We start from the raw sequence: 228,614 nt of genomic DNA, 5'->3' as shown, positions 1-228,614 counted from the left end.
GCAATGGTCATGACAAGAGTCCTATTTCGCAATGCCAAGGTCTGGGACGCGACGGGCGCCGAAAGCTTTCCCGGCGATGTCCTGGTCGAGGGAGGGCGCATCAAGACGATCGCCCACACGCTAAACCAGCTCTCGGGCGATGGCGCCACCGTCGTCGACTGTAACGGCATGACCCTGCTGCCCGGCCTGGTCGAGGGCCACGCCCATATCTCCTTCGGCGGCGCGGTGAAGGATTCCGATCTCGGCCTGATCCCGCCGGAAGAGCATCTGCTCCTCACCATGCGCAACGCCAAGACGCTGCTCGACCACGGTTTCACCAGCGCCTACAGCGCCGCCACCTCGAAGCTGCGCCTCGACATCGTGATCCGCAACGAGATCAATGCCGGCCGCCTGCCTGGACCGCGCCTGCGCGCCGGCAGCCCCGAGATCACCGTGACCGGCGGCCTCGGCGACGAGCGCCAGCAGCATATGTATCATGAGAGCTTCGGCATGATCGCCGACGGCGTCGAGGAGATCACCAAGGCGGTGCGCCTGTGCTGCCGCGAGGGCGCCGACAACATCAAGATCAACATCTCGGGCGATGATCTCAGCCCGGCGGCCCATGGTGGCCTCACCGTGATGAGCGAGGAAGAGGTCCGCACGGCTGTCTCCGTGGCCCGCGATTTCGGCAAGAAGATCAACTGCCATGCCCGCGCCGCCAATTCGGTCAAGCGCGCGGTGAAGTGTGGCGTCGACGTGATCTATCACTGCGAATCCGCCGACGAAGAAGCGCTGGACATGCTGGAATCGGCCAAGGACCGCATCTTCGTCGGCCCGGCCATCGGCATCATCTATGGTACGCTCTATGAGGGCGAGCCCTGGGGCTTCACCCATGAGATGGCAGTGAAGTTCGGCATGCAGCGCATCCTCGACGACAGCCGCGCCGTCTATACCGAACTGCGCAAGCGCGGCGTGCGCGCCTTGATCGGCGGCGATTACGGCTTTGCCCAGACCCCCCAGGGCACCAATGCCCGCGACCTCAAGCATTTCGTCGACCTGCTCGGCTATTCGCCCAGCGAGGCGCTGCAGTGCGGCACGCGCCTCGGCGGCCAGGTCATGGGTCTCGGCGACGAACTCGGCATGATCAAGGAAGGCTTCATCGCCGACATCCTGCTGGTGAACGGCGATCCCTTGAAGGACCTCGACATGATGGTGCACGAAGAGAACCTTGTGGTGATCATGAAGGATGGCGAGCTCTACAAGGACCAGTCGAAATCCGTCTCGGTCCAGAAGAAAGCGGCCTGAGGAGGGTTCTCGCCATGGGCAATCCGGCGGTCGCGATCGATGTCGACGAAGACAGCGGCATCTGGCGCACGGACGGGCTGCCCATGGTCTATCTTCCCAGGCATTTCCTGGTGAACAACCATGTCGCGGTCGAGCAGGCCCTCGGGCTCCAGACCTACCGCGCCATCCTGCACGCGGCGACGCGCAAGTCGGCGGTGCATTGGTGCGAGACCACGGCCGCCAAATACGGCATGGAACGGGAGGCTACCTTCCGGTTCTATTTCGAGCGCCTGTCGCAACGGGGCTGGGGCCAGTTCAGCGTCGACAAGCTCGATCTTGCCGTCCATCGGGCGAGCCTCAGCCTGCGCAATTCCATCTTTGCGCTCGAACAGGCCGACCGCACCGACCGCCCTGTCTGCTACATGTTCGAGGGCTTCCTCGCGGGCGCCTTCCACTTCCTGCTCGGCTCGGAGGCCGGGAAGAAGCGCATCGAATGCGAGGAGGTGCAGTGCTGCGCCGACGGCAGGCATGAGCATTGCCGTCTGGATGTCGTCGCCAAGGAGAGATCGGCGCGCGTCGCCTGCCGAGCGGAGCCCTGCGCGATCCGGGATGCAAGCCTGACGCAGGAGGCTTGAGGCCGGCTCACCCCGGCCACACGCGCTCGATGAAGAATTTCGGGACAATGAGGCCGAAGGCCATGGCGAGCAGGATGAGCAAGGCGGTCCCGCCGTCTGCGATAATGCCGGCGAGAAGATCCGCCGGCGCCCTGGAGCCGAGGGCGACGAAATCGACCAGCCCGCCTGCCATCCGGAACAGGAAGACGCCGGGCATCAGCGACACCACCGAGGCGAAGCCGAAGGCGGCGAAGGGCACGCGCAGCCGGTCGGCGATCGGGGTGACCAAGATGCCGACCAGAAGGCAGGCGACGAAGGCCGCTGGTGCGACACCTGCGCCTGCCTTCGCGATCAGCAGCCAGCGGCAGGCGTGGGCGAGCATGCCGATCAGGATCGGCACCGGCAGGGTCCGCCATGGCATGGAGAAGAAGCTGCCGAAGGCAGATACGGCGATACCGGCGGCGATGAGGTCCCAGATGAAGGGCACGGCGACACTGGCACTCTGCACGTCGAGCGTTTCGCCGCCAAGGGCGAGGCCTGCCAGCAAGCCGGCGCAAATCATCAGGATGATCAGGCCGGCATAGGTGAAGCGGGCGAGGCCCAGCGGGATGCGTCCGCGCGCGAGGTCGAGGGCGCCGTTAAGGAGATGCGGCCCCGGCACCAGGATCATACAGGGGCAGACCGTGACGAGATGCAGGGCCGAGGAAAGCTGCAGCCGCTCGGCGACAGCGCCGATGATGCCCGCCAGCAGCGCCGCGCAGAGCGGCTGGACGAAGAGGTTGTGGCTCATCCGGGCCAGGCCCCGGCGCAACAGCGCGCCCATGCCGGTCGACAGGGCGATCAAAGCGAGGCTGAGAAGCTGCGTCTCGCCGAAGATCACCGCGAGGGCGGCGGCGCCGGCAGCGGCCATGACGGCAAAGCGTGGGGTCGAGGCCGGCGGCTGATGCGCGATGGCGATGAGGGAAGACCGCGCGGCCGCGACGTCGATGCGGCCACCGGCGATGTCGTCGACCATCGCCATGCAGCGGGCCACGCGGTTCATGTCGACGCCGGCAGGCTGCGCTTCGGTGAGGTCGAGGCGCCCGGACCCCTCGATCTCGATCGCAAGTTCGCCCCAGCGCGGCAGCACCCTTACGTCCTGGCGGAGCGCCTTGCCGATGCGCTCGGCCGCCTCGACGGTGCGCGCCGTCGTCTGCCCGTTCTCGAACAGGAGAGTCACCACCTGCCGCACCAGCGCCAGGGCGTCGTCAGCCTTGGCACGGCCCGGCGCGGCCGCCTCATTCCCACTGATGCCGGTCATTGTCGATATCCCCCGTCCCACGCCATCACGCAGCGTAGGCGGGATGATAGACCCGGGACGCGACCAGCTTGCCAATGTCGGCGGGCCGTTCGATCCGCGCGAGCTTGTGGTCGAAGATATATTCCGCCACGCGCGCCGCGACATGGAGGGAGGCTTCGAAGATCTGGCTTTGCGGCGGATAGATCAGGCCAGTCGCCAGGCTCTTGTCGGTGACCTGCTCGGCCACGGCCTTGGCCGCCACGATGAACATCTCCTCCGTCACGCGCGTCGCCTCGGTGGCGAAGACCGCCATGCCCATGGCCGGGAAGATGTAGACATTGTTGCCCTGGCCGGGGACGAGGATCTTTCCGGCGATCTCGACCGGGCCGAAGGGGCTGCCGCTGGCGAAGATCGCCCGTCCCCCGGACCAGCGATAGGCCTCCTCCGCCGTGCATTCCGAGCGCGATGTCGGGTTGGAATAAGGGAAAATGATCGGCCGCTCGTTGATCTCGGCCATGGCCTCGATGACCCGCTGGTTGAACAGCTTCGGTACGGTGCTGACGCCGATGATGCCCGTGGGACGCAAAGCGTGGACGGCTTCGACGAAGGTCGAGACCGGCGCATGATCGAGCGCGAAGGGCTTCTGGAAGTCGGCGAGATCGGTCCTCGACTTGACCATCAGCCCGTTGATGTCGAACAGCGTGTTGCGATCCCGCGCGGCGGCGATGTCGAGCCCCTCCAGGGCCATGGCCTGGCTGATCAGCTCGGCGATGCCGGTGGCCGCCGAGCCGCCGCCGAGGAAGAGGAAGCGCTGGTCGGTGAGCTTCTGGCCGGAGATGCGCAGAGCGCCGTACATCCCCGCGAGCGCCACGGCGGCCGTACCCTGGATGTCGTCATTATAGGTGCAGACCTTGTCACGGTAGGTTTCGAGGATTGGCACGGCGTTGATATTGGCGAAATCCTCCCACTGGATGCAGCATCTGGGATAGAGAACCTGCACGGCCTGGACGAATTCGTTGATGAAGGCCATGTAGTCGGCCCCGCGCACCCGGTGCTGGCGCAGGCCGAGATAGAGCGGGTCCTCCAGGAGGCTCTCATTGTTGGTGCCGACATCGAGCGTCACCGGCAGGCAATATTCCGGCGGCACGCCGGCGCAGGCGGTGTAGAGCGCGAGCTTGCCGATCGGGATGCCCATGCCGCCGACGCCGAGATCGCCGAGGCCGAGAATGCGCTCGCCATCGGTCACCACGATGAAACGCACATCCTTCATCGGCCAGTTGTCGAGCAGCTCCTTCAACCGTCCGCGCGCGGTGATCGGCAGATAGACGCCGCGGGAAGCCCTGAAGATATGGTCGAACTTCTGGCAGGCCTCGCCCACCGTGGGCGTGTAGACCAGCGGCATGAAGGTCGCCGGATCAGACATCAGCACCGCATAGAACAGGGTCTCGTTGCGGGCTTGCAGGTCGGAGAGCAGCAGATATTTCTGCAGGTCATTGTCGAGATTGCCGAGTTCGGCATGGATGCGGGCGACCTGGAGCGTAAGGGTGGTCGGCACGGGTGGCAGCAGGCCCTCCAGGCCATAGGCGCGACGCTCCTCCTCGCTGAAGGCGCTGCCCTTGTTGAGGCGGGGATTGCGCAGGAGGGCATAGCCGGAATTCGAGTTCTGGTCGGACATCGGATGGGCTCCAGATGATCATCGAAATCGCTTGAAGGACAGGACCAGCCCTCAGCCGGCCGTGGCCACGTAAGGCTTCACCATCTTGGCGGGATCGACCACCCGATCGAACTCGGCCTCGCTGACAAAGCCGAGTTCGAGCGCCGCGGCCTTGAGCGTGAGATCGTGATCCATGGCGTGGTGGGCGATCTTCGAGGCCTTGTCATAGCCGATCACCGGCGCCAGCGCCGTGACGAGCATGAGGGACCGCTCGACATATTCGGCGATCTTCTTGCGGTTCGGCTCCGTACCCTCCACCAGGAACTTGCGGAAATTGGTGCAGCCATCGCTGAGCAGCGTGATGGACTGGGCGATGTTGGCGATGATCAGGGGCTTGTAGACATTCATCTCCAGATAGCCGCCGGCGCCGCCGAAACCGACCGCAACGTCGTTCGCCATCACCTGCACGGCGAGCATGGTAAGGGCCTCGGCCTGGGTGGGATTGACCTTGCCGGGCATGATCGAGGAGCCTGGTTCGTTTTCCGGAATGATCAGCTCGGCAAAGCCGGCGCGCGGGCCGCAGGACATCAGGCGGATATCGTTGCCGATCTTGTAGAGCGAGGTCGCCAGCGTGCGCAGCGTGCCCGAGAGCTGCACCAGCGCGTCGTGGGCGCCCTGCACGGTGAACTTGTTGGGGGCGGTGACGAAGGGCAAGCCGGTGTTGCCCGCGATCTCCGCCGCTACGGCTTCGGCAAAGCCCGGCGCGGCATTGATGCCGGTGCCCACCGCAGTGCCTCCAAGCGCCAGGTGATAGACGCCCTTCAGCGCGTCGGCGATGCGCTCAAGGCCATCCGTCAGCATGCCGGCATAACCGGACCATTCCTGGCCGAGCGTCAGCGGCGTCGCGTCCTGCATATGGGTGCGGCCGATCTTGACGATGTCATCCCACCCGCTCGCCTTGGCCGCGATGGCATCGCGCAATTCGGTGACGGCCGGGACGAGGCGCGCGGTCACGCCGACCGCGGCCGCGATATACATCGCCGACGGGAAGCTGTCGTTCGAGGACTGCGACATGTTCACATGGTCGTTGGGGTGAACCGGCGTCTTGCTGCCGAGCGCCGTGCCCGCAAGCTGGCAGCAGCGGTTCGAGACTACCTCATTGACGTTCATGTTGAACTGGGTGCCGCTGCCGGTCATCCAGACATGCAGGGGGAACATCTCGTGGTGCTGACCAGCCAGCAGCTCGTCGCAGACCTTGAGGATGAGGTCGTGACGCTCCTTGTCGAGCCGTCCGCCCGAGAGATTCGCCTGGGCGGCCGAGCGCTTGAGCACGGCATAGGCGGTGATCATCTCGCGCGGCATGAGGTCCTTGCCGATGCTGAAATGCTCCAGGGAGCGCTGCGTCTGGGCACCCCATAATTTGTCGGCCGGAACCTCGACCGTACCGAGACTGTCGGATTCGATGCGGATGTCGGGCATCGTCTTCTCCTCTGTTCAGGGATGGGAAGCGCTGGGCACGGCCACCGGCTGCGGCGCGGCCCTGAAGGTGATGGCGCAGAGCCTTTCGGCGGCGATGGAACCGCTGACGGCAAAAATGAGAGGAAAGAGAAAATCCTGGCCGACACGCGTGAATTCGAGGATCAGGGCGATCGCGGTCAGCGGCATGTTCATGGAGGCGGAGAGGAAGGCCGCCGCGCCGATCAGGGCGAAGGCGCCGAGGGGAGCGTCGGGCCAGGCAAGGGTCCATAGGCACCCCAGCACGGTGGCTAGCAGGGCGCCGACCGTCATGCCGGGGGTGAGCAGGCCGCCCTTGGCGCCGGCCCGCAGCGCCGCCAGGGTGACGGCGAGGCGCAGCACCAGCAGCGTGGCAGCCAGGCCGAGGGAAAGATCGTTGGCGAAGGAGAGCTGCAGCGGTCCCCTGCCATTGCCGAGCAACTGTGGAAAGCTCATGGCGACAAGGCCAATGCCCGTGAAGACGGCGAGGTTCCAGGGCACCAGGCGCCAACCCTCGGGAGAGCGCGCGGTCATCGCTGTCGCGATGCGCTTGAACCCGTAAGCGGCGACGCCGAAAAGCGGGCCCGCCAGTATGGACCACACCACCAGCGAAGGGCTGATGCCGAAGGGCATCACTGGATATTGCACCTCATCGCCAAGGCCGATCCAGGCCACGAGCGCGGCAATGCCGGAGGTGACGATAGCGGGCAGCAGAGCGGGCAGGCTGAAGGTACCCAGCAGCACTTCCAGGACGAAGAGGGCGCCGGCAAGAGGCACATTGTAAACGGCGGCAAGGCCGGCGCCGGCGCCGCAGGCGACGAGGATGCGGGCTTCTTCGGCATTGAGGCCGGCCTGGCGCGACAGCCAGCCGGTAAGGGCAGCGGCGATCTCTCGCGGGGCCACTTCGCGCCCGAGCGGCGAGCCGAGGGCGACCGTACAAATCTGCAGCAGGACGTGAACGGTCGTCTCGGGCAGCGGCATCGCCTCGCCCGGCGCCCGCACCGCCTTCCCGATACTGACCAGGGGTCGGCCGAAGCGATAGAGCGCCCACCAGCCTCCGCCGGCCACCAGGCCGCAGACGACAAGAACGGCAGCCCGACGCGCGGGCGGTGCGGCGCTCACGCCCTGCAGGAAACTCTCGCTGCTGATCACGGCATCGAGGCTGTAGCCATAGGCGACGTGCTGGATGACATGCAGCAGCAGCGCCAGGGCCATGCCGCCGAGCCCTGCCCCGACACCAGCCAGCACGGTGACCACGGCAAGTCTGGCAAGAGGAGTCTTCCCGGAGGGGGACATGGTCTGGTCTCCACGGCGGGATAGAACACCGGATCCGGATCCGGTTCAATCCGGCGCCGGGGTACTACCGTTGGGGCATCGAGCAAGAATTTGGATCGAGGGACCTGGCAGAGGCCGGCGGAATCTGTGGCGATGGGACGAAACTAGACCCCAGACACCAGTCGGGCCTCCGATCGCGAACGATCGGGGGCCCGACAGGTCATCATCTCTGGCAGATAAGATCAGCTATGCTGTTCTGCAGGCGGAATGACCTCGCGGCCCGCGCCGGGAACGACCGAGTGCAAAGTTTCGGGCCTGCCCTGGAAGTTCTGCTGAGCAGGCGGGATCACTTCACGGCCCGCGCCTGGGACGATGGCATCGATCGCTTCCGGCCGGCCGGTATAGTTCTGCTGGGAGGGCGGGATCACGGTGCGGCCGGAACTGGCTTCGGCCATGGTGGCCGACAGCGACAGGGCCAGGGCAACGAGAGTGGTGGTGACGAGGGTCTTCCTCATGATAGGTCTCCTGAGAGTTCAGTTGGTGGTCAAGATCAAGTCATGGCGTCACCCGATGATCTTCCGGCGGATCGATATTTCACGAGGACATCCGCGGTTTCGCATTGGCACCCTGACTTCTTGCCAGGCTACCCTGCGCAGCGGAAAGAGGCCGCTTTTCGGCAACAACGCCGCGATAACACAGATGTGCGGTGATCTATCCGAGCCGTGATCGCAGTTGATCAACCTCGACGGGAAATTCAAGATGGTGACGAGCGTCGTGAATGACGGCACGCATCCCCTCGATTTTGCGGACCTCGTCACGACCGAGCCGGAGGCCCGCACGAGAACGAATAGGCTTTCCGGCGCGACGATGGCGAGCGCGTCCGGATGGAAACGACGGCTGGGCGAGATAGAAAGGGTAAGGACAGGGCGTGACGCTTGCGTCGCGCCTTCCCTGGAAACCGCCCGTCTCGCCCTGGCGTTTGGACGCATCGTCACTCTCATTCCAAACGCTCTCGTTCCCACGCCTCATTCGGCTGGGTTGATGAAGAGACCGGGCGATGGCGGCTGCGGAGCAGCCGTGAAAGCAGAATCATGGAAGATGCAGGCCGCACTGTCGGTGCAGGCCGCCATCGCCCCGTTCCGGCTGCCTGGCCCGCTGACAAGGCGTGCAAGGCCACCTGTTTTTCCGCCTTATGAAGGCGGAGGCGAGCCAAGAGCGGATGGCACGGACCATCCGAACCTGACCAGCCGGCTCGGTGAAGGGGCTCAGCGCTGCAGTCCTGGCCGGACAGTGGCATGAGCCGTCTTCACCGCATCGGCGGGAGATGGGGACGAAGGCGTTGCCGGGCTCAAGCCCTTCACGCTCCGTCCAGGGATCACAGGGCACTTCCATGGGGTGCCGATCCCTCTGTCCCGCTCATCACCCCTGGAGGCCGGCTTCGAGAGAAGCAGGACCGCCGCGTTCGCCTATCGCGTGGACAGGCTGTCGGGGTGGATGGAGGCGTTCGGAGCCGGGTTGATCATACACCGACCGCTGACGCCTCATTCCGTTAGGGAATAAAACATGGGAGCGAACGAAAGTCAATACCTGTTCTTTTTATGTTCAAAACAATCATTTCAGGTCAGGGCGGCATGAAGGATGACAGACCCAGCGCGGCCTCCTCCTTCGTTGCGAGCGCAACAACGATGGCGACGGCGGCATGGGTGTGAGGCAATTGCCCCGTAGCCGACAACATTGAGATGCCTGAATGCGACAGCCATAAACGAGTGAGGGGCGCAATTGGTGCGGCTCTTCCTTGATCGTCTCATCTCGCCCAACCGAAGTCGGCAAATTGTGGCTGCCGTACCAGCAAGGATGCTGGCGAAGCAGCCGAGGATTTGCTGAGATGCGCGGCGTTTCGGGGAGAGGCTTTGCAATGGTCAGCGATGTCGCCATCATCGGCGCCGGCGTGGTGGGATGCGCGCTGGCCCGGCGCTTTGCCCTGGAAGGCATAGGTGTCACGCTTATCGAGGCCGGCTCAGACATCCTCTCCGGCGCCAGCAAGGCGAACAGCGCCATCCTGCATACCGGTTTCGATGCGCCCCCGGGCAGCCTGGAGCTCGCCTGCATCAAGGCCGGGCATGCCGAATATCTGGCAATCCGCGAGGCGATGGGCCTGCCGTTGTTGCGCTGCGGCGCGCTGGTAGTGGCTTGGAGCGAGGCGGAGGAGGAGGCGCTGGAGGGCATCCGCGCCCAGGCGCTCGGCAACGGCATCGGCAATGTCGCGCTGGTCGGCCAGGAGAGGCTGCGCGCAATGGAACCGCAGCTCTCGACGCAGGCCCGGGCAGCGCTGCACGTGCCCGACGAGGCGCTGATCGATCCCTGGAGCCCCTTCCTCGCCTATGTCGAGCAGGCGATGGCACATGGCGCCACGGTGCAACTCAACACCCGCGTGACCGGTGGCACCTTCGATGGTGAGGCCTGGCACATCGACACGAGCACCGGGACCCTTTCCGCCCGCCTCGTGATCAATTGCGCCGGCAACCAGGGCGATGTGATCGAAAAGCTCCTGCTCGGCGCCTCCGACTTCGAGATCCGCCCCCGCAAGGGCCAGTTCGTGGTGTTCGACAAGGCCGCCCATGGCCTTGCCTCCGCCGTCATCCTGCCGGTGCCGAACGAGCGCACCAAGGGCGTGGTGGTGACGCGCACGGTGTTCGGCAATCTCCTCGTCGGCCCGACGGCCGAGGAGCAGGAGGACCGCGAGCGCACCGAGGTGGACCATGACCAGCTCGAGGCGCTGATCCGCCGCGGCGTCGAGATCCTGCCTGCTCTCGCCCATATGCCGGTGACCGCCTGCTATGCCGGCCTGCGACCGGCGACGGAGAAGAAGGATTACCGCATCACTGCCAAGCCCGGCCAGAACTGGATCAGCGTCGGCGGCATCCGCTCAACCGGCCTGTCGGCGGCGCTCGGCATCGCCCGCTATGTCTTCGGCCTCTATGCCAGCCGGGGCCGCAAGGGCACGCCTGTCGACAGCCCCAGCATCCCCGTGGTGCCGAACCTCACCGAGCACATGCCGCGCGACTATGCCAGCCCCGGCTATGGCGAGATCATCTGCCATTGCGAGCTGGTGACGCGCCGCGAGATCGAGACCGCCCTGGCACGGCCGCTGCCGGCCGGCGATTTCGGCGGCCTCAAACGCCGCACGCGCTGCGCCATGGGACGCTGCCAGGGCTTCAACTGCAGTGCGCGCCTGGCGAGCCTGACCCGGGGCCGGTTTCCCGTCTCCCTCGACGCCGGGGAGGCCCGCTGATGGTTGAGGCGATTGTCGAGGCCGATGTGGTGGTGGTTGGCGGTGGTCCGGCCGGCTTGTCCGCGGCCACGGCGCTGAAGCGGCTCGGCGTCGCCCGCGTGATCCTGCTCGAACGCGATTCCGTCGTGGGCGGCATTCCCCGCCATTGCGGCCATTCACCCTTTGGCATGCGGGAATTCCAGCGGATTCTGTCCGGAACGCGCTATGTGGCGCGGCTGGAGGCAGAGGCGAAGGAGGCCGGCGTCGATATCCGCACCCGCCACTCCGTGCTCTCGGTCAGCGAGGGCGAGGTCTCCGCCATCTCGCCGGACGGCCGGCTTCGCGTCCAGGCCAGCCGCATCGTCCTGGCGACGGGCGCGCGCGAAACGCCGCGCTCAGCCCGGCTCGTCTCCGGAGAGCGCCCGCTCGGCGTGCTCAACACCGCCGCCCTGCAAGCCTATGTGCATCTCCAAAAACTCGTGCCCTTCAAGCAACCGGTGATCGTCGGCACGGAACTGGTGGCGATGTCCGCTTTGCTGACCTGCCGGTCCGCCGGCATCCGCCCGGTTGCTGTCGTCGAGCCAAACGATCGGCCGACCGCCCGTTTCCCCGTCACCCTGCTGCCGCGCCTCCTGGGCGTACCCCTCCATTACGGCACCACCATCGACGGCATCGGCGGCAAGGGGCGCGTTTCGGACGTGACGATCCGGAGCGGTACGCAGACCCGCACCATCGCCTGTGATGGCGTGCTCTTCACCGGCGCCTTCACGCCCGAATCCGCCCTCGCCCGGATGTCCGGTCTCGCCATCGACGATGCCAGCGGCGGACCGGTGGTCGATGCCTTCGGCCGGACTTCCTCGGCCTCGGTCTTCGCGGCGGGGAACCTGCTGCGCCCGGTCGAGACGGCCGGCTGGTGCTGGGCCGAGGGAAAGCGCATTGCCGCCAGTGTGTTCGCGGATATCAGGCAGGGCCTTCCCGATCGAGAACGAACCATCCGCATTCGTGCTGGTGAGGGCATCAAGCTGGTGATGCCGCAGGAGATCAGCCGAGGCACCATGCGGCTGGCGCTCCCCGATCTACAGGTCCGTCTCAGCACCAAGCTGCAGGGAACATTGAGACTTTCATTAAAACATAACACGATATGGTCGCGTGCGATCGACAGTGCTCCGGAGCGACGTATCCTGATTCCGATCGCCGGCATCGCTCTTCCCGACGAGGCGACCGACCTCACGCTCAGCGTCGACAGCCAATAGATCTGCCTCGACGACACGCATCGTCTCAATCGACCGTGGCGTCTCGCGCAGCCCCTATTTCTGCCAGTTCCTGGAAGATGTCGCGGGCCACAGCATGGGCCTCTCCACCCTCGACGAGATCACCGCCTTTGGCGCCGCCCGCGGCATCGGACGAGAGATCGCGACGTCGGCTGATGCCAGGGGCGGGTCTATCGGCCTCGTAGGTGTCGGAGGCGTGGCGGGCGCGGTTCCAATCGGCGGTTGGAAGGACGTCGGGCCGGCGGTAGCGCCGAGCGGGATCGACACTCTCGCAAACGACACCTTTGCTGGGTGATGCCACTCGGTGAAGTCCGCGGCCCTATGCGCGCTGCGAGAGCCCTGATCTCATTCAAGTTTCAGAACTATTTCAGCGCCGCTTCCGGACTCGCCCGATGACCTCTGCCACCATCCCATTGCTTGACGGCAAAGTTTGCGCCGGGATCTGCCGGTCCCGGCGCTAAAGCGTTTTGCGATTTGACGGAATCGGCAAGAATCGCAAAGACGCGTCGAAACAAAGAGTTAGAGCAAAGAAGCGTTCACGCTTGATCGCGCTTTGCTCTAGCGAACAGGGAGGATGGCCGCGCGCCGGCCGATCCAGCCTGAAGACAGCGTGCCCTGGCATCCCCCGCGGAACCCCGGCCCGCAGGGGTTGCATTGGCACGCTGTCGCTTCGGGTGGCCCGCTCTCACTGAGGAGACGGGACGCGGGCAAGCAATGGGATGTTGGGCCGCCAGATGAAACGGGCGGCCTCACGGCGAGAGCGTTTTACTTTCAGAGCGGCGCACCAAGAATCGCAAAATGCGCTTGATATCAGTGAGTTAATTTCGAAATCCGGTCTTGCCCGAGCGCATTTTGCTTTAGGAGCGCCCATGTCGAGAATGCTGGCAAACTGCCTGCTGTTGCTCGCAGCCGCGTTATGGGGCTTCGGCAATGTCGCTCAGAAAACCGTGCTCGAGCATCTCGACCCCTTCAGCGCGGTCGGTTCGCGCTGCCTGATCGGCGGCCTCCTGGTCATGCCGCTGCTGCTGATAGAGCGGCGCCGGCGAGTCGGCGCCGGCTACTGGGCCTCGCTGGCACGGGTGAGCGCCCTGTTCTCGATCTCCATCGTGCTGCAGCAGGCAGCCTATCTCACGACCACAGTCACCAATGCGAGCTTCCTGGTCAACACCTGCACGGTGATGACGCCGCTCGCCGCCTGGCTGGTCATCGGCGAGAAGCCGACCATCGTCGTCGCCTTCGCCGCCAGCCTCACGCTGATCGGCATCCTGCTCCTGTCGGGCGGCATGTCGGGTGCCATCAATTCGGGCGACATGGCGGCGCTGCTCTCGGCCGTGTGCTACGCGCTGTGGATGGTCGAGCTCGGCCGGCATATGCAGAACCATGGCGGCGCCGTCTCGACCGCCACCGCCCAGTTCCTCGGCTGCGCCATCGTGGCGCTGCCACTCGGCGCCCTCTACGGCAATTTCTCGCCACAAGGCGCCTGGGCCGCGGCGCCCGAACTGGCGGTGCTCGGCATCTTCTCGACGGCCGTGGCCTTCGGCATCCAGACCATCGCCCAGCGCTTCACGCCCGCCAGCCACGCCGCCGTGATCGTCAGCGGCGAGAGCGTATTCGGTGCCACCGGGGCGGTGCTGTTCCTGGGCGAGAGCTTGAACGTCGTCGCCGCACTCGGCGGGACGATGGTGCTTGCCGCCATCGTCTATCTCGCCATCGCCGGCCAGCCGCGGGAGGCTGCAGGCCCGGCACCCGCGAGCTAGCCCAGCCAGCTTGCGCTTCGCCCTCACCTCAAATAACCACCTCTCAACACGCTGTGCGCCTCGGGTTAAGCCCGGAGCATGGGGAGGCCATGGGATGAAGCGAACGCACTGGGGGGGCGGGTCTTCAGACCCGGCTCGTCGGGACCGCCCCCAAGAAGGCCGGGTCTGAAGACCCGCCCCCCAAACTGCGCGCCCCTTCAAGAGCATCGCGCTTCAGACCCAGCCCGCCTTCTCAAGCGCCGCGCGCAGCCAGGCATTGTCGGCCTCGCCTTCGAGCATGATGACCTGCCGGATCGTCGCAGCGCTCAGGCCCGGCTCCAGCTCCCGCGCCTGGCGGACGCTGGCTGCGGCGGCCTCCCTATTGTCCTGCAGGGCCTGGCAGACGGACAGCAGGGCCCAGCGGTTTACGTCCCTCGGCGGCATGCACGCGAAGGTTTCGGCCGCTTCGCCATGGCGCCCAAGCAGTAGCTGCACCACGCCGCGATCGAGATAATACCAGGGCGGATGGATGGGATTGAGCTGCATCGCCCAATCCAGCAGTTCGAGCCCGGCGGCAGGGTTCCCCCTTATCGCCTTCAGCCGGCCCATCTGCGCGATGCTGTCGGCATCGTAGGGGTTGAGCTCCAGCGCCTTGCGGCAATGCGATTCCGCCGCCGGGAAATCGTGGCGGAACATCAGGGTCAGGCCGAGGATACGATGGCAGCGCGCCTCGTAGGGGCTGAGCGACACGCCGCGCAACGCATGGTCGAGCGCCTGGTCGAGCCGTTCCGGCGGGGTCCGGCCATAGCCGTTCTGCACCGCGTCGGTCCAGGCGAGATAGGCAAAGGCAAGGCCTGACTGGGGGTCATGCGCGATGGCTTCCCATAGATGAGCCCGAGCCCGCTCGGCCGCGTCCTCGCCATTGGCCCGCAGGAGGCAGAGCGCCTGCATGAGATGGGTATAGGCCCCGACATTGCGCGCCGGCGCCGGCTCCAAGCGATGTGCGGCGGCGCTCTCGATGTTGAAGACCAGAGCAGAGGCGATGCGCTTGGCCACCGTCTGGTGGAAATCGAAGACAGCGTCCGCTTCGAAGGAAAAGGCCTGCGTCCAGAGCCGCCGGGCGGAGCGGGTATCCGACAGGGTGATCACCACGTTGAACAGCGGGTCGCCGCCATCGATCCGGCCCTCTACCACGAAATCGACGCCGGCCTCCTGGAGAGCCGCCTGCATCCCGTCGGGCTCGGTGCGGGCCAAGGCGATCGTCGAATAATGCGCGAGCACCGACAGGGTCCTGAAATAGGACAGCGCGAGGGTGATCTCCTCCGCCACCGCGTCGAAGGTGGATTTCAGCGCCTCGTCCAGGGCCTGGCTGCGGAAGGGAAAGACGGCGATGCAGGGTTCGGCCCGGCGTCTCTCCAGCCCGTCCGGCAGTTCCACCGAAGCTGGCCCAACAGCCAGAGCGCCGGACGGCTGAAACATGTAGCCCCGCCGCGGCATGGTGCGGATGATCTGCTGCTGCTCGTCGCCAATGCATTTGCGCGCATCGCGGATGCATTGCGTCAGCGAGTCATCGGTCACCGTCGTCGAGGGCCAGACCACGTCCAGCAATTCGTCCTTGCCAACGACACGGCCGGGATTGCGGGCGAGATAGGCCAGGAGCTTGAAGGTCTTGGGTCGCGGCAGCACCAGCTCGCCGGCACGGTAGAGCGTTCCCCGGCTGACGTTGAAGACGGATTCGCCGAGTCGATAGGTCAGCTCCTGCTGCATGATGAGCCCTCTCGGTGCTTTCGGTCTGGCCATTGGTCCGGCCTTTGCCTCGATTCTGTTGGAGGGTGCGGCCGACCACATCCACCAGATGATGGACATGAGGACCTCGGAAGACGGGGTTCATCCAGGGCGGCTCGGCAGGCCATGAAGCCGCGGCCCGGGAAAGGTGGCCGGATTGGCCACCGGCGAAAACGGGTCTGAGAGCCGAACCGGCTTGATCGGGCATAACATGTCAACCGCGCCCCCCGCGCAGCTCAGTATCTGGTGACACTCTAGCGCCCAGATCGTTATTTAGGAGTGAAATCGCTCAATGACAACCAGTGGTTGTGGAATTCATGCTGGGTTACCAAGCAATCCGCTAGTATCAAAGCGTTTTTCGCTCGGTTATTTAGAACAATGTCTCGCCTCCCTCCCATCTCACTTAGAGGTGTTCTCACCGATGGGAGCTTAGAGTTAAACCAAGGAAAACAACAAGCACTGCAGACGGTTCGCCTCAACTTCACGACCATCCTGTTCGCCAAAGGGTAGGTTGGCGCCTCAGGGCGTCGTTGGGCCAGCGGAGCCAAGCAGGCCGAGCTGACGCAGCTCTACGGCAAGCTCTACGGCGTCGTGGAAACGGATGGCATGGAAGCCGAGCTGCGCCGCGGTGGCGATATTGTCGGCATTGTCGTCGATGAACACGCACTCGCCCGCCAGCAGGCCCGCTTCCGCCAGGAAGAGCTCGAAGATGGCCGGATCGGGCTTGGCCAATTTGCGCTCGCCCGAGACGATCAGCACATCGAAACGGGCGAGGAAGGGATAGCGCTCGCGCGCGACCGGAAAGGTCTCGGCGGACCAGTTGGAGATGGCATGCAGGGCCACGCCCTCGCCATGCAGCTCGTCGAGGATCGCGACCGTACCCTCGATCGCGCCGCCCAGCATGTCCGGCCAGCGCGTGTGGAATGCGGAGATCAGCGCCTCGTGCTGTGGATGGCGGCCGGAGAGCTCCGCCACCGCCTCGGCGAAGGGCCGGCCGGCATCCATCTGACGGTTCCAGTCGGGCGTACAGATCTCGTCGAGGAAGCGCCGTGCCGTTGCTTCGTCCGGGAGGAGCTGGCGATAGAGATGAAGCGGGTTCCAGTCGATCAGGACACCGCCGAGGTCGAAGACCACGGCCTTGATCGGGTTTTGCATGCGCGTCTCCTCGGAATGCGTGTTTGTGCACGAATACGCATAAACACGCATTGCGTCAATGGATCGGCGCGTTCGTGGTGACCTCTGCCTAATTTCGTGCCTTGCCTCCCTCCGGCGCCTGCCTGACACTGGCGCCATGACCGACGCGCCTCTTCATGTCCTGCTGATCGACGACAATGCAGTCAGGGCATCCGTGATCGAAGAGGGCCTGCGCGAGGCGGGACATGAGCGGGTCACCATCATTACCCAGATGCGCCAGCTTTTGCGTCAGATCGTCGAGGCGGATCCCGACGTGATCTTCATCGACCTTGAAAACCCCAATCGCGACGTGCTCGAGCAGATGTTCCAGGTGTCCCGCAGCGTGCACCGGCCGGTGGTGATGTTCGTCGACCAGTCGGACAAGGCTTCCACCGAGGCGGCCATCGATGCCGGCGTCTCCGCCTATGTCGTCAATGGCCTGCGCAAGGAGCGGGTGAAGCCGATCCTCGACATGGCGATCAGCCGCTTCAACGCCTTTCACCGCCTGCGCGAGGAACTCGACCGCACCAGGCAGGCGCTGGAGGATCGCAAGGTCATCGACAAGGCGAAGGGCATTTTGATGAAGAGCCGCGGCATCAGTGAGGAGGAAGCCTATGCCCTCCTGCGCAAGACGGCGATGAACGAGAGCCGGCGCGTCGCCGAGGTGGCGCGCAGCCTCGTCACCGCCGCCAACTTACTGGGCTAGGAGCGTAGCGATGGATGTCAAGCCACAGGGCGGCGGGGACAAGGCTGGTGACAAGGCCGAACTGACGCTCGGCTTTATCCCGCTCGTCGACGCCGCGCCCCTGGTGGTGGCAAAGGAGAAGGGCTTCGCTGCCGATGTAGGCCTTTCGCTCACTTTGGCGCGCGAGACCTCCTGGGCCAATATCCGCGACCGCGTCATGCTCGGCCATTTCGACGCCGCCCACATGCTGGGGCCGATGCCGATCGCCTCGACACTCGGTATCGGTCATGTCGAGGTGCCGATGGCCGCACCCTTCTCGCTCGGACTTGGCGGCAATGCCATCACGCTTTCGCCGGCGGTGTTCGCCGCCATGGAGGCCGAAGGCGCCACGCTCGCCGCGGATCCGGCCGCAATGGGAGCGGCCCTCGCCCGCGTGGTGGCGGGATTGCGCGAGGCAGGGCGACCGGCGCTGACGCTCGCTGTCGTCCATCCCTTCTCCGGACATAATTACGAGCTGCGCTACTGGCTGGCCTCGGCCGGCATCGATCCCGACCGCGACATCCGCCTGATCGTGCTGCCGCCATCCTTCATGGTGGACGCCATGCTGGAGCGGCAGATCGATGGCTTCTGCGTGGGCGAGCCCTGGAATTCCCTTGCGGTGGAGGCGGGGGCGGGCGTGATCGCCGTCACCAAATCCGCCCTTTGGCGTCAGGGGCCGGAGAAGGTGCTGGGCATCCGCGCCGATTTCGCCGAGCGCGCGCCCGCCACGCTGGCCGCGTTGCTGCGTGCCCTCTACAAGGCCGCGCAATGGGCTGGGGATCCGGACAATCGCGAGGAGCTTGCCCGCCTGCTGGCCGCGCCAGCCCTTCTCGGCGTGCCCTCGGAGACCATCGCCAGGGCGCTGAGCGGGCGGCTGGCGCGACGGCAAGGCGAAGCCGCCACCGGCATCGCCGATTTCCTCGTCTTCCACGACCATGCCGCCAATTTCCCCTGGCAGAGCCACGCGCTGTGGTTCTATTCGCAGATGGTGCGCTGGGGCCAGACGGACTATTCGCCCGAGCTCGCCGCCCGGGCACGCCAGGTCTACCGCCCGGATCTCTTCCGCGCGGCGCTGGCCGGCACCGGCATCGACCTGCCCCGTGCCAGCGCCAAGGTGGAAGGCGCCTTGCAGACGGCGACCCCGGTCGCCTCGCGCAACGGCACCATGATCCTCGGCCCGGACGGCTTCTTCGACGGCAGGCTGTTCGATCCGGACGAGGTGGAGGCTTATATCAGGTCATTCGGCATCGCAGGCTCATCTCTGGCCCGATAGATCGAGCTCCCAAATTACCTATCACCGCTGCGCGAGCTCGATGAGCGGCCTGACGCCGCCCACCGACGTCATGAGAACGTCATCGGCCGACCCTAGATTTCGCCTCGGTAAATTTCCCCGCAGACGGAGCAGGTCCATGATCGATCGTCGCGCCTTTTTGACTATCAGTGTTGCAGTTGCCACAGTTGGAATGCTACCTGCCACAAGCGCTCTGGCAGCAACCAGGCTCGATATCTTCACCGATAGCGACGCCAACATCTCCGACTGGCTTGCCAATGTGGTGAAGCCGGCCTTCGAGAAAGCGCATCCCGAATACGAGATCAATGTGGTGATCGCTCGCGACGGCGGACTCGACGCCGTGGCGCAGCGCGCCCTCGCCGCCCTTCAGACCAAGGCCGATCCGCAGATGGATTTCGCCGAGGAGCACGACCCGAACCTGCCGAAGGGCGGGATCGAAGCCGGCCTCTGGACCAGGTTCGATGCCTCGATCGTGCCGAACTACGCCCGCGTGAACAGACTGGCGATCCAGTCGCCCTATTCGATGCCCTACCGCGGCTCGCAGGTCCTGCTGGCCTATGATTCGGCCAAGATATCGCCGGCCGACCTGCCCAGGACCTGGACTGCGCTGGTCGCCTGGATCAAGGCCAATCCTGGCCAGTTCATCTATAATCGCCCGGACAAGGGTGGTTCGGGCGGCAATTTCGTCCGCCGTGCCATCCACGAAGTGAACGGCCGGGATCCGCAGGTCTTCAAGATCGACAATTTCTCCAAGGAGGAGGCGCAGAAGCGGCTGACTCCGGCCTGGGCCTTGCTGGGCGATCTGGCGCCCTCGCTCTATGGCAAGGGCACCTACGCGGCGGGTAACACGGCCTCGCTGCAATTGCTCGCCAATGGCGTCGTCTCCATGGTGCCCGCCTGGTCGGACCAGGCCTTGCAGGGACTTTCGCAGGGCGTCCTGCCGCCCACCATCAAGCTGGTCCAGTTGCAGGACCTGGCGCTATGCGGCGGCTTCTCGGCCTCGGTGATTCCCTCGATCGCCGCGCATCGGGATGGCGCGCTGCTCTTCGCCGACTTCCTGCTCTCGGAAGAAGTCCAAACCTCGGTTCTCAAGGATCTCGGCGGCTTCCCCGGCGTGGACTGGAAGTTCCTGCCGGACGCGCTGCGCCAGCAATTCGCCGACGTGATCCCGACCGCCATCCCGACCTTCCCGCAGGGCGACTGGGAGGCGGCCGTCAATGACGGCTGGTATCGCAATGTTGCACCCAATCTGCAGCGCAGCTGACATCGCATCGCGATGACGGCGCTTCCTTTCTCGGGGTCGAAATCCCAAGCCCGGCATGTCCCTGTCGGGCTTGCGCTCGTCGCCGCGCCGGTGCTGCTCGTCCTGCTCTTCGTGCTGTTACCGGCGTTGAGCGCCATTCTCTCGACATTGCGGGTGAGCGGCGATGGCGACTGGTCGCTGCAGAATTACCGCGTGTTCCTGTCGGATCCGTTGAGCATCGGCAATGTCCTGTTCACCCTGCAGACGACGCTGATCACCGCCGTTCTGCTGCTCGGGCTTTGCCTGCCGATCGCGCTCTATCTGCGTTTCTCGCAGGGACGCCTGCCGGCCTTCGTGCAGAGCATCGCCGTGTTCCCGCTGTTCGTGCCCGGCATCATCATCGCCTACGCCCTGATCCGCTTCATGGGCCCCAACGGCACGCTGGCGACCGTGTTGCATCATCTCGGCGTGGACGGTTATCGCTCGCCCTATCTGACCGGTTGGGGCACGATCATCGGCCTAGTCTGGGAGGGCATGCCCCTCACCCTGCTGGTCCTGCTCTCCGGCCTTGCGCAGATCCAGGATGCGGCGGTCGAAGCGGCGCGCGATGTCGGCGCCGGCCGCCTGCGCATCCTCACCGGCATCATCCTGCCCCAGATCCGCAATTCGCTCATCGTCGCCTTCTCGCTGTCGTTCCTGGGCGCGTTCGGCGCCTTCACGCTGCCCTATGTGCTCGGTCCGGCCTCGCCCGAGATGATGGGTGTGTTCATGCAGCGCACCTTCACGCAGGTGCTGGACCCGGCCCAGGCCCAGACACAGGCCGTGGTGAGCTTCCTCATCTGCGCCCTTGTCGGCATTGTCTATGTGCGCTCCGTTGCACGCTCGCACGGGGCGGCCCGATGACGGGGCGGTCGCGTTCCCTTGCGAGCCTGCTGCCGGGAGTCTCGCTCGCCGGCTTGCTGACCCTCTTCATTCTCGTGCCGATCGCCGCCGTGTTTCTCTGGGCCTTCGCCGAGGTCTGGCGCTACCCATCGCTGATCCCCACGCAATGGGGCCTGCGTTTCTGGTCCGCCATGCTGTCCCGCGCCGATGTGTGGACGGCGCTGCGGACCTCGCTCGCGCTCTCGGCCGTGGTGACGGCGCTTTCGGCCCTCATCTGCCTGCCGGCCGCCTACGCGTTCGCCCGGCTGGAATTTCCGGGCAAGTCGGCTCTGCTGCTTTCCTTCCTGGCCACCCAGGCCTTTCCGAAATTCGGGCTCTATATCGCCATCGCCACGATCATGTACTCCTTTGGCCTGATCGGCACCTTTGCAGGCGTCGTGCTGATCCAGCTCGTGAACACGCTCCTGCTGATGATCTGGATCCCGGTCGGTGCCTTCCAGAACATCGACCGCCGGCTGGAGGAAGCCGCCCGCGACGTGGGGGCATCGGCAGCCCGCACCTTCTTTTCGATCACCTTGCCGCAGGCAGGGCCGGCCATCGGCGCGGCGCTGCTACTGACCTTCGTCGGCACATTCTACGAAACCGAAGGCGCCTTCCTGATCGGGGCGCCCCATATCCGCACCATGCCGATTCTGATGATCTCGCTGATCAACAATCAACTCGTCGTCCAGTACGGCGCCGTGCTTTCGGTGCTTCTCTGGGTGCCCTCCTTCATCGCGCTGCTCCTGGCACGCAACATTCTGAGCGCCCGCGCGATTGCCGGCGGTCTCGGTGGCTGATCGGAATCCTGGCTAAGCGCATGTCGAAGCTCATCGTCGAAAACCTGACCAAGAATTTTTCCAGTACCCAGGCCGTCTCGGAGGTTTCGGTCTCGATCGGCGATGGCGAGCTGCTTTGCCTGCTCGGTCCGTCCGGCTGCGGCAAATCGACGGTGCTTCGCATGATCGCCGGCTTCGAAACACCGACTTCGGGCCGCATCGTCATCGATGGCGAGGATGTCGCTCATCTCACGCCGGACAAGCGGCCGACCGGCATGGTTTTTCAGAGCCATGCCCTCTGGAGCCACATGACGGTCTTCCAGAACATCGCCTTCGGCCTGAAGTTGCGAGGCTTCGCTAGGGAGGCCGTTCGCGGCAAGGTGTCCGAGGTGCTCGAACTCGTGGGCTTGGCCGGCTATGAAAGGCGCTATCCCGGCCAGCTTTCCGGGGGCCAGCAGCAGCGGGTGGCGATCGCCCGCTGCGTCGTGCTCACCCCGAAGATCCTGCTGATGGATGAGCCGTTCTCGGCGCTCGACGCGCATCTGCGGGTGAGGCTGCGCGAGGAGGTTCGCGGCATCCAGCAGCGGCTGGGCCTGACCACCCTCTTCGTCACGCACGACCAGGAAGAGGCCCTCACGCTCGCCGACCGTATCGTCGTGATGAAATCCGGCCGCGTCGAACAGATCGGCTCGCCATCCGCCATCTATGCCCAGCCGGTGACCCGCTTCGTGGCGGAATTCATCGGGACGATGAACATGATGGAGACGACCGTCTCGGCGGGCGCTGCAACGGTCGACGGCAAGTCCTTCGCGGTCGACGGAAGCGATGGGCCCTATGCGCTCGCCATCCGGCCCGAGGATATCGGACTGTCGCATGCTCCAGGCGCGGGCCTGTCCGCCGTGGTCGAGCGGATTCTTGACCTGGGTGCATTCCGGATGGTCGATGTCCGGCTCGGCAACGGGCAGATCGTCAAGGCCCAGATGGGAAAGACCGAAGCCTGCCGCATAGGCGACCGCATCTGGCTGGCCGTCAGCGCCATGGTTGCGTTCGACGCCGGCGGCGCGGTGCATGCGGCCCGGCCTTTCCATCCGGGAGCACGCCTGCATGGCTGAGGCCGATGGTCCAAGGAAGGCGGACGGTATTTGCCTCCTCAGTGGCGCGCATCGCGTTCGTCTCAAATGGCATCGCATGAGGCGGCGCCTTGACGATATCCCGTTCACGCCTGCGATTTTGGCCGAAGCCCTGGCGGCGGGTGCATCATCGGAGGTCGATCTGCGCGCCCATGGCGAGGCGGGTTTCGTCGTGCAGCATGACGAGACCCTCGACCGGGAGACCACGGGCTCCGGCCCGGTCGCCACCGCCACCGAGGCGCAACTGCGCCGTCTGCACCGGCGCGGAGCGGACGGGCACCCGACATCGGAGCGCCTTCTGCTGCTGAACGATCTTGCGGACCTCGCGGGACGCGAAGCCGCGCCCGGAGCACTGGTTCAGCTCGACCTTAAGGAAGATGCCGCCGCCATCTCCCCCACGCTCGCCAGGAATTTCGGCCGCGCCATCGCTCCGGTTGCGGCGCGCTTCATCCTGTCCGGCCATGACTGGGAGGCGGTCGGCCGTCTCGCGCAGGCAACGAAGGAGTCTGGGGCGAAGGAGCTTGCCCTCGGTTTCGATCCTTGCGGTGACAAGGCCATGGAGCGCCTCGAAAGTTACAGGGATTTCGAGGTGTTCGTCGCAGAGGCGTTGCGGAGGGCGCCCGCGGCTTCGACGATCTATCTCGATTACGGGATCATCCTGAAGGCCGCGGCAACCGGTCACGATATCGTTCGTGCCTTCCATGCCGCCGGCAAGCTGATCGACGCCTATACGCTCAATCTCTCGCACCCGCAGGCCGAACGATCGCTCCGCAGGCTCGTCGACCTGAAGGTCGACCAGATCACCACGGACGAACCGATTGCACTGCAGGCATGCTTCGAGCAGGGCCAACGGGCTGCGGAGCGGATCTTGGCGACACGGGCGGAATGACGGCTTCGGAAGGGCCAACGCCCGATTTCGGCAAATCGCACCCCTTTTGGGGCGCTTGTGCCGCTCAAATCCTCACCACGCCAAAAATATCAGCATCTCCATGCTGCGGCGCACAAAATTTCATCTTGCTCAAAAAAGCACCTTTCCCCTAAAGTTGTACAGGATGAAAGGCATGGTCCTTTCACATTCGCCGCATCGGCCAATGAAGGCCCGCCAGGCGGCTCACATTCAAATTCCGGGCTGAAAGGCCCCGCGTCCAGTGTCGGACGCAGAACGGCAGCGCCGCCGATCGATCCCGTTTGCCGTATTGGCACAGCCCGAGGGCTGGGGATCGATCGGCGGCTTTTTGTTTTCGCCATCAGCACGCGGAGCGGAACGATGAAGACGCGAGATTTCCTCAAGGCCGGGCATTGGCCCACCCTCCTGGCCGCCTTCTTTTATTTCGACATGAGCTTCATGGTCTGGATCCTGCTCGGACCCCTGGCCGTGCAGATCGCCAACGACCTCCAACTCGACCCGGCCCAGAAGGGCCTGATGGTGGCGCTGCCCGTGCTGGCCGGCGCCTTCCTGCGCGTGGTCAACGGCCTGCTGGTCGACCGGCTGCGCCCGCGTCTCACCGGCATCATAGCCCAGCTCGTGGTTATCGCCGGGCTTCTCGCCTTCTGGTATTTCGGCATCCATTCCTATAGCCAGGTGCTGGCGCTCGGCGTGATCCTCGGCGTTGCCGGTGCTTCCTTCGCCGTCGCCCTGCCGCTCGCCTCGCGCTGGTACCCGCCACGCTATCAGGGCGTGGCGCTGGGCATCGCCGGCGCCGGCAATTCAGGCACCGTGTTCGCTGCCTTGTTCGCGCCGGCGCTGGCCGCCGCCTTCGGCTGGAACAATGTCATCGGCCTCGCCGCCCTTCCGCTGATGCTGGCGCTCGCCGTCTATCTCGCCTGCGCCAAGGACAGCCCGAACCAGCCCGCCGCCAAATCCTTCGCCGAATACGCCCAGGTGCTGCGCCAGCCCGATGCCTGGTGGTTCATGTTCTATTATGCCGTGACCTTCGGCGGCTTTTCCGGCCTCGCCTCCTCGCTCGGCTTCTATTTCAACTCGCAATACGGCCTCGATCCGGTGACCGCGGGCTATTGCACGGCAGCCTGCGTGCTGGCGGGCTCCTTGGTGCGGCCAGTGGGCGGCGCCCTCTCCGATCGCTTCGGCGGCATCCGCATGCTGACCGGGCTCTACGCCGTGGCGGTCGTCGCTCTCATCCTGGCGAGCTTCGGCTTCGGCCCGCTCTGGCTCGGCCTCTCCATCCTGGTCGTCGCCATGCTGGCGCTCGGCATGGGCAATGGCGCGGTGTTCCAACTCGTGCCGCAGCGCTTTCACGCCGAGATCGGCGTGATGACTGGCCTTGTCGGCATGACCGGCGGTGTCGGCGGCTTCTACCTTGCTTCCAGCCTCGGCTTCTCCAAGCAGATCACCGGCAGCTACCAGGCCGGCTTCCTGATCTTCGCCACCCTCGCAGCCCTCGCTCTCGCCGCCCTCACCAGCGTGAAGCGCCGCTGGCGCACGACCTGGACGGCCGAGAACGGCATCGCCGCGGCCCGGATCTGACCTCACCAGCCACAGGAGCAAGATCATGACACCCCGAGAGATCGATCTGGTCCAGACCTCCTTCGCCAAGGTCATCCCGATCGCCGATACCGCAGCCGGCCTATTCTACGAACGCTTGTTCGAAATCGCGCCCGAGGTGCGGCCGATGTTCCCCGCCGATCTCGCCGAGCAGCGGCGCAAGCTTATGGCGGCCCTGGGCATGGTGGTCGGCGGGCTTCGAAAGCTCGACGCGATCCTGCCCGCCGTGAAGACCCTCGCCGTGCGGCATGTCGGCTATGGCGTGAGCGCCGCCCATTACGCGCCTGTCGGCGAAGCGCTGGTGTGGACGCTGCAGCAAGGTCTTGGTGAAGGCTTCAGTGCGGAGACGCGCGAGGCCTGGCTCTTGGCCTATCGCCTGCTGGCCGGCGCCATGATCGCCGAGGCCTATGGCAAGGAGACAGCTGCGTGAGCCGTCCCTCCTCCGCCAAGCCGGAAAGGCTGTTGATCATCGGTAACGGTATGGCCAGCGTGCGGTTATGCGAGGAGATCCTCGCCCATGCTGGCGGCCGCTTCGAGATCACCGTGGTCGGCGCCGAACCCCGGCCCGGTTACAACCGCGTGCTGCTCTCCGCCCTGCTCGCCGGCGATATCGGCGAGGCCGATGTGAAGCTGCGCGACGCCGCCTGGTACGCCGCCCGCGGCATCACCCTGATCACCGGCCGGCGTGTCACCGGGCTTGACCCGGCAGCCCGCATCGCCAGGCTCGATGACGACACGCTCCTTCCCTTCGATCGGGCGGTGCTGGCCACCGGCTCGACGCCGTTTCGCCTGCCCATCCCCGGCATCGACCTGCCCGGCGTCATGACGTTTCGTGATCTTGCCGACCTGCCCGCCTTGCAGCAGGCGGCTCGCCAGGGCAAGCCCGTCGCCGTGATCGGCGGCGGGCTGCTCGGCATCGAGGCGGCCTATGGCCTCGCCAAGGGCGGCGCCGAGGTCACGCTGGTGCATGTGATGGACCGGCTGATGGAGCGCCAGCTCGACCGACGCAGCGCCGCCTTCCTCAGGCGCGCCATCGAGAAGAAGGGCATCCGGGTGTTGCTGAACGCCCAGACCGCCGAGATCTCGGGCTCCGCCAAGGCCGAGGCACTCGCCTTCGCTGACGGCTCCCGCCTGCCGATCGATCTCGTCGTGGTGGCCGTCGGCGTGCGGCCCGTTGTCGATCTCGCCAAGGCCGCGGACCTGCCAGTCAAGCGCGGCATCCTCGTCGATGACCGCCTCACCACCGTGGTGCCCTTCATCCACGCCATCGGCGAATGCGCCGAGCACCGCGACATCGTCTATGGCCTGGTGCAGCCGGCCTATGAGCAGGCCCGGGTGCTGGCCCGCCATCTCGGCGGGGACGAGGCGGCCCGCTATGAAGGCACGGCGCTCTCCACCAATCTCAAAGTGTCGGGCATTCCCGTCTTTTCGACCGGGGATTTCCTCGGCGAGGGGGGCACCGACGAGATCATCCTGGAGGACCGCGGTGCAGGCCTTTGCAAGCGCTTGGTGGTCCAGGGCTCCCGCCTGGTCGGCGCCGCCCTGGTGGGCGAAGCGGACGACGCCATCTGGTACCGCGACCTCATCCAGGGCGGCGCCGACATCGCCCCTATTCGCGAGAGCCTGATCTTCGGCCGCGCCTTCTGCGAGACGGTCGTCCCCCAGCCATGCAAGGAGGCCGCCTGATGGGCAACGACTTCAGCGCCGACCAGAAGCGCTACCTGGAGGGCTTCGTCTCCGGCATGCAGGCCGTGCGTGGGGCCAAAACGGCACCCGCCTCGCCGGTACCGATGGGTCCAGACGCCGCGCATCTCGCCGCGCAGGACGCCACGGTGGCGGCCGGCAAGAAGCTGGTCGACCAGGAGAAGTGGAAGCGCGCCGAACACCCGTTCGACGCCTATCCCCGGCTCAAGGCGCAGGCAAGGGATAGAGCCTTCCCCAAGCCCGAGGACAATTTCCGCTGGCGCTATTTCGGCCTCTTCTATGTCGCCCCGGCCCAGTCCAGCTACATGGTGCGCCTGCGCATCCCCAATGGCATCCTCACGCACTGGCAATTCGCCGGCATGGCCGACGTGGCCGAGCGCATGGGCGGCGGCTATGCCCACGTCACCACCCGGGCCAACCTGCAGATCCGCGAGGTGATGCCCGAAAACGCCCCTGCCGTGGTCGAGGCCGTCCAGGACCTCGGCCTCTGCTCGCGCGGTTCGGGCGCCGACAATATCCGCAATGTCACCGGTTCGGCCACCGCCGGCATCGATCCGCAGGAGATCGCCGACACCAGGCCGCTCGCCCGTGAATGGCACTATCATATCCTGAACGATCGCTCGCTCTACGGCCTGCCGCGCAAGTTCAATGTCGCCTTCGACGGCGGCGGGCGCATCGCCACGCTGGAGGAGACCAACGATATCGGTTTCCAGGCGGTGCGGATCGGCGGGGAGACCTGGTACCGCCTGATCCTCGGCGGCATCACCGGCCACCGCGACCTCGCCCGGCCGACCGGTGTGTTTTGCCGGCCAGAGGAGTGCTGCGCCCTGGCGGATACCATCGTGCGCGTCTTCATCGACAAGGGCGACCGCACCAACCGTACCAAGGCGCGCATGAAATATGTGCTCGACGCCATCGGCTTCGAGGCCTATCTCGCCGCCGTCGAGGACAAGCTCGGCCGCAAGCTGGTCCGCCTGCCGGAAAAGGATATCGCCCCGCGCGCGCCCTTCGACCGCGCCGCCCATATCGGGGTGCATCCCCAGCGCCAGGAGGGGCTGAACTGGATCGGCGTGACGCTGCCCGTCGGCAAGATGGAGGCCACCCAGATGCGTGGTCTCGCCACCATCGCGCGCGATCTGGGCGATGGCGATATTCGTCTAACTATCTGGCAAAACTTGCTGATATCTGGTGTGCCAGATGCCAGGATTGAGGTTGCCAAGGCGGCGATCGAGGCGCTCGACCTCGACTGGAAGGCGACCTCGCTGCGCGCCGGGCTGGTCGCCTGCACCGGCGCCACCGGCTGCAAATTTGCCGCCGCCCACACCAAGGAGCACGCCCTGGAGATCGCCGAGCATGTCGATGCCCGCCTGGCGCTCGACGTGCCCGTCAATGTGCACCTCACCGGCTGCCACCATTCCTGCGCCCAGCATTACATCGGCGATATCGGCCTGATCGGCGCCAAGGTCACGATCAATGACGAGGGCGACCAGGTGGAAGGCTATAGCATCGTGGTGGGCGGCGGCTTCGGAGACCAGGCCCGTATCGGCCGCGAGCTCTGGCACGAGGTCAGGGCGGAGGATTGCCGCGGCAAGGTCGAGGGCCTGCTGCGCGGCTACATGAGCCATCGGCAGGGGCCGGAAGAGAGCTTCCAGGCCTTCACCAGCCGGCACGAGCTGGAGGACCTCAAGGCTCTGGCCGAGAAGACGGAGCTCGTCAGCGCATGAACATGCTCGCCATCCCGCCGCAGCGCTCGCTCATTCCCGAGAACGCGCCCTTCAGCCCCGAGCAACGCGCCTGGCTCGACGGCTTCTTCGGCGCCATCCTGGCCGCCGAGGGTGGGGTGACGCCGGCCGACCTCACGCCCGCGGTGCCAACGGCCCCAGACAAGCCCACCGTCGTCCTCGCCGACAATGACGAGGCGCCCTGGCACGATCCGAGCATGGCTCTCGACGAGCGCATGGGCCTTGCCAAGGAACGCCCCCTCGCGCCCCGCCTGATGGCGGCCATGGCCCAGCAGGATTGTGGCCAGTGCGGCTACAACTGCGCCGACTATGCCAATGCGCTCTTCCTGAAGAAGGAGGAGCGGCTGACCCTGTGCGCGCCGGGCGGCAAGGAAACCGCCCGCATGCTCAAGCAGCTGGCCGTCGAGATCGGGGAGGATTCGGCAGCGCCACAAACTGCCGAGAAGACCGCCGTCCATGCCGCGGAGTCGAGTCATCCCGTGCCCGCGAGCGAGGCTGGTCGTTCACGAGACAATCCGGCTCCGGCGCGGTTTCTGTTGAGAAGACGCCTGAATGGCGCGAAATCGGCCAAGACGACCTGGCATATCGAGTTCGACCTGAGCGAAAGCGGGATCGATTATATCGCAGGCGATAGTTTTGGTGTCTTCCCCAGGAATACAGCCGGCCTCGCCGACCAGATCATTGCGGTCCTCGGAGCGCGCCCGGAGACCCTGATCGGCGACAAGAGCTTTCGCGATGTGCTGATCGAGGATGTCTCGCTCGGCATGCCGCCCGACAGCCTGTTCCAGCTCTTCTCCTATCTCAGCGTCGGCGAGCCGCGCCGCAAGGCTCGCGCTCTGGCCAATGGCGAGGATCCGGATGGCGATGCGGCCACGCTCGACATCCTCGCCGCGCTCTACAAGTTTCCAAGCGCCCGGCCCGGCGCGGAAGCCTTTGTCGAGGCGCTCGAGCCGCTGCAGCCGCGGCTCTATTCGATCTCTTCCTCGCACAGGGCCAATCCCGGCCGCATTTCGCTTACCGTCGATGGCGTGCGCTACCGCATCGGTTCGCGCGAACGGGTCGGCGTCGCCTCGACCTTCCTTGGCGAGCGTATCGCCCAAGGGGAGGCGCTCAAGGTCTATGTCCAGAAGGCGCATGGCTTCCGCCTGCCGGAAAATTCGGACACGCCGGTGATCATGGTCGGCCCCGGCACCGGCGTCGCCCCTTTCCGGGCCTTCCTGCAGGAGCGGGCCGCCATCGGCGCCAAGGGACGCAACTGGCTGTTCTTCGGCCACCAGCATCGCGATCACGACTTCTTCTACGAGGACGAGTTCGCCGCCATGCGCGACAGCGGCCTGCTGACACGCCTCTCCCTCGCCTGGTCGCGCGATGCCGAGGGCAAGTTCTATGTCCAGGACCGCATGCGCGAGGTCGGCATGGATCTCTGGCAATGGCTCGCCCAGGGCGCGCATTTCTACGTCTGCGGCGACGCCAAGCGCATGGCCCGCGACGTCGAACGCGCGCTGGTCGACATCGTGGCCCAATGGGGCGCGCGGTCGACGGAGGAGGCGGCGAGCTTCGTGAACGGCCTGAAGAGGGCCGGGCGCTATCAGGCGGATGTGTATTGAGGGAGCGGGACATGGCTGCACCGGAGCTCCACCCTTTCGCCGCGGACCTGACTCCGAACGGGAAAGATGCGGACGAGGACGTCCGCGGTCCCAGCCACCGCGCTCTTCGAGCAGACGGCGCATGCGCAGTGGAATCCCGGACATGCCTCTATCCGTTGTTGCCTTCGCAACCGCGGCAGGAGGCGCGCAGTGGCTGGGACCGCGGACGTCCTCGTCCGCATCTTCCTTTAGATAGCCAACGCCCTTTCTGGTCTGGCAAACCGCGTCGCACCGCACCCCTTACGTCGTCGCTTTGCAATGCCGCGCTCACAACTGGTGCGCGCGACTTGCTCGCTTCGTGGAGAAGGTTCTCGGGCCTGCCGTTCAGGAGTGTCTCGTCATGAACATCAACGCGCCCGCTCCAGGCCTCCTGGCCACGACGCCCCTCCCCACCCCCACCAAGACCACCTGCGCCTATTGCGGCGTCGGCTGCGGCGTGATCGCTACGCCAGACGGCCTCGGCGGTGCAGCGATTGCGGGGGACCCGGCTCACCCTGCCAATCTCGGGCGGCTTTGCGTCAAGGGGGCGGCGCTGGGCGAGACGCTCGGCACCGGCCACCGCATCCTCCACCCCGCCATCCACGGCGTGCGCACCACCTGGAACCGGGCGCTCGATGCCGTGGCCAAGGGCATCCGCGACACCGTCGACATGCATGGCCCGGACGCCGTGGCCTTCTACCTCTCCGGCCAGCTTCTGACCGAGGACTATTACGTCGCCAACAAGCTGATGAAGGGCTTCATCGGCTCGTCCAATGTCGACACCAATTCGCGCCTGTGCATGGCCTCGACGGTGGCCGGGCATCGCCGCGCCTTCGGGGCCGACATCGTGCCCAACTGCTACGAGGATCTGGACGAGGCCGATCTCGTCATCCTCACCGGTTCCAACACCGCCTGGTGTCATCCGGTGCTCTGGCAGCGCATCGAGCAGGCGAAGGCAAGGCGCGGCACGCGCATCGTCACCATCGACCCCCGCCGCACCGTGACAGCCGACAGCGCGGACCTGCATCTGCCCATCGCCCCGGGGATGGACAGCGTGCTCTTCGCCCGGCTCTTGGTCGAAATTGCCGAGCGAAACGAACTGGATAGTAACTATATCGCGCGCAATACGATCGGCTTCGATGCAGCGCTCGCCAACGCTCAAGAAATCGCGCCTAGCCGGGCTGAAGCCGCTGCCCGCTGCGGCGTAAACGAAATCGATCTCGCCACCTTCATCGAGTGGTGGCTGGCGACGCCCCGCACCGTCACCTGCTTCAGCCAGGGGGTCAATCAGTCGGCTCAGGGCACCGACAAGGTCAATGCCATCCTCAACGTCCATCTCGCCAGCGGGCGCATCGGCAAGCCGGGCGCCGGCCCCTTCTCGCTCACCGGCCAGCCCAATGCCATGGGCGGGCGCGAGGTCGGCGGGCTTGCCAACCAGCTCGCGGCCCATATGGGTTTCTCGGCCGAGGATATCGATCGCGTCGGCCGCTTCTGGCAGGCGCCGCGCATGGCGCGGGGCGAGGGCAAGAAGGCGGTGGCGATGTTCGAGGCCATCGAGCGCGGCGAGATCAAGGCGCTCTGGGTGCTCTGCACCAACCCGGCCGCCAGCCTGCCGCGGGCCGATGCCATCAGAGCCGCCCTGCGCAAGCTCGACTTCCTCGCCGTGTCCGAAATCAACGCCCATGCCGACAGCCTGATCGAGGCCGCCACGGTGGTGCTGCCTGCGGCCGCCTGGGGCGAGAAGGACGGCACAGTGACCAATTCAGAGCGCTGCATCTCGCGCCAGCGTCCCTTCCTGTCCTTACCGGGCGAGGCGAAACCGGACTGGTGGCAGATCTGCGAAGTGGCGAAGCGTCTCGGCCATGGCGTGGCGTTCGACTACGCCTCGCCGGCGACCATCTTCCGCGAGCACGCCGCCCTCTCCGCCTTCGAGAATGAAGGCGAACGCCTGTTCGACATCGGCGCGCTCGCCGACCTCGCGGACGAAGCCTATGACGCGCTGGAGCCGGTGCAATGGCCGCTGCCGAGAGGTGCCACGGCGGGCACGAAGCGCCTGTATGCCGAGGGCGGCTTTACCCATGCCGACGGCAAGGCGCATTTCGTCGTTCTCGCCCCGCCCGTGCTGAAGGCGGAGCGCAGCGCCGACTATCCCCTGCTGCTCAACACCGGCCGGGTGCGCGACCAGTGGCACACCATGACGCGCACCGGGCTCAGCCCGCGCCTCGCCCAGCACCGCAACGCGCCCTTCGTCGAGGTGCATCCCGAGGATGCCGCCCGTTACGGCCTCACCGACGGCGATTTTGCCGCGGTGAGCAGCCCACATGGGCAAGTGGAGCTGCGCGTCGTCGTCACCGACGCACAGCAGCGTGGCAGTCTGTTCGCGCCGATCCACTGGACCGACGCCACCGCGGCGCGCGCTCGCGTCGGCTCGCTCATCCACGCCCTCACGGATCCTGTCTCCGGCCAACCCGATTCCAAGGCGGTGCCGGTGGCGATCCGGCCCTGGACGATGAGGGCGCAAGGCTTCATCGTCTCGCGCCGCCGCCTGCCCATGCCGGCCTGGCTCAACCATGCCCGCATGACGGTTGATGAAGGCGAGGTGGTGAGTTTCGCCAGCCCGAGGGCGCCCGATGCCCTGCATGACCTCCTGTCCAACTGGCTGAACCTGTGGACCAGCCCACTCAACCAGCGCAACCCCGCCTCAGGCCTCTACCGGTCCGCCTCGCTGGTGCGGAACCGCCTGGAAATCCTGCTTTCCACCAGTCCGGAGCCGGATGAGACGGGTCTCGCCTGGGCCACCGAGCTGCTGGCGAAGGAGAGCATCGACGCTGCAACCCGCCGCTTCATCCTGGCCGGCCGGCCGCCTTCCGCCGCCGGCAGCACGGGTCGCCAGGTCTGCGCCTGCTTCGGTGTGCGGAGTGGAGCCATCGAGGAAGCGGCGCGGGCGGGCGCCGACAGCGTCGAGGCCATCGGCAAGGTGCTCAAGGCCGGCACCAATTGCGGCTCCTGCCAACCGGAGATCCGCAAGCTGCTGGAGGGGATGAGGATGGGGGTATAGGGCGCAAGGTGACGCGACCTGAGCCTCCCCCACGAAGCTGGGGGTATCGGGCACACTTTGTGTGCGCTGGGCATTGCGAAGCAATGACGGAGGGGGTGTGGCCCTACAGGCGGTCGACCAACAGAACAAGGCTTCGGCTCTTAAAAGAGCTTGAGCCCTCTTTGCCCGGACTAAGCCCGTAGGGCCACACCCCCTCCGAGCCGACTTCGTCGGCCCACCTCCCCCAGCTTCGTGGGGGAGGCTTTGGTCGCGCCCCTATGAAGCCCTATCGCCCGCCATGCTCCAGCGTCTGCTCGGCCTTCAGATTGTCGAGATCGCGGCCGATCGTGGCAACGGCCACCAGCCGGCCCCCCTCCTGGAAGCGTATGGCGGCGTCTTCCTTCTTCACCGAGCCTGCGACCTTGTGCGGATCGCTGCCCTTGGCGTGGCCGGTATAGCTGATCATCTTGTCGTAGTGGCTCGACCAGAAATAGGGTGGGTCATGGAAGGGTCCATCCTCCCCCATGATCAGCCGAGCCAGATACTGGCCCTGGCGCTCGGCATGCACCCAGTGCTCGACCCGGATCGGCTTGCCCGAGACCGGATCGGGATAGCGGGCGATGTCGCCGGCGGCGTAGACGCCGTCCGCGGAGGTTCTGAGGTGGTCGTCGGTCACCACTCCGTTGTCGACCTTCAGTCCCGCCGCCTCGGCGAGCTCCGTGCGCGGTTTGACGCCGACCCCCAGCACGACGAAATCGATATCCGCGAGCTTGCCCTTGTCCAGGTGGAGCGTGCCACCTGAAAAGCCCGTGACCTCGCGGCCGAGATGGAAGACGACGCCTTTCTTCTCATGTACCTTCTGCACCCAGGCGCCGATCTCCGCGCCCATCACCTTTTCGAGCGGCACTGGTTCCGGCGCCACCACATGCACGTCGAGCCCGCGCTGCTTCAGCGAGGCCGCGACCTCGAGGCCGATGAAGCTGGCGCCGATGATGGCCACGCGTTTTGCCTTCGCGGCAGCCGCGATGATCGCCTCGGCATCATCGAGGCTGCGCAGCGTGTGGACATCAGCCCCTTCCAGCCCCTCGATCGCAGGGCGCTGCGGCTCCGCGCCGGTGGCGAGGACCAGGATGTCGTAAGCGAGCGTGACGCCATCGGCGAGCACCACTGTCCGCGACTTCGGATCGAAACCCGCCACTTCCGTCTTGAGCCGCAGGTCGATGTTTGCGTCCTTGTAGAAGGCCTCGTCGCGCAGTGGCATCCAATTCTTGGGTGCCTGGCCGGCGAGGTAGTCCTTGGAGCAGTTCGGCCGGTCATAGGGCGGATCAGCATCCGCGCTGAGGAGCGTAACCTCACCCTCGAAGCCCTCGCGGCGCAGCAATTCCGCCGTGGCGAACCCGGCCGCGCCACCGCCGACGATCACCACGCGCTTGGCCTGTTGCCGGGGATGTCCCGCCGAGGCGACGGCCTCCTTTTCCTGCCGGACAAAGGCCTTGCCGCCCTTCTCCTCCACCAGCCAGCAGGCCACCGGGTCGATGGCCGGCGCTGCCAGTGCCTCACCTGTCCTGAGATCGAAGCAGGCGTGATGCCAGGGACAATGCACCTTGCCCTCGGCCAGCAGCCCTTCGGCGAGAGGTCCATGATAGTGGCTGCATTCGGCGCCGATGGCATAGAGCGCACCGTCGCTGCGGGCCAGCAGTACAGGCTTGTCGCCGACATGGCCGAGCAGCATGGCGCCTTCCTTGATGTCGCTCGCCAAAACGCCACGCGTAAAGTCCGGCCCCGCCGGTTTCTCGTCCTTACTCATGATGGCCTCCCTGAAGTTTGGGAGAGAACGCATGAAGAGGGGCTTTGATCCCGGATGATGGTCCCAATGCCGAGGCCTTGCGTCGGCTGGGCGAGATGAGGCTGTGAAAAATGGGGTGAGCCGCTTGCGCCCCCTCGCCCCGCTCTTGCGGGGAGAGGATAGAGGTGAGGGGCAGCGCGACGTCGGCAGTATGAAGTTTACGAACTGGAACTGGAATCAACAGCAAGCCCGACATACGAGCGCCAGCTCGGCCGTTCGCGTTCTTCTCTCGGTGCTACTCACAGAAGCCTGCGCCGCCCCTCACCTCCATCCTCTCCCCGTAAGAACGGGGCGAGGGGACTTCGAAGGCGCACCTCTTCTCACAAGCCTCATCTCGCCCAACCGCGCCTCATTCTCCTCGCGCGATCCAGCCGGCCGTCTTTTCGGCAATCATCAAGGTCGGCGAATTGGTGTTGCCGCTGGTGATCGCGGGCATCACGCCGGCATCGACCACGCGCAGGCCCGCTACACCCCGCACGCGCAGATGCGGATCGACCACCGCCAGGGCGTCATCGGCCCTTCCCATCCTCGTGGTGCCGACCGGATGGAAGATGGTGCTGGCGATGTCGCCGGCCAGCCTCGTCAGCTCCTCGTCGCTCTGGAACGCGGCGCCCGGCTTCCACTCCACCGGCCGGTAACGGGCGAGCGCCGGCTGGCCGACGATGGCGCGCACCTGACGCAAGCTGTCGGCGGCGACCTTGCGGTCTTCCTCCGTGCTCAGATAGTTCGGTGCGATCGCCGGAGCGTCCCCGGCCTGGTTCGAGCGGATGCGCACGCTGCCGCGGCTGGTAGGGTTGAGGTTGCAGACGCTGGCAGTGAAGGCCGGAAAGGCATGCAAGGGCTCGCCGAACGCCTCCAGGCTCAGCGGCTGCACGTGATATTCGAGATTGGGGTGGCTGAGGCCGGGATCTGAACGCGTGAAGGCGCCGAGCTGGGAGGGCGCCATGCTCATCGGCCCGCTGCGCCGGAGCAGATATTCGAGGCCGATGCGCGCCTTGCCGACGACGTTGCCCGCCAGGGTGTTGAGCGTGCGCGCGCCGTCGATCTTGAACACGGCGCGGATCTGCAGATGGTCCTGAAGGTTTTCGCCGACACCCGGCAGCTCATGAACGACATCGATGCCGTTTGCCGTCAGGAGCGGCGCCGGGCCGACGCCGGAGAGCTGCAGGATCTGCGGCGAGCCGATGGCTCCGGCGCAGAGGATCACCTCGCGCCGCGCCATCACCTCGATCGCTTCTCCATCCCGGAGCAGCCGCAAGCCGTTGCAGCGCGGCCGACCGTCCTCCCCGCTGACAAAAAGCAGACGCTCGACCTGAGCCTGCGTCCACACGTTCAGATTGGTGCGCTCGCGGATGGGACGCAGGAAGGCCTTGGAGGTGCTCCAGCGCCAGCCCGAGCGCTGGTTCACCTCGAAATAGCCGACGCCCTCATTGTCGCCGGTGTTGAAATCGGCCGAGCGCGGCACGCCGGCCTGCACCGCCGCCTCGGCGAAGGATTCCAAGATGTCCCATTTCAGGCGCTGCTTCTCGATGCGCCATTCGCCGCCATGGCCATGCAAGTCCGAGAAGCGGCTGTTGTCGCCGGTCGGCGGGTCGGCGCCATCGTCGAGGCGGTAGTGGTCCTCATGCGCCTTGAAGTCGGGCAGGCAATTGGCCCAGCTCCAGGCATCTTCGCCGGTTTCGGCGGCCCAGCCGTCATAGTCGCGGGCCTGGCCGCGCATATAGATCATGCCGTTGATGGAGGAGCAGCCGCCCAGCGTCTTGCCGCGCGGGTAGCGCAGGCGGCGCCCGTTCAGCCCGGGCTCGGCCTCGGTCTGATAGAGCCAGTCGGTGCGCGGATTGCCGATGCAATAGAGATAGCCGACCGGAATGTGAATCCAGGGATAGGTATCGCGAGGGCCGGCTTCTAGCAGCAGCACGCGCCTGGCGGGATTGCCGCTGAGGCGGTTGGCAAGGAGACAGCCAGCCGTGCCGGCGCCGACGATGATGAAATCGAAAGGCTCCCTCTCACCCGACCCGTCACGCGGCATTGCTTCCACCCTTGCACGCCGGACGGGCCTTGCTACACCGCCCGTCCGCTTTCGAACGCCGCACCGGTTCTATCGCGTTTTCCGCACGAAAGAGAAGGCGCGACCGCCGGGTGCATCGGAACTTGGCCGGCTGATACGCGCCAGATGTGGGGCGGCGGTCACCGACCGCCACTCCGAACGCGTTACATCGTGTGCATGGGGTGATGGCTATTATCGTAATAGCCACGGCCATAGCGCATGAGCAGATGGTCGAGAGCTTCGATCGAATGCTCGATCTCATCGATCGCTTCGATCGTCATGTCGGTCCAATCGGTGCCCAGGCGCTCCTTGACGCAGAAACGGCCATCCTTGAGGGCGTCGAGCCTTTCATGCAGCCTTTCCCGCTCGCTGAAGCACCAGCTGGTCAGGTCCGTCATCTCGGTCATGGACATCTCCCACAGCTTTGTCTTGCTTTATTGCTTATTTGGGCGGAGCAGCATCCGCCAATGGTACGAAGGGTGGAGAAACTGCGACTCTCATTCGGCGGATCTGAGGCGCGAGGGCCCTGAAATGTGTGCTGGATGAGTGCCTGCGCCGCTTTGTCGCAAGGTCGTTATCCACAAGCGAAGCGTTGATGTCACACACCGACAATCACCGTGGCTTTCCAGTTCACAATGGTTTACAATCTGTTACATATCGTGATGTGTCGATGCGCCATCCAACCGATCGTTCCCTGCGAGGCAGGCTATGTCGCTTCATTCCTATCAGTGGCCCACCAATCCGAACTACCCAGCCAAGCATGCGGTGCGGGACTGCGCCTATAATCTGGCTTGGCACAAGTTTCAGGAGTCCCATCGCGTGACCGATGCGAGCCAGCGCAAGGCCTATGAAGCCGCGCTGAAGGACATCGTCTCGCATCTGTGCGACCATGGTGATCTCGATACCATCATGCTGTCGCACCGCGCCTATTCGCAGCTCCTGAAGCGCACGAGGTCGTAAGCGGATCGGACAGAAGAGGCTGGTTACCTGGCCGAGAAGGCCGGGTTTTTTGTCGTGGGCGCGCGTTATCCCTTGATGAAAGTGCTGCGGATTTCGGTGAGACAGCGCTCCGTCGTTCACGCATAATTGTTGGACAAATGACGCCGTTCCGGGCTGATATGGCGCCGCACGAATTGCGGATGCCTGTCCATGTCCTCCGTCACGCCTGATCTCCTGCGCCTCTACAGCCATAGCGACGCCCTCGCCCTCGCCGACCTCGTGAAGAAAGGCGAGATCTCGCCTGCCGAGCTGGTAGACATCGCCATCGCCGCCATCGAGACGCTCGATCCTCGCCTCAATGCCGTGGTGATCCGGCATTTCGAGATGGCCCGCGCCATGGCCGCGGAAATGAAACCCGACGGACCTTTCGCCGGCGTTCCCTTTCTCCTCAAGAATATCGGCTCCCACTGGAAGGGCACGCGGCTCACCGGCAGCATCGGTTTTCGCGAGGATTTCGTCTGCGATACTGATTCCGAGATGGCCCGCCGCATGCGGGCCGCCGGCCTCATTCCGCTGGGGCGCTCCAACGTGCCGGAGAATGGCTGGTGCATCGCCACCGAGCCCAGGCTCTACGGTCTCACGCTCAACCCCTGGAACGAGGCGGTCACACCCGGCGGCTCCAGCGGCGGATCGGCTGCGGCAGTCGCCGCGCGCATGGTGCCGCTGGCCGAAGCCAGCGACGGCGGCGGTTCGATCCGCGTGCCCGCCTCCTGCTGCGGTCTTGTCGGCCTGAAACCCTCGCGCGGGCGCATCACCTATGGGCCGCCCGAGGCCGACATCTGGTTCGGCAGCGTCTATTTCTTCGCGGTCACCCGCACAGTCCGCGACAGCGCGGCCTTCCTCGATGCCACCGCCGGTACTTTGCCGGGCGATCCCTACATCCCGCCGACGCCGGACACATCCTGGCTTGCCGGTCTCGCCGACAGGCCACGCTTGCTCAGCATCGGCTATACGCTCACCCCGCCCTGGGGACCGGCCTTTGCGCCGGAGGTCGTTGCGGCATTGAAGGATACCGTGGCGCTGCTCGAAGCCTTCGGCCACAATCTCGAGGAACACGCCTTCACGACCGACCTGGAAAAGGCCTGGATCGACTATAATCAGGTCAATTCGGTGGAGATCGCGCGCGATCTGGACGCGCAAGCCGACTGGGCAGGACGGGCCCTGCGTCAGGATGACATCGTGGCTTTCAACTGGGCCCAGTACCAGCGCGGCCACTCGCAATCGGCGACAACCTTCAGCGCTGCCGTCGATGGCATCCGCCGGGCGAACCGCGCCATCGCGACCGAGCTTGCGCCCTTCGACGCCTTCCTGACGCCGACGCTGACGCAATTGCCGCGGCCGGTCGGCTACTGGGACATGAACGAGCCGGACTTCGACGCCTATATCGCCCGCTGGACCGACGCCGCCTTCATGTTCGCTTTCAATATCTCGGGCCTACCGGCGATCTCGCTGCCCGCGGCCTGGACCGATGACGACGTGCCGGTAGGCGTGCAACTTGTCGGCCGCTATGGCGACGAAGCCACGCTCCTGCGCCTGGCTGCCCATATCGAGGAGGCCCGTCCCTGGATCCAGCGCAGGCCGAAACACTGCGTGGAATGAGGTGAGGCCCCGCCGGCTACCGCGACGAAAACCGGGAGGGCCTCACCCGCAGGGGTCCGTTGTCGGGACGGACCCCTTACTTTGCTAAAGCGTTTTGCGATTTGCCGGAATCGGCAAGGATCGCAAAGACGCATCGAAACAGAGAGTTAGAGCAAAGCAGCGTTTACGCTTAAACGCGCTTTGCTCTAAGCCGATGCTGCGCTGGCAGTGCACTGCGGAACAGCGGCCGGAGACTTCAGATGCTGCTACCCTTCTCGATGGCTTCATGCAGGTCTTCATATTCCTCGCAGTCCGTGCCGCAGATCGTCTGGATGGTGTTGAGCTGTTCTTTGGCGAGATCGAGCCGGCCCTTGATCACATAGGCTTCACCCAGATATTCGCGGACTTGCGCATAGTGCGGATCGGCCTGGACGGACTTGAGATAATAGCCGATACCCTCGTCGGTGCGGCCGAGCTTGCGAGTGGCAAAGCCGCGATAGTTCAGCGCCTTGGCGGTGTTGGGATCGTGCAGGAGGTCGAGTACCCCGAGCGATTCGTCATAGCGGTCAGCCTTGGCGAGCACCCAGGCGTAGTTGGCCATGTCGTCGTCATCCATGGCGTCGGCCTTCATCTTGAGACAGGCCTTCTTCTTCGTGCTCCAGACCTGGCCCTTGGGGCAGGTGGTCATGTCGGTGATCGGCTTGCCCTTCATGGCGGCGCCATTGCCGCCACCGGCTCCACCGCCACCGCCCATGCCACCACCGCCCATGCCACCACCGCCACCTGAGCCCCCGCCCGAACCACCACCTCCAGAACCGCCACCTCCACCACCTCCACCGGAGGCGAAGACCGCACCGGCTGTGAGCATGAAGGCTGAGGCTAGGGCTGTGACGGCCACCTTGCGGACCGTCGAAGACATCAGGGACATGGTGTTTCTCCATTGGGTGAATGTGGGAAGAACACGTAGGGCAAGAAATTATTCGCGCGGTTGGTGTACTGGTTCTTGGACCGGGACGGAGACGGTGCCCATTGTGGTGACGCTGAGGTTCCCTGCCGACCTGGAGGTCGGCACACCGAACTCGCGCCACACTGGTGTGCCAATCTCCAGATCGGCAGGGGAACGGCACCCTCTCCGCCAAAGCTCCGATTCCGTGCCGGCCCGAAGACCGGCACACCAAATCTCCCGCACTTTCCTTGACTCTCCGGCTTATCGCTGTATAAGCCACCCCAGCGCGCGGCCCTCGGACCGCGTGCATTTTTTCGTGGCTGCTCCCGCAATGCTCGGAGGCGGCAGATATCAACGACCTGGAAAAGCCGGCCGTTCAGGATGTCCGCAAGGAGCCTCGAACAGAATGCCGGGTCCGAACGAGGATAAACATGTTCGCGGTCATCAAGACGGGCGGTAAGCAATACCGCGTCAATCAGAACGACGTTCTCCGTGTCGAGAAGCTCGACGCCAAGGTTGGAGAAGTCATCGTATTCCCGGAAATCCTGGCCGTTGGCGGTGACGCCGGCCTGACTTTCGGCACCCCCACGGTTGCTGGCGCTTCGGTTGCCGCCGAAGTGGTCGAGCATGACCGCGACGACAAGGTCATCGCTTTCAAGAAGCGCCGCCGCCAGAATTCCAAGCGCAAGCGCGGCCATCGCCAGCACCAGACCGTGGTACGGATCTCCGAGATCCTCACCGGCGGCGCCAAGCCCTCCAAGGCTGCTGCGAAGGCCGATGAAGCTCCCGTTGCTGTCGCCGCCCTTCCGGCTGGCGAACTCGATGTCTCGAACCTCTCGCTGATCTCGGGCATCGGTCCGACCATCGAAAAGAAGCTGCGGGCCGCCGGCATCGTCAGCTGGAACGAGATCGCCGCCTGGACCGACGAGGACGTCGCCAAGTGGGACGAGGAACTCGCTTTGCGAGGCCGCGCGACCCGCGAAGAGTGGGTCACCCAGGCCAAGGAGCTTCTGGCCGGCAAGCCGCCGCGCGCCAAGGCCGACCAGGCCGAGCTCGCTTCGGGCAAGGATCTGTAAATCCCGTTTCGGCCCGAAAGGGGCGTAACAGGCAGCATTTCGTTTCATGGGGTCGACACCCTGCCCGTTTTCGGGCATTGTCGGCCCGAATTGATGGATTTCACCGCCGCGTCACAGCACCGGCGTAGACAGAATTCGAGGAGTTATCGCCATGGCTCACAAAAAGGCAGGCGGTTCGTCGCGCAACGGTCGTGATTCGCGCGGCCAACGCTTGGGCGTCAAGAAGTTCGGTTCGGAAGAAGTGATTGCCGGCAACATCATCGTGCGCCAGCGCGGCACGAAGTGGCACCCCGGCGTGAATGTCGGCATGGGCAAAGATCATACCCTTTTCGCCCTTTGTGACGGCCGAGTCGACTTCCGCACGCGTGCCAACGGCCGAATTTACGTCAATGTCGCCGCCCCAGAGGCCGCGATGAAAGTAGCAGCAGAATAAACCCGGCGGGACATCAGCTCCGCCGGCTCCACTGGACCCGGCGGACCTGAAAATGCCCCAAATGGGACTCAGGTTGCAGCGGGGGCGGTGGAGAGATCCAATCGCCCCTTTTTCATGCCTGGAGCTGCCCCATGTCCCCTCTCGAAATTCTCCCGGCCGAGATCTTACCCACCATCGAGATCGAGACGGAGCGCCTGATCCTGCGTTCCCCGCGTTTTGCCGATGTGCCCGGGATGGCCGCCCTCGCCAATGATCCGGCCGTGGCCCTGATGACGGGCCGCCTGCCCTTCCCCTATGCCGAGAGCGACGCGCTGGACTTCGTGCATTTCCAGGCGGAAGCCCGCCAGGCCGGCAAGGAGCTGGCCTTCGCCATCGAATGCAAGGAGAGCGGCAATTTTCTCGGTTGCGTCGGTCTGCGTTTCCCCAAACGCGACAGCGCCGAAATCGGCTACTGGCTGGGACAGCGCCATTGGGGCCAGGGCCTGGCTACCGAGGCGGCGCGCGCATTGATCGACCACGGCTTCTCGACCCTCGGGATCGCCACGGTCACCGGCGAATGCCGCGTCATCAACGAGGCCTCACGCCGCGTGATGGAGAAATGCGGCCTGCGCTACGTCAATTCGGGCCTGCGCCACGCGCCGGCCCGCGGCGGCGCCCTGCCGATCGACCGCTTCAGCCTGACCCGAGCCGACTGGGCGAGCTTCAAGGCCTGGCGCCCGGCGATCGTGCGCGGCACGACGCCATCGAACGAATTGATGGCGTGACCCTGGGAGCGTGGAGCCGCTAAATCGGACAAAAAGATGCCGGTCTGGAGACCGGCACACCCTCACGTCACGCTCGCCAGCGCCTGGGCGATGCGCATATCACCCCAACTGTGGGGCGCGGTCGGGGGAGCGCTGCGGCTTTTCAAATCCGTGCCCTGGCCGTTGCTCAGCGAAACCTGCCCTCCGCGGGTCTTCACCGTCACCAGCCCATGCTCGACGAAGACGCCGAACACGCCATTGCTGGGCCCGGCGAAGAACTTGGTGCCGCGCGCCGCGATCAAGCCGAAGGGCGTGGTGACGTTGAGCGTGCCCGAGGGCTTGTCGTCGGGCCGGTCGAACAGGATGGCGCCGCGCTCGAGCACGAGCTCGCCGCCACGGTCGACCAGGAACTTGTCGATGCGCACCCGGGTACGCTCGCCCAGCGACAGGCGGGTCATCTCGCCGAGCTTGGCGCCGAGCCTCGCGCCGGCGCCCGTGGTGAGCATGTCGTCGATGAAGACGGAATCGCCGACCGAGAGGGTACGCTTCTCGCCCTTGAGCTGGCCGGTGCTCTGGCCCGTGACCTGGACGACCGAGCCCGCCTCGATGATCTGCATGGCGGCGGCGGCAAAGCCTGGCCGCGCGCCGGCAAGGGCCAACCCGATCAGCAGGGAACGGCGATGAATGAGCATGTTGACGCTTCCTTGTCGAAACCCGCCCGCTTCACGGGGAAGCAGGCGGAAACCCAGCGAGACAAAATCTTCTTCTGCAGGCGATATGGCAAGGATCGTGTCTGCGCCGTGACAGGAAACACGCGGCGATGATCTAGTAGCTCTGGTCGCACACGCGCTGGCGGCGGACGACATAGCGCCCGGAGTAGTCGTCATAGACCTTGACATTGCGATAGTAGCAATGCGGCCGGTATTGCTGATAGCGCGGCTGATTGTCCTGATTGTAGCCGCCACCATAGCCGTTGTCATACTGCGCCAGGGCCGGCAGGGGCGCCAGGGCGCCCAGTGCCACGGCGGCGGCAAACAACGCCGGACGGATTTTCAGGCTGGAAGTCGTCATCGTGATTCTCCTCGCTCGAACGCGGCACCGAGGCAAGGCCCGGCGCGCCGGGCCGGCCTTCGGAAAAATGACAGTTGAGACGGATAGTTGGAACGTTGACCTCGGTAAAACCCGAGCAACCCCGCCACATTGCCTGCCCACGGGAACTGGTGGGCAAGATGAGGCACAAGCATTTTGACGGGCGTATTCTAGCCGGTCTGTTTCCACCGAAACAGATCAACTTTAGGAGGAAGCCACGCTGCCTTCACACGCGCCGATATCATCGGACCGAGGCAGGATCCTCTGCCTTCTCGCGGGTCTTCCAGAGCGAGAAGACGATGCCGCCCGCGATGATGGCCACCGTCACGGCCAGGGCCAGGGCCGGATCCACCTTGCCGACGAGATGGCCCCAATAGATCTTGCCGCCGATGAAGACGAGCACGAGAGCGAGCGCATATTTCAGGTAGTGGAAGCGGTCGATCATGGCGGCGAGGGCGAAATAGAGGGCTCGGAGACCGAGGATCGCCATGATGTTGGCGGTGTAGACGATGAAGCTGTCCGTGGTGATGGCAAGGATCGCCGGCACCGAATCGACGGCGAAGATGATGTCGGCGACGTTGATGACGATCAGCGCCAGGAACAGGGGCGTGGCGTGGAGCAGCATGCGACCGCCGGCAGGTTCCGCTTGGCGCACCAGGAAGCCGTTGCCATGCAGCCCGTCGGTGACGCGCATCTGGCGGCGCAGGAGGCGCACCAGCCTGTTCTCCTTGAATTCGGAGCCTTCGTCCCTGGCCAGCAGCATGCGGATGCCGGTGAGGATGAGGAAGGCGGCGAAGAGATAGAGCACCCAGTCATAACTCTGCACGATGCTGGCACCGGCCAGGATCATGACGCCGCGCAGCACCACGGCAGCCAGGATGCCCCAGACGAGCGCGCGATACTGGAAGGCCGGCGGCACGGCGAAATAGCGGAAGATCAGCGCGATGACGAAGACATTGTCGATCGACAGCGATTTTTCGATGAAATAGCCGGTGAAATAGTCGAGCGCGGGGCTGGTGCCGTCGGGCCGCTCTCCCAGACCCCACCAGATCGCCCCGCCGAACAGCATGGCGATGGCGATATAGACGGCCGAGAGCCTGAAACTTTCAGCAACGCCGAGGACCTTGTCGTCGCGGTTGAGCACGCCGAGGTCGAAGGCGAGCAGCAACGCCACGAAGGCCAGAAAGCCGAGCCACATCCAGACGGGCTGGCCGGCAAAATCGGAAGACAGGAGATCGAACATCGGAACCGGACCCATATGCTTCGAGAGATCGAAGCCGGCTCCGACATCGCGGATGCCATCATCCACCAGAGGGGCCCGGTAACCGGCGCGTCTTGATCGCCGATTTCGGGCGCGGGGGTCAAGGGGCGGCGGATTAAGCTTTGGTTAGACTTCCCGGGATCGCAGGAAGCGACCACCCCGCCGGCGCACACCAAACGCAAAAAGGGCCGAAGCGCCAGGCTCCGGCCCCGAACGTCCAGAAGGCCGATCCGCTTACTGGGCGGCGGTGGCGATCTTCTTCTCGATCTCGCGCTTCAGGCGCACGGCCGTGGTCGACAGCTCGGAGCTGCTGGCCTTGATCAGCCAGGCATCGAGGCCGCCATTGTGCTCGACAGTGCGCAGGCCGGCGCTCGACACGCGCAGGCGTATGGAGCGGCCGAGCACGTCGGAAATCAGCGTGACATTGTGCAGGTTCGGCAGGAACTTGCGCTTGGTCTTCACGTTCGAATGGCTCACTTTGTGGCCAGACTGGACGCCCTTTGCAGTCAGCGAGCAACGGCGGGACATGGTACTATCCTTCTTGATCGGAACGGCGCCGCTCACGCGAGGCCTCAGGCAAATAGAAAACCGCCACCCGGGATGGGTGCCGGTCCTCGGCCAGAAATTGTGTGCGTTGCTATAGTCGGGCCCTTGCACGGCGTCAAGAGTATCCGCGAGAGGACTTGCCTTCTGCCGCGCTTGCCTGTATCAGGGCGGCGCGTCTCTACAGCCTACGCCGGACCATCGGCACCGGCCCGCCGGAAGACGCCATGGCGCCGCTTTAGCTCAGCCGGTAGAGCACATCATTCGTAATTAGCGGGTCCACCGCCGAAAGCGAAGTGTGAACAATGGCTTGGCAAGTGGTGCCAGGATTTAGTATGGGATTAGTAGGGCGTCTGCCCGAAATGTGCCGCTTTAGCTCAGCCGGTAGAGCACATCATTCGTAATGATGGGGTCGCGTGTTCGAGTCACGCAAGCGGCACCACTTTCTTCAAATTTTTCAATGGTTTAACGATTTCACCTGCCTGACCTTCCAGGCGGGGAAGTCGTTGGTCATCACCGGTCAGGTTTGCAACGGTGCAAAACCAAATCGATCAAACATCGAAGTTCGCGCTGGCACTTTAGCAGGTCGTCGAACGTGCTGCGCCGCTCAAAACCATTCAAAAGAAACTTGAAATGGATTCCTTGGCGCATCGCAGTCATTCCGCCGGCGATCTCGCCGGGCAGTGGCCGTCCACCAGTCTGGCGCTGGTGACCAGAATGTTCTTTATCCCGTTTCGCTGTCACTCCTTGCCTCGTGGCCATTTCGCAAGGGGCCCGTTCCGGGAACGCCTAGGGGCTCCCGAGCACCTTCATGGCGGCAGTCTTCGGGTCGCCGTAGAAGATCGGATCGACCTGTTCCATGATATCCGCGCTTACATCGAGAAAGTTTCGCTTGTTCTCGATCGGAATGAGCGCGCGGCGACCACCGTTATCCTTTGCGACTTGAAGCGGCTCTGTGAGGGATCGGAGGGGCTTGATGTTTCCTTGGACGCTCATATCGCCCAATACCAACAACCCAGGGCTGACTGGCGCTTTCCTAAGTGCTGAATAGGTCGCCACAAAGAAGGCGACCCCAATTTCGGCCTCAACTCGATTCCCAAGTAGGTCAATTACCTCGACGTGCACGTCCGAGGTATCCAACTCCCGCCCAATGCCGAACTCGGCCTTCTTCGCTTGGACATAGCTGAAGGCTCGCTGAACCGATTCCTTCATCGTTCCCGAAATGCCGCCCGCCATCTTCAGCTTCCCGGTTCCGCTCGAAACGGAAACTTCCAGGCGATACAGGCCAACCGTCCCATCGGATGTAACGCCCGCCGTATATACGGTTCCGGGTGACAGGGGATCCGTGGAGATTAGGTCACGCCCTCCTTGTTCCGGTACGCCGACGAACCGCTCCTCCCCAGTCTCCTGCAGCGTGTAGCTGAACGATGTCTGGTAATATTCGAAGGAGCCCATTTTCTTGAGCTGTTCCTTCACGCGCCGCCGACCTTCCAACGCCAGCTCAAGGATTTCCGCGAGCTCGTCCTGCGTCACCTGGCCGTGGGGGAACAGGATCTTCATCAAACCAGACACGGTTTTCCGAACCGCTTTGCGATCGCGGGCGTTGAGATGCGCGCCCATCGAGAAGTATCGGTCGATGATCTCTGTGAAATTGTGTTTGCGCATCTCGCGCAGCGCTTCGGCGAGATAGTCGACGACGAACCCGTAGTGGTCCGTGAACAGTTCATTCCGCATCTGCGGAATCTCCCATCCCGGGAGATAGAAGTGCAGGCGATCGATGAACGCCATGTCGTCGCGAATAGTGTCGGGCATCGGCGCAAAGAGGTGGCCGGTCTGAACCATGACGTCGATGGGCTGATTGGTATTGCCGAACATCGCGATGCTGGCATCCCCAGCGACGGCCTCCTGCCCCCGCTGGAACGTGCCTGACTCGCAGTAGGTCTTCATCGTCGTGATGACTTCCTTCGGCATCTTCTGGAGATCCGCGACCTCGTCGAAACCGACGACATCCCAGATCTGGACCATGCCCTTCTGGCGCCCGGACATGTGTCCGAATAGGTTAGCGACCGTGGTCCCTCCCGTCAGGAGAGCGGTGTAAGGCGAGACTTCCTGGACGACGTAGCTCTTGCCTGTGCCGCGTGGTCCGAGCTCGACGAGGTTGTAGTTCCGCTCTGCAAGGGGGATGAGCCGGACCAAGAAAAGCAACTTGAGCCGACGAGACATCTCGCCGGGCTCATACCCCATGCTCCGGACGATGAGGTCGAGCCATTCGCCGGTCGTGAACTGCTTGCGCACATTGCGGTATTCGTCGAGATTAAAGGTTGCAATCTGAATCGGAACCAGCTTGTCGATCCAGAACGGATTTTTGCCCTTCGACTCCTCGTCGGACTCGAAGCGCATGTCGACTTGCGCCCAAACACCGCCCATCAGCAGGCGCTCGTAATCGCGAACGTATTGGCTCGGGATGTGTAGAAATTTGTTGTTGAAATTGACTCCCTCGGCCCAGTAATCCGAATCCACCAAGCGGACCTTCACCTTGTCGATGAAGGAATATCTTCCGTTTTCCTTGACCTTGCTTTGCGCCTTCGCAGACTCATCGGGCCGAATGTAATTGTTTGCCAGCGTGTCGTTGACTACCTGCAATCCCATCTGAATCGCAATTTCATCTGACGAGGCGCAGTATTTTCCCAGCAGGAACTCAAGCACGAATACGGGGACGTTCGCTCCGACCTTGACCTTTCGGACGAGATCCTTGCGGACGGCCTTTCCGGCGAACAGCTGGTTCGCCTTGTTGTCGAGTGTGTCGCGGGTCGGCGGTGAACCATTGCTCATGCTTAAACTCCGAGACGAACCGGGATATCGGTAGGTGAGCGGTACAGCTCGGCGTCTGTTGTCGGATCTTGAACGACCACCCGGAGCGACGGTGAACTCTCATCGCTCAGTAGGAACGCGACGGTGACGGGCTTGCCGGCTTGAAGCTTCACGCAGCCTGTCGCGCGATCAAAATCGCCATCGACGGCCATGCCCACCCCGCCAACCTGCTTTCCCACTGAAATCAGCAGCGGTCGGACCACCAATTCGTTCGAGAAGAGAGACAGATTTTTCCCGTCGAGCTGGATCGTCACGCTGAATATGCGGTTGGTGACCGCGTCAGGCAGACCGGTCGCTGTCACCGGTCCTGCGTTCGCCCGTTCTGCTTCTCTCGCCTTCATGCGGACCGTGACCACCGGGATGAGCATCTCCTGCAGTGAGGGGCCGCCGTGGTGGAAGGCGAGATCACCGCCCGCTTTGAAAACGCCGCTCCCGACGGGGAACACGAAATCCAGATCGGATTCATACCCGAGCGCCGAGGCAGTGACCCGAACGCAACCAGCCGGGGTTGCGCCACCGCGGCCAATCCAACAGCGACGATGCAGGTCAATTTCGTCGCCCCCCGGCGGGTCGATCCGCATCGACTCATCGCGGTCCGATGGGAAGAACAGATGCCCGTGATCAGCGGTCAGCACGCTATGCTCGACGCCCGCCGCGGAAAGCTTGCGGATGGCCCGGGCCAAATTGTCGATAACCGTATCCATCACCTGCCGAGCCTGGAACGTGAACCCCCGCTCGCCGGCATGATCGATCTCCTGAGACCGCACGATGATGACCTGAGCGCCCTCAATCTTCTTGGCAAGCCGGGAGGGTTGGAGACTGAGCAGTTCGTCCAGAGCAATGTCGGCAAGCCCAGGCACGCGCGCGGCGGCAAATTTCTTCCGCGCGGCTAGGTCGGGAAGGAAAGCGTCGTCGATCTTTGCGCCGAGCGTGCCGGCCTGCTCGACAACGCTGAAGCTTGACGATGCCCCCGGCTGCAGTGCGGCCATACCGATTGGCGTGATGCTCGGTAGCGCACAGACAGCAGGTCGCACGCTGACTTCCACGGACTTTGGAAGCCGCTCGGAGAGTTCGACACCCATTTCGAAACGCATGGCGTCAACGAAGAAGTACGCCACGGGCTTGGGCTGCTTCGAGACGATCTCGCTGTATATCCGTGTTTGGTGCAATGACGGCGAGACCGTCCATTTTGCCGCGACAAGAGCTCTCGTAAAGCCATCGGCCATGACGCGGCAGGCGTCTTCGTAGACGCCCCGAACCACGCCCAGCGGACGCTCCTCCGGTTCGTCGTCGAGATTCGCGACCCATGCCTCAAGGCGGCGTTGAGCTTGGTCCAATCTGAACCAGCCGTCTTTGGCTGCGTATGCGCCAATCCAGGCATTGGCGTCGCCACCGGCTTTCCCGACCGCGGCGCGCACAGCCACACCGAGGCTCCCCAGCTCGGCCATGCGGCGACACGCCTCCCACTGGGCCTTCCGTCCGACATCACGATCTAGCCAGAAGCTATGCTCACGCCCACCGATGATTTCGAGAGCCTGATCGAACTTCTTCTCCGCGACCAGGTCGCCGCAATGGGCCAGCAGCACGCTTTCCTCAAAGCGGAACGTGTCGATCGACCCGAGAGTCCCGGCGGGGACGAGGGCGTCGCGAAGCCCCAGCTCGGCCTCCACGCGATCGGCCATCGCGGGATAAACGTCGGAGAACTTCGAGCGAAGCTGATGGGCTAGCTCCCGAACCGCTCCTTCCTCATCCTTGGTCTTCGGCGCTGGGATAGCGTCAAGAACCGAAGGGGGGGTGCCGCTGAGCTCGCATCTGAATTCACCTGCAAGGCCATACCGCAAGGTGATGGATCTCAGCTTTGGCAATGTGGCGTCGTCAGGAAGCTCCAGCCCGAGTTTCGAACGCACGAGCTTCACCAGCTCACGGGTCGCCTCTTTTGCCTCAATCTCGGCATCGCGCTCGTCGCTCGCGAGCCAAGACGCGATGATGCCCTCGTTCCCCGATGTGCTGTGGAAAATCGACTTCAGAACCGATGGCGGCTCGGTAGACGATATGTCCGATGATGCGCGCGCGAGGTCCTCATAGGAAACCCGCTCCGGCGCCAGCATCTCGTCAATCACGCCGTCGGTGTAACGCTGGCGCAGCACATTGCGCGCGAGCCGCTTCAGCTGCGGCTCATAGCAATCTCCGGCTTTTTCGAGTTCCATCAATACGGAGCCATGGCGATCGCGCTCGCAGCCCGGCAGGTAAACGATTATGCACTCCGCCGGCGCGTCGCCGCATACGAAGGGCTCTACGACCGCACGCAGCTCGAACATCGAGCCATCATATTCGGTCAGCCGCGCCGCCATGCCGCTGACTGTCACGGGCACAGCCTCATCGCTGGTCCGCGCGCTACCCCGCAATTCAGCGGTAAACGACGCGAACTCGCGGCGAACATCGTACCAGACAACTACCTTCCTGGCTTTGAGCCTCTCGGCAAGCTGCTTCGAAATATAGTCATGCAAGGGGTGCATCAGCTGAGACCTCCGCTTTCCACCTTGGACAATTCTTGAAAGCGAGCAGCGAACCAGCGAAGGCGCGCGACGCCGTCGGAGACGGCATCGCCCGACGAAGACACAATGTAATTTGCGACCTTGGGTAAAAGCAGAATGAGTAGAAGGTCGGAGGAATTTCGGTCCGGCGTGAACCGCGCATCACCTTTGGACGCCAGTTTCCCCGAAAATTCATCGAGCGCGTTCTGAGCGGCTGCTGTCATCGGCTCGGCAACAGTGACCAGCTTCCTGATGCTTTCGGGCGATACAAGTCGAACTGGTTGTAGCGCTTCGTACAGCGGGCCGGCGTTTCGCCCAAAATCAATACCGGGAAACCAGCCGCGGACCCGTGCCACAAAGTCATAGACGTCCGTGAACACGCCACCATGTTCGCGCTGCCGGCGCTCGGTCTCGGAGAACAGGCTTCCTATTGTCATATCGCCCTGCCGAACGGCATGGCCCAGCATGACAAGCAGATTGCGCTCCTGGTCTGAAAGTGAACCCGTGAGGGGTTTGTAGCCAAGATCGTGCTCAACCTCGTTCCAGACATGGGCCATCATGCTGCACACCTGGACCTCGCAAGGAACATCCGAGACGTTCGCGTAGGTGCCGATCACATCGCCTTCCGGCAGAAATGCCTCGATATGCGTAGCGCGATAGAAGTTGTTGTTATCCGCCGCGTTCTTGTCCTTCCGCTCGCTGTTTGGCGGAGCGCCACGCAAATCCACGAACCGGTTGCAGACCAGCTGAACGACCTGATCCTCATGCCTTTGTTCGTAGGTCGCTATTCGAACAGCGGCGAGATCCCGCACTGCGTCAAATACCGACTGCACACTCGGCAGGTCCTTCTTCCCAGAAGCAGCGAAGCGACGGAGCTTTCCTTCAAGGCTCTTGGGACTCTTTGCGCGAAATGTGACTTGCGCTCGGATGGCGTTGCCTTCGACAATTTCAAACCTGCAGATCTCGGCGACGCGCGCAGAGAGTTTCAGATATCGGTCGTATTCGCGGTGATAGCGAAGAACTGCGTTTTTGATCGTGTCTTCGGAGATCGTCACTATGATGATCTCCGTGTTCTTGCCGTCGAACCGTTCGGCGCTGACGCTCCCGTCAGTCCCTGCAAAGCGGCCTTGACAGCAATCGACGTACGTTCACGGACAAGCTCATCGATTGGGCGCTTTGGAGTTGGCCGCGGCTTCCACTTCCCGTCATTCGAATCGGCCCAAAGAAGATCTTCAAGTCCGTGGGCGATGGCGAGGCTGCGGTCTGTCGCGCATTTCGGTACCACACGCTCAGGCCATAGATGGATGGCGATGTGCGACCAGTCGAATTTTCCGGCCACGAGATCTTCCCACTTTGCCTTCAGCTCCTTCTGCCAAGGCTTGTGCTGAGTCATGAGCCGCCAGAGCGGGGCCATTGTCAGCACGACGCCATCGTCAAGAATCGGGTTCCAAAGGGGAGCCACATGCCTCAAATCCTCCAGGAGACTTTGCAATTCCCCGATGAAACTCTCCTGGGATTCGATGATTTTGCGCTGTGCCGCGTTCGGATTCGGTCCCGCGTCATTTCGGAGACCCTCGAGCTGGCGCTGCTCATGTGCGAGCTTTGGCGAGACATAGTCAGTCTGGACCCGAAAGAACGTGTCCTTGTTTAGGTCGTGAAGGTAGAGCCAAACGGAGTAGCCCCCTGAGGGCGTCGCAAGTTGCCAGTAGATTGGCGCCTTTCGGCCGCTTTTTGTGTACATCTTGAGATGCGCAGGGAAGAAATCGCGAGCGAGGCTGCGCCGTAAGGTCGCGGCCTCCAACATTGGCTGGCCCACGCGTTCATACACCGCGTTGACTCGCGCGGCGAGATCGTCCGCGTGGCCGGGATCGTCGACGAGCACCCCTTTACACGGCATGAACGGGGCTTCGCCGTTCGGCACCATCCCCGGGCTTGTGTCCGGCAACGCATCAAACGGTTCCGGCTCTGCTGGGATTGCGCGTTCTCCTGTCGCAAGCCGAATATCAAACCGGCCGAATGCGACGCCGACGGCCCAAGATTGTAGGGAGAATTGGTCATTGTCGTCAGCATTTGCGTCAGTATTCTTGTCTTCGTTATCGTCGATGTCTGCAACGATCTCTGCTGACGCAAAAACTGCCGCACCTGCAATCTCCCGCTTGTCAGACTCGTCGAGTCCAAAAATCTCAAAGGCAATCGCATCGATTTTTGACTGTAGTTCGAGCAATGTGGCGCCAGTAGTGCCGTTGGCTCCAACGTTAAGCGGCTTGGGCAGCGCGAACGCTAAAGAGGTTTCGACGGCCGTGTCTGCAGCGCGTGCTGCGCTCCACGCGCTTCTGGCAAGATTTGACAAAGCTTTGGCTTGGTCTGCGGACGGCTCTGCCCAAGGAAGTTTCTGTAGAACTCCAACAATGAATTCTGGATATCCAAATCGTCCAAGCAATGCCTTGAAAAGATAATCAAACGGTTTGCTATTAAAAATTGAAAGTCCAGCCAATAGAATAGACCCTGGCAGAAATACAGAATAGCCCCGGACCGAAAATATGCAACCTGAAGGCATCGGCTGCGGAGCGAACCGGCTTGCTCGAAGGGGCCATGTCATTCCGGGTAGTAGGTAATACTCAGAGCTGGCGATCCTCCGGGACCAATGTACCGTTCTTGGATCTGAAGGATTTGATACCACCCAAGCCTTCAGTTCCTTGCCTTCTTCATCCCAATTAATGGTGAGATGAAGAGATGCGTAGAACGGAGACAACTCGCCGCCCTTAGCAAAAGGGAACCATTTCTTCCCTCTTTTCCGCGAATCAATTTCCCACTGTGCTCGCAAGAAGCGAAAGTCGTCCGCGGTTGCTAGGCCCTGCCTAACCGCTCTCCCGTTGCCCTCAACAGCAGGGAATCGATTGAAGGCGGCGCGCACGCCAGCACCAATCCAGTACGCGAAGGGCGTTCCGGGTAATTCTTTGAACTGCGAAAGATTCGGTGTGAACCGATCAGTCAATTCGCCAGAGATCACTCTCTTGATGGCAGAGGCTTTGTCCTCTGCAGCAACGGCCCGGATAAAGAGCGTCATACTACTGCCTCTAAACAATAGGCGGCGGTCTCAACCATGGCACCGTCGAGCACGCCAACTCCTAAATCGGCAACGACCGTGGGCGGAGCCTTAGGCATCAAAATTTCCTCTCGCCATTTTCGGAAGCTAGACAGAAAGAAGCCGGTTCGTGAGGTTATGGCTCCGAGCCGCCCACGTGGGTAAAGAAGCTCAATGCCACGCTCCACGAAGGCGGCGTAAACGTCATTCTTCGTCCGAGGGTAACTCTTTTCGAATTCCTTCCTGCCGGGAACGCTGCATGCCCCAAAGGGCGGATTCATCAAGACGACGTCAAATCTTGTTCGAATCACGTCAATTAGGGCCATCCCCTGGGCGGCATCACCTGCAAACAACCGCCGCCTCACGCCGGAACGGTCAGACGCCGTCTCGGCGAACGCTCGTAGTGCCTCGATTATCCTGGCTTCAGCCTCGTGGAAAAAGCGGTCGTCATCGATGCCTGAGAGGTCGAGCGCCCCTTGTTTCGCCTCCGGCTCCAGGCCAGGCAGGAATGCGGTGGTTCCTCGTTGCTCTAGAAATTGCTCGCGAGCCCGACGCAGCTCCCCGGCGATGCCCTCTTCCACCCGAAGAAGCGTGCCCAGTTCGCCAGCCAGTCGGCATTCTCCAACCATTTTCTTCAACAGGTCGCGCAGCAGGGGGGGATCGAGACGAGCAGTGAATTCGTCAACGAGAGAATCATTGCCGGGCATTGATTCCGCCACGACGATATGTGTCCGCTGGATTCTCGGTCGATTGGACGCGCTAACGCCAAGTTCCTTCCATGCCCGCTGCGCCCGCATCCATAGCGCCAAGGCCGCAATCTGTGCACAGCGTGGGTCGATATCCACGCCGTAGAGATTATGTTCAACGATCAGCCTCGGGGCCGCTCTACGGAGGTCGGTTAGGTCGGGGTAGTCTTGGCGCAGCGAGCGGCCCGTTGCCTCACTTATCGGATCGGCACCCTCCGCCAACCATGCCTCCTCGTAAATTACCAGCATGAGGTCGAAGCTGTAGAGCAGGAAATGCCCCGAGCCGCAGGCAGGGTCCAGACTCCGAAGGTCGCGTGGATCCTTTCGAGGGCGTGCGTGGATCGAGTCATCGGCGGAGCGCACTAAGTATTCGCAAATCCCTGTCAGACGCGTTTTCTCTCCGTGCATCTCCAGCCAGAGGTGGCCGAGCGTGTTATCGACAAGAAATTGCACAACATATCGCGGAGTGAAGAACTGGTTGCGTACGGCCAATTCGCGGCTATTGCGCGGGGCCGGGCTATCGTCGCGCATTTTCTTGCGCTCGTCGCCGCTGTTGAAGAACTGGTAGACCCACCCGATCGTCTCATCCTCACCCCAAACCCCCGACAGGTCAGATGCGTTAAGGATGGTCAGCATCGCTTCGAACGTCTGGCGCTTGGGCCACAGGACGGAGGCGGCATCGCGGCGGTCGAACAGAACTTTGATTTCGGTCGAGAACTCATCGAACAGGCTCTCAACATAGAGGCGATAGCCTGCGGCATCGGGGAGCAGGGCCACACCTGGTGCCATGCCGCAGAACTCTCTGAAACCGGCGGACTGCTCGCCTTTCGTGATGCACTCCTGAACCAGTTGGCGCGCCTCCAGCATCTTGAGCGCGACAAAGCGATTAAGTGTCGTGAATGCGGAATCCCGGACATAGTCTGTGACCGCCTCTACGGCCGTCGTCCCGGCGGCACGTTTGTGTTCAACGGTGGCGACGATCTTGTCCCGCTGAAACTGCTGGCGGGAGGAAAGATGCGCACCGCCTGTCGGAGCGATGACGCCGCTTCGCAGCACATCGAATGTCCCTTCGAGTTGCGACGAAAAATCCTCATCGAGCAGCTTCCGCGCCTGCTGGGTTGCTCGTTCAATGGCGTTGCGTGTCGTCTTATCCATGGAGTGCGCCGATCACTGAACGATCACCTTCTTGCCGGTGCCGATCAGGCGCGAACATTCCTCCCGAATGCCGGCGAGGGCGGCATCAAGCTGTTCCTCGGTCTCAACCCCTCCAGAGAAATAGCCACCTAGCCTCACCGTCGCGACCCGATCACCATCGACAATGCGGTGCAACTCCGCGACGGCGTCTTGAAGACGCGTCTCGCAGGCATCCAGCTCCGAGCGGAGCTGAGGAATTGGCACCCGCTCCTGGTCCCGCGTCATTCCGCGCTCCAACGGAGCCGCCAGCTTCTGCTGCTGGTCCTGGTCAATTCCATCCCAGCCAGGCGTATGCGCCAGCCGGTCAATGGCTTGAGTGTAGGCGGCGATCCGGGCTTCCAACGCTTCGTCAAAACGGCGCGCGTACTCAGCGTCGATTGCCGAGGCATGTTGGTCAATAGAAGGCAACTCCCGGTAAAAGGTCTCCCGTGCCAGGAGGTCTTCAAGCCCCGCCGCCTTGGCTCGGAGATCCTCGCTGACATCGGACTCACCGCGCAGGAAGGGCCAGGCGAACCTCAGCGCATCGCGCGCCCGATCAAGGTCCCGCAAGCGAGGCTCCGAAAGGGCTTGGTCAAGCTCGGTCGCGCGTTTGATTGCATCCTTGATCGACCGGTGCGACGCGTTGAACGTCGCGATCGCGTTGTCCTCTGAACCGCGCAGGACCGCCTTCATCTGACCGATGGCGCCCTCGAGGACCGTAGCGCCGGGGAGTCGCGATGCGATGAGCTGGCCGTGCGCTGAGGCAACCGGGTCCTCATGCCGCGCGATCTCCTTGCGAAGCTCGGACACGATGGCTCCGGCGTTGAGCTCCCGGACTTCGCTTCCAAACGTGTCCCGGAAGGCCTCCGAGGCCTTCACAAGTTCCTCGAACTCGATGCCCTTTTTCGGTCGGAACGAGGCCTGACGGAAAAAATTGTTGTTCGAGAAAGTGTCGCGGGCTTCGATCCCTGTCGCGGAGTCGATCGTCTGGCCTTTGCTGGTCGCCTGAATCTTTCCGGCCCGTAGCAATGAGAGCGCAAGCAACCGCACAACTTCGAAGTCCCAACCGAAGGGCTCTTTCGCCAGCTCGTCCGCGAGGAACCGGCCGCTCGCGGTGTCCCCGTAATTGGCGCGCTCCTCGATCCGCGACAGCACCTCAGCAAGGGCGCCACTTTCAACGCGGAAGACGGTCTTCCCCTTTTCATCGCGCAAGAGCCCGAGCGTACCGAATACCGACGGCAGACCTTGGAGGTTCTCCGCGGTAAACAGCGCATCGACGCCTTTCTTCACGTCGGCAGGCTTGGCGGCGGCTTCCTTGAAGCGATCGAATACCTCCGGAAGCACATCGCTCAGGATGTCAGCCGCGCTCTTGCCCATGTCGACGGCCCGATCGTCGGGGCTTCGGTCATTGCCGCGGAAGCTGACGCTGCCGGCCAGGCAGGCGGCCTTTATTAGCCGGCGCAATTCGTCCTGGTGCCGCCTCTGCCGGATTTTCTCTTCGCCGATGAGCGCGGTTTCGTCCGCCGTTTTGGCTTCACGTTCCTTCCTGGCCAGCATCTCTTTGGAGCGGAAGAGTTCGACAGTTTCTCGGTCTATCGCGTCGTTGAGCGCGACAGCCCAAAACACGCTCTTGCGCTCCTGTTGGCTACGCGCACGCAGTTCCGTCGCCAGTGCCTGGAAGGATGCGCCAACTTCAGCGAGCTGAACGTGGAACATCATGTCGCCATCGACGATCTCTCGGCCATGGATGGAGAGACCCGCTTTGAACGTCTTGGTGTCAAAGAGCGTGTGGGTTGGCTGCGGCTGCCAGAAAGCGGCCAGTACCTCGGAGTAGATTCGATGTGCATCGCCCGGCTTCGGGCTGATCCCGTTGCGAATGCGCTCCCAATCGTCTTCCGCCGGCGTCGGAATCCGATATCCGTCGTCGCCGAGACGAACCTTGTTGGCGGCCTCAAGCTGACGAAGTGCGTCCTTCACCGCGGCAAGCTGGGAATCCCCGGCGACACCGGGATGGAGCGCCGCTGAGATGTTTTCCGCCGTGCGGTGAACGCTCTTCACGTATTGCAGCAGGCAAATCACCTTGGCGACCGGCTGCGCGAGCGGATGTTCAAGTTCCTTGGATATGGCGGAGATCTTCGCCCGGACCTCAGAGCCAATGTTGCCCTCGACGAGGTCGTAGACCTGATCGAGCCTGGCTACGGAGCCGATTGGCTGGTCTGCAAGATTGACGGCCGGATTGATGAGCAGCTGCTGGGCCAGCTTGATGATGGTGCGGTTCGCGCCGCCCACGTGCTTGCTCGCGCCGCCTTGCGTCCGAAGCCCCGAGACGACCTGGATGATCAGATCAATCTGATATGGCAGCAGAGGGTAGAGATCTATGAAACTGTCACGCGTGAGCTCCGGTAGTTTGATATCGGCGGTGAGACGGGTGTGCTCCGTGAACCTTCCGCGATGCTGGTCAAATAGCTCTCCCAACGTCTTCTGCGCAGGGGCATTTTTCGACAGAACTCGTCGGCTGGTGACCTCGGAGATGTCCGACGGCTCCAAATGAACCTGAAGAGGGAAGCGGTCCATGAGGCGGGCAAGCTCGATCTTCTTATCGTCGAGGCCGCTGACGAGCTCGCCAAGTTTCTCTTGCGAAGTGACGACGATCCAGTGTTTGCCTCGACCTTTGACGCCGAGGCTCTGAACAACGGCCTGTAGGTCGAGCATCTTTTGTATATCGCGAGCAACGAACTGGCCGACTTCGTCAACGACGAACATGAGAGCTTGGCCAGGTCGCCGGCGCTTCATCAATTCATTGGCGCGCTCCGCCAGTTTCCCGGGAGAGATGTCAGCCTTGTTTTTGACTGCCTTTACCCAGGAGTCGGCCATGGGGTACGTCTCGGGATCGAGGCTGTGTAGAACCCGGCTCGCCTCACTGAGAGCGAAGGCAACTTTGCCTTTCTCGAATGACCATTCCTTCTGGAAGAGACGACCATACTCGGCCTCAAACCCCTCAAGTTGGCCCTTCTCTTCAAGGGCGATTTCCAATTCGGAGAGGTCGAGATCTTTGGCATAGCCAAGGCTCTGAAGGAAAAGACCGTACATGATCTCGGTGAGAGACTGGTTCCCGCTCCTAATCCCTCGATCAGTCGAGACATCGAAGATAACGGCGTGGGTAGGAATCTGCTCGTTTATCGCCTTTAGGAGGACTTGAAGCTTGTTGTCGCCAGCTCTTTGAGCGAACCGATTACCGGCAGGAATTCCCGCGACAGCGCGGTTCTCGATCGATAGACCCAGCATCTTCGCAAAGCTGGATTTACCCGAGCCGAAGAAGCCGGACACCCAGATCGCGATGCCCTCGTGCGGCTTGTTCGGGGTCTCGCGAAAGGCGTCGAAAATATTGGTGTAGTGGGACCGAATGGCGTCGGTCACCACGTACTCATTGATTTCGTCGCGTAGGATGTCATCGCTGGTCTGATCGACCTTGATGACTTCCTCGATGCGACGATGAATGTCATTTGCAAAAAGACTTTTGATCGGTTCGTTGGCCATCATTGAAATCCCGTCAAAAGATTTTTGGGCGATAGTTATGCTCGGCTGCGAGCACGCCCATGAACCGGAGCCCGGCGGCACCGTCGAGATCGCCTGGGTAGAACAAGACCGCGGGCACGGTGACCCGTCCCTTCAGCTGCTCCAACAATGAGAATGTGCGGTAGACGGGGAACAAGGCGCCGGTCCGCATGATGAAGACGACATCGCTAAGCGGGTCGGGATCGTCAGGCATCCGCGCAGCCACGAGATCAACCAGGGGCGCGTACTCCGAAAGGACTGAATGCACCGTCTCGACTATCGTGTCCGTGCCCTGCTCACGCTCCGCTGCGAACCAATCTTCGAGCGGTCTCTGAGATCTCATTGCCTCATCAAGACACTGAGCCAATGAGATGCGGCTTACGCGCTTTCCCTTTTGAGTAAGCCGGGTATCGAGCAGGGAGATTTGTTTGCGTAGCTCGAACTCCTCTTCGGGTTCATAGCGGCAGAGCGCGTAAGGCATGTCGTGGTAAGCGCTTATGCGCTCACGCGGGTCAGCCAGCTCGAGTATGGGTTCGAGGCTCGTCTTGATGCGGTGTACGAGATCGCTCATGCCACCATCCTTTCCGCATACTCGCAGGCATTGGCGAAGGGCAGCGTGAGTTGGACGATGCTGCCGGCGATCTGGTAGTCCAGCTTCCGATATTGATGAAGCCGAAGGAGCTCCCGCTCAACATCTGAAGGCTGCATCAGGAACATCCGCCAGTCTTCCGACGCGAGGACTTTTCCCGGGCTCTGCATCTTTTCGCGAAGAACATAGAGGAGGTAAAGAAAGCTCCGCTCAGGCAAATGATAGCTGACAAATTCTTTGACAACGCTTCCGCGGAGCAAGTCAAAATCAACCGCCATCTTGAGCAATGCGACCGCGACGCGGTTCAGCGTCGTCTCGCTCCAAGCATGTTCGGTGGCACCACCTCGAAGGCCCACGCTTCGAAGATGCGCGTGGAGGTCTTCCGACCGCACACGATAGGCTCCCGAAACAAACTCCGGGAAAAGCCAGTTGGTCAGAAAGTCGCGAAGCAAGAATTCGTCGCGGGTCATATGCCAAAGCAGAATCGGCTTCCATTCTTCGATGGGGCAGCCATTCTTCGCCAAGAGCACCAGCGCGCGATCACGAGCGCTTGGGTCAAATCGGCGATTCAGCACCTTTGCGAGGTCACGAAGCCAAGTGGCCGTACCAGCACCGATGAAGTTCTCGCGTTTCAAACGATCGAGATTCTCCTTCTTCGAAGCGCCGAAATCCCATGCCGCGAAAACCGCATACGTTTCATCGATCATGGCTCCCTTAATGAGAGTGAACGACGAAGCGACGTGGGACCGGTCCGGCGCCTTCATGCGTTGTCCAGTCGCGCGTATGGGACGGCCAGCGCGCCGGGCTCACCACACGCAAATCCGAGCGCAAGGGAAGCGATGTCCTGGTTTGTATCGGCAAACGAAGCAGGCAACGGCACTGCGCGCCCCTCGGCCGAGCGACGCAAACGTGAGAACCGCTCGGAATCTTCGTCAGTGATCAGATCAAAAGATTGGAGCGCCGTCTTAAGCTCGGTCGCTTTCAGTGCCTCAAGTTCCAGGAAGAGCGGCTTCCACTCGTCTGCCTGATCAAGCCAACGTTCCCAATGCGTCTCGAATTCCTCCTCCACCGCTTCAGGCAGTTGCCAGAGGGTGACGCTTTGCGGCGGATCGAAAACTTCACGACAGCGAAAACCTGCGACCGCGAATACGGATCGCGCCTGGGCAAAATAGTGGGTGCGTGGGAATCCGCGCCGTACCGCCGCACTTCCAAGCCGACTGAGCTGTCCGCGAGTGTTCCACCATTTGGCGAGATCCATCTCGCCAACTCTCGCGACGACCAATCTCAACTTCAACAGTCGATCATAATCAATTCCAGCCTTCATCATTGGCGGGCGACCCTGATACAGCAGGCAAGAGAGTGCAGACCGAAACCGATCTTTGGTACAATGGGTGATTCCAAGCGGCAAAGGACAGCCATTCAGCTCCTTCCCCCATCTCGGATGCTTGCCTTCTGTTGTTCGATCCATTGATCAATATCGACGCGCTGAAATCGCCACTGCCCTCCCACCTTGAAAGCGGGAAGCTGGCCCTTCTGAGCCATGGTGTAGACAGTCTTTTCAGCGACCTTGAGCAATTGGGCCACCTCCGGCAGCGTTAGGATTTCATCCGGCATAGACCGGTCCCCTTCTTTGGAAAGGAGGGCAACAGATGCCAGAATTTGCCGGGTTTCGCCATTTCAATTCGTCGGGCGCTGGCGATTTCCACTGACATCTCGGGTGGGAAAGAGGCGGAAATAGGATTGCTTTGGAGAGACAGGGGTTACGCCTCTATTGTGTGCGTAACGGGGAATAAAAATCATGCATATTGAGACTTTGCGGATTCAAAACTTCCGACGCCTAAGAGATGTACAGATCGATCTAGCATCTGACATCTCAATTTTTGTTGGCGCGAACAATAGCGGAAAGACGTCGGCTTCGCATGCTCTGCAGCTTTTCATGGCGGCGTCTCGCGAGCGCTTTTCGGTTCACGACTTCAGCGCTGAATGTTGGGCGACAATGGATGCCTTTGGTTACGGCGTGGACGGCGCGATCCTACCGACAATTTCACTCGACGTCTGGTTTCACGTCGACGCTCCAGATCTCCACCGCGTCGTCGATCTGTTGCCAAGCCTCGCCTGGGAAGGGACGCTGGTCGGCCTGCGTGTCGAGTTCGGGGTGACCGACGTCACGACGCTCCTCGCAAACTTCCGGGAGGCACGCGAACGGGCTCGCGCGAACATCCGTCCTGGAGCCAACGGTGGGGCAGACTATCATCCGTCACCACGCACACTTCGCGATTATCTAGCCGCACAGGCGTACGAGTATTGCGTCTTGAGCTTCCCTTTCGACTCTGAACTAGATGTTGTGATCGAGACCATCCGGATGATGCCGCACTTCGTTGAGCGGCCGTTTGTGAATGGCCGCCGGCATTATGTTGTCGCGAACGAGACCACGATCGGCGAGAACTTCGCGGAGCGCTGGAATACGGAGCCGGGACGGGTGACAGCGTTCTACGCCTGGCACGGGAAGGCCTTGGCCGACTTTGAGGGCCTGCGGGACCTGGAAGGCGTCGATCTCATTGCGAGTAGCCTCGGCAAAAGCCTGGGTAATTCAATTGTCGGAACAGTGATGGATTCAAGGACGCAGACGGTGTCTCAAGCGCGGGTAGGCAGCAAACTCTATGTGGCGCCGGCGGTCGGCCTGACGCTGACGACACAGGCGAACGCCACCCAGGTGCGGCCGAATACGTTTTTTGGAGACTAGGTGTGCGACCCGGTCGCCGCCCTGATTTGACACCGGCGCAGCAGTTCATATTCCTGCGCGCCAACCCGGTTTGTGTCGGGATCGGACGGCTGTGTGCCACCGGATTGGTGTGGGAGTATCACGTAAGGCCGACGCCGCTCAGTCGAGAATATCTGGTGCGCGTCACCTTCGGTCGCAGCGAGGTGCCCGAGGTGTTCGTCATTAAGCCTGACCTTTTGAAACTCGCCGACGGTCGGCCGCTGCCTCATGTCTAACATAACCCGTTGCGCCTATGCCTGATCCTCCCGGGAACGCAGGAGTGGACCGGCACGATGCGGATTGATCAGACGTTCGTGCCTTGGGCCGCGACTTGGCTCTTCTATTTCGAAGAGTGGCTGGTGTCGGACGAATGGAAAGGTGGGGGCCAGCATCCCGGCGAGAATAATCATGGACCGTATAATCGCTCTGTCCGGCGAGCAGTGCGATGACGAACCGACCGATAAGCCAACTAACTTCTACCTCAAGTTTGCGTGTGCAGTGTTGCTGCGGCCAGCCTGAAGCCATGTTATCTGCTAAGCCTGCTCGTCTTGGCGCCGGAACTGCTTTTCCAGATCCGCAATAAACTGAGGCGACGCCAGTTCCAGCGCACGAAGAACCACGATCAGTTCGACCACGTCGAGGCGGCGCTCACCAACCTCGTATTTCGCCACGAAGGATTGTGGCCGCCCCAGTGCGTCAGCAAGCTCAGCTTGTGTCTTGCCAGCCGCGCGGCGAGCCTCCCGCAGCATGCTCTGCAAGATTTGCTGCTCTGCCGTGAAGAGGCTTTTTTGCATCCGTGCCGTTGATCTTGAAACTGGGCACGACCGCTGATAATCCTCGATCGGGATTATCCCATTTTGGGATATTCGGAGCGGTGTTCTGGATGCTCGTCATCGACCCTGACCTCCTCGACAGCCAGCGCATCGGTCGCATGGGCGAGCTCGTCGTCGAGCTGGAGCTTATTGCTCGGGGCTGGTACGTGGGCAACTTCAATGCCACCACCAACAACTCCGCAGGCTGGGACCTCTTTGCTACAAGGGGCGGCCGGTCGATCAAGCTGAGGGTCAAGGCGAAGGGCCCCAGCACGGACTGCTTCCGATGGTCAGCCAAGGCCAGCGGCGCGATCTTGCTTGGCCTCGCTGAGGGAGATCGGGATGACTATGTCGCCGCGGTGAGTTTCCTGCCAGCGGGCGGTTACGAGATCTACAACGTTCCAGCGATGATTGTTGAGGAGGAGCTTCGCCGAAACCACGCTACCTACATCTCGGGGTCCAAGAGGAACGGCGAGGCCCGCAAGGATGGCAATCAGCGAAACCTCTGGATCGATGGCACCGCCGGTCGCCTGGCTCACGGCTACCGCCAAAAATGGCAGCAGTATCGAGGAAACTGGGCTTTCGCCGAGCTGTTGGCTGGCTCGATCGTCAAGAACGCATAGGTTTTGGCTGCCGCATCTCGACGTTCCGCGTAGGCCGGCGGCGAGTTGACCCCTGCATCATTCTGCCGATTCGCGCGGGGGTCCATGACGACGCCCAGGAAAGGAAGACACGGCGTAAGCAAGAGGTACCGCGCATAGCCCACCCGATGGACCGGCCGGCCGGCCCCCACGATCGTTAGCCCTCGACCTTATCGGCGCGCTACCCCGAATAGTCGCCCTCTGGCCGGCCCTGGGAGAGCCGCTGGAGGCCCTCGGCCGGCCGCGCCGCTATACCCCTATAGCCGCGGCCGACGCCGCCCCGTCGCGACACCTCGAAAATTTGATGCCCTCAAGCTATGGCGCAGCCCGACGTGACCCTGACGTGGGCTCACAGCGAGATAGCCCTGGAACACACTCCCGTTCGCGCTGGTGTCCGGCATCGTGCGAAAGCCAGGCCTGAAAAGGCGGAGGCGTGGGGCGTCGCAGCATCGCAGACCCGATAGACAACTTTGGTGCATTGCGAAGAGGCATGACGCCTTGGAGTTGAAGTCGAGGCGATGGCCCCATCCACGAGCTAGTCGGCTAGTCATGAGGCTTGGAAGTGGTTACCTACTTGCCTGAAGCAACACGATGATGCTGCATACGCAGCGAGTGGATTTACGTCGCGCTCTTCTTAAACTACCGGGTTTAGGTTTAACCGCTAAAGCGGGTTAAACCATAAACTCTGCCCTTCACAACTATAAAAAACTGGAAAGCGATTTGCTTCTAGACGTATCCCCTATGGCTCAGATCGGAAAATCGTCCTGACGAAAAAGTTCGGTCTCCAGGTCTGGCCAGATCTCAATCAACCTTTGACGGCCTTCGCGGGTAATGCTGAGGTCTTCCGATAAATCGCCGCGCTCTCGGAGTTCCTTACAGAGCTGGCTGATACGACCTGCTGTTAAGCCGGCTTTCTCACTAAGATCTGCCTGAGTACGGGGATGTCGGCGTGCGATTGTGCGCAACAATTTGTCAGCGGCCGTCGCGGTTAAATTCTCTGACGTCTTCCAAATCAGAAGCCCATCCTCGCCTGGGATCAGGCTCATGGCAAGCTCGTCTGGCATTGGCCGTATATTACGAGTTTTCGGGAATTCCAATTTGAAATACGCTCCCGTGCGATCGTACTCGTCCTCGTTTCGCTCGTCGCTTCGTTTCCTCTGCGTGGGCACCTCTGGCCGCGACAACTTAATTGAGGTGTCCAGCAGATCTTCTCGCCTTGATGCGCCGCGCTGGTCGCCTGACTTGCCGGCGTGGTGCACAAGAAGGATTGCGTATCCTTGATGGCGAAGGTTCGTTAGCCACCTGAGAAGCGAATCGAGCGCTGTGTTGTCATTTTCGTCGATACCGGCCGATAGCGACGACAAATTGTCCAGGATGATGAGATCTGGTCGCCGCCCTTCTTTGGAAAGTGCCACCAGCACTTCCGCGATCCGCTTCTGATCTTCTTCAGCGTTAATATTGAGTGGCTTGTCCGACAAAAACAGACGTTCAGAGGGCAAGAGCAGGAGATTTTCGGAATCGCCAGGATCAAGCGCACTGACACGCGATTTGAGGTCGGCAAGTGCCATCTCGCCATCTATATAGAGAACTATCCGAGACTTTGGCACCTGATAGCAGACAAAGTCGGTGCCATAGGCAACTGCGATTGCGACGCTTAGCGCTAGCCACGTCTTCCCGATACCGCGTGCTGCGTAAATCATGTTGAGGCTCGAAGTGGACAAGAACGGCCTCACGATCCAGTCGCGATCGGGGACATGCAGCGCCTTTAGCTGCTGTGACGTTAGGATGTGCGCCCGAAGCCCAGGATTGGCGTCGGTTGCAGCTGCGAGTAAGGCGTCCAAATCAACAACGCTAGGCGCATGGTCGGCCAAGTCCCACTTCTCGGGCAGATTATCCTTCGGCACTGGCACGAGGACGACGCGCTGGGCGCCAACTGCCCTGAGCGTTATGGCGACTTGAGACATCGCGGCGCGGCCTGCATCGTCGTTATCCGGCCAAAGCGTTACCTGTCGGCCTTTTAGAGGTCGCCAATCTGCCTTATTTACCGCACCCGCGCCGCCGGACCAAGACAAGACAACGCACTCGGGAAAGATGGATCTTGCCGCATCCGCAGCTTTCTCTCCCTCCACGATCAGCACAGGCTTGCCGGGCGCCTCCGCGAGATCAACAAGCCCGTAAAGCGGGCGAGGTGAATTGTAGGCCCGAGACAGCCATTTCCCATCGCCGGTACCATTGTGAGTCCAGACCAGCGGTCGGAAGTCCTTTCGCCCGTCCGATTCATCAAAGCGGGCAACAAAGTGAAGAAGAGCGCCGGCCTCATTACGATAGGAGTACACCTTCGTGGGCTCTCTGCCGAAGATTTTTCGCCAATCGGGCGGCGGCGCGGCCTCTGGAACAATTTGGGCGCTATTGAAATCAGGCGAGGGCACTCGGCCCTTTTTTCTTTCGGTTCGATCGATTGGGCGGGGTTCCCACAATCCCAGGCGCTTGAGCGCCTCGTCGACTTCCGCAGTCGAGCATCCAGCGCGACATTTCCGAATAAGACCGCCGTCAGCACCATCCGCGAGATAGAGGGAGGGCTTTTTGTCATCATGGGCGGGGCAGCACGCCACGAAGCCGCGACCGCTGCGGGACGGCTTTTCGAGGGCGTATGCTATCGCCTCAGCAGTGAGACCGAGGGCCATAGCTCAACCCCCACTCTTACGGGTTACGAAAGAGGCTGACCGGGACTGGCTAGCAAACGCAGATTCGCGAGAGAAGCCATCTTCGCAAATTGTCGATGCACCGACCGTATTGCTGGAAAGCCAGCTCAGCAGGTCGCTCTCGCGGTACCGTATGGCACCGCCGAGCTTGCCACCCACGCGAATGTACGCAGGGCCAATGCCCTGGCTGCGCCAGCGGCGAAGCGTCGAACCAGAGACGCGTAGAAGTGCGGCAGCCTCCTTCTCGGAGAGAAGCTGAGGCTTGGGTCGTGTCTGAAACATTGAAGGGCTCCTCGTTATGAAGAGCCCTCCTATTCATGCCATATCCGCCCAGATGCAAAGGGGTGATTTCCCCTGAAACTCCCGCCTTGACTATTCTACGTTTGGCGGAATCACACCAAGTGTCTGGAGGTTGTTAAGTATGGCGTCGATGCGCTCCTGTCTCCACCTCCACTGGGGAAGGCTCAGTTCAAGCTCGTGTGCATCTGCGGGTTCGACGGAGGCCCAGAAAATTTGACGGTTCTGGTCTTGTGCAGTCGATATTACCTTCATCGCCTCCTTATAAAAATTGGCGAATTTTTCATCCTCCGGGTCAGCTCCGAGCCTTTTACGTTCTTTCTGATCAAGCGCTTCCCATATGCAAGACTTCCAATCAGGATCGCCGCCCTTCAAACGGTTTCTGTAGAACAGAGCGGCTGCGCGATGAAGCACGGGAGCTTTCTCAACCCGAGCAAATCCGCTTTTTGGGCCACGCTTACCAGTCTTGCAGAGTACCGCCGCCATCGCTGCATCGAGCCTCCTCTCGATCTCAAAGGCCGATTTGTCGGCGGAATGACACCGGACAATAGCCGTTAGAATTTGCCGAAGAGCATCATTAGGATCACGGTCGAGGGATAGGAGCTGATCAATATCGAGTTTCCCGTCGAAGCCAAGCCACAAGCTGTCGCGTGGATCATTCGAATTTCCGGTGGGACCGTCATAGTTGTCATCACGTATGAAATTTGGCATTTCATCGTCAGGCGTTGTCTGCGTTTTATTTTGCCGTCGCACTCGCCATCTCCAATATCCTTTCCGCCGCCCGCTCCACCGGCCCGCGCAGCCGGTCGACGCTCATAACAATATACCCGCCCGTGACATCGCCGTCTGCTCTGTGGTTGAGCAGGCGCTTGAGGGCGTAGGCAGGGATGTCCAGGCTCTCGGCAATGGTGATGAAGGTGCGGCGCATGTCGTGCAGCGAGAATGGCACTCCAGCCGCCTTCACAACCCGGGCCACAAAGCTCTTCGTCTCGACAAGATGGCCGGTGGTACCGTTGCCCGGGAACACCCACTCGCTCTGCCCAACTCTCTCCCGACGCGCAGCGATCACGCCAGCAAGATAGCCAGACAATGGCAGGATCAGGGGATCGCCATTTTTGGTGCGCGGCAGATGCAGGGTCTGCCCAATCAGGTCAACGTCCTCCCACCTTAGGGAAGCGATCTCGTTTCGACGCATGCCGGTGAAAAGCGCGATTGTGAGGAAGTCGCGGGCGTCATCGGTCTCCGTCTGCACAGCCTCCCACCAGGCCGGCAGTTGATGGGCCGCAACCATGGTGCGGCGGCGGCGCTCGGGCGACCAAGATCTCGTGCGGGAGAGAACCTGGACCGGGTTTGGCGGAAGGTCCTCGTGGAGCGAGGCGATGAAGTTGTAGACTGACCGCAGATGCCGCATTGCCGCATTGGCCGAGAATGCGCCATGCTCCCGAGAGATCTTGCGATGCTGCGCGAGAACCATGTCGCGGGTTATCTCGCGCAGTGGTCTGCGGCGCCAGGCTGCAAGATACAACCGCGGGGTCCGCTCATAGTTGTCGACGCTCACCGGCGACAGATTTGTCTTGGCCTCGAAGAAGGTCTCGAAGGCCTTGGCGAGCGTAATGTCGCGTACCTCGCTGCTCTTCTTTGCCTGGGCCGGCGTTACGCCGCGGCCCATGTTAGCCAGGGCATCGAGAGTGCGGCGCCGAGCTTCCTCCACTGATATTATGGGATATCGCCCTATGGTGACCCTCGCGGTGCGCCGGCGAAGCTGCCCCTCAGCAATGAATGTCTTGGCGCGCGTTCCCACCCTGAGACCGAAGCCGGGAAGCTCGGTATCTCGATAGAGCGTCTGCCCACTCGCTGTCAGGGGGATTGATTCGATCGTGCGCTTCGTCAGTCGGACCGTTGGCATGGGTCACCTCCACGCCTAGTCCAGCTATAGGCACCTTGTCGAAAAAGATAGAGAAATTAGGAAGATGGGGGCCGCATGGGCCGTGGTGATACCAGAAAGGCTACTTGATCACGTTTGGGCTAAGCGGGCGGCGCTGGCGCCGGTCTCGTGGGTGTCCCGGATTGGGGTACCATTTCCAACAATCGGAAAAACGAACGCAGCCAAATGCTTATGCAGCTGGACACATAGAAAGACCTCCACGAGCCTCTCGCCGAGTTGGGCAGAAGAGGGGCTGCTTATCAATACCGTCATCGTCCAATTGAAGAGACCTCAAGGACGTCGGAGACAGCGCTCAATAAAAGGCTCACTTCGGACCTGCGCCTTACGCAAACGTAATCAGACCAGAGATGTTTGGGTAATGGAGTTCACTCGGAAAACGTGAATAATCATAGGATGTCCCCGGCTTGTAACCTCCAGACATCTAGAGTCGTGTAGCAGCGGGTAATCGCTTTAAGTGGCTCTTTCAGACCATAGTACGGTGTCGGGTTGGCATTGTCGGCCCTCCTTCAGGGTATTACTGGAGCTAGATGAATCAATCGGGCCGCCCTCCTGGAAAACACTAACCCTTCTTGTCGTTAAAATCATAAAGAATGCGTCGGGCCGAGCGCGTCCACACACCAACTTTGGCTAAAGGTACAATGCCCTAACACACTAAAGCTTTGCTGCGACTTACGGTGGTTTGTTATAACGCGTGTTAATTGCCGGCTGCCACTGCCTATGGTTGATTTGCGGTGGAAGCCGAGCGCCTTTCATTGTATTGTCCCTAAGGGTTATCACGACGAGGATCTGAAGCGATGAAAGGGCACTCAGCTGGAAGAGGAGGTGTCGTCATCTCGGACGCAACCGTGATCACTGGCGGAGGTGATATCATTGGCAGGGATAAAGTCGATAGTCTTTCTCGGCCTCAACTGGAAGAGTTATTTGCTGCTGTCTCGAAAACAATAGGTTCGGCCGATCCGGCCAATAGCGCTGAAGCTATGGCGAAACTGCAGATCCTAAAAGACGAGACAGCTAAAGGACGAGACGCAAACGATTCATTGGTCGCCAAGTTAGTTGAAGGCCTTGTTGACCTGGTGCCTGCGGCCGCGAGTGGAGTCGTGAGTATGTTTGCATCACCGATATTGGCTGCATTTACGGGCCCGGTAACTAAATACGTAGTTGAAAAAATCCATCTAAAGTAAAAGCAACTCGGTTGAGTATTGGTTACTCAGATGGCTCAAATCAGTGCTGGCTCTCAACCAACCGGTATTTCGATCAACCGCAGTGGCCTCAGCACCGGTGGTGGAGATGTAGTTGGCCGCGATAGCGTTGGTGGAGATAATATTGGTGGAGACAAGATTACTATAAACGCCTTTGTTGGCGCGGAAAAAGCATATCAAGCAGACGACAATGACTTGGGGTCGGCACGCCCTCCTCGCCTGTTACCGTATTTGACTGATCGCGCGGAGCAGCTCCGGTATTTAACAGGAGCATTGCAGAGACAATTTGACCGTGGACTCAACAAGCCTGTCACGTTCTTCGCAATTGGCAGTGACGATGATTGCCTTGACAGCTTCGTAGAGCAAATTTTGTACCTCCGGCTTCCATCAATCCTCAATGTTAATGGATTGCCGCCTGCTATCCTCTTCCGGAGTTTGCAGTGGCCGAGCGCCAATGTGCTTTCAGATCAGAGCCTTCAAAGTACCGTCAATCAACTGGACGGGATGAAAGACCAAATTCACGATATGCTTGGCCTAAGGAGTGGCGCCAGCACGTCGATGGTTGAGCAGAAGCTCGCGAATATACGTGCGAGTTGCTTCTTCCACGTGGCATTGCAGGCTTGTGATTGGAGCGCATCGCAGGCCACCCTGGTTGAAGCTTGGCTGCATTGGCTCAATGAGTTACACCCCTCCAAAGTGCCTTTCCCCATCATCACCGTTGTCAGCATTGGATACCCATCGGACTTTTTTGGTCGCCTGAGATGGCAACGAGCGCTAAGTATTTTGCGACGGGACATTAACTCTCTGACGATCTCGACGGAATTCGCATTATCAGCATATGTTTTGCCAAGGCTACGAAGCGTGCGTTTTGATGACGTCGAGCTATGGATCAGAGAATATGTTGACAACGCGGATCGCGAGGTGTTGCGCCGCCACGTTAGGAGATATTTCTTACGTAGGCGTCTCTTTAGCATGTTTGGCATTGGGGACCGCACGCTGCCCATGTATCAAACTGCTGAAGCGGTCAAGCTTGCACTGAGAGATAAGTCAGTCCGTTTGGTCGCGCCATGAACAATTTTTATCCCAAGTCGCCGTCCGAACAACACCCACCGCAGCCGTTGGAGCTTCCTCCGCTTTCTACGTCTGCTTTCCAACGTCCGGACAAGTACCTCGCTGACCCTGGCTTAGTGGACGCCGTGAATGTGGCTTTGTTATTGCGGCAACCGCTGGTCGTGACTGGTGAACCCGGAACTGGCAAGACGGTGCTCGCATGGAGCGTTGCTTGGGAGCTTGGGCTTGAGCCGCCTCTAGTCTTCGAAACAAAATCTACCTCACAAGCTAAGGATCTGTTCTATTATTATGATACGTTGGGCCGGTTCACTGCTAAGGAGCTTCGTACAGACGCCGGCACGCCTAACGAATATATTACTTATAGCGCTCTAGGCGCTGCGATTGTGCTTACCAATTCTCTAGACACTGTTGTCGATATTGTGCCATCTGGGTTCTGCCATCCTGGAAAGCGACGCTCGGTTGTTTTGATAGACGAAGTTGAAAAGGCGCCCCGCGAATTTGCTAACGATATACTTAATGAATTGGAACGTATGTACTTTCGTATACCGGAGTTAGGAAATAGGCGTGTTGAAGCGGACGAAAATTATTCACCGATTGTTCTTATGACGAACAACTCCGAAAAGTCGCTTCCTGATGCTTTCCTGCGGCGCTGCATTTATTACGATATTCCTTTCCCGGTGGGCTCTCGGCTTGAGGAAATTGTAGCCTCGCGCTTACCGGAGTTAATGGGGACTAATGAGGAAGCAACGTTAATTAGAGATGCCATCCAATTCCTCCTCCACGCTCGCAGTGAGAGTGCTGGTCTTGAGAAGCCACCTGGGACTGCAGAGCTTCTCAGTTGGTTGAACGCCATGACTAAGCTAGGGGCGGAACCTAGATTATCGCTTCTTGAGCAAATTACGTTCGCTGAGCGGGCATTTCCAGCCTTGGCAAAGATTTCTGGCGATCAAATGCGGGTACGTGAGCTCTTGAGGGGCTGGAATGGTGGACGATCCAAAATTTGAACATCGCGAAACCTTCACACGTCTGCTGGAGCAAACTGACCTTCTGCTATCGGTGCTTAGTGTGCAAGGCCTGCAGATTGATATCGAACAACGACTCCGATTGCACAGACTGCTGCTCACTCTCATCAGCACTCAACGCATTCCCAACGACCCGGATACCTTCTGTGCGCTTATCACTCCCATACTTGCAGGGACACCGGCTCAGCAATCTACGTGCAAGGCCACATTTAGCTATCTGTTTAACGAAAACTTAAAGCAGGCCCCGCTTCACCCCGGGCAGCTCGAAGCCAAAAAGCACCATGATGGTGGGCGTAAGAATAATCTGCCAAACCACGCTCGGTTTACAAGGGGATTAACGACCAGCGCAATCGCTCTGATTGCTGCGGCCGGCCTATATCTCGCAGTAGCGAGTACATTCACCACGCGTGAGCAAAAGACCCCTAACCTGCTCTTATCTAATCCCACTATGCACATACCGGTTATGAAGCTTAAGTGGATTAAGGACTATCCTATAGATGAGCTCACACCTCCAAGGCAAGCCCCTTGGCAACGCAGCTTGCGCTGGTACTACTCTGAGTATAGCCCGACTAAGTATATAGCAGTACTGCTTCCAGTCGTACTTTATTTTTGCTTTCTTGTCTTTCTTTATCGTCGTCTTCTGGCATATATTCATCGAGAGGCGTTTCGGCACAGTCTCCAGTCGCTGAGGTGGCGTATCGACGGAGCGAACGCTCACTTCGGTGATCGACGATTGATTCATCGTTTGCAGCCTCTTCGAAGGTTGGCTCGCACCTACTTGAATCGTTTCGATGCGGAGCAGACAGCCCTCGCGTCGGCTGCAACGGGCGGTCTTATGCAGTTGCGGTTTAAAAGGGTCATTGTCCCGACAGATTTTGTAGCTTTGATTGATAAACAAAGTGCGCGAGACCATCTGGCTGCCTACAATTTAGAGGTGGTTCGGACTTTAAGGGGTGCTGGTCTAAGTGTTGAGATTCTGGAATTTAACCGTGATCCGACGCTGTGTCACTTTGCTCGTACGGAAGAATTCCTTCGTCTTGATCACGTAATCCGGCGCTTTCCCGATAGCGTCCTGCTGATCTTTGCGTCCGCCGAACAGCTGGTCGATCCTGTGCGCGGGCGGCTACTACCCGCGGTTGACTCCCTGAGGAACGCAAGGAAAGTTGTACTTTTCACTCCAAGTTCTGACAAAGCCGCCCGTTCCAAGGAGGATTTGTTGACGAACCGCCTAGGCATCTCGATATTGCCTACAACGGTATTTGGCGTTGCCAATTTGGTACATTTGCTGGGCGAAAAGAAGGATAGACGTTACGCAGAAGGCGGCATTTGTCAGGACCCCGAAGCCCATGTTGGACCGCTAATTCGTTTTTTGGCGGAACGCCCGACGCGCTGGATGCAGTCTGTCACTCCGCCGACGCCCCTTCGCCGCCAACTCTCGCGGCATCTGCGTGCCCTCGAACCAGACGTTCTAACTTGGTTAAGCTCAACATCAATCTATCCAGAGCTCCGTTGGCGGCTGACGTTATCGCTTAAATCTGGGCTTAACGACAGAGACCTGGCGCGCCCTAGTCTTGATAACAACTTGCTTGCGGTGTCGCAGCTCCCGTGGTTCCGTAATGGCTGGATGCCAGAATGGTGTCGTATCCTGTTGCAGCAGCTACTTATTGAATCCGAGAAGGAAAGAGTCCGACGAACAATCCTTGAAGCGATAGGTATGGGTCACTGGGGTGGAGAGGCGATCCATACCAATCCGCCAGAAATGCTCGATCGCTTCCAGGGTGGTGTCAAATCTGACAGTATTATGCTGAATTACTTCCTGCCGTTTCTGAGGCCAGCACAACAAAACTTTGTGCTGCCGAATTCCTGGGTCCGAAATATTCTCCGCAAGCCGCTTAAACGGCTATTAGTCGTAGCTACCGTGTCCGCGTTTTTCGCCGGATCGCTCTCGATTTTGGCCTTGTCACTAGTGCCGATAGACGAGTGCGATCTGCTCTCTGCGAGCAAACTTGATCCGCTGCGTATTGGGCCTGGAAATTTTACTGTATTTGTCGATCGACAGCCTATTTATCGACAGCAAGCGCATAACGCCTGCGCTAACGCAGTGGCCAGAGAACCAAATAACCCTCGATTCTGGTATCAACTCTGGAGAGTATCAAAAAGAGGTACCGCGGAGGCAGCCTTAGAAAAAGCTCGCTTATATGGGTACCCCCTTGTTGACTATGTAGCGGCACAAGATTTTATGGACGCGAATGATCTCGAACAGGCGGAGAAAAGCTACCAGTCAGCTCTAGACAAAGGTGTCTTGAATGCGATGGTTGGTCTCGCGGACGTAGCTGGAAAACGTAAAGATTTTAAGCTTCAATTTAAATTACTTGATAAATATTTTAAATTGGGAGGGTTTCAAAGTAAGACTTTAGCGACTTTTTATACGGGCAATTATGACTTTATTCCGAAAGACATCGAGAAATATAGATACCTGCTTTTGGCCGGTGCCCAGAGAGGCGACTCCGATGCTGCCATTAGCCTTGGCAATCTGTACGCTAATAACGGTGATCAGCAAAGGGCCAATGAGTATTATCAATTGTCTATTCGCTTGCAATTGGACGATGTGGCTGCCGCTAACCTTGCGATGAACTATGTGAATGGTGATGGTGTTGAGCAAGATCTGGAGAAGGCTACCTACTGGTCCATCTTTGCTGCCAAACTTGGCAATAGCAGCGCTGTCGCCACTTTGATTGCACTAATGTCGACAGGACAGGCAAAATTTAAGGTCGGATTTGGTCCAGCGGCGCCGTCCGATGCAACCGAACTGGCAAACACGTTGAACGATGTGGACGATGTTGAGATACAACTCCGAGTAGCAAGATCTTTTGAGGCAAATGGACAGATAGATGAGGCGATTTCTTGGTATGGTAAAGCAGCCGCTAAGGGAAACGGTGATGCAGAGGACGCGCTGGAGCGGCTCAAAGTCGACAAGCGATAGCGAGAAACAAGCGAGGAAGAAACGGTAGGATGCGCGATGACGATCCGGGTGGACCAGGGCTTGGAGTTTGTCTTACGCAATTTGGATCTTGGGGCCCAAGCCAAAGGCGTCGCGCCCTACATCTCGCCGCCCAGAAAGACGACGGACAACGCCTCTACGAATCTTTCAGTGGCAGGTTCCGCAGCGAGTACATGAATGCGCACGGGTTCCTGACGCTTGCGGGGTCCGAACCGACGGTAAACTTTTGATCCTCATTAGTAAGGGATTAGTAGGGGACACGCTGATATTCCACGAGCGCACGAGCTCACGGATACGCACCTCAAGCCTTTGATATAAAAACATAAAAAATGCGCATAAGCGCGGACAGGCTGATGTTGATAGCCTGCGAGTGCTAATTCGTAATGATGGGGTCGCGTGTTCGAGTCACGCAAGCGGCACCACTTCCCTCAAGACAAGAGTGCCTTCAGGCGAGATCGCCTTTCTCGGCTTAGCCTCGGCGTCAATAGCTCGCGACGTTCAGGGTCTGCGTGCCGTCCGGCTTGAAAAGGTAGGTCGGCCCGACGAAAGCGCCGCGGTCGACCGTGCTTAGATACCAATCCATGACGAGTTGCTGGAGGCGGACAGCCGCGACCACGCTGGCCCCGGTTGCCGCCGATAGCGCCTTCATCAGGGCCGGGCCGTCGCCGGTCAATATGTCCCCGCTCGCCGTCGTGTAGGTCGGGCCGCTATCCGCTGCGGCACATCCGCATACGACGACCAGTCCGGTCGGCGTGAACCTGCCCTTCAAAGCAGTCCAATCACGGACGGTCAGCGAGTTCAGGCCTTCCCTGCCGATGATCAGCCCATAGCCGCCGTAAATCCGGGAGACGAGCTTGCTGGCGCCAGGCGGCAGGCGCAGCACTTGGCCATTGTCCGCATTGATCTCGCCCTCCGCCATCATGCCGATGCCGTGGCACATCAAGGTCAGCCGTCCGATCGGGTTGCGTCCTGCAATCGAGCCGATTTTCGCGACGATATCCTTCATGGTGAAGCTTTCGGGTACCAGGAAATCCGTCGGCCCCTTGTCGGAAATCTTGAGTTTGACATTGTCCTCAAGGCCGTCGGCCACGATCCGCATCTGGATAGCGTCAAGACCCGAGCCCATGGGCGCGCCTCCCCTATGTCTCGGCCGGCAATATACTCCACGCCGTGTCTATCGTCTCCGATATTCAAAACTGCCTCCTGTAGGGGTGCCTCCCCTTTTCAAGCACCGATCTGCACTGGTCTGCTGTTTCAGCGCCGTTGAAGGCCTGCGAGATAGGCGCAGAACATGTCCGCCATGGCGTCGGCATAGGCTTCGATCTCCGCCGGTGTCCGAGGCGTTTCGGAGAACCGCTTTCCCACCTGGCTGAGTGTCGCCGTGATCAGGTCGCCGGTCAGGATACGGATTGTTTCCGGGGCCTCCGGCAGTGCTTCCTGCATGAAGAGCCTGATCGTATGGGTGCCTGACGCCTTCGCTTCGCGCGCCTCGGGCGCGTCGCGGTAGAGGGGTGCAGCGTCATCGAGCGCACCGCGTACCGCAGCCTCCTCGCATTCCGAGCGAATGAAGGCGTGGACGAGGATGCGCAGCCGTTCGAAGGGTGGTCTTGCGCCATCCTCGAGGATGGTGCGCATGAGATCGGTCGTCTGCCGCCACTCGTCGCTCTGCAGCCGGAACAGGATCGCCGCCTTGTTGGGGAAATATTGATAGAGCGAGCCAACGCTCACCCCGGCCTTCTCGGCCACGCGCGCCGTGGTGAAGCGCTGCGCGCCTTCCTTCGCCAGAACCTGAACCGCAGCCTCCAGCACCGCCGCGATGAGCTCGGCCGAGCGAGCCTGCTGGGGCTGTTTTCGCGAGGAAATCGAAGCACTTCGGCGATCGGCCACGGCAGTCCACGGCAATGCGAATAGGGAACCTGACGAATTAGTCGTATTTTGATGATGACGCAAGAACGCGCTTACCGCAGACAGGATATCTCGATGAACACCCTGACCACCGCCCCACTCGCGCCTCTGCTCGGGCGCCTGTTTCAGGAGGCCGATGCGGCCTCGCCGGCGACGATCCCCGCCGTGGCGGCTCTCTCCGCCGAAGAGCATGAGCGCCTGATGCAGAGCAAGACCGACTACCTCGATTTCTATGGGCGCCTGAAGGATCTGCCGCTCCCGGTCTCGCGGGAGACGGGCACGCTGCTCTATATGCTGGCGCGAGGCTCCCGCGCGCGGACGATCGTCGAGTTCGGGACTTCGTTCGGCATCTCGACCCTGCATCTCGCCGCGGCCCTGAGGGACAATGGCGGCGGCCGCCTGATCACCAGCGAGTTCGAGCCGTCCAAGATCGAGCGAGCCCGGGCAAACCTGGCGGCCGGCGGTCTCCTCGACCTCGTGGAGATCCGGCAGGGAGACGCGCTGCAGACACTGAGCACCGATCTGCCCGAGACCATCGACCTCGTCCTGCTCGACGGCGCCAAGGCGCTCTACGCCGAGATCCTCAGCCTGCTGGAGTGCCGCCTCAGGCCGGGGGCGCTCATCGTCGCCGACAATGCCGATTACAGTCCCGACTATCTGGCGCAGGTGCGTTCGCCCGGGCAGGGCTACTTGTCGACGCCCTTCGCCGAGGACGTCGAACTGTCCATGCGGATCGGCTGAGGGCGATCTGAAGCGCTACGCGAAGCCTCCCCCACGAAGCTGGGGGAGGTGGCACGACGAAGTCGTGGCGGAGGGGGTGTGGTCAGAAAAGGGCGAGGGAACCACCGACCCAAGACGCTGCTTCAAGTGCTCTATCCTGGCCACACCCCCTCCGACCTCACTTCGTTCGGCCACCTCCCCCAGCTTCGTGGGGGAGGCTTTTGGATCGCGCCCTACCAGATCGTATAGCCGCAATCGACCACCACGACCGCGCCGGTCATGGCGCTGGAGGCGTCGGTGGCCAGGAAGAGGATGGTGGAAGCGATCTCGTCGTCGCGGGCGACGCGCTTCATCGGCGTCATCTCCATCCAGACCGGCATCATCGCCGGATTGGTGAAGCCCCCGCGCGACATCGGCGTGTCGACATAGGTTGGCGCCACGCAGTTGACCCGAACCCCGCGCTCCGCCCATTCGCCGGCGAGCGACTTGGTGAGGTGGTGCACGCCGGCCTTGGCGGCGTTGTATTGCGCCTGGCGCTGCGGCTTGTTCGAGATCAGGCCGGACATCGAGCCGAGCGTGACGATCGAGCCGCGCTGGCGCTCGAGCATGTGGCGGCCGAACTCGCGACAGGACCAGAACACGCCGTTGAGGTCGACATCGACGACCTTCCGCCAGACATCGTTGGCCATCTCTTCGCCGGGCGTGTCCGGCCAGGCAATGCCGGCATTGGCGACCATGATGTCGACCGGACGCTTGGCGTTGGCTTCCTTCGCGGCTTCGGCCACCGCCTCCGGATTGGTGACATCGAGCACCACGCCTTCGACCTCATGGCCTTTCTCGCGCAGTGCCGCCCGGCCGGATTCGAGGATCGAGGCGTCATGGTCCGAGATGATCACCGAGGCGCCGGCCTCCAGCAGGGCCTCGGCGGAGGCGAGGCCAATGCCGCGCCCACCCCCGGTGATGAAGGCGGTCCGGCCGTCGAGCTTGTATTTGGCAAGATACATGTCATTCCCATTTCTTGAGCAAAATGCGTTTGGGCAGGCGCGATCATCCAAGTTAGCGCATTTGTTTCAAAGAATTTTGCGATTCCTGGTGATTCAGCCAGAAAGAAAAGCGTTCTACGTGTTGATCATTTCACAGCGCCGAAGGCGTGGCCACGGGCCAGTTGGCGCTGGGTGATCCCGCCGAAGATCACGATCGGCGCCTAGAAGCTATTTGGAGGAGATCCGGCGCAATAGGGGCCAGGCCCATGGCTAAGGTCTTTTCTTTTCAGAGTGGTCTGCGAAATCATTCCGGCTGAAACATATCCTCCCAAGCTTCGCCGGGGGGCGCGAGGATCCATGAACACAACCATGGAACGATCGTGTTCATGGATTCCCGACCTCCCTTCGATCGTCCGGAATGACGTCGCGGGCTGTTCTGATTGGACATCGCCAGCCTCCCGGAGGCCCGTACCCCATAGCCGCACTTCCTTCACTTGTAAGACAAACCGGCAGGTTGCTAGGATCGCCGCCACAACAGGGGGGCGGCTGCCTCCGCAGGCGGAGGAAGCCCCATGAAGTTCGAAGAGAACTACGATCTCACCGGCCAGGTCGCCATCGTCACCGGCGCTGCCAACGGCATCGGCCATGCGATCGCGGTGGTGCTGGCGGAGCGCGGCGCCACGCTCGCCATGGTGGACCGCAGCGAGACGGTAGCCGAGGCGGCGCGGGCACTCGGCGAACGGCATCTTGCCTTCCAGATGGACGTCACCGACGAAGCCGCCATCGAGACCATGGTCGAGGACCTCATGCAGCGCCAGGGACGCATCGACATCCTGGTCAACAATGCGGGCATCGGCCGCACCGGACCTTCCGAGGCGCTCTCGACCAAGGACTGGCACGAACAGCTCGCCATCAACCTCACGGCGCCCTTCCTGCTGACGCGGGCCGTCGGGGGGCGCATGAAGGCGCGGCGCTATGGCCGCATCGTCAGCATGGCCTCGCAAGCAGCGCTGGTCGGGCTCGACGGGCATGTCGGCTATTCCGCGACCAAGGCCGGCCTGCTCGGCATGACGCGGGTATGGGCGCTGGAATGGGGGCCTCACGGCATCACCGCCAACGCCATTTCCCCCACCGTGATCGAGACGCAGCTCGCCAAGGTGCATTGGGCCGGCGAGATCGGCGAGAATTTCCGCCGCAAGATCCCGGTGGGCCGCTTCGGCCAGCCCGAGGAAGTCGCCTATGCGGTGCTGCATCTGGTCAGCAAGAGCGCCGGCATCATCAATGGCGAGAACATGGTGATCGACGGCGGCTATACGGCGACGTGAGAGTGCCGCGGTGGTCCTCCGAGCCTATCGCGAGATCATGAGAGGCCGAGTGTGTTCGTCATTGCGAGCGGAGCGAAGCAATCCACGGGTCGAAGGGCGGCGTCTGTTGCCCCTGGATTGCTTCGCTGCACTCGCAATGACGGTGTTTCCGGCGTCTTTCACTTTATTTGAGTCAGGCTCACCCCGCCAGCCGCACTCGGTCATGCAAGGCGGCGATGTCCTGCAGGTCGGTGGCGATCATGCGGTCGATGAGTTCGGCCACGCCCGCGCCGCGCGCGCCTTCGGTGACGATGTCGACCTCCTTGAGCAGCGCCGGGATGGCGTTGGCCACCGCCACGGCGCAGCCGCAGGTCTTGACGAAGGCGTGGTCGTTCTCCGCATCTCCCACGCCCACCACATGCCTGGCTTCGATATCGAGGCGCTTCAGTGCGGCGGCAAGGCCCGTGGCCTTGTTGACGTTGGAGGGCAGCACCATCACCGCGCCCTTGTTGAAGATGATCTGCAGCTCCAGGCCGAGTTCGCGGATCGCCTCGAGCACCTGCACCTCATAGGGCTCCCAGGTGGCGACGATGGCCCGGCCGACGGAGAGGCCCGGCACCTTGGCCGCTTCCAATTTCCTGACCAGCTCCGCAGAAGCGGGTTCGGCCAGGAGCGTTTCCTCCTTGCTCTCGGGATCGTAGAGCAACGCCCCATTCTCCGCGACGATCAGGTCGAACAGGTCGAGCCGCGGGCAGACCTCGATGAGGTCGTCGAGCTCACGGCCGGTCACCATGATCGGCCGGCGCCCGGAATAGCGCAGGCGTTCGAGGGCAGAGGCGGTCGCTTCTTCGAGGACGCCGTCATGGGCGAGTGTGCCATCATAGTCCGTGGCGAGAGCGCGAAAATACATGAATCACCAATAGGTTGGACTCGATTGAATCAATAAGAGTTGCCGGCTAACTACTCTTGTTTAGCCGCCTTGTTTGTATAGCGGGCATTGCCGAGACCGGTGCCGATGGTCAGGACACCCCAGCGTTTCACATCCTGCATGAAGGGCACCTCGGAGAGGCCCTGCACCACCGCATCATTGTGCAGGATGATATAGGTCGGTTCGCCGGCGATCTCGGGAATGGCCTTGGTCAGCGCTGCCGGCAGGTTGAATTTCCGGCTTTCCCAATTGGAGCCGGGCAGGTTCTGCCCGCCCCGGGCGATCGATCCATCCGGCTTGATGACACCGGGACAGCCGATGCCGATCACCGGCGCCAGGACCAGCTTCGCCTTGTGGGCGCACGCGATGAGGTCCTCCAGCATCTCGACCATGCGCTCGATGGCGGCACCGCGAGCCGGCTCGTCGTCGACATGGTGCCAGAGCTCGGACTTCCAGACTTCCGCCTTGGCGAGATCGGCGTCGTCCTTGATATGGCTGATCACCACGCCGGCGCGAATGTTCTTGCCGCCGATATCGACGGCGAGGATGCCATCATGCCCCGCCAGGCTCCAGGCCGGCATCAGATGCAGCGAACCGATCAGCCCGGCCTCGTCGGGGTGGTGGCGAATGGGCCGGAGCTGGATCGCCATCTTTTCGGCCTTGAGCAGCGCCTCGGCCCGGGCAATGGCGAGCTTGCCGACGCGGCTCTCCTTGAAGCCGCCGCCGATGGCGATGCGCTCGGTGCCTTTCCAGGTGTCGGTGCGCAGGTAGCGCTGGATCACCGCGGCAAGCGACTGCGCGAACTCCTCGATGGCGCCATGTACCAGCGCGGCGGCCCTGAGGTCATCGCCGGTGAGAAGACTGTCGATCTGCTTGCGCTTGAGTTCATCCGTTGGGGCTTCGCCGAGGGGATCGTCGCCCTGCCTGCGGAAAAGCTTGCGCAGTTCCTCCAGCTTGTCGAGGAAGGCGCCGGTATTGGCCCTGTCGCCGATGAAGCCCTCCTTGTCGCGCAGGCCGATATTGTAGCCGTCGATACTGACGGAGGGCAGTTCCGCCGCACCGTGAATCAGGAACTGATGGCTCTTGTGCTCGTTCATCGGGGCGCTCGCGATCGGGGCAGGCGGTTGCATCGCCTTGCAAAACCCCCGATCGTCCGCGAAAGTTCCTGCGCGGCCCGCTGAACACGTCACCAAACGAGCAATCAACCGCCGATATTGGCGGCCGCCAGCACGGCCATGTTGACCAGATCGGAGTCCTTGGCGGCCAGCGGCACGATCTGCACCGGCTTGTCCAGGCCCACCAGCATCGGGCCGATCACGGTGGCGCCGCCGAGTTCCTGCAGCATCTTGGTGGAGATCGAGGCCGAGTGGAAAGCCGGCATGACAAGCACATTCGCCGGACCACTTAGCCGGCAAAATGGATACAGCGCCATGGCATCGCGGTTGAGCGCCACATCGGCGCCCATCTCGCCGTCATACTCGAAGTCGACGCGCTGCTTGTCGAGGATGCGCACGGCATCGCGCACGCGCTCGGCCCGTTCGCCCTCAGGATGGCCGAAGGTGGAGTAGGCCAGCATGGCGACGCGTGGCTCGTAGCCGAGACGCTTGGCCACCGAGGCCGCCTCGATGGCGATGGCGGCGAGCTGCTCGGAGGTCGGCATGTCATGCACAGCCGTATCGGCCACCAGTACCGTCCGGCCGCGGGCGATGGCGATCGAGAGGCCGATGACGCAATGGCCCGGCTTGTCGTTGATCACCCGGCGCACATCCTCCAGCGCGATCGAGTAATTGCGGGTGAGGCCGGTGACCATGGCATCGGCATCGCCCATCGCCACCATGCAGGCGGCGAAGTGATTGCGGTCAACCGAAGCTAGGCGGATGCAGTCACGCATCAGATAGCCATGCCGCTGCAGGCGGTCATAGAGATATTGGGCATAGGCATTGGTGCGTGGCGAGATGCGGGCATTCTGGATCTGCATGCCCTCGCGCAACTCGACGCCGGCAAAGGCGGCGGCCGCCTCGACCCGGTCCTCGCGACCGACCAGGATGGCGGTGCCCAGGCCCTGGTTGACGAAGGAAGCGGCGGCGCGGATCACCGCTTCTTCCTCACCCTCGGCGAAGACGACGCGCTTGGGCGAGCGGCGGACCTTGTCGAAGAGGCGCGCCAGCGTGCCGGCCACCGGATCGCGCCGAGCGGAGAGCTGGGCGCGATAGGCCTCGAGATCCGCGATCGGCTTGCGGGCGACCCCCGTTTCCATCGCCGCCTTGGCCACGGCCACCGGAATACGGGTGATCAGGCGCGGATCGAACGGCGCGGGAATGATGTATTCCCGGCCAAAGCGCGGCCGGGCACCCTGATAGGCGGTGGCGACTTCGTCCGGCACATCTTCCTGTGCGAGTTCGGCCAGGGCCTGCGCCGCCGCCACCTTCATTTCCATGTTGATCGAGGTGGCATGCACATCGAGTGCGCCGCGGAAGATATAGGGAAAGCCGAGGACGTTGTTGACCTGGTTGGGATAGTCGGAACGGCCGGTGGCGATGATGGCGTCATCGCGCACGGCATGCGCCTCGTCGGGCGTGATTTCCGGATCCGGATTGGCCATGGCGAAGATGACGGGATTGGGCGCCATGGAGCGCACCATATCCGCCGTCAGTGCGCCCTTGGCGGAGAGGCCGAAGAAGACGTCGGCGCCCTGCAGCGCATCGGCGAGCGTGCGCTTGTCGGTGACGGCGGCATGGGCCGATTTCCACTGGTTCATGCCCTCGGTGCGGCCCTGGTAGACCACGCCCTTGGTGTCGCAGAGCAGCACATTGTCGGGCGCAAAGCCCATGGCCTTGACCAGTTCGACGCAGGCGATGCCGGCGGCCCCGGCGCCGTTCACCACCAGCTTGGTGTCGGTGATGCTGCGGTCGGTGAGCTTGAGACAGTTGAACAGGCCAGCGGCTGCGATGATGGCCGTACCGTGCTGGTCGTCATGGAAGACGGGAATATCCATCAATTCCTTGAGCCGCTGCTCGATGATGAAGCATTCCGGCGCCTTGATGTCTTCCAGATTGATGCCGCCGAAGCTCGGGCCGAGATAGCGCACCGCATTGATGAAGGCATCGGCATCCTTGGTGTCGACTTCGAGGTCGATCGAATCGACATCGGCGAAGCGCTTGAACAGGACGGATTTGCCCTCCATCACGGGCTTGGAAGCCAGCGCGCCGAGATCGCCGAGGCCGAGAATGGCGGTGCCGTTGGAGATCACGGCAACCATATTGCCCTTGGTGGTATACGTATAGGCGAGAGCGGGATTCTCGGCGATGGCGCGTACGGGCACCGCAACGCCCGGCGAATAGGCGAGCGACAGGTCACGCTGCGTCGCCATGGGTTTGGTGGGGTTGACTTCGAGCTTGCCGGGCTTGCCCTGCGAATGGAAGGCGAGCGCCTCCTGATCGGTGAAGCTGGGACGGACTTGGCGCGGCGGTTTCTTATCCGACATTCTGGGGGCGTTCCTCTGGTAGGGCGCAGACCCTAGCGGCTGGGCGTGTCGGCAACAAGATATTTGGTGTCGCTGGTTAAAGGCGACGATTTCTGCCTCCCTTCCCTCTGCCAACAGGCTCACCAAGGCTGGTTTTCGGGTGCCTTCGTCCCGTGAACCGGCAACCGCGGAACGCCGAATCGGCCGGTCGGCTTGCCATGAAAACCTCAGGGCTGGAGGCCGAGCCGCGCATGGGCTCGGCCCGTTTTCTTTTCAAGCAAAATGCTGGGCCGCGGATTGCTGCACCGCCGCGACCAGGTCGCTTCCGGCATAGGCCTGGCCGGCAATGCCCCAGGCACCCTCGGCGGCGTAGACGATATTGGTCCAGATGTGATCGCGCCTGAGCCTGCCTCCGGCAGCCTTCTCGACAATGTCGGTCGCCGCCTCGATGAAGGCCCGCTTTGCCTCGGGAGTTGCCAGGGCAATTTCCGGAAGCTTGAGCTCGACGAAGGCGGCCGGCGCGGGTTTTCCACCCGCGAAGACATGATGCCGGGGCAGCACATTCAACGAGCCAACGACATTGGCGGTCATGAAGCTGTTGCCAGTGAGCTCGGCAACCTCGAGCAGGGCGTCGGTCAGTTCGGCGAAAGCCTGGCTTTGAGCCTGCGGATCGAGAAGGCCTTCGGGGATCGTAAGTGTGATCGGCATGGTGCGATTCCTTGCTTGGCTGGAGGGACGTGGCGCCTATATAGATATCGAACGCTCTCTATCGATAAACACCGATCGCTCTCTATGCAAGCATAAAGAGTGACCACTCTGAATATAGGAGCACCATGCGTTACAGTGCCGAACACAAGCGGGAGACCCGCGCCCGCATCCTCCAGGCAGCAGGCCGGATCTTTCGCAAGGAAGGCTATGGCGGCTCGGGCATCGACGGATTGACCAAGGCAGCCGGCGTCACCAACGGCGCTTTCTACGGGCATTTTCGCTCGAAGAGCGAGGCCTTCCGGGAAACGGTGCTAACCGGCCTGGAAGAACTGCGCTTGGCCATCGTCCAGCTCAAGGCAGACAAGGGCCAGGGCTGGCTCAGCGCCTTCGCCAGCTACTATCTCGGCGCCAAGCGCGTCTGCGATCTCGGCCAGAGCTGCGCGCTGCCGAGCCTGTCGCCAGAGGTCATGCGTGCAGACGACGAGACCCGGCAGGCCTATCAGTTGGAGCTGCAGCGCCTGATCGCCGAGGTTTCTGCCGGTTTGCCGGAAGAGCCCGACGAGGAGAACACCGACCAGGCCATTGCGCTTCTCGCTCTGCTGTCCGGTGGCGTGACGCTTGCCCGCGCGGTTTCCGATCCTGCCTTGTCCGAACGGATCGCGGCGGCCGTCAGCCGGCGGGCGCAGGCCATCGCGCCTGCGCTGAAGGACTGAAAGCGGCGGCAGCCACGCATCCACCTCCCGCGCTTATTGGTTTGCGCGGACTTTTGCCCTATATCACAGCCTCAACAGTCTTTCGGAAACCACCATGTCCGGCCTTGGCAACCGCCCCTATCTGAAGATGAACGGCATCGGCAACGAGATCGTCGTGCTCGATCTTACCGATGGCTCGCATGCCGTCACGCCGGCGGAAGCGCGGGCGATTGCCGCGCGCGAGCCCTTCGATCAGCTGATGGTGCTCTATCCGCCGCAAAAGGCCGAGACCGACGCCTTCATGCGCATCTTCAATACGGACGGCTCGCAATCGGGCGCCTGCGGCAATGGCACGCGCTGCGTGTCCTGGTATTTCATGCCCGTCGCCGGCAAGGACAGGCTGCTGCTGCAGACGCCGACCAGCCTGGTCGAGTCCCGCCGCGCGGGCCAGGGCTTCACCGTCGACATGGGTCCGCCAGAGTTCGAGTGGCAGCAGATTCCGCTCGCGCGCGATGCCGGGGATACCAAGGCCATAGATTTTTCCTTCGGGCCCGTCGATGCACCGATTATCCAAGCGCCCAGCGTGGTGAACATGGGCAATCCCCATGCCGTGTTCTGGGTCGACAGCGATCCCGCTGACTATGATCTCGGCACCATCGGGCCTCAGATCGAGCATGATCCGCTCTTTCCCGAACGCGTGAACATCTCGCTCGCCGAGGTGCGCAGCCGCGACCATATCGTGCTGCGTGTATGGGAACGCGGCGCCGGTCTTACCCGGGCCTGCGGTTCGGCAGCCTGCGCCACCGCCGTCGCGGCAGTCCGGCTTGGCAAGACGGAACGCAAGGTGCGTATCACCCTGCCCGGCGGCGATCTCCTGATCGAATGGCGCGAGAGCGACGGCCATGTGCTGATGACAGGCGCCGTGGAGCTCGAGCATGAGGGCCGCTTCACCGCCGACTGGTTTGCCGACGCGGCCTAATGGTGTGCCGATCTCCAGATCGGCACCTTTCAACATAGGAAGTCGTGCCGATCTGGAGATCGTCACACCGAACCCGCTCATGACCGAGATCGTCACCTTCGGCTGCCGCCTCAACATCCATGAATCCGAGGCGATGAAAGCCGCGATCGGCAAGCGCGATGATCTCACCGTGATCAACAGCTGCGCCGTCACGGCCGAAGCCGCGCGCCAGGCACGCCAAGCCATCCGCAGGCTCAAGCGCGAGAATCCGGAGCGCCGCATCGCCGTCACCGGCTGCGCCGCGCAGACAGATGCCGCGCGCTTCATCGCCATGCCGGAAGTCGCCTTTGTGGTCGGCAATGCCGAGAAGCTGAAGTCCCAGACCTGGCACACGCTCGGCACGACACCCGACAAGCTCGTCACTTCCGACATCATGGCGGCGCGCGACATCGCCCTGCCCGAGATCGGTGGCTTCGAGGGCCGAGCACGTGGCTTCGTGCAGATCCAGAACGGTTGCGACCATCGCTGCACCTTCTGCATCATCCCCTTCGGGCGTGGCAATTCGCGCTCGCTGGCGCCGGAGACGGCAATCGCCCAGATCCGCCGCCTCACCGAGGCCGGCTACAAGGAGATCGTGCTCACCGGGGTCGATCTCACCAGCTATGGCCCCGACCTCGCCGAGCCCCTGCCGCTCGGCGCGTTGGTACGCCGGATCCTGAAGGAGGTGCCGGAACTGCCCCGGTTGCGGCTTTCCTCCATCGATTCGGTCGAAGCCGATGCCGATCTTTTGCGCGCTCTGGCTGAGGAGGAGCGCCTGATGCCCCATCTCCACCTTTCGCTGCAATCAGGCGACGATCTCATCCTCAAGCGCATGAAGCGCCGGCATTTGCGCTCCGACGCGATAGGATTCTGCGCGGAAGCACGGCGCCTGCGTCCCGACATCACCTTCGGTGCCGACCTGATCGCCGGCTTCCCCACCGAGGATGAAGCAATGTTCGCCCGTTCGCTCGATCTGATCGAAGCCTGCGGCATCACCTATCTGCATGCCTTCCCCTTCTCGCCCCGTCCGGGCACCCCGGCTGCCCGCATGCCGCCCGTGGACGGCGTGGCGATCAAGAAGCGGGCCGCCCGGCTGCGCGAAGCCGGCGAAGCGGCGCTGACGCGTTTCCTCGACAGTGAGATCGGCAGGAAACGCATGATCCTGATGGAACGCGGCGGTATCGGCCGCACTACGCAATTCGCTCCCATACGTCCGGAGACAGCACTGCCGGCGGGCGGGCTGGTGGAGATCGAGATCACCGGCCGCAACGGGAGGGAGCTCACAGGCCGGCTCGCCACCGGGGCCGCCGGCTGACCTCAGACGGACGATACAGGCTCCTCCATCCGCCTCGCGCCGTCGATGAGCGCGCGATAGGCCGCTGGGGTTCGGCCGGTGGCGTCCCGGAAGGCACGGGTGAGATGGCTTTGGCTGCTGTAGCCGCAGGCAACGGCGACGCCGGCGATCGGCTCGCCTGCGCGCAGCAGGGTCCGGGCGCGCTCGATGCGCCGATGGGCGATCCAGGCCGAGGGAGAAACACCGAGGCTGGCGGCAAAGCTGCGCTGGAAATGGAATTCGCTGAGATGGGCGATCTCAGCCAGCTCCCTGAGGCGCAGGCTGCCGCCGAGACCGGCCTCGATGAACTCGGTCACGCGCCTCCTCGCATGCGGCGCAAGACCGCCTTTGAGCGTGCCCACCGGACGCGAATCGGCGAAGGCTCGTCGCACGATTTCGGCCATCGCCTCCTCGCCCAGCAGCGGATCACCGGCCTCCGCCGCCTTAGCCAGCAGCCGCAGCGACGCGGCCAGCTCCGGACGGTCCGCAAAGGTAAGTTCCGGCAGGCTCATCAGCCGCGCATCGCGATCGAAGGTCTCGGCGAACAGACGCCTGGCCTCCCGGTCGGGCAAATAGAGATGCACGAATTCGAACGGGCTGGTGATCTCCCAGGTCGAACTCTGTCCATGTGGCATCAGGCAGCACGCGCCCGGCCAGCCGCTCATGTGCGTGCCGTCAAGACGGAAGGTGCCGGTGCCACCCCTGAGATAGAGGCTGAACGTATGGCCTTCGGGATTTTCGTAGGTAACGTGGTCGTTGCGGTTGAACCAGCGCATGGCTGCACGCCCGCAGCCGAGGTCGAGCTTGCGCATCGGCCGCGCGAAGGGAGAAGCGGAGAGAAAGCTGTAAACCGGGCGATGAAGAGCGGACATGCGGGCGGCCAAGATGATGGGCCGAATTCTAGGGCCGTTGCCGTCGCAAGCCAACCGCCGGGCACAAGCGGCAGCGCTTTACCGCAAGATTGTGCAAGAGGGGCCGGCCACAGCGGTGCTAGGGCGATGCCATTCGCTGGCGCACCTTGCGCCGCCCCGGAGTCCAGCATGGCCAACATCGCCCTTTTCCTCGCCACCGTGCTGATCTGGGGCACCACCTGGATCGCCATCGCCCTGCAGGTCGGCCCCGTGCCGGTCTTGGTGTCGGTGTTCTACCGCTTCGGCACGGCCGCCGTGATCTTCCTCCTGGCCTTGGTGCTGCTGCGCCGGCTGCGTCTGCCGGCCTGGCGCGAGCAGCCCTTCATCCTGGCCCAGGCGGCCTGCCTGTTCTCGCTCAACTTCCTGTGCTTCTACGCAGCGGAAAGTTTCATCCCCTCCGGCTTGGTCTCGGTGATCTTCTCGCTGGCCACCGTGCTCAACGCGCTCAATGCCCGGCTGTTCTTCGGTGATCCCATCACGCCGCGTGCCCTCATGGCCGGGGCGCTCGGCGTTGCCGGACTGATGCTGCTGTTCCTGCCCGACATCGCCGGCGGACTTGGTGCCGGCACGGCCAAGGGCATCGGCCTTGCGGCGCTCGGCACCTTGTTCTTCTCGCTCGGCAATATGATCTCGCGCCGCAACAGCCGTGCCGGCCTGCCGCCGGCGATCGCCAATGCCTGGGGCATGGCCTATGCCGCCATCGCCCTGCTCGGCCTGATCGCGCTGACCGCAACGCCGATGGTGGCGCCACCCGATGGCACCTATCTCCTGGCGATGCTCTATCTGGCGATGGTGGGATCGGTGATCGGCTTTACAACCTATCTCCTCCTGGTGGCGCGTATCGGCTCCGCCCGCGCTGCCTACGCCACGGTATTCTTCCCGATCGTCGCTTTGCTGATCTCCACCGTGGTGGAGAATTATCACTGGCACTGGACGGGTTTCGCCGGTCTCGCCCTTACGCTGGCCGGAAATCTCGTAATGTTCGCCCCACGCCCGGCCCAGCACCGGACAGCCTGAGACTCCCTGGGAGCGCGGACGTCCCGTCCGCTCTTGGACGACAGGCGCTTCAGAAAGGTGGCATGTTTTGCTCGTTGCACTTCATGCGGGGAGGTTGGTGGTTCAAGAGCAGATCGTCCGACACTCTCTTGAGTGTCGTCGGGACGTCCTCGCTCTCAGGATTCATCCCCGGTTCAGCCGCCACCCGGTATGATGTCTCTCAGCAACGTTTACGTAACATTTACCCTGTTACAATGCGCTTAAGATCGGCCGGCAACCCGGCCGGGGAGACCGGCGTGACCCTATCGACCTTTTCCAGATTTGCTCTTGGCACCGCCCTGAGCGCGCTGACTGGCCTCGCGCCGGCCCTTGCCTCGGCCGGCAGCACCGCCACCACCATCCGCTACGGCGTGACGCTGGCGGGCCTGCCCATCGGCACCGCAAATCTCAACATCAATCTCTCAGATGGCGGCCCCTACAAGATCAATGCGGCCGCCAAGGTCGGCGGCGTGATCAGCCTGATCAGCGACGGCCGAGGCTCCGCCTCGGCGTCGGGCCGGCTCACCTCCACGGTGCCGATTCCCTCGGCCTATGCCCTGAACTCGATCGCCGGCAAGAAGCCGCAGACCGTGCAGATGGCGCTGGCGAGCGGCAACATCACCGCGGTCGAACTGCAGCCCGAACTGCCGCCGCGCAAGGACCGCGTGCCGGTGACAACAGCCGACAAGCACGGCGTGCTCGATCCGCTCTCGGCCATGTTGGTGCCCGTCTCCGGCAACGGCGACGCGCTGGAGCCCGCCGCCTGCCGGCGCACCCTGCCGGTGTTCGACGGCGCCACACGCTTCGACGTCAAGCTTTCCTATGCCCGCACCGAAAACGTGGACGGCAAGGGCTATAGCGGCCCCACCATCGTCTGTTCGGCCCGCTACGTGCCGATCGCCGGCCACCGTCCCGACCGCGATCAGACCAAATTCATGGTTGCCAACCGCGACATCGAACTCTGGCTCGCCCCCCTCAAAGGCACCCATGTGCTTGCGCCCTTCAAGATCATCGTCGGCACCCAGATCGGCCGCCTTACGCTCGACGCGACCCGTTTCGGCGGCAGCGGTGGGGATGATTGAGGCAGGCATCACAAAAGGAGCGGCCTGTCCGCCGCTTGTGCCAGCATGACACAGCCGGCCTTAACCTTTGTGGCGAAACTCCTGGTGCTCGGAGCAAAAAATCCTGCCCTCGCCTGCGGACAAACGGCTCTCCTTGAGCGGATAAACCGTGAACCTGCGTCATGCAGCGATTCGTCGCCGATTCGTTCGCGGTTCGGGCGGCGAAATCGAACACGGTTAATGCGCACCGCGTGTGACGGCGGTCTCTCCTTCAGGCGCGGCTAACCCTGCCTTCCGTCCCGCCATGTCGCATCAGGCGGTCGGTTCTGGCCGCCTCACTCGATCTCGAACACCCCCGTCACCGGCACGTGGTCCGATGGCTTCTCCCAGCCGCGGGCGTCGGCGAGGATCTCGATCGAGCGGGCGGCGTTGGTGAGGGTGGGGCTCGCCCAGATGTGGTCGAGCCGGCGGCCGCGGTTGGAGGCGAGCCAGTCGGCGGCGCGGTAGCTCCACCAGGTGTAGAGTTTCTCCGGTTCGGGCGTGAAATGGCGCATGACGTCGATCCAGCCATGCTCGGCGATCATTGCCTTCATCGCTTCGGTCTCAACCGGGGTATGGGAGACGACGTCAAGCAGCTGCTTGTGACTCCAGACATCGTGCTCATGGGGAGCGATGTTGAGATCGCCGACCAGGATCGAGCGCGGATTGGCATCGGGGAAATCGCTACCGAACCAGGCATGCATCTCGGCAATGAAATCGAGCTTGTGGCCGAATTTCGGATTGAGTTCGCGGTTGGGGATGTCACCGCCCGCCGGCACGTAGAAATTATGGACCGTGAGCGGCTTCTTCAGGCCTGCCGCTGCACCAAAGCGCGCGGAGATATGGCGGGCGTCGCCCTTCATGCAGAATTCGCGCTTGTCGATCATCTCGAAGGGCAGACGAGAGAAGATCGCCACGCCATGATAGCCCTTCTGGCCATTGAAAGCGATGTGATCGAAGCCAAGCTTGCGTACATCCGACGTCGGGAACTTGCCGTCTTCGACCTTGGTTTCCTGGAGGCAAAGTATATCTGGGTTTCGTTTCTGAACGAATCGCTCGACAAGACCCATACGGAGACGAACGGAATTTATATTCCACGTGGTCAGGGTAATTTGCATGGTGATCTATTCTTAGAAACACTTGAAAAGAAGAGGCGATCTTGCGAGCGCGGACATCTTGTCCGCTCTTGAACCACGACCTTTGTCGGAAAGACCTGCCTGCAAAAAAGAAGAGCGGACAAGATGTCCGCGCTCCCACGTCAATCCCTCAGCCGACGGCAGAGATCGTCGAGCTGTTCCAGCGAATTATAGCGGATCTTCATCTCGCCGCTCTCGCCGCGATGGTCGAGGGTGACCTTGAGGCCGAGCACATCGGAAATTGTGCGCTCCAGCGCGATCGTATCCGGATCCTTGTCGATGCGGCTGCGGGCCCGCAGGGTCTTGCCGGCGCTCTGCGCCTCGTCCTGCACCACGCTTTCGGCTTCGCGCACCGACATGTTCTCGGAGATGATAAGCTGTGCCACCGCCTCGGGATTGTTGACCGAGAGAAGCGCACGGGCATGGCCGGCCGTGAGCTTGCCCTCCATGACACTGTGCTTGATTGTTTCGGGCAGCTTGAGCAGGCGCAGTGTGTTGGCGACGTGGCTCCGGCTCTTGCCGATCACCTTGGCGAGGTCGTTCTGCGAATAGGCGAATTCCTCGATCAGCTTCTCGTAGCCGACCCCTTCTTCGATCGCATTGAGGTCGGTACGCTGGACGTTTTCGATGATCGCGAGTTCGAGCGCTTCGCGATCCGAGGCCTCGACAATCGTTACGGGAACATCATGAAGTTCAGCACGCTGGGCCGCCCGCCAGCGACGCTCGCCGGCGATGATCTCATAGGAATCGATCGCACCGGAAACCACGCGCACCAGGATCGGCTGGATGACGCCCTTCTCCCGGATCGAATTGGCAAGATCCTCCAGATCCTCCTCGGCGAAATTCTGGCGGGGATTTCGCGGGTTAGGGCGCAGGAAACTCGTCGGAATCCGGCGCTGGCCGCGCGCGCGCTCGATTGCGGAGCCTTCATCGCCAGTGTCACCGATCAGGGCGGCGAGCCCGCGCCCCAGGCGCGGACGCATCTTGTCATCGGAATTCATAGGTCTTCCCTTACCTGTAACATCAGGCCGCGCGCAGCAGCTTTTCGCGCTGAATCACTTCGGAGGCGAGACGAACATAGGCCTGGCTGCCCGGGCATTTGAGGTCATAGAGCAGCGAAGGCTTGCCATAGGAGGGCGCCTCGGAAACCCGGACATTGCGTGGAATCACCGTCTGATAGACCTTCTCGCCGAGAAATTCGCGGACATCGGCCATGACCTGGCCCGAGAGGTTGTTCCGGGCATCATACATGGTCAGCACCACGCCGTGAATGCTGAGATGCGGATTGAGTGAATTGCGCACCTGCTCGACCGTCCTGAGCAGCTGGGCCAGGCCTTCTAGAGCGAAGAATTCGCACTGCAAGGGTACCAACACGGCATCTGCCGCGCTCATGGCGTTCACCGTCAGAAGGTTGAGCGAGGGGGGGCAATCCACCAGAATATAGGAGCACGGAAAATCGGTGGAAGCGGAGAGGGCGTGAATAGCCTTGCGCAGGCGGAAAGCCCGATCCCGCTCTCCGGCAATCTCCAGCTCGACACCGAGCAGGTCCATGTTGGACGGCGCTATGTGCAGGCGCGGCACGACGGTCTCGACGATTGTCGAGCGCAGGTCGTGATCGCCGACCATGACGTCATAGGTCGTACGGACACGCCGCTTCTGGTCGATGCCGAGGCCTGTCGAGGCATTACCCTGCGGATCGAGATCGATGATCAGCACATCTTCGCCAATTGCCGCGAGTGCCGTGCCGAGGTTGATGGCTGTCGTCGTCTTACCGACGCCGCCCTTCTGATTGGCGATTGCGAGAATACGCGGCAACGTCATGGCATTCTTCCTTCTGCCCCGCTGCAGATCCGGCTCCCGGCTTCAGGAACCCTCAGTCCGTCTGGTAGCGGCTGTGATCGAAACAATTTGTCCGGCTGAATCCGTCAGGCTCGGGATCAATTCTGTCTGCATACTCCAATATTTAGTCGCTTCGGTCAATTCAGCATCTACATCTTGACCCTTGAGAAACAGGGCACGGCTCCCGCTTTTCAACAGCTCCGCGCTCAGCTCCAGGAGCTCGAGCAGAGACGCAAGGGCTCGCGCCGTAACGAGATCGGCCTTCCCGTCCCATTTGGCCGTAAAATCTTCGATACGAACGGGATGAATGGTCGCTGGAGCGCCTGTCGCCCGGGCCACTTCGCGAAGAAACGAGGCCTTGCGGCCATTTGACTCAACCAGATGAACATGAAGCCCGGGCATGCCGATACCGGCAATGGCGATCACCATACCAGGGAAACCAGCACCACTGCCCAAATCGACGACCGTGCGGGCGTCGCCGAGATGGGGCAGAAGCTGCGCGCTGTCAGCGATATGCCGAGTCCAGATCTGACCCAGGGTCGAGGGGGCAACAAGGTTCTTGATCTTCTGCCAGCGCTGCAGGAGGCCGACATAAGTGTCGAAATGGCTCACTGTTTCACGTGAAACAGTCATATACTTGAGGGCTTGGGTGCGATCGGCATCAGGAGTCATGTCGACAAGATGCCTGAAAGGCGTGATTCCGGCAAGGGAACCAACGAAGTGTAAGAGTCAGCAGCGTCCGCACCTCAGCGGCAACGCTCTCCTACAATCAAGCAGACTATGGCCGGGAGCTCGCTTGGTCCCCGATTTTACGTGCTTATCGCTAGTCAATTGATCGAATCGATCCGGATCCGAATCGATCAGCCAACGGCCCTCCGCTGCCTCTGCTTGCGCAACGCCGCCATCAGCAGCGTTGTCGCGGCTGGCGTGATGCCGTCAATGCGACCAGCCTGGCCGATGGTGCGGGGGCGGACGGCAGCGAATTTCTGCCGTGTCTCGTTCGAGAAGCCGATGACGGCGCCAAAGTCGAAATCCTGAGGAATCTCAATATCTTCATCGCGACGAAAGGCTGCGACATCCGCCTTCTGGCGTTCAAGATAGACAGCATACTTCGCCTCGATCTCCACCTGCTCCAAAACGGGTGCCGCGAATTGCACCGCCTCCGGCCAAAGCCTGGAGAGATCTGCAAACCCGATATTCGGATAAGCCAATAAATCGAAGGCGGTGCGGCGGATGCCATCGCGGTTGATGTGGATACCCGACGTCTCGGCCTGATTGGGTGTCACCGAAACGGACTTGGCCCAGCCAAGGGCTGTAGCAAAGGAGGCCTGCTTTTCCTTCCAGGCCTTTTCGCGCGTGGCATCGACCAGACCCAGGGCCAGGCCGCGATCGGTCAGGCGTCGGTCGGCATTGTCGGCCCGCAGGGTCAGGCGATATTCGGCCCGCGAGGTAAACATGCGATAGGGCTCGCTGATGCCGCGGGTGACGAGATCATCGATCATCACGCCGAGATAGGATTCCTCGCGGCCGAAATTGACGCCTTCGGTGCCGCCTGCGCGGCGAGCCGCGTTGAGGCCGGCCACCAGGCCCTGGGCGCCCGCTTCCTCATAGCCAGTGGTGCCATTGATCTGCCCGGCGAGGAACAGGCCCTGCACACGTTTGGCTTCCAGCGTGGCGTGGAGTTCGCGAGGATCGATATGGTCATACTCGATAGCGTAACCGGGGCGGATCATCCGCACCTTTTCCAGGCCCGGAATGGTCGCGAGCAGCGCCTGCTGCACATCCTCGGGCAGGGAGGTCGAAATGCCGTTCGGATAAACCGTGTCGTCCTTCAGGCCTTCCGGCTCCAGAAAGATCTGGTGGCCGTCGCGTTCGCCAAAGCGCACCACCTTGTCCTCGATGGAGGGGCAGTAGCGCGGGCCGCGGCTCTCGATCTGGCCGGAATAGATGGGCGCGCGGTGGATGTTGTCCTGGATGACCTTATGGGTCTGCGGCGTGGTGCGGGTGATACCGCAGGCGATCTGCGGATTGGGCAATACGGTCGTCAGCGCCGAGAAGGGCTCCGGCGGTTCGTCGCCGGGCTGCATCTCCAGCGAGGGCCAATCGATGGTCTTGCCGTCAAGGCGGGCAGGCGTGCCGGTCTTGAGCCGGCCCAGCGCGAAGCCGACGCGAGCCAGCGTCTTCGACAGGCCGAGAGCCGGCGACTCGCCCACGCGGCCGGCAGCGATGCGCTTCTCGCCGATATGGATCACGCCACTGAGAAAGGTACCGGTGGTCAGGACAACCGATCCGCATCCGAATCGATCGCCGGCGACGGTCACCACAGCCGTCACGCGGCCGGATTCGATAAGGATATCATCGACTTCCGCCTCGATGACGGTGAGACCGGCCTGCCCGGCAATCGCCTTCTGCATCGCCGCGGCATAGAGCGCGCGGTCGGCTTGGGCGCGGGGGCCGCGCACGGCCGGACCCTTGCGCCGGTTGAGGACGCGGAACTGGATGCCGCCCTGATCAGCGACACGGCCCATCAACCCGTCCAGCGCATCGATCTCGCGCACCAGATGGCCCTTGCCGAGACCGCCGATGGCTGGATTGCACGACATGGTGCCGATGGTGTCGGCGCGATGGGTGATCAATGCCGTGCGGGCGCCCAGCCGCGCGGCAGCCGCCGCCGCCTCACAGCCGGCATGGCCGCCACCCACCACGATCGCATCAAATTGCCGGTTCATCGCTCGACATCCCTTCGCGCGGCCTTTTACGCTGAAGCGAGACAGGGGTCAAAGGCTATGCCGTCGCCGGGAAAAGCACCGATATGGTGGTGCCGGTCTTCAGACTGGCATCTTCCTATGATTACTAACGCCTCATCTCAGGGCCGCGCTGATTTCAAACCATCCGTCCCGGGCATGCCGGCCTGAAGACCGGCACACCGATCATTTCCCGCTCACTTCCCAATGCAGAACTCGCGAAAGATCACGTCGTAGATCTCGTCGATATCGACCTGCCCAGTCAGCCGGCCGATGGCTCGCACTGCGAGGCGCAGGTCCTCGGCCACGAATTCCACCGGCGTGGCTTCGTCCGCACTGCAGACGAGGCTGAGATGATGGGCGATGGTCTCAAGCTCCCTGCGATGTCGCACGCGTGTGACCAACGCCGATTCACCGCCCTCGAGAGCATCGCGCGCGATCTGTTCCAAGCGGCTGAGAAGGCTGGACATTCCGGCACCCGTCTTCGCCGAGAGGGCAAGATCGAGGCCGGCCGGCGGCTCGCCACCCTCATCCCGTTTCGTTGCCACCCGTAGCACTGATGCCGACAGCGAGGGCCGCTCGCCACGAGCATCCTCGGCCTCCAGCCAGATCACTAGATCGGCGCGCTCCAGGCTGGCCCGTGCCCGCTCCACGCCCATTGTCTCCACCACATCCTGCGTCTCGCGCAGGCCTGCCGTGTCGATCAAAGTGACGGGATAGCCGTGGAGGTCGAGATGCACCTCCAGCGTGTCACGCGTGGTGCCGGCGATCGGCGAGACGATAGCCACATCCCGCTGAGCAAGGGCGTTGAGCAGGGTCGACTTGCCGGCATTGGGCGGCCCGGCGATCACCATCACCGCGCCTTCGCGCAGCCGCTCACCGCTTTGGGCGCCCGCCAGAGCGGTATCGATCTCAGCCAACAGGGCTCCCGCCCGGCGCCGCACCTCGGCGAAGAGGGCCGGCACGTCTTCCTCGTCGGGGAAATCGATCTCGGCCTCGATCAGCGCCAGCATGCGGGCGAGGCGCTCGCGCCAAGCCGCTGCGGCGCGTTCCAGCGCCCCGCCGGCCTGCCGAAGGGCCTGGCGGCGTTGGCTGCCCGTCTCGGCCTCCACGAGGTCGGCGATACCCTCTGCGGCCGTCAGGTCCATGCGGCCATTGGCGACGGCCCGGCGCGTATATTCGCCGCGTTCGGCCGGCCGGAAGCCGGGCAAGGCAGTGAGCGCGTCGATCACGCCAGCGATGATGGCGCGGCCCCCATGCACGTGGAACTCCGCCACATCCTCGCCGGTGAAGCTGGCGGGCGCCTCGAAGAACAGCACCAGCGCCTCGTCCAGGATCTCCCCGCTCTCAGGCGCCTTCAGCCGCCGGAGTGAGGCTTTGCGCACTTCCGGGACGCCACCAGCGATCGTTTCCAATCCGAATCGAACGCCGGGGCCCGAGATCCGGATCACCGCGACGCCCGCGCGGCCAACACCGGAAGCCAGGGCAACGATCGTATCAGTCATCGGTACCCCACAATTGCGGCTGCCATGCTCGCGCCAACGGCAAGGTCCATGCTTATATCTCCGGGGAAAGAAGGGGTGCCACCTTGTCCACCACGCTGCAGAACAACCTTGCCCACGAAACCAGTCCCTATCTGATCCAGCATTCCGGCAATCCCGTGCATTGGCAGCCCTGGGGCGAGAAGGCCCTGGCGCTGGCCAAAGCCGAAAACAAGCCGATCCTGCTCTCCGTGGGCTATGCCGCCTGCCATTGGTGTCACGTCATGGCGCATGAAAGCTTCGAGAACCCTGATATCGCCGCCGTCATGAACGAGCTCTTCATCAACATCAAGGTCGATCGCGAGGAGCGGCCCGATATCGACCAGATCTATATGCATGCGCTGCACGCCCTCGGCGAGCAGGGCGGCTGGCCGCTGACGATGTTCCTGACGCCGAATGGCGAGCCTTTCTGGGGCGGGACCTATTATCCGCCCGAGCCGCGTTATGGCCGCCCGGGCTTTCCGGATGTGCTGCGCGCCATCGCCAAGGCCTACCACACCGATTTCGAGCGCGTCGGCCGTAACCGCGAGGCCCTGCTCGGTGCCCTGTCGCGTATCCCTCCGAAGGGCGACACCGCCTTTGGCGAGGCCGAGCTACGCCAGGCCTGGTCGGCGCTAGCGGGCATCACCGATCCCGTCGATGGCGGCACACGCGGCGCCCCGAAATTCCCGAACGCCTCCTATCTCGAAGCGCTCTGGCGCGCCGGAGCGGAAGGGCAGGGCCGCAAGCTTTTCCTGCTCAGCCTGGAGCGCATCTGCCAGGGCGGCATCCGGGACCATGTCGGCGGGGGCTTTGCTCGCTACAGCGTCGATGCGCAATGGCTGGTGCCGCATTTCGAGAAGATGCTCTATGACAATGCCCAGCTTCTGGAACTGCTCGCCCTCGCCTGGCAGGAGACCGGCCGTCCCCTGTTCAAGCAGGCTGCCGTCGAGCTGGTGGAGTGGCTGCAGCGGGAAATGATGACCGGCAACGGCCATGCCTTCGCCGCCTCGCTCGATGCCGATTCGGAGGGTCATGAGGGCCTCTTCTATGTCTGGAAGCCGGCGCTGCTGCGCGCTGTCCTCGGCGAGGACGACGCCGAATTCGTGGCGCATGAATTCGACATCGACGAGCATGGCAATTGGGAGGGACAGTCCATTCCCAACCGTCTCGGCAAGAACGATCTCAGCGACGCCCTGGAGATCGGCTGGCTCGAGCTGCGCCCGAAATTGCTGTCGGCTCGCGACAAGCGCATTCCGCCGGCGCGGGACGACAAGGTGCTGGCGGACTGGAACGGGCTGATGATCGCAGCTCTGGCCCGCGCCTCCGTCGCCTTCGGGCGGCCGGATTGGCTGGATCTCGCGGCCAGGGCCTTCCATTTCGTCTCCGAATCCATGGCCGATAGTACACGGCTCGGCCATTCCTGGCGCGAGAGCCGGCTCCTCGTCCCCGGCCTTGCGACCGATCTCGCCAACATGACCCGTGCTGCAATCGCCCTTTTTGAGGCCGGCGCTGGCAGCGCCCGTCTGGAAAGGGCAAAGGGCTGGGCCGAGGCCATCGAGGCCGATTATCGCGACAGCGAGGGCGGGGGTTATTTCCTTAGTGCCCGCGATGCCGCGGCGCTAATCACCCGACCACGCTCGACGCTGGACGATGCCGTGCCCAACGCCAATGGCGTGATGGCGGACAACCTCTTCCGCCTGGCCGCGCTGACCGGCGAAGATCGGTGGCTGCAGCGCGGCGATGAGCTTCTGAAGGCGCTTTCCCCATCGATGAACACCAATGTCTTTGGCCATGCCTCGCTGCTGAATGCCTTGGACTTCCGGCTGCATGGGTTGGAGATCGTGGTGGTTGGGGAGGGTGAGGAAGCCCAGGTACTGTTGGCGGCGTCGAACCGGCTGCCTTACACGCATCGGACCCTGTTGCGGGTCGGGTCGGTGATGGAGCTGCCGGCCACACATCCGGTAAGGCAGACTGGGCCTCTCGACAGAAGCGCTGCGTTCGTTTGTTCAGGCGGACGGTGTTCATTGCCGGTGAAGGATGCGGCGGCGCTGGCGGAGACGATACGGCAGATGCGCGCGTGAGTGTTTCACGTGAATCAGGGTGGGAGTGATTCACGTGAAACAGGGTTAATGCACAGAATTGGTTTTCGAGAAGGCGCGACGCGCGCCTTCTATCTCCGTTCTCCCATTCCGCATCCGAATCGAAAAAGGCCCGGCGCTTTCACACCGGGCCTCTCCAATTTCAGCGGTGACGAACGTTCTTACGTGTTCATCGAATCGAAGAAGTCTGCGTTCTGCTTGGTCTGGCGGAGCTTGTCGAGCAGGAACTCGATGGCGTCGACAGTGCCCATCGGGTTGAGGATGCGGCGCAGGACATACATCTTCTTGAGAATGTCACTGGCCACCAGCAGCTCTTCTTTGCGGGTGCCCGAACGGGTGATGTCGATCGCCGGGAAGACGCGCTTGTCGGAGACCTTGCGGTCGAGGATGATTTCCGAGTTGCCGGTGCCCTTGAACTCTTCGAAGATCACTTCGTCCATGCGCGATCCCGTTTCGATCAGCGCGGTGGCGATAATGGTCAGCGAACCGCCTTCCTCGATGTTACGAGCCGCACCGAAGAAGCGCTTCGGGCGCTGCAGGGCGTTGGCGTCGACACCGCCGGTCAGCACCTTGCCGGAGGACGGTACCACCGTGTTGTAGGCACGGCCGAGGCGGGTAATCGAATCAAGCAGGATGACGACGTCGCGGCCATGCTCGACCAGGCGCTTGGCCTTCTCGATCACCATTTCCGAAACCTGCACGTGGCGCTGGGCCGGTTCGTCGAAGGTGGAGGAGACGACCTCGCCCTTCACCGAGCGCTGCATGTCGGTGACTTCTTCGGGGCGCTCGTCGATCAAGAGCACGATCAGATAGCATTCGGGGTGGTTGGCGGTGATCGACTGGGCAATGTTCTGCAGGAGCACCGTCTTGCCGGTACGCGGCGGCGCCACGATCAGGGCGCGCTGGCCCTTGCCAATCGGCGACACGATGTCGATGACGCGCGAGGAATAGTCCTTCTTGGTGGGATCGCCGATTTCCAGTTTCAGGCGCTGGTTCGGGTAGAGCGGCGTGAGATTGTCGAAATTGATCTTATGCTTGGTCTTGTCAGGGTCTTCGAAATTGATCGTGTTGACCTTGAGCAAAGCGAAGTAGCGTTCGCCTTCCTTGGGAGAGCGGATCATGCCCTCGACCGTGTCGCCGGTTCGCAGGCCGAATTTGCGGATCTGGGAGGGCGAAACATAGATGTCGTCGGGGCCTGGCAGGTAATTGGCCTCGGGCGAGCGAAGGAAGGCAAAACCGTCCTGCAGCACTTCGACGACGCCTTCGCCGACGATTTCCACCTCGCGGTTGGCAAGCTGCTTGAGAACGGCGAACATCAATTCCTGCTTGCGCATCGAAGAGGCGTTCTCGACTTCGAGTTCCTCGGCAAAGGCAAGCATTTCGATGGGAGTCTTGGACTTAAGGTCCTGAAGTTTAATTTCCCGCATGGGGAGTCCTTGTTGGGGGGATAGATCGGTTCATACCGCGCGATGAAAAGCGCGAAATCAGGAACACGTGGAGGAGCAGGTCTTGTCCGCGAGACGAATGCCGCCTTGCGTCAGCGCCTTGGTCGGGCCCGAGCCCAAACCTCAAAACGCCAGCCTGCAATGGGAGGAGAAGCGCTTTATACAGTCCGTCTGCCGCGTCGGCAAGCGGGTGAGGGTCGCTCCGGATTAAAAAGGTTTAACCACCACGAGGAGGACGATCAGGATCATCAGCACCGTGGGTATTTCGTTGATCATACGGTAGAATTTCGCCGGCCGGACATTGCGGTCATTGGCGAAGTCCTTGGTCAGCTTGGAAAACCAGCCATGCACGCCGGAGAGAATCACGACGAGCAGCAACTTGGTGTGGAACCAGCCGGCCACATAAAAACCCGAGGACCAGACGAGCAGCAGGCCAAAGATCCAGGTCATGATCATGGCCGGATTGATGATGGCTTTCAGCAAGCGCCGTTCCATCACCTTGAAGGTCTCGCTCTGGATGGAGCCCTTCTGCGCCTCGGCATGGTAGACGAAGAGCCTAGGCAGATAGAGCATGCCAGCCATCCAGGCGATCACGGCAATAATATGCCCTGCTTTCACCAGATTATAGGCCGTGCCGGCATAGTCCATGGGTAGGCTCCAAACTGTCATCCCGTGCGCGCCGCAGCACGAAGTGATGCTGCGCAGACACGGGTCCGCTGTCAGAACGATCTTGTCTTGCGGTCCCGGATCTGCATCGCGTCACTACGTGCCGCAATGCGTCCGGGATGACAGACTACAACCCCTAGCCCCTGATTCGCTTCAGCATCTGTTCGACATGGGCAATGGGAGTCTGCGGCACGATGCCGTGCCCCAGATTGAAGATGAAGGGCTTGCCGGAGAAGGCGGCGAGAATACGATCGACCGCTCGGTTCAGCGCATCGCCGCCGGCGACCAACGCAAGCGGGTCGAGATTGCCCTGCACGGGCTTCAATCCCTGAACCTCGCGCGCCGCCCAGGCCGGATCGACGGCCCAGTCCAGACCGACGGCATCCACGTCCATCACCTCCGCATAATCGCGATAGAAGGAACCAGCGCCGCGCGGAAAGCCGATGATGCGCGCCTGAGGATGGCGCTGGCGCACGCCCGCGACGATGCGCTTTACAGGCTCGATAGCCCAGCGCTCGAATTCGTTCGGCGGCAATATGCCGGCCCAGCTGTCGAATATCTGGACAGCGTCGACGCCATTTTCAAGTTGCGCCGACAAATAATCGATCGAGGCCTCGATAATGCGCTCGATCAGCGCCGAGAAAAAGGCGCGTTCCTGATAGGCCGCGAGCCTTGCCGGCACCTGGTCTTTCACGCCCCGCCCAGCGATCATATAGGTTGCCACCGTCCAAGGTGCGCCGCAAAAGCCGAGGAAGGTGACGTTGGCGGAAAGCTCGCCCCTAACCCGGCGGATCGTTTCGAATACCGGCGCGAGATGCTCGAGATCGATGGAAGGCTTCAGCGCAGAGAGCCCGGCCATATCCGTGACCGGTTCGAGCCGCGGTCCTTCTCCATCCTCGAACCAGACTTTCTGGCCGAGGGCGTCGGGAACCACGAGAATATCCGAAAAGAGAATGGCCGCATCGAAGCCGAAACGCCGGATCGGCTGCAGGGTGGCTTCGACCGCAAGATCCGGCGTGTAGCAGAAGTTCAGGAAACCGGACGCCTTGGTTCGCAGGGCCCGATATTCCGGCAGATAGCGCCCAGCCTGCCGCATCAGCCAGATCGGCGGCACGGAGGGTGCCTTGCCGGCGAAGACATCGAGGAGGGGTTTGGTCATCAGGGAGGCTCTATCGATCCGATCGGCGGGACTATGCTGGCTCGCCCAATCCGACGGCCTTCTTAAAAGAAAAGAGAGATATGAATCTTCATTCTCTTTCTTCTTAACGGTTCGTTTACCGTGCTTCCTCGCCATCCACAATCTGTTCACAGGCTTGCCGGGCGTGAGAAGGGAAATTCCAAATTGGAAACGGCATTCCGCCAGCACTGAATCGGTGAGCGTCATCAAGCGGTTGGGCCGATGATGGCTGGGGGTGTGCCGGGCTGCACTTAGCGCCTTATGAGTCTTGTTCAGGCGACGTGCATGAATCTCATCCCAAGCGTGGCGCCTGTTGATGAATTACCGGACTCTTCCACAGCCCTTCTTAAGAAAAGGTTAACGGGCCCGAACTGTCCCCACTTGTCCACAATCCTCTCCCGGGTTACCTCATGACATGGCCACAAGAAGCTTCTTCCATCTTCACCTGGTTTCGGACTCTACCGGCGAGACCCTGATCACCACTGGCCGCGCCGTCGCCGCCCAATATCCGGCGATTTCCGCCCTGGAGCACATCTATCCCCTGGTGCGCAGCCAGCGCGATCTCGACAAGGCGATCGGCGAGATCGAGGCCAATCCCGGCATCGTGCTCTACACGCTGGTCGAGGCCGATCTCGCCGAGCGGCTGGAGCGCACCTGCCGCGATATCGGCTCACCGGTGCTTTCGGTGCTGCAGCCGATCTTCGACCTGTTCAGATCCTATCTGGGCACGGAGGTGATGGTGAAGCCGGGGGCGCAGCATGTGCTGAACGCCGATTACTTCCGCCGCATCGATGCCCTCAACTATACGATGATGCATGATGACGGTCTGATGGGCGGCGATCTCAATGAAGCCGATGTGCTGCTGCTCGGCGTCAGCAGGACCTCGAAGACGCCAACTTCGATTTATCTCGCCCATCGCGGCGTCAAGACCGCCAATATACCGCTGGTGCCCGGCGTGCCGCTGCCGCCGGAGGTGGAGCACCTGCGCAATCCTCTGATCGTCGGCCTGTTCGCTTCGCCGGAGCGCATCGTGCAGATCCGCGAGAACCGGGTGCTGACGCTGAGCCCGCAGCACGATGTCGCCGCTTATACGGACCGGACCATGGTGGCGGAAGAGATCGCCCAGTCCCGCCGACTCTTCAACCAGCGCGGCTGGCCGGTAATCGATGTGACGCGTCGGTCGATCGAAGAAACCGCCGCGGCCATCCAGGGGCTGCTCAGGGCGCATCGGCGCGCGCTGATCGTGGAGACCTGAGGCAAGTTCGACGGAAAAACCGATTGTGTTTCCCGGGATCCGGCTGCTGCAGCTGAAGCAGTTGGCCGAGACGGGGCAGACGTCGCCGCCCCTCCCGCCAAAGGACCAGCCATCGAGCTCGATCGCCCTGAAGTGAGAGGCGGGCTTTCGACGAATACCGGGGTAGCGCGGACGCCGACTCCCAAGGCGAGTTGGCCTCAAATGACGGCCGCCAAGCCTTCGAACAGCTCCAGGCAAAGCTTGTCGGTGGGGTCGTCCACCGGAATGGGCTGGGACGACATCTTCACCACCACCATCTCGGCTTTCGGATTCACATAGACCCATTGACCATGGATGCCGATGCCGAAGAAGGCACGACTGGGAAAGCCCGTCTGATACCATTTGTTGCGATAACGGCCGTCGGCGAGCAGCCTGCTGAAATCGCCCTGCTTCCAGGCCTCGGCGTCGCCTCTCTGCGTGGTATCCTCGACCCAGGCTTGCGAGACCACACGGCGGCCGTCGATCATGCCGCCCAGCCGCATCATTTCGCCGACACGGGCAAGGTCGCGGGCCGCCACCACCACGCCGCCTGCCGCTCGCGGGGCGCCGGCGGCGTCCACGGTGATGTAGCCGTCCTGCCGCGCCTCGATAGGCTGCCATAGGCGCGCCGAGGCAAAATCGGCATAGCGCTGGCCGGTGGCCCGCTCGACCACCGTGCCGAGCAGGTCCGAATTGGGCGAACGGTAGCGGAACGGGCCACCATGATCGCCCGCGCCCTTGGGCATGGTGGCGATGAAGTCGAGCAGGGTTTCGCCTGGCTGTCCCAATTCGGGCGGATTCCACAGCGTGGCGCGGCGGTAGCGCGCGAAGCCGCCGGTGGTGTCGAGATAGTTCTCCTCGAAGGCCAGGCTCATGCGCATGTCGAGGATATGGCGCACCGTGGCATCGCCATAGGCGGAGTTGGCGACCTCGGGGACGTAGGTGGTGATTGGCGCCTCGGGATCGAGAAGCCTGTCATCCCAGGCGATGCCCGCGAGGATGGCGGTCAGGGATTTGCTGATCGAGAAGACGATATGGCGGTTCGCCGTGGTGAAATCGGCGGCATGATAATCGGCGACGAAGCGCCCGGATTTCATTGCGATGAGTGCGTCGGTGGAGGTTTGCTCCAGGATCTCGGCCAGGGTCTTGCGCTCGCCTGCCACTGTCAGGCTCTCGCGCAGCAGCCCGGTTGCGTCGGCATCCGGTGTCTCCGCCGGAGGGAAACCCGCCGAAATCACAGCCGTGGGCACCAATTCGGAAACATTGCGGAAAGCCCAGAGATTCCAGGGCGCCAGACGCCAATTGGCGAGGCGGACTTCATCGCGGCGGAAACCATAAAGGGATTCAAATGAGGATTGGGTCATGGCAACCACGTTAAAGGAGAGGCGCGAGTCGCCTCCCCCACGAAGCTGGGGGAGGTGGCCGAACGAAGTGAGGTCGGAGGGGGTGTGGCCAGGATGGGGCACGTGAAGCGCTAGCGTGAGGCCCGTTTCCCGCACCTCATTCCGCCCACACCCCCTCCGAGCCGGCTTTGCCGGCCCACCTCCCCCAGCTTCGTGGGGGAGGCCGCGCGCACAACTTGTGTGCGCTCGCGTCGCGCCTTCTCGAGAAGGTTCGCGCTAGGTGGTTAGGCCACCTTATTTCTGCAGCTCAGTCCAGATCTTCGTATAGAGCTCCTGCACATCGGGGGGGCAGGTGCGGGAATATTCGGCCGTCTTCATCACCTCGTCCGGCACCACGACTTCCGGCGCGCCTTTCATGTCGTCGGGCATGTATTTGTCCGAGCCGCTGATGCCATTGGCATAACGGTGGAAGGCAGAGTTCATCGCGGCATTCTGTGGATCCATGAGGAAGTTCAGGAACAGCTTGGCGTTATCGATGTTCTTGGCTTCCTTCAGCACCACGACATTGTCGCTCCAGACGACGACGCCTTCCTTCGGATAACCATAATGGATCTGTGGATGGGCGAGGCGCTGGCGCAGGGCCGAGCCGTTCCAGTCGCTGGTGGCCTTGAAGTCGCCCGCGCCCATCTTTTCGATGGTGTTGTATTCCATGGCGATCCAGTTCGGCTTGGCAGCGACGAGCACGTCGCGAGCCTTCTTGAGGAGCGCCTTGTCACCATCGCATTGCTTGCCACCGACATAATGCAGGGCCGCGGCCATCACGTCGCTCATCTCCGGCACGACGTTGACCTTGCCCTTCAGCTCATCCGGCGTGTTGAAGATGATGCCCCAGGTGTTGATGTCGCCCTTGTAGACGTCGGTGTTGACGACCACCCCCACCGTGCCCCAGGCCCAGGGCACCGAATATTTGCGGCCGGGATCGAAGGGCGGATCGGCCCATTCCTTCGCAACATTCTTGAAATTCTCCATCTTGGAGGGGTCGACCTCCTGCACCAGGCCTTCCTGGATCCAGATGGGCAGGTAGTTCTGCGAGGGCACGGCGATGTCGAAGCCGGTGCCACCCTGGCGCACCTTGGCGAGCGCGGTGTCGTTCGAATCGTAATCGGTGATGGTGACCTTGACGTTGTATTGCTGCTCGAACTTCTTGATCATGTCGGGGCTGGTGTAGTTGCCCCAGTTGAAGATGTTCAACACGCCGTCCGCGCTGGCCAGGCTGGTGGATGCGAGCAGCGCCAGAGCGGTTGCCGCGGCCGTGGACTTCCAGTTCATTTCATTGCTCCCGTTGTCGAAGGGGCCCGGCTTCAGCTCTTCTTGCCCCATCTTCATGTTGATGCACCGGATATCCGAGCGCCGTCAGGCGCCCCTTCCGCTGCATTAGTCTTTCTTCCTGCTGATGAAGAAGAAAAGCGTCACGATGCCGATGGACAGCAACAGGAAGACCGTCGACAGCGCATTGATCTCGGGCGTCACGCCGCGGCGCAATTGGCCGAGCATGTAGGTGGGCAGCGTGTCCTGCCCGCCGGATTTGACGAATTCGGTGATGACGACGTCGTCGAGCGACGTCACGAAGGCGAGCATGAAGCCGGCGAGGATGCCGGGCCAGAGCAGCGGCAACGTCACCCGCCTGAAGGTGCGCCAGGGCGTGGCATAGAGGTCGGCAGCGGCGCGTTCCAGCGTCAGGTCCATGCCCTCGAGCCGCGCCCGGATCGGCAGATAGGCGAAGGGCACGCAGAAGGCGGTGTGGGCCGCGATCAGATAGGCAAGGCCGTCATAGCCGGTGAGAATCTTGATGCGGGAGAAGAAGATCAGCAGCGCCACGCCGGTGACGATCTCCGGCACCATCAGAGGCTGGTTGATGGCGGCATAGGTGAAGGTGAGGCCGGGATAGGCCTCCGTCCGCGTGGTGGCTAGGGCCGCCATGGTGGCGGCGATGGTGGAGAGCAGGGCGGCGATGATGGCAATCTGGAAGGAGCGCAGGGTGGCGTCGATGACCTCGTCGTTGTGGTAGGCCGAGACGAACCATTTCAGGGAGAAACCGCCCCAGGTGGAGACGGAGGTCGCTTCGTTGAAGGCATAGATGACGACGATCACCATCGGCAGGTAGAGCATCACGAAGCAGAACACCGCGATGCTGGTGAAGCCGGGCTGGTAGCGGATCGAGAAACGGGCAGAGTTTCGGGGCTTGGACGGATTTTCCGGACGCGAACCGGTGTCCACTTTGCTTGCAAATGCTTCAGCCATGCCGCGCTCCGGAGCCGGCTGCGTTGCGGACATATACAAGCAGCGCGATCATCACCACCACCATCACGGTGATGGAGAGCGAGGCGCCGAGAGGCCAGTTGCGGCCCTGGCCGAATTGCAGCTCGATCAGGTTCGACAGCATCATGTTCTTGCCGCCGCCGAGCAGATTGGGCGTGACATAGGCGCCGAGCGCCGGAATGAAGACCAGGATGGAGCCGGCGATGATGCCGGGCTTCACGAGCGGGATGATGATGCGCCGGAGCACCTTGAAACGCGTGGCGTAGAGGTCGTAGCCGGCCTCGATCAGGCGGAAATCGAGCTTTTCCATGCTGGCATAAACGGGCAGCACCATCAGCGGCAGGTAGACATAGGCCATGCCGGCGAGGATGGCGGTGTCGGTATAGAGGATCTGCAGCGGCGAGGAGATGACGCCGAACTTGAGCAGCATCGCGTTGATCAGGCCCTCGTTGCGGATGATCTGCAGCACCGCGAAGGTGCGGATGAGGAGGTTGGTCCAGAACGGAATGGTGATCAGGAACAGCCAGAGATCGCGGCGATTCGCCGAACGCGTGGCGATGAAATAGGCGGTTGGGAAGCCGAGCCCCAGCGTCACCACCGTGGTCAGCAGAGCGAGTTTCACCGAACGCCACAAGATGGTGACGTTGGCGAGGGCCAGCGACAGCGTGTCGTCGAACATGTCGCGTTCAAAGAACACCGACGTCCAGGCATCGGAGGAGAACTGCCATTTCACATCGCCGTAAGGGCCGGGCGCCAGGAAGGAATAGACCAGTACGATCAGGAGAGGACCGGTGGCGGCGAACAGGATCACCAGAAGCGCCGGCGTCGACAGCAGCCAGTGATTGCGGGTCTCCCGGCTCCTGGCTTTGGCGGCGATTTCGGCGGCGTCAGACATCAATCCCTCAGCACTCGGGCCGTACCGTCGGCAAAGGCAACGCCTGCGCGCTGTCCCGGTTCGAAGACCTCGGCCACACCGCGTGTGTTCTGCCGTCGCACGGTGAAAAGCGGACCGTTGTCGAGCCGCAGGTGAAAATGGGTGTCCGTGCCGAGATAGACGATATTTTCCACCGTGCCTGATAGCATGGCCTGCGGTGCCGGAACGAGCTGGGCATGCTCCGGCCGCACCACCAGCCAGACCTTGTCCCCGGGCTTGTGGCCTTCGGCAAGGGTCGCCTGGATCTGCTGCCCCGTTGGTAGACGCACCGTGGCGTAGTCTCCATCGTGCGCGATGAGATCGGCTTCGATGAAGTTGGTTTCCCCAATGAATTCAGCGACAAAGCGTTCGGATGGGCTGTCATAGATCTCGCGCGGCGTACCGACTTGCAGGATCTTTCCCGCCGACATGACGGCGATACGGTCCGACATGGTCAGTGCTTCTTCCTGGTCATGCGTGACGAAGATGAAGGTGATGCCGGTCTCGCCTTGCAGGCGCTTCAACTCCAGCTGCATCTCCTTGCGCAGCTTGTAGTCAAGGGCGGAAAGCGGCTCGTCGAGCAGCAGCACCTTGGGCTGGGGCGCCAGCGCCCGGGCGAGGGCCACGCGCTGCTGTTGGCCGCCGGAGATCTGGCTGGTCTTGCGGCCGGCGAGATGCTCCATGCGCACCAGGCGCAGCATCTCGGTAACCCGCGCCTTTACCTCGGCCTTGGGCTTGCCGAGCATTTCGAGGCCGAAGCCGATATTCTCGGCGACCGTCATGTGCGGGAAGAGGGCGTAGCTCTGGAAGACGGTGTTCACCGGCCGCTTGAAGGGCGGCAGGCCGGCAATGTCCTCGCCATAGAGCAGGATCTGTCCGGCCGTGGGGAAGTCGAAGCCTGCGATCAGGCGCAGCAGCGTGGTCTTGCCGCAGCCGGAGGGCCCCAGCAGGGTGAAGAACTCGTTCTGGCGTATGGAAACGGAGACAGTGTCCAGCGCCACGAAACCGGTGTCGACCGCGCCGAACACCTTGCGCACGTCCCGAACATCGATCGAATTCCCGCTCGTTCCATCCGACACGCACGCAATCCCGCATCTGGCCTGACGAGGTCAGGTTCGCTTTCGATTATTGAAGTCGCTTTCAAATATTGTGATCACAAAGCGGACAGCTTTGCAACTGCAAGCGGTGAAGCGTTTTCGGGCAGCGCTGCTTACGTTCCGTCCAGGCTGGCGACATCTTGATATCTCCTTCAACACAAAGCGCTTCGGAGCAGTGATTTTCAGGCGGAGCCGGGGCACGCGGCTGCCAAAATGAACGGCAAGTTGTTATATCGAGCGCAACAAAAGGAATTGCTGCAATCGTGATCAAAGCCGAAGCGTCCCCGGCGGACGGTGCAAGCCCGCCTGCCTCCCTCATCCTCGCCTCGAAATCCGCCATTCGCGGTGACATGCTGCGGGCGGCGGGGCTGGCCGTCACCACACATCCTGCTGCGATCGACGAGCGGGGCCTCGAGCGGCAATGGGAATCGCAGGGCCTCAGCCCGAGCGCGGTGGCCGAAGCGCTGGCGAGGGAAAAGGCGCTGGCAGTCTCGCGCCAGCATCCCGGCGCGGTGGTCATCGGCGCCGACCAGACCATGGCGCTCGGCGCGCGGCGCTTCACCAAGGTTGCGACCCTTGCCGCGGCCCGCGCCAAGCTCGCGATCCTGCGCGGAAAGCAGCATGAGCTCCATTCCGGCTTTGCCCTCGCCCGGGACGGCGCGGTGCTGGCTGGTGGCGTGGCGAGCGCCCATCTCACCATGCGCGACTTTTCCGATGCGTTCCTCGACGACTATCTCGCGCGGGCGGGGGAAGCGATCCTCGCTAGCGTGGGCTGCTACCAGCTCGAAAGCCTCGGCGTGACCCTGTTCGAGACGATCGAGGGTGACTACTTCACCATCCTCGGCCTGCCCCTGTTGGCGCTGCTCCAGGCGTTGCGGGAGCAGGGGTTGGTAGCCAGCTGAGTTGGAATTTCCATGAAACGCGCCTTTGTCGTCGGTTACCCCATCTCCCACTCGCGCTCGCCGCTGATCCATTCATTCTGGCTGAGAGAAGCCGGTATCGAAGGCAGCTATGAGCGCCTTGCCGTCGAGCCCGCTGCCTTCCCCGACTTTATCAACACTTTGAAACAACAGGGCTTTGTCGGTGGCAACGTCACTGTTCCGCACAAGGAGGAAGCCTTTCGTCTCGCTTTCGTTGACGATCCAGTCGCGCGCGATCTTCATGCTGTGAACACGCTCTGGCTGGAGGGCGACACGCTCAAAGGCGCCAATACCGACGTGGTCGGCTTCCTCGCCAATCTCGATCAGGAGGCTCCTGGCTGGGACGGCAGACTCGGCCGGGCCGTGGTGCTGGGCGCGGGCGGCGCCTCGCGGGCGGTGCTTTACGGGCTGCTGCAGCGCGGTGCCGGGGAGATCCTGCTGGCGAACCGCACCTTCGAGCGGGCGCAGGCTCTGGCCACCCATTTCGGGCCGAAAGTGAAGCCCATGGCCTGGGAGGAGGCGGGCGCGGTGCTTCCGGGAACGGACATCCTCGTCAACACCACCTCGCTCGGCATGAAGGGCCAGCCGCCGCTCGAGCTCGATCTTGCCGGCCTGCCGGAAACGGCCCTGGTCACCGACATCGTCTATGTGCCGCTCGAAACGCCCCTGCTTGCCAAGGCGCGCTCTCTCGGCCTTCGCACGGTTGATGGCCTCGGTATGCTGCTACACCAGGCGGTGCCGGGCTTCGAGCGCTGGTTCGGCGTCAGGCCGGTGGTGAGCCAGGAATTGCGGGCACTGGTTCTGGCGGATATTGAGGTGAAGTAATCTCGGAGCGCGGACATCACAGCGACATGCTTGCATGTCGCGACGTCCGCCCTTGGAAACGTTGTGCGTACAGGATAGGAAGAGCGGACAAGATGTCCGCGCTCCCAGTATGACCTTCATTCTCGGCCTCACCGGCTCCATTGGCATGGGCAAATCCGCCACAGCGGCGATGTTCCGCAACGGCGGTGTGCCCGTGCATGACGCCGACGCCACCGTGCATCGCCTCTATGCAGGGCCGGCCGTCGGTGCGGTCGAGGCTGCCTTTCCAGGTGTCACGGTCGACGGCGCCATCGATCGCACTCGCCTCGGAGAGCGGGTCATCGGCAATACCGAGGCGATGAAGCGGCTGGAGGCCATCGTGCATCCGCTGGTGCGCGCTACCGAGCAAGTGTTCCTGGCCGAGGCGCGGCGGAAGAGCGCGCCTCTCGCGGTGCTCGACATTCCACTCCTCTACGAGACCGGCGGCGAGAAGCGCTGCCAGGCCGTTGCAGTGGTCTCGGCGCCGGCGGCGGTGCAGCGCGAGCGCGTGCTGGTCCGGCCCGGCATGAGCGAGGAACGCTTCGCCGCCATCCTTGCGCGCCAGCTGCCGGATGTGGAAAAGAGAGCCCGCGCGCATTTCGTGATCGACACCGGCGCCGGCTTTGCCTTTGCGCAGCGGCAGGTCGATGACATAATCAGGGCGCTTGCCTTCACCGTCTGACTCGCAGGGAATTTCATGCGCGAAATCATCCTCGACACCGAAACCACTGGCCTCGACCCCAATGAGGGCCACAGGCTGGTCGAGATCGGCTGCGTCGAGATGATCGACCGCATGCCTACCGGCAACACCTGGCACAAATATTTCAATCCCGAGCGCGACGTGCCGGTGGAAGCCTTCAACGTACACGGGCTTTCCTCCGAATTCCTGTCGGACAAGCCGTTGTTTGCCGCGCTTGCCAAGGAATTCGTCGAGTTCGTCGGCGAAGCGCATCTGGTCATTCACAATGCCGGCTTCGACATGCGCTTCTTGAATGCCGAGCTCAAGCGCGTGAACCTTGGCATCCTGCCGATGGACCGGGTGGTCGACACGCTCGCCATGGCGCGTCGCAAGCACCCCGGTGCGCCTGCCTCCCTGGACCAGCTCTGCCAGCGCTACGGCATCGATAATTCCAAGCGCGTCAAGCACGGCGCCCTGCTCGATGCCGAGATCCTGGCCGAGGTCTATATCGAGCTGACGGGCGGCCGCCAGACAGCCCTCAGCCTCGCCTCGATTTCCGCCGCCGCCGTGGCCCGTGCGGCAGCCGGGAAGATCGGTCCGCGCCCCCAGCCGCTCACCCCGCGCATCCACCCGGAAGAGCTGGCCGCGCATGAGGCCTTCATCGCAAGCCTCGGCGAGAATGCACTCTGGAAAAAATACGCGGTGTGAGTTGTTTTGGTGTGCTGGCCTTTGGGTCGACGCACCGAGGCGCGGCCTCCGTCAAGCGAGCGCCTTTGGACGGAAGATCCTTAGCAACCGCCCGTCGATGGCCGCCAGCGCTAGTCCGATCAGCGCCATGCCCGCGAAATGTTTCGGCTGCAGGGTTTCGCCCAGCACCAGCGCGCCGAGCATGATGGCGCTGACCGGGATGAGGAAGGTCACCAGCGCAAGATTGGTGGCGCCGGCCGAGGCCAGGATGCGGAAATAAAGCATGTAGCCGAGCGCCGTCGAGAGCGCGGCCATGCCCACGATCGCGGCCCAGACCGGCAGGCCCGGCATGGCCAGGGTCCAGGGCCGGTCGATGAGCAGGCAGACTGGCAGCAGCATCAGGGCGGAGGCGCTGACCTGGCCGGTGGCGGTGACCATCGGCGCCATGCCCATGCGCCTGAAGCGGCGGCCGAAGATGGCGGCGAAGGCATAAGAGATGGCGGCGCCCAGCACCGCAAGCTGGGCGAGGATATCCGTGCCAAACCCCCGCAACGCGTCCGGGCCGATCATCAGCACTACGCCCGCGAGGCCGATCAGAACGCCCGCGAGGCGGTTGCCGGTCATGCGCTCCTCGGCGGTTGCCACATGGGCGACGACCACGGTCCAGAGCGGCGTGGTGGCATTGAGGATGGCGGCAAGGCCGGAAGCAATATGGGTCTGGCCCCAGACGATCAGGCAGAAGGGCACGACATTGTTGAGGAGGCCCATGCCGAGGAAGGCAGCCCAGACGCGGGCGTCCGCCGGCAGGCGCAGGCCAAAGAAGGGCAGCATCGCCAGGAGGATGAAAGCTGCCAGGCCGACGCGCAGGGTCACGATAGTGAAAGGCGGCAGCGCCGCGATGGCGACATGGGTGAAGAAGAAGGAGCCGCCCCACAGCACGGAGAGGGCGAGCAGGAGACCCCATTCAAGAGGGCTCATCGGTCGGGCGGAAGGCGATGTCATCGTGCGTATCCCCGGAAGAGTGGTTTTCCGGGGTATGGCGGAGGTTTGGGAAGGACGACACCCGATCCCTGCTGTGACGGCAGAACCGGCACAGTTCACGGATTCTCTTCCGGGAGGACGGGGATCCTGCCGAAAAAGAAAATGGCGACTGCAGCCGCCATTCGACACCATTTCAAAGGGCCGGCGGGAAGCCGGCAGTCTCGGGAAACTGGCGGTCGGAGACCACCACTCCATCAAGCCTGGCCGACCGTCGGCTGAGCCTGGGCGAGACGGCTGCGGTAGAGCGCCACGAAATCGATCGGGTCGATCATCAGCGGCGGGAAGCCACCATTGCGGGTGCAGTCGGCGATGATCTGGCGAGCGAAGGGGAAGAGCAGGCGCGGGCCTTCGATCATCACCATCGCATGCACGTTGTCGTCGGGAATGCCGGCGAGCCGGATCACTGCACCATAGAGCAGCTCGAACTTGAACAGCGTGCCGGCGCCTTCGCCCGCGCCACCCTCGATCGAGAGCTCGACCTCATAGTCCGGGCCCCCGAGCGGCTTGCCGTTCACATTGACGGTGAGCGCGATCTGCGGGGAATTCTGGATGTTGCCGAGAGAGCGGGGCGCGTTGGGATTCTCGAAGGAGAGGTCCTTGATATATTGTGCCAGCACGTTGAGCGAGGGCTGGCTCTCCTGGCCTTCGGTGCCGTTCTGCGATTCGGTCGCCATATTCTGTTCCTTATGTCGCGACGAAGCGCCGCTGAATCACGGCGCGGGTACCATGACATTGCCTTCGGGACAAGGGCGCTTGATCCGGGTGCACGGGCATCCTGCCCGTTTTTCTTTTCCCGCGAACACGGCGGTTCAAGTACGGGCAAGATGCCCGTGCACCCGGACATGAAGACTCAGACGGCATAGTCCTTCAAGGCGTCATCGATCTCCGCCTTCATGGGGATGCTCGTTTGAGCGCCCGGCCGCGTGCAGGCGAGCGAGCCGCTCGCCGCCCCGCGCGCCAGCGCCAGGGAGAAGCCCAGACCCTGGTCGAGAGCGGCGGCATAGGCGCCGGTGAAGCTGTCGCCGGCCGCCGTGGTATCGACCGGCGTGACCTTGAGGGCGGGGGCCGAGCGGCGCACCCCGTCGATCCAGCCGACCACGCCCTCCGCACCGAGCGTGACGATGCCGGCGCAGCCATAGCGCTGGTTGATCAGCCGGGCGGCCTCCTCGGGATCGCTCGTCTCGATGCCAGCAGCCTTGGCGACAGTGAGAGCTTCGTGCTCATTGACCACGAGATCGTCGATCAGGCGCAGCATGTCCTCGGGCACCGGGCCAGCAGGAGCCACGTTGAAGACGACACGGGCGCCGCGCTCCTTGGCGATCTTAATGGCGGCGAAATTCTCCGAATCACGGATTTCGCGCTGCAGCAGCACGATATCGCCCTTGCCGAGGCTGGATTTCTCGAGCTGCCCGGCACGGGTCGACTGGTTGGCGCCGGAGGCGACCACGATGGCGTTCTCGGCCTTCTCGTCCACGGTGATCAGGGCGACGCAGGTGGGCTTCTCCACCGGAGCAACCGCGCTGACGTCGACCCCCGCTTCCCGCATGATCGAAAGGGCGAGATCGGCAAAGCCGTCATTGCCGCGCGAACCGATGATCGCCGTCTTCGAGCCGGCGCGGGCCGCGGAGACCGCTTGGTTGGCCCCCTTGCCGCCCGGCACCATGAAATAACCTTCGCACAGCACGGTTTCGCCGGGATGGGGGATGTGGCTGACATTGGTGACGAGATCGACACCAAGCGAGCCGAAGACGACGATCATGGGCAGTTTCCTCTGGCTTTTGTGGGAAGATAGCGGGTTGGGAGGGGATGGCAATATGTCGGGCTTCATGGGACCGCCGGCTTGAGTGGCGGTCTCCGACCGCTATCTTCTTTACCCCCAAGCGCCGTGGTTCCAGAAATGGCGGTCGGAGACCGCCACTCCGCGTTACTCCCGCATCTTCTGCACCACCTCAGCAAGGGCCCGCGCCCGCAGGCCCACCTCCGCTGCATCCCGGCCTACCGCATAGAGATCGGACCCGACGCCGAAGCCGTCGACCCCCACCGCGAGATAGGGTGGAATGGTTGCCGGCGAAACGCCGCCCACTACCAGGAGTTTTGTCGCTTTCGGCAGCACCGCGCGCATCGCCTTCACCGCCGCGGGCGAGGACATCTCGGCCGGGAACAGCTTCAGGGCATCGGCGCCGGCTTCTAGCGCCGCAAAGGCCTCCGAAGGCGTGAAGAATCCCGGCAGTGACAGCAGGCCACGCGCCTTGGTGGCGCGAATCACCTCTGGGTTGGTGTTCGGCGAGACGATCACCGTGCCACCGGCCTCTGCGACTTTCTCGACGTCGGAGATCGTCAATACGGTGCCCGCGCCCACCAGTGCCCCGTGACCCAGGTGCCGGGCGAGCAGGCCGATCGAGGTGAAGGGGTCGGGCGAGTTGAGCGGCACCTCGATGATCCGGATGCCGGCGGCGACGATCGCCTCGGCGATACCGACGACTTCATCCGGCTTGACGCCACGCAAGATCGCTACCAGCGGCATACTGGCGAGGGCGGCTTGCAAATCGAGGCTGGCTTCCAAATCGAGGCTGGCTTCCAAATCGAGGCTCATGGCGTGGGATCCTGGCTGCGTGCCGCCGCAATGGTGGCGAGGCCTTCGAGAAAGGCGCGTTCGGGCGAGATGATCTCGAGGCTGGCGCCATGGGAGCGCAGCGCCGCGACATAGCGCTGGGCCAGCACGCCATCGGCCACCAGGGTGATGACATGGTTGCTGCCATAGCGCTTGAAGGCGCCCTCGACCTCGGCGCCGATCAGGAGGCCGGAAAGATAGGGACCGACCTTCTCGCCTGCCATTTCGTCGCCGAGCACGCGAGAGCGGGCCTGGAACAGGCGGTTGGTGAGGCCCGTGCCGTCCTTGGCCGCCTCGAGCCCATCATCGAAGCCGGTCAGGTCTTCGGGCTCCGTGGCAAGGCGCGAGAGGAGGCTTTGCTGGCGGAAGAGTGCATAGGTCTCGCCGGTCATGAAGGTGGCGAAATCGGTGATGGCGCCCTCTTCGACCCTGGCCCATTTCGAATGGGTGCCGGGCAGGCAGACGAGGCCGTTCTTGACCTCGGTGCCGAAGATCAGGGTTTCCTCGCCCCGCATGACATCCGCACCACTTTTATCGCGTGCGATCACACCGGGCACGATGGAGACCCGATCCGTGACCTTGAGCATTGCGTTTGCAAGGCTTTTAGGCGAGGCGGGGCAGGTGGAGTAGGCTGCTTCGGCCCAGCCATTGCGGGCGCCGACCATGCCGGCCATCAGCACCGGCGCCTTTGGATTGGCCTTCATCCAGGCCCCGCAATGGCGCTCAAGCACGGCGGCAAAGCCACCAGCAGGAACGGTCGACATGCCGTCCTCGGCGGAAAGGCGGTCGAGCACCTTGCCGGCGCCATCGAGCCGGAAGGCCCGGAACCGGCTGGTGCCCCAATCCACGGCGATCAGTTCAGAAGTCATGCTGGGTCCAAGGGTTGGTCATCCCGTACGCGGTGCACCATGCAATGGTGCGGCGCAGATACGGGATCGTACGAAAGAAAGGCTCTTGCGGCTCACGGTCCCGTGTCTGCGAAGCAGCACTTCGTGCCGCATCGCGCACGGGATGACATCAGATCCAGCCGCCATCCACCACGATCTGCTGGTTGGTCATGCCGGAAGCCTGGTCCGAGGCCAGGAACAGCACGGCCTTCGCCACGTCCTCCGGCAGCATCTTGCGCTTGAGGGCCTGGTTGCGGAAGATCGCTTCCTCGCCCTTGGCGTCTACCCAGAGGGCGATCTGGCGTTCCGTCATGATCCAGCCGGGAATCACGCAGTTCACGCGGATATTGTCCTTGCCGAATTCGCCGGCGAGTACTCGGGTCAAACCATAGGCCGCCGATTTGGCGGTGGCATAGGCGGTGAGGTCTTCCGAGCCCATCAGCCAGGAACCTGAGCCGAGATTGACGATCGAGCCACCACCAGCAGCAATCATGTCGGGGATGGCGGCCTGCGCGGCGAAGAAGGCGTGCTTGAGATTGACGGCGATGCGGTCGTCGAAATAGTCGGGCGTCACTTCGAAGAATTTGTGCCGCTGGTCGTGCGCTGCATTGTTGATGAGCACGGTGATCGCCCCGAGCTTGGCACTGATGTCGGCGATGGCATCCTTGAGTGCGTCGATATCGGTAATATCGGCCTGCTTGAACAGTACTGTACCGCCAGCCTTGTTCAATTCGTCCGCCAGCGCCTGCGAGACCTTCGCGGCAATATCGATGAAGCCGACCTTCGAGCCCTGTTCGGCGAAGAGCCGCACGATCGCTGCGCCGATGCCCTGCCCGCCGCCGGTGACGAGGACGGTGCGGCCTCTGAGATCTGGAAAAATGGCGTTCGCCATCCCGGGACTCCCTGATGTCTTAATTCATTGATGCTTGGATTCGTCTTACATATCGCGCGCTTGCCGGCTTACGTCTAGCCCGCTGACAAAAGGATCGCAAACGACTACATAGGGCAGAATGACATGTCGTCGTCCTGCCCCTCCTGGGACAGGCGTCTTGTTTTGAGGTTCCCTATGAACTGGATTGCCAACGTCGTCCCGCCGCGCATCAAGGACTTCTTCTCGCGCCGCGACACGCCGGAGAATCTGTGGATCAAATGCCCGGAAACCGGCCAGATGGTGTTCCACAAGGACCTGGAGCAGAACAACTACGTTATCCCCACGTCGAATTTTCACATGCGCATGACGGCGACCCAGCGCCTCACCATGATGTTCGACGAGGGCAAGTGGGAGGATCTGCCGATCCCCGAGGTGATGGCCGACCCCCTGAAGTTCCGGGACGAGAAGCGCTACACCGATCGCCTGAAGGACGCCCGCACCAAGACCGGCATGCAGGACGCCATCAAGCTCGGCGTCGGCACGGTCGATGGCGTGCCGATGGTGATCGGCGTGCAGGATTTCGATTTCATGGGCGGTTCGCTTGGCATGGCGGCCGGCGAGGCGGTGGTGAAGGGCCTGCTCACCGCAACCGAACGGGGCCTGCCCTTCGTGATGTTCGCGGCCTCCGGCGGCGCCCGCATGCAGGAGGGCATCCTTTCGCTGATGCAGATGCCGCGCACCACCGTGGCGATCCAGCGCCTGCGTGAGGCGAAGAAGCCCTATATCGTGGTGCTCACCAACCCGACCACCGGCGGCGTCACCGCGTCCTATGCCATGCTGGGCGACGTCCAGCTCGCCGAGCCCGGCGCTCTGATCGGCTTTGCCGGGCCGCGCGTGATCGAGCAGACCATCCGCGAAAAGCTGCCCGAGGGTTTCCAGCGCTCCGAATATCTCAAGGAGCACGGCATGGTCGACATGGTCGTGCACCGCAACGATCTGAAGTCGACACTGGCCCGCCTCTGCCGCCTGCTGACCAAGGCGCCGGCCAAGGACATGCCGCAGGCGGCGTGAGGCTCAAGCAGCCTTATCCGCCAAAGCGGGTTGGGAGGGGGGCGGTCCGCATGCCATGGCCCCTCGGAATTGGATACTGCTCATCGTGCGCTTTCTGAATGAGTCGCCCTGGCGAGCGGGCCCATCCGCTGTTGCTGCGCAAGGCTTTCACCCTCTCTACTCCGGTCTCCACGCTCGATGACGCAGTCCGACGCCTATCTCTCCCGCTTCATGGCGCTGCATCCCAAGAAGATCGACCTGTCGCTCGAGCGTATCGAGGCGCTGCTGGCGAAACTCGGCCATCCCGAACGCAAGGTGCCGCCGGTGATCCACGTCGCCGGCACCAATGGCAAGGGCTCGACCATCGCCTTCATGCGCGCGGCACTGGAGGCTGCGGGCTATGGCGTGCATGTCTATACCTCGCCCCATCTCGTGCATTTCCACGAGCGCATCCGCCTCGCCGCGCCAAAGGGCGTTTCCGGTGGCGGCCGGCTGGTGGACGAGGACAGGCTGGTCGAGGCCTTCGAGGCCTGCGAGAAGGTCAACGACGGTGCGCCAATCACCTTCTTCGAGATCACCACCGCAGCCGCCTTCAAGCTCTTCGCTGACAATCCCGCCGATGTCCTGCTGCTCGAGGTCGGTCTCGGCGGGCGGATGGACACCACCAATGTCATCGACAGGCCGCTGGTGAGCGTGATCGCCTCGATCTCGCAGGACCATGCCGATTTCCTCGGCACCGATATTGCCGGCATTGCCCGCGAAAAGGCAGGCATCCTCAAGCCCGGTTCGCCGGGTGTGATCTATCCGCAGATCGACGAAGTCAGAGCGGTCATCGAGGCGGTGGCCGCCAAGGTTGGCGCGCCGCTGATCATCGGCGGCCAGGATTTCGATGTGCATGAGGAGAATGGCCGCCTGGTCTATCAGGACGAGAGCGGCCTGCTCGACCTGCCGCTGCCGCGCCTGTCGGGCCGCCACCAGCACCGCAATGCCGGCCTCGCCATCGCCGCCTTGCGCAGCCAGAGCCTTTTCCACATGAAGGACGCGCATTTCGAGAAGGCGATGCAGACCGTGGAATGGCCGGCGCGCCTGCAGCGCATCAACCAGGGCGCCATCCCCGCTTTGCTGCCGGCCGGCTCCGAGATCTGGCTCGATGGCGGCCACAATGTCGATGGCGGCCGCGTGCTCGCCGAGGCCCTGGCGGAACTCGAGGAACGCCGCCCCCGCCCCCTGGTGCTGGTCACGGGCATGCTGACCACCAAGGATTCCGACGGCTTCCTGCACAATTTCTCGGGACTGGCCCGCGAAGTGCATACCGTGCCGATCGAGCACAGCAGCGCCGCCCGCTCTCCCGAGGAAGTGGCGCTGGCCGCTCGCCATGCCGGCCTCGCCGCCCGGCCCCACGCCAGCCTGGAAGAGGCCCTCAGGGCCATCGCCAGCGAAGCCTTCACGGTGGCGCCCCGCGTGGTGCTGACGGGCTCGCTCTACCTTGCGGGTGAAGTGCTGGCCTTCAACGGGACAGCACCGAAGTAATCCCGGGTGCGCGGACGTCTCGTCCGCGTCTTGGAAACGTTGCGCTCGCTGGTGAGGAAGATGCGGACGAGACGTCCGCGCACCCGGGATTCACAGCCTACGGATCGACCGCAGCGGGCTTCCAGCCGCCGCAATCCGCTCGATGCCTTCGCGCAGTCCTTCGACCACCACCGCCATCAGGTGCCCGGTGGCGTGGATCATCGTATCCGTGTCGCGCACCATGGCGACATGGCCTTTCCAAAACAGGAGATCGCCGCGCCGAAGCTGTGCGAGTGGCGTGTCGGGGTCGAGCGGATGGCCCAGCGCCCTCTCCTGCATGTCGCTGTCGCGCGGGCAGGCGATGCCGCAGGCGGCGAGGGAGGTCTGCACCAGGGCCGAGCAGTCGAGGCCGAGGCTCGATTTGCCGCCCCACAGATAGGGCACGCGCAGGAAGGTTTCGGCCACGGCGACGGCATCGCTCTCATGCGCGCCGACCGGCCCGGCATGCTCGGCGAAGACGAAGCCCCAGCCTTCCAGCGCGAGGAAGGCGCCATTGCTGCCTGTGACGGCAAGCGCGCTGCCATAGCTCAGCGCCATCATCTGCGGCGCCTTGATCGAGGGGACGGGGTAGACGAAGGTGCGCAGGGCGCTCACGCGATGGGTGGGCGTCTGCACCGCGCCGAGTGCATTGGCCGAGAGCCAGCCGACATAGCCATCGCTTGCAGCCTGGCCCCACGCCCAGCCCTCCATCTCGTCATAGACGGTGAAAGTCTCGCCATAGAGAAGCTCGGTGTCGATGGAGGCGGAAAAATCGGGATCCTTGCGCAGCGTCACAGTGGTCTCGATCACCTGGCGCGTCTCGCCCTGGACGTAGCGCGGCGCGGGGATGATGCCCTGAAGCGAGGCGGCGGCCAGGTCGGGGCGGGCAGGGGTGATGCGGCGATCGAAATCGGTCAAGGCAGGAGTTTCCATCAGCGCGGCAGTTACCATTATCTCGGCAGTTCCTTGGCGAGGGCGACGAGAATATCGCCCAGCCGCTCCACGTAAAGGGCGCCATCGACGGTGCGCTGGATGATGACGTTGCGCCGGTCGAACTCGTCGCGCCGCCGGGCGGTGAGCTTGAGCTTGGCCAGGCTGTCGAGGGCACGGGTGATCACCGGCTTGGTCACCTGGAGCTTGGCGGCAAGGCCTCGCACCGTATGGGGCGGCGGCTCGAGATAGACGGTGAAGAGGATGGCGAGCTGGCGGCCGGAAAGATCGGGCTGGGCATCGCGGACGAGGGTCAGCGTCACGTCATGCCAAAGCCTCAGGGCCTGCGCCGGCCGAATCTCAACCGCCATGAGGGCAATCCCGTCCTCGAGGCGATCGCGGAGGCGGATCGCCGCTCATCAGGCGAGGATAAGGCCCGAATAACGCAGATTTCGTTAATACTGGGAGCGCGGACGTCTCGTCCGCTCTTGAAACGATGCGTGTGGAAGGGGAAGTGCGAACCGGGCGACTGCATGCCTTTCCGACAGGGCCGCCGTTTCAAGAGCGGACGAGGACGTCCGCGCTCCCAGGACGCGGCTCGATCGGCACCAGGCTGGAAAGGCCGAGCAGATCTTCAAGCACCGCCCCGGCAGAGAGGAGCGCCGCCTCGCCGCGCGGCCTGCCCACGAGTTGCAGCCCGACGGGGCGGCCATCGGCGGTGAAGCCGGCGGGGATGGCGAGCGAGGGGCAGGAGGCCATGGTCACCACGCTGGCCAGCCGCAGCCATTCGACATAATTCTCGAAGACATGGCCTTCGACTTCGCGCACCCAGCGCTGCTTGATGTCGAGCGGCGGCGTGCAGGCGGCCGGGGCCAGCAGGAGATCGTAGCGCGAGAAGAAAGCCGCGATGTCATCGTAGAGGCGGCTGCGACGCAGCAGGGCCGTGGCGATGGTCTCGGCATCGAGGGCGCGGCCGCGCTCGATGTTCCAGATCACGTCGGGCTTCAGCAGGGCGCGTTTCGTCTCATAGAGCTCGCGCATGCCGGCGACATAGCCGAGCGCCCTGAGTGTCTGGAAAGCCTCGGGCACGCCGGAGAAATCGGGGCAGGCCTCCTCGACGATGCAACCCGCCGCTTCGAAGCGCCGGGCGGCGGCTTCACAGAGCGCGCGCGTCTCCCGGTTGACCGGGCTGACGCCGAGATCGGGCGAGAAGGCGATGCGCTTGGGCGCCTGCCGGCGGCGGGCACTCTCACGGAAGCCGATGGCGGGCGCTTCCAGCGAGAGAGGATCGCCGATATCCCAGCCGGCCATGGCGTCGAGCATCAGGCCGATATCCTCGACGGTACGCGCCATCGGCCCGTTGACGGAGAGCGTGTCGAACTTGATGCCGTCGGGCCCACTTGCCACCCGGCCCGGCGAGGGCCTGAGGCCCACGACCGAGCAGAAGCTGGCCGGCGTGCGTAGCGAGCCGCCGAGGTCAGAGCCCGTGGCGAGCCAGACCTGGCCGGTGGCAAGCGCCACGGCCGAGCCACCCGAGGAGCCGCCGGCATTGAGCGTCGTGTTCCACGGATTGAGCGTGTCGCCGAACACTTCGTTGAAGGTGTTGGCGCCAGCGCCGAATTCCGGCGTGTTGCTCTTGCCGATCGGGATGCCGCCATGGCTCTCCAGCCGCTCGACCATGATGTCGGACCGGACAGGCACATGGTCGGCGAAGATCGGCGAGCCATAGGTGGTGCGCACGCCGGCGAGATCGTTGAGATCCTTGACCGCCAGCGGCAGGCCGCCGAGCCAGCCGAAATCGTGGCTGGGCGCCGGCGACGCCATGATGCGGCGAGCCTGGTCACGGGCGCGCTCGGCGCAGCGCGTCACCATGGCGTTGACGGGTCCGTCCACCGCCTCGATGCGGGTAAGCGAGGCTTCGACCAGCTCCAGCGGAGTGACCTCGCGCCGGCGCAGGAGGGCCACCGCGGCGCAGGCCGTCAGGCGGATCAGTTCGTCATTCTCTGCCATAGCGGCGCTCCCGGGATTCCTCAGCCGTACTTTTTCTTCAGATAGCTGTAGAGCGCCCGCGCACCCATCACTTCGCCACCTTCAGGCCGGCCGGGTTTGGTGGAGGGGTTCCAGGCGTAGATGTCGAGATGGACATAGGCCGCCGCCTTCTCCACGAAGCGGTTGAGGAACAAGGCCGCGGTAATCGCCCCGGCAAAGCCGCCGCCGGGAGCGTTGTTGATGTCGGCGGCCTTGGATTCCAGCATCGAATCATAAGGCGGCCAGAGCGGCAGGCGCCAGAGCGGGTCACCTTCCTCCGCCGCATGTGCCAGCAACGTGTTGGCGATCTCGTCGTTGCGGCTGAACAAAGGCGGCAGGTCCGGGCCGAGCGCGACGCGGGCGGCGCCGGTGAGCGTCGCCATGTCGACGATCAGCTCCGGCGCCTCCTCGTCGGCCAAGGCGAGGGCATCGCCGAGCACCAGGCGGCCCTCGGCGTCTGTGTTGCCGATCTCGACGCTGAGCCCCTTGCGCGAGGCCAGGATGTCGCTGGGGCGGAAGGCATTGGCCGAGATCGAATTCTCGACGGCGGGGATCAGCAGGCGCAGGCGGATCTTCAGTCCCGCCGCCATGATCATGCTGGCGCAGGCCAGCACCGAGGCAGCGCCGCCCATATCCTTCTTCATCAGGAGCATGCTGGCACTCGGCTTGATGTCGAGGCCGCCGGTGTCGAAGATCACGCCCTTGCCGACCAGGGTGACCTTTGGATGGGCAGAATCGCCCCAGGTGAAGTCGATGAGGCGCGGGGCGCGGGAAGAGGCCCGGCCGACCGCATGGATCATCGGGAAATTCTCCTTCAGGAGATCGTCGCCCACGATGACCTTGAAGGTGGCTTTATGCTTTTCGGCGAGCTTGCGCGCCGCCAGCGCCAGTTCCTCGGGGCCGAGATCGTTGGCCGGCGTGTTGATGAGATCGCGGGCGAAGCGTACGGACTCGGCGATGCCGTCGATCTCATCGCGATCGATTCCATCGGGAACGACAAGATATAAGGCCTTGATATCATTTCTGCGATAGCGATTGAAACGGTAAAGGCCCAGCAGCCAGCCAAGCGTCGCCAGCCTGTCGTCATGACTTGAATTGGCGAAGCGGTAGGTGCCGCCCGGCAGCAGGGTGACGAGCTTGGCCGGCAGGAAGACGTCGCGGTGGCCGGCGCCTTCCGCCTCCAGCGCGAAGACCACGCCGCCGAGCGCGCCGCCTGCGCCGGGCAAGGTGATGTGCTGGCCCGCCTTGGCCTCAAAGCCGTTGGCGGCGACCCAGTCCTGCTGCGCCTGCGGCAGGTCCTTCAGCACGCTTGCGAAATTTTCCTTGGTGACGAACCAGACCGGAACGGCCTTGTCGTCGGCGGCAACCAGAAGCTCGGACATGTGCTGCTTTCAGGGGTTGGGAAGTATGTCGTCGATGCGCCCGCTGAGCCGGTAGGCGAGCAGCCCGAACCATTCGCGGGCGGCGAGGTTGCATTGGCGCAGGCCGTCGCTCATCGAATAGAAGGGCCGCAAGGCGTCCTCGGGTCCCGCCGTGCGGTAGTTGACGGGATAGGCGATCACATCAAAACCCGCCTTGCGAAACAAGGCCATCGAGCGCGGCATGTGGTAGCCGGAGGTGACGAGGAGATAACGCTGCCCGGGCTGGGGCTTCAGCATCGCATAGGTGAACTCGGCATTCTCATAGGTGTCGCGCGAGCGATTCTCGAACAGCATGCGCTCATCGGGGATGCCGAAGCTCCTGAAGAGCTGGCGGGAGGCATCCGCCTCGGAGATGTCGCCCCAAATCTGGCCGGCCAGCGAGCCGACGCCGCCGGTGAAGACGATCTTCGCATCCGGGAACTGCCGCGACAGGCCAGCCACCGCCGTCATGCGTTCGGCCGAGTCGGTGAGGGCGGTCTCATGGCGCGTGGTGGAGATGTGCGTATCCACGGCGCCGCCGAGCACGATGATGCCGGCGATTTTCGGCAAGGCCGGATTGGCGGGGCTGAGATCGTCCGACGCCGCGAAGGCCGGCGGCGGGAAACGCTCCTCCAGCGGGGCGATCATGATGCTGCCAAGCGGCGAGAGACCCATCACCGCGAAAGCCAGGATCGAAAAACCCATCAGGAAGCGTCCAAAGCGCTGGAAGCGGCGGGTGAAGCTGGCGAGGAGGCCGATGAGGCCGAGCACCAGTGCCGCATTGGAGGGCAGAATCAGAAAGCTGATGATCTTGGCAGCGTAATAGAACATGCGGGGCCTTGGGGAGAGACTTGGTGTGCCGGTCCGAAGACCAGCATCAATGGCACCTTTGCAGGTCCGGGCGGGGCTGTACCACGCTCATGTTGCGTTAAGGCTAAGAAAGGGTTGACGCGGTTTTGCCGACCAAGGCCCGACCGAAAAATCGCCACGGAACCGAAGATGATGCGAACCATCGTCATTGCGAGCGCAGCCAAGCAATCCAGGAGCCAAAGGGCGTGTCTGCTGCCTCTGGATTGCTTCGCTGCGCTCGCAATGACGAACTGTCGGCTCAATTCCTTGGTGATTTCGAAGGGTCGCCTCGAAATGCGAGGGGATCTTCAACTTTCTTCATGACCGAGACGGACGCAAGCCGGTCGACCCCTTCACGCCGCATCGGCGCTCAGGAAGCGCTGGTCGGCGAGATCCAGCTGGCGGCGCAGCTTGACGATGGTGAGGCTTTCGTCGACGGCGCAATTGTCGTGGCTGAGGAGCCCGCCCTTCTTGATCGGTTTGGTGACGCGGGCGCGCTCGGCGAGGCCCAGCGGCAGTAGGCGGTCCCGGCGGGCATCGGCCCAGCGCATCGACCAGCCGCGATAGTCATATTCGCCGATGCGCCCCAGCACCATGCCGGGGGTGAGGTCGCGCTTGGCCACCGCCGCCGTTTCGGCGACGGGATGGTCGAGCGGCTGCAGGTCGGCGGTGCCGTAGAGCACGGCGCAGGCAGCGGTGAGCGGCGTCTCCAGACTGGTGAGGTGGTAGGGCCGGTGCAGCGTGAAGAAGGGCCCCTTGCCGACATGAAGGTCGGTCATACGCTCCAGTACGCGCGGATGATTAGGCTCGACCACGCAGAACACCCCTGGAGCCACGCCCCTGCCGATCGTGTAGTCGACGCAACCCCGGCGCGAGAGCACGCCGCCATGGCTCGTCGGGACCAGCACCTCGGCGAGTTCCTCCTTGCTGGCGCGCGGACCATGCATGCCGGGTTTGTCGGGTTCGAGGCCCGTGGCATTGGCAAGCGCCACCATCTCGACCATGGTCTTGGAGCCATCGACGAATTCGACCAGCACGCGCGGATTCATGTCGCGGGCCGTTGCCTCCTCGACATAGTCATCGGGGACCGCGTCGAAATTCAGCGCGTTGTTCTTGCCCTTGCCGGCGGCAACCACGGTCATGCCCAGGGCGCGGGCGAAGGCCACGAGCTCCACGGCGGCGGCCGGCTCGTCACCCGCCGCGCCGGTATAGATCACGCCGGCCTTCTCGGCCTCGGCCTTGAAATGGCGGCCGATGGTGATATCGGCCTCGACGTTGAGCATGACGATATGCTTGCCGTGCCGGATCGCCGCCTGCGCCACGATCGCCCCGGATTCGGGATGGCCGGTGGCATCGATGATCACCTCGATCCGCCCGGCGGAAGCGAGGGCCTCGAGGTCGGTGGTGATGGCAATGCGGCCGGTCTCGATGGCCCGGTCGATGGCCGAGGCGTTGGAGACTTCCACCAGCTCGTCCAGCCGGTGCCCGGCGCTGAGGGCGGCCGCAATGGCATTCTGGGGCCGCGTGCGCACGGCGACGGCGCCCACCCTGAGGCCCTGCATCAGCGCGATCTGCACGATGAGATCGGTGCCCATCTGCCCGGCGCCCACCAGCCCGATGGTGACAGGCCCCTTCTCGCGAGCCCGTTCCATCAGATCGGCGGCGAAAGAGGGGTTCATGGGGTACTCCGTCGAAATCGTGATCTTTGTTTCTACCCCTCAACAGGCAGGCATGCAAAGATTCTTGGATAGGAGGGCCTTCTGGCGGGCCGTCACGCAAAAGCGCAAATGACCCAATTTGCGTAAATTACGCTGATCTCGGAGGGAAGAATGGCAGACAGGCTGAAGGTGCCGGCAACCGAGTTCAGCCGGAATTTCGCACGCTATCGGGATGAAGCCATCGCCCGGAAGATCGTCTATATCACCAGCCGTGGCAGTGTTGTCGGCGCCTATCTTTCCGCCGGCGAATTGAAGCATTACGAGGGGCTGAAGCATTACGAGCCCGAGGTGCTGGTCGTTGGTAATCTTTCTGAGGAGGCTGTGGTGGAAATCGAGGTCGCCGAATACGGCGTTGCTCCTCGAGATTAGCCACTACCCGAACCGCTCCGCCGCAAACGGCTTCGGATCGACATAGGTCTCCTCGCCCGTCATCATCTCGGCCAGAAGGCGTCCCGTCGCCGGGCCCAAAGTGAAGCCGAGATGCTGGTGGCCGAAGGCGAGCCAGAGGTTGTTGTGGCGCGGGGCCCTGCCGATGATGGGACGGGAATCCGGGAAGATCGGACGCGCGCCCATCCAGGGCTCGTGATCGGCCCGGGCGCCGAGCGGGAAGAGGTCGCGCGCGCTTCTCGGTCCAGTCGACTTGCACCGGGGTTCTCGGTGCGTCGCGGCGGGCGAATTCGGCACCGGTGGTGAGGCGCATGCCGCCCACCATCGGGGTCAGCACATAGCCGCCCTCCTCGTCGAGCACCGGCCGGCTCAATTTTGCGCCCCCGGCGGCCTTGTAATGCATGTGGTAGCCCCGCTTCACGGCGAGCGGAAAACCGTAGCCAAGCGGGGCGAGCACATCCATCGACCACGGGCCGAGCGCCACCACCGCTTCGCGCGCCTCGACCGGGCCTTGCCCTGTCTCCGTCGTCCAGCCCAGACCGCCGCGCTTCACGCAGAGGGCGTCGCCCCGCAGGAGCTTGCCACCGATCTTCTCGAAATAGGCCGCATAGGCCTTGGTCACGCCACCCGGACTGGAGACGCTGTGGGGATCGGCCCATTGGGAACCGGCCAGGAAGTCCGGCTTCAGATCCGGCTCCAGGGCTAGCGCCTCCTCGCGGCTGAGCGGCCGGGCCTGGTAACCAAACTCGGCGGCGAGGGCGAATTCCTTCTCCTCGGCCCGGCAGGCGGCTTCGCTGTGGTGGACCTTGAGCCAGCCCGTTGGCCGGAAATACCCTTCGGCGCCGGCCTTGCGGGCCAGCGCCTGATGCTCGGCCAGGCTGGCGCTCACCAGCGGCTGCATGATGCGGGCGGTGGCATTGAGCCGCTCCGGCGAGGAATTGCGCCAATAGGCGAAGAGCCAGGGCGCCAGCCCCGGCAGGGCGGACCAATGGTAGTTGGCGCCGGGATAACGCTTCAGCACGACGCCGGCGAGCGCCTTGAAACTGCGCGGAAAGGCGATTGGCAGGAGGGCGGAGCATTCGACCAGGCCGCTATTGCCGTAGGAGGTTTCCTCGCCTGGGCCTCGCCGGTCGATGAGGGCCACGGCCTGGCCGCGCTCCTGCAGATGAAGCGCAGTCGAGGTGCCGACAATACCGCTACCCAGCACCAGGACGTCGTAGCGCATGAGGGACTCCCTAAAGCGTTTTGCGATTTGACGGAATCGGCAAGAATCACAAAGACGCGTCGAAAAAAGAGTGAGAGTAATGCAGCGTTTACGCTTGAAGGCGCTTTGCTCTGGGGAGCGCCGTCATGTGTATGTTCACGTTTTGTAAGACCTATCCCGTCTGGACCCAAACGGGAAGTCCGCTACAGCTTCATTCCGGCCCTCGGCCGGCCGCTTCCGCCAGCGTGCCGTGATAGGCCAGCGTCTTCGCGGCCTCGATGATCGCCCTGAAGCTCTCGAAGGCCGGTTTGCTGTGATGGCGCGCCCGCATATAGGAATGGTCGAGTTCCGGCTCGTAGCGCAGCATGACCGGTACACCCGCCGCCTCCAGTCTTTCGGCGAAGATGAAGGCTTCGTCCTGCAGCGTGTCATGCGCAGCCGCCGTGATGAAGGCCGGCGGCAGGCCGGCCAGGTTGGTTTCAAGCAAGGGAAGCGCCAGCTTGTCCCGTCGTGCCGAACTATCGGCCGGACCGAGAAAAGCGTCGAGATAATAGAGCATTTCCTCGCGCGAGAGGGCGGAAGAGATGGCGTTGCGCCGGTAGGATTGCGTCTCGCTGTCGGCGTCGAGCACGGGATAGATCAGGATCTGGCCTCGCAGCGCCGGGAGACCCCTGTCGCGCAAGGCAATGGCGAGCGAGGCGGTCATCTGGCCGCCGGCGCTGTCGCCGCCGGCGATCAGCCGGGCGGTGTCGATGCCATGCGTGAGACCCTCGGCCAGCACCCAGTCGAGAAGGGCAAGGGCGTCCTCGCATTGTGCCGGAAAGGGATGTTCGGGGGCCAGACGGTAGTCGAGCGCCACCACCACGACATCGGCGCCGACGGCGATCTCGGCGCACATGTCGTCGTGGGTCTCCAGGCTACCGAGCACCCAGCCTCCACCATGGAAGTAGAGCAGCCCCGGGCGGTGGTCCGAACCCTCCGGCCGGTAGATCCGCAGCTTCAGGGGACCGTGCCTGCTCGTGAAGCTGTCGTCATAGATCGAAAGTCCGGGCGGATGCGGCGCCTGCCAGATCTTGCACACCGCATCCCAGGCCCCGCGCTGGCGTGCCAGCGGCCAATGCACGGCCTCGGGCGGGGTTCCCACCGCGAGCTTCATACGGAAATCGGCCATGCCGGGATCGAGCGGCGGGCGGGAGGCGGCGAGCCGGTCGAGCCGGACCGAGAGGGCGGGAGAGGCTTTGGTCATGGCGATTGCGGGAGGAGATGAGGAGAGTAAACGCATTGCTCACGGGCTGTCATTCCCGGCGACGCCGCAGGCGGCGGGAAGGGAATCCAGGGGCTCACAGGGCTGGTACCTTTGGCCCCTGGATCCCCTTCCCCTCGTTCTCTCTCGCTGTGCTCGCGAGCAACTCGGCCGAGGATGACAGTGCACCTATGGTCGGACCTTTCCTCATGCCTTGAAGAACGCCCGGATCTGGGCGAGGAACTGGGCCGGCGGGCCGGGAGAGGTGGTCACGGCGGCTGCCGCGTCCCGCGCCAGGAAAGCCTGGTTGCGGCGCATGGAGGCATCGAAGGCCTGGGCGAGACTCGGCTCGGCCGTCATCAGCGGTTCCAGATCCTCCTTGCGCAGCTCAAACACGACACAGTGCGTGAGCGCCAAGAGGGTGCCGGCATTGGGTGCGCCGGTGAGCAGGCTGGTCTCGCCGAAATAATCGCCGGGGCCGAGGCGTCCCACCACATGGGAGCGCCCGTTGATCGAGCGGCTTCCCTCCAGCACGCCGGAGGCGATGATGAACAGGATCGCCTGTACATTGCCTTGCGAGACGAGTGTGGTGGTGGGCTCGAGCCGGCGCTTGGTCACGCGCTTGGCGAGATCGGCGCGCTGCTTGGGCGACAGGTCCCGGAAGAGCACGAGCTCGCTGAGCAGCACCTCGGGCGGCAGGGTCTCGACCATGCCGGTGGAGGCCGTCATCGGTCCGATGGGCGTCGAAATCATCCCCGGGGTGGAGGGGCGGATGGAATGATAGTGAAACTGGCGCAGCACTTCCGTCAGCAGCGTGCTCTTGGCCCCACCGAGGTGGTCGGTATGGGCGACCGAGAAATAGATGTCATAGGTGTTGAAGCGCGCGCCGATGCGTATCAGGGAGGAGGAGGCCGCCGGCTCGGCCAGGATTTTCGGCGTCAGCATGGCCGCCTGCTTGAGCAGATCCATCACGATGTCTGGCCGGACGGATGATTCGCAGGAGAGCTGCACAGAATCGTCCCGCCTGGTGCTCGGCTTGCTGCGGTTGATCACGCGCGATTTGGCGATCAGGCTGTTGGGGATGGTGGCGATGTCGTTGGCGTCGGTGCGCACGCGGATCGAACGCCAGTTCACCTGCACGATCACGCCCTCGATCGAGCCGTCGACCCAGATGCGGTCACCCACCGTGTAGGGATGCTCGATGCCGACGGCGATGCCGGCAAAGACGTCGGCGAGTGTGTTCTGCAGGGCGAGTGCCAGCACGATGGCGATGATGCCGGAGGTGGCGAGCAGCGCCCGCACCGGCAGGTTGAAGACGAAATTCACGATGGCCAGCACGGCCGTGATGTAGATAAGGCCCGCGGTCAGGTCCGAGCCGAGCTTGGCCTGGCTCGATTCCCGCTTGCTCCACAGCGTGAGGTGCAACACACCTACGACCAACCGAGCGCCGATCAACCACCACACGCTGATCAGGCCCTGCTGCCAGAGGGCGATGCGGATGTCGCTGTCGAAGGCGGGCGCGGCCGGCATGCCGCTGGTGCGCAGCAGCAGCATGGTGAAGACGACGAACAACGCGCCCGCGATGCTGGCGCGCAGCCAGATCGGTCGCCAGGCAAGCCACCAATTCGCCGCCGAGAGAAGGGCGAACACCGTGGCCAGGGTCAGTTCCGTGAGCTGCGACAAGGGAACCATTGATATCGATGAGGTCGGCGCATGATTGCATCGGAGCGAGCCGGATGCCAGAGGGGTGTTGGCGGTTCCCGGGGATCGCAGGCGTCTCGCCTGAAGCTCGATCCAAAGCATAGGCCGAAACCGGTGTGTCGGTCTTCAGACCGGCATGCCCGCTGCCTTGGTGGCAAGATGCCGTTACCGCCACATTGACCAAACGTCGATGTGGCTGAGAAAACCGGCGCACCGATTCGAGCCTCTCCGGCTCGCGCATTGTTTGCAGCATTCGCTGTCAGCCAAGAGCAGGCTGGAAGCCTGCGGTCCCAGGGGGTCCGGCGCCTTTCTTCCGCCAGCGACTCCCTACTCGCCCAGCCTCAGCTGCATGAAGACGAGGTCGAGCCATTTGCCGAACTTCTGGCCGACTTCCGGCATCCGGCCCGTCTCCACGAAGCCGAAGCGACGATGCAAAGCGAGGGAGGCGCCGTTTCCAGCCTCGATACCGCCGAGCATGATGTGCTTGCCGCCCTCGCGGGCCATGGCGATCAGGGCTTCGAGCAGGCCGGCGCCGATGCCCCGTCCCCGTGCCTCTTGGGCGACATAGATCGAATGCTCCACCGTGTAGCGATAGCCGTCAAAGGGACGCCAGTCGCCGTAGCTGGCATAGCCGAGCACCTCGCCCGGAGCGCCGGCGACCAGGATCGGATAGTTCTGCTTGGCGCGCGCCTCGAACCAGGCCTGGCGATTGGCGAGATCGACCGTGTTCCAGTTCCAGATCGCCGTCGTATGCAGCACGGCGTCGTTGTAGATGCCGAGGATGGCGGGCAGGTCGGCTTCGATGGCGGGGCGGACGGTCATGTGGGCAGGGCTTTCCAGAAGAAGGTCGTGTCGGAGGGCTCGCCATTGGCCATCAGCGCATGGCCGGGCATGACGCCGAGGCGCTGCCAGCCGAGCTTCTCGTAAAGCCGTTCGGCGGGTGAGCCAGCGGTGGTATCGAGGCTGAGCAGGGTACGGCCCTCGGCTCGCGCCCTCTCTTCGAGTGCCACCATCAGGGCCTGGGCGATGCCGCGCTGGCGCCCGCGTCGGTGCACCAGCAGCTTGGCGACGTCGGCGCGATGGGGCTGGTTCTCGATCAGCACCGGGCAGAGCTGCACCGTGCCGACGATCTCGCCATCGAGGGTCGCGACGAACAGGATGGCGCTGCCCTCGGCGACGCGGGCGGCGGTCTTCGCGTAGAAGCCCTCGGCGGTCTCGCGGGAGATCGGCAGCAGGAAGGAAACGGAGGAACCGCCTTCGACACAATCGATCAGGATGTCGGCGAGCGCGGGCACAAGGGAATGCGCTTCCTCGGCCGTGGGCACGGAGATCGCGAGTGCGCTCATCGGGGAACCTGTCTTGCGGGAACGAGGATGACGAAATAATGCGCCGGCTCGCTGCCGGGATTGTGGAACATCAGAGGCTTGTCGAGCTGCATGTGCAGGCAGTCGCCCGGCTCCAGGGGGAAGGCCTGCCCATCGACCATCATGGTCAGCGCGCCCCGTTGCAGGAGGACGAGCTGGTCGAAGGCAGTGGAGGTCTGTGGATCGAAGGGCAGCAAGGCGCCGGCAGGGAGCTCGACCTCGACGAGATCGACGATGCCGGTAGCGGTCGCCGGCGACACCGCCCGACGCAGATAGCCCGACCCCGGGTCGCGCCAGAGCGGCTGCTCGGCCCGGCGGGCGAGGGGCGAGGCGGCTGGCGCCGGCGGGGCGAACAATGTGGAGAGGCTGACGCCGAGCCCGCTGCACAGCCGGTTGAGAAGCTGGGCGGTGGCGCTGGATTCGCCGCGCTCGATGCGTGAGATCATCGCCCGGCTGACTCCGCTGGCGGCGGCGAGCTGGTCGATGGTGAGGCGCATCTGCCCGCGCAGCGCCTTGATGCGGGCGCCGAGTTCGGCGTCGATGGTGTCGGGAGCATCCATGATGTGAGGATGCATTTCCACTATAATGGAGTCAAGGGCGTTGCTACCAGCTTACTGAGTCCTGGAAACTCACTATTGGCAGGACGAGGCACGATTGGTGTGCCGGTCTTCTCAGCCCCATCGACCTTCGGCCGATGGGGCGGGAACGGCATCTTTCAACGGAGACCCAGGGCATGACGGTCTGAAGACCGGCACACCAATTGAGGCTGCTGCCTGCGATCCCGGGATATCCTCACTCCTTCACATAATTCCGCCAGTTGTGCTCCTCCTTGAAGCCCAGCACCTCGCGGATCTTGCGGTTGGAGAGCAGCGTCTCGTACTCGCCGAGCGCCCCACGCACCGGCACATTGGGATAGAAGCGCTTGAGGAGCTCCGCCGTCGGCAGGTTGGAGGAAGTGTGGTCGTTGGCGGCATTGAACACCTGGAAGCCGAGACCGTCCTTCTCGACGGCAAGGCGGGTGATCTGGCCGAGATCGCGCGCATCGATATAGCTCCAGGCGATCTTCTTGCGGAAACCGGGATCGGCGAACCATTTCGGGAAGTTTTCCGTGTAATCCTCCGGCACGATCACATTGCCGATGCGCAGCGCATAGATGTCGGCGCCGTCGCGCTGGGCGAAGGCGCGGGCGGTGTTCTCGTTGACGATCTTGGACAGGGCGTAGCTGTCCATGGGATCGACATCATAATCCTCGTCCAGCGGGAAATAGGCGGGATCGCGCGGCTCATTGGCGAAGACGACGCCATAGGTCGTCTCGCTCGAGGCCACGACGATCTTGCGGATGCCGAGCTTGGTCGCGGCTTCAATGACATTGTAGGTGCCCATCGCATTGATGCGGAAGACCTCATTGTCGGGCACGATCATGACGCGTGGGATGGCGGCGAAGTGCACCACGGCATCCACCTTCTGCGGGCGGAGCGAAGGGTCGAACTCGTGCTGGCCCGTATAGCTCGACAGCGCGTTGAAGACCTGGCCTGAATCGGTGATGTCGGTGATCAGCGTGCGCACCTTGGGATTGTCGAGCGGCTTGGTGTCGATGTTGAGCACCTCATAGCCGTGATCGACGAGATATTGCACGACATGCCGGCCGGCCTTGCCGCTGCCGCCGGTGAAGATGATGCGTTTGGGCATTTCCTGCTCCCAGGAGAGTTTGGTGAATGAAATGGATGGGGCGATCCCTCGCCATGCCGTCCACGCGGCACTTTTCGCGTGATCGAATGGTATGACAATAGAGCCTCCTCGCTGGTGGGCAAGGCTCTTGGTGGCTCGCGTGCCGAGTCCTGATGACAAACGGTCTGGTGCTGCGTAGATCTAGCCCTTCCCGTCTCGATGAAGCGACCGTCCATGTCCGTACCTCAGCCCCTGCGCGAAGCCGTCATTCCGGAACTGCCCAACTATTACCGGGGCAAGGTGCGCGAGAATTACGACCTTCCCGATGGGCGGCGTATCATCATTGCGACAGACCGGCTCAGCGCCTTCGACCGGGCCATCGCCTCCATCCCCTATAAGGGCCAGGTCCTGACGCAGACGGCGCGCTTCTGGTTTGAGCAGACGGGCGATATCTGCCCCAATCATGTGCTCGAATACCCTGATCCGAATGTCGTGGTAGGCCGCCGGCTCGAGATCCTGCCGGTGGAGATGGTGGTGCGCGGCTATCTCGCCGGCACGACGGGCACTTCGGTGCTGACCCTATACAAGCAGGGCAAGCGTGACATGTATGGCGCGCGCTTTCCCGACGGGATGCGCGACAACCAGGTGCTCCCCCGGGCCATCATCACGCCCACCAGCAAGGCTTTCGACGGGGGTCATGACGAGCCCTTGTCGGCCGACGAGATCGTGAAGTCCGGACTGCTCAGCCAGAGCCAATGGGACGAAGTGGCGGCTTACGCCCTCGCCCTTTTCGCCCGCGGCCAGGCCATGGCGCGCGAGCGTGGCCTGATTCTCGCCGACACCAAATATGAGTTCGGCATCGACAAGGATGGCCGCATCCTGCTGGCGGACGAGATCCATACGCCCGATTCCAGCCGCTACTGGTTCGCCGCCAGTTATGGCGAGCGCTTCGAGGCGGGCGACAAGCCCGAAAGCTTCGACAAGGATTTCGTGCGCAACTGGGTGGCGGCGCGTTGCGATCCCTACAAGGAGGCGATCCCGGAGATCCCGGCCGCGCTGATCGAGGAGACCTCGCAGGTCTATATCCGCGCCTTCGAGACGATCACAGGCAGCAGCTTCGAATCGCCGGCGGATGGCGAAGAGCCGCTGCAGCGGATCAGGAGGAACCTGGCGAAGTATTTTTGAGCGGTCTCGATCCGCGCTAATCCCGCCCCCTTCCCTTCTCCCCGCCTTCTCGGCCATATCGACACAATGATTCTCACCGGAGAGCCTTTCATGCTGGGACCTATCCCGCGCGTCATCGGGCATCGTGGAGCTGCGGCGCATGCGCCGGAGAACACGCTCGAAGCCATCTGCTGCGCTGCGGCCTTCGGGGTCGAGATGGTGGAGGTCGATGTCCAGCTCACGCGCGACGAGGTTCCCGTCATCATCCATGACGACACGCTGGACCGCACCACCACCGGCACCGGCCCGGTGTTCGAGCGCTCCTGGAAGGAGATCCGCGAGCTCGATGCCGGCGCATCCTTCGGCCGCGCTTTCGCCGGCGAGCACATTCCAACGCTGCAGGACGTGCTCGCCCTCTGCCGCGAGCTGAAGCTTGGCCTCAATGTCGAGATCAAGCCCTATCCAGGCACCGATCTGCGCACGGCCGAGATCGCCCTGTCGGTGCTGGAGAATTTCGGACCGCTGGAGGGCTCGCTCCTGGTCTCGAGCTTCTCGGTGGAGAGCCTGAGGACCGCGCATAGTCTCGCCCCCCATCTGCCGCTCGGCTATCTCATCCATGACCGGCCGGACAATTGGGCTGCCATCGCCGATGAGGTCGGCGCGGCTACCATCAACTTCGACCACACCAGCGAGACCCCACAAACCATCGCCGCCTATGCCGCGACCGGCCGGCCGCTGCTCTCCTACACGGTGAACACGGCGGCCCGGGCCAAGGAGCTCTTCGACCTCGGTGTCGCCGGCGTCTTCACGGATTTTCCGGGGCGGATTTTGAAGGTGGCGAAGTAAGGCGCTGGGGCGATATGGTGCTTCGTTCCAGGAACGCCCGGATAGCCCGCATCATCTCTGCTTCCGGCGCTTTTGTCGCCCCAAGGTGGTCCCCCTTGGTCTCCAGAAACGGCAGGCCGCCCGCTTCCGCAAAAGCCTGCATGACTGTGCCTTCGGCCGGTCTCCGATGAGGTTCCTGGTTTAAGAGGCCCGTCCGAGACGGCTCAACGCATAATGCGGCACGTCCCTTAGCCTCAGCCCGAGATAGTTGAAGCAGTAGACCGGCCAGCGCCAGTAATTATAGGCGAGCTGGGCCAGGAGCTGGGCGAACAGGATGCCCGTGAGGCCGAGGCCAAGCTGGCCGGCCATGATTACCGAGACGATGATGACACCGCCGGTGATCAGCATGGCTTTCCAATAGGGAATGGTATTGTCGGCTGTGGTGATCAGGCGTGTGGAGACGAACATGTTCATCTCCAGGCTATAGAGGAGGATCATCAGAAGCAGGAGCGGCGTTGGCGGCAGCGAGGTGTTGGCGCCAATAAGGTGCAGCAGAGGGGGCACGACGGTGATGAGGATCGCCCCGCCCGCGATGCACACGGCCCAGCCGAAGACCAGCGACTGGCTGAACATGGATTTGAGTACTTCGCGGTCTCCCGCCACGCCCGCCTTGGCGATCCTGGGGCCGAGCATGGTCTGCACCACCGCGGCGACCGAAGCGAGAGAGACAAGAGCCTGGTTGGCGATCGAATATTGGGCGGAAACATGGAGGCCCGCATACCAGCCGATGGCGAGCGCCACCAGGCGATTGGTGAGCATGACGCCCACCACCGTGCCGCCAAGCTGGCGGGCGCTGCGTAGCAGCGTCAAGGTGAGTTCGCGATGGTCGGCACGCGACCAGATCGTGCCCCTGGTCATGCTGCGCACCGGCGCCAGCGCAAGATGGTAGTCGAGCCGCATGGCGATGGCCGCAATCGCGAAACCGAGGCTCATCATGGTGAGGGACGGAAAGATCAGCAGCGCCAGGATGGTGAAGACCACCTGAGCAACGCGGCTGCGCACGGCGATCTCGTAGTTGCGGCGGGCCCGCCCTGAGCCGATCAGCGGTGCGCCCTGCCACTGGAAATAGGTTTGCGCCAGCATGGTGACCACGAAGATCGCCCAGGACGGCCAGACGGATTCGCGCAAGGCGACGCCCTCCGTCATGACGTGGATATAGTAGCTGCCGGCCGTCACCATCACGATGCCGGCGAGGAGGGTCATATAGAGGAAGATGCGGTGGGCGGTGTCGAGCAGGGCCGAGAGCAGGACGGGATCCACCCTGTCATCGTCGGACTTGGCCGGGATCGTGGTGTCCTTCAGCTCCTTGGCGCCGGCGAAGACATAGGAGAAGAAGCGGATGAACGTGTCGGTAATGCCGAAATCAAGCAGGAACACCATGGCCTGGATGGTGAGGTAGATATACCAGATGCCGATCTCGGCCTGCGGCAGCCGCGTTACCGCAAAGGGCAGCATGATCAGGCCGGAGCCCACGAGCATCGCCTGGGAGAGGATGCCTATCGCCAGGTCGATGAGAGATTTGCGCATCTTGAATGAGCCTATCCGTGTCGGTTCGAGGGCCAGAGCCGGACTTTACGCAATAGAGTTCGCGTATCAGGCCATGAGCGCGGCGAAGGTAGAGAGGGTAACGCAAATCTCGTGCCGAACGCGGGCGGCGGCGACATGCAAACGGGCGAGATGGCGGCCAGGCTCCAATTCAGGGCTGCTTCTTGCCAAATCCCGCCTTTATGTGCGAATGCCATGATCATTATGTCATCCAGATTACGGATAACCCGATTATGATCTGCCCGTCGCGGCTGGTTAAATAACGCTGCGTCAGATAGAGTGTTATCCATGTCGAGAACGATTTGCTTCAGAGGTTTATCGGCGTGCTCCACATCGTTTACAGATCCTATGGCGGCGAGAACCAAAAAGGGCGTCCGAGCTACTATAGTAAATTACTTGCATTGGAGTCCACGATTCGGGCCTTCGAAGAGCTCCAGAAGGGTGCGGCCGAGCTGATATTCCTCAACGACGGACCTATACCCGAGGATCGCCTCAGGGTGATGGAAGCATCCGGCGAGATTATCGCGCGGGCCAATCTGGGTATGCGTGGCTCGATCAAGGCCGGCATGGCGTTGCCGGCGCAGCGTCGCTGGAAGCCAGGCGATCTCGTCTGGTTCGCCGAGGACGATTATCTCTATCTGCCGCAGGCCTTTGCCGACCTCCTGAAAGCGACTGAACTCTTTCCGCAGGCCGCCTATTTCGGCCTCTATGCCCAGATCGGCGACCGGTTGCCGAGCGGCAATCCCACCGACGAGACGCGCGTGCCCGCCAGCTGGCAGGACTCGGAGGTGACGCTTGTGAACGGCCATCCCTGGCGTCGGGCATTGAGCACCACGTCGACCTTCGGGGCTCGCGTCAAACCCGTGTTGGAAGATCGCCGCATGATGGACATGGCGATGGAATCGGGCGGCGCCTTCGACCATACGACCTGCCTGATGTATCAGGGTCACATGCCCTATCCGATGTTCGCGCTGACGGAGCCGTTGCGTTCCACCAAGGACGCAAAGGACTGGCTGCGCCGTGCCGCCATTTCGGCCGTGCGCGCCGGGCTGAACGGCTACCAGGCCATGCGCAGGGTCACCGGCAGCTCCATCCGGCTTCTGGTCGCGCCGGAACCGGCTTTGAGCACCCATCTCGAAACCGCCTATCTGGCCAGCGGGAATGATTGGGAGGCGGTCGCCCGCTCGACGAAGAAATGGGCGCAAGCCCGGGGCCTCGCCTGAGGGTCCAGCGGCCTGGAGCTTCATCCAGGGCTTGCAACGATCGAGGTTCGCGGCATTCAAGACTTGCGGCATTCAAGACTTGCGGCATTCAAGACTTGCGGCATTCAAGACTTGGAGCCGTCCGGCGCTTCCACCGGCATGGCCGGCGCCGCCAGCAATTTGGCGAGGCATCCTGTCACGAAGCCGCACCCCCAGGCCAGATGCATGGCCGGAATCGCCGCCAGCACGCCGACGATACAGAGCGAACGATAGTCCAGCAGCAGGCGCACGGCCGACAGCAGCACCACTCCCGCATAAAGGCCGAGCGGCAGTACGAGATAGGGGTCTGCGTCGCCGAAGGGCAGGATCAGCAGGCAGTAGAGGAAGAGCAGCGCCGGCAGAAGCTGGCGCAACCGCAGGCGCTGCCTGTGCTTCATGAAGTTGCGGGCCCGGCCGCGGCCGTAGCGGTAATATTGCTGGGCGAGCGACGTCAGCGAAGCGCGGGGGTAGTAGTCGATCGGCAGATTGGCGGCGAGCCAGATCCGGCCGCCCTTGGCGCGCAGGCGGTGGTCGAATTCGGCATCCTCGTTGGTGTCGAAATCCTCGTCATAGCCGTTGAGCGCCACGAAGGTCTCGCGCTTGAAAATGGCGTGATGACCGTGGTCGACGAAGCCGGAGGCGTCGCCCATGCGGTGACGGGCGCCGCCATTGCCGATCGCCTGGTTCGAGACATAGGCGACGGCGCGCTGGAAGCAGGTCTGCCCGACTGAGCGCAGGCGGACGACCACGCTGTCGACCTCGCGGTGCACGATCTCGTTCAGGATGTCGGCGACAAAAGTATCGCCATAGGAGGAATGCGCATCGAGGCGCAGGATGTAACGGGCACGCGGATCGATCTCGGCCACGGCTGCATTCACGCCGGCGGCCTGGATCTGCTTGGGATTGTCGATGAGACGGACGCGAGCATCGCGTTGGCCGAGACGGCGGACGATCTGGCGGGTCTGATCCTTGCTGCCGCCGTCCGATACGATGATTTCTATGAGAGACGGGGGTGCATTGACGAGTATTTGCTCAATCAAATCAGTTATATGGCACTCTTCATCCAGCGTAGGTATAATAATACTGAGATAAGGAGGCATGCTAGAATATACACTTCTCATCATTGGCTTAGCCTGATGTAAGTTTGCACGGTCCAAGCAGTCGCTCATGATCAAGGTCTTTACGTAATGTAGCAGAAAGATTGCCTACTGTGTGTGATATCCTTAGGGCGACTCAAACAAAATGAAAACCTCTCAGGCGGGGAGCCATGCCTGCGCCGCAGTTCTTGCGACGCAGGTTCCGCCTGTGCGGCGGACGTAGCACCTCGTCTCAGGAAGAGGAGGCCTGCGTTCTTGATGCGCTCTGGTTTGTGTTGAAACGGGGATCTCTTTTGGCATAGCGAGGCTTGAGGCCGAAGCGAGAGCCCCAGAAACGTCGGGCCGGGCGGCCGCTCGCCTGGGTTTCCACCACGCCGCGGCGGCGCGCCTTGGCCTCGAAGGCCAGCACGACGACGCTACCGGCGACCAGGCCGGCGAGCATCGCCAAAGGCAGGATCAGAGACGGCTTGGGGAAGGCCGGGCGAGTGGGCAGAACGGCGCTCTGCACGAGCTGCAACGTCGACAGCCGCTCATTGGATTGCCAGGCATTGGCGATCTCGGCATCCGTCGCCTTCTTGGTATAGAGCTTGACGTCGTCCTCCGCCTGCCCGACCTCGCGCTTGAGCTCGTTGAAGCGTGCCTCGTTCTGTGTCAGCCCCTGCAGTGCAATGTCGCTATCGGCCAGTTCCTTGGCCTGGTTGGCTTCTGCGGCATGCAGACCCGCCAACTGCGCATTCAGCGTGACGATCTGCTGGACGCCTTCCTGATACATCTTCACATGCAGGAGCGAGGGATCGTCGCCGAAGCCGTCGCCGCCGCCACGCTTTGTGTCGGCGTTGAAATTGGTCTGGCCGAAAATGGCGGCCGGCAGGTTGATCTTGCCCTTGAGAGCGCTGAGCTGAACCTTCATGGACTGCAACTCGGCGTCGTTCTTCTGGATATCGCTGCGCAGGGAGGCCAGGTCGGCGGAAGCTTTGTCGCGGTGCTTCAGCAACAGCGTGCGCTGCTCGTCGACCGAATAAGCCTGGTTCGCCACCGAGAACTGCTCGAGCCTCTGGTTCAGCTCCGCCAGCTTGGCGTTGGCTGCTATCACCTGATCGCGGAAGAATTGCGTGGCGAGCGGATTGCTTGCCAATCTGGAGTTGCGGATGATCAGGCTGTTGGTGATGTAATTCGCAAAAAGTTGAGCCTTCTGGGCATCGGGATCGCGGAATGAGATCTTCAGCAGGCTTGTATTGGGCTCCACCTCGATGCTCAAAGCCCTCTGCACGGCAGCGATGGCAAGATCGGGATCACTATTGGCCGGAGTCTTGAAGTATTCGTCCAGCAGTCGAAGGGGCGGCCAGGTTTGATCCTTCGTGTTGTTTGCGACAGGTTGTTGCGGTGCAATATCCACGCCCGCCTTCTTGAACTGGGCAATCGCATCGGCAATAACGCCCTCGCTTTCGGCGATCATCACTTGGGCATTGACGTAACGATCTTGCTGCTGAACGGAGTTATAAGCATCCGTATCAGCCTTATCGCTGAGTGAGCGGCTGGAATCTGCAAGAATGAGCGCGCTGGCTTCAAAAACCGGTGGAGTTACCTTTAAGAAAAGGGCTCCACCAAATAAAAACAGCCCCAGGATTAATGTGAACGCAACTTTCCGCCGCCAGATCGCTGCAACAAAATCATAAAAATCCATTTGAGCCTCCAATGCCTATTGCATAGCAGTCGAGGCCCGTTTTTTAAAGAGCGGCTCTGAGTAAATAGGGTGCGTTTGCCTACCTCGATGGACTCGGGAGGAGGTAAACCTACCTCATATGGTGGGGGTAACCTTTTCACCCCTCCTTCTAGGGAAGACCCGAGGCTGGTCTCGAAGTTACGTGTCAAACCTCGCGCCTCCTGGCGTGTTGTCCAGAGTGCGACCAGGCGAAATCCTATGAAAACGATGTCTATAGGCTGAAGACACCAATAAAGGGGTAGCAAGGCCTGTTATATTGGTAGCGCGGTGCGGCTCCGCCAATAAGATAGCGCGGTCGGCAAGCCATCCGCCCTCGCAGCGGAGCCGATGGAAGGCGTGGCCGCGGCGCGATGCCGTCAACCTCTGCAATTCGTGCAGGCGGACCGCGTCGTCAACGCTTGTGCAGGGCTTCGACCACACCGCCCATGGCCTTCTCGAAGAAGCGGGGGCGATGGCTGCGGCGATAGTCACGGGCGCCGTCGACCATGTCGAGCAGCGGCTCAATCGGCTTGAAGCTGGTCGTCGGCTTCATGGCGAGGCCTTCCGACCCGGCCTGCTGGATCACCAAGGTAAGCTCGTTGAGATGCACGAGGAAATCGGGCGTCATCGGCTGCGGCCGGCCCTCGCGTATCGCCCGGGTCATTTCGGCGATGCCGGCAAGCTTGTCCTGGGCATAGATCTCGCGCCGGCGCAGCCAGCTCACCGCCTTGTGCTTGAAGGAGCGGCCGACGCCGCGCTCGGCTTCCACGGCGTGCGATTTCCAGCGGCGTACCAGCACAAGCCTGCGTCCGCCGATGCCGAAGATCCGGCCGATCAAGGGTTGCGTTCGCACCGTATAGGCCTTGCGGGCGCTGAGGCTGACGCGCGAGAAGCGCTCCAGACGGACCGGCGACTGGTCGTGGAAGATGTTGTCGGCGGTTAGCTCGCCTTCGTCGCCAATGATGCGGAAACGGTGGTCCCGGGGCGCTACCCAGCTGCAGGTGACACGCGCGGCCACGCCATTGGCGAAATTGAGGCATCCCACTGAGAAGTCCGGCGTATCGGGGGGCGAAAGGGGCGTGGAGGTCTTGTTCTCGACCAGGGCCTTGGAGAAGCCGCTCAGTGAGATCACGGGCCCGAACATGGCGCAGAGCCAGACGAGGTGATAGGCGACATGCTCTACCGTGCAGCCTTCCTGCAGCTCCTCCGCGTAAGGGAAGGGAGCGCCAGTCGGGCTCTGCACCTTTTCGAGCTCCATCAGATGGGCCGGATTGTCGTCGAGCTCGGCATAGACGAGCACGGGCTTGCCGATGGCGCCGTCGCGCACGGCCTTCCACATCGTGCTGATGGCATCGCAGTAGAGATTGGACGGCGCGCCGGTAAGCACCAGGCCGCGTGCCTGAGCAAGTGCGAACAATTCGCGTGTCCGGGCGAGATCCGTCGTCACCGGCTTTTCGGAATAGACGTGCTTGCCTGCTTCCAGGGCGCACCTGATCGTATCGTAATGCGAACCGATGCTGGTCAGGTTGACGACGATTTCGACCGCGGCATCGGCCAGCAGGGCGTCAAAGCTCGGATAGACATGGAAGCCGTAGTGTCGGGACACCGTTTCCGAACGCCTGGTATCGATATCGAAGATGCCGCAGATCTCGAGCTCGGGATGAGCCCAGCGCGTGCGCATATAGATGTCGAAAACATAGCCGCAGCCGACAAAGGCGATCTTCATGCCGAAATGGTCCCGAGCTTCGGCCAGTCGTGGATGGCCTTGCGGATAGTATCCGTGGTGGCGGCTACGGCGATGCTGTCATCCAGCGGCATGATGACGCTTTCGAGGGAGCCTCGCTCGATACAAATTCTTACCTCGTCCGCCTCGTAGTGATAGCCATTGCCGGCATAAAACTGATCAAGGCGGGTGCCGCGGCTGCGGCTCGAACGGCCGGTGCGCTGGGCGACCTGGTGGACGAAGGCGTTCTGGCGCAGGCGCGAGCGCCAGCCGAACTGAGCCTGATCGGGACCGCGCGGGGCCTCCTGGGCGAGGTTCAGCCCGTGGGGACGCACGATCGAGCCGCGCATGCCAAGCATGCCGCCAGTGCCCAGAACCTGGAAATCGTCTGGCGCCCAGGCGCGGATGCTGACGAAAAACGAGCCGATCGCTCCGCCGGGATAGCGAAGCTGGAATGCCGCGTCCTCATCGACGCCGCTGGCACCGACCGTCCCAGTGGCCTGCGCCAGTGTGGGAGAGCCGAACAGCCATTGGCCGAGCGACAGCGGGTAGGCGCCCAGATGCGCCAGTGCTCCACCGCCAAGGGCCGCGTTGAACATGCTGTTGGCGGGATCGGGTGTTTGCGAGATGCCGAAATTGCCCGAAATCAACCGAACGTCGCCCACGGCGCCAGCCGCAAGCTTGTCGCGCATTGCCTGGGCGGCTGGCAGGAAGCGCGTCCACATCGCCTCCATGGCAAAGATGGATCTCGCCCGCGCCGCCTCGGCAATTCGCGCCGCCTCCTCGGCCGTCGAGGCGAAGGGCTTCTCGACCAGCACCGGCAGGCCCGCCTCGATACAGAGCAGCGCATGGGCGGCATGTTCGGAAGGAGGCGTGGCAATATAGACCGCATCAACGCCGCCCTGTACTGCGGCTTCGGCATAGCCGGCGATGGAACGGCCGATGCCCGTACCGGCAGCAAAGGCCTGGGCCTTATCCAACGAACGCGAGGCGACGAAGCTGGCTTCGGCATTGCGCGCCGCCGCAAGGCCCGCGACGAATTTCGCGGAGATGGCGCCCGTACCGAAAATACCCCAGCGAAACCGCGTCACGGCCGGCGACTCGCGGTGAAAGGAATTTCAGCGGCGCAACAGGCCTCATCAGCCGGAGGGCTCGAGTGAACTAACATGACGATCGGGACCCTCATCCTGTCGAATCATCCGCCGTCAGACCCCGATCGGAACACGGCCTGACGCTGCAATCGGCACACTCGATCGTGCCCGAAAGCCGAGTGTCCTGCTTTTAGGGTTAGCGGCTGCTGCATAGCAAGTAAGGAGATAGAGGTAGGGATCTTACGGAGGGTAAGTAAAGAGAATTGAGGCTATTGGGGCCGCCAGGTTGGAAAAATGGCACAGAAAATATTTGATACGTCAAATACCACACCTTTCTCGTGTACCAATTACCTGGTACACGCGCCGCGTAGGGAGCGGCTTCTACTACCCGAAAGGAGGAGGGTGAAGGGCGCGAATCCACGCCTTGTGGGTGCGCTGCAGTATTGTCCCCAACCCGTGGCTGACTTGCGCAACGTCCGCCCGCTTGGCATTAAGCGCCGGTAGGTCCGCGATCGCCGGGCATGAACGCGCGTTCTTCCCACAACCAACCGCAAGCGAGCCAACGATGCAGCGGCAGCCCATAGCAGAAGCGGTGAGGGAGGACATCGTCAACGGCAAGGAACTGGTCTTCGTCGATTTCGACCACACCCTGCTTGCCTGCAACAGCAGCGAGCTCTTCATTGCCGCCTGCAAGCCGTCCTGGCTGGTGGCCTGCATCGATCTTGTTGTCAGACGCCTCATTCCCTGGAAGCTGACCCACGTCCCGCATTGGTACCGGCTGAGGGATTATGCATGTTGCGCCCTTATCGTGCTGCTCTGCCCCTGGAACGTCATGCTCTGGAAGCGCGGGGCGCCAGACCTCTTCCGCCGGCATGAGAGCCGCGAACTGGCCGTTTCCCTGCGCGCGTGCGACCCCACCCGCCTCGTCATCGTCAGCTTCGGCCTGCAATGGATCATCCGGGCATTGCTCAGCGAAAGCAGCTGGCGCGACACGCCGCTTGTCGCAACCCCCAATCTAGCCGGTCCGGCCTACTTCTCCAGCGGCAAGCTCGACATCGTACGAGCCCATTATCCGGACGAGGTGATCGCCCGGGCAGCCTGCATCTCGGATTCGCTCGATGACCAGGACATCCTGCACGCCGTCGGCAAGGGGGTGCTGATCGAGCCGCAAGGCGACGTCTACAGAGCGGAGGAACACCTCTACCTCCCCCTGCGCTACACGGCGGCTGCCAAGTATGCGCGTTCCTATGTGCTCGACCAGTTCCTGTTCGTCGATGTGCTGATCGTGATCGCGGCGACGAGCTTCGGCTTTTCCACCCTGTGGCAGGCCTGCCTGTTCGTCCCGCCGCTGATGCTCTCGCTGATGTGCGTCTACGAGCTCGGTTATTTCGAGAACGACATGGTGGCGGCCAGGAAGGAGGTCGCGCCGACGCTGACGGCCAAGGTTGAGCGCTACCGCACTTATCCGATCGGCTTCGGCGCCTGGGCCTGGGCCTTGGTCCTCGGTTTGCTCGGTGTGCTGCTCGGCTGGCATTTCGGCGCGCTGCGCAGCGAAACCCTGCTGGTTTCGGCCGCCTGCTGGCTCGCCGTCCTCGCCGTGGTCCGAGCCGTCTTCTTTGCCTATAATGGCACGGCGACTCGCTGGCGCGCTTTTTTCTACCCCGTGCTGCAGCTTCTCAAATATGGCTCGCCCTTCGTGCTGATCCTGGCTTCGCTGCCGGGCGCCGTGCTGGTGCTGAGCCAGATCATGCTGATGTGGTGCTCCTATCTGATCTATCGCGCCGGCGGCAACAACAAGGCGTTCAACCGGGACGTGCTGCGCCTGATGATGTTCGGTCTCGGCGGGGTCTGCCTGGCGGCGTCCTTCCGGTCGGCTCCGGTGGAAGGCTTTTTCCCTTACGCGATAACGGCGGCCTGGGCCTGCGCCAGGGTGTTCAAGGCCCCGATCATGCGGGCCTGCAAGACCCTGCGGTCGCGCCCTGCTCGAAGATCGGAAACCGCTCTCTAGACGACAGGGACCGCGGGCACGAGGCTCCGGCAGGCGGCCTTCTCAGCCAGTCTCCACAAGTGCTTCCGCCTCCGGCTGCTTCGCCAGCGCGGCGCTTCCCCAGATCACCAGCACGATCATGGCGGTGACGAGTGTGGCATCGGCCAGGTAGCCACCCATGAAAGTGTAGGTGGCAAGCATTGGCCACATCAGCGAGGCGTTGGCCATGCGCATGCAGCTCGCCAGATAGACGATGTAGACCAGTGTGCCAATCAAGCCATACTCGAAGAAAAGCTTCGCCCAGGTCGGCCCGAACATCGTGAAGGGCATCACATCGAAATAGCTGCGAATCGTGCCGGGGCCCTCCCCGATCAGCAGGGTGGCATAGTCCTCGAAACTATAGCGCCCGATCAGGTAGAAGGCAGAGACGAAGCGGGCATGTCCGCTGGTGTTGGGAGTGGTGAATTCACTGAAGCGGTTGGTTATGGCATCGACCTGAAGGGCGCTGCCAAACACGATGATGATCGCCACGATGCTGAGGCAGGCTACGAGCAGCATCAGGTTGCCGGATCGTATCAGCAGGATACTGCCGAACAGGGCAAGCACGATCAGGCCGGTTCCCGAATAGCTGCACAGCATGCCGGCGGCGAAGACGATGAGCCGGGACACGCGCTGGCGGGTGATCAGCTCCACGATGGTGGCGAGGGCGAGGAATTGGCTGAAATAGGACGGCTCGGCAAAAACGATGCCATTGCTCTTGAAAATCTCCGAGCCATAGCTCAGCGGGTTGAGATTGTTGTAGCCGTTTATCGCGATCACACTCGGCAGGGAGTCCATCGGGAAGGCGATCCGGCTTCCCACGACACGCTGGGAGGCGAATTGAATGACGCCCGCGATGGCGAGGTAGAACATCAATTCCACGAAGAAATACAAGCCGCGCCGAGCATCGGAAGCCCCGTCCCGAAGGCGAAAGGCCAGGCAGAGCTGCAGCAGCCCCACCAGAAGGACGGACCCCAGGGAAACCTGCGGGCTCGTCGAATTCACGGTGAAGGACAGGCAGCTGCAAAGCATGAAGGCAAACCACAGGCCGAACGATCTCCGGTCGAGGAGAACCACTCCGCGCACCCAGGCCAGCAGGACGGCCGCCGGTGCGATCAGGGTGCTGATAGGCAGCCAGTTCCCGGTGATCGGAAGGGCGACTTTCTCGACGATCGTCATGCCCAGGATAAGAACGACGATATGGGGATAGACCTGTGCCGTTCGTGACGGGGCAGTGGAGATCGAAGGACTGTGGCTCACCAAAATGCTCCGCCGTGCTCGGTTCGCGGGGATCCATGTTTCCAACGGGCAAGGGCCGCGCAAGACAGCGGCATCCGTGAAGACAGCTGTGTCGATGCGGACAATTAGCCTCATTCCGGTCACCGGGCAAAGGGGTTATTGACCACTGATAATATCGTGTATCTATGACCAGCAACGGCATAGACGGTCCGGGATACGATTTTAAGGCCCGGGTCTCCGTTACGGCATGTCATAGATTATCTGGCTAATCAATTTGTGGGGATTTCGTGGTCGCCAGCCTCGATCAGCAACAGCCGCTTTCGATTCTCTGGCTCGGCCGTCGCGTACCGCTTCCTCTCGACTCCGGTGACAGGGTCTATTCATTCCGTCTGATCGAAGCGACCGCCAGGACCGGAGCCCAGGTGACTTCCTGCGCCCTGCTGCCTCCTAGCGTCGCTGCCGGTAAACTGCCGGAGGCGATCGACTGGAATCCGGTCGAGGTCGAGGAGCTCGGCGCCCTCCGAGGACTCCTGAGCTCGCTACCGCTGGTCTCCGCCCGCTCTTCCCCGCCACGGATGGTGGCTGCCCTGCGCGCCCTGCTCAGGCGGAAACGTTTCGATGCCGTGGTCTTCGATTATTACGCCCCCGCCTGGGCCCTTGAAGAGCTGCGGCATGCCGGCCACAAAGGCAGGATCGCCTATGTCGCCCATAATTACGAAGGAAGGCTCGCCCGCGACATCGCGAGGGATTTCCGGGGCAACCCGCTACGGCAGGTCCTGCTGAACTGGAATGCCGGCAAGATCGCGCGGCTCGAAAAGAAGCTGGTGGAGGCGGCCGATCTCGTCGTCTGCCTGACCGAGCGCGACCGCGATGACTTCCAGGCCGAGATCCGGCGCGACGTGCCCTATCTCATCCTGCCGCCCGGCTATTCCGGCCTGCGCGTCGCCAGCCGTCAGATCGCGCCTTCCGTGCCGCGGCGTGCCGTGATGCTGGGCTCGGTGCGCTGGATCGCCAAGCAGATGAATGTCGAGGCTTTCCTCGCCGCCGCCGACGAGAAGTTTCACCGGGCCGGCATCTCGATCGATATCATTGGCGATACGCCGGATGAGTTTCGCAACAAATGGCAGTCCTGCCTGAAGGCGGCGCGCTTCCGAGGCTTCGTCGCCGATGTCGCGCATGAGCTCGCCATGGCCCGCATCGGCCTGATGATCGAGGCGACGGGCGGCGGTTTCAAGCTGAAGCTGCAGGATTACATCTATCACCGCGTGCCCGTCGCCGCGCTTTCCGGCTCCTTCGAGGGCCTGCCGCCGGCGGTGACAGATACCTTCTTGGTCGAACCGGACATGGAGCGGCTCGCCGACCGGATCATCGCCGAGATCGACCGGGTCGAGGATCTCGACCTGCGCCAGAACCAGGCTTTCGAGGGTGCCAGAGGCTTGTTCGACTGGGACGAAAATGCCAGGGCGCTGGTCGCGGCCTTGCGCGGCGGGCAGGCCGCCCCCCAAGCGGCTGCGCCTTCCGGCATGCAGGAGAGTGCAGCGTGAGACGGCGTTCCGTTCTCCTGGGCCTCGCATCCCTCGGCACCGGCCTGCTGGCAGGCGTGTCCGCGGCAATCGGCGAGGAGGCGGCCTGGCGTGACGGGCTGCCCAAAACGGGATCGGGACCCCTGCTCGTAGTTTTTGTCGGAAACGATCCAATCGATGCCGATCGTTTCGATGCCTGGCTCGAGCGGCGCGCTGACGGGGTGCAGCTCTTTACCGGCTACGCCAATTGGGTGGACTGGTCGGGTTCGATCGGCTGGCTGGTCGACCGCTGGAAGCCGAGCGGGCGCCGTGCCTTCTGGTCGATCCCGCTGATCCCCACCGGCGCCACCCTCGCCGAGGCAGCGCAAGGCGAACATGACGAGCGCTATGCCGTGGCAGCCCGCCGCCTTGCCGCGTCGCAGCCCCAGGGCCCGATCCTCATCCGCACCGGCTGGGAATTCAATGCCGAGTGGTTCCCCTGGTCCGCCCTGAAGGAGCCCGACAAATTCGCCGGCGCCTATCGGCGTTTCGTGCGGAGCTTTCGCTCAATCTCTAGCCGGTTCGTGTTCGAATGGACGCCCAATATCGGCGATCGCGGCCTCGATCCTGAGGTCGCCTATCCGGGCGACGACTATGTCGACATCATCGGACTCGATTTCTACTATCATCCGCAATGGAACAGCGCTGATCCCGACATCGCCTGGACCCATATGCTCGAGCAGCCCTATGGCTTGAAATGGCACCAGCGCTTTGCGGGGGACCGCCGCAAGCCCACTTCCTATGCTGAATGGGGTGTCGCGCTCGACTCCTCCGGGCCCTATGTGCGCCAGGCCGCTGCCTGGTTTCGCGACCACGACACCGTCTACCAGAGCTACTGGAATTCGGATGCGGCATTCGCCGGCAAGCTGAGCGACAACCGCATCCCGCGGGCGGGCGCCGCCTACAGGGAGATGTTCGCCGCTTCTGCTCGCTCGCCCTGAACGGCGACGGCGAAGGCTTTACGCCCCGGCCGCTTTTGCCGCCCTGCGCTGCAGCAGCGCCCGCTCGCGCGCATTGCCGGCGAGGGCGGCCGCCGCCTCGAAGGCTGCCCGCGCCTCCTGGCCCCGGCCGAGCTTGAGCAGGAGGTCGCCCCGCACGCTCGGCAGCAGGTGGTAGGCCTTCAGCACGGGTTCGTCCGCCAGGCGCTCGATGATCGCCAGCCCCGCGGCCGGGCCCTCGGCCATGCCCACCGCCACGGCCCGGTTGAGCTCCACGATGGGCGAGCGGGTGAGGGCCGCGAGTTCGGCATAGAGGCTGGCGATGCAGCGCCAGTCGGTATCCTCCGCCCGCTCCGCCTGTGCGTGGCAGGCAATGATCGCGGCCTGCAGGACATAGAAGCCGCCGCCGCCGAGGCTCCTGGCCCGGGCCAGGGCTTGCAGGCCGCGGCGGATCTGCAGACGGTTCCAGAGGGCGCGATCCTGGTCGAGCAGCAGGATCGGCTCGCCATCCTTGTCGATGCGGGCGGTTGTGCGCGAGGCATTCAGCTCCATCAGCGCCTGCAGGCCATGCACCTCGGGCTCCTGTGGGGCGAGGGCGGTGAGCACGCGGGCAAGGCGCAACGCCTCGTTGCACAGCTGCGGGCGCAACCAGTCCTCGCCCCGCGCAGCCGTATAGCCTTCGTTGAAGATGAGGTAGGTCACCTCCAGCACCGAGGCGAGGCGGCGTGAGAGCTCTTCGCCATGGGGTGTCTCATAGGCAAGGCCCGAGGCTGACAGGGTGTTCTTGGCGCGCAGGATGCGTTGGGAGATTGTCGCTGGCGACATCAGGAAGGCGCGGGCAATCTCCTCGGTGGTGAGGCCGCAGACCATGCGCAGCGCCAGCGCCGCCCGGGCCTCGCGCGGGAGCAGGGGGTGGCAGGCGGTGAAGATCAGGCGCAGCATCTCGTCGCCGATATCGTCGTCAAGGCCGGAATCGAGGTCGGGCATGGCTTGCTGCTCCTCCTCCAGATCCCGGGCGAGCATGGAATGGCTGCGGTCGAGCATCGGTCGGCGGCGCAGGTGGTCGCGCGCACGATTTTTCGCGGCCGCCATCAGCCAGGCGCCCGGCCTTTCCGGCACGCCTGTCTGTGGCCAATGTTCGAGGGCGGCGAGCAGGGCTTCCTGCGTCAGATCCTCGGCGAGTGGCACGTCGCGCAGCATCCGCGCCAGGCTGGTGATCAGGCGCGGCTGCTCGATGCGCCAGGCCGCGAGGATGGCGCGATGGATGTCGTCGGCCGTCACCCCGGCCGCCCTGGTCCGTTGTCGAGGCGCTCTAGTCGCATCCGTGGCCATTCGGCATGAAGGCCCGCATCTCGCAGATGCCTTCCCATTCCGGCATCAGGTCCTTGTGGAGCTGCATGAACTCCTGCATCGAGGCGACGGCCTCCTCCCTGCCCGGCAGCTCGAAAATGGCATAGCCGCCGACCACTTCCTTGGCCTCGACGAAGGGACCGTCGATGAAATTGAGCTGCCCGCCCTCGAGGCGCAGCTGTGCGCCGGTGGCGATCGGCGTCAACCCGCCCGAATCGATCATCCGCCCAGCCTTGATCTCGCGATCGACCAGCTTGCCCATCGCTTCCATCAGCGCGGGCGACGGCGGTCCCTGGTGGTCGGTCTTGACGATGAACATGAAACGCATGCGGGTTCCTCCTTTGAAGGCGAGCGCGGCGTCCGCGCCGCTGGATCTCTCGCTTATTGTCTCAACGAATGAGGGTAAGGCGATCCGACAATGGCGGGGAAAAAACTGGGAGCGCGGACATTCTGTCCGCTCTTGGAAACGGATGGTTCTACGACAGAGGAAGAGCGGACAGGATGTCCGCGCTCCCAGCTACTTCCCATGCCACAGCCCATGTCGCTTATGCCAGTCCTCCAGCGATTCCGGAGGCCAGGTGTCGCAATGGATGTGCCGCTCGCCTTTGGGCACTTCGATCCAGTCCGGCGCATAGGCGAGAGCGGCTTCCACCACTTCCGGCGGCTTTGGCAGCGGTGTGTCGATGGCGGAAGCATGGGGATGGATGAGTTCCGGCCAGCGCGAATCCCATAGCCAGAGCGCGCTGCCGCATTCGCCGCAGAAATTGCGCTCGGCCGGCGAGCGGGTGTCGGGCTGGCCCTCCTCGCGCATGACGGCGTGGTAGATCCTGATATGGTCGCGCCCTGTCACCTTCAGGCTGTCCGCATGGGCGCCGAGATTGATGGCATAGCCGCCCGAACCCGCCGTCTTGCGGCAGATCGAGCAATGGCAATGCATGAACGGCGCCGGGCTCATGGCGTTCACGCTGAATTCCACCGCACGGCAGTGGCAGGATCCCTTCAGCAGCATGCGTGTCTCCTATTTGTCGGATGGGTTTTTTGAGAATAGGCCTGAAGGGAAACGGTTTTGAAGCCTGTTTGCTCCCAGACTGTCTATATCAGGGCCTAGCCTGGAAATTTGTGCAGTGCAGCATTACCTCTTCAACGAGACTATTGTGGATCAGGCTGATCCGAAGGACGAGGAGCCGTCGGCATGCGGAATCTGTCGGACACCATCAATCGACTGGCGGCCTTCAAGGGCATGAAGGCGATGCAGATGCCTCACGCCGGCGGGCGGCTCTTGCCGCTTGCCGATTTCGGCTCCAATCCGGGCGGCCTCGCCGGCAAGATCCATATTCCACCGAATCTGGCGGCAGGCGCAGCCCTGGTCGTCGTCCTGCACGGCTGCACCCAGACGGCGGATGGCTATGACCTCAGCGCGGGCTGGTCGCGTCTGGCCGACGAACTTGGCTTTGCCTTACTCTTCCCCGAACAGCGGCGCCTCAACAATGCCAATCTGTGCTTCAACTGGTTCGTCCCGGAAGATTGTGCCCGCGATTCCGGCGAGGCGCTCTCGATCCGGCAGATGATCGGCAAGGTGGTGGCGGATCGCGCCATCGACCCCAAGCGAATCTTCATCAACGGCCTGTCGGCAGGCGGTGCCATGACCTCCGTCATGCTGGCAACCTATCCCGAACTGTTTGCGGGCGGCGCCATCATCGCGGGGCTGCCCTATGGCACGGCCACCAGCATACCCGAAGCTTTCGATCGCATGCGGGGGCATGGCGGCCCTTCCGGCAAAGCCCTGCAGGCGCTGGTCGAGAAGGCATCTCCTCATGCCGGCCCTTGGCCGATGCTTTCGATCTGGCACGGCACTGCGGATGCCACTGTCGCGGTCAGCAATGCTGACGGCATCGTGGAGCAATGGCGCGGGCTCAATGGCCTCGCCGCAGCGCCCTCCAGCGTGGTCAAGGCGAAGAACCATACCCGCAAGGCCTGGAGCAAAGCCGATGGTACCGAGGTGGTGACGCAGTATCTCATCGACGGCATGGGCCACGGCACGCCGATCTCTGCCGCTGACGGCGTCGCTGCTCCCTTCATGCTGGATGTTGGCCTGTCCTCGACACGCGAGCTGGCGCAGGTCTGGAAGCTGCAAGCCCGCGATCGGCGGGCGCAATCCTTCTACAAGCCGAATTTCACCCTGATCGGGGACCGGACTGCTTCGCCCGATTCAGCGAAAACAAGGAGAGGCGGCATCAGGGAGACGATCGAGAACGCCCTGCGGTCGGCCGGATTGCTGCGCTGAGTCGGAGACGGTCACTCCACGCGCGCGCTTCTCACACGCCCTCGACCTCGTAGGTCCATACCCTGAACGATTTCAGCAGATGCGGGCCGAAGGAATTGATCAGCGGGATGTCGGCGGCGTCACGCCCGCGCGCCACCACGACGCGGCCGATGCGGGGCGTATTGTTGCGCGGATCGAAGGTGTACCATTTGCCTTCCAGGAACACTTCGATCCAGGCGCTGAAATCCATGGGGTCGACGACCGGTACGCCGATATCGCCGAGATGGCCGTTGATGTAGCGCGCGGGAATGTTGAGGCAGCGGCACAGGGTCAGGGCCAGATGGGCGAAATCGCGGCACACGCCGATGCGCTCGTTGAAGGCTTCGAAGGCGGTGCGGGTCGAGCGGGCCTGCATGTAGTCGAACTTGATATGATTATTTACGAAATCACAGATCGCCTGCACCCGGCTCCAGCCCGGCGGCAACTGGCCGAAAAGGTCCCATGCGGCCTGGCTCAGCCGGTCCGTCTCGCAATAGCGGCTGCCCATCAGGTAGACGAGGCATTCGTCCGGCAGGTCGGGCACCGGGAATTCGCGGGCGCCGAGGGCGATTTCATCGAGCAGGCCGCTGTCCCAGATCGTGGCATCGCCCCAGATGGTGAGGTCGCCGGCGGGGGCGACCATGCGCCGGCAGACATTGCCGAACATATCGTGATAGGCGGTGGTCGGGATGCTGGGGTTGGTCCAGACCGTCTCCGGCACGCGAATATCGGCGGCGCGTTGCTCGTTGATCGATAAGAGGCAGACGAGAGCGGTGGGCTGGGCGCACTGGATCGTGATCTCGTAGCCATATCGAATCAGCATCGGCAAATCCCGTCCCAGGAGGCCTCGCTCGGCTGGAGCGAGAGGCGGTTGTCCCACGCGTGCCGGCGATCGAAGAGTAATGGTTCGGCGCGTGAACGGTTCCACGTGCGAAGATGCCGAAGACGAAATTATGACACGCGAAAGCCCGCCCTGACTATCGCTAAGCCGGGCCCCCCTGCCGAAAGAAAGGGCAAACGGCCGGTAGCGGGCTTTCCACCGTCGATGCGACCAGTAATCGCGCCGCCAGCCTCAGAACTTGTAGCTTACGCCCACATGCACATCGTTGGTCTTGAGATCGGTGCGCGAGTTCTCGAGCGGAGCGACGTTCTTGATGCCGGTACTCATGCTGCCATAGTCGGTATAGCGATATTCGATGCGCCCGGTGATGTTGTCGGTGAAGCCATATTCGAGGCCGCCGCCAATGGTCCAGCCGGTGAGCGTATCGGAGAAGGGTTGCCGCCCGGCCACGCCATAGACGGGATCGAACTTGTAGCCGCCGAAAGCCACGCCGCCGGTGATGTAAGGCAGGAAGCGGTCGATGCCGTAGCCGGCGCGGGCGCGGATCGAAGCGTTCCAGTCCATGCTGGAATTGCCATAGGTACCGGGCAACGCCGCGCCGCCACTGGAAAGCACGCCGCCATCGCCTCTCAGGCCGGCGAGGTTGGCATCAGCTTCGACACCGAGCAGAAAGCCGCCGGGAAACTGGTAGTTGTAGCCGGCATGCAGGCCACCGAAGGGTCCTTTGGGATCGAGCTTGCGCGAACCCAGCAAGGGAGAGCCGCCGGTGGACTTGCCCCAGCCATACCCGGCCTGGATGCCGACATAGGGGCCGCTCCAATTGTATTGGGCATAGGCGGGCAGCTGTGTGACGGGCTCAGGCCCCGGTGCCGCGAGATCTGCCGCAAGAGCCGGGACCGCAAACATTGCGGCAATAACGGCAAGGAGGGCGGTTGATCTCAAGGACATGTTTTCCATGCATGGACAAGCGCTTCCATAGAGATACAGCACTGTGGCGAAAAAAGGCAGGGTTTGTTAAGGATTGGTTAAGGATTCGGCGCGGGACACGCTTTCTCCTTGCTGCAGCAGCTCGATACGCCTTAGGCCCTTGGCGCGCTCCATCCTCTCTGCTATTGCGCCCGGATGAGCGCAGAACCCATCGAAAATATCCGGAATTTCTCCATCGTGGCCCATATCGACCACGGCAAGTCGACGCTTGCCGATCGTCTGATCCAGGCTACCGGCACCCTGACCGATCGCGAGATGGTCGAGCAGGTGCTCGATTCCATGGATATCGAGCGCGAACGCGGCATCACCATCAAGGCGCAGACCGTGCGCCTGAACTACCGCGCCCAGAACGGCAAGGACTATATCCTCAACCTGATGGATACGCCCGGCCATGTCGACTTCGCCTATGAGGTCTCGCGCTCGCTGGCGGCCTGCGAGGGCTCGCTCCTGGTGGTGGACGCCTCGCAGGGTGTGGAGGCGCAGACCCTCGCCAATGTCTACCACGCCATCGACGCCAATCATGAGCTCGTGCCGGTGCTCAACAAGATCGACCTGCCGGCGGCCGAGCCCGACCGCATCAAGCAGCAGATCGAGGATGTGATCGGCATCGATGCTTCCGAGGCGGTGCCGATTTCGGCCAAGACCGGCCTCAACATCGACCTGGTGCTGGAAGCCATCGTCAACCGCCTGCCCCCACCCAAGGGCGACCGCGAGGCCCCGCTCAAGGCACTGCTGGTGGACAGCTGGTACGATGCCTATCTCGGCGTCGTGGTGCTGGTGCGCATCTTCGACGGCACCCTGAAGAAGGGCCAGCGCATCAAGATGATCGGCACCGACGCGCATTACGAGGTCGACCGTCTCGGCGTCTTCCGGCCGAAGATGCAGAATATCGAGGCGCTCGGCCCCGGCGAGATCGGTTTCATCACCGCCTCCATCAAGGAAGTGGCCGATACCCGCGTCGGCGACACCATCACCGACGATCGCAAGAACAATGTGCAGCCGCTGCCAGGCTTCAAGCCGGCGCAGCCCGTGGTGTTCTGCGGCCTCTTTCCGGTGGACGCCGCCAATTTCGAGGATCTGCGCGCCGCGATGGGGCGCCTTCGCCTCAACGATGCCTCGTTCTCCTTCGAGATGGAATCCTCCGCCGCGCTCGGCTTCGGCTTTCGCTGCGGCTTCCTCGGCCTGCTGCATCTCGAGATCATCCAGGAGCGCCTGGAGCGCGAGTTCAATCTCGACCTGATCGCCACCGCCCCCTCGGTGATCTACAAGATCAACATGACCGACGGTGCGCAGATCGAGCTGCACAACCCGGTCGACATGCCGGACGTGGTGAAAATCGCCTCGATCGAGGAGCCCTGGATCCGCGCCACCATCCTGACGCCGGACGACTACCTCGGCTCGATCCTCAAGCTCTGCCAGGATCGGCGCGGCGTGCAGGTCGACCTCAATTATGTCGGCAAGCGCGCCATGGTGCAGTACGACCTGCCGCTCAACGAGGTGGTGTTCGACTTCTACGACCGCCTGAAATCGGTGTCGAAGGGCTACGCCTCCTTCGACTATCACCTCACGGATTACCGCGAGGGCGATCTCGTCAAGATGCAGATCCTGGTCAATGCCGAGCCGGTGGACGCGCTTTCCATGCTGGTGCACCGCGACCGGGCGGAGAGCCGCGGCCGCGCGATGTGCGAGAAGCTGAAGGACCTCATCCCCCAGCACATGTTCGTCATCCCGATCCAGGCCGCTATCGGCGCCAAGATCATCGCTCGCGAGACCATCCGCGCCTTGCGCAAGGACGTCACCGCCAAGTGCTATGGCGGCGACATCACCAGAAAGCGCAAGCTTCTGGAGAAGCAGAAGGAAGGCAAGAAGAAGATGCGGCAGTTCGGCAAGGTCGATATCCCGCAGGAAGCCTTCATCGCCGCCCTGAAGGTGGATGGCTAGGCTGGCCGGATGAGCGTTGCATTCACCCGCGAGGACAGCGCGGCGACCGCCTCGGAAGTCGAGCTTCCCGATCGTCCCGTCTCGCCTCACCCCAACCTTGTTACCGCGCGAGGACTGGCGTTGCTGGAGGCTGCGTTGGCCGAGGCGCGGGCCGCCCATGATCGGGCGCAGGCGATCGAGGATGTGAACGAACGCCGGCGCGAGGCCGCGATGGCCCTGCGCGATCTCGTCTATTTCGCCGAGCGGGCCAAGACCGCGCAGCTGACCGTGCCGCGCAGTGTCGGGGAGGCCGGCTTCGGCATCCGTGTGACCTTCGAGCGAGGCGACGGCCGCCGCCAAGCCTTCACCATCGTCGGCGAGGATGAGGCCGACCCCCGGCAGGGATCGATCTCCTATGTCTCGCCGATGGCAAGGGCTCTTGCCGGCAAGCGGGTCGGCGATGTCGCCGAGGTCGCGGGGCAGGACATCGAAATCCTGGCGATCGAATTGCCGGGGGATGCCTGAGGCCATGCATGCTCCCGTTCCAGCCGGGCTTGGCCCCGCGCCCTTCGACGGCAGGCGCTTCAGCAATCTCTCTGGGCCGGACGCGCATGGATTTGCCTCGGTCCTGAAATGGATGCTGACGCGCCGCCGTGCCCGCTGGCCCAAGCGCCTGGAGCCCATCCAGGCCGCCCCGCCGCCGGACAGGGTGGATGACGGCACCATCCGCGCCGCGCTGATCGGGCATGCCACCGTGCTGCTCCAGCTGGCCGGGCTCAACATTCTGACCGATCCGATGCTGTCGCGGACGGCCGGACCCTTGCCGTGGCTGGGCGTCAAGCGTGTGCGCGATCCGGCTTTTGCCTTGGCGGACCTGCCGCCGATCGACCTCGTCCTGCTCAGCCACAACCATTACGACCACCTCGACCGCTCGACCTTGGCGGCGCTGGTGGGTCGCGACGATCCCCTGATCCTCACCGGTCTCAGGACCGGCAGGTCCGTGCCCTCGGGGCGGGTGGTGGAGCTCGATTGGGGCCAGAGCCATCAAGAGTTCGGACTGCGCGCGACCTTTGTCCCGGCGGAACATTTCTCGGCGCGCGGCCCCTTCGATCGCAACGCCGCGCTGTGGGGTGGCTTCGTGCTGGAGACCGCGCTGGGCCGGATCTATTTCGCGGGCGACAGCGGCGACGGCGCGCATTTTGCGGCGATTCGCCGGCATTTCGGCCCGATGACGCTCTCCCTCATCCCGATCGGCGCCTATGAGCCGCGCTGGTTCATGAGCCCGGTGCATATGGATCCGGCCGAAGCCCTGGCAGCCAGCCTCACGCTGGAATCGCAGGTGAGCCTCGCCATCCACCACGGCACCTTTCCGCTCGCCGACGACGCCATCGATGCGCCGCCGCGCCTGCTGGCCGAGGCTCTCGCCTCGGCGGCTCCCGCCGGCCGCGGGCTCGATTTTCGTACTCCCGCCTTGGGGCAACCCGTCATTGTCGCTGCTTCGGGAGCTTGATGAGGCTCAGCCGGCGTAGAGGCTCCAACGGCCGCCGGGCCAGCGTCGCTATGGGGTGCCGGACGGCCGCAATGAGACCATTCAAGCACCAATATACCGATCCGTCACGTTCGAGTCACGGTTGACAGAATTCAGTAAGAAACTTGGACATCTAAGTAATTATATCGATATATAACGATATTACATTAACATACGGCCTCAAATATTGCGTATAGAAACGCTAATATAAGTGGTATTACAGTAATGCATCAAAGTATAAATTTAATGTATAGCCTTTAGAGCATCTGCTAATAAAATTTGTCATACAAAAACGACCGGGGACTTAGTATTCCCGATCGATGAAGTATTCTCACGGGAAGAATTAACATCATATTGCGATCTGTAAGGCGACATGCTCGCATCATTCTCACGTCTCACGTGGCCTGATCCAGATACCACTAATTATGCATGGGCGGCGCTTGACAGAATTGGTTCTCATGTGGTTTACGGTGCATCAAGACAACAACGGACAGTGTTACATAAAGTAGAAAGCACGTACGAGTTGGTAGAGTAAGGTTCTTGTCCAAGTAACTTCTTGAGTAAACAACCTGCTTGCCGGCTCTTATGGGTGTTAGTGACAGAATAAATTTAGTTATTAGATACAATACCAATCGTTTTTGCCGGAACTCTGTAACCAGAGTGGAACGCGAATGCATAATTTTGGTCGCGAACTTATTTTCAAATAAATCTTACTTATTAAATTAAGCAGGACCAGTACATCCGTTATTTTTTGGACGAACGTGGTTAGTAAATACGCATGGTACTCTTTCTACGGTGTACGATAAGTAAAAAATCAGCGTTGTTTAAGTAAGAAACTCTATGAAAAAGAAACGTATGATGCAGCGGATCGTGAAGGCTACCTCTATACAGTTAGTAACTAAAAGATCTCTGATGCGTGATTGCATGGAGGCTGTCCTGTCTTCGGCGTTTTCACGGGAAGCTGTCGATGGATTTGCGACTTTGTCTGATTGGTTCCGCGCCTCGGGCGGATATAACCCGCGCCAGAGTATCCTGATATTGGACCAAGGCGCTTTCGAGCAATTACAAACCGTCTATCACGGGCCCAAGTGCGAGATGCCCCAGATTATCGTGATTTCCGATTATCACAATGCCGGCAATCTTGCGCAGGCCTCGCGGCTCAGCGTGAAAGGCTGGATCTCCACGCGCGACGGTGTCGACGCAGTGGTGGCGGCAACCCGGGTGGCCATGTCGGGCGGTATTTTTGTGCCGACGAGCTGCGAGGCCAAGGCGGAGGCCGCAGCGGCTGTGAATTGCGAGCAGGTTTTCGGGGCCTCCGGGCATTTCGGCAGGCTTTCGGGTGCTACCCCTCGCCAGCTCGCGATTATCGAGGCCGTGGGTCTCGGTCTTTCCAATGCCGAGATCGCTGCACGACTCCGCCTGCGCAAGGAGACGGTGAAGGCCCATCTGCGCAGCCTCATGAAAAGGCTGTGCGTCAAAACTGCCGCGTCCCTCGCCAGCGTGTGCGAGGATCTGGTGAAGCATTCCAGTAAAATGCAGGCTCGTCGGCGCTTCCGTGTCGAGTTGGAGCGAATGTATTGGGGAGAGGGTCTCCGCGGCGAGCGCTCCGCGAGTGAACAAGTGACCTACCACTGAGCCGATGCGGCGAGCCGGTTCAGTCGAACTCGGACTTACAGGATCGTTCTCAACGCCGCAGCTCCGTAAGCCAGATATACTGATCGGCAGGGTAATAGGACGTGGTGAATTCCACCACGATATTTGAGGCATCCAGTCCTTTCCAGATGATTTTCAGCACCGGACTGCCGGGCTGAACGTCGAGACCTTCGGCAACGATGGTTTCAGCCGCCGTAGCGCTGATCTCTTGCAGGATCCGCACGGGCCGGGTCCCTCGTGCCTCCATGGCTTCATAGAGCGATTGTCCCTTGCCATCGAAGCTAAGTTCGATGGCCCAGGCCGGCAGAAGAGCGATCTCCACCACCCTTGGCACGTCATCGGCCAGGCGGACGCGTACGAGCTCCCGGATGTCGCCGTCGATCGCCAGGCCCAGTTCGCGTATTTCGGGTATTGTCGGCACCCGAACGACATCGCGAATAACCCGGCTGCTGGGGTGCATGCCGCGCCGGCGTGTTTCCTCCGAGAAGCCGAGGATGGAGTTGGTGGAACGGCGGAAATCTTGCGACACGACGGTTCCGGAACCATGGCGCGTCACCAGGATACCCTCGCCTTCCAGGGTCTGGAGTGCGCGGCGAACGAGATTGCGCGAGACACCGAGCGTCGCACTGAGATCGCGTTCCGGCGGCAGGACATCGCCTGGCTTCAGCACCCTCTCAGTAATGGCGCTTTGAAACCCGGCGACGATCGCGGGATAGAGTTCCCGCCGAGTCTGGCCTTGCAGAAAACCGTTAAGATGGCTGGATAAGAGCGCTTTGGTCGGCATTCCTGAACTCCATCGGATAGCCGCCCATTTGTCCGGTAATGCGCGGCCGCACCGATGCGATTTGAGTGCGAAGATTGATCACGGTTCCGACGAGTTTACCGGCGATATTGATGTCGCCGGTCAACGCCTACCGTCGAGGATCCGAAACGCGAATAGTTAAATTCTAAAAGCAGATCGATCCTATGTCACTGAGGTCGGATAAGTAAATTACCTGAAAGATTGGGGCGCCCTCCCCAATTTCGGCAGGGCCGTCGCATATGGGCTTGTCTGTCCTTCCGGGCGCGCTACATCGTAGGGATGCTGTACAGATCCGGGAGAATGGAGTTCTCTCAGATTACGATCCCCTGTCTGCGGCGCGGCATGACATACCGCATCGCGAACGGTATGGCCATGCTCCTCCATGTGTGAGTGCGCAGGCGATTTCGGGGGCGGCACCACTGCCGATCTGCGTGTTTCGCAGCCAGGGTAAAGCGGGAAAGACCCCTCTAATCTCCGCCGTGATATCGCTCTTCCCGCCAGGGAGGCATTGCAAAGGGGATAGTCGCACACCTCCGAGATATCCAGCGGGGGGGGGGGGTCGGCGACCTGTCCGTGCCCAGCGTCGCCGGACGGTTCAATGAGACCACTCAAGCGCCAATATATCGGTCCGCCAGTTTCCGGTCACGGCCGACCGGATTCAGTAAGGAACTTTGACGCCATAGCAATTATGTCACCATGTCACGGGAGTTCATTCACTCTCGGCCTATAATTACGTATAATATGCGTTATGATACAGTAATGTTTTAAAAGGTAACTATGAGGCATTGACCTTCAAACGTCTATTTAGTTAAACAGTCATACAAATCGATCCACGTATTTAATACCGGCTGATTGATGGAGTACCTTTGGCCGAGGATTTGATCTCATCATCGATTTGCAAGACGACATACCTGCATCGTTCAAACGCGCCATGTGGCCTGATCCAGATACCACTAATTACCTATGGGTGCCACTTGACAGAATTGGTTCTTGTGTGGTTTACGAGTGTATCAGACCAAGCGCGTGCGGCGCGCAAAGTAGATGGCCGCATACGGACTTGCAAAGCAAGAGTTCTGCTAAGCAGTCTCCGGCGATATCACTGGATATATCGCCCCAAATGCCGTTGCGTAATATAAAAATACTGAAATGTCCGAATAGCATAAATTTTGCTACTTTTGGATTAGAGCTGACGTTCGAACTGAGCAGTTTTGTCAGTTCCGTTACGAGACTATCTTGGAAGTGTGGAAACCCACAGTGTGCAAGCTAACGCTGTGGAATCTACGTTGTTCAAGTGAACTAAAGTCACAGAAAACGTACAGTGGTCTTTTCACGTCGTGGTCGAACGTAAAAGAACCGTACTGTTCAAAAGATGAAACTCTTTGAAAAGAGTCACGAAAATGGACCAGACCATGAATATTACCACTATCCAACTGATAAATAAAAGCTCTCTGATGCGCGGTTGCATGGAAACCGTCCTGGCGTCGGAATTTCCGCGGGAAACCGTCGAAGGGTTTGCTGACTTGTCCGATTGGTTCCGTGCCCGCGGCGGAGCGAGCCCACATAAGGGCATCCTGATATTGGATCAAGCCACTTTCGAGCAATTGCAAACCATCTACCACGGCCCCAAGTTGGCGATGCCCCGGATCATTCTGATTTCCGATCGGCACAATGTCGACGATCGCGCGCGGGCCTCGCGCCTCGGCGTCAAGGGCTGGCTCTGCAGCCGCGACAGCGTCGACGTCGTTGTGGCAGCAACCCGGGTGGTCATGATGGGCGGTAATTTCGTGCCGCCAGGCGCCGAAGCTAGGGCGGGCGTCGCCACGGCCTTGCATGTCGACCGGGCTTGCGAGATCTCTCCGGGCCTCGGCGGGCTTACGGGTGCCACGCCTCGCCAACTCGCGATTATCGAAGCTGTCGGCCTGGGCCTGTCCAATGCCGAGATCGCCGCGCGGCTCCGCTTGCGCGAGAGGACGGTGAAGGCCCATCTGCGTAACATCATGAAAAGGCTGAGCGTCAAAACGACCGCTTCCCTGCCTGGCTTGTGCGGCGATCTGGTGAAGTATTCGAGCGAGATGCAGGCTCGTCAGCGTTTCCGTGTCGAGTTGCAACAGATGTACTGTGGAAACGGCTTCCTCGGGGCGTCCATGGCGGGCGGGCAGGTCACCTATCACTAGAGCAAAACGCGTTTAGGCGCAAACGCATTTTTACTCTAACTCTTTGTTTCGACGCGTCTTTGCGATTCTTGCCGATTCCGTCAAATCGCAAAACGCTATAGAGCAAAGCGCGTTTAAGCTTAACCGCTGTTTTGACCTTACGGGCCGTTAGAAAATAAGTGAACCGGCAAGCCGGTGTCGGGAGTGCGAGAGAGGCGCGGCGCTTGAAGCGCTTGATCTTAAACGATCCCTTGGTTACCCGGTCAAACCGCTCGTCAGCGACCGGATCAATCGACAGCACCCTGCCTGGCATCCTCCTTCGGCGGAATGAGCACAAAAAGACAGGGTAAACGGGCGAAGGCTTTCATGGTCATCCCGGACGCGATGCGGCATGCCATGCCGCCTCGCAGTCAGACCGAACGCTTGTTGGGTCTGACTGCGCCACATCACCGGGTAGCGTAGTGTGCACGGGATGACCATAAGGGCATTCACCCGATTGCGCGGGACAAACACAGAACTAGTATTGACTTTCATTCGCTCCCATGTTTTATTCCCTAACGGAATGAGGCGTCAGCGGTCGGTGTATGATCAACCCGGCTCCGAACGCCTCCATCCACCCCGACAGCCTATCCAAGTGGCAGGCGCACGGCGGTCCTGCTTCTCTCGAAGCCGGCTTCCAGGGGGTGATGAGCGGGACAGACGGGATCGGCACCCCATGGAAGTGCCACGCGATGGAAAGACCACGCGATCAAGATCCCTGGACGGAGCGTGACGGGCTTGAGCCCGTCAACGCCTTCGTCCCCACGTCCCGCCGATGCGGTGAAGACGGCTCATGCCACTGTCCGGCCAGGACTGCAGCGCTGAGCCCCTTCACCGAGCCGGCTGGCTCAGGTTCGGATGGTCCGTGCCATCCGCTCCCGGCTCGCCTCCGCCTTCGGAAGGCGGAAAAACAGGTGGCCTTGCACGCCTTGTCAGCGGGCCAGGCAACCGGAACGGGGCGATGGCGGCCTGCACCGACAGTGCGGCCTGCATCTTCCATGATCTTGCTTTCACGGCTGCTCCGCAGCCGCCATCGCCCGGTCTCCTCATCAACCCAGCCGGAAAGGGCGTGGGAACGAGAGCGTTTGCGCGTTGCGGTGGGAAAGCGAAAGAGGCTGACACTTGGGTATCGTTGAAGAATTCAGTGCATCGGCAAGCCGGTGTTCAGGGAGCAGGAGAGGCGCAAGCGTCGCGCTTGATGCACTTATTTTTTAACGATCCCTTATCTCCTTGTTTCGACGCGTCTTTGCGATTCTTGCCGATTTCGTCAAGTCGCAAAACGCTTTAAGCCGCCGCCAACCAGTTCGGCCTGTCTCAACCGGCCGCGCCGCCGTCGGAGCGCTCTCCCATCCGATTAAATACACAGTCGCCCCGACTTTTGCTTTGGTACAGCCGGGATGGCAAATTCTGTTGCGCTCGGCCTCGCAGGAATACTCTCAACGCCGTAGTTCCGTCAGCCAGATATACTGATCGGCAGGGTAATAGGACGTGGTGAATTCCACCACGATATTTGAGGCATCCAACCCCTTGCGGGTGATTTTTAGCACTGGACTGCCCGGTCGAATGTCGAGACCCCCGACGACGACGGCATCGGCAGCGGTAGCGCTGATCTCCTGCAGCACCCGCACAGGCCGGGTTCCTCGTGCCTCCATGGCTTCATAGAGCGATTGCCCGCTGCCATCGAAGCTGAGTTCGATGGTCCAGGCCGGCAGAAGAGCGATCTCCACCGCCACGGGCACGTCGTCGGCCAGGCGAACGCGCACGAGTTCCCTGATGTCGCCGTCGATCGCCAGGCCAAGCTCGCGTATTTCGGGTATTGTCGGCACCCGAACAACGTCACGAATGACCCGGCTGCTGGGGTGCATGCCGCGCCGGCGTGTTTCCTCCGAGAAGCCGAGGATGGAATTGGTGGAACGGCGGAAATCCTGCGATACGACAGTTCCGGAACCATGGCGCGTCACCAGGATACCCTCGCCTTCCAGCGCATGCAGCGCACGACGAACGAGATTGCGCGAGACACCGAGCGTCGCACTGAGATCGCGCTCCGGAGGCAGGATATCGCCAGGCTTGAGCACCTTCTCGGCGATGGCGCTTTGGAACCCGGCGATGATCGCGGGATAAAGCCCACGACGGCTCTGGCCCTGCAGGAAGCCCCCAAGATGGTTGGATAACAGCGCTTTAGTTGGCATTCCCGAACTCCATCGAATAGCCCGCCCTTCCTCCGGCAATTCGCGGCCGTCCTGTTGCGATTCGGGCATTACAATCGTCCAAGGCCAGACAAGTTCCCTAGCGATTTCGCTATCGCCTAGATAAGTCGGCCATTTAAGGTCATAAATACGAATAATGGCGTCTTAAAAGAAAACAGATCGAATGTCATCGCCGTTTAATAAGTAAATGCCTCACAAATTCGGCGTGCTTTTCCCTCGTTTCAGAGGGCCGTGCGCCCACGCCCGGCCGCCTTTTCCATGGGGCGAACAGAACAGGGAACGCTCCCTGAGCCTCAAGCGCTGTAGCGCTCCTCCCGCCATGGATCCCCACGGTTGTGATAGCCGCGCAGCTCCCAAAATCCCGGCTTGTCGCGGGTGGCGAATTCGATGCGGCTGAGCCACTTGGCGCTTTTCCAGAAATAGAGGCGGGGCACCACGAGGCGCACGGGGCCGCCATGTTCGCGTGAAAGCGGGGCGCCGTTCCAAGTGTGGGCGATCAGCACGTCGTCGCCGAGGAAATCCTGCAGCGAGAGATTGGTGGTGTAGCCGTCGGAGGAATGCAGCACGACATGGCTGGCCTCGGCTTTGGGCCTGACGATCTCGGCCAGCGCCTGCGTAGACAGGCCTTCGAAGCGGTTGTCATAGCGCGACCAGGTGGTGACGCAGTGGATGTCGCACACTTCCGTACTCTGCGGCTGGGCGGAGTAGGCTTCAAAATCCCAGACGATCGGATTTTCGACCGCGCCGAACACGTCGAGCTGCCAGGTCTGCCGGTTCACCTGCGGCTGCACGCCGAGATCGAGCACCGGCCAGTCCCTCACGAGATGCTGACCGGGCGGTAAGCGGTCGCTTTCGGGCCGTGCCACTCGGCCGGTCAGGAACTTGCCGGCTTGCGCCCACAGCTGCTTGGTGCGCGTCAGCTTCGAGTCGGCAGGTGTCGCGGGATCCTTGTCGTCGGTCATGGTGGCCTCCACAAATCGGACCATAATGCATATCTCGGTCGATGGAAGTTCGGCTGCTATAAGAGCCGGCAACGAATCGAGAGCCCTTCATGTCCGCTGACAGCAATCCCCTGCTTGCCCCTTGGTCCGCCCCCTTCGGCGCACCGCCCTTCGCCGAGATCCGGACCGAGCATTACCGGCCCGCCTTCGATGCCGCGCTGGCGACGAACAAGGCCGAGATCGCCGGGATTGCCGACAGTGTGGAGGAGCCGACGTTCGACAACACGCTCGGTGCCTTCGAGCGCTCCGGCCAGGCACTCGACCGGGTCGCTTCGGTGTTCTTCAACCTCGCCGGTTCCAACACCAACGAGGACATCCAGGCGATCGAGCGCGACATGGCGCCGATCCTCTCGCGCCATCACACGGCGATCTATCTCAACGACAAGCTGTTCCGCCGCATCGATGCGGTTTACGCCAAGCGCGACAGCCTCAGCCTCTCTGCCGAGCAGCTGCGCGTGCTGGAGCGCTATCACATGGCCTTTCGTCGCGCCGGCGCCGGCAGGCCGGAGGACGTCAAGCAGCGCCTCGCCGCCATTTCCGAGCGGCTCGCCAGCCTCGGCACGCAGTTCGGCCAGAATGTGCTCAATGACGAGAAATCCTGGGTGATGAAGCTCGACGGCGAGGCCGATCTGGCCGGCCTGCCCGACTTCCTGGTCGCCGCCAGCGCCGGCGCTGCCACCGATCGCGGCGAGAGCGGCCATATCGTCACGCTGTCGCGCTCGCTTATCGAGCCTTTCCTGCAATTCTCGGCCCGGCGTGACCTGCGCGAGACCGCCTTCAAGGCCTGGCTCGCCCGGGGCGAAGGCGGCGGCGCCACCGACAACCGAGCCATCATCGCCGAAGTGGTGGCCTTGCGCGCCGAGCGGGCCAAGCTCCTGGGCTACGAGACCTTCGCCCATTACCGGCTCGACGATTCCATGGCTGGGACGCCCGAAGCGGCGATGGATCTCCTGCGCTCGGTGTGGAAGCCCGCCCGCAAGCAGGCGCTGATCGAGCGCGAGGGCCTGCAGAAGCTTGCCGCCGAGCAGGGTGACAATATCGAGGTCTCGGCCTGGGACTGGCGCTATTACGCCGAGAGGAAGCGCAAGCAGCAATATGAGCTCGATGAGACCGAGCTGAAGCCCTACCTGCAGCTCGACAAGATCATCGAAGCGGCCTTCGACACCGCCAGCCGCCTGTTCGGCATCACCTTCACCGAGCGCAAGGACGTGCCGGTCTATCATCCCGACGTGCGTGCCTTCGAGGTGACGGACAGCGCGGGCAAGAGCGTCGGCCTGTTCTATGGCGATTATTTCGCCCGTTCCTCCAAGCGCAGCGGCGCCTGGATGAGCGCCTTCCGCAGCCAGGAAAAGCTCAATGGCGAGATCAAGCCGATCATCGTCAATGTCATGAACTTCGCCCGCGGCGCCGCCGGCGAGCCGACGCTGCTCTCCTTCGACGATGCCCGCACGCTGTTCCACGAGCTCGGTCACGGCCTGCATGGCCTGTTGTCGAACGTGACCTATCCACTGCTGTCGGGCACCAGCGTGGTGCGTGACTTCGTGGAGTTCCCCTCCCAGCTCTACGAGCACTGGCTGGAGCAGCCGCAGGTGCTGGAGCGCTACGCCGTGCATTACAAGACGGGCGAGCCGATGCCCAAGGCGCTGCTCGACCGCCTGCTCGCCAGCCGCACCTTCAACCAGGGCTTCGCCACGGTGGAATATGTCTCCTCCGCGCTGGTGGACCTCGAAATGCACCTGCTCGAGAGCACCGAGGGCTTCGATGCCGGCGCCTTCGAGACCAAGGTCCTGAAGGAGATCGACATGCCCAAGGCGATGGTGATGCGCCATCGCCCGCCGCATTTCCAGCATGTCTTCTCGGGCGAGGGCTATTCCTCGGCCTATTATTCCTACCTTTGGTCGGAAGTGCTGGATGCCGACGGCTTCGACGCCTTCGTCGGGGCAGGGGATATCTTCGATGCGGAAACGGCCCGCAAGCTGAAGGAATTCGTCTATTCGGCCGGCAACAAGCAGGACGCCGCGAAGGCGTACCGGGATTTCCGCGGGCATGATCCCCGGCCCGAGGCGCTGCTCAGGAAGCGCGGCCTGGCGGCATAGCCGGGAGCGCCGGCTTCCCAGCGGGCTCTTGGAAACGCGACGCTATCGGTGTGCCGGTCTTCAGACCGGCATGCCCTCGACCTTACCCTGGTTGCAAGGTGCCGGTCTGAAGACCGGCACACCGATGGACGCCCGCGCTCCCAGCCTACGCCGCGTGCCGTTCCGCGCCCGCGCCGAAATGCTCCACATAGCGCGCATTGATCTTCTCGACCGGCAGCACCACCAGCACGTCGGTGGTGCCGAACTGGTGGTCGATCACCGCGCCATCGCCGAAGCTGGCCCCGAGGCGGAGATACCCCTTGATCAGCGGCGGCAGGGCCTGGAGCGCCCGCTTGACGTCGACGCCCTCCCTGGCGATGCGGTTCATCGAGATGTAGCGCTCCGGCACCGCCTTGACGCGCCATTCGCCCTCGGCCGGCGCGTGGTGGTGCAGGAAGGCGAGCGGCAGCGCGAGGCGGCTCGGCTCGGTGCCCTCCAGGCTGGCGCAGCCCAGCATCACGTCGATCTTGTGATGCAGCACATAGGTCCAGATGCCGTGCCAGAGCAGTTCCACCGTGCGCTTGTTGCGATAGGCGGGGAGCACGCAGGAACGGCCGAGCTCAAGGAAATTCTTGCCCGGGTGGCTGGTGATCAGCGGCTCGACCGCATATTCGGAGGCCGAGTAGAAGCCGCCGTGGCGCTCGGCGATCTCCTGGCGCAGCAGGCGGTAAGTCCCGACCACCTGGCCGCCCGGCTTACCGGGGACATCGGGCGCAGCGGCATGGTCGATCACCAGCAAGTGGTCGCAGAGCGTGTCGTATTCGTCGCGGTCGCGCCGTGAGACCAGCGACAGCGTGTTGGGGATGGCGGCCATCTCCTCATAGAAGACCCGATAGCGCAGCTTCTGGGCCTGCTTCACGTCCTTGGCGGTCTGCGCGAGCCGCACTTCGAGGGAGCCGATACGTCCGAGGGTCATCGGCAGACCGATATTCTCCAGACGGCGCTGGCGCAAGGCCGGCTTGAGCCGCCGCGGCGGCACCGGGAGAATTCCGGGCATGATGCCGCCCGGCAGCCTGCCGCTCCAGCCGCGCGGATCGATCTTCGCTAGAAAGCCTTTCGGCGTCGTCGTCGGCATCTGCGGCCCCTGCCCGAATCCCTGCACCGTCTCTTCTTCATCACAGATTGCAGAAAGATTTGTGACGGCCCGATCGTAACATAATCAGGCGGTTCTAGACGCCGGACAGGCTCTGGCGGGGCCAGATGCGATCAAGTGTCACGATGGCGAGGCCGAGGATGTAGAAGGCCAGCAGGATCAGTCCGGCATTGCCGAGAGCGCGGGGATAGCCGAGCACCGGCACGTTGGCGAAAGGATAGAGATAGCGGCCCGAGAGGGCGCCGTAGATCAGCGAATAGGCGACATAGAGCGCCGGAAAGATCAGCCAGGACAGCGGGTCGCGCCAGGCGAGCCTTCCCTTGGGGACGAAGGCCAACCAATAGAGCGTGAACAGCGCCGGCACCACGCGGTGCAGGCCGATATCGACGACGACGGCGAGGCCGGAGAGCTGCCTGAGGCCCGCCAGGAGCACGGCGTGGATCACGCCGACGATGACGATATAGACGGTGACGGCGGCGAGCGTCTGCGGCCGGGTGAGGAAGCTGTCATGCCGGCCGGAGAGGGCGCAGGCGGCGGCGACCGCCGCCACGATCGCATTTGTCTGGATCGTGAAATAACTGAAGACGAGGACGAGACCATCGAGGAAGGAGCGTCCCTCGGCCATGACGCCGCCGACGACGATATAGACACGCAGAACCACGGAGAGCGCTGCGACAAAGGCGATCAGGGCGGTGGCGAGTCGGCTGGCGGGGTTGCTCATCTATACTTCCGGGTGCGCGGACATCACAGCGACATGCAAGCATGTCGCTGTGATGTCCGCACCTGGGAATCTACGCCAGCACCGTGGCCCGATCCGTCCTTGCCCGATAACTCAGCGCCTCGGCGATATGGATCCGCCCCACATCCGCCTCGCCGTCGAGATCGGCGAGGGTGCGCGAAACCCTGAGCACGCGGTGGAAGCCGCGGGCCGAGAGGCGCATGGCTTCCGAGGCATCGCGCAGCAGCTTGGTGGCGGCGGCATCGGGCTTGGCGACCTCTTCGACAATCGAAACCGGCACGCTGGCATTGGTGGAGGCCTCGGGCAGGCCGAGGCGATGGTAGCGCTCGCCCGCCCGCTGCCGCGCTTCGGCGACGCGGGCCGCGACCTCGGCAGAACCTTCGCTGGGCGGCGGCAGGATGAGGTCGGCGGCCGAGACGGCCGGCACCTCGATGACGATGTCGATGCGGTCGAGCAGCGGGCCGGAGATGCGGGCCTGGTAGTCGGCGGCGCAGCGCTCCACCGGGCCGCGCCGGCAGGCAAAGCCGGGATCGTTGGCCTTGCCGCATCGGCACGGGTTCATCGCCGCCACGAGCTGGATGCGGGCGGGATAGGTGACGCGGGCATTGGCCCTGGCGATCACCGCCTCGCCCGATTCCAGCGGTTGCCGTAGGGCATCGAGCGTTGAGGGCGTGAATTCCGGCATCTCATCGAGGAAGAGCACGCCATTATGGGCAAGCGAAACCTCGCCAGGCCGGGCGGTGCTGCCGCCGCCGATCAGCGCCGGCATCGAGGCGGAGTGATGCGGGGCGCGAAAAGGCCGGCGGCCGGTCAATTCGCCGCCGGCGAGCTGGCCGGCCACCGAATGGATGATCGAGACTTCCAGGAGCTCGCTCGCCACCAGGGGCGGCAGGATCGAGGGCAGGCGCGCCGCCAGCATGGACTTGCCGGAGCCGGCAGGGCCGATCATCAGGAGATTGTGTCCGCCGGCGGCCGCGACTTCCAGCGCGCGCTTGGCGGTCTCCTGGCCCTTGATATCCTTGAGGTCGGGCATGGCATGCGGTGCCGCCGCGATGCGCGGCTGCGGGCGCGAGAGCAGCTGCGTGCCCTTGAAATGGTTGACAAGCTGGATCAGCGAGCGCGGCGCCAGGATGTCCATGTCCGGGCCGGCCCAGGCGGCTTCCGGGCCGCAAGCGGCGGGGCAGATCAGGCCGAGACCCTTGCCATTGGCGGCGACGGCAGCCGGCAGCACCCCCGCCACGGCAGTGATGGTGCCGTCCAGCGCCAATTCGCCGAGCACGCAATAGGCCTCCAGCGCATCATGGGGAATGGCGCCGATCGCCGCCATCACGCCGAGGGCGATGGGCAGGTCGAAATGCGCTCCCTCCTTGGGGAGGTCGGCTGGCGCGAGGTTCACGGTGATGCGCTTGCCCGGCAGCGCCAGGCCGGAGGCCACCAGCGCCGAACGCACCCGCTCACGCGCCTCGGACACCGCCTTGTCCGGCAGGCCGACGATGGTGAAGGCGACCGAGCCCTGCATGAGTTGCACCTGCACGTCGACCTTGCGGGCCTCCACTCCCTCGAACGCTACCGTAGAGACGCGCGATACCATTGGCCTTCCCCATGCCCGTAACGCCACGATAACGGGGACGTAACGTCAAGCCAAGGGGTAAGGAGAACAAAACGTGATTTTTAAGCGCGACCTGAGCCTCCCCCAGCTCCGTGGGGGAGGCTTCGTGTTACGTCCTTCAACGCCGGCCCGTCATACTGCGCCCGCGGCCGGATCAGGCCGCCGCGCTCCGTCTGCTCCAGCATATGGGCGATCCAGCCCACCGAGCGGGCGATGGCGAACAAGGCGAGCGGGGCGTTGGCGGGCAGGCGGCAGGCATCGGCCAGGGCGGCGAGGGCGAAGTCGACATTGGGTGGCTCGTCGCTGAGGGCGGCGACCGCCTCGCGCAACTCGGCGAAGGCGGCGGGCAGCTCGAACTGCGCCAGCAGGGCTTGAGCCCGAACATCGCCCTCCGGATAGAGCGGGTGGCCGAAGGCGGGCAGGCGGTGACCGCGGGAGAGCCAGTCGTGCACGGCGCGGCGCGCGCCGATGCGGCCGGTGGCGTCGGCAAGGGCCTGCACGCCGAGCGCGGCGCCGCCATGTAGGGGCCCGGCCAGGGTCGAGAGGCCGGCCAGCAGGCCGGCGGCGAGCGGTGCACCGGTGGAGGCGGCGGTGCGGGCGGCGAAGGTGGAGGCGTTGAGCTCGTGGTCGGCGAGCAGTACCAGCACGCGGCGGATCAGGTCTAAGGCGCCAGGCGCTTTCCAGGCCTGCGCGACGCGCTCATGCAGCGGCAGACCAGCCTGGGCTGTGCCGCCGAGCGTGGCGGTGGCAAGCGTGCCGACGAGGCCGGCCGCCTCGCGGCGGAGCATGGTGCGGGAGCGCCCACCGGTCGGAAAATCATGACTGGCCCGCCGGGCAAGAGCGAGCAGGCCCGCCTCGAAGGGATTGGAGGGCACCGGCGTCCCTCGGGCGGTGGGTGGCGCCTCGAAGGTGACCCGTTCGGCCTGCCAGAGCAGGGCGGCGACCGTCTCCAGCGTGGCGTGTTCGGCCATCGCTGCCGCATCCTCGCCGCGATACCACAGCCGGCCCTCGGCAATGGTCGAGATGCCGGACGCGAGCACCGGCTCGCCGAAGGAAATGGTGTGGGTCGCCACCTCGGCGACGCTGCGCCTGCCGGCATTGCGGCTCGCCAGAGCCTTGACGTCATCGCCATGATAGAGGCTGCGACGGGTGTCCTCAGGGCTTGGCCGCGTACGGATCTTGCCGCGACTGACATTGGCATAGAGCGTCTGCGGCTGGACTTTCAGGATAGCGAGCGCCTGCTCGGAGGTGATCCAGCTCATGGCGATACATTGACGATTTCGATCAAGATTGACGTCAATATATCCTGGGAGAATTCTCACCGCAATCTCAGTTGGAGTGCAAGGTGGAGTGATCCTGATGAACAACGGATTGGATGATGTCGTTGCCACCGAAACCGTGATGTCCGATGTGGATGGCCTGGCCGGACGGCTGATCATCCGCGGGCATTCCCTCGACGATCTTGCTGGGCGTCATAGCTATGAGGAGGTCGTCGCGCTTCTCCTCGCTGGCTTTTTCGAGGACTTGCCGGCGGAACGGGACCTCGCCGCCCGCCTCGGCTCGGCCCGGGCCGAGGTGTTCGAGGCCCTGGTGCCGGCAAGCACGAGGCTCGGCCATCCGACAGTCACCGAAGCCCTGCGCGCCGCCATGGCGCCGCTTGCGGACGGGGAGGATCTTGCCACCGCCCTTCGCCTCATCGCGGCGCCGGCGGTGCTGGTGCCCGCCCTCATCCGCCAGCGCCGGGGGCAGCCGCCCGTAGCGCCGGATGCGGGCGCCGGCCATGCGGCCGACATTCTGCGCATGCGGCACGACAGGATGGCTGCGCCCGAAGCTGCGGCGGCACTCGACACCTATCTGGTGACGGTAAGCGACCACGGCCTCAACGCCTCGACCTTTACGGCCCGCGTGGTCGCTTCCACCCACGCCGGGCTGGTTTCCGCCAGCCTCGCGGCGCTCAGCGCCCTCAAGGGGCCGCTGCATGGCGGCGCGCCCGGGCCGGTACTCGACATGCTTGACGGCATCGGCGCGCCGGAACAGGCGGAAGCCTGGCTGGAGGCGAGCCTCGACAAGGGCGAGCGGCTGATGGGCTTCGGCCACCGTGTCTACCGCGTGCGCGACCCGAGGGCGGAGGCGCTGAAACGCTCGGTGCGCGCGCTGGTGGCCGGCGGCGAACAGACCGAGGGCCGCCTCGCCTTGGCAGAGGCCGTGGAGGCGGCCGCCACCCGTATCCTCGCCCGCCGCAAGCCGGACCGGCCGCTGCAGATCAATGTCGAATTCTACACCGCCCTGCTGCTCGAGGCGCTCGGCTTTCCGCGCGAGAGTTTCACCGGCGTCTTCGCCATGGGCCGGTTGGCGGGCTGGATCGGCCATGCCCGCGAGCAGACGCTCTATGGCCGCCTGATCCGCCCGCAATCGCGCTATGTCGGCCCTAGGCCGGAGCAAGCGGCGTAAAGTGAGGCCATTGTGTCGGGCTCGACAGAATGGTGTGCCGGTCTTCAGACCGGCATTGAACCAGAGCGCGGGCAGGAAAAGCGCTCTGTTCGGTTGTCGAGGTGGTTCCGATGCCAATCTGGAGATCGGCACACCGAAGGCGCCGGTGTGCCGACCCCCAGGCACGGAGCCGCCGCACCTGTCGGAAAAGCCAGAATGCCGGTCTGAAGACCGGCACCCCTCCTTTACACCGCTACTGCCGCGGTCTGCTTCCGCACCCCCGCCAGGATGATCAGCGTCGCCACCAGCAGCACGATGCCCGCCGCGGCATAGACGCCCCGCGCCCCGCTGGCGTCGAAGAAGGCGCCGCCGGCCGAGGCGCCGATCGAGATGGCGAGCTGTACCGCGGCGACGATCAGGCCACCGCCGCTTTCGGCTTCATCCGGCACGGCGCGGGTGAGCCAGGTCGACCAGGCGACCGGCACGGCGCCGAAGGCAAGGCCCCAGAGCGCGATCATCACCGTATCGGCCAAAGGCGCGCTGCCCAGGGCCGCAAGCACCAGGCCAAGCACGCCCATCACCAGCGGCATCACGGTCAAGGTGAGGCGCATGTCGCGTTCCAGCAGGAAGCCGCCGAGCAGCGTGCCGAGGAAGTTGGCGATGCCGAAGCCAAGCAGGATGGCCGACATGCCGCCGACGCCAACCCCCGTCACCGTCTCCAGGAACGGCCTGATATAGGTGAACAGGGCGAAATGGCCGGTGAACACCAAAGTGACGGCGATCATGCCGAGGCCGATCTGCGGCCGCGCCAGCACCTCGATCAAAGTGCGCAGGCGCGCATGGCCTTGCGGCGCCATGCTCGGCAGCGTGGCGAACTGGACGACGAGGGTGAGCGCCCCGAGACCGGCCGCCAGAAGGAAGACCGTGCGCCAGCCCGCCAACTCGCCGACAAAGCTGCCGAAAGGCGCGGCGAAGATGGTGGCGGCCGAGACTCCGGTGAAAATGATCGAGAGGGCGCGCGGCACCTGCGCTTCCGGCACCAGCCGCATCGCGGTGGCCGCCGCCATGGTCCAGAAGCCGCCGAGCCCGATGCCGAGCGCCACGCGCCCGAGCACCAGGGCGGTGAGGCTCGTGGCGCTCGCGACCAGCAGGTTGGAGGCGATCAGCAGCACGGAGAAGCCGAGTAGGAGGTAGCGCCGGTCGAGCCGGCGGCTGACGCTCGCGACCAGCAGGCTGGTGATCAGGGCGACACTGGCGGTCGCCGTCACCGCCTGCCCGGCCAGGCCTTCGGTAACGCGGAGGTCGCGGGCGATCGGGGTCAGCAGGCTGGCCGGCAGGAATTCAGCCGTCACCAGCCCGAAGACGCCGAGCAGCATCGAGATCACGGCCCCCCAGGCGGCTGTCTGGCGCGGCGGTGCCGGGGAGGCCCCCGGAGTTGAATTGCTCATGTCATGCATCCTGGAACGTTTTGCGTTGCAGCAAACATAGAGTGGACTTGGCGGACGATCTATGTCATGAAATCCAAAATGCTTGATCATTCGTCCAAATCTCTCGCGACTCCGCGGCCAGCCTCGACCTCTTCGGATCTGGTGAGCGAACTGCTGCTCGGCATGCGCCTCACGGGGGTGCAATATCGCCGCATGGAGCTGGCGGCGCCCTTCGGCATCCGCTTCGGCACCATGGCTGGGCGGGCACAGTTCCATTTCGTCGCTGCAGGCACGGTGTTCCTGCGGGGCCTGGGGGAGACTGTGCATCGGCTGGAGGCGGGCGATGCCGTGCTGCTGCCGCGCGGCGGGGCGCACGATCTCGTCTCGGCGCCAGATCTGCCGAGCCGCGACATCGACAGCTTCGAGACCACGGAACTCTGCCACTGCGTCTGCGCCATCGAAGCCTGCCCGGAGGCAAGCTGCCGCAGCAAGGATGCGCTGGTGTTCAGCGGCTGCATGGAATTCGACCTTGGTGGCATGCATCCTCTCATCGGTCTGATGCCGGAGGTGATGCTGGTCGGCACGCTGCTGGCGCGCCAGCCCGAGATCGTGCCGATGCTCCAGGCCATGGAACGCGAGGTGTGCATGGAACGCGCCGGCTCCGCCGGCATATTGGCGCGGCTGGCGGATGTCGTGTCCGCTTCCATCGTGCGCGGCTGGGTGGAATGTGGCTGCGACGACGTGCGCGGCTGGCTCGAAGCGCTGCGCGATCCCCGCCTCAGCCGCGCCATCGGCGCCCTGCATCGTGATCCCGGCCGCAACTGGACGGTGGAGGAACTCGCCAGCGAGACGGGCAGCTCCCGTTCCGCCTTCGCCGAACGCTTCCTCACCGTCATCGGCCAGACGCCCTTGCGCTATGCCACCGAACTGCGCATGCGCCTCGCCGCCGAATGGATCGGCCGCGACCGCATGCCGATCGAAACCGCCGCCGAGCGTCTGGGCTATGGCTCCCAGGCCGCCTTCAGCCGGGCCTTCAAGCGGGTGATGGGCCATCCGCCGGGGGCGGTGAAAGGGATGCGGGCGGCGTAGAGCCCGCGTCTTGTTCTGCGAGGTAACGTCAGCGCTGCCCCTCCTCCAGCATCTCCTTGAGATCCCCCAGCTCGCTGTGATGCAGCAGCAGCACGCCCAGTTTCCGCGCCAGTTGCTCGGCCGCCTTGGTGAAGTCGCGGTTCGAAACCACCGCGGCATAGTCGGCGTCGCTGAAGCCGGCGGCGGCGTGGGCTTCCTGGACGGCTTTGTTGCCGACGGGATTGCCGAAATAGAGCTTGCATTGCAGGGCGACGACCGTGTCGTCCCTGCGCGCCAGGATGTCGACGCCCTGGTCGCCGGACCGGCCCGTGACCTCGGCCTCCCAGCCCGCCTTGCGCAGGAGGTCGGCGCAGAGGTGCTCGTAATCCTCCGGCGTGATCTGGTCCATCGCCTCGGGGATGCTCGTGTCGGGCTCGGCGGCGGCCCAGGCCTTCACCATGCGGGTGGCGAAGGCGTCGAAGCGGGGGATGGCCTCCTCGTCGAGGCTGAGCTTCACGGCTTCGCGGAAGCGCACCAGCTCGTCATGCCATTTGTCGAATTCCTCGGCGCCATAGGCGTTGACGCGCACCAACTGGCGGTAGCGTCTGGTGAGCGCGCCGCTGTGGCGGCGGATCAGGCGGCGCCATTCCGGCTTGTCGCCGCCGACAGGCAGGATGCCGAGCCAGGTGAGCAGAATCACCAGCGCCAGCCCCGTCGCGGCGATGGCTGCCGCCCGGCCGGTGAGGCGTTCGAGGCGCGCCAGATTCATCGCGACGATGAACACGATCGCGTATTTGGTCAGGCTGACCCATGTCGATGGCCTGAATATGCCGAATCCCCGAAGCATGGGCTGGTTCTAGCCTGAAATTGCTGCCAAGAGGTGCAGCAGAACCTGCTAGGAGGTCGTCATGACCGAGATCGAGACCCTGGGCGCCCGCATCGATGCGCTCGAAATGCGCCTGACCTTCCAGGACGAGACCATCGAGGATCTGAACAAGGCCATCGTCGCGCAGTGGAAGCAGATCGACGGGCTGACGCGCCAGCTCGCCCAGATCGAGGATCGGGTGGCGGTGGGCGAGCAGAGGGCCGATCTTGCCGGCTTGCCCGAACCACCACCCCCGCATTATTGAAAGAGCCTCATCCTTGGAAGAGCCCGTGCCCGAATCCCCCACACCCCCGCTGATCACCCTGGCCCAGGCTGCCCGCCGCCTGGAGACGGAGGCCAAGGCCCTCGGCAATGTCGCCCGCCAGCACGGCTTCTTCACGGCCGTGGGCCGGGACCTCTACTTCACCGAGGAGCAGCTCAAGGCGGTGGATACGCTCCTGAAGGACAGGACGCGGGCCGAGAAGAAGGCGGCTGCGCGCAAGAAGAAGCCGCGCTCGACCTTCGGGATCCATGAGAGCGCGGAATTGCGCAAGCAGAGGCGGCGCGACAAGAAGCGGCAGGAAAAGAAGGAGGGGGAGTAGTCCCCGGGTGCGCGGACGTCTCGTCCGCCTCTTCCTTTCCCACAAGCGTGGTGGTTCCAAGAAGCGGACGAGACGTCCGCGCACCCGGGAAAATCACCCCAAATTTGACCTGCTCCCCGTCAGCACCTCCGCCATCAGCGGCCGGCTGACCCTCTCTCCGAAATGGCGGCGCCTGCCGACCACCAGCTCGACCAAGGCGCGTGTATAGAGCCCAGGGCCGCTCGAATAGATGCGCCAGCCGCCGTCCACCGCGATGGTCTGGGCCCGCACCCGGCCCCATTCGGCGCTCGCCGCGTAGCGGTCGAGGAAGGCGGCGTCGGAGGAGGAGAAATAGGTGTTGCGCTGGCGCAGCGACGCATTGGGCAGGCGTCCGGTCACCGCGATCGGGTTGGCCAGCGCCAGCTGCTCCCAGACCTTCTGGGCCTCGCCCTGCTTGGCCAGGGCCTCGCAATAGCGCAGATGGGCGTGCACATACATCAGGCCGATCTCGCGCCCGAAATAGGAGGCGGATTCGGCGCGGCGGAACAGTTTCTCCGGGCCACCGCCATAGACCACCGGCCGATCCATCAGATGGGCGCCATCCGGCAACAGCAGATGCTCGCGGATCACGCCGAGGTGGTGGCGCGCCTGGTCTGATGTGAACAGCCCGCCGATGATGGGCTGCGTCATGGAGATCAGCGAGTAGGATAGGCCCGTGCGGGTGTCGGAGGGATGCAGCAGCAACTCCACCCCGTCATGGGCGGGATCGAACAGGCCATAGCCAGCCACCACGCCGTCGCGGATGAGGTGGCGGTTGTAGTCGCTGCGCATCCTGGCCGCGAGGTCGGAGAGTTCGGTGCCACGTGCCGCCTCGCCCCAGCGCTTGAGGATGGCCGAATAGCGCAAGACCTGCTCGTACAGGAGCGCCACCGTCCAGCTCGACACCATCCAGTCGCGTAAGTGCGGATCCGCCGGCTGGAGGGAATCGTTCCAGTCGCCCTCGCCATAGCGCACGAGGCTGGTGTTGGGGATGAAGCTCGCCGTCACGGTTTCGAGCAGCTTCTCGACATGGGCGGCGAGGCTGGCCGTCTCGGCGGTGCGGGCGTTCTTGGCGTCGCGCCAGGGGGCTGGCGCGTCGAGGATAGTAAGGTCGCCCGTGGCCTCGACATAGTCGCACAGCGCCTTGAGCGGCCAGACGATGACGTCGCCATGGCTGTCGCCGGCGCGAATATAGGGATAGGGGTCGAGCATGAACCATTGCGGCCAGTCGCCCTTGGCCTGCGACTGCTCGCCGAACAGGGTCAGCACGATGTCCTTGACCTCGGCATCGTGCTCCAGCGCCAGCATCATCTCGATCGGGCCCTGGCAGACATCGCGCGTGCCCCAGGCTGCGCCGGTATATTGTTCCAGGCCATGCGGCACTGTGAGATGCATCATGGCGTCATGGGCAAGCCAGGGCAGCAGCAGGTCCTGCGCTTCCACCTCGGCGTCGGAGCCTTCCAGGCGCAGGTCGCGGGTAACGTGGCTCCAGAACCGGCGGGCCGGCGCGAGCAGGCTCTCCGTGTCCGGCCCGGCGGCGAAGCGCTGCGCGAGGGCCTCGCCTTCCGTCGCCGAGGTCATCGAGCCGGTGACGGCGAAGACGAGTTCGGTGGTCGGCGCCGAGCGCAGGGCGATGAAGGCGCCGCCGCGGGCCGTGCCGTCCTCATAGAGCAGTTCGTCGCCGCCGATGGCCTCCACCGCCGCGGGGGTCGAGGTGACGAGGTGATAGGCGGCCTCGGGATAGGTCTGCCCCCACAGCCAGTCCGCGCCCGGGCGTAGCGTGATTCGCTTGGCGTTTGCGTCAACGTCAACCGTGCCCGTCTGCTCATAGTCGCGCTCGCCCATCACGACATGGCCAAACACAAGGAAGCGGCAGGCCTGGCCCTCGACGCTGACGCGCCACTGCATGCCGGGCGCATCGCCGGCGGCGACGGCTTGCACGGTGATGGTGCGGTCGGCGAGGCGATAGATCCATTTCGCGTCGTTGAGGCCGATATCGAAGGCCGAGGGCACGGTGAGGAGCCGCCAGGGATGATCGCCGCCCTGGCCGAGATCCACGAGCATGCGCAGCCCGCTCGCCTGGGTGAGGTTGTAGGGATCGCGCGAGACCGAGAACAGCTTGTGGAAGGAGGTGTTGCCGATGGTCAGTTGGGCGGAGAACACGCCATGCATCCAGGCGGTGGAGCACAGCGTGGACTCATCGAGCTTCATGCTCCCGCCGCTGCGCAACAGGGCGCCATGGCGGCGCGGCACCTGGCGCTCCTTGGCGGCGAGCACGATGTGGCGGTTCTGCTCGCCCTCCGGCACGAAGAAGGAGAGCAGGGTTTCGCCCTGCCTTTCCTCGGCCTTGCGGGTGGGGTAGAGCCGGCCGACCAGGTCCATATCGAGCGCCTCGACGGCGAGAGGCCTTGCACCCTGCAGCAGGCTGCGCAAGGGCTTCGCGGGCGCCGGCAGCGAGACCTGCCCGATATCCTGGCGCAGAGAGGCAATATTGCTTAGCCGGCTTAAGTCTGCACCGCTCGATGCGTCCGGATGGTCGGGCTCGAACCGGCCGAAGAAGATGATCTCGGCCGTCCCCGATCCCGAGAGCGTCAGCGGCAGGGACTGCAGGCCGACGCAGCCGACCTCGTGCTGCTGGCGGATATCGGGCAGATCCGTGCCAAAAGCCTGTTCGAGCGTGCCGGAAAAGCGGTAGTCGGGCCCGAAAAGCTGCAGCGCGTCGGTGGCGAAGCTCTTCACGCCCTGCAGGCAGCCATGCGCAACCCAGGGAAATTTACCGGCCTGGCTTAAATTTTGCCGGCTCATGATCACAGGGCCGAACTGCTGGTGATCGCCGATATGATGGTCGAGATATTGCGAGACATAGGCCTCGCTGTTCATCAGGAAGCCGCGCGGCCCAAGGCCGATATCCTGCACGAAGACGATATCGCAGGGCGTGTCGCCATGGCCGGAAAGGGTGACGTCCCAGAACCAGGCTGGTTCGCTCGGGTGCAGGCAGAGGGTTACGCGGAAATCGATGCCGCCGGCCTGTCCTGTCCAGCCGGCGCTGCTCCCGTTTGCGGCGAAATCCGCCTTTGCCTCCGGCCCGACCAGCTCGGCCACGAAGGGTTTCCTGCCGCCGGCGCGCAGATAGATCCGTCCGATGCCGCCATGGATGGGCGAGCCGAGCACCTGGTTGATGGTCACCGGCGCCTTCGCGTCGCGATGCTCGATGGCGAAGACGGTGCCGTTGGCGGCAAAGCTTACCGTCAGCCCCGCCGCATTGGCGATCGAGGCCAGCTTGAGATCCGCATCGCGCGGGATGCTGAATTGACGCTTGCCGCCGTCGGCCATGGCTTCCTCCTTAGGGCGCGTTCGAATCGCGCCGGCTTGGTCGTGCCCCATTCGGCGCACACTCCGTTCGGAAAAAGCGCAACTGTCAATCCGCCTTATCGACCGTCGGATCGGCGGCGGCCGGTTGCGGCCCGTTGCCGATGAAGGTCACCGGCACGCCCTGGCGCACCAGAGTGGCGAGGGTGAGCGCGTCCCAATTGGTCAGGCGGATGCAGCCATGGGAGTAGCGTTTCGAGATGCGGCCGGGATCGGGCGTGCCGTGGATGCCGTCACCCTCGGCATTGAGATCGATCCACACCAGCCCGACCGGATTGTTCGGTCCCGGCGCGATGGTGAAGGGATGCCTGGCCTTGACGCCCTTGAAGGCATATTTCGGATTATAGGTGTAGTCGGGCTTGAGATTCACCCTTTCGATCTCCAGCGTGCCCGAGGGAGCCGGTTTGTCCTCGCTGCCCACCGAGGCCGGGAAGAAGTGGAGGAGCCGGCCGGTGGCGTCGAACGCCTTCAGCGTGAGCCTGTCCTTGTCGATCTCGAGCCGCGTGGCGGAGCCGGGCAGCGGCGCCTGGCGGTTGGCCTTCACCCGCGCAAGGTCGGGCTGCGCCACGGCGGCCACCGTGATGGTGTCGCCGGGCTTCTTGAAGCGCTCGCGCGGATTCATCGCCTTAAGGAGTTCGGGGCTGATGTGGAATTTCTCGGCCAGTTCCTCCTCCACATTGCGATAGCCGAGCCGGCGCAGATGCGCCATGGCCTCGAACTTCACCGGAATGCGCTTGGTGAAGGGGCCGCGCAGATCCTGGCGGGTGATCTCATAGTCCGTCACCGCCGGCTCCTGCGTCGTCCCCGCCAGGCTGTCCCAGCTCGCCTGGTCGAGCTCGCCGGTCGAGGGCAGGCCGTGATCCGCCTGGAAGGCCGCGAGCGCCTTGGCGAAATTGTCGCCGTGGCGGCCGTCGATCTCGCCGGGCGAATAGCCGGCGCGGTCGAGCAGGATCTGGGCCTTGACCAGCGAGGCGCGGGGGCCTCGGGGCTTGCCCCGGATGTCCTTGGCAGAGAAGGTCGCGGTATTGATGCTCTGCGTATCGAGCTGGGCCGAGAGGGCGGGCCCGGCGAGCAGCATCAGGATGAAGCTGGCGGCAATCGCAACAAGGCGCATGGTCTGTCTCCCGAACCGAGGATGCCAAGAGAGGATGCCAAGACAAGTCGCCGATGGCGCAAGAGGTTCCCTCGGGAGGAGCTCCCCTCGAGTTCCGGGCACCGGAGCGGTGGTGTGAATCAGGACAGAACAGGACGGCCCAAGATGGCTGGAAATCGCCGCCGCCACGCTATAAGACCGCGCTGTTTCGTGAGAATGAAAGTTGCGCCATGACCGAATTGATTGACGGCAATGTCCACGCGGCCAATGTCCGCGCCCGCACCAAGGTTCGCGCGGAGGCGTTTGCCGCCGCCCATGGCCGCAAGGCGCGCCTCGATGTGGTGATCGTCGGCAACAATCCGGCCAGCCGCGCCTATGTGAACACCAAGGCCAAGATGGCGCATGAGACGGCCATCGACGGCCGCCTGATCGAGCTGCCCGAGACCATCGGCAAGGATGAGCTGCTCGGCGTCATCAATGGCCTCAACGCCGATCCTGGTGTCGACGGCATCCTGGTGCAGCTTCCGCTGCCCGGCCATCTCGACGGACAGATGATGATCGACGCCATCCATCCGGCCAAAGATGTCGACGGCTTCCACCCGATGAATGTCGGCAAGCTCTTTACATCTGCCAGGATCGATCCGGAAGCGATGCTGATCCCCTGCACGCCGCTGGGCTCTTTAATGATGCTGCTCGACACCGTCGGCAAGGCCGGCCTCTCCGGCAAGAACGCCGTGGTGGTCGGCCGTTCCAACATCGTCGGCAAGCCGATGGCCCAGCTCCTGCTCGCCAATGACTGCACGGTGACCATCGCCCATTCGCGCACCAAGGATTTGCCGGCAGTGTGCCGCGAGGCCGACATCCTCGTTGCCGCCGTGGGCCGCGCGGAGATGGTGCGGGGCGACTGGATCAAGGACGGCGCCGTGGTTATCGATGTCGGCATCAACCGCGTGCCCACCGAGGACGGCAAGGGCCGCATCGTCGGCGATGTCGCCACCCAGGAAGCGATGGGCAAGGCGTCCTACATCACCCCGGTGCCGGGAGGCGTCGGCAAGATGACGGTGGCCTGCCTGCTCCACAACACGGTGGTGGCCGCCGAGGCGCGGGTGAAGGGATAGGGTGCGGCCAGCCCTTACCGGGTAGCGCCCCAGAGCGAAACGAGGCGGGGCAATCGCATTAAACCGGGAGAGCGTTCCCCATCTCCTGTCATTCCCTTCCCGATGCCTTCGGCAATGCCGGGAATGACAGTGCCTCCTTCCTCCAACATGAGCCTAAAGGACGACGCGGCGTTGCTTGCGGCCCGCGTCGCGCCCGCCTACATTTCAATGATGTGAGCGGGGCGAAAGATCCAGCCTGCCCAGGCCTCGGGATCGATCTGGCCCGACAAGCTCGCGTCAGGATGCGGGCCATCCCATGGTGTGTGCCGGTTGCGGTTTCGAACTCGCGCCAGGCTTCGCCTTCTGCCCGCGCTGCGGGCGGCGGCAGGCCAATGGCAGCGCCGTGCCCGAGGCCGCCGGTGCACCTCCCGAATCAGCCCCTGCGCCCCAGGAGGAGCGCGAGGCGGACCGGCGGCTGGTCACGGTGCTCTTCGCCGACGTCACCGGTTTCACCACCCTGGCCGAACGGCTCGATCCCGAGGAGGTGCGGGCCTTCCAGACCGCCTTGTTCGAGACCCTGGCGCAGGTGGTCGCCCGCCATGACGGTTTTGTCGAGAAATTCATCGGGGATGCCGTGCTGGCGGTGTTCGGCGCTCCCCTTGCCCATGAGGACGATCCCGAGCGCGCGCTCAATGCGGCACTGGACATGGTCGCGGCCCTCACACGGCTCAATGAGCAATGGGCCGCCCGCCTGGGGCAGACGATAGGCCTTCATATCGGCGTCCATACCGGGCCTGTCGTCGCCGGCCATCTCGGACGGACCTCCACGGCCGCCTATGCCGTGACCGGCGACACCGTGAATACCACTGCGCGCCTGCTCGCCGAGGCCTCGGGCGCCATCCTCGTCTCCGAGGCGACAGGTGCCCTGACGCGACACCGCTTCGCCTTCGGGCCGGCGCGCGCCCTGACGCTCAAGGGCAAGGCGGAACCCGTCCTGGCCTATCCCCTGATCGGCCTGCTGGCCGCGCCGGGCTCGGGCCGCGGACTGGCGGCCCATGGGCTCGCCAGCCCGATGACCGGCCGCACCGACGAGTTGGCGCAGTTGATGGCCGCCTTCGACCGGATGCGCACGGGCCGCTCCCAGCTCGTCGATCTCGCCGGCGAGGCAGGAGCGGGCAAATCACGCCTGATCGCAGAATTCCTGGCGGTGCTGGAGGCAGAGGGTGGGCTTGACGGCGGCGCCATCCGCCGCGTTTCCTGCTCGTCGCGGGGCGAACCGACCTATGGCGCGTTCGGCGCCTTGTTCCGGGAGGGCTATCAGGTGCGTCCCGACGATTCGCTCGAGGCGGCACGGAGCAAGCTCGCGGTGGGGCTGCAATCGCTCGGAGCGGAGGCCGAGACGGCGGACGCGATTGCGCCGATGCTCAGTTACATGCTCGGCGTGGAAGATTCCGAGCGACGCGAACTCGCGCCCGAACAGCTGAAGCGCCAGATCACGCTCGCCGCACGCCTGCTGATCGAGCGACGGCTCGACCAGGGCCATCTCCTCTTCATCATCGAGGACATCCACTGGGCGGATGCAGCCTCGGTGTCGCTTCTGTGCGATGCCGCTGACCACCTCGCCGATCGCTGCTTCATGCTGGTGCTGTCCCATCGTCCTGAAGGGCAGGTGCCACCCGCTTCGCGCGCTGAACGCTCGACCATCCGCCTCGCGCCTCTCTCGCGGGAAGACACGAGGGCCATCGTCACCGGCCTGTTCGGCGAGATGGCGGATGATGGCGGGCAGGACATCGGCAACTTCATCGCCGCCCGGTCCGGAGGCAACCCGTTGTTTGTGGAGGAGATCGTCCGCAGCCTCGTGAGCCGGGGCGTGCTGGTGCGCCATGGCGATCGGTGGGTACGTGGGGCGCCGCTCGATGCGCGGGAGGTTCCTGCTACCCTGCAGGGTCTGCTCCTGTCGCGGGTCGATGCCCTGCCCGCCGAGGCGCGGCGGCTGCTTCAGGAGGCGGCCGTGCTGGGCGTGACGGGAGGGCTCGCGCTCCTGCGGGCCATCGCGGCGGATGCGGGCGCCGTCGAGGGCAGGCTGGAGCAGCTCATTGACGCCGACCTTATCTGCCCGGCCGAGCCTGGCGAAGGGGATGACTCCTACCGTTTCCGGCATGCGCTCGTGCATGAGGCGGTGTATCAGAACCTGCTGCTTGCCCGCAGAACCGAACTGCATGAACGGGCCGGCCGTGCGCTCGAACGCACCGTGGGCGAGCATCCCGAAAGGCTGAGCGATCTCGAAGCCCTGGGGCACCACTGGAGCCTGAGCGCCGACAAGACGAGGGGCGCCCGCTACCTGATGGCGGCCGGCGATTGGGCTCGCGGCCTCTATGCCAATGAGGACGCCATCCGGCACTACGAGCGTGCCTTGAGCACCTTGCAGGGCAACCCGGCATGCGAAGGCGACATCCGCTCCATTCGCGAAAGGCTGGCCGATCTTCTGGCGCTGGCCGAACGGCGCACCGAGGCGGCGGTTCACTACGAGGCGGTACTTCGGGATTTCGAGGCCAACATGGATCATGCAGGCGCCGCCCGCCTCTATCGCAAGAGCGGCTGTTTGCACTGGGAGTCGGGCGAGCGCGAAGAGGCTGCTGCCTGCTTCGCACGGGGCCTCGCTCTGCTCGGGGACGAGGGCTATTGGCTGGAACGCGCCGAATTGCTCGAGGAAACCGGCCGGCTCGCCTTTCGCGCCGGCGACAATGCAGGGGCGATTGCCTGGGCGGAGCGGGCCCTGGCCGAGGCGGATCGCGACAACGGCGCTGGCGCGGAGCCGGAGCGCCTTCGCGAGCTCGCCGCCACGCGGGCCCAGGCCTACAACACGATCGGTGTGGCGCTTGCCCGCAGCGGCCGGCCGGCCGACGCCGTCGACCATATCGAGCAGAGCGTCAGGCTGGCGGAGGAGCATGCCCTGCTGCAGGCCGCCTGCCGCGGCTATACCAATCTCGGCGTGCTCTACTCCTCGCTCAACCCGCAGCGGAGCATCGGCACCTGCCTGCGAGGGCTGGAGACGGCCAAGAAGGTGGGCGATCTCGGCTTCCAATCCCGCATCTACGCCAATCTCGCCGTGTCCTACTGCGCATTGACCGACCGCTGCGAGGACGAAGGTGTCGAGGCGGCGCAGAGAGCCATCGATCTCGATCGTCGGCTCGGGCTCTTCGATCATCTGGCCGCCCCGCTCATCATACTCGGCCAGATCTATCAATGCCGGGGCGACCATGCGCTCGCCTTGGCATCCTATGAGGAAGCGCTCCATCTGGCCGAGGAGACGGGTGAGCCGCAATTCCTCTTCCCCTGCTATGATGGTCTCGGCACACTCCATTTGGACGCTGGGAACCGGGCCTCAGCGGAGCTATACTTGGCGAAATCCGACGAGGTCTGCCAACGCGCCGGACTCGAACCCGATGCACTGATGGTTCTGCCGTTTCTGTGTTGACCGGGAGCTAGTCGAGCAAAATGAATTCGGGCAGGAGCGAATTTCCAGATTAACGCGTTCCAGGAGGGTGCCGCATGAACGAGATGCCATTGCAATCACCAATATCGTCGGGCGAACGCGCTCCGGATTTCAGGCTTCCCGCCCTGGATGGAGCCGGAACCGTGTCGCTATCCGACTATCGCGGCAAGAGTTCGCTGTTTCTTGCTTTGTTCGTGGGACTGTGGTGCCCGTTCTGCCGCCGGGCGCTGGCCCAATTGGCGACCGCCAGCCCTCAGCTCGAGGCGCTGGGGGTCGAGACCCTCGGCATCGTCGCCACCGAGCTCGAGAATGCCCGCCTCTATTTCAAGTTTCGCCCGAGCCGGTTTCGCATCGCCACCGATCCCGCGCTTTCCATCCATCGCGCCTATGGCGTGCCCAAACCGGTCCCGACGCCCGATCTGATGAAGGCCCTCTCCACGCTGCGCGTCAATCCGACCGGCGAACTGCCTGAACCCCTGCCAGTCATGGAGGCCTCCATGACCCTCGCCAAGCTCGATGGCTATGTCGAGAACGAAACCGATCGCGGAGACGTCGAGCGCCAATGGCCGCAACTCAAGGGGCAGTTCCTGATCGACCGCGACGGCATCGTGCGCTGGACCCATATCGAATGCCAGGAAGGCTTGGAAGGCATCGGCAAATTCCCGGCCGCCTCCGAGATCGTGGCCGCAATCCGGGCATCGATCGGCGGTGAGGGGACGCGGCTGCATTGACGGTCTCGCCCACTAGAGCAAAGCGCGTTTAGGCGTAAACGCTGCTTTGCTCTCACTCTTTGTTTCGACGCGTCTTTGCGATTCTTGCCGATTCCGCCAAATCGCAAAACGCTTTAGCTGTCGGCTCTGGGTCCGGTAATTGATCCAAAGCGGCAGCGAAAGCATCGTCATTGCGAGCGAAGCGAAGCAATCCGGGGGTCAAGGGGCTGTGCCTGCTGCCCTGGATTGTTTCGCTCCGCTCGCAATGACGGACGCAGGCCGTGCCTTCCATGCTTCTTCGGTCAGGCTCCTTGTTGTCGTGTCCTCTCTCGCAGAAAACGGTTGTCGCTTTTCGGCATCAGCCCCGAAATCGTCGTCGCTGCGACGGCGCCCCTCGACAAAGTCCCCGCTTCCCGCTACCCGATTCCGGCTTTGCCTTTACCGAAATCGTTTCAGCGAGGGGTTCCATGCAGTTCGTGATCCAGTGTGAAGACATACCCAACGGGCTCGAACTGCGCATGGCGACGCGGCCGGCGCATATGGATTACCTCAAGGCCCAGGACGCCCATGTCCTCGGGGCCGGCCCCTTCCTCAACGACCAGGACCAGATGGTCGGCTCACTCCTGATCGTCGACTTCCCCTCCGAGGCCGAGGCGCGCGTCTTTGCCGAAAACGATCCCTATGCTAAGGCCGGCCTGTTCGCCGCCACCTCGGTCCGCCGCTGGCGCTGGGGCGTGAAGCCGCCGGCTGTCGTCTGACCCCAATTCCATAAAGAGAGGCCGCCATGCGCCACTGGCTGATCAAGTCCGAACCCGAGGTCTGGAGCTGGGACAAACAGGTCGCGGCCGGCGCCAAGGGCACGCCCTGGGACGGCGTGCGCAACCATGCCGCCAAGCTCAACCTGATGGCGATGAAGAAGGGCGACCAGGCCTTCTTCTACCATTCCAACGAAGGCAAGGCCGTGGTGGGCGTGGCCGAGGTGGTGCGCGAAGCCTACCCTGACCCCGCCACCCCGGGCGAACCCTGGGTGCTGGTCGACTTCAAGGCGTTGAGGCCTTTCCCCACACCCGTCACCCTGGTCGCCATCAAGGCGGAGCCGAAGCTCGCCGAGATGGCGCTGGTCAAGCTCTCGCGGCTCTCGGTGCAGCCGGTGACGGAGGCGGAATGGAAGCTGGTGTGCGAGATGGGCGGGTATAAGGGGTAGGACCTTCGATCCGAGAGCAAGATCATGACCGGCAGACATCCCTTCGCAACATTGCGCGATCGCATGTTGCCCAAAGCGCAGGCCGAGGCCTTGGCGCGCAAGCTCGACAAGGAATTGGATCTCGCCGGCGCGCGTTTGGTCAAAAAAGTATAGCGCCGTGGCTCAGCGGTGAAGCCTAGAGCAAAACGCGTTTAGGCGTAAACGCATTTTTACTCTAACTCTTTGTTTCGACGCGTCTTTGCGATTCTTGCCGATTCCGTCAAATCGCAAAACGCTATAGCAGGCATAATCCGGGTTGTTAGTCGCCCGGTTGCCGGAATTCAGGCAAATCTCACCCTTCTTTCAGGACTTTGCCCCTCATATCGCTGATCCTGTCAAAATGGTCAGCATTTGGATTGGGGGCGGCGATGACACGCGCGGTTCTGGCTGTTCTGCTCGCGTTACTTCCCAATCTCGCTGCACACCCAGGCGAGGCCCATCATCGCATCGGCGAGGTCGATGCCAGGCGCCTCAGCGATGCCGAGTATGAAGCGATCCTCGAGACGGCCCGGCGCAATGGCTGGATCTATCCGGCCGAGCAGGTCGAGAGCGGCCACCGGCGGTATTTCCAGGAATTCCGCATGCGCCTGATGAACCGTGGCTATGAGATCGTGTCGGATGGGACGTCCGTTTGAGGGCAACCCGCCGACGATAGGCGAATGTGGGGGGCGGGTCTTCAGACCCGGCTCTTGTCAGCGCGGGCCTCGCAGGAAGAGCCGGGTCTGAAGACCCGCCCCCCAATGCTTCACTGCAGCACCTCCGTGCCGATATGCTTCAGCTTGTCGGGGTTGCGCGTGACATAGATGCCCGCGATCTCGCCATCCCGGATATCCAGCGCCGTCGTTTGCAGCGTATCGTCCCGCTCTACCGTGACGAAGCCCGGCAGGCCGTTGATGAAGCCGTAGCGCACCAGCTTCGACATGCTTTCGGCAAAGAAACGGCTAAGGCCGGCCTGCAGCCTCATCACCTCCTCGATGCCGGTGATGATCTTCAGGGATGCCGGCTTCTTGCCGCCACCGTCGGAATAGACGGCGACATCGGCGGCGAGCAGCGCTTGCAGCCGGGTCATGTCACCGCCACGCGAGGCGACGAAGAAGGCATGGGCGATTTCGAGGCCCTTCTCCTTCGGCATGTCGAAGCGCGGGCGCGAGTTGCGCACATGGCTGCGGGCCCGGCTGGCGAGTTGTCGGCAGGTGGCGGGCTAGCGTCCGATGGTCTCGCTGACCTCTTCGAAGCCGAGGCCGAACACGTCATGCAGCAGGAAGGCGGCGCGCTCCAGCGGCGTGAGCCGTTCGAGCGCCAGCAGCAGGGGCAGCGTGACGTCCTCCACCTCGTCCTCCGTTTCGAGTACCGGCTCGGGCAGCCAGGGGCCGACATAGGTCTCGCGCCGGTGCCGGGCCGATTTGAGCTGGTCGAGACAGAGCCGCGTCACGACGCGGGTAAGGAAGGCCGCCGGCTCGCGCACCGTCTCACGGTCAGCGGCGAGCCAGCGCAGGAAGGCGTCCTGCACCACGTCCTCGGCATCCGCCACCGATCCGAGCATGCGATAGGCGATGCGGGTGAGGCGCGGCCGCACGGCATCGAAGCTCGCGGCTGCTTCGCTTGCGAGGGCGCCGCTCATCACGCGGCAACCCTTGTGCGCGCGGGATGCACGGTCTTGAAGCCGACATTGATGCGGTTCCAGCCATTGATGGCCACGATCAGCATGGTGAGCTTCACCAGTTCCTCCTCGCTGAATGCAGCCCTCGCGATCTCATAGGCCGCATCGGGCGCGCGGGTAGCGGCCACCAGCGTCAGGGCTTCGGTCCATTCGAGGGCGGCGCGCTCGCGCTCATTATAGAGCGGGGATTCGCGCCAGGCATCGAGCAGATAAAGCCGCTCCTCGCTCTCGCCATGCTGGCGGGCGCTGAGCGCATGCATGTGCAGGCAATAGGCGCAGCCATTGATCTGCGAGGCGCGCATCTCGACGAGTTCCATCAGGCTGGTTTCCAACCCATCGATACCAAGGGTGAAATCGCGCCACTGCGTCATCAGGGCGGGAGCGGCGGCGAAGGCGTTGAGGCGGGCTTTCATGGGGCGGTCCTTTCTCGCTTGGAGTTGCGCAGCCATGACGAGACGGGACGGCACGGTGTGACATGGGGCGAAAATTTTTGAAGGCGTACTTCAACCGTCGCCGCCATTCTCCCGCCTTCGCGCTGGACGATTTCATCCAAATCGCGCTAGCCTTACGGCAGCCTGAATTTTTGAGCCGGAGACGTCATGGCGCCAGCACCGCCTCTCGATCCCCTGAAGAAGGCGGCGACGCTGGCCTGCTGGCGCGGCAAGGTCGAGCCGCGGCCGCTTGGCGGAGGCATCACCAACACCAATTTCACCGTGATTGACGGCGCCGACAAATATGTCGTGCGCATCGGCGACGACATTCCCCTCCACCAGATCAGCCGCAGCAACGAGTTTGCCGCCAGCAAGGCCGCCTTCGCCGCCGGCATCTCGCCGGAAGTGGTGCATAGCGAGCCGGGCGCACTGGTGCTGCGCTTCGTCGAGGGCCGCACCTTCACGCCCGAGGATATCCGGGACCCGCGCAACCATACGGCCCTGATCGATCTCATCCGGCGCTGCCATACAGAGATGCCCCGGCATTTCCGTGGGCCGGCCGCGATCTTCTGGGTGTTCCAGGTGGTGCGCGACTATGCCCATACGCTGCGCGAGGGCACGAGCCGGCATTTAGCCCTGCTGCCGCGCCTGCTGGCCGAAAGCGAGCAATTGGAGGCGGCCGTCTGCCCCGTCGACATCGTGTTCGGACACAATGACCTGCTCGCCGCCAATTTCCTCGATGACGGCAAGAGGCTGTGGCTGGTGGACTGGGACTATGCCGGCTTCAACTCGCCACTGTTCGATCTCGGTGGCCTCGCTTCCAATTCCGAAGTGGAGGAGGCAGGGCGGGAGGCGCTGGCCGAGGCCTATTTCGACCGGCCGATGAGCGATGAGCTGCGCCAACGCCTCGCGGCCATGACGGCTGCCTCGCTCTTGCGCGAGACGACCTGGAGCATGGTGTCGGAGATTCATTCCACGCTTGATTTCGACTATGCCGGCTACACGGCCGAGAATCTGCGGCGCTACGAGGCGGCGTATAGTGCCTGGGAGCGCGGACATCCTGTCCGCTCTTGATACGGTAGCGTTTCCATAAAAGGTGAGACCTGGGATAAGGGTCGAGCCCTTTTCGTTGATCTGTGTGGTTCAAGAGCGGACAGGATGTCCGCGCTCCCAGGAATTCCCCATGTCCGACCTTCCTTCCTCTGTCAAAATCCTGATCATCGGTGGCGGCATCGTAGGCTGCTCGACGGCCTATCACCTCGCCAAGATGGGGCTGTCGGACGTCCTCGTGCTGGAGCGCGGCAAGCTCACCTCCGGCTCCACCTGGCACGCCGCCGGACTGGTCGGGCAGCTCAGGACCAATGCCAATATCACCCAGCTCCTCGGCTATTCCGTCGCCCTCTATGACCGGCTGGAACAGGAGACCGGCCTTGCCACCGGCTGGAAGCGCAATGGCGGCCTGCGTCTTGCCTGCAATAGGGAGCGCTGGACCGAGGTGAAGCGCCAGGCCACCACCGCCACCTCCTTTGGCCTGGAGATGCAGCTCCTCACCCCGAAGGAGGCGCAGGACCTCTGGCCCCTGATGCAGGTGGACGATGTCGTCGGCGCCGCCTTCCTGCCGACGGACGGGCAGGCTTCGCCCTCCGATATCTCCCAGTCGCTGGCCAGGGGCGCGCGCAATGGCGGCGTCACCTTCAAGGAGGGCGTCACCGTCACCGGCATCGAGGTGGAGGGCGGCGTCGCCCGCGCCGTGCTCACGGATCAGGGTCGCATCGAGGCCGGGAAGATCGTCATCTGCGCCGGGCAATGGTCGCGCGAGATTGGGGCGATGGCCGGGGTCAACATCCCCCTGGTCTCGATGCAGCACCAATATCTGATCACCGAGCGCATCGAGGGTGTCGCCTCGAACCTGCCGACGCTCCGCGATCCCGACCGCCTGACCTACTGGAAGGAGGAGGTCGGCGGGCTGGTGATGGGCGGCTACGAGCCCAACCCCAAGCCGTGGGCCCATACCAAGGCGACGGAAAAATTCGAGTTCCAGCTGCTCGACAACGATCTCGACCATTTCGAGCCCCTGATGGAGCTTGCCATCGGCCGCGTGCCGGCGATGGAGAACGCCGGCATCAAGCAGTTCATCAACGGCCCGGAAAGCTTCACGCCGGACGGCAATTTCATCCTCGGCGCCGCGCCGGAGGTGAAGGGCATCTATGTCGGCTGCGGCTTCAACGCCTTCGGCATCGCCTCGGGCGGCGGCGCCGGCATGGCGCTGGCCGAATGGGTGGCGAAGGGCGAGCCGCCCTATGACCTCTGGGCCGTCGACATCCGCCGCTTCGGCAACAACACGCTCGACACCTCCTGGGTGCGCCAGCGCACCATGGAGGCCTATGCCAAGCATTACACCATGGCCTGGCCCTTCGAGGAGTACCAGTCCGGCCGTCCCTTGCGCCGCTCGCCGCTCTATGACCGGCTGAAGGCGCAGGGCGCGGTGTTCGGCGAGAAGCTCGGATGGGAGCGGCCGAACTGGTTCGCCGGCCCCGGCGAGGAGGCGAAGGACATCTACAGCTATGGCCGCCAGAACTGGTTCAAGGCAGTGGGCCGCGAGCACCGCGCCTGCCGCGAGGCGGCTGTCGTGTTCGACCAGACCTCCTTCGCGAAATTCTCGCTGACGGGCCGCGATGCCGAGGCGGCGCTCTCCTGGATCTGCGCCAATGACGTGGCCAAGCCGGTGAGCAGCCTGGTCTATACGCAAATGCTCAATCGCCAGGGCGGCATCGAGGCCGATCTCACGGTGGCGCGGGCCGGGCCGGACACTTATTACATCGTCACGGGCACCGGTTTTGCCAGCCACGATCGCGATTGGATCGCGCGCAACATACCCGTCGGCCTCGATGCGCGCCTCACCGACATGACCTCGAAAAACGCCGTTCTGGTGCTGATGGGGCCTGAAGCACGCGAGATCCTGGCACGGCTGACGGAAGACGACATTTCAAATACCGGCTTTCCCTTCGGCACCTGCCGCTTCATCGACATATCCGGCGCCCGCGTCTTCGCCATGCGCGTGACCTATGTCGGCGAGCTCGGCTGGGAGCTGCATATTCCGGTGGAGTTCGCCGCCACCGTCTATGACGCGCTGATGGAGGCCGGCGGCCCGCTCGGCCTGGTCAATGCCGGCTACCGCGCCATCGAATCGCTGCGCCTCGAAAAGGGCTACCGCGCCTGGGGCGGCGAGATCGGACCCGATCATTCGCCCCTGATGGCGGGGCTCGGCTGGGCGGCGAAATTGAAGAAGAACATCCCCTTCCTCGGTCGGGAGGCGCTGGTCGAGCAGGCCGGCAAGCCGCTGCCGCGCTTGCTGGCCGGCTTCACCGTTGCCGATGCCGGCGTGATCCTGCTCGGCCGCGAGACGATCTATCGCAATGGCCAACGCTGCGGCTGGCTCGCCTCGGCGGGGTATGGCTACACGCTGGGCAAGAACATCGGCTATGGCTATGTGCGCGACCCAGCGGGCGTGGACCGCGACTATGTGCTTTCCGGCAGCTATGAGCTGGAAGTGGCAACGGAGCGCGTGAAGGCGGAAGTGTTCCTGGAGCCGCTCTATGATCCCAGGATGGAGCGGGTGAAGGCGTGAGCAAGCGTCCGATCAAACCGGTATGTATTCGCAAACTCATCGCTTTTGTCGACGCTGTGAGGCTTCTGGATGAGCGCTCTTGAGTATCCTCTTCTGCTCGAACCCCTTCCCTCGGAGGATGGTGGCGGCTTTGTCGCGATCGTGCCCGATCTGCCCGGCTGTATGAGCGATGGAGAAACGCCGGAAGAAGCGATCGCCAATGTAAAGGACGCGATCGTCGTGTGGATCGAGACCGCCCGCGAGATGGGCCGCCCGATTCCCGGCCCTTCACGCCATCTCGAAATCGCCTGAGAGTTTGCCGGAGCGGGCGAAGGCGTGATCAAGGCCATCCTGAAGGCGGCGCGCGCCCTCTTGGGTTCAGGCCGTGCCGCGCACATAGACGATCTCTATACCCTTGCTCCGAGCCAGTTCGCTAGCCGCCTTCACAGCATCGGTGCGAACGTGGAACGGACCGAGCGGATCGGAGGGAACAGTGTCGTCGGCATAGGTAGCACTGTTGACCACCCAGACGGGCCCGTCCTCCTCCACCAGGATCCAGCTGTTTTGCGCCGACGGGTTCTCTCCCTCATGAAGTTCTCGAATATCGGTCATCACTGGCCCTCCTGGAACAGCTCTTCTCACAAAGGGAACATTGTGGCGGCCGGTAAAGTTTCCTCCACAGATCCGCGTTCAGCAATGGGACTGATATGCCCAAGCAGGAGGGGATGCGTTCGATGTCCAACGAGAAGGCTCGATTCCCTATCGGGACGATTGTCGTCCTGGCGGCCGGTTCCCAAGCGGCCAAGCCGCCTTTCCGACTAGGCGACGATCTGACCATGGAATCCACGACAGACGGGAAGTCCACCTGTCGCATTACCGCCATCACACCGGAGACGATGGAAGTCACCTGCGCAACGACGCATTACAGCTTGACGCCCGCTGCGGCGACTCTGGAAGAGGGTGGTGTCTCCGCCTATGTGGGCGGCTGGGTCGTGCGGTCGATAGCGAGGAGTTAGGGCCGGGGGGCGGGTCTTCAGACCCGCCTTATCCCGGGAACGTCGTGTTGCAGGCGGCTCTGAAACCCGCCCCCCACTCACACCGCCGGCGGATTCAGCCGCGCGAAAGCTTCCTGGCGGCGATAGGGGAAATAGGGATAGGCCGCCTCCGTCGCGCTCGCCTGGTCGAGCCTCTCCATTTGCTCCAGTGAGAGCGACCAGCCCACCGCGCCGAGGTTCTGCCTGAGCTGCTCCTCGTTGCGGGCGCCGATGATCACCGAGGACACGGTGGGCCGCTGCAGCAGCCAATTGATGGCGATCTGGGGCACGTTCCGGCCCGTCTCGGCGGCGACGGCTTCCAGTGCGTCGATGACGCGGTAGAGCCGTTCCTCGTCGACCGGCGGGCCGAAATCGGCGGTCCGGTGCAGGCGGCTGCCTTCGGGCAGGGGCTGGCCGCGCTTGAGCTTGCCGGTGAGGCGGCCCCAGCCGAGCGGGCTCCAGACAAGGGCGCCCAGGCCCTGGTCGAGGCCGAGCGGCATCAGCTCCCATTCATAGTCGCGGCCGAGCAGGGAATAATAGGCCTGGTTGGCAACATAGCGCGGATAGCCGTGGCTTTCGGCGATGGCGAGCGACTTCATGATCTGCCAGCCGGAGAAGTTGGAGACGCCGACATAGCGCAGTTTGCCGGCGCGGACGAGGCCGTCCAGGGTCGCCAGCACCTCCTCCACCGGCGTGCCGGCGTCGAAGGCGTGCAGTTGCAGGAGGTCGATGGTGTCGGTGCCGAGACGGTGCAGGGCGTCATCCACCGCGCGCAACAGGCGCGAGCGCGAGGTGCCCCACTCATCCGGGCCGTCGCCCATCGGCAGGCCGGTCTTGGTGGAGATCAGCACGCGGTCGCGCCGGCCTTTGATGGCTTCTCCGAGCACCTGCTCGGAGGCGCCGTTCGAATAGACATCGGCGGTGTCGAACAGGTTGATGCCGGCGTCGAGGCAGATATCGACGAGCCGCCGTGCCTCCCGGGCATCCGTGGTGCCCCAGGCCCCGAAGAGGGGGCCGGAGCCACCGAAGGTGCCGGCCCCGAAGGAGAGGGCGGAGGCCTTGAGGCCGGAACGGCCGATGCGGCGATAATCCATGGTTGGGGTCCTTTAGGTTGTGAGGTTGCGCTCGGGGATAAGGCGCGGCGCAAGCCTCTCCCACGAAGCTGGGGGAGGTGGCATTGCGAAGCAATGACGGAGGGGGTGTGGCCCAACGGCTCGCCCTAGAAGAAAAAGCTCAGAGCTTCTCCAAGATTGAATTGAAGTTTGCTCTGTCACGGCGAGCTAGCGGGCCACACCCCCTCCGAGCCGACTTCGTCGGCCCACCTCCCCCAGCTTCGTGGGGGAGGCTCGCGTCGCACCCCTTTGCCTTACGCCGGATGCCCAGCCGGCACCGGGCGGCGGTCGAGGACGCTGCTCAACAGGGTCAGGCCAAGGGCAGCGGCAACCAGCACGGCACCGACCAGCGGCGTCATGCCGAGGCCCAGCGGCGAGGCCACCACCAGGCCGCCGATCCAGGCGCCGAGGGCGATGCCGAGATTGAAGGCGGCGATGTTGAGGGCCGAGGCGACGTCGACGGCGGCCGGGCGATGCAGCTTGGCGAGCTGGACCACATAGATCTGCAGGCCGGGCACATTGGCGAAGGAGAGGAAGCCGAGCGCGGCGAGCGTCACCAGGGTCCAGGCGGGCGAGACGGCCGTGACGGTGAAGACCGCCAGCACCAGGGCCTGCAGGGCGAAGAGCCCGGTCAGCGCCTTCACCGGATTGCCGTCGGCGATGCGTCCGCCGGCAAGGTTGCCCACCGCGATGGCGGCGCCGTAGAGCACCAGGATCAGGCTGACGCTGCCAGCGGCAAAGCCGGTGATCTCTTGCAGGATCGAGGCGAGATAAGTGAAGGCGACGAAGGTACCGCCATAACCGAGCGCCGTCATGGCGAAGACGAGGAGCAGGCGGCCGCTGCCGAGCACCCGGACCTGCTCGACCAGACGGGCCGGCGGCGCCTTGGGCAGGCGCGCGGGCAGCAGCAAGGCGACGGCGGCGAAAGCAATCACGCCGAGGCCCGCGACGCCCCAGAAGGTGGCGCGCCAGCCAAAGTTCTGGCCGATGAAGGTGCCGAGCGGCACGCCGGTGACGATGGCGACCGTCAGGCCCATGAACATCAGGGCGATAGCGGAGGCGCGGCGATTGGGGGCCACCAGGTCGGCGGCGATGGTGGCGCCGACGGAGAAGAACACGCCATGGGCGAAGGCCGAGAGCACGCGTGCCACCAGCAGCATGCCGTAGCTGGGGCTGAGCGCGGCCGCCATATTGCCGAGGACGAAGAGCGCCATCAGGCCGAGCAGCAGGCTCTTGCGATCAAGCCGGCCAGTGAGCGCGGTGATCACCGGTGCGCCGAAGGTAACGCCGAGGGCATAGACGCTGACGATGAGGCCGGCGAGCGGCAGGGTGATGTGAAGATCATTGGCCACGGTCGGCAGCAGGCCGACGATGACGAATTCGGTGGTGCCGATCGCGTAGGCGGCGATCGTGAGGGCGAGGAGGGCAAGGGGCATGGGAGGGATCCCGACTTGTTTGAAATTGTCGGGAGTGAATATCGCCGGCCCCCATTCCCTTGATAATTGGGCATAATAGACGAATAGTTTTGAATTGAATTCAAGGATGGAGCATGCGATGGACAATCGGGCAGGCGAGATGGAGGTCTTCGTTGCCGCTGCCGAGTTGCGCAGCTTCTCCGCCGCGGGACGCAAGCTGCATCTTTCGCCCTCGGCCGTGAGCAAGCTCGTCACCCGCATCGAGGACAGGTTGGGCACCCGCCTGCTGGTGCGTACCACGCGTGCCCTGCAGCTCACGCCAGAGGGCGACACCTATCTTGCCCGGGCCCAGGCGATCCTCGCCGATATCGCCGAGACCGAGCGCATGATCTCCTCGGGCGGCGAGGTGGTGCCGACCGGGCGCCTGCGGGTGAGCGCCTCGGTCGGCTTCGGCTCGCGCTGCGTCGTGCCGCTGCTGCCCGATTTCCTCGCGCGCTATCCGAAAGTGCAGCTCGATTTCTCGCTGACGGACGAGGTGATCGACCTCGTGGAGCAGCGCGCCGACATCGCGCTGCGCTCCGGCCCGCTACGGGATTCCAGCCTGAAGGCGCGCAAGATCCTCGAGAGCCGGCGCGTGATCACCGCCTCGCCGGCCTATGTCGAGCGCCATGGCCTGCCGCGCACGCCCGAGGATCTGGAGCGGCACAACTGCCTGCTCTTCAACTTCCGCCGCGGCTTGGATACCTGGCCCTTCCGCGACCCGCAGACAGGGGAGCTGCGGCGCGTCAGCGTGAGCGGCAACCTCCAGGCCAATAACGGCCCGACCATGCGCCAGCTCTGCCTCGACGGCCTCGGCCTGGTGCGCCTCGGCCGCTTCCATGTCCAGCCCGATCTCGACGCCGGTCGCATGGTGGCGCTGCTGGAGGACTACAACGCCCTCGACATCGAACTGATCCATGCGGTGTTCGCGGGGCACGACCACCTCGCCGCGCGCATCCGGGCATTTGTGGATTTTTTGGTGGAGAGGATCGGGCGGGAGGCTTGATGAACCGGCATGGTTCACTTAGGTTATTATGAATTCTTACGAGGCGGGCCATGACAGCTTTCACCGTACGCATTCCGGACGACGCAGCGGAGAAGCTTGATTCTCTTGCGGCCAAGCTCGACCGATCGCGCTCTTATGTGGCTGCGAAGGCAATAGAGGAATTCATTGCACGCGAGAATTGGCAGCTTGCTGAGATCGAGGCGGGGCTGATCGAGGCCAGGCGCGGGGACTTCGCGAGCGAGGCGGAAGTCGAGGCCGTGATCAGCAAGTATATCCGGCCCGAATAGGCATGGCAGTCTACAGGCTGCGCTGGACTCGCAGGGCACTCCGTCGCCTTGACGAAATCGGCACCTTTATCGCTGCAGATAGTCCAAGGGCAGCGGAAAAGATCGTGCGCCGGCTGACTTCAGCTAGTCGCCATCTCATCCAAAACCCGGCGCTGGGACGTACCGGCCGGATCCCAGGTACGCGCGAACTGGTATTGGCTGATGTTCCCTACATCATTGCCTATCGTGTCGAGGGTACCGACATCGAACTGCTTACTGTGATGCATGCTGCTCAGCAGTGGCCTGATAGGTTGTAGTCGGCCATTCCCTTCCGGAGCCCTCCCCAATTTCCCGGGGAGGGGCACTGGCTTGCTTAGGTAGCGCTTACGCCACCTTGCTCTCGGCCACCGGCTCGGTCTGCAGGTAGCTCTCCAGGCTGTCGTCGAGCGCATCCACCCACTTGGTATGGTGCTTGGGCGCCATGGTGCCGGTCATCAGCGAGCGGTAGCCATGGTCGCGGAAGCCCATGATGTTCTCCGCTTTGTGGTGCTCCCATTCCATGAAGGTCTTGTTGGTGGCCTCGATGTCGAACTGCGGATAATCCGTCTCGGCCAGCAATTCCTTCACATAGTCGCCCTGGAACCAGATCATCTGCTCGGCGTCCTCGAGCGTTTCCTCGCGGGCGCGCCAGGCGTCGAAATTGGCCTTCAGCTCGGCTTCCGGCGGCAGCTTGATGCGGCCCATCATCACGTCGCGCGCCCACCAGGCCTGCACGTCGAACATGTTGAATGTGTAGAACTGGTCCTGCATGCCGATGTAGAAGAGCTGCGGATTCTTGTCGAAGATCACGCCCTTGTAGAGGCTGTCGGCCCACATGCGGTTGGCTGTCTTCAGGCGCAGCTCGTCCGGCAGGAAGGGGAAATGGTGCTGATAGCCGGTGCACAGGATCAGCGCGTCGACCTCCTTGCTCGACCCGTCGGCGAAATAGGCCGTGTTCTTGTCGAGCCGCTGCAGCAGCGGGCGCTCCTCGAAATTGGCGGGCCAGTTGAAACCCATCGGCTTGGAGCGGTAGCTCGTCGTCACCGACTTGGCGCCATATTTCCAGCATTGCGAGCCGATGTCCTCGGCCGAATAGGAACGCCCGACGATGAGGATGTCCTTGCCTTTGAACTCCATGGCGTCGCGGAAGTCATGGGCATGCAGCACGCGGCCGTTGAAGGTCTTCACGCCCTCGAAATAGGGCACGTTGGGCGTGGAGAAGTGGCCTGATGCCACCACGACATAGTCGAATTCCTCGTCATACATGCGATCGTTGGGACGGTCATGCGCGGTGACCGTGAACTTCCTGGTCTTGTCGTCGAAACGCACCATGCGTACCGGGGTGGAGAAGCGCACCCATTTGCGCACATCGGCCTTCTCGACGCGGCCCTTGATATAGTCCCACAGCACGGCGCGCGGCGGGTAGGAGGCGATCGGCTTGCCGAAATGCTCCTCGAAGGTGTAATCGGCGAATTCCAGGCACTCCTTCGGCCCGTTCGACCAGAGATAGCGGTACATGCTGCCGTGAACGGGCTCGCCATGTTCGTCGAGCCCCGTGCGCCAGGTGTAGTTCCACAGGCCGCCCCAGTCGGACTGCTTCTCGAAGCAGACCACTTCCGGGATCTCCGCGCCCTTCCTGGCGGCGGACTGGAAGGCCCGGAGCTGGGCGAGACCCGAAGGACCGGCACCGATCACGGCTACTCTCGTCATATGTTCTATCCCTCTGCCGACGGCATTCGAATGGATGGTCTGGTGTTTTTGTCGCGCTACTGGCATTCTGGTGCTGCCTGCGGCGCGGTTATGGCCTGACGATCGCCCTGGCTGCCGCAAGGGCTTTCCTGCAGATAATATTTATTTCCTGACTATAATCGCGCTCGCGGTTATGGCAAGGCGGCTACGCGTTTTTTGGGTAAGGCTCCGCCAGGGCCTGCAGGTTCAAGGCTGGGAGTCAGCTGGCTACAGCGAGCGATGCGGCACTTGATCCGCCCGGCCGATTTTGCGATTCTGCTGCCATGTCCGATCAAGACCCCGACAATCCGCCTCATGCCGCGCCGGGCAAGGTACTGAGCGAGGCCGCTAGGCGCGCGCTCCTGGAGGCCGCGGAGCGCCACAAGGCCGAAAAACCCGAGGCGCGTCCGCGCGAGATCAACGGCCGCGATGGGCCGGAGCCCGTGCGCTATGGCGATTGGGAAGTGAAGGGCATCGCCTCCGATTTCTGAGGGGCAGGATGGGCCTCTCACTTCCCGGGTCGGATCTCCAGGCGATAGCCCAGCAGCCGCGCCAGCGGGGCCAGCACGGCGAAGAGCGCCTTCTGCAACCAGACGGGCTTTCCCGTGAGATAGAGGTGGTCGCGATAGCTGTGCAGCACCAGTGCCATCAGCAGGAAATGCGGCTTGCCGCGGGTGGAAAACCACTGGCTGCGGCGCTCGGTCGTAGCGGCGAAATTGGCGAAGAAACGGCGCTGCTGCTGGGGTGGATCGAAGATCACCGAAAATTCCGTCTGCCGGTCGTGGCCATTGACGAAATAATGCGGTGCACCGCGCCGGATCGTGATGGACTCGCGCTCATGCACGATATGGGCCTCACCATGGATCACCACCTTCAGGCAGCCGGAGCGGACGAGGAAGGTCTCGTCCGAGCCCGGATGGATGTGCTCCAGCCCATCGGCCCCGCCCGAGCCATTCCGGCCCAGCACCACGTCGAAGCAGACCGGATCGAGATCGTCGAGATGGGTCGGGAAGATGAAGGCTTCCCGGTTGAAGGCGTTGTGCAGGACGATGCTGTCACCCGGCGCCGGCACGTCGAGGGTTTGGGCAAGATACGCCTGCATCAGAATGACCCTCCATCGGCGATATAGAGGCTTCCCAGCGGCAGCGGGCGACGGGCCGGACGGACGGCGCCCCGGCGCCGCGCGAACAGCCGGTCCAGCCAGCGGTAGAAGCGGACGCCGGGCTGCAGGGCTTGAAAGAATTCGCTCATGATCTGGTCCTCTCGTCAGACGCGAATGTCTCGCGGTACCGGGCATTGGCGATAGCCTGCGTCAATCGAGCGTGACACGGCGGTGGTGTTTTTGTGTATTCGACGCTGGATTTCGGACAAAAGAGCAGCCTTTTCCGGCTGCATTGCGCGAAAAGCATATTGTTTCCCAACTCTTAAAGTATCTGTCACCTTGGATACAGCTCGTCTCTACCCGCCCGGTGAATCGCAAGTGTTTACCTAGGGGCAGAAATGTCGGCTTCATGCGCCGCGCGGGGCTGATTAGATCTGCAGCGGACCGTTCGAATCAAATACCCCGAGGTCGTTATTGGCTTGGCAACGACAAGCGGAGGCACCCTCGTCCAGCCCGGCCCATTCCGAGCATTTCGATTGTAGTTTCGATTATAAAAAGTTATATTCAGCATGATAATTGAAACTTCCTGGAGAGGGCCGGCCGCACATGGCACAGTCAACCACAGCCGGAACCCGGCACCGCCGCAGCCGCTCAAGTTATTTTGGCGACGAACCGGCGGCGACGCCCGCACGTTCGCGTCGGCCCGAACCTGGCCCGAGCGATGACCTCGTGCGGGCTTTCGTCTTGCGCACCAGCAGAGCGCTTGCCCATATCGCCGAGCGCATGCCGCGGGAGCGCCTGCTCGAAGCCGTCGGTGCAGCGACCGATACGGACGTGCTCTTCCGGTCCCTCCGCGAGGCCGCTGCTTTCGGCGCGGAGATCGAACCGGACGACCCCGATCCCTTGACCGAGGCGCTGCTTCGGGGATCGGAAATGAAGCGGGAGATGTTGAAGGCGGAAGGCGGGGCGGTCTCTGCCCAGGAGCTTGCTGGCCATTTGAGCATGACGCCGCAAGGTCTCGGCCGCAAGCGCGAGCGCAATCAGGTCTTCTGGCTCGAAGCCGGCGACGGCTATGTCTATCCGGCCTTTCAGATCGGCAGGGATGGCTTGCTGGCGGGCATTCGCGAGATCCTCGGCGCCTTCACGGTCGAAGACCCGTGGATGCGCGTCAACTTCATGCTCACCGGCGATATCAGGCTTGGGGGGCGTCGGCCGATCGACCTTCTCCGCGAGGGGATGGTCGACGAAGTGGTGATGGCGGCGGCGGCGTATGGCGAGCATGGCGCCGCCTGATCCCGGCCCGCTGCCTCCACCCGATTTCGCGACGCGTCGCCTGCCGACCGAAACGATCACGGTCGGATCGCGACTGATACGGATCCATCGCAGCAGCCTCGGCCCTCTGTTCTTCGGCTCGACCGGCGGAAATCGCTTCGATGACCCAGCCAGGACCTACGGTGTCTGCTATTTCGCCACGTCGATCGCAGGGGCCTTCGCTGAAACCTGCTTGAGAGCGGTCGGCGCGCAGTTCGTTGCGATGACCTTTCTCGACGAGCGCTCTTTTGCCGAGATCGAGGTGACCTCGCCTCTCCAGGTGGTCAGCCTTCATGGCCCGGGATTGGCGCAGCTCGGCGCGACCAGCGTCGTCAGCAGCGGGCCCCACGCCCTGGCGCAGCAATGGTCGCAAGCCATTCACGATCATCCACAGGCGCCGGACGGCATCTCCTATCGCTCGAACCGTGACAATGGCGAGCTCTGCGTCACCTTGTTCGATCGATGCCAGGCGAATCTCCGCATCGCTGGTTCGCGACCGATCATGGCAAACCGTGCGGCCCTGGCGGCCCTTCTCAATCGCTACACTGTCGGCCTCGGTTAGAGCGCAATGGCTTGAACGCCAAGCGCCATTCAATGAGGCGAAGCAGGCGAGGCCGTCATCCCTGGCGCCCCCTGGATTCCCTTCCTCTCACCCTCTCTTGCGTCGCTCAAGAGCGGCTCGGCCGCCTATCGCCCAACCACTCCTTGATGCCATAACCGGCATAGACCAGGGCAAGCGCGGGGCGGCGCAGGCTGGCGAGGGGGAATCGGGGCGGCAGGCCGGCCAGCGGCGCGGGCACATCGACCTCGCCCGAGCCAGCGATCGCCTGGGCCAGATAGCGCCCGGCAAGCGGGGCGGCGATCACGCCCGAACCGTGATAGGCAAAGCCGTAATAGACGCTTGGGTCGTCGGGCACGCGGCCGACCGAGGGGGCGAGCTTCAGCGAGAGGGCGACGAGTCCGCGCCAGAAATAGTCGGTGCTGACGCCTTTCCAGGCCGGGAAGAGCTCGCCGATGCGCCGCTCCATCCAGGCGCGCATGGTGGCGGCGGCCTGCGGCGAACCGGAGGTGTCGCCCCGGGCGCCGAACAGGAAGCGCCTGTCCGGCAGCAGGCGGTAGTAGAATAGCAATTTGCGGGTATTGGAGACCGGTGTCTCCGTCACATAGGGCGCCGCCTTGAGCTCCGCCTCGGTGAGGGGCCTGGTCACCACGATGTTGGAGAGCGCGGGCCAGACCCGGGCGTCGATGCTCCTATGCAGCCCGTCCGGCGTCCAGCCATTGGTGGCGAACACCACGCGCTTGGCCGTGACCGTGCCGGCGGGCGTGATCAGACGATGCAGGGCGCCTTGTCGCTCCCAGCGCTCCACAGGGGACTTCGCATAGAGATGCGCGCCGCGCCGCTGCGCGGCCTGCGCCAGTCCCATGGCATAGGCGAGCGCATGCAGCCCGCCGCCGCCATCGACATGCAGGCCGCCGAACTGCTCGGTGCCGCCATGGCCGATCTCGGTGAACTCTTCCTTCGTATAGAGCCGGGTGCGGATACCGACATGCTCATGCGCCTCGGCTGAAGCCTTTAGACCCTCGAAAGCATGCCGGTTGTGCGCGGCATCGAAGGTGCCATCGCCCTGCAGGCGGATGTCGAAGCCTTCCTCTGCGGCGATCTGCCGGGGATAGTCGGCGCCGGCCCTGAGATCGGCGAAGAAGCGCCGCGTCTCCTCGAGGCCATAGCGGGCGATCATCTCTCCTATCCCGAGCTTGCTGGGCGGAAAGGAGAGGAAACCGCCATTGCGGCTCGAGGCACCCCAGGCGATCGGCCCAGCCTCGAGCACGGCCGCCTCGATGCCATAGTCCTTCGCGAGATGATAGGCGCAGGCAAGGCCGGTATAGCCGCCGCCGATGATGGCGACGTCGCAGGCGACATCGCCCCGCAGCACCGGGAAATCGTGCCGCGTCGCCGTCGCCTCCCAATAGGAGGGCTGCAGCGTGGCGGTGTCATAGAGGGAGGGGTCGAAGACGGGCTTGAACATGATGCCGGCACTATGGCAGAGGCCGGCCCGAGAAATAAAGGCCTTCCCCGCTCCTGTCCTGCCAGCCTGAGACTCGCTGTCTCAGAATACCGGCGGCGTCGGATTTCGATTCACCGATTTGCTCCGACTATTTCGCGAATGTTTCTGTCTGATCGCGATTTCATCAATCACCATCACGATAATTTCAAACCGTTCCGTCTCGTTTTGCATTGCGGTCGTCAAGGCCGAGGCGTACAAAACAACGATTGCTTGGCGGGTTGAAGTTGGAATTTTTCAAGGAGAATAATCATGAACAAACTTGTTATTTCGGCGATTGCCGCTGCCGGTCTGGCCCTTTCTGCTTCCGCCGCCTTCGCTCATGGCCATATCGTGACCGGCCCCGAGCTTTACGCCACTCCCGAGGCGGCTGCTCCGGCGTCGCAGGCCGTGCCCGCCGTTCACAAGACCCGGATCATCCATCATGCCGCACATGCACCCCGCGTGAACACGGCGTCCTGATCCGTCGACCCCAGACTTTTCACCCACTCTCGACTTAAGCGAATTTCAGTACCAAGGCGTTCATCAAGCTTCCTCCATTTCTCTCAATGAATGACTTAAGTCGTAACGAACGCCGCCCCGTCTTGTCGGGGCGGCGTTCTTTTTGCTGGGTATTGCTACCGTCGCGAGCTCTTTCCCCGTCCAATTGCCACACGTTAACAACCTGGTAACCATGACCGGTGCCATGATGGGTTGTGCGCTCTCACGGCACGATCTCGAAATTTCCTTGAATAGCTGCCGCAAGGACTCTTTCGGCGGGAGTCAGGGGGAGAGTAAAGTGAACTGATTCGGGGAACGGGATCGGCGGCACTCTCTGGCCGGGCGATCCGGATTTCCGCGTAAGACGAAGCTGCGGGCTCGTCCGGCTTTTGCCGCCCCGCGCTGCCGTCGTCGCGTTGCGTTTCAGGGTGAGTGGAACGTCAGGCGCCGGCTTCTCGCCGGCACCGAGGGGATTCGGATTCGTCGAGAGAAAATGCGGCAGGACAAGCACATAAAGCGCGATTCCTCCGGCAGCGGCCGGACTCTGCCTCTCATGCGCGTCGGCCTTGCCGCCGCCGGCACTCTCTGTGTTTCCACGGCCATGGCCGCCGATACGGCCTCGCCCGGCGTCAGCCTCTTCGGCGATCTCTCCGGCGCCGACCGCCGCATCCTCGCCATGCTCGCTTTGTTCGCCGGCCTGCTGATTCTGGCAACCGGCCTGGCGATCTTCTATCTGCGCGCCCGCAATGCCTGGCTGGCGCGCGACCGCGCCGCCAAGGCCGAGATGTCGACGCTCGCCGCCCGGGCCGAGCGCGCCGAGGAATTGCTGATGTCGGAGCCGCAGCTCGTGGCGGTCTGGTCCGGCACGGACGACCTGCCGACGCTCTCGGGCGAACTCCCGGGCGTCACCATCTCGCCCTCCAGGCGCGGGCTGATCGGCACGGGCTGGCTCGACTATCACGACACCCGCAATCTCGAGGAGCAGATCCGCGCCCTGCGCGAGCGCGGCGAAAGCTTTCATCTCGTCGCCCGCTCCCGCCATGGCGGCTATATCGAGGCCGAGGGCCGCGCCATAGGCGGGCGCGCCGTACTGCGGCTGCGCGACGTCACCGGCGACCGGCTGGAGCTTGCACGCCTCGCCGACCGGCACCGCCGCGCCAGCGAGGAGATCGAGGCGATCCGCGCCCTGCTCGACGAGGCACCGGTACCGCTCTGGCTGCGCAACGCCAATGAGAAGCTGACCTGGGTCAACAAGGCCTATGCCAGGGCGGTGGATGCGCAGGACGAGAACGACGCCCTCTCCCGCGACATCGAGCTGCTCGACCGCCCCGCCCGCGAAGAGGCCGGCAAGGCGCGGCATGACGGCAAGGCCTTCCTCAAGCGCGTGCCGGCAGTGGTGGGCGGCGCCCGCCGGACGCTCGACGTCATCGACATTCCCTCCTCGCGCGGCTCGGCCGGCATGGCCATCGACGTCTCCGAGGTCGAGACCATGCGCGCCGATATCGGCCGCCAGATCGAGGCGCATGTCCGCACCCTCGACCAGCTCGCCACCGCCGTGGCAATCTTCGATGCCGACCAGCATCTCACCTTCTCCAATGCCGCCTTTGCCGCGCTCTGGCAGCTCGACCCCGCCTTCCTCGACAGCAAGCCGACCGACAGCGAGATCCTCGACCGCCTGCGCACCCAGCGCCGCCTGCCGGAACAGGCGGATTTTCGCGCCTGGAAATCGAAGCTGCACGAAGCCTATCGCGCCCTCGAACCGGCCGAGCACTGGTGGCATCTGCCCGATGGCCGGACATCACGCGTGGTGACCACGCCGAACCCGGCCGGCGGCGTCACCTATCTCTTCGAGGACGTCACCGAGCGCATCGACCTGGAAGCTCGCTACAAGGCGCTCTCCCAGGTACAGGGCGAGACGCTGGAAAACCTCAAGGAGGGCGTCGCCGCCTTCGGTTCGGACGGGCGGCTGCGGCTCTCCAACCCTGCCTTCGCCCAGATCTGGCGCCTGCCCGGCGAGATGCTGGAGCAGCGCCCGCATATCGACGACGTGGTGGCGCGTTGTTCGCTGCTGTTCCGCGACGAGGGCATCTGGCAGGGCCTCAAGAACGCCATCACTTCGATCGGCGACGCCCGCCGCTCGATGGACGACCGCATGACCCGGGTCGACGGCAGCGTGATCGAGTTCTCCACCGTGCCCCTGCCCGATGGCGGCACGCTCGCGACCTTCACCGACGTCACCGACTCCGTGAACTTCGAGAATGCCCTCGTGGAAAAGAACGAGGCGCTCGAGGAAGCCGGCCGGCTCAAGAACGACTTCGTGCACCATGTGTCCTACGAGCTGCGCTCGCCCCTGCAGAACATCATCGGCTTCGTACAGCTGATGGCCGATGGCGCTGCCGGGCCGCTGAACGAGAAGCAGCGCCAATATGCCGGCTACATCAAGACCTCGTCGGACGCGCTCTACGCCATCATCAACAACATCCTCGACCTCGCCACCATCGATGCCGGCGCCATGACGCTCGACCTCGGCAAGGTCGACATCCGCGAGGCCATGCAGGGCGTGGCGGAAGCCGTACAGCCGCGCCTCGCCGAAACCGGCGTCCGGCTGGAGATGAAGGCGAGCCAGCAGATCGGCACCTTCGGGGCCGACGGCCAGCGCGTGCGCCAGGTGCTGTTCAACCTGCTCTCCAACGCCATCGGCTTCTCCCCGCCCGGGGGCACCGTGACCCTCTCGGCCCTGCGCAAGGGCGAGGAGATCGTCTTCCGGGTCGAGGATCGCGGCCGGGGCATCTCGCAGGCGGTGATCGACCGCGTGTTCGACCGCTTCGAATCGCATGGCGGCGGCAGCGGCCATCGCGGCGTCGGGCTCGGCCTTTCGATCGTGCGTTCCTTTGTCGAGCTGCATGGCGGCAGCGTCGAGCTCGTCTCCGAGGAAGGCCGCGGCACCATCGTGACCTGCCGCTTCCCCGTCGACGCCTCCGCCCATCAGGAGGCGGCGGAATGAGGGGAGCGCGTCATCCCGGACAAGATGCAGCACGAAGTGGTGCATCGCAGATCCGGGACCGTATCGTTGTAAGCTTTATCCGTCTTGCGGTCCCGGATCTGCGGCGCAACATTGCATGTTGCACCTTGTCCGGGATGACACCTATCCGAAGGCCCTAGCCGTTGACCGATCTTCTGACCCACCAATGGACCCTCGACCTTCCGAGCGAGGCCGCCACCGACATGCTGGCGCGCGATCTCGCGCCTGTGCTGAAGGCCGGCGATCTCGTCACCTTGTCGGGCGACCTCGGCGCCGGCAAGACGGCCTTTGCCCGTGCCTTGATCCGGCAGATCGCCGGCGATCCCGAGCTTGAAGTCTCCAGCCCCACCTTCACGCTGATCCAGCTCTACGACACGCCCTCCTATCCGGTGGTGCATGCCGACCTCTACCGCATCGGCCACCCCAGCGAGCTGGAGGAACTCGGCTGGGACGAGGCGCCCGACGGCGCGCTGGTGCTGGTGGAATGGCCGGAGAAGGCCGGCGATGCCCTGCCGTCCGATCGGCTCGACATCCGCTTCGTGCATGCCGGCAAGAGCGAGACGGCGCGGCGCGCCACGCTGGTCGGCACCGGCGAATGGTCGCGGCGCCTGCGCCGTATCTCGCAGATCGGCGATTTCCTGCGCGGCGCCGGCTGGCAGGACGCCACGCGCCAGCACATCCAGGGCGATGCTTCCACCCGCACCTATACGCGCCTCACCCGCGGCAAGGCCACGGCGATCCTGATGAACTCGCCCGCCCGCACCGACCGGGTGCCGGTACGCTACGGCAAGACCTACAGCCAGATCGCCCATATCTCGCAGGACGTGAAGCCCTTCGTCGCCATGGACCGGGGCCTGGCCGAACGCGGCTTTTCCGCCCCGCAGATCATCAAGGAGGACCTGCTGCACGGCCTGCTGCTGCTGGAGGATTTCGGCGCCGCCTTCATCGCCGAGGGCAGCATGCCGCTGCCGGAGCGCTATGGCGTCGCCATCGACATGCTGGCGCATCTCCACGCCCTGGAACTGCCGGACACACTGCCGGTGACGCCGGCCATCACCCACAAGATCCCGATCTTCGACTATGGCGCCCTCGACATCGAGGTGGAGCTGCTGATCGAATGGTACCTGCCGCTGATCGGTGCGCCGCAGCTCTCCCAGCGCAACCGCGACGCCTTCACGGCGTTGTGGCGTGCCGCGCTCTCGCCCGCCGTCAAGGGCGAGAAGAGCTGGGTGCTGCGCGACGTGCATTCGCCCAATCTGATGTGGCTGCCCCAGCGCGAGGGCATCAAGAAGATCGGCCTGCTCGACTTCCAGGACGCCATGATCGGCTCGCCGGCCTATGATGTCGCCGCGCTCTGCCTCGATGCCCGCGTCACCGTCCCCCAGCCCCTGGAGCTGCAGCTGCTGACGCGCTATGTGAAGGCTCGCAAGATCGCCGATTCCGCCTTCGAGCCCGCCGAGTTCGCCCGCGCCTATGCGGTGATGGCGGCCCAGCGCAACACCAAGATCCTCGGCCTGTTCGCCCGCCTCGACAAGCGCGATGGCAAGCCGGCCTATCTCAAGCACATCCCGCGCATCCGCGCCTATCTCGACCGGGCACTCGCCCATCCCTCGCTGGCCGAGCTGAAGGAATGGTTCGAGACCTTCGTCTTCTCGATCGAGGCGAGGGTGTCGTGAGCAGGCCCCTCAAGGCGGTCAAGCCCTTCAGCACCGCGATGCTGCTGGCGGCGGGCCTGGGCAAGCGCATGCGCCCTTTGACCGACCACAAGCCCAAGCCGCTGGTCGAAGTCGCCGGCAAGACGCTCATAGACCACGTGCTCGACCGCCTCGCCTTCTGCGATGTCGAGACGGCGGTGGTGAACGTGCACTACTTCGCCGAGCAGATGGAGGCCCATCTCGCCGGGCGCCGGCGCCCGAGGATCCTGATCTCGGACGAGCGCGCGGGCCTGCTCGATTCCGGCGGCGGCGTACGCAAGGCCCTGCCGCTGCTGGGCAAGGCGCCCTTCATCGTCTGCAATTGCGACAGCTTCTGGATTGAGGGGCCGCAGGTCAATCTCGAGGCGCTCAAGGCACACTGGGACCCCGCGCGCATGGACATCCTGATGCTGGTCGCCGCCACCGCCACCAGCGTCGGCTTCGACGGACGCGGCGACTACCACCTCGACAGCCACGGCGCCCTCGCCCGCCGCCGCGAATGCGAAACCGCCCCCTTCGCCTATGCCGGCGTGCTGCTGATCAAGCCGGAGCTGTTCGAGGGCACGCCCGAGATCTTCTCGCTCAACCGGCTGTTCGACGCGGCCGAGGCCAAGGGCCGCCTCTTTGGCAAGCGCCTCGACGGCATCTGGCTGCATGTGGGCACGCCGCAGGCGGTGAAAGAGGCGGAAGAGAAGATCGCGCTCTCGCCGGTGGAGTAGCTGGTCCCGGATGCGCGGACGTCTCGTCCACATATTGAACCGCCGCCGCTGTAAGAAAGGGCGCTGACCTGCCGGTCGCACCCTTCTTCACCTAATGACTCGTTTCCAAGAAGCGGACGAGACGTCCGCGCACCCGGGGGGCCATCATAGCAATTCCTGCCATTGACGCGCGCCGTGTATGACGCGCACGATTTCAGCGCCGCCATCTACCTCACGATACAGAATGAGGTATTTCCCAGCTGGAAACATCCTGAGGTCTGGTCTTACGTCTGACCGCGCCACACCCATACCTGGCATCTCACCAAGGCCACGGCATCGGCGATAGATGTCATCGAACCATTTCTTCGCCGCCATCGGGCTGTCAGCCGCAATGTAGAGGGCAATGTTCTCTATATCCGCCTCGGCCTCCGGTCGGACGCGGAACGGCATCAGGAATTCGGGTCTGCGAATTTGGCGCCGATGCGGTGCCGGATACGAGCAAAAGCCTCGTCACCATCCGTTGCGGGGCCGCTTGCAATTCCGACATCCCAGATCCGGCGGAGTTCTTCGATAGCCTGTTCACGTTGCAACCGGCGGAATTTCCAGTCGCGCAGGGCTTCGCGCATCACTTCGCTAGCCGAGGCATACTCACCAGCCTCGACGACCTCGCGCATCATTGCGGCGTATTCGGGTGTCAGAGACACGCTCACTTTCTCGACATTGGCCATGGTGGATTCCTTCTTTTCAAATGGTAGGAAGGATTACCACCAATAGCAAGCCCAACGGTAATCTGAAAGGGAAGACGTCTCGTCCGTTTCTTGAACCACCAGCCTTAAAGAAAGGGCGCTGACCCTTGGTTACGCCCTTTCTTGCTATCTCCCGTTTCCAAGAGCCGGACGAGACGTCCGGGCACCCGGAAATCACCCCGCATACGGCCCGCGCAATCCCAGCCTCTCGGTCAGCGCCGCGTAGCGGTTGGTGTGGCGCACCAACGCCGCGCCATGGCGCTGCATCAGGGTGGCGCGGCGGTCGGGATCGGTGGTCGAAGAGAGCGCGCCCCAGATGGCGGCGAGGGCTTCCACCGCCTCGCGCGCCTCACGCAGGGCGGTTTCGTCCGCTACCGCGCGGGCGAGCGTGCCACGGGTCGCCGCGCCAATACCATTGACGGTGCGCGCGCCGGCATCGACATAGCCGGCCGGCAGGTCGCCCTTCAGATTGGTGACGACGCCGTAGTGGATGACGTCGAAGATCTGGTCGACCGCCTGCATGGCGCCCTCGACGCGCGAGGGGTGGTCGGTGTCGGCGGCGGCGTGCGGCAGCAGCTCGAGCTTGCCGGGATGGCGGCTTTCGAGCGCGCGATAGGGTACCATCGGCCCAGACAGCGTGCCGTCGGACGCGTTGCGGAAGAGATCGGCATCGATGCAGGCATAGGAGACCCTGCCTGTGGTGAGCGCGGCATCGAGCGCCTCGGCGTCAACGACCTCGCCGCGGTCGTAATTGATCAGCACCGCACCATCGGCCAGGCGGTTCAGGATATCGGTGTTGACCAGCGACTGGTTGGCAAAGCGCCCGCTCTTGGCGTCGACCGGGCCGAGGCCGGTATGTACCGTGAGGATGTGAGCGCCCTCGGCCGCCGCCTCTGCAGTGGCGGCATATTCGAAGCCTTCCGACTCGATCCAGTCCTTGTGCCGTTCGCGAGCATGGATGGCGACCTTCATGCCGAAGGCGCTGGCGAGCTTGGCCAGCTCGCGGCCGATATTGCCATAGCCGATCACCGCGATGCGGCGGCCCTCGAGCTTTTCGGTCGGAAAGTCGCGCAGATGCTTGCCGGTGTCGAACTCACCGGCGACGACGCGGCGATGCAGTTCGTCGACCTTGAGGTCGGGCGCCACCTTCAGCAGGGCCTTGAAGGCCATCTGCGCCGTCGCGCGGCTGTTGAAGCTCGGCGTGTTCATCAAAGGCGCCTCGCCGCCGGCGCCGCTGCCGCCGCCCCAGGAGGCCGAGCCCATATTGCCGGTGCCGGCGCCGATGCGCACGCCGCCGAGCGGGAACACCGAATTCTTGGGCAGGAAGGTCGCCGCGGCGATCACCGCGTCATACTGGCCCTTGTCGGTCTGCGGCAGAATCTCCGCCTCGGTCGAGAGATCGGGCTGGTAGAAGAAGTGGATGCGCCCCTTCGCCAGCGCCGCCTCGTCGGCGATCGGCCCGAGATGGAAGACGCCGCCCTTGGCCTCGATGTGGCGGCGGACTTCCTGATGGTCGGGCTCGCCGTCGCCGTTGAAGCGCATGCCGACGAGATCGGCGACCAGCACCTTGTAAGCACGGCCGGGATCGTCGCGCCGCACGCGCTCGCCGCCGGCACTGTTGCTGACGGCGAAGGTCTCGCCCAGCTTGGCGAGCTCCTCCTCCAGCACCACGATCTTGGCGCGCAGATAGGCATATTGAAGATTGTCGAGCAGGGCGTCGATGTCTTCCGCCGGCCGGATGCCGCCGATCCAGGCGCGATAGTCACCCGGCGTGCCCGGGAAGGCGTTGACATAACGGGCGACGTCGAGGCCGCGCTCATGCTCGCCATTGGGATGGGTGACGCCCTCATAGGCCAGCACCTGCTTGGAGCGGGCGATGATGCGGGCATGGATCGCGGGGTCCGTGATGTCGGCGTCCTTGATGCGCAGCAGCGTCACCGCCGCGCCGCGCCGTTCGGGATCAACAACGCCGAGTTCGAACAGGGGATGCTTCGCCACCCAGTCGTTGACGGCGGCGCGGTTGCGCACCGAGCGCTGGTAGAGGTCCGACACCGAGCCGAGGCGCTTTTCCGAGCGCAGCAGGCCGAATGTGGTCTCGGCGAAGGCGAGGGTGGAATAGGTGTTGATCACCCCGCCCAGCATCTTGTCCTGCGCCGGATCGTAGATCGGACCGACATTGACCGTGCGCTCGCCGGTGAGCGGGCGCTTGGGATCGACGGGCGCCACGATCTTGAGCTGGCGCGGGATCGCCCAGGACGGCGACTTCTGGTTCTTCTCGACGAGGCCCAGCGCCTGTGGCGTGAAGGAGACGACGAAATAGCCGGAAATGCCGCCGATCGCCTTCTGGAACGGCATGAACATGCAGCATTTGGCGATGACGTTGTTCACCGCCTCCGTGCCCCAGGGCATGGCGCCGAGCATGGAAGTGGCGTCGAGCACGGCATGGTGCTCGGCGGGGTTGCGGTCGAGCCATTCGAGCAGGTTGGCGATATCCTCAGCCGTGTAGGTGGTGGCGCCCGTGGTCTCGTGGCCGACGCCGATGAAGAGCTTGACGCCCATCTTCTCCAGGGTATCGGCGCTGGGAATGGCGCCTTCCTCCTCGGCGAAATGGATGCGGCTCTCGTCGCCCTGATGGGCATAGCGGTGCATCTCGATGAGCTGCGCCCCCCAGGACTGGCGGAAGAAGCCACCGGCCTTGGCGGCCTCGGACTCGGGCCGGAGCGTGTCGACATAGACATGCTGGGCCGGGTCGCGGGCGGTGACGAGATGCAGGGCGCAGACCGTGAAGCCGCTATGGCCGCCGCCGAGGCCCACCGCCATCTTGTTGGCCTTGGGGAACTCGAAATAGCGATGGATCTCCCGCATCATGTCGAGGAGGAACTTATCGGCCGGATAGCCGCGATGCATGCTTCGCCCGACTTCGGCGGTGGTGAAGGGGCCGAGATCGGCGCCACGGTCGTCGAGCTTGCGGTAGTTCTGCTCGAGCCAGTTGTCGAACTCGAAGCGCAGCAGGCGCGCATCGGCCTCGTCGAGCGTGCCGTCGGTGATCGGCCCGACGCCGAAGAAGGGATTGGAGGTGCGTGCCGGCGGCCCGGAGCGCGTCAGTTCGAGGGCCTGTTCGCGCTGTGCCTTCAAGGTCTCAGCATTCGCCATGATCGGGGCTTCTCCTGCCGGATGGATGCGGTTTGTTTTGTGGGAGCTTTATCCGGCCTTGGCCCGCGCCATGTCTGTCTTTGACGCGACCGCCGCTTCGCCGCGTTACGCAGCGGGCCCGGGACCGCCGGCTTTCCACCCGGCTTCTTCCTCCCGGTTTGCGGTTCTTTTCCGGCAAGGGCGCGCGACCCCCTGGGACCGCAGGCGTCTCGCCTGCCTCTTCCTCCCCACCGGGCGCACCGTTTCCAAGAGCAGGCGGGACGCCTGCGGTCCCAGGGGGTCGCGCGCCCTTATCGGCAAACGAGAGCCGGCTGGAAAACCGGCACCCCCAGCGCTATAAAGCCGCTCCCCTCGGAGCTTCCATCCCATGCTCGATCCCGCCAATCTCGCGCTCTATACCGGCGCCCAATTCGACATGCGACTTCGGCTCTATGCAATTAGCAGCCAACGTTGAGAATGGATGTACACACCAAGCTCAGTGCCAAGCATCTTCAAGTCGCGCCATGAAATGAGGCGCTCCCAACAAGAAAGTCCTCTTGATAAACTTGCGTCGATTATTGGCTCCCACCCTTGCATTGACCCCCCGAAGGCCCGCGATAAACCTCTGAAAAACAACAAAAATGTGCCGCTTGGGGAATGAAATTTAACGTGGGAATGCCTATATTCCCAATCGAATCAGAAAAAGAGTTGCTGAATGTCCGATCCCGCCTTTTCCGAAGTCCCCGAAAATGCCTATGGCGCCGATTCCATCAAGGTCCTCAAGGGCCTGGATGCCGTGCGCAAGCGGCCGGGCATGTATATCGGCGATACGGATGACGGCTCGGGCCTTCACCACATGGTCTATGAGGTGGTCGACAACGCCATCGACGAGGCGCTGGCCGGCCATGCCGACATCGTCACGGTGACGCTAAACTCCGATGGCTCGGTCACGGTCACGGACAATGGCCGCGGCATTCCCACCGACATCCATGCCGAGGAAGGCGTGTCGGCGGCCGAAGTGATCATGACGCAGCTCCATGCCGGCGGCAAGTTCGACCAGAACTCCTACAAGGTCTCCGGCGGCCTGCACGGCGTCGGCGTTTCCGTGGTGAACGCGCTCTCCTCCAAGCTCACGCTGCGCATCTGGCGCGACGGCAAGGAGCATGCGATGACCTTCAGCCATGGCGATGCCGATGCGCCGCTGAAGCTGGTCGGCCCGGCCGATGGCAAGCGCGGCACCGAGGTGACCTTCCTGCCCTCGACCGACACCTTCACCAAGGTCGAGTTCGACTATGCCACGCTGGAGCGCCGCCTGCGCGAGCTCGCCTTCCTCAATTCCGGCGTGCGCATCGTGCTGACCGACCTGCGCCATGGCGGCTCGACCAGCGAGGAGCTGATGTATGAAGGCGGCCTCGACGCCTTCGTGCGCTATCTCGATCGCTCGAAGAACGCCCTGGTGCCGACGCCGATCTATGTGAAGGTCGACCGCGACGGCATCGGTGTGGAAGCGGCCTTGTGGTGGAACGACAGCTATCACGAGACGGTGCTGTGCTTCACCAACAACATCCCCCAGCGCGACGGCGGCACGCATCTGGCGGGCCTGCGCGGTGCGCTGACGCGCCAGGTCACCGGCTATGCCCAGTCCTCCGGCATCTCCAAGAAGGAGAAGGTCGAGATGACGGGCGACGATTGCCGCGAGGGCCTGACCTGCGTGCTCTCGGTCAAGGTGCCCGACCCGAAATTCTCCTCGCAGACCAAGGACAAGCTGGTCTCCTCCGAGGTGCGCCCGGTGGTGGAAAGCGCCATGAACGAGGCGCTGTCGACCTGGTTCGAGGAGCATCCCGCCGAGGCCAAGGTCATCGTCGGCAAGGTAGCGGAAGCCGCCGCCGCCCGCGAGGCGGCCCGCCGTGCGCGCGAGCTCACCCGCCGCAAGGGCGTGCTCGACGTCGCCTCCCTGCCCGGCAAGCTCGCCGACTGCCAGGAGCGCGATCCGGCCAAGTCGGAACTCTTCATCGTCGAGGGTGACTCGGCCGGCGGCTCGGCCAAGCAGGGCCGCGCCCGCGAGTACCAGGCCGTGCTGCCGCTGCGTGGCAAGATCCTCAATGTCGAGCGCGCCCGCTTCGACAAGATGCTGTCCTCCGAGCAGATCGGCACGCTGATCACCGCGCTCGGCACCGGCATCGGCCTGGAGGAGTTCAATCCGGACAAGCTGCGCTACCACAAGATCATCATCATGACGGACGCCGACGTCGACGGCAGCCATATCCGCACGCTGCTGCTGACCTTCTTCTTCCGCCAGATGCGCGAGATCATCGATCGCGGCCATATCTATATCGCCCAGCCGCCGCTCTATAAGGTCTCGCGCGGCAAGTCCGAGCAATATCTCAAGGACGAGCGGGCGCTGGAGGATTACCTGATCGACACCGGCGTCGAAGGCTCGGTGCTCAGGCTGGCCAGCGGCGAGGAGCGCGCCGGCCAGGACCTGCGCGCCATCATCAATGATTCCCGCAATGTCCGCACCCTGCTCGGCGCGCTGCACAGCCGCTATGATCGCCGCGTGGTCGAGCAGGCCGCGATCGCCGGCGCCCTCAATATCGCCGTGGTCGCCGATCCCATCCTCGCCCAGAAGGCGGCGGACGAGGTCGCAAGGCGGCTCGACGAGCTCGCCGAGGAGTTCGAGCAGGGCTGGACCGGCACCGTCGAGAAGGGCGGCTACCTGTTCGAGCGCACCGTCCGCGGCGTCAAGGAAGCCCATATCCTCGACGCCCAGCTTCTCGCCACGGTCGACGCCCGCCTGCTGGACGAGCGCTCGGCGGCGCTGCGCGAGATCTACAGCGCCCCGGCCACCCTGACCCGCCGTGGCGACGAACTCAGCGTGCACGGCCCCGTCGCCCTGTTCGAATCGATGACGGAAGCCGCGCGAAAAGGCCTTTCGCTGCAGCGCTACAAGGGCCTGGGCGAGATGAACCCCGATCAGCTCTGGGAAACCACGCTCGACCGCAATGTCCGCTCCCTGCTCAAGGTGCAGGTGAAGGAAGTAGTCGAGGCCGAGGATATCTTCACCAAGCTGATGGGCGATATCGTCGAGCCGAGGCGCGAGTTCATCCAGGACAATGCGCTGACGGCGAATCTGGACGCGTGACGGGGCAAGTGTCCCGACAACCATAAAATGGGTAAAAACAACCATAAGAACCGGGTTCGGCAACCATAAGGTTTGAACCGCGCCGGGTTTGCCGGAGGCTCCAAACTTTGAGAGACTGGAGCAATGAGCAAGCAAGGTCAGGTCAGGCATTCGCCTGAAGTGCGGGAGCGGGCGATCCGGATGGCATTGTCAACTTAAGCCATCTTGCTCAGAAAGACGGCAATTTCTGTTCACCTGGAACATCTCATTTACAGTAAGCTGCGATCGTCACTGGCTCATTTCGATGACGATCTCGTCACGCCCGAGGCTCAGCGTTACACCAGAGCTTGTGCCTTTCAGATGCATGATTACCCCGGCCTTGTTCTGCAGCCAAAGGTTGCTGATGGTGCCGGTTTCAAGACCCACCGGACCGGTGCCCTGCGCGTAGGGACCTGGGAAGTCCGGGAGGTTGTTGAGCTTGTAGACGTCGCCGGCAACCTCGACTCTGGATAGGCTGCCCGGCCCGATCACGGTTCCGATGAGTTTGAAGGGATGTTTCTGGCCGCGGAAGGTCAGGACACCTTGTCCGACGCCTACGCCTCCTACGAATGTCTCGGTTAGGCTGACTGTGCCCGACGGTGCAACTCCGGCGATGCTTTGCATCGTCGGTACCGTCGTCGGTACGGGAGAGGAGGTGCATCCCGCTATCGAAAGCAGGCATGCGACCACGAGGGTGGATGAAACACGTCCCCCCATGCTGTTCCTCTCGCCAAGACATCTTCCAATCGTTGTCATTTGCGCCCCCGCTGGTCCGACCCGCCCCAAGCGACTGGTCTGATTGTAATGTTAGTGGATTGACGCTACTCCCGCTAGCGACTCGCCAGCTAACCACCTTCATCACGTGCCGGCATTGCCGGGTACGGCGCTGTCAGTGCAACTGCAGGCTGGTTCCAGCAAGTGCAAGAAGGCCAAACCGAACCTTGGTTCAGGCTGCGATGGCTCGCCACTCTGCCAAGGCGGCCGAGCGTCTCTGCTTGTAGGTTTCTCGGCTGACGAGGTGGCGCTCCGAATTGAAGTGGTTGTGGATCTGGCTATGGACCGCGACAAATTTCTGGAGACTCTTTGTCTTCCGGAATTGGAGCATCGCCGCCTCTCGCCGTCGAAATGGTTGGTGAGAATTCTCGGCCCGGTTGTTCTTCCAGCGGCCGATTTGCCGGCGCTCGAGGTTGCCGATTTCCCGCATGGCAGCACCATGGGAGCGCAAGCCGTCGGTGACGATGACCTCAGGACGACCATAGCGCTTCATGGCTTTCTTAAGGAATTTCAACGCTTGAGTCTTGTCCCGGGTCTTGCTGACGAAGAACTCCAACACCTCGCCCTCGTGATCGGCGGCCCGCCAAAGATAGTGGAGCTCGCCGTTGACCTTCACGAAAGCCTCATCGATATGCCAGCGTTCACAGCTTAAGTTGCCATCCCTCATCCGCCTCTTGCGAATGGCACCGGCGAACAGCGGGCCGAAGCGGTTCCACCAAAATCTCACCGTCTCATGGCAGATGTCGATGCCGCGCTCACGCAGCAGGTCCTCAACATTCCTCAAAGACAAGGGGTAACGCACGTACATCATCACGGCCAGGCGGATCACCTCCGGCGACGAATTGAAATAGCGAAACAGATTGGGCTTGGGATGCGCCATCCCCTCTGCCTACCCTTCTGGACCAGCCTCGGGCAATTTACTCTGACACAGCCCCACCACTCCATCAGCGAAAAGAGCAAAGCGGCGCCGCCTGACGGTACATGAGGCCAGTCTATCTAATTCTCTTGCCGCAAATGCCTAGGCTCAGGACTCATTGATTAGAGTCAGAAGATGACGGCTGCGGCGATGCAGATCGCTGACTTGAATTTGATTTGCAGCCCCTTGGAAATCCCTCCGATTCAAGACAAAATCGTCCCGCTCTAGCTTTTTGGGGAGACTCTGATGGAAAGCCACGAGCCGTTTTTACGCGAAGCGATTGGGCTCTCGAAATCCGCGATGGAACGCGGCGACGAACCGTTTGGCTCGGTGCTGGTGAAGGACGGCGAAGTAATCCTGCGCGCCGAAAACAGCGTCTTCACCGGCCATGATATGACTAACCACGCCGAGATGAACCTGGTTAAACTGGCGGCGCAGCACTACGACACTGCTTTTCTCGCCGACTGCACGCTCTACACCAGCACGGAGCCGTGCGCGATGTGCTCCGGGGCGATTTACTGGTCGGGCATCGGGCGTATGGTGTTTGCGTGCTCCGAAGCGCGGCTTGGCGAGATCGCCGGGATCGGGTTGAACGTGCCGAGCCGGGCTGTGTTGCATACCGGCGCGCGCATCGTCACTGTGGTTGGCCCGAACCTCGAAGACGAAGCCGCCGAAGTACATCAGGAATTCTGGCCGAGGCATCTGGGTAAGGCTTAAGCCTCGGCTCGCGGCTCATTGATTAGAGCCAGAAGATGACGGTTGCGGCGATGCAGATCGCCGAGAAGAAGGTATGCGCGCATCGGTCGTATCGGGTTGCAATGCGCCGCCAGTCTTTGAGCTTGGCGAAGAGGTTCTCGACCTTGTGGCGCTGGCGATAGAGTGCCCTGTCGTAGGGATATGGGACTTTTCGATTTCGGCTCGACGGGATGCAAGGCTCGATGCCTTTGTTTCGGAAAGCCTCGCGGAATGGCGCGCTGTCATGACCGTGATCCGCAGAAAGGGCTTTGGCAGGCGGCAGGGCATCGAGGACCATGTGTGCCCCTTTGTGGTCGCTCATCTGCACTTAACTCAGCAGCATGACGATCGGACGGCCGTCCTGGTCGCAGACTGTGTGCAACTTGGAATTCAATCCGCCTTTGGTTCGCCCGATACGACGGGGAACATCCCCTTTTTAAGCAGGCTTGCGGCCGAGCGATGTGCTTTGAGATGGGTGGCGTCAATCATGATGCGCTCAGGTTTTGGTCCCTCTGCGGCAAGCGCTGCGAATATGCGGTCGAACACGCCGAGACGGCTCCAGCGGATGAAGCGGTTATAGAGCGTCTTGGGCGGCCCGTAGGCCTGCAGCGCATCCTTCCATTGCAGGCCATGCTTGATGACGTAAACAATGCCGCTGATCACACGGCGCTCGTCCACCCGCGCAACGCCATGTGCAAGAGGAAAATACGGCTCGATCCGCGCCATTTGCCGCTCGCTCAGCAAAAAGAAATCGCTCATCACGGCCCCCTATCCAACACCGTGAATCACATTTCAGATCAAATTAATAGGTCCTGAGCCTAAGTGAGCCGGATTTCGATCCCCTCAAAATCAACACCTTGAACGACTGATCGCCACAGCTCGCCGGGCAAGGCAGGCAAGGCCTGCGTGAGCGTCCCGGTGGTGACGAATTCTCCCGCACGAAGAGGCTCACCTCCGTAACGCGCCAATTCCCGCACGAGGCATCCCATAGCCTTTATAGGGCTCCCGAGGACCTGAGCGCCGCCACCAACTGAATGCGCACCTCCGATCTCGGAGAGAGTGGCCGAAAACGAAGCGAGCTCGCCGGCCCACCGCGTGCGCGACCCGCTGATGGGATGCCGTGTGCCGAGCAGCAAAGCGACATGTACGCCGGTGGCCGCTGCGTCAGCCGCCTTGAAACGCCAGCCTGGAAAGATTGAGGTACATATCTCAAAATCCAGCGCCGCCCATGCGACGCAGTTCAGAAGTTCTTCGTCGCCCATGCCCGGCTCGGGCGCCGTGCGGAGCCCGAGCGCGACCTCCGTCTCCATGCGAATGTTTGGCCAACTGCCTGTTGAAAAGCTGTCGTCTGGCAGGGGGAGATCAAGCGTCGTGGAGTCATAGAGATAATTCCAGATCGGCCCCGAAATACCGTATCCGCTCCATGCCGCAACATTGGTGAAGCCAATTTTTCGGCCAACGACCCGCTCCCCTCGCGCCTCCCGCCGTCGCCGGATCTCGCGCACGACTTCGTAGGCATCCTCAAGACCGAATCCTGCATAGCGATCGGAAAACGGTGCCACCTCGCGCGGGTCCGCCATGTTGGCGAACACCTCGTCGGCAATAACGGTCAGGGTCTCGTCGGAGACCGCCATCGGCCCACCATCTGCTTATCTCAACGCACTTAAATGCGAATGATACGTTATATCGATCTGTTCTTAGAAGGATCTTGCGACTTCACGGAAGTATTTTAGAATGAATTTGGAGCTTGATGGCCGACCTACGGTCCTTCGCGAGAACGAGCTTTTCATGTCCGAGGATATCTTCGACAAGAATGCGTGGCTTCGTCGCATCGGACACACAGGTTCTTGTGCGCCAACCCTCGAGACATTGCAGGCATTGATCTTAGAGCACTCAACGGCAATTTCATATGAGAGCATCGATGTGCTCTTAGGCAGGCCGCCGAAGCTCGACTTGGCTTCGTTGCAACAGAAACTGGTCGCCGGCGGCCGCGGTGGATATTGTTTTGAGCAGAACCTCTTGTTCCGGGCCGGACTGAGGTCTCTCGGATTTAATGTTACAAGCCTGCAGGCTCGCGTTGTACGCGGCTTGGCTATCGATGCGCCTCGCCCCGCTCTGCACATCGTCCTTCGAGTGGATCTACCTGAAGGACCGTTCCTTGCGGACGTCGGTTTCGGCAATTTGGCGCCGACCGCGCCCTTGGTGCTTTGCCCCGACATCGAGCAGGAGACACCCCATGAAACCATGCGCTTCGTTCAGATGGGCGAAGAACTGACTTTGCAATCCAAGCTTGGGGCGACATGGGAACACATCTACCGGGTCGTATCGCTCCCTCGAGTCGACGCCGAATACGAGATCTGCAACTGGTTTACGGCTAGTCACCCAGACAGTCCCTATCGAAGCAACCTGATCGCAGCACGCCCAGGACCCGACAGGACGCGAATAACGCTTTTCAATGCCAGATTGACTATTCGGCATGTGACCGGTGAAGCCGATCGGCGAATTCTAAGGGGCGTGCTCGAATATTACAGCGTGATTTCCGAAACATTCGGAATTTCTCTTTCTAGGGAAGTCGTCGCAAGAGCATTGGAGACAGTCGAGTCTCGCGGGTTTCTCGGACCACCCCATCCGTTTTTTGCTTAGAGCGCGGTCAAGGTTCGTGGTACTCGGGGGTCAGAACAAGAGCAGTTCAAAATCCTGCCCTAAGAAAATATCTGAGACTTTTCAAAGGGACTGATCAAAGACGTCCCGCTTCGCTTGGGACCTTCTAGGCGAGTTTTTGTAGGGTTCAGGGCGCCGAAGGGATATGTGTTCTTAGTTTGTCCCCTTGGCGCAGGATTTTGAACTGCTCTTGTTCTGACCCCAGGATGTTCAGAGCTGGAACGTCGGCTATCGGGCTGACCACCAATGCCAGCGCCTGGCGCAAATAAGACCCTACAGCCGGCGCAATTTCAGGTTTCAAGAACTGCCGGATCATTTTTGGCCGACAACATGACCATCCCATCCGAGTGCCTCACCCGGGATCTCAGTCTTGAGGTAAGCGGTGTTGTCAGGCCACAGGGTGGCTCGCGACAAGAGGTTGATGATCCCAGG

General features: G+C 63.2%; 195 protein-coding genes, 2 tRNA genes and 4 pseudogenes. 90 read left to right on the top strand and 111 right to left on the bottom strand.

Going from position 1 to position 228,614, the window contains the following annotated elements:
* Positions 1 to 9 precede the first annotated feature (9 nt).
* Together QQL24_RS01790 and QQL24_RS01785 are read left to right on the top strand one after the other, a co-directional pair.
* On the top strand, positions 10 to 1,284 hold the full coding sequence (locus tag QQL24_RS01790; protein ID WP_284310163.1) for a metal-dependent hydrolase family protein: 1,275 nt from the start codon (positions 10 to 12) through the stop codon (positions 1,282 to 1,284).
* A gap of 14 nt (positions 1,285 to 1,298) precedes the next feature.
* Entirely contained in the window at positions 1,299 to 1,898 is a 600-nt protein-coding gene (locus QQL24_RS01785; RefSeq protein ID WP_284310162.1) for a 4-vinyl reductase, read from the top strand.
* Between the two features lie 7 nt (positions 1,899 to 1,905).
* Here the strand turns inward: QQL24_RS01785 and QQL24_RS01780 are convergent, their stop codons facing one another.
* The 5 genes from QQL24_RS01780 to QQL24_RS01760 all read right to left on the bottom strand — a co-directional run bounded on the left by QQL24_RS01780 (position 1,906) and on the right by QQL24_RS01760 (position 8,094).
* A complete protein-coding gene (locus tag QQL24_RS01780; protein ID WP_284310161.1) occupies positions 1,906 to 3,177 on the bottom strand; it encodes a threonine/serine exporter family protein in 1,272 nt (423 codons plus the stop codon).
* A gap of 25 nt (positions 3,178 to 3,202) precedes the next feature.
* Positions 3,203 to 4,831 carry an NAD-dependent malic enzyme gene (locus tag QQL24_RS01775; protein WP_284310160.1) on the bottom strand — a complete coding sequence of 543 codons (1,629 nt, stop codon included), beginning with the start codon at positions 4,829 to 4,831 and terminating at the stop codon, positions 3,203 to 3,205.
* A gap of 51 nt (positions 4,832 to 4,882) precedes the next feature.
* Positions 4,883 to 6,289 carry a class II fumarate hydratase gene (gene fumC / locus QQL24_RS01770; protein WP_284310159.1) on the bottom strand — a complete coding sequence of 469 codons (1,407 nt, stop codon included), beginning with the start codon at positions 6,287 to 6,289 and terminating at the stop codon, positions 4,883 to 4,885.
* A gap of 15 nt (positions 6,290 to 6,304) precedes the next feature.
* The gene (locus QQL24_RS01765; protein ID WP_284310158.1) at positions 6,305 to 7,600 is read right to left on the bottom strand and encodes a chloride channel protein; all 1,296 of its coding nucleotides are present in this window, start codon (positions 7,598 to 7,600) and stop codon (positions 6,305 to 6,307) included.
* 221 nt (positions 7,601 to 7,821) lie between these two features.
* The gene (locus QQL24_RS01760) at positions 7,822 to 8,094 is read right to left on the bottom strand and encodes a hypothetical protein (protein WP_284310157.1); all 273 of its coding nucleotides are present in this window, start codon (positions 8,092 to 8,094) and stop codon (positions 7,822 to 7,824) included.
* A gap of 217 nt (positions 8,095 to 8,311) precedes the next feature.
* Between QQL24_RS01760 and QQL24_RS01755 the strand changes: the two genes are divergently transcribed.
* The 3 genes from QQL24_RS01755 to QQL24_RS01745 all read left to right on the top strand — a co-directional run bounded on the left by QQL24_RS01755 (position 8,312) and on the right by QQL24_RS01745 (position 12,103).
* Positions 8,312 to 8,878 carry a hypothetical protein gene (locus tag QQL24_RS01755; protein WP_284310156.1) on the top strand — a complete coding sequence of 189 codons (567 nt, stop codon included), beginning with the start codon at positions 8,312 to 8,314 and terminating at the stop codon, positions 8,876 to 8,878.
* Between the two features lie 616 nt (positions 8,879 to 9,494).
* Positions 9,495 to 10,871 carry an NAD(P)/FAD-dependent oxidoreductase gene (locus QQL24_RS01750; RefSeq protein ID WP_284310155.1) on the top strand — a complete coding sequence of 459 codons (1,377 nt, stop codon included), beginning with the start codon at positions 9,495 to 9,497 and terminating at the stop codon, positions 10,869 to 10,871.
* Entirely contained in the window at positions 10,871 to 12,103 is a 1,233-nt protein-coding gene (locus QQL24_RS01745) for an NAD(P)/FAD-dependent oxidoreductase (RefSeq protein WP_284310154.1), read from the top strand. The genes QQL24_RS01750 and QQL24_RS01745 overlap by 1 nt, the downstream gene beginning before the upstream one ends.
* A gap of 25 nt (positions 12,104 to 12,128) precedes the next feature.
* Here QQL24_RS01745 and QQL24_RS01740 read toward each other — a convergent pair whose 3' ends face one another.
* Positions 12,129 to 12,422 (bottom strand): hypothetical protein, encoded by a 294-nt coding sequence (locus QQL24_RS01740; RefSeq protein ID WP_284310153.1) that lies wholly within the window; start codon positions 12,420 to 12,422, stop codon positions 12,129 to 12,131.
* A 568-nt stretch (positions 12,423 to 12,990) separates the two neighbouring features.
* Here QQL24_RS01740 and QQL24_RS01735 point away from each other — a divergent pair.
* Positions 12,991 to 13,878 (top strand): DMT family transporter, encoded by an 888-nt coding sequence (locus QQL24_RS01735; RefSeq protein ID WP_284310152.1) that lies wholly within the window; start codon positions 12,991 to 12,993, stop codon positions 13,876 to 13,878.
* A 213-nt stretch (positions 13,879 to 14,091) separates the two neighbouring features.
* On the opposite strand, the gene QQL24_RS01730 is transcribed toward QQL24_RS01735, so the two are convergent.
* Together QQL24_RS01730 and QQL24_RS01725 are read right to left on the bottom strand one after the other, a co-directional pair.
* Positions 14,092 to 15,624, bottom strand: a complete 1,533-nt coding sequence (locus QQL24_RS01730) for a winged helix-turn-helix domain-containing tetratricopeptide repeat protein (protein ID WP_284310151.1) — start codon at positions 15,622 to 15,624, stop codon at positions 14,092 to 14,094.
* Positions 15,625 to 16,161: 537 nt separating this feature from the next.
* Positions 16,162 to 16,797, bottom strand: a complete 636-nt coding sequence (locus QQL24_RS01725) for an HAD family hydrolase (RefSeq protein ID WP_284310150.1) — start codon at positions 16,795 to 16,797, stop codon at positions 16,162 to 16,164.
* A gap of 136 nt (positions 16,798 to 16,933) precedes the next feature.
* Here QQL24_RS01725 and QQL24_RS01720 point away from each other — a divergent pair, with 136 nt between their 5' ends.
* From QQL24_RS01720 to QQL24_RS01660, 13 genes are all read left to right on the top strand, one after another.
* A complete protein-coding gene (locus tag QQL24_RS01720) occupies positions 16,934 to 17,521 on the top strand; it encodes an ANTAR domain-containing response regulator (protein ID WP_284310149.1) in 588 nt (195 codons plus the stop codon).
* Between the two features lie 10 nt (positions 17,522 to 17,531).
* Positions 17,532 to 18,812: a CmpA/NrtA family ABC transporter substrate-binding protein gene (locus QQL24_RS01715; RefSeq protein ID WP_284310148.1), complete on the top strand. Its 1,281-nt coding sequence runs from the start codon at positions 17,532 to 17,534 to the stop codon at positions 18,810 to 18,812.
* 139 nt (positions 18,813 to 18,951) lie between these two features.
* A complete protein-coding gene (locus QQL24_RS01710) occupies positions 18,952 to 20,094 on the top strand; it encodes an extracellular solute-binding protein (RefSeq protein WP_348536424.1) in 1,143 nt (380 codons plus the stop codon).
* A 12-nt stretch (positions 20,095 to 20,106) separates the two neighbouring features.
* Positions 20,107 to 20,976, top strand: coding sequence for an ABC transporter permease (locus QQL24_RS01705; RefSeq protein ID WP_284310146.1), 870 nt, complete (start codon positions 20,107 to 20,109; stop codon positions 20,974 to 20,976).
* On the top strand, positions 20,973 to 21,794 hold the full coding sequence (locus QQL24_RS01700) for an ABC transporter permease (RefSeq protein WP_284310145.1): 822 nt from the start codon (positions 20,973 to 20,975) through the stop codon (positions 21,792 to 21,794). The genes QQL24_RS01705 and QQL24_RS01700 overlap by 4 nt, the downstream gene beginning before the upstream one ends.
* A gap of 20 nt (positions 21,795 to 21,814) precedes the next feature.
* Entirely contained in the window at positions 21,815 to 22,885 is a 1,071-nt protein-coding gene (locus QQL24_RS01695) for an ABC transporter ATP-binding protein (RefSeq protein WP_284310144.1), read from the top strand.
* Positions 22,878 to 23,792, top strand: a complete 915-nt coding sequence (locus tag QQL24_RS01690; RefSeq protein WP_284310143.1) for a glycerophosphodiester phosphodiesterase — start codon at positions 22,878 to 22,880, stop codon at positions 23,790 to 23,792. The genes QQL24_RS01695 and QQL24_RS01690 overlap by 8 nt, the downstream gene beginning before the upstream one ends.
* Positions 23,793 to 24,170: 378 nt before the next feature.
* Entirely contained in the window at positions 24,171 to 25,388 is a 1,218-nt protein-coding gene (locus QQL24_RS01685; protein WP_284310142.1) for a nitrate/nitrite transporter, read from the top strand.
* A 25-nt stretch (positions 25,389 to 25,413) separates the two neighbouring features.
* Positions 25,414 to 25,836 (top strand): globin family protein, encoded by a 423-nt coding sequence (locus QQL24_RS01680; protein ID WP_284310141.1) that lies wholly within the window; start codon positions 25,414 to 25,416, stop codon positions 25,834 to 25,836.
* Positions 25,833 to 27,092 (top strand): NAD(P)/FAD-dependent oxidoreductase, encoded by a 1,260-nt coding sequence (locus tag QQL24_RS01675; RefSeq protein WP_284310140.1) that lies wholly within the window; start codon positions 25,833 to 25,835, stop codon positions 27,090 to 27,092. Before QQL24_RS01680 ends, QQL24_RS01675 begins: the two co-directional genes overlap by 4 nt.
* Complete coding sequence (locus tag QQL24_RS01670; RefSeq protein WP_284310139.1) at positions 27,092 to 28,834, top strand: NirA family protein; 1,743 nt, start codon at positions 27,092 to 27,094, stop codon at positions 28,832 to 28,834. Before QQL24_RS01675 ends, QQL24_RS01670 begins: the two co-directional genes overlap by 1 nt.
* Positions 28,831 to 30,459 (top strand): sulfite reductase subunit alpha, encoded by a 1,629-nt coding sequence (locus tag QQL24_RS01665; RefSeq protein WP_284310138.1) that lies wholly within the window; start codon positions 28,831 to 28,833, stop codon positions 30,457 to 30,459. The genes QQL24_RS01670 and QQL24_RS01665 overlap by 4 nt, the downstream gene beginning before the upstream one ends.
* 379 nt (positions 30,460 to 30,838) lie before the next feature.
* Entirely contained in the window at positions 30,839 to 33,535 is a 2,697-nt protein-coding gene (locus QQL24_RS01660; protein WP_284310137.1) for a nitrate reductase, read from the top strand.
* A 265-nt stretch (positions 33,536 to 33,800) separates the two neighbouring features.
* Here QQL24_RS01660 and QQL24_RS01655 read toward each other — a convergent pair whose 3' ends face one another.
* The 3 genes from QQL24_RS01655 to QQL24_RS01645 form a co-directional block, all read right to left on the bottom strand.
* A complete protein-coding gene (locus QQL24_RS01655) occupies positions 33,801 to 35,321 on the bottom strand; it encodes an FAD-dependent oxidoreductase (protein ID WP_284310136.1) in 1,521 nt (506 codons plus the stop codon).
* 388 nt (positions 35,322 to 35,709) lie between these two features.
* Positions 35,710 to 37,389 carry a GMC family oxidoreductase gene (locus tag QQL24_RS01650; RefSeq protein ID WP_284310135.1) on the bottom strand — a complete coding sequence of 560 codons (1,680 nt, stop codon included), beginning with the start codon at positions 37,387 to 37,389 and terminating at the stop codon, positions 35,710 to 35,712.
* Positions 37,390 to 37,571: 182 nt separating this feature from the next.
* Positions 37,572 to 37,814, bottom strand: a complete 243-nt coding sequence (locus tag QQL24_RS01645; RefSeq protein ID WP_284310134.1) for a hypothetical protein — start codon at positions 37,812 to 37,814, stop codon at positions 37,572 to 37,574.
* 301 nt (positions 37,815 to 38,115) lie between these two features.
* Here QQL24_RS01645 and QQL24_RS01640 point away from each other — a divergent pair, with 301 nt between their 5' ends.
* Both QQL24_RS01640 and QQL24_RS01635 read left to right on the top strand, forming a co-directional pair.
* A complete protein-coding gene (locus QQL24_RS01640) occupies positions 38,116 to 38,367 on the top strand; it encodes a hypothetical protein (protein ID WP_284310133.1) in 252 nt (83 codons plus the stop codon).
* A 189-nt stretch (positions 38,368 to 38,556) separates the two neighbouring features.
* On the top strand, positions 38,557 to 40,005 hold the full coding sequence (locus tag QQL24_RS01635; RefSeq protein ID WP_284310132.1) for an amidase: 1,449 nt from the start codon (positions 38,557 to 38,559) through the stop codon (positions 40,003 to 40,005).
* 235 nt (positions 40,006 to 40,240) lie between these two features.
* Here the strand turns inward: QQL24_RS01635 and QQL24_RS01630 are convergent, their stop codons facing one another.
* Positions 40,241 to 40,912 (bottom strand): tetratricopeptide repeat protein, encoded by a 672-nt coding sequence (locus tag QQL24_RS01630; RefSeq protein ID WP_431310623.1) that lies wholly within the window; start codon positions 40,910 to 40,912, stop codon positions 40,241 to 40,243.
* A 449-nt stretch (positions 40,913 to 41,361) separates the two neighbouring features.
* Between QQL24_RS01630 and rplU the strand changes: the two genes are divergently transcribed.
* The 3 genes from rplU to QQL24_RS01615 all read left to right on the top strand — a co-directional run bounded on the left by rplU (position 41,362) and on the right by QQL24_RS01615 (position 43,203).
* On the top strand, positions 41,362 to 42,006 hold the full coding sequence (gene rplU, locus QQL24_RS01625; protein ID WP_284310131.1) for a 50S ribosomal protein L21: 645 nt from the start codon (positions 41,362 to 41,364) through the stop codon (positions 42,004 to 42,006).
* A 151-nt stretch (positions 42,007 to 42,157) separates the two neighbouring features.
* Entirely contained in the window at positions 42,158 to 42,439 is a 282-nt protein-coding gene (rpmA, locus tag QQL24_RS01620; RefSeq protein WP_284310130.1) for a 50S ribosomal protein L27, read from the top strand.
* Between the two features lie 131 nt (positions 42,440 to 42,570).
* Positions 42,571 to 43,203 carry a GNAT family N-acetyltransferase gene (locus tag QQL24_RS01615; RefSeq protein WP_284310129.1) on the top strand — a complete coding sequence of 211 codons (633 nt, stop codon included), beginning with the start codon at positions 42,571 to 42,573 and terminating at the stop codon, positions 43,201 to 43,203.
* Between the two features lie 62 nt (positions 43,204 to 43,265).
* Here the strand turns inward: QQL24_RS01615 and QQL24_RS01610 are convergent, their stop codons facing one another.
* The 4 genes from QQL24_RS01610 to rpmB all read right to left on the bottom strand — a co-directional run bounded on the left by QQL24_RS01610 (position 43,266) and on the right by rpmB (position 46,060).
* Positions 43,266 to 43,874, bottom strand: coding sequence for a FecR family protein (locus QQL24_RS01610; protein WP_284310128.1), 609 nt, complete (start codon positions 43,872 to 43,874; stop codon positions 43,266 to 43,268).
* Positions 43,875 to 44,007: 133 nt separating this feature from the next.
* A complete protein-coding gene (locus tag QQL24_RS01605) occupies positions 44,008 to 44,253 on the bottom strand; it encodes a hypothetical protein (RefSeq protein WP_284310127.1) in 246 nt (81 codons plus the stop codon).
* 259 nt (positions 44,254 to 44,512) lie between these two features.
* Positions 44,513 to 45,514 carry a TerC family protein gene (locus QQL24_RS01600; protein WP_284310605.1) on the bottom strand — a complete coding sequence of 334 codons (1,002 nt, stop codon included), beginning with the start codon at positions 45,512 to 45,514 and terminating at the stop codon, positions 44,513 to 44,515.
* A gap of 252 nt (positions 45,515 to 45,766) precedes the next feature.
* Positions 45,767 to 46,060 carry a 50S ribosomal protein L28 gene (gene rpmB / locus QQL24_RS01595; RefSeq protein WP_284310126.1) on the bottom strand — a complete coding sequence of 98 codons (294 nt, stop codon included), beginning with the start codon at positions 46,058 to 46,060 and terminating at the stop codon, positions 45,767 to 45,769.
* 247 nt (positions 46,061 to 46,307) lie between these two features.
* On the opposite strand from rpmB, the gene QQL24_RS01590 reads away from it, so the two are divergent.
* Positions 46,308 to 46,401, top strand: a tRNA-OTHER gene (locus tag QQL24_RS01590).
* 40 nt (positions 46,402 to 46,441) lie between these two features.
* Positions 46,442 to 46,517 (top strand) — tRNA-Thr (locus QQL24_RS01585).
* Positions 46,518 to 46,588: 71 nt separating this feature from the next.
* On the opposite strand, the gene QQL24_RS01580 is transcribed toward QQL24_RS01585, so the two are convergent.
* The 11 genes from QQL24_RS01580 to mads1 form a co-directional block, all read right to left on the bottom strand.
* Positions 46,589 to 46,819, bottom strand: coding sequence for a hypothetical protein (locus QQL24_RS01580; protein ID WP_284310125.1), 231 nt, complete (start codon positions 46,817 to 46,819; stop codon positions 46,589 to 46,591).
* Between the two features lie 45 nt (positions 46,820 to 46,864).
* Positions 46,865 to 48,907, bottom strand: a complete 2,043-nt coding sequence (brxL, locus tag QQL24_RS01575) for a protease Lon-related BREX system protein BrxL (RefSeq protein WP_284310124.1) — start codon at positions 48,905 to 48,907, stop codon at positions 46,865 to 46,867.
* Between the two features lie 2 nt (positions 48,908 to 48,909).
* The gene (locus QQL24_RS01570) at positions 48,910 to 51,453 is read right to left on the bottom strand and encodes a PglZ domain-containing protein (RefSeq protein WP_284310123.1); all 2,544 of its coding nucleotides are present in this window, start codon (positions 51,451 to 51,453) and stop codon (positions 48,910 to 48,912) included.
* Between the two features lie 8 nt (positions 51,454 to 51,461).
* The gene (locus QQL24_RS01565; RefSeq protein WP_284310122.1) at positions 51,462 to 52,535 is read right to left on the bottom strand and encodes a GTP pyrophosphokinase; all 1,074 of its coding nucleotides are present in this window, start codon (positions 52,533 to 52,535) and stop codon (positions 51,462 to 51,464) included.
* Positions 52,535 to 54,547 (bottom strand): BREX-1 system adenine-specific DNA-methyltransferase PglX, encoded by a 2,013-nt coding sequence (locus tag QQL24_RS01560; protein ID WP_284310121.1) that lies wholly within the window; start codon positions 54,545 to 54,547, stop codon positions 52,535 to 52,537. Before QQL24_RS01560 ends, QQL24_RS01565 begins: the two co-directional genes overlap by 1 nt.
* The gene (locus tag QQL24_RS01555) at positions 54,544 to 56,466 is read right to left on the bottom strand and encodes an Eco57I restriction-modification methylase domain-containing protein (RefSeq protein WP_284310120.1); all 1,923 of its coding nucleotides are present in this window, start codon (positions 56,464 to 56,466) and stop codon (positions 54,544 to 54,546) included. The genes QQL24_RS01560 and QQL24_RS01555 overlap by 4 nt, the downstream gene beginning before the upstream one ends.
* A 12-nt stretch (positions 56,467 to 56,478) precedes the next feature.
* Complete coding sequence (gene brxC, locus QQL24_RS01550; protein WP_284310119.1) at positions 56,479 to 60,021, bottom strand: BREX system P-loop protein BrxC; 3,543 nt, start codon at positions 60,019 to 60,021, stop codon at positions 56,479 to 56,481.
* A gap of 13 nt (positions 60,022 to 60,034) precedes the next feature.
* Positions 60,035 to 60,610 carry a BREX protein BrxB domain-containing protein gene (locus QQL24_RS01545; RefSeq protein WP_284310118.1) on the bottom strand — a complete coding sequence of 192 codons (576 nt, stop codon included), beginning with the start codon at positions 60,608 to 60,610 and terminating at the stop codon, positions 60,035 to 60,037.
* Positions 60,607 to 61,335: a BrxA family protein gene (locus QQL24_RS01540; RefSeq protein ID WP_284310117.1), complete on the bottom strand. Its 729-nt coding sequence runs from the start codon at positions 61,333 to 61,335 to the stop codon at positions 60,607 to 60,609. Before QQL24_RS01540 ends, QQL24_RS01545 begins: the two co-directional genes overlap by 4 nt.
* A gap of 53 nt (positions 61,336 to 61,388) precedes the next feature.
* The gene (locus QQL24_RS01535; RefSeq protein WP_284310116.1) at positions 61,389 to 61,955 is read right to left on the bottom strand and encodes a BrxE family protein; all 567 of its coding nucleotides are present in this window, start codon (positions 61,953 to 61,955) and stop codon (positions 61,389 to 61,391) included.
* A 92-nt stretch (positions 61,956 to 62,047) separates the two neighbouring features.
* Positions 62,048 to 62,242 (bottom strand): methylation-associated defense system helix-turn-helix domain-containing protein MAD1, encoded by a 195-nt coding sequence (gene mads1 / locus QQL24_RS01530; protein ID WP_284310115.1) that lies wholly within the window; start codon positions 62,240 to 62,242, stop codon positions 62,048 to 62,050.
* 184 nt (positions 62,243 to 62,426) lie between these two features.
* Here mads1 and QQL24_RS01525 point away from each other — a divergent pair, with 184 nt between their 5' ends.
* Together QQL24_RS01525 and QQL24_RS36790 are read left to right on the top strand one after the other, a co-directional pair.
* Entirely contained in the window at positions 62,427 to 63,371 is a 945-nt protein-coding gene (locus QQL24_RS01525) for an ATP-dependent nuclease (RefSeq protein ID WP_284310114.1), read from the top strand.
* Positions 63,372 to 63,373: 2 nt separating this feature from the next.
* Positions 63,374 to 63,838 (top strand): annotated as a pseudogene (locus tag QQL24_RS36790) (type II CBASS E2 protein).
* Positions 63,839 to 63,922: 84 nt separating this feature from the next.
* Here QQL24_RS36790 and QQL24_RS01515 read toward each other — a convergent pair.
* Positions 63,923 to 64,183, bottom strand: coding sequence for a helix-turn-helix domain-containing protein (locus tag QQL24_RS01515; RefSeq protein ID WP_284310112.1), 261 nt, complete (start codon positions 64,181 to 64,183; stop codon positions 63,923 to 63,925).
* An 89-nt stretch (positions 64,184 to 64,272) separates the two neighbouring features.
* On the opposite strand from QQL24_RS01515, the gene QQL24_RS01510 reads away from it, so the two are divergent.
* Positions 64,273 to 64,824: a hypothetical protein gene (locus QQL24_RS01510; protein WP_284310111.1), complete on the top strand. Its 552-nt coding sequence runs from the start codon at positions 64,273 to 64,275 to the stop codon at positions 64,822 to 64,824.
* Between the two features lie 764 nt (positions 64,825 to 65,588).
* Here QQL24_RS01510 and QQL24_RS01505 read toward each other — a convergent pair.
* The 4 genes from QQL24_RS01505 to QQL24_RS01490 all read right to left on the bottom strand — a co-directional run bounded on the left by QQL24_RS01505 (position 65,589) and on the right by QQL24_RS01490 (position 69,747).
* The gene (locus QQL24_RS01505) at positions 65,589 to 67,526 is read right to left on the bottom strand and encodes an AAA family ATPase (RefSeq protein WP_284310110.1); all 1,938 of its coding nucleotides are present in this window, start codon (positions 67,524 to 67,526) and stop codon (positions 65,589 to 65,591) included.
* Positions 67,527 to 67,529: 3 nt separating this feature from the next.
* On the bottom strand, positions 67,530 to 67,826 hold the full coding sequence (locus QQL24_RS01500; protein WP_284310109.1) for a helix-turn-helix transcriptional regulator: 297 nt from the start codon (positions 67,824 to 67,826) through the stop codon (positions 67,530 to 67,532).
* Between the two features lie 90 nt (positions 67,827 to 67,916).
* The gene (locus QQL24_RS01495) at positions 67,917 to 68,594 is read right to left on the bottom strand and encodes a hypothetical protein (RefSeq protein ID WP_284310108.1); all 678 of its coding nucleotides are present in this window, start codon (positions 68,592 to 68,594) and stop codon (positions 67,917 to 67,919) included.
* Positions 68,578 to 69,747, bottom strand: coding sequence for a tyrosine-type recombinase/integrase (locus QQL24_RS01490; RefSeq protein WP_284310107.1), 1,170 nt, complete (start codon positions 69,745 to 69,747; stop codon positions 68,578 to 68,580). Before QQL24_RS01490 ends, QQL24_RS01495 begins: the two co-directional genes overlap by 17 nt.
* Before the next feature lie 833 nt (positions 69,748 to 70,580).
* Between QQL24_RS01490 and QQL24_RS01485 the strand changes: the two genes are divergently transcribed.
* Genes QQL24_RS01485 through QQL24_RS01470 form a run of 4 tightly spaced genes read left to right on the top strand, consistent with a single transcriptional unit; the run spans position 70,581 to position 76,061 of the window.
* The gene (locus tag QQL24_RS01485) at positions 70,581 to 70,967 is read left to right on the top strand and encodes a hypothetical protein (protein WP_284310106.1); all 387 of its coding nucleotides are present in this window, start codon (positions 70,581 to 70,583) and stop codon (positions 70,965 to 70,967) included.
* A 30-nt stretch (positions 70,968 to 70,997) separates the two neighbouring features.
* Complete coding sequence (locus QQL24_RS01480; RefSeq protein ID WP_284310105.1) at positions 70,998 to 72,056, top strand: hypothetical protein; 1,059 nt, start codon at positions 70,998 to 71,000, stop codon at positions 72,054 to 72,056.
* Positions 72,053 to 73,060, top strand: a complete 1,008-nt coding sequence (locus tag QQL24_RS01475) for an AAA family ATPase (RefSeq protein ID WP_284310104.1) — start codon at positions 72,053 to 72,055, stop codon at positions 73,058 to 73,060. The genes QQL24_RS01480 and QQL24_RS01475 overlap by 4 nt, the downstream gene beginning before the upstream one ends.
* A complete protein-coding gene (locus QQL24_RS01470) occupies positions 73,038 to 76,061 on the top strand; it encodes a tetratricopeptide repeat protein (RefSeq protein WP_284310103.1) in 3,024 nt (1,007 codons plus the stop codon). Before QQL24_RS01475 ends, QQL24_RS01470 begins: the two co-directional genes overlap by 23 nt.
* Before the next feature lie 499 nt (positions 76,062 to 76,560).
* Here QQL24_RS01470 and QQL24_RS01460 read toward each other — a convergent pair whose 3' ends face one another.
* Positions 76,561 to 77,205: a hypothetical protein gene (locus QQL24_RS01460; protein ID WP_284310102.1), complete on the bottom strand. Its 645-nt coding sequence runs from the start codon at positions 77,203 to 77,205 to the stop codon at positions 76,561 to 76,563.
* A gap of 128 nt (positions 77,206 to 77,333) precedes the next feature.
* Positions 77,334 to 77,966, bottom strand: a complete 633-nt coding sequence (locus QQL24_RS01455) for a TetR/AcrR family transcriptional regulator (protein ID WP_284310101.1) — start codon at positions 77,964 to 77,966, stop codon at positions 77,334 to 77,336.
* Positions 77,967 to 78,059: 93 nt separating this feature from the next.
* On the opposite strand from QQL24_RS01455, the gene QQL24_RS01450 reads away from it, so the two are divergent.
* Positions 78,060 to 78,725, top strand: a complete 666-nt coding sequence (locus tag QQL24_RS01450; RefSeq protein ID WP_284310100.1) for an O-methyltransferase — start codon at positions 78,060 to 78,062, stop codon at positions 78,723 to 78,725.
* Between the two features lie 212 nt (positions 78,726 to 78,937).
* Here the strand turns inward: QQL24_RS01450 and QQL24_RS01445 are convergent, their stop codons facing one another.
* Positions 78,938 to 79,708, bottom strand: coding sequence for an SDR family NAD(P)-dependent oxidoreductase (locus QQL24_RS01445; protein WP_284310099.1), 771 nt, complete (start codon positions 79,706 to 79,708; stop codon positions 78,938 to 78,940).
* Between the two features lie 551 nt (positions 79,709 to 80,259).
* Between QQL24_RS01445 and QQL24_RS01440 the strand changes: the two genes are divergently transcribed.
* On the top strand, positions 80,260 to 81,012 hold the full coding sequence (locus QQL24_RS01440; protein WP_284310098.1) for a GolD/DthD family dehydrogenase: 753 nt from the start codon (positions 80,260 to 80,262) through the stop codon (positions 81,010 to 81,012).
* Positions 81,013 to 81,190: 178 nt separating this feature from the next.
* Here QQL24_RS01440 and QQL24_RS01435 read toward each other — a convergent pair whose 3' ends face one another.
* From QQL24_RS01435 to QQL24_RS01420, 4 genes are all read right to left on the bottom strand, one after another.
* Positions 81,191 to 81,901, bottom strand: coding sequence for an HAD family hydrolase (locus QQL24_RS01435; protein ID WP_284310097.1), 711 nt, complete (start codon positions 81,899 to 81,901; stop codon positions 81,191 to 81,193).
* A gap of 50 nt (positions 81,902 to 81,951) precedes the next feature.
* On the bottom strand, positions 81,952 to 83,016 hold the full coding sequence (locus QQL24_RS01430; RefSeq protein ID WP_284310096.1) for an ROK family protein: 1,065 nt from the start codon (positions 83,014 to 83,016) through the stop codon (positions 81,952 to 81,954).
* Between the two features lie 104 nt (positions 83,017 to 83,120).
* Positions 83,121 to 85,403: an NADP-dependent malic enzyme gene (locus tag QQL24_RS01425; protein ID WP_284310095.1), complete on the bottom strand. Its 2,283-nt coding sequence runs from the start codon at positions 85,401 to 85,403 to the stop codon at positions 83,121 to 83,123.
* A 252-nt stretch (positions 85,404 to 85,655) separates the two neighbouring features.
* Positions 85,656 to 86,090, bottom strand: a complete 435-nt coding sequence (locus tag QQL24_RS01420) for a tautomerase family protein (protein WP_284310094.1) — start codon at positions 86,088 to 86,090, stop codon at positions 85,656 to 85,658.
* Positions 86,091 to 86,215: 125 nt separating this feature from the next.
* Here QQL24_RS01420 and QQL24_RS01415 point away from each other — a divergent pair, with 125 nt between their 5' ends.
* From QQL24_RS01415 to mtaB, 3 genes are all read left to right on the top strand, one after another.
* Positions 86,216 to 86,803 (top strand): TetR/AcrR family transcriptional regulator, encoded by a 588-nt coding sequence (locus tag QQL24_RS01415; protein ID WP_284310093.1) that lies wholly within the window; start codon positions 86,216 to 86,218, stop codon positions 86,801 to 86,803.
* Positions 86,804 to 86,897: 94 nt separating this feature from the next.
* Positions 86,898 to 87,761, top strand: a complete 864-nt coding sequence (gene dapF / locus QQL24_RS01410; protein ID WP_284310092.1) for a diaminopimelate epimerase — start codon at positions 86,898 to 86,900, stop codon at positions 87,759 to 87,761.
* A 79-nt stretch (positions 87,762 to 87,840) separates the two neighbouring features.
* Complete coding sequence (mtaB, locus tag QQL24_RS01405) at positions 87,841 to 89,094, top strand: tRNA (N(6)-L-threonylcarbamoyladenosine(37)-C(2))-methylthiotransferase MtaB (RefSeq protein ID WP_284310091.1); 1,254 nt, start codon at positions 87,841 to 87,843, stop codon at positions 89,092 to 89,094.
* A gap of 2 nt (positions 89,095 to 89,096) precedes the next feature.
* On the opposite strand, the gene QQL24_RS01400 is transcribed toward mtaB, so the two are convergent.
* Entirely contained in the window at positions 89,097 to 89,984 is an 888-nt protein-coding gene (locus QQL24_RS01400) for a helix-turn-helix transcriptional regulator (protein ID WP_284310090.1), read from the bottom strand.
* Between the two features lie 168 nt (positions 89,985 to 90,152).
* Between QQL24_RS01400 and QQL24_RS01395 the strand changes: the two genes are divergently transcribed.
* Complete coding sequence (locus QQL24_RS01395) at positions 90,153 to 91,040, top strand: DMT family transporter (RefSeq protein ID WP_284310089.1); 888 nt, start codon at positions 90,153 to 90,155, stop codon at positions 91,038 to 91,040.
* Positions 91,041 to 91,315: 275 nt separating this feature from the next.
* Positions 91,316 to 92,140: a DUF3108 domain-containing protein gene (locus QQL24_RS01390; RefSeq protein ID WP_284310088.1), complete on the top strand. Its 825-nt coding sequence runs from the start codon at positions 91,316 to 91,318 to the stop codon at positions 92,138 to 92,140.
* Between the two features lie 314 nt (positions 92,141 to 92,454).
* Here the strand turns inward: QQL24_RS01390 and xth are convergent, their stop codons facing one another.
* From xth to mnmE, 6 genes are all read right to left on the bottom strand, one after another.
* Positions 92,455 to 93,276, bottom strand: coding sequence for an exodeoxyribonuclease III (gene xth / locus QQL24_RS01385; protein WP_284310087.1), 822 nt, complete (start codon positions 93,274 to 93,276; stop codon positions 92,455 to 92,457).
* Between the two features lie 140 nt (positions 93,277 to 93,416).
* The gene (locus QQL24_RS01380; protein WP_284310086.1) at positions 93,417 to 94,295 is read right to left on the bottom strand and encodes a ParB/RepB/Spo0J family partition protein; all 879 of its coding nucleotides are present in this window, start codon (positions 94,293 to 94,295) and stop codon (positions 93,417 to 93,419) included.
* A 22-nt stretch (positions 94,296 to 94,317) separates the two neighbouring features.
* Positions 94,318 to 95,115 carry a ParA family protein gene (locus tag QQL24_RS01375; protein WP_284310085.1) on the bottom strand — a complete coding sequence of 266 codons (798 nt, stop codon included), beginning with the start codon at positions 95,113 to 95,115 and terminating at the stop codon, positions 94,318 to 94,320.
* Between the two features lie 42 nt (positions 95,116 to 95,157).
* The gene (rsmG, locus tag QQL24_RS01370) at positions 95,158 to 95,805 is read right to left on the bottom strand and encodes a 16S rRNA (guanine(527)-N(7))-methyltransferase RsmG (RefSeq protein WP_284310084.1); all 648 of its coding nucleotides are present in this window, start codon (positions 95,803 to 95,805) and stop codon (positions 95,158 to 95,160) included.
* A 188-nt stretch (positions 95,806 to 95,993) separates the two neighbouring features.
* Positions 95,994 to 97,862: a tRNA uridine-5-carboxymethylaminomethyl(34) synthesis enzyme MnmG gene (gene mnmG, locus QQL24_RS01365; protein WP_284310083.1), complete on the bottom strand. Its 1,869-nt coding sequence runs from the start codon at positions 97,860 to 97,862 to the stop codon at positions 95,994 to 95,996.
* Positions 97,863 to 98,074: 212 nt separating this feature from the next.
* Positions 98,075 to 99,382, bottom strand: a complete 1,308-nt coding sequence (gene mnmE / locus QQL24_RS01360; RefSeq protein WP_284310082.1) for a tRNA uridine-5-carboxymethylaminomethyl(34) synthesis GTPase MnmE — start codon at positions 99,380 to 99,382, stop codon at positions 98,075 to 98,077.
* Positions 99,383 to 99,465: 83 nt separating this feature from the next.
* On the opposite strand from mnmE, the gene QQL24_RS01355 reads away from it, so the two are divergent.
* Positions 99,466 to 101,481 carry a thioredoxin domain-containing protein gene (locus tag QQL24_RS01355; protein WP_284310081.1) on the top strand — a complete coding sequence of 672 codons (2,016 nt, stop codon included), beginning with the start codon at positions 99,466 to 99,468 and terminating at the stop codon, positions 101,479 to 101,481.
* Positions 101,482 to 101,660: 179 nt separating this feature from the next.
* Here the strand turns inward: QQL24_RS01355 and rho are convergent, their stop codons facing one another.
* The 3 genes from rho to hemE form a co-directional block, all read right to left on the bottom strand.
* On the bottom strand, positions 101,661 to 102,926 hold the full coding sequence (rho, locus tag QQL24_RS01350) for a transcription termination factor Rho (protein ID WP_284310080.1): 1,266 nt from the start codon (positions 102,924 to 102,926) through the stop codon (positions 101,661 to 101,663).
* Positions 102,927 to 103,151: 225 nt separating this feature from the next.
* Positions 103,152 to 103,592: a protoporphyrinogen oxidase HemJ gene (gene hemJ / locus QQL24_RS01345; RefSeq protein WP_284310079.1), complete on the bottom strand. Its 441-nt coding sequence runs from the start codon at positions 103,590 to 103,592 to the stop codon at positions 103,152 to 103,154.
* Positions 103,593 to 103,746: 154 nt separating this feature from the next.
* Entirely contained in the window at positions 103,747 to 104,769 is a 1,023-nt protein-coding gene (hemE, locus tag QQL24_RS01340; RefSeq protein WP_284310078.1) for a uroporphyrinogen decarboxylase, read from the bottom strand.
* 433 nt (positions 104,770 to 105,202) lie between these two features.
* On the opposite strand from hemE, the gene QQL24_RS01335 reads away from it, so the two are divergent.
* Positions 105,203 to 106,042, top strand: a complete 840-nt coding sequence (locus QQL24_RS01335; protein WP_284310077.1) for a pyruvate, water dikinase regulatory protein — start codon at positions 105,203 to 105,205, stop codon at positions 106,040 to 106,042.
* 197 nt (positions 106,043 to 106,239) lie between these two features.
* Here QQL24_RS01335 and QQL24_RS01330 read toward each other — a convergent pair whose 3' ends face one another.
* The 5 genes from QQL24_RS01330 to QQL24_RS01310 all read right to left on the bottom strand — a co-directional run bounded on the left by QQL24_RS01330 (position 106,240) and on the right by QQL24_RS01310 (position 111,714).
* Positions 106,240 to 107,424, bottom strand: coding sequence for a serine hydrolase domain-containing protein (locus QQL24_RS01330; RefSeq protein ID WP_284310076.1), 1,185 nt, complete (start codon positions 107,422 to 107,424; stop codon positions 106,240 to 106,242).
* Positions 107,425 to 107,697: 273 nt separating this feature from the next.
* Positions 107,698 to 108,732, bottom strand: a complete 1,035-nt coding sequence (locus QQL24_RS01325; RefSeq protein ID WP_284310075.1) for an extracellular solute-binding protein — start codon at positions 108,730 to 108,732, stop codon at positions 107,698 to 107,700.
* A 105-nt stretch (positions 108,733 to 108,837) separates the two neighbouring features.
* The gene (locus QQL24_RS01320; RefSeq protein WP_284310074.1) at positions 108,838 to 109,704 is read right to left on the bottom strand and encodes an ABC transporter permease; all 867 of its coding nucleotides are present in this window, start codon (positions 109,702 to 109,704) and stop codon (positions 108,838 to 108,840) included.
* Positions 109,697 to 110,617 (bottom strand): ABC transporter permease, encoded by a 921-nt coding sequence (locus QQL24_RS01315; RefSeq protein ID WP_284310073.1) that lies wholly within the window; start codon positions 110,615 to 110,617, stop codon positions 109,697 to 109,699. The genes QQL24_RS01320 and QQL24_RS01315 overlap by 8 nt, the downstream gene beginning before the upstream one ends.
* Positions 110,617 to 111,714, bottom strand: a complete 1,098-nt coding sequence (locus QQL24_RS01310; protein WP_284310072.1) for an ABC transporter ATP-binding protein — start codon at positions 111,712 to 111,714, stop codon at positions 110,617 to 110,619. The genes QQL24_RS01315 and QQL24_RS01310 overlap by 1 nt, the downstream gene beginning before the upstream one ends.
* A 281-nt stretch (positions 111,715 to 111,995) precedes the next feature.
* On the opposite strand from QQL24_RS01310, the gene QQL24_RS01305 reads away from it, so the two are divergent.
* The 4 genes from QQL24_RS01305 (at position 111,996) to dnaQ (ending at position 114,882) form a co-directional block, all read left to right on the top strand.
* A complete protein-coding gene (locus tag QQL24_RS01305; protein WP_348536420.1) occupies positions 111,996 to 112,634 on the top strand; it encodes a Maf family protein in 639 nt (212 codons plus the stop codon).
* A 12-nt stretch (positions 112,635 to 112,646) separates the two neighbouring features.
* On the top strand, positions 112,647 to 113,477 hold the full coding sequence (locus tag QQL24_RS01300) for a shikimate dehydrogenase (RefSeq protein WP_284310071.1): 831 nt from the start codon (positions 112,647 to 112,649) through the stop codon (positions 113,475 to 113,477).
* Between the two features lie 109 nt (positions 113,478 to 113,586).
* Entirely contained in the window at positions 113,587 to 114,177 is a 591-nt protein-coding gene (gene coaE / locus QQL24_RS01295; RefSeq protein WP_284310070.1) for a dephospho-CoA kinase, read from the top strand.
* Between the two features lie 15 nt (positions 114,178 to 114,192).
* Entirely contained in the window at positions 114,193 to 114,882 is a 690-nt protein-coding gene (gene dnaQ / locus QQL24_RS01290; RefSeq protein WP_284310069.1) for a DNA polymerase III subunit epsilon, read from the top strand.
* 51 nt (positions 114,883 to 114,933) lie between these two features.
* On the opposite strand, the gene QQL24_RS01285 is transcribed toward dnaQ, so the two are convergent.
* The 6 genes from QQL24_RS01285 to QQL24_RS01260 all read right to left on the bottom strand — a co-directional run bounded on the left by QQL24_RS01285 (position 114,934) and on the right by QQL24_RS01260 (position 120,292).
* The gene (locus tag QQL24_RS01285; RefSeq protein ID WP_284310068.1) at positions 114,934 to 115,863 is read right to left on the bottom strand and encodes a DMT family transporter; all 930 of its coding nucleotides are present in this window, start codon (positions 115,861 to 115,863) and stop codon (positions 114,934 to 114,936) included.
* Positions 115,864 to 116,096: 233 nt separating this feature from the next.
* A complete protein-coding gene (gene secB, locus QQL24_RS01280) occupies positions 116,097 to 116,576 on the bottom strand; it encodes a protein-export chaperone SecB (protein ID WP_284310067.1) in 480 nt (159 codons plus the stop codon).
* 176 nt (positions 116,577 to 116,752) lie between these two features.
* Positions 116,753 to 117,661 (bottom strand): ribokinase, encoded by a 909-nt coding sequence (locus tag QQL24_RS01275; RefSeq protein WP_284310066.1) that lies wholly within the window; start codon positions 117,659 to 117,661, stop codon positions 116,753 to 116,755.
* Between the two features lie 165 nt (positions 117,662 to 117,826).
* Positions 117,827 to 118,495: a 2-dehydro-3-deoxy-6-phosphogalactonate aldolase gene (locus tag QQL24_RS01270; protein ID WP_284310065.1), complete on the bottom strand. Its 669-nt coding sequence runs from the start codon at positions 118,493 to 118,495 to the stop codon at positions 117,827 to 117,829.
* Entirely contained in the window at positions 118,492 to 119,382 is an 891-nt protein-coding gene (locus QQL24_RS01265) for a 2-dehydro-3-deoxygalactonokinase (protein ID WP_284310064.1), read from the bottom strand. Before QQL24_RS01265 ends, QQL24_RS01270 begins: the two co-directional genes overlap by 4 nt.
* A gap of 148 nt (positions 119,383 to 119,530) precedes the next feature.
* The gene (locus QQL24_RS01260; RefSeq protein WP_284310063.1) at positions 119,531 to 120,292 is read right to left on the bottom strand and encodes an SDR family NAD(P)-dependent oxidoreductase; all 762 of its coding nucleotides are present in this window, start codon (positions 120,290 to 120,292) and stop codon (positions 119,531 to 119,533) included.
* 174 nt (positions 120,293 to 120,466) lie between these two features.
* Between QQL24_RS01260 and accD the strand changes: the two genes are divergently transcribed.
* Together accD and QQL24_RS01250 are read left to right on the top strand one after the other, a co-directional pair.
* On the top strand, positions 120,467 to 121,342 hold the full coding sequence (accD, locus tag QQL24_RS01255) for an acetyl-CoA carboxylase, carboxyltransferase subunit beta (protein WP_284310062.1): 876 nt from the start codon (positions 120,467 to 120,469) through the stop codon (positions 121,340 to 121,342).
* A gap of 177 nt (positions 121,343 to 121,519) precedes the next feature.
* Positions 121,520 to 122,851: a bifunctional folylpolyglutamate synthase/dihydrofolate synthase gene (locus QQL24_RS01250; protein WP_284310061.1), complete on the top strand. Its 1,332-nt coding sequence runs from the start codon at positions 121,520 to 121,522 to the stop codon at positions 122,849 to 122,851.
* Positions 122,852 to 122,941: 90 nt separating this feature from the next.
* On the opposite strand, the gene QQL24_RS01245 is transcribed toward QQL24_RS01250, so the two are convergent.
* The 6 genes from QQL24_RS01245 to QQL24_RS01220 form a co-directional block, all read right to left on the bottom strand.
* Complete coding sequence (locus QQL24_RS01245) at positions 122,942 to 123,787, bottom strand: C40 family peptidase (protein WP_431310622.1); 846 nt, start codon at positions 123,785 to 123,787, stop codon at positions 122,942 to 122,944.
* Positions 123,788 to 123,819: 32 nt separating this feature from the next.
* Positions 123,820 to 124,170 (bottom strand): MarR family winged helix-turn-helix transcriptional regulator, encoded by a 351-nt coding sequence (locus QQL24_RS01240; RefSeq protein WP_284310060.1) that lies wholly within the window; start codon positions 124,168 to 124,170, stop codon positions 123,820 to 123,822.
* A 187-nt stretch (positions 124,171 to 124,357) separates the two neighbouring features.
* The gene (locus QQL24_RS01235) at positions 124,358 to 125,809 is read right to left on the bottom strand and encodes an amidase (protein WP_284310059.1); all 1,452 of its coding nucleotides are present in this window, start codon (positions 125,807 to 125,809) and stop codon (positions 124,358 to 124,360) included.
* Between the two features lie 20 nt (positions 125,810 to 125,829).
* Entirely contained in the window at positions 125,830 to 127,209 is a 1,380-nt protein-coding gene (locus QQL24_RS01230; protein ID WP_284310058.1) for a leucyl aminopeptidase family protein, read from the bottom strand.
* Positions 127,210 to 127,218: 9 nt separating this feature from the next.
* Positions 127,219 to 128,058, bottom strand: a complete 840-nt coding sequence (locus tag QQL24_RS01225; protein WP_284310057.1) for a YdcF family protein — start codon at positions 128,056 to 128,058, stop codon at positions 127,219 to 127,221.
* A 371-nt stretch (positions 128,059 to 128,429) separates the two neighbouring features.
* Entirely contained in the window at positions 128,430 to 129,755 is a 1,326-nt protein-coding gene (locus QQL24_RS01220) for an NAD(P)H-dependent oxidoreductase (protein ID WP_284310056.1), read from the bottom strand.
* Positions 129,756 to 129,905: 150 nt separating this feature from the next.
* Here QQL24_RS01220 and QQL24_RS01215 point away from each other — a divergent pair, with 150 nt between their 5' ends.
* On the top strand, positions 129,906 to 130,163 hold the full coding sequence (locus QQL24_RS01215) for a hypothetical protein (protein ID WP_284310055.1): 258 nt from the start codon (positions 129,906 to 129,908) through the stop codon (positions 130,161 to 130,163).
* 3 nt (positions 130,164 to 130,166) lie between these two features.
* Here QQL24_RS01215 and QQL24_RS01210 read toward each other — a convergent pair.
* The 7 genes and pseudogenes from QQL24_RS01210 to QQL24_RS01180 all read right to left on the bottom strand — a co-directional run bounded on the left by QQL24_RS01210 (position 130,167) and on the right by QQL24_RS01180 (position 137,382).
* Positions 130,167 to 131,406, bottom strand: a pseudogene (locus tag QQL24_RS01210) (NAD(P)/FAD-dependent oxidoreductase).
* A 190-nt stretch (positions 131,407 to 131,596) separates the two neighbouring features.
* On the bottom strand, positions 131,597 to 132,631 hold the full coding sequence (locus QQL24_RS01205) for an alpha/beta hydrolase (protein WP_284310054.1): 1,035 nt from the start codon (positions 132,629 to 132,631) through the stop codon (positions 131,597 to 131,599).
* Positions 132,632 to 132,835: 204 nt separating this feature from the next.
* Positions 132,836 to 134,311, bottom strand: a complete 1,476-nt coding sequence (locus tag QQL24_RS01200) for a mechanosensitive ion channel family protein (RefSeq protein WP_284310053.1) — start codon at positions 134,309 to 134,311, stop codon at positions 132,836 to 132,838.
* Between the two features lie 345 nt (positions 134,312 to 134,656).
* Positions 134,657 to 135,151, bottom strand: a complete 495-nt coding sequence (locus QQL24_RS01195; RefSeq protein WP_284310052.1) for a GNAT family N-acetyltransferase — start codon at positions 135,149 to 135,151, stop codon at positions 134,657 to 134,659.
* The gene (locus QQL24_RS01190; protein ID WP_284310051.1) at positions 135,148 to 135,675 is read right to left on the bottom strand and encodes a GNAT family N-acetyltransferase; all 528 of its coding nucleotides are present in this window, start codon (positions 135,673 to 135,675) and stop codon (positions 135,148 to 135,150) included. The genes QQL24_RS01195 and QQL24_RS01190 overlap by 4 nt, the downstream gene beginning before the upstream one ends.
* Complete coding sequence (locus tag QQL24_RS01185) at positions 135,672 to 136,256, bottom strand: helix-turn-helix domain-containing protein (protein WP_431310634.1); 585 nt, start codon at positions 136,254 to 136,256, stop codon at positions 135,672 to 135,674. The genes QQL24_RS01190 and QQL24_RS01185 overlap by 4 nt, the downstream gene beginning before the upstream one ends.
* A gap of 229 nt (positions 136,257 to 136,485) precedes the next feature.
* On the bottom strand, positions 136,486 to 137,382 hold the full coding sequence (locus tag QQL24_RS01180; RefSeq protein ID WP_284310049.1) for an NAD-dependent epimerase/dehydratase family protein: 897 nt from the start codon (positions 137,380 to 137,382) through the stop codon (positions 136,486 to 136,488).
* 213 nt (positions 137,383 to 137,595) lie between these two features.
* Here QQL24_RS01180 and QQL24_RS01175 point away from each other — a divergent pair, with 213 nt between their 5' ends.
* Together QQL24_RS01175 and QQL24_RS01170 are read left to right on the top strand one after the other, a co-directional pair.
* Positions 137,596 to 138,546 (top strand): phosphoribosylaminoimidazolesuccinocarboxamide synthase, encoded by a 951-nt coding sequence (locus QQL24_RS01175; protein WP_284310048.1) that lies wholly within the window; start codon positions 137,596 to 137,598, stop codon positions 138,544 to 138,546.
* Between the two features lie 90 nt (positions 138,547 to 138,636).
* Positions 138,637 to 139,371 (top strand): glycerophosphoryl diester phosphodiesterase, encoded by a 735-nt coding sequence (locus QQL24_RS01170; RefSeq protein WP_284310047.1) that lies wholly within the window; start codon positions 138,637 to 138,639, stop codon positions 139,369 to 139,371.
* A gap of 180 nt (positions 139,372 to 139,551) precedes the next feature.
* On the opposite strand, the gene wzx is transcribed toward QQL24_RS01170, so the two are convergent.
* Positions 139,552 to 140,937 (bottom strand): O-unit flippase-like protein, encoded by a 1,386-nt coding sequence (gene wzx, locus QQL24_RS01165; RefSeq protein ID WP_284310046.1) that lies wholly within the window; start codon positions 140,935 to 140,937, stop codon positions 139,552 to 139,554.
* 515 nt (positions 140,938 to 141,452) lie between these two features.
* Between wzx and QQL24_RS01160 the strand changes: the two genes are divergently transcribed.
* On the top strand, positions 141,453 to 142,178 hold the full coding sequence (locus QQL24_RS01160; RefSeq protein WP_284310045.1) for a hypothetical protein: 726 nt from the start codon (positions 141,453 to 141,455) through the stop codon (positions 142,176 to 142,178).
* Between the two features lie 104 nt (positions 142,179 to 142,282).
* Here the strand turns inward: QQL24_RS01160 and QQL24_RS01155 are convergent, their stop codons facing one another.
* The 4 genes from QQL24_RS01155 to QQL24_RS01140 all read right to left on the bottom strand — a co-directional run bounded on the left by QQL24_RS01155 (position 142,283) and on the right by QQL24_RS01140 (position 147,809).
* Positions 142,283 to 143,296, bottom strand: coding sequence for a glycosyltransferase family 2 protein (locus tag QQL24_RS01155; protein WP_284310044.1), 1,014 nt, complete (start codon positions 143,294 to 143,296; stop codon positions 142,283 to 142,285).
* Positions 143,297 to 143,525: 229 nt separating this feature from the next.
* Positions 143,526 to 144,977, bottom strand: a complete 1,452-nt coding sequence (locus tag QQL24_RS01150) for a GumC family protein (RefSeq protein WP_284310043.1) — start codon at positions 144,975 to 144,977, stop codon at positions 143,526 to 143,528.
* 430 nt (positions 144,978 to 145,407) lie between these two features.
* On the bottom strand, positions 145,408 to 146,721 hold the full coding sequence (locus QQL24_RS01145) for a Gfo/Idh/MocA family protein (RefSeq protein WP_284310042.1): 1,314 nt from the start codon (positions 146,719 to 146,721) through the stop codon (positions 145,408 to 145,410).
* Complete coding sequence (locus QQL24_RS01140; protein ID WP_284310041.1) at positions 146,718 to 147,809, bottom strand: Gfo/Idh/MocA family protein; 1,092 nt, start codon at positions 147,807 to 147,809, stop codon at positions 146,718 to 146,720. Before QQL24_RS01140 ends, QQL24_RS01145 begins: the two co-directional genes overlap by 4 nt.
* A gap of 565 nt (positions 147,810 to 148,374) precedes the next feature.
* On the opposite strand from QQL24_RS01140, the gene QQL24_RS01135 reads away from it, so the two are divergent.
* Positions 148,375 to 149,817: a hypothetical protein gene (locus QQL24_RS01135; protein WP_284310040.1), complete on the top strand. Its 1,443-nt coding sequence runs from the start codon at positions 148,375 to 148,377 to the stop codon at positions 149,815 to 149,817.
* Between the two features lie 42 nt (positions 149,818 to 149,859).
* Here the strand turns inward: QQL24_RS01135 and QQL24_RS01130 are convergent, their stop codons facing one another.
* A complete protein-coding gene (locus QQL24_RS01130) occupies positions 149,860 to 151,095 on the bottom strand; it encodes a hypothetical protein (protein ID WP_284310039.1) in 1,236 nt (411 codons plus the stop codon).
* Positions 151,096 to 151,361: 266 nt separating this feature from the next.
* On the opposite strand from QQL24_RS01130, the gene QQL24_RS01125 reads away from it, so the two are divergent.
* Positions 151,362 to 152,618 carry a glycosyltransferase gene (locus QQL24_RS01125; RefSeq protein ID WP_284310038.1) on the top strand — a complete coding sequence of 419 codons (1,257 nt, stop codon included), beginning with the start codon at positions 151,362 to 151,364 and terminating at the stop codon, positions 152,616 to 152,618.
* Positions 152,615 to 153,577: a glycoside hydrolase family 26 protein gene (locus QQL24_RS01120; RefSeq protein WP_284310037.1), complete on the top strand. Its 963-nt coding sequence runs from the start codon at positions 152,615 to 152,617 to the stop codon at positions 153,575 to 153,577. Before QQL24_RS01125 ends, QQL24_RS01120 begins: the two co-directional genes overlap by 4 nt.
* A gap of 18 nt (positions 153,578 to 153,595) precedes the next feature.
* Here QQL24_RS01120 and QQL24_RS01115 read toward each other — a convergent pair whose 3' ends face one another.
* The 3 genes from QQL24_RS01115 to QQL24_RS01105 form a co-directional block, all read right to left on the bottom strand.
* Positions 153,596 to 154,855: an RNA polymerase sigma factor gene (locus QQL24_RS01115; RefSeq protein WP_284310036.1), complete on the bottom strand. Its 1,260-nt coding sequence runs from the start codon at positions 154,853 to 154,855 to the stop codon at positions 153,596 to 153,598.
* Between the two features lie 31 nt (positions 154,856 to 154,886).
* Positions 154,887 to 155,252 carry a YciI family protein gene (locus tag QQL24_RS01110; protein WP_284310035.1) on the bottom strand — a complete coding sequence of 122 codons (366 nt, stop codon included), beginning with the start codon at positions 155,250 to 155,252 and terminating at the stop codon, positions 154,887 to 154,889.
* 189 nt (positions 155,253 to 155,441) lie between these two features.
* Entirely contained in the window at positions 155,442 to 155,933 is a 492-nt protein-coding gene (locus QQL24_RS01105) for a GFA family protein (RefSeq protein WP_284310034.1), read from the bottom strand.
* 183 nt (positions 155,934 to 156,116) lie between these two features.
* Here QQL24_RS01105 and QQL24_RS01100 point away from each other — a divergent pair, with 183 nt between their 5' ends.
* Positions 156,117 to 157,208, top strand: a complete 1,092-nt coding sequence (locus tag QQL24_RS01100; RefSeq protein ID WP_284310033.1) for an extracellular catalytic domain type 1 short-chain-length polyhydroxyalkanoate depolymerase — start codon at positions 156,117 to 156,119, stop codon at positions 157,206 to 157,208.
* Between the two features lie 31 nt (positions 157,209 to 157,239).
* Here the strand turns inward: QQL24_RS01100 and QQL24_RS01095 are convergent, their stop codons facing one another.
* A complete protein-coding gene (locus QQL24_RS01095) occupies positions 157,240 to 158,049 on the bottom strand; it encodes a transglutaminase-like domain-containing protein (RefSeq protein WP_284310032.1) in 810 nt (269 codons plus the stop codon).
* A gap of 249 nt (positions 158,050 to 158,298) precedes the next feature.
* Positions 158,299 to 159,015, bottom strand: coding sequence for an outer membrane protein (locus QQL24_RS01090; RefSeq protein WP_284310031.1), 717 nt, complete (start codon positions 159,013 to 159,015; stop codon positions 158,299 to 158,301).
* Between the two features lie 174 nt (positions 159,016 to 159,189).
* On the opposite strand from QQL24_RS01090, the gene lepA reads away from it, so the two are divergent.
* The 4 genes from lepA (at position 159,190) to QQL24_RS01070 (ending at position 164,137) form a co-directional block, all read left to right on the top strand.
* Positions 159,190 to 160,995 carry a translation elongation factor 4 gene (gene lepA / locus QQL24_RS01085; protein ID WP_284310030.1) on the top strand — a complete coding sequence of 602 codons (1,806 nt, stop codon included), beginning with the start codon at positions 159,190 to 159,192 and terminating at the stop codon, positions 160,993 to 160,995.
* Between the two features lie 9 nt (positions 160,996 to 161,004).
* Positions 161,005 to 161,499, top strand: a complete 495-nt coding sequence (greA, locus tag QQL24_RS01080; RefSeq protein ID WP_284310029.1) for a transcription elongation factor GreA — start codon at positions 161,005 to 161,007, stop codon at positions 161,497 to 161,499.
* Positions 161,500 to 161,503: 4 nt separating this feature from the next.
* Positions 161,504 to 162,484: an MBL fold metallo-hydrolase gene (locus QQL24_RS01075; protein ID WP_284310028.1), complete on the top strand. Its 981-nt coding sequence runs from the start codon at positions 161,504 to 161,506 to the stop codon at positions 162,482 to 162,484.
* Positions 162,485 to 163,342: 858 nt separating this feature from the next.
* Positions 163,343 to 164,137 (top strand): response regulator transcription factor, encoded by a 795-nt coding sequence (locus QQL24_RS01070; RefSeq protein WP_284310027.1) that lies wholly within the window; start codon positions 163,343 to 163,345, stop codon positions 164,135 to 164,137.
* A gap of 49 nt (positions 164,138 to 164,186) precedes the next feature.
* On the opposite strand, the gene QQL24_RS01065 is transcribed toward QQL24_RS01070, so the two are convergent.
* Positions 164,187 to 164,939 carry a GntR family transcriptional regulator gene (locus tag QQL24_RS01065; RefSeq protein WP_284310026.1) on the bottom strand — a complete coding sequence of 251 codons (753 nt, stop codon included), beginning with the start codon at positions 164,937 to 164,939 and terminating at the stop codon, positions 164,187 to 164,189.
* Between the two features lie 1,415 nt (positions 164,940 to 166,354).
* Between QQL24_RS01065 and QQL24_RS01060 the strand changes: the two genes are divergently transcribed.
* On the top strand, positions 166,355 to 167,131 hold the full coding sequence (locus QQL24_RS01060) for a response regulator transcription factor (protein ID WP_284310025.1): 777 nt from the start codon (positions 166,355 to 166,357) through the stop codon (positions 167,129 to 167,131).
* A 1,454-nt stretch (positions 167,132 to 168,585) separates the two neighbouring features.
* On the opposite strand, the gene QQL24_RS01055 is transcribed toward QQL24_RS01060, so the two are convergent.
* Together QQL24_RS01055 and QQL24_RS01050 are read right to left on the bottom strand one after the other, a co-directional pair.
* The gene (locus tag QQL24_RS01055) at positions 168,586 to 169,338 is read right to left on the bottom strand and encodes a GntR family transcriptional regulator (RefSeq protein WP_284310024.1); all 753 of its coding nucleotides are present in this window, start codon (positions 169,336 to 169,338) and stop codon (positions 168,586 to 168,588) included.
* 311 nt (positions 169,339 to 169,649) lie between these two features.
* Positions 169,650 to 170,318, bottom strand: coding sequence for a sulfite oxidase-like oxidoreductase (locus QQL24_RS01050; protein ID WP_284310023.1), 669 nt, complete (start codon positions 170,316 to 170,318; stop codon positions 169,650 to 169,652).
* Positions 170,319 to 170,407: 89 nt separating this feature from the next.
* Here QQL24_RS01050 and QQL24_RS01045 point away from each other — a divergent pair, with 89 nt between their 5' ends.
* A complete protein-coding gene (locus QQL24_RS01045; RefSeq protein ID WP_284310022.1) occupies positions 170,408 to 172,453 on the top strand; it encodes a M3 family metallopeptidase in 2,046 nt (681 codons plus the stop codon).
* A 145-nt stretch (positions 172,454 to 172,598) separates the two neighbouring features.
* Here QQL24_RS01045 and olsB read toward each other — a convergent pair whose 3' ends face one another.
* The 4 genes from olsB to QQL24_RS01025 form a co-directional block, all read right to left on the bottom strand.
* Entirely contained in the window at positions 172,599 to 173,489 is an 891-nt protein-coding gene (gene olsB / locus QQL24_RS01040) for a l-ornithine N(alpha)-acyltransferase (RefSeq protein ID WP_284310601.1), read from the bottom strand.
* A 172-nt stretch (positions 173,490 to 173,661) separates the two neighbouring features.
* Complete coding sequence (locus QQL24_RS01035) at positions 173,662 to 174,306, bottom strand: Pr6Pr family membrane protein (RefSeq protein WP_284310021.1); 645 nt, start codon at positions 174,304 to 174,306, stop codon at positions 173,662 to 173,664.
* A 70-nt stretch (positions 174,307 to 174,376) separates the two neighbouring features.
* Positions 174,377 to 175,915: a YifB family Mg chelatase-like AAA ATPase gene (locus QQL24_RS01030; RefSeq protein ID WP_284310020.1), complete on the bottom strand. Its 1,539-nt coding sequence runs from the start codon at positions 175,913 to 175,915 to the stop codon at positions 174,377 to 174,379.
* Between the two features lie 80 nt (positions 175,916 to 175,995).
* Complete coding sequence (locus QQL24_RS01025) at positions 175,996 to 177,195, bottom strand: citrate synthase (RefSeq protein WP_284310019.1); 1,200 nt, start codon at positions 177,193 to 177,195, stop codon at positions 175,996 to 175,998.
* 97 nt (positions 177,196 to 177,292) lie between these two features.
* Here QQL24_RS01025 and QQL24_RS01020 point away from each other — a divergent pair, with 97 nt between their 5' ends.
* On the top strand, positions 177,293 to 178,384 hold the full coding sequence (locus QQL24_RS01020) for a citrate synthase/methylcitrate synthase (protein WP_284310018.1): 1,092 nt from the start codon (positions 177,293 to 177,295) through the stop codon (positions 178,382 to 178,384).
* Between the two features lie 224 nt (positions 178,385 to 178,608).
* Here QQL24_RS01020 and QQL24_RS01015 read toward each other — a convergent pair whose 3' ends face one another.
* Positions 178,609 to 179,820: an MFS transporter gene (locus QQL24_RS01015; protein ID WP_431310621.1), complete on the bottom strand. Its 1,212-nt coding sequence runs from the start codon at positions 179,818 to 179,820 to the stop codon at positions 178,609 to 178,611.
* 69 nt (positions 179,821 to 179,889) lie between these two features.
* On the opposite strand from QQL24_RS01015, the gene QQL24_RS01010 reads away from it, so the two are divergent.
* On the top strand, positions 179,890 to 180,879 hold the full coding sequence (locus QQL24_RS01010) for an AraC family transcriptional regulator (RefSeq protein WP_284310016.1): 990 nt from the start codon (positions 179,890 to 179,892) through the stop codon (positions 180,877 to 180,879).
* Positions 180,880 to 180,907: 28 nt separating this feature from the next.
* On the opposite strand, the gene QQL24_RS01005 is transcribed toward QQL24_RS01010, so the two are convergent.
* The gene (locus QQL24_RS01005) at positions 180,908 to 181,705 is read right to left on the bottom strand and encodes a restriction endonuclease (protein WP_284310015.1); all 798 of its coding nucleotides are present in this window, start codon (positions 181,703 to 181,705) and stop codon (positions 180,908 to 180,910) included.
* A 61-nt stretch (positions 181,706 to 181,766) separates the two neighbouring features.
* Here QQL24_RS01005 and QQL24_RS01000 point away from each other — a divergent pair, with 61 nt between their 5' ends.
* Complete coding sequence (locus QQL24_RS01000) at positions 181,767 to 181,988, top strand: SlyX family protein (RefSeq protein WP_284310014.1); 222 nt, start codon at positions 181,767 to 181,769, stop codon at positions 181,986 to 181,988.
* Between the two features lie 25 nt (positions 181,989 to 182,013).
* Positions 182,014 to 182,325 (top strand): hypothetical protein, encoded by a 312-nt coding sequence (locus QQL24_RS00995; RefSeq protein WP_284310013.1) that lies wholly within the window; start codon positions 182,014 to 182,016, stop codon positions 182,323 to 182,325.
* Positions 182,326 to 182,418: 93 nt separating this feature from the next.
* On the opposite strand, the gene QQL24_RS00990 is transcribed toward QQL24_RS00995, so the two are convergent.
* Positions 182,419 to 185,676, bottom strand: a complete 3,258-nt coding sequence (locus tag QQL24_RS00990; RefSeq protein WP_284310012.1) for a GH36-type glycosyl hydrolase domain-containing protein — start codon at positions 185,674 to 185,676, stop codon at positions 182,419 to 182,421.
* Between the two features lie 85 nt (positions 185,677 to 185,761).
* Positions 185,762 to 186,826 (bottom strand): L,D-transpeptidase family protein, encoded by a 1,065-nt coding sequence (locus tag QQL24_RS00985; protein WP_284310011.1) that lies wholly within the window; start codon positions 186,824 to 186,826, stop codon positions 185,762 to 185,764.
* A 209-nt stretch (positions 186,827 to 187,035) separates the two neighbouring features.
* Here QQL24_RS00985 and QQL24_RS00980 point away from each other — a divergent pair, with 209 nt between their 5' ends.
* The 7 genes from QQL24_RS00980 to QQL24_RS00950 all read left to right on the top strand — a co-directional run bounded on the left by QQL24_RS00980 (position 187,036) and on the right by QQL24_RS00950 (position 193,986).
* Positions 187,036 to 187,923: a bifunctional 5,10-methylenetetrahydrofolate dehydrogenase/5,10-methenyltetrahydrofolate cyclohydrolase gene (locus tag QQL24_RS00980; RefSeq protein ID WP_284310010.1), complete on the top strand. Its 888-nt coding sequence runs from the start codon at positions 187,036 to 187,038 to the stop codon at positions 187,921 to 187,923.
* Positions 187,924 to 188,218: 295 nt separating this feature from the next.
* On the top strand, positions 188,219 to 191,380 hold the full coding sequence (locus tag QQL24_RS00975) for an adenylate/guanylate cyclase domain-containing protein (RefSeq protein ID WP_284310009.1): 3,162 nt from the start codon (positions 188,219 to 188,221) through the stop codon (positions 191,378 to 191,380).
* Positions 191,381 to 191,454: 74 nt separating this feature from the next.
* Positions 191,455 to 192,129, top strand: a complete 675-nt coding sequence (locus QQL24_RS00970) for a peroxiredoxin-like family protein (RefSeq protein ID WP_348536418.1) — start codon at positions 191,455 to 191,457, stop codon at positions 192,127 to 192,129.
* A 446-nt stretch (positions 192,130 to 192,575) separates the two neighbouring features.
* Complete coding sequence (locus QQL24_RS00965; RefSeq protein WP_284310008.1) at positions 192,576 to 192,866, top strand: YciI family protein; 291 nt, start codon at positions 192,576 to 192,578, stop codon at positions 192,864 to 192,866.
* A 26-nt stretch (positions 192,867 to 192,892) separates the two neighbouring features.
* Positions 192,893 to 193,312, top strand: a complete 420-nt coding sequence (locus QQL24_RS00960) for an EVE domain-containing protein (protein WP_284310007.1) — start codon at positions 192,893 to 192,895, stop codon at positions 193,310 to 193,312.
* A gap of 24 nt (positions 193,313 to 193,336) precedes the next feature.
* Positions 193,337 to 193,465, top strand: coding sequence for a hypothetical protein (locus QQL24_RS00955; RefSeq protein ID WP_284310006.1), 129 nt, complete (start codon positions 193,337 to 193,339; stop codon positions 193,463 to 193,465).
* 254 nt (positions 193,466 to 193,719) lie between these two features.
* Positions 193,720 to 193,986: a hypothetical protein gene (locus QQL24_RS00950; RefSeq protein ID WP_284310005.1), complete on the top strand. Its 267-nt coding sequence runs from the start codon at positions 193,720 to 193,722 to the stop codon at positions 193,984 to 193,986.
* A gap of 110 nt (positions 193,987 to 194,096) precedes the next feature.
* On the opposite strand, the pseudogene QQL24_RS00945 reads toward QQL24_RS00950, so the two are convergent.
* Positions 194,097 to 194,972 (bottom strand): annotated as a pseudogene (locus tag QQL24_RS00945) (sigma-70 family RNA polymerase sigma factor).
* The gene (locus QQL24_RS00940) at positions 194,972 to 195,424 is read right to left on the bottom strand and encodes a carboxymuconolactone decarboxylase family protein (protein ID WP_284310004.1); all 453 of its coding nucleotides are present in this window, start codon (positions 195,422 to 195,424) and stop codon (positions 194,972 to 194,974) included. The pseudogene QQL24_RS00945 and the gene QQL24_RS00940 overlap by 1 nt, the downstream one beginning before the upstream one ends.
* A gap of 186 nt (positions 195,425 to 195,610) precedes the next feature.
* Here QQL24_RS00940 and QQL24_RS00935 point away from each other — a divergent pair, with 186 nt between their 5' ends.
* From QQL24_RS00935 to QQL24_RS00925, 3 genes are all read left to right on the top strand, one after another.
* Entirely contained in the window at positions 195,611 to 196,516 is a 906-nt protein-coding gene (locus QQL24_RS00935) for a choline/ethanolamine kinase family protein (protein ID WP_284310003.1), read from the top strand.
* A gap of 109 nt (positions 196,517 to 196,625) precedes the next feature.
* Positions 196,626 to 199,070: a GcvT family protein gene (locus tag QQL24_RS00930; RefSeq protein ID WP_284310002.1), complete on the top strand. Its 2,445-nt coding sequence runs from the start codon at positions 196,626 to 196,628 to the stop codon at positions 199,068 to 199,070.
* A 69-nt stretch (positions 199,071 to 199,139) separates the two neighbouring features.
* Positions 199,140 to 199,361 carry a type II toxin-antitoxin system HicB family antitoxin gene (locus tag QQL24_RS00925; RefSeq protein ID WP_284310001.1) on the top strand — a complete coding sequence of 74 codons (222 nt, stop codon included), beginning with the start codon at positions 199,140 to 199,142 and terminating at the stop codon, positions 199,359 to 199,361.
* Between the two features lie 66 nt (positions 199,362 to 199,427).
* On the opposite strand, the gene QQL24_RS00920 is transcribed toward QQL24_RS00925, so the two are convergent.
* Complete coding sequence (locus QQL24_RS00920; protein ID WP_284310000.1) at positions 199,428 to 199,661, bottom strand: hypothetical protein; 234 nt, start codon at positions 199,659 to 199,661, stop codon at positions 199,428 to 199,430.
* 122 nt (positions 199,662 to 199,783) lie between these two features.
* On the opposite strand from QQL24_RS00920, the gene QQL24_RS00915 reads away from it, so the two are divergent.
* Positions 199,784 to 200,065, top strand: a complete 282-nt coding sequence (locus QQL24_RS00915) for a hypothetical protein (RefSeq protein ID WP_284309999.1) — start codon at positions 199,784 to 199,786, stop codon at positions 200,063 to 200,065.
* 77 nt (positions 200,066 to 200,142) lie between these two features.
* Here QQL24_RS00915 and QQL24_RS00910 read toward each other — a convergent pair whose 3' ends face one another.
* Positions 200,143 to 201,177, bottom strand: a complete 1,035-nt coding sequence (locus QQL24_RS00910; protein WP_284309998.1) for an aldo/keto reductase — start codon at positions 201,175 to 201,177, stop codon at positions 200,143 to 200,145.
* Between the two features lie 272 nt (positions 201,178 to 201,449).
* Positions 201,450 to 202,631, bottom strand: coding sequence for an MFS transporter (locus QQL24_RS00905; protein WP_284309997.1), 1,182 nt, complete (start codon positions 202,629 to 202,631; stop codon positions 201,450 to 201,452).
* Positions 202,632 to 202,749: 118 nt separating this feature from the next.
* On the opposite strand from QQL24_RS00905, the gene QQL24_RS00900 reads away from it, so the two are divergent.
* Genes QQL24_RS00900 through QQL24_RS00890 form a run of 3 tightly spaced genes read left to right on the top strand, consistent with a single transcriptional unit; the run spans position 202,750 to position 204,238 of the window.
* Positions 202,750 to 203,655 (top strand): LysR family transcriptional regulator, encoded by a 906-nt coding sequence (locus tag QQL24_RS00900; RefSeq protein ID WP_284309996.1) that lies wholly within the window; start codon positions 202,750 to 202,752, stop codon positions 203,653 to 203,655.
* A 50-nt stretch (positions 203,656 to 203,705) separates the two neighbouring features.
* A complete protein-coding gene (locus QQL24_RS00895; protein WP_284309995.1) occupies positions 203,706 to 203,942 on the top strand; it encodes a CopG family ribbon-helix-helix protein in 237 nt (78 codons plus the stop codon).
* Between the two features lie 2 nt (positions 203,943 to 203,944).
* Positions 203,945 to 204,238 (top strand): type II toxin-antitoxin system RelE/ParE family toxin, encoded by a 294-nt coding sequence (locus QQL24_RS00890; RefSeq protein ID WP_284309994.1) that lies wholly within the window; start codon positions 203,945 to 203,947, stop codon positions 204,236 to 204,238.
* Between the two features lie 67 nt (positions 204,239 to 204,305).
* Here QQL24_RS00890 and QQL24_RS00885 read toward each other — a convergent pair whose 3' ends face one another.
* Positions 204,306 to 205,670, bottom strand: coding sequence for a trimethylamine monooxygenase (locus QQL24_RS00885; protein ID WP_284309993.1), 1,365 nt, complete (start codon positions 205,668 to 205,670; stop codon positions 204,306 to 204,308).
* Between the two features lie 302 nt (positions 205,671 to 205,972).
* Here QQL24_RS00885 and QQL24_RS00880 point away from each other — a divergent pair, with 302 nt between their 5' ends.
* A complete protein-coding gene (locus tag QQL24_RS00880) occupies positions 205,973 to 206,179 on the top strand; it encodes a DUF1674 domain-containing protein (RefSeq protein ID WP_284309992.1) in 207 nt (68 codons plus the stop codon).
* 17 nt (positions 206,180 to 206,196) lie between these two features.
* Here QQL24_RS00880 and QQL24_RS00875 read toward each other — a convergent pair whose 3' ends face one another.
* Together QQL24_RS00875 and QQL24_RS00870 are read right to left on the bottom strand one after the other, a co-directional pair.
* On the bottom strand, positions 206,197 to 206,790 hold the full coding sequence (locus QQL24_RS00875; protein ID WP_284309991.1) for a cupin domain-containing protein: 594 nt from the start codon (positions 206,788 to 206,790) through the stop codon (positions 206,197 to 206,199).
* Positions 206,790 to 206,939, bottom strand: coding sequence for a hypothetical protein (locus tag QQL24_RS00870; protein WP_284309990.1), 150 nt, complete (start codon positions 206,937 to 206,939; stop codon positions 206,790 to 206,792). The genes QQL24_RS00875 and QQL24_RS00870 overlap by 1 nt, the downstream gene beginning before the upstream one ends.
* Positions 206,940 to 207,534: 595 nt before the next feature.
* Between QQL24_RS00870 and QQL24_RS00865 the strand changes: the two genes are divergently transcribed.
* Complete coding sequence (locus tag QQL24_RS00865) at positions 207,535 to 208,083, top strand: hypothetical protein (protein ID WP_284309989.1); 549 nt, start codon at positions 207,535 to 207,537, stop codon at positions 208,081 to 208,083.
* The gene (locus QQL24_RS00860) at positions 208,070 to 208,663 is read left to right on the top strand and encodes an RES family NAD+ phosphorylase (protein ID WP_284309988.1); all 594 of its coding nucleotides are present in this window, start codon (positions 208,070 to 208,072) and stop codon (positions 208,661 to 208,663) included. Before QQL24_RS00865 ends, QQL24_RS00860 begins: the two co-directional genes overlap by 14 nt.
* 106 nt (positions 208,664 to 208,769) lie before the next feature.
* Here the strand turns inward: QQL24_RS00860 and QQL24_RS00855 are convergent, their stop codons facing one another.
* Entirely contained in the window at positions 208,770 to 210,128 is a 1,359-nt protein-coding gene (locus tag QQL24_RS00855; RefSeq protein WP_284309987.1) for an NAD(P)/FAD-dependent oxidoreductase, read from the bottom strand.
* A 288-nt stretch (positions 210,129 to 210,416) separates the two neighbouring features.
* On the opposite strand from QQL24_RS00855, the gene QQL24_RS00850 reads away from it, so the two are divergent.
* From QQL24_RS00850 to QQL24_RS00835, 4 genes are all read left to right on the top strand, one after another.
* On the top strand, positions 210,417 to 210,626 hold the full coding sequence (locus QQL24_RS00850) for a hypothetical protein (RefSeq protein WP_284309986.1): 210 nt from the start codon (positions 210,417 to 210,419) through the stop codon (positions 210,624 to 210,626).
* 511 nt (positions 210,627 to 211,137) lie between these two features.
* Positions 211,138 to 213,648 (top strand): PAS-domain containing protein, encoded by a 2,511-nt coding sequence (locus QQL24_RS00845; RefSeq protein ID WP_284309985.1) that lies wholly within the window; start codon positions 211,138 to 211,140, stop codon positions 213,646 to 213,648.
* A 161-nt stretch (positions 213,649 to 213,809) separates the two neighbouring features.
* Positions 213,810 to 215,342 (top strand): tRNA (adenosine(37)-N6)-threonylcarbamoyltransferase complex ATPase subunit type 1 TsaE, encoded by a 1,533-nt coding sequence (gene tsaE, locus QQL24_RS00840; RefSeq protein WP_284309984.1) that lies wholly within the window; start codon positions 213,810 to 213,812, stop codon positions 215,340 to 215,342.
* Positions 215,339 to 216,079 (top strand): nucleotidyltransferase family protein, encoded by a 741-nt coding sequence (locus QQL24_RS00835; protein WP_431310620.1) that lies wholly within the window; start codon positions 215,339 to 215,341, stop codon positions 216,077 to 216,079. Before tsaE ends, QQL24_RS00835 begins: the two co-directional genes overlap by 4 nt.
* A 144-nt stretch (positions 216,080 to 216,223) precedes the next feature.
* Here the strand turns inward: QQL24_RS00835 and QQL24_RS00830 are convergent, their stop codons facing one another.
* From QQL24_RS00830 to QQL24_RS00820, 3 genes are all read right to left on the bottom strand, one after another.
* Positions 216,224 to 216,508, bottom strand: coding sequence for a type II toxin-antitoxin system RelE/ParE family toxin (locus QQL24_RS00830; RefSeq protein ID WP_284309983.1), 285 nt, complete (start codon positions 216,506 to 216,508; stop codon positions 216,224 to 216,226).
* The gene (locus QQL24_RS00825) at positions 216,508 to 216,786 is read right to left on the bottom strand and encodes a type II toxin-antitoxin system ParD family antitoxin (protein ID WP_284309982.1); all 279 of its coding nucleotides are present in this window, start codon (positions 216,784 to 216,786) and stop codon (positions 216,508 to 216,510) included. The genes QQL24_RS00830 and QQL24_RS00825 overlap by 1 nt, the downstream gene beginning before the upstream one ends.
* A gap of 192 nt (positions 216,787 to 216,978) precedes the next feature.
* The gene (locus tag QQL24_RS00820) at positions 216,979 to 219,957 is read right to left on the bottom strand and encodes an NAD(P)-dependent oxidoreductase (RefSeq protein ID WP_284309981.1); all 2,979 of its coding nucleotides are present in this window, start codon (positions 219,955 to 219,957) and stop codon (positions 216,979 to 216,981) included.
* Between the two features lie 694 nt (positions 219,958 to 220,651).
* Between QQL24_RS00820 and gyrB the strand changes: the two genes are divergently transcribed.
* Positions 220,652 to 223,078, top strand: coding sequence for a DNA topoisomerase (ATP-hydrolyzing) subunit B (gene gyrB, locus QQL24_RS00815; protein WP_284309980.1), 2,427 nt, complete (start codon positions 220,652 to 220,654; stop codon positions 223,076 to 223,078).
* A gap of 267 nt (positions 223,079 to 223,345) precedes the next feature.
* Here gyrB and QQL24_RS00810 read toward each other — a convergent pair whose 3' ends face one another.
* Both QQL24_RS00810 and QQL24_RS00805 read right to left on the bottom strand, forming a co-directional pair.
* The gene (locus tag QQL24_RS00810; protein WP_284309979.1) at positions 223,346 to 223,720 is read right to left on the bottom strand and encodes a hypothetical protein; all 375 of its coding nucleotides are present in this window, start codon (positions 223,718 to 223,720) and stop codon (positions 223,346 to 223,348) included.
* A gap of 322 nt (positions 223,721 to 224,042) precedes the next feature.
* Positions 224,043 to 224,750, bottom strand: coding sequence for an IS6 family transposase (locus tag QQL24_RS00805; protein ID WP_284309978.1), 708 nt, complete (start codon positions 224,748 to 224,750; stop codon positions 224,043 to 224,045).
* 282 nt (positions 224,751 to 225,032) lie between these two features.
* Here QQL24_RS00805 and QQL24_RS00800 point away from each other — a divergent pair, with 282 nt between their 5' ends.
* Positions 225,033 to 225,503 (top strand): nucleoside deaminase, encoded by a 471-nt coding sequence (locus QQL24_RS00800; protein WP_284309977.1) that lies wholly within the window; start codon positions 225,033 to 225,035, stop codon positions 225,501 to 225,503.
* A 22-nt stretch (positions 225,504 to 225,525) separates the two neighbouring features.
* On the opposite strand, the pseudogene QQL24_RS00795 reads toward QQL24_RS00800, so the two are convergent.
* Positions 225,526 to 226,280, bottom strand: a pseudogene (locus tag QQL24_RS00795) (IS5 family transposase).
* A gap of 59 nt (positions 226,281 to 226,339) precedes the next feature.
* The gene (locus tag QQL24_RS00790) at positions 226,340 to 227,155 is read right to left on the bottom strand and encodes a 2-keto-4-pentenoate hydratase (protein WP_284309976.1); all 816 of its coding nucleotides are present in this window, start codon (positions 227,153 to 227,155) and stop codon (positions 226,340 to 226,342) included.
* Positions 227,156 to 227,309: 154 nt separating this feature from the next.
* Between QQL24_RS00790 and QQL24_RS00785 the strand changes: the two genes are divergently transcribed.
* Complete coding sequence (locus tag QQL24_RS00785) at positions 227,310 to 228,164, top strand: arylamine N-acetyltransferase family protein (protein ID WP_284309975.1); 855 nt, start codon at positions 227,310 to 227,312, stop codon at positions 228,162 to 228,164.
* Positions 228,165 to 228,614: the final 450 nt, after the last annotated feature.

Source organism: Labrys miyagiensis (assembly GCF_030160835.1).
Taxonomy (GTDB): domain Bacteria; phylum Pseudomonadota; class Alphaproteobacteria; order Rhizobiales; family Labraceae; genus Labrys; species Labrys miyagiensis.
This window is presented reverse-complemented; position numbering and strand designations above follow the sequence as displayed.

Excerpts from the sequence above, each read along its gene's own strand:
- QQL24_RS01790 (WP_284310163.1), top strand. The coding sequence starts at position 10 with ATGACAAGAGTCCTATTTCGCAATGCCAAGGTCTGGGACGCGACGGGC.
- QQL24_RS01785 (WP_284310162.1), top strand. The coding sequence starts at position 1,299 with ATGGGCAATCCGGCGGTCGCGATCGATGTCGACGAAGACAGCGGCATC.
- QQL24_RS01780 (WP_284310161.1), bottom strand. The coding sequence starts at position 3,177 with ATGACCGGCATCAGTGGGAATGAGGCGGCCGCGCCGGGCCGTGCCAAG.
- QQL24_RS01775 (WP_284310160.1), bottom strand. The coding sequence starts at position 4,831 with ATGTCCGACCAGAACTCGAATTCCGGCTATGCCCTCCTGCGCAATCCC.
- fumC (WP_284310159.1), bottom strand. The coding sequence starts at position 6,289 with ATGCCCGACATCCGCATCGAATCCGACAGTCTCGGTACGGTCGAGGTT.
- QQL24_RS01765 (WP_284310158.1), bottom strand. The coding sequence starts at position 7,600 with ATGTCCCCCTCCGGGAAGACTCCTCTTGCCAGACTTGCCGTGGTCACC.
- QQL24_RS01760 (WP_284310157.1), bottom strand. The coding sequence starts at position 8,094 with ATGAGGAAGACCCTCGTCACCACCACTCTCGTTGCCCTGGCCCTGTCG.
- QQL24_RS01750 (WP_284310155.1), top strand. The coding sequence starts at position 9,495 with ATGGTCAGCGATGTCGCCATCATCGGCGCCGGCGTGGTGGGATGCGCG.
- QQL24_RS01745 (WP_284310154.1), top strand. The coding sequence starts at position 10,871 with ATGGTTGAGGCGATTGTCGAGGCCGATGTGGTGGTGGTTGGCGGTGGT.
- QQL24_RS01735 (WP_284310152.1), top strand. The coding sequence starts at position 12,991 with ATGTCGAGAATGCTGGCAAACTGCCTGCTGTTGCTCGCAGCCGCGTTA.
- QQL24_RS01730 (WP_284310151.1), bottom strand. The coding sequence starts at position 15,624 with ATGCAGCAGGAGCTGACCTATCGACTCGGCGAATCCGTCTTCAACGTC.
- QQL24_RS01725 (WP_284310150.1), bottom strand. The coding sequence starts at position 16,797 with ATGCAAAACCCGATCAAGGCCGTGGTCTTCGACCTCGGCGGTGTCCTG.
- QQL24_RS01720 (WP_284310149.1), top strand. The coding sequence starts at position 16,934 with ATGACCGACGCGCCTCTTCATGTCCTGCTGATCGACGACAATGCAGTC.
- QQL24_RS01715 (WP_284310148.1), top strand. The coding sequence starts at position 17,532 with ATGGATGTCAAGCCACAGGGCGGCGGGGACAAGGCTGGTGACAAGGCC.
- QQL24_RS01705 (WP_284310146.1), top strand. The coding sequence starts at position 20,107 with ATGACGGCGCTTCCTTTCTCGGGGTCGAAATCCCAAGCCCGGCATGTC.
- QQL24_RS01700 (WP_284310145.1), top strand. The coding sequence starts at position 20,973 with ATGACGGGGCGGTCGCGTTCCCTTGCGAGCCTGCTGCCGGGAGTCTCG.
- QQL24_RS01695 (WP_284310144.1), top strand. The coding sequence starts at position 21,815 with ATGTCGAAGCTCATCGTCGAAAACCTGACCAAGAATTTTTCCAGTACC.
- QQL24_RS01690 (WP_284310143.1), top strand. The coding sequence starts at position 22,878 with ATGGCTGAGGCCGATGGTCCAAGGAAGGCGGACGGTATTTGCCTCCTC.
- QQL24_RS01685 (WP_284310142.1), top strand. The coding sequence starts at position 24,171 with ATGAAGACGCGAGATTTCCTCAAGGCCGGGCATTGGCCCACCCTCCTG.
- QQL24_RS01680 (WP_284310141.1), top strand. The coding sequence starts at position 25,414 with ATGACACCCCGAGAGATCGATCTGGTCCAGACCTCCTTCGCCAAGGTC.
- QQL24_RS01670 (WP_284310139.1), top strand. The coding sequence starts at position 27,092 with ATGGGCAACGACTTCAGCGCCGACCAGAAGCGCTACCTGGAGGGCTTC.
- QQL24_RS01665 (WP_284310138.1), top strand. The coding sequence starts at position 28,831 with ATGAACATGCTCGCCATCCCGCCGCAGCGCTCGCTCATTCCCGAGAAC.
- QQL24_RS01660 (WP_284310137.1), top strand. The coding sequence starts at position 30,839 with ATGAACATCAACGCGCCCGCTCCAGGCCTCCTGGCCACGACGCCCCTC.
- QQL24_RS01655 (WP_284310136.1), bottom strand. The coding sequence starts at position 35,321 with ATGAGTAAGGACGAGAAACCGGCGGGGCCGGACTTTACGCGTGGCGTT.
- QQL24_RS01650 (WP_284310135.1), bottom strand. The coding sequence starts at position 37,389 with ATGCCGCGTGACGGGTCGGGTGAGAGGGAGCCTTTCGATTTCATCATC.
- QQL24_RS01645 (WP_284310134.1), bottom strand. The coding sequence starts at position 37,814 with ATGACCGAGATGACGGACCTGACCAGCTGGTGCTTCAGCGAGCGGGAA.
- QQL24_RS01640 (WP_284310133.1), top strand. The coding sequence starts at position 38,116 with ATGTCGCTTCATTCCTATCAGTGGCCCACCAATCCGAACTACCCAGCC.
- QQL24_RS01635 (WP_284310132.1), top strand. The coding sequence starts at position 38,557 with ATGTCCTCCGTCACGCCTGATCTCCTGCGCCTCTACAGCCATAGCGAC.
- QQL24_RS01630 (WP_431310623.1), bottom strand. The coding sequence starts at position 40,912 with ATGTCCCTGATGTCTTCGACGGTCCGCAAGGTGGCCGTCACAGCCCTA.
- rplU (WP_284310131.1), top strand. The coding sequence starts at position 41,362 with ATGTTCGCGGTCATCAAGACGGGCGGTAAGCAATACCGCGTCAATCAG.
- rpmA (WP_284310130.1), top strand. The coding sequence starts at position 42,158 with ATGGCTCACAAAAAGGCAGGCGGTTCGTCGCGCAACGGTCGTGATTCG.
- QQL24_RS01615 (WP_284310129.1), top strand. The coding sequence starts at position 42,571 with ATGTCCCCTCTCGAAATTCTCCCGGCCGAGATCTTACCCACCATCGAG.
- QQL24_RS01610 (WP_284310128.1), bottom strand. The coding sequence starts at position 43,874 with ATGCTCATTCATCGCCGTTCCCTGCTGATCGGGTTGGCCCTTGCCGGC.
- QQL24_RS01605 (WP_284310127.1), bottom strand. The coding sequence starts at position 44,253 with ATGACGACTTCCAGCCTGAAAATCCGTCCGGCGTTGTTTGCCGCCGCC.
- QQL24_RS01600 (WP_284310605.1), bottom strand. The coding sequence starts at position 45,514 with ATGTTCGATCTCCTGTCTTCCGATTTTGCCGGCCAGCCCGTCTGGATG.
- rpmB (WP_284310126.1), bottom strand. The coding sequence starts at position 46,060 with ATGTCCCGCCGTTGCTCGCTGACTGCAAAGGGCGTCCAGTCTGGCCAC.
- brxL (WP_284310124.1), bottom strand. The coding sequence starts at position 48,907 with ATGAGCAATGGTTCACCGCCGACCCGCGACACACTCGACAACAAGGCG.
- QQL24_RS01560 (WP_284310121.1), bottom strand. The coding sequence starts at position 54,547 with ATGACGCTCTTTATCCGGGCCGTTGCTGCAGAGGACAAAGCCTCTGCC.
- QQL24_RS01555 (WP_284310120.1), bottom strand. The coding sequence starts at position 56,466 with ATGGATAAGACGACACGCAACGCCATTGAACGAGCAACCCAGCAGGCG.
- brxC (WP_284310119.1), bottom strand. The coding sequence starts at position 60,021 with ATGGCCAACGAACCGATCAAAAGTCTTTTTGCAAATGACATTCATCGT.
- QQL24_RS01545 (WP_284310118.1), bottom strand. The coding sequence starts at position 60,610 with ATGAGCGATCTCGTACACCGCATCAAGACGAGCCTCGAACCCATACTC.
- QQL24_RS01540 (WP_284310117.1), bottom strand. The coding sequence starts at position 61,335 with ATGATCGATGAAACGTATGCGGTTTTCGCGGCATGGGATTTCGGCGCT.
- QQL24_RS01535 (WP_284310116.1), bottom strand. The coding sequence starts at position 61,955 with ATGATGAAGGCTGGAATTGATTATGATCGACTGTTGAAGTTGAGATTG.
- mads1 (WP_284310115.1), bottom strand. The coding sequence starts at position 62,242 with ATGCCGGATGAAATCCTAACGCTGCCGGAGGTGGCCCAATTGCTCAAG.
- QQL24_RS01525 (WP_284310114.1), top strand. The coding sequence starts at position 62,427 with ATGCATATTGAGACTTTGCGGATTCAAAACTTCCGACGCCTAAGAGAT.
- QQL24_RS01515 (WP_284310112.1), bottom strand. The coding sequence starts at position 64,183 with ATGCAAAAAAGCCTCTTCACGGCAGAGCAGCAAATCTTGCAGAGCATG.
- QQL24_RS01510 (WP_284310111.1), top strand. The coding sequence starts at position 64,273 with ATGCTCGTCATCGACCCTGACCTCCTCGACAGCCAGCGCATCGGTCGC.
- QQL24_RS01505 (WP_284310110.1), bottom strand. The coding sequence starts at position 67,526 with ATGGCCCTCGGTCTCACTGCTGAGGCGATAGCATACGCCCTCGAAAAG.
- QQL24_RS01500 (WP_284310109.1), bottom strand. The coding sequence starts at position 67,826 with ATGTTTCAGACACGACCCAAGCCTCAGCTTCTCTCCGAGAAGGAGGCT.
- QQL24_RS01490 (WP_284310107.1), bottom strand. The coding sequence starts at position 69,747 with ATGCCAACGGTCCGACTGACGAAGCGCACGATCGAATCAATCCCCCTG.
- QQL24_RS01485 (WP_284310106.1), top strand. The coding sequence starts at position 70,581 with ATGAAAGGGCACTCAGCTGGAAGAGGAGGTGTCGTCATCTCGGACGCA.
- QQL24_RS01480 (WP_284310105.1), top strand. The coding sequence starts at position 70,998 with ATGGCTCAAATCAGTGCTGGCTCTCAACCAACCGGTATTTCGATCAAC.
- QQL24_RS01475 (WP_284310104.1), top strand. The coding sequence starts at position 72,053 with ATGAACAATTTTTATCCCAAGTCGCCGTCCGAACAACACCCACCGCAG.
- QQL24_RS01470 (WP_284310103.1), top strand. The coding sequence starts at position 73,038 with ATGGTGGACGATCCAAAATTTGAACATCGCGAAACCTTCACACGTCTG.
- QQL24_RS01460 (WP_284310102.1), bottom strand. The coding sequence starts at position 77,205 with ATGGGCTCGGGTCTTGACGCTATCCAGATGCGGATCGTGGCCGACGGC.
- QQL24_RS01450 (WP_284310100.1), top strand. The coding sequence starts at position 78,060 with ATGAACACCCTGACCACCGCCCCACTCGCGCCTCTGCTCGGGCGCCTG.
- QQL24_RS01445 (WP_284310099.1), bottom strand. The coding sequence starts at position 79,708 with ATGTATCTTGCCAAATACAAGCTCGACGGCCGGACCGCCTTCATCACC.
- QQL24_RS01440 (WP_284310098.1), top strand. The coding sequence starts at position 80,260 with ATGAAGTTCGAAGAGAACTACGATCTCACCGGCCAGGTCGCCATCGTC.
- QQL24_RS01435 (WP_284310097.1), bottom strand. The coding sequence starts at position 81,901 with ATGTATTTTCGCGCTCTCGCCACGGACTATGATGGCACACTCGCCCAT.
- QQL24_RS01430 (WP_284310096.1), bottom strand. The coding sequence starts at position 83,016 with ATGAACGAGCACAAGAGCCATCAGTTCCTGATTCACGGTGCGGCGGAA.
- QQL24_RS01425 (WP_284310095.1), bottom strand. The coding sequence starts at position 85,403 with ATGTCGGATAAGAAACCGCCGCGCCAAGTCCGTCCCAGCTTCACCGAT.
- QQL24_RS01420 (WP_284310094.1), bottom strand. The coding sequence starts at position 86,090 with ATGCCGATCACACTTACGATCCCCGAAGGCCTTCTCGATCCGCAGGCT.
- QQL24_RS01415 (WP_284310093.1), top strand. The coding sequence starts at position 86,216 with ATGCGTTACAGTGCCGAACACAAGCGGGAGACCCGCGCCCGCATCCTC.
- dapF (WP_284310092.1), top strand. The coding sequence starts at position 86,898 with ATGTCCGGCCTTGGCAACCGCCCCTATCTGAAGATGAACGGCATCGGC.
- mtaB (WP_284310091.1), top strand. The coding sequence starts at position 87,841 with ATGACCGAGATCGTCACCTTCGGCTGCCGCCTCAACATCCATGAATCC.
- QQL24_RS01400 (WP_284310090.1), bottom strand. The coding sequence starts at position 89,984 with ATGTCCGCTCTTCATCGCCCGGTTTACAGCTTTCTCTCCGCTTCTCCC.
- QQL24_RS01395 (WP_284310089.1), top strand. The coding sequence starts at position 90,153 with ATGGCCAACATCGCCCTTTTCCTCGCCACCGTGCTGATCTGGGGCACC.
- xth (WP_284310087.1), bottom strand. The coding sequence starts at position 93,276 with ATGCAAATTACCCTGACCACGTGGAATATAAATTCCGTTCGTCTCCGT.
- QQL24_RS01380 (WP_284310086.1), bottom strand. The coding sequence starts at position 94,295 with ATGAATTCCGATGACAAGATGCGTCCGCGCCTGGGGCGCGGGCTCGCC.
- QQL24_RS01375 (WP_284310085.1), bottom strand. The coding sequence starts at position 95,115 with ATGACGTTGCCGCGTATTCTCGCAATCGCCAATCAGAAGGGCGGCGTC.
- rsmG (WP_284310084.1), bottom strand. The coding sequence starts at position 95,805 with ATGACTCCTGATGCCGATCGCACCCAAGCCCTCAAGTATATGACTGTT.
- mnmG (WP_284310083.1), bottom strand. The coding sequence starts at position 97,862 with ATGAACCGGCAATTTGATGCGATCGTGGTGGGTGGCGGCCATGCCGGC.
- mnmE (WP_284310082.1), bottom strand. The coding sequence starts at position 99,382 with ATGACTGATACGATCGTTGCCCTGGCTTCCGGTGTTGGCCGCGCGGGC.
- rho (WP_284310080.1), bottom strand. The coding sequence starts at position 102,926 with ATGCGGGAAATTAAACTTCAGGACCTTAAGTCCAAGACTCCCATCGAA.
- hemJ (WP_284310079.1), bottom strand. The coding sequence starts at position 103,592 with ATGGACTATGCCGGCACGGCCTATAATCTGGTGAAAGCAGGGCATATT.
- hemE (WP_284310078.1), bottom strand. The coding sequence starts at position 104,769 with ATGACCAAACCCCTCCTCGATGTCTTCGCCGGCAAGGCACCCTCCGTG.
- QQL24_RS01335 (WP_284310077.1), top strand. The coding sequence starts at position 105,203 with ATGGCCACAAGAAGCTTCTTCCATCTTCACCTGGTTTCGGACTCTACC.
- QQL24_RS01330 (WP_284310076.1), bottom strand. The coding sequence starts at position 107,424 with ATGACCCAATCCTCATTTGAATCCCTTTATGGTTTCCGCCGCGATGAA.
- QQL24_RS01325 (WP_284310075.1), bottom strand. The coding sequence starts at position 108,732 with ATGAACTGGAAGTCCACGGCCGCGGCAACCGCTCTGGCGCTGCTCGCA.
- QQL24_RS01320 (WP_284310074.1), bottom strand. The coding sequence starts at position 109,704 with ATGGCTGAAGCATTTGCAAGCAAAGTGGACACCGGTTCGCGTCCGGAA.
- QQL24_RS01315 (WP_284310073.1), bottom strand. The coding sequence starts at position 110,617 with ATGTCTGACGCCGCCGAAATCGCCGCCAAAGCCAGGAGCCGGGAGACC.
- QQL24_RS01300 (WP_284310071.1), top strand. The coding sequence starts at position 112,647 with ATGAAACGCGCCTTTGTCGTCGGTTACCCCATCTCCCACTCGCGCTCG.
- coaE (WP_284310070.1), top strand. The coding sequence starts at position 113,587 with ATGACCTTCATTCTCGGCCTCACCGGCTCCATTGGCATGGGCAAATCC.
- dnaQ (WP_284310069.1), top strand. The coding sequence starts at position 114,193 with ATGCGCGAAATCATCCTCGACACCGAAACCACTGGCCTCGACCCCAAT.
- QQL24_RS01285 (WP_284310068.1), bottom strand. The coding sequence starts at position 115,863 with ATGACATCGCCTTCCGCCCGACCGATGAGCCCTCTTGAATGGGGTCTC.
- secB (WP_284310067.1), bottom strand. The coding sequence starts at position 116,576 with ATGGCGACCGAATCGCAGAACGGCACCGAAGGCCAGGAGAGCCAGCCC.
- QQL24_RS01275 (WP_284310066.1), bottom strand. The coding sequence starts at position 117,661 with ATGATCGTCGTCTTCGGCTCGCTTGGTGTCGATCTCGTCACCAATGTC.
- QQL24_RS01270 (WP_284310065.1), bottom strand. The coding sequence starts at position 118,495 with ATGAGCCTCGATTTGGAAGCCAGCCTCGATTTGGAAGCCAGCCTCGAT.
- QQL24_RS01265 (WP_284310064.1), bottom strand. The coding sequence starts at position 119,382 with ATGACTTCTGAACTGATCGCCGTGGATTGGGGCACCAGCCGGTTCCGG.
- QQL24_RS01260 (WP_284310063.1), bottom strand. The coding sequence starts at position 120,292 with ATGGCGAACGCCATTTTTCCAGATCTCAGAGGCCGCACCGTCCTCGTC.
- accD (WP_284310062.1), top strand. The coding sequence starts at position 120,467 with ATGAACTGGATTGCCAACGTCGTCCCGCCGCGCATCAAGGACTTCTTC.
- QQL24_RS01250 (WP_284310061.1), top strand. The coding sequence starts at position 121,520 with ATGACGCAGTCCGACGCCTATCTCTCCCGCTTCATGGCGCTGCATCCC.
- QQL24_RS01240 (WP_284310060.1), bottom strand. The coding sequence starts at position 124,170 with ATGGCGGTTGAGATTCGGCCGGCGCAGGCCCTGAGGCTTTGGCATGAC.
- QQL24_RS01235 (WP_284310059.1), bottom strand. The coding sequence starts at position 125,809 with ATGGCAGAGAATGACGAACTGATCCGCCTGACGGCCTGCGCCGCGGTG.
- QQL24_RS01230 (WP_284310058.1), bottom strand. The coding sequence starts at position 127,209 with ATGTCCGAGCTTCTGGTTGCCGCCGACGACAAGGCCGTTCCGGTCTGG.
- QQL24_RS01225 (WP_284310057.1), bottom strand. The coding sequence starts at position 128,058 with ATGTTCTATTACGCTGCCAAGATCATCAGCTTTCTGATTCTGCCCTCC.
- QQL24_RS01220 (WP_284310056.1), bottom strand. The coding sequence starts at position 129,755 with ATGAACCCCTCTTTCGCCGCCGATCTGATGGAACGGGCTCGCGAGAAG.
- QQL24_RS01215 (WP_284310055.1), top strand. The coding sequence starts at position 129,906 with ATGGCAGACAGGCTGAAGGTGCCGGCAACCGAGTTCAGCCGGAATTTC.
- QQL24_RS01205 (WP_284310054.1), bottom strand. The coding sequence starts at position 132,631 with ATGACCAAAGCCTCTCCCGCCCTCTCGGTCCGGCTCGACCGGCTCGCC.
- QQL24_RS01195 (WP_284310052.1), bottom strand. The coding sequence starts at position 135,151 with ATGACCGTCCGCCCCGCCATCGAAGCCGACCTGCCCGCCATCCTCGGC.
- QQL24_RS01190 (WP_284310051.1), bottom strand. The coding sequence starts at position 135,675 with ATGAGCGCACTCGCGATCTCCGTGCCCACGGCCGAGGAAGCGCATTCC.
- QQL24_RS01180 (WP_284310049.1), bottom strand. The coding sequence starts at position 137,382 with ATGCCCAAACGCATCATCTTCACCGGCGGCAGCGGCAAGGCCGGCCGG.
- QQL24_RS01175 (WP_284310048.1), top strand. The coding sequence starts at position 137,596 with ATGTCCGTACCTCAGCCCCTGCGCGAAGCCGTCATTCCGGAACTGCCC.
- QQL24_RS01170 (WP_284310047.1), top strand. The coding sequence starts at position 138,637 with ATGCTGGGACCTATCCCGCGCGTCATCGGGCATCGTGGAGCTGCGGCG.
- wzx (WP_284310046.1), bottom strand. The coding sequence starts at position 140,937 with ATGCGCAAATCTCTCATCGACCTGGCGATAGGCATCCTCTCCCAGGCG.
- QQL24_RS01155 (WP_284310044.1), bottom strand. The coding sequence starts at position 143,296 with ATGCCTCCTTATCTCAGTATTATTATACCTACGCTGGATGAAGAGTGC.
- QQL24_RS01150 (WP_284310043.1), bottom strand. The coding sequence starts at position 144,977 with ATGGATTTTTATGATTTTGTTGCAGCGATCTGGCGGCGGAAAGTTGCG.
- QQL24_RS01145 (WP_284310042.1), bottom strand. The coding sequence starts at position 146,721 with ATGAAGATCGCCTTTGTCGGCTGCGGCTATGTTTTCGACATCTATATG.
- QQL24_RS01135 (WP_284310040.1), top strand. The coding sequence starts at position 148,375 with ATGCAGCGGCAGCCCATAGCAGAAGCGGTGAGGGAGGACATCGTCAAC.
- QQL24_RS01110 (WP_284310035.1), bottom strand. The coding sequence starts at position 155,252 with ATGCGTTTCATGTTCATCGTCAAGACCGACCACCAGGGACCGCCGTCG.
- QQL24_RS01105 (WP_284310034.1), bottom strand. The coding sequence starts at position 155,933 with ATGCTGCTGAAGGGATCCTGCCACTGCCGTGCGGTGGAATTCAGCGTG.
- QQL24_RS01100 (WP_284310033.1), top strand. The coding sequence starts at position 156,117 with ATGCGGAATCTGTCGGACACCATCAATCGACTGGCGGCCTTCAAGGGC.
- QQL24_RS01095 (WP_284310032.1), bottom strand. The coding sequence starts at position 158,049 with ATGCTGATTCGATATGGCTACGAGATCACGATCCAGTGCGCCCAGCCC.
- QQL24_RS01090 (WP_284310031.1), bottom strand. The coding sequence starts at position 159,015 with ATGTCCTTGAGATCAACCGCCCTCCTTGCCGTTATTGCCGCAATGTTT.
- lepA (WP_284310030.1), top strand. The coding sequence starts at position 159,190 with ATGAGCGCAGAACCCATCGAAAATATCCGGAATTTCTCCATCGTGGCC.
- greA (WP_284310029.1), top strand. The coding sequence starts at position 161,005 with ATGAGCGTTGCATTCACCCGCGAGGACAGCGCGGCGACCGCCTCGGAA.
- QQL24_RS01075 (WP_284310028.1), top strand. The coding sequence starts at position 161,504 with ATGCATGCTCCCGTTCCAGCCGGGCTTGGCCCCGCGCCCTTCGACGGC.
- QQL24_RS01070 (WP_284310027.1), top strand. The coding sequence starts at position 163,343 with ATGAAAAAGAAACGTATGATGCAGCGGATCGTGAAGGCTACCTCTATA.
- QQL24_RS01065 (WP_284310026.1), bottom strand. The coding sequence starts at position 164,939 with ATGCCGACCAAAGCGCTCTTATCCAGCCATCTTAACGGTTTTCTGCAA.
- QQL24_RS01060 (WP_284310025.1), top strand. The coding sequence starts at position 166,355 with ATGGACCAGACCATGAATATTACCACTATCCAACTGATAAATAAAAGC.
- QQL24_RS01055 (WP_284310024.1), bottom strand. The coding sequence starts at position 169,338 with ATGCCAACTAAAGCGCTGTTATCCAACCATCTTGGGGGCTTCCTGCAG.
- QQL24_RS01050 (WP_284310023.1), bottom strand. The coding sequence starts at position 170,318 with ATGACCGACGACAAGGATCCCGCGACACCTGCCGACTCGAAGCTGACG.
- QQL24_RS01045 (WP_284310022.1), top strand. The coding sequence starts at position 170,408 with ATGTCCGCTGACAGCAATCCCCTGCTTGCCCCTTGGTCCGCCCCCTTC.
- olsB (WP_284310601.1), bottom strand. The coding sequence starts at position 173,489 with ATGCCCGGAATTCTCCCGGTGCCGCCGCGGCGGCTCAAGCCGGCCTTG.
- QQL24_RS01035 (WP_284310021.1), bottom strand. The coding sequence starts at position 174,306 with ATGAGCAACCCCGCCAGCCGACTCGCCACCGCCCTGATCGCCTTTGTC.
- QQL24_RS01030 (WP_284310020.1), bottom strand. The coding sequence starts at position 175,915 with ATGGTATCGCGCGTCTCTACGGTAGCGTTCGAGGGAGTGGAGGCCCGC.
- QQL24_RS01025 (WP_284310019.1), bottom strand. The coding sequence starts at position 177,195 with ATGAGCTGGATCACCTCCGAGCAGGCGCTCGCTATCCTGAAAGTCCAG.
- QQL24_RS01020 (WP_284310018.1), top strand. The coding sequence starts at position 177,293 with ATGAACAACGGATTGGATGATGTCGTTGCCACCGAAACCGTGATGTCC.
- QQL24_RS01015 (WP_431310621.1), bottom strand. The coding sequence starts at position 179,820 with ATGCATGACATGAGCAATTCAACTCCGGGGGCCTCCCCGGCACCGCCG.
- QQL24_RS01010 (WP_284310016.1), top strand. The coding sequence starts at position 179,890 with ATGCTTGATCATTCGTCCAAATCTCTCGCGACTCCGCGGCCAGCCTCG.
- QQL24_RS01005 (WP_284310015.1), bottom strand. The coding sequence starts at position 181,705 with ATGCTTCGGGGATTCGGCATATTCAGGCCATCGACATGGGTCAGCCTG.
- QQL24_RS01000 (WP_284310014.1), top strand. The coding sequence starts at position 181,767 with ATGACCGAGATCGAGACCCTGGGCGCCCGCATCGATGCGCTCGAAATG.
- QQL24_RS00990 (WP_284310012.1), bottom strand. The coding sequence starts at position 185,676 with ATGGCCGACGGCGGCAAGCGTCAATTCAGCATCCCGCGCGATGCGGAT.
- QQL24_RS00985 (WP_284310011.1), bottom strand. The coding sequence starts at position 186,826 with ATGCGCCTTGTTGCGATTGCCGCCAGCTTCATCCTGATGCTGCTCGCC.
- QQL24_RS00980 (WP_284310010.1), top strand. The coding sequence starts at position 187,036 with ATGACCGAATTGATTGACGGCAATGTCCACGCGGCCAATGTCCGCGCC.
- QQL24_RS00975 (WP_284310009.1), top strand. The coding sequence starts at position 188,219 with ATGGTGTGTGCCGGTTGCGGTTTCGAACTCGCGCCAGGCTTCGCCTTC.
- QQL24_RS00970 (WP_348536418.1), top strand. The coding sequence starts at position 191,455 with ATGAACGAGATGCCATTGCAATCACCAATATCGTCGGGCGAACGCGCT.
- QQL24_RS00965 (WP_284310008.1), top strand. The coding sequence starts at position 192,576 with ATGCAGTTCGTGATCCAGTGTGAAGACATACCCAACGGGCTCGAACTG.
- QQL24_RS00960 (WP_284310007.1), top strand. The coding sequence starts at position 192,893 with ATGCGCCACTGGCTGATCAAGTCCGAACCCGAGGTCTGGAGCTGGGAC.
- QQL24_RS00955 (WP_284310006.1), top strand. The coding sequence starts at position 193,337 with ATGACCGGCAGACATCCCTTCGCAACATTGCGCGATCGCATGTTGCCC.
- QQL24_RS00950 (WP_284310005.1), top strand. The coding sequence starts at position 193,720 with ATGACACGCGCGGTTCTGGCTGTTCTGCTCGCGTTACTTCCCAATCTC.
- QQL24_RS00940 (WP_284310004.1), bottom strand. The coding sequence starts at position 195,424 with ATGAAAGCCCGCCTCAACGCCTTCGCCGCCGCTCCCGCCCTGATGACG.
- QQL24_RS00935 (WP_284310003.1), top strand. The coding sequence starts at position 195,611 with ATGGCGCCAGCACCGCCTCTCGATCCCCTGAAGAAGGCGGCGACGCTG.
- QQL24_RS00930 (WP_284310002.1), top strand. The coding sequence starts at position 196,626 with ATGTCCGACCTTCCTTCCTCTGTCAAAATCCTGATCATCGGTGGCGGC.
- QQL24_RS00925 (WP_284310001.1), top strand. The coding sequence starts at position 199,140 with ATGAGCGCTCTTGAGTATCCTCTTCTGCTCGAACCCCTTCCCTCGGAG.
- QQL24_RS00920 (WP_284310000.1), bottom strand. The coding sequence starts at position 199,661 with ATGACCGATATTCGAGAACTTCATGAGGGAGAGAACCCGTCGGCGCAA.
- QQL24_RS00915 (WP_284309999.1), top strand. The coding sequence starts at position 199,784 with ATGTCCAACGAGAAGGCTCGATTCCCTATCGGGACGATTGTCGTCCTG.
- QQL24_RS00910 (WP_284309998.1), bottom strand. The coding sequence starts at position 201,177 with ATGGATTATCGCCGCATCGGCCGTTCCGGCCTCAAGGCCTCCGCCCTC.
- QQL24_RS00905 (WP_284309997.1), bottom strand. The coding sequence starts at position 202,631 with ATGCCCCTTGCCCTCCTCGCCCTCACGATCGCCGCCTACGCGATCGGC.
- QQL24_RS00900 (WP_284309996.1), top strand. The coding sequence starts at position 202,750 with ATGGACAATCGGGCAGGCGAGATGGAGGTCTTCGTTGCCGCTGCCGAG.
- QQL24_RS00895 (WP_284309995.1), top strand. The coding sequence starts at position 203,706 with ATGACAGCTTTCACCGTACGCATTCCGGACGACGCAGCGGAGAAGCTT.
- QQL24_RS00890 (WP_284309994.1), top strand. The coding sequence starts at position 203,945 with ATGGCAGTCTACAGGCTGCGCTGGACTCGCAGGGCACTCCGTCGCCTT.
- QQL24_RS00885 (WP_284309993.1), bottom strand. The coding sequence starts at position 205,670 with ATGACGAGAGTAGCCGTGATCGGTGCCGGTCCTTCGGGTCTCGCCCAG.
- QQL24_RS00880 (WP_284309992.1), top strand. The coding sequence starts at position 205,973 with ATGTCCGATCAAGACCCCGACAATCCGCCTCATGCCGCGCCGGGCAAG.
- QQL24_RS00875 (WP_284309991.1), bottom strand. The coding sequence starts at position 206,790 with ATGCAGGCGTATCTTGCCCAAACCCTCGACGTGCCGGCGCCGGGTGAC.
- QQL24_RS00870 (WP_284309990.1), bottom strand. The coding sequence starts at position 206,939 with ATGAGCGAATTCTTTCAAGCCCTGCAGCCCGGCGTCCGCTTCTACCGC.
- QQL24_RS00860 (WP_284309988.1), top strand. The coding sequence starts at position 208,070 with ATGGCGCCGCCTGATCCCGGCCCGCTGCCTCCACCCGATTTCGCGACG.
- QQL24_RS00855 (WP_284309987.1), bottom strand. The coding sequence starts at position 210,128 with ATGTTCAAGCCCGTCTTCGACCCCTCCCTCTATGACACCGCCACGCTG.
- QQL24_RS00850 (WP_284309986.1), top strand. The coding sequence starts at position 210,417 with ATGAACAAACTTGTTATTTCGGCGATTGCCGCTGCCGGTCTGGCCCTT.
- QQL24_RS00845 (WP_284309985.1), top strand. The coding sequence starts at position 211,138 with ATGCGGCAGGACAAGCACATAAAGCGCGATTCCTCCGGCAGCGGCCGG.
- QQL24_RS00830 (WP_284309983.1), bottom strand. The coding sequence starts at position 216,508 with ATGCCGTTCCGCGTCCGACCGGAGGCCGAGGCGGATATAGAGAACATT.
- QQL24_RS00825 (WP_284309982.1), bottom strand. The coding sequence starts at position 216,786 with ATGGCCAATGTCGAGAAAGTGAGCGTGTCTCTGACACCCGAATACGCC.
- QQL24_RS00820 (WP_284309981.1), bottom strand. The coding sequence starts at position 219,957 with ATGGCGAATGCTGAGACCTTGAAGGCACAGCGCGAACAGGCCCTCGAA.
- gyrB (WP_284309980.1), top strand. The coding sequence starts at position 220,652 with ATGTCCGATCCCGCCTTTTCCGAAGTCCCCGAAAATGCCTATGGCGCC.
- QQL24_RS00810 (WP_284309979.1), bottom strand. The coding sequence starts at position 223,720 with ATGCAAAGCATCGCCGGAGTTGCACCGTCGGGCACAGTCAGCCTAACC.
- QQL24_RS00805 (WP_284309978.1), bottom strand. The coding sequence starts at position 224,750 with ATGGCGCATCCCAAGCCCAATCTGTTTCGCTATTTCAATTCGTCGCCG.
- QQL24_RS00800 (WP_284309977.1), top strand. The coding sequence starts at position 225,033 with ATGGAAAGCCACGAGCCGTTTTTACGCGAAGCGATTGGGCTCTCGAAA.
- QQL24_RS00790 (WP_284309976.1), bottom strand. The coding sequence starts at position 227,155 with ATGGCGGTCTCCGACGAGACCCTGACCGTTATTGCCGACGAGGTGTTC.
- QQL24_RS00785 (WP_284309975.1), top strand. The coding sequence starts at position 227,310 with ATGTCCGAGGATATCTTCGACAAGAATGCGTGGCTTCGTCGCATCGGA.